201 protein-coding genes, 3 tRNA genes and 1 pseudogene (2 of these 205 running past the window's edge) are annotated in these 227,921 nt (G+C 74.3%); 97 read left to right on the forward strand and 108 right to left on the reverse strand.

Annotated features, from left to right (window positions below; genetic code table 11):
* The 15 genes from IH54_RS0100255 to IH54_RS0100325 form a co-directional block, all read right to left on the reverse strand.
* Positions 1-401, reverse strand: the 5' portion of a protein-coding gene (locus IH54_RS0100255; RefSeq protein ID WP_052396894.1) for a LysR substrate-binding domain-containing protein. 283 nt of this gene lie to the left of the window's left edge; the window shows 401 of its 684 coding nt (coding positions 1-401); its start codon is at positions 399-401; its stop codon lies beyond the left edge, outside the window.
* A complete protein-coding gene (locus tag IH54_RS0100260; RefSeq protein WP_052396895.1) occupies positions 398-1,210 on the reverse strand; it encodes a DUF6182 family protein in 813 nt (270 codons plus the stop codon). The genes IH54_RS0100255 and IH54_RS0100260 overlap by 4 nt, the downstream gene beginning before the upstream one ends.
* Positions 1,207-2,379 (reverse strand): hypothetical protein, encoded by a 1,173-nt coding sequence (locus tag IH54_RS0100265; RefSeq protein ID WP_031511943.1) that lies wholly within the window; start codon positions 2,377-2,379, stop codon positions 1,207-1,209. Before IH54_RS0100265 ends, IH54_RS0100260 begins: the two co-directional genes overlap by 4 nt.
* On the reverse strand, positions 2,376-3,722 hold the full coding sequence (locus IH54_RS0100270) for an NAD(P)/FAD-dependent oxidoreductase (RefSeq protein WP_031511944.1): 1,347 nt from the start codon (positions 3,720-3,722) through the stop codon (positions 2,376-2,378). Before IH54_RS0100270 ends, IH54_RS0100265 begins: the two co-directional genes overlap by 4 nt.
* On the reverse strand, positions 3,722-4,627 hold the full coding sequence (locus tag IH54_RS0100275; RefSeq protein ID WP_052396896.1) for a class I SAM-dependent methyltransferase: 906 nt from the start codon (positions 4,625-4,627) through the stop codon (positions 3,722-3,724). Before IH54_RS0100275 ends, IH54_RS0100270 begins: the two co-directional genes overlap by 1 nt.
* On the reverse strand, positions 4,627-6,327 hold the full coding sequence (locus IH54_RS0100280) for a GH3 family domain-containing protein (protein ID WP_043179365.1): 1,701 nt from the start codon (positions 6,325-6,327) through the stop codon (positions 4,627-4,629). Before IH54_RS0100280 ends, IH54_RS0100275 begins: the two co-directional genes overlap by 1 nt.
* Positions 6,314-7,057 carry a hypothetical protein gene (locus tag IH54_RS0100285; protein ID WP_078861805.1) on the reverse strand — a complete coding sequence of 248 codons (744 nt, stop codon included), beginning with the start codon at positions 7,055-7,057 and terminating at the stop codon, positions 6,314-6,316. The genes IH54_RS0100280 and IH54_RS0100285 overlap by 14 nt, the downstream gene beginning before the upstream one ends.
* The gene (locus tag IH54_RS0100290) at positions 6,993-7,610 is read right to left on the reverse strand and encodes a shikimate kinase (protein WP_063762128.1); all 618 of its coding nucleotides are present in this window, start codon (positions 7,608-7,610) and stop codon (positions 6,993-6,995) included. The genes IH54_RS0100285 and IH54_RS0100290 overlap by 65 nt, the downstream gene beginning before the upstream one ends.
* Positions 7,610-8,794, reverse strand: coding sequence for a chorismate synthase (gene aroC, locus IH54_RS0100295; RefSeq protein ID WP_031511951.1), 1,185 nt, complete (start codon positions 8,792-8,794; stop codon positions 7,610-7,612). Before aroC ends, IH54_RS0100290 begins: the two co-directional genes overlap by 1 nt.
* Positions 8,791-10,209 (reverse strand): class II 3-deoxy-7-phosphoheptulonate synthase, encoded by a 1,419-nt coding sequence (locus IH54_RS0100300; RefSeq protein ID WP_078861806.1) that lies wholly within the window; start codon positions 10,207-10,209, stop codon positions 8,791-8,793. The genes aroC and IH54_RS0100300 overlap by 4 nt, the downstream gene beginning before the upstream one ends.
* Positions 10,210-10,336: 127 nt before the next feature.
* Positions 10,337-11,284, reverse strand: a complete 948-nt coding sequence (metF, locus tag IH54_RS0100305; RefSeq protein ID WP_420711689.1) for a methylenetetrahydrofolate reductase [NAD(P)H] — start codon at positions 11,282-11,284, stop codon at positions 10,337-10,339.
* A complete protein-coding gene (locus IH54_RS0100310; protein WP_031511954.1) occupies positions 11,281-12,270 on the reverse strand; it encodes a carbohydrate kinase family protein in 990 nt (329 codons plus the stop codon). The genes metF and IH54_RS0100310 overlap by 4 nt, the downstream gene beginning before the upstream one ends.
* Positions 12,271-12,321: 51 nt before the next feature.
* A complete protein-coding gene (gene asnB, locus IH54_RS0100315; RefSeq protein WP_031511955.1) occupies positions 12,322-14,157 on the reverse strand; it encodes an asparagine synthase (glutamine-hydrolyzing) in 1,836 nt (611 codons plus the stop codon).
* A gap of 12 nt (positions 14,158-14,169) precedes the next feature.
* Positions 14,170-15,603, reverse strand: a complete 1,434-nt coding sequence (locus IH54_RS0100320) for a phenylacetate--CoA ligase family protein (protein ID WP_031511957.1) — start codon at positions 15,601-15,603, stop codon at positions 14,170-14,172.
* Positions 15,587-17,260, reverse strand: coding sequence for an aromatic amino acid ammonia-lyase (locus IH54_RS0100325; RefSeq protein ID WP_324607727.1), 1,674 nt, complete (start codon positions 17,258-17,260; stop codon positions 15,587-15,589). Before IH54_RS0100325 ends, IH54_RS0100320 begins: the two co-directional genes overlap by 17 nt.
* 282 nt (positions 17,261-17,542) lie before the next feature.
* Here IH54_RS0100325 and IH54_RS41245 point away from each other — a divergent pair, with 282 nt between their 5' ends.
* The 4 genes from IH54_RS41245 (at position 17,543) to IH54_RS0100345 (ending at position 21,517) form a co-directional block, all read left to right on the forward strand.
* Positions 17,543-18,265 (forward strand): helix-turn-helix transcriptional regulator, encoded by a 723-nt coding sequence (locus IH54_RS41245; RefSeq protein WP_052396898.1) that lies wholly within the window; start codon positions 17,543-17,545, stop codon positions 18,263-18,265.
* 122 nt (positions 18,266-18,387) lie between these two features.
* Positions 18,388-19,590 (forward strand): acyltransferase family protein, encoded by a 1,203-nt coding sequence (locus tag IH54_RS0100335; RefSeq protein ID WP_031511961.1) that lies wholly within the window; start codon positions 18,388-18,390, stop codon positions 19,588-19,590.
* 15 nt (positions 19,591-19,605) lie between these two features.
* On the forward strand, positions 19,606-20,808 hold the full coding sequence (locus tag IH54_RS0100340; RefSeq protein WP_031511962.1) for a cytochrome P450: 1,203 nt from the start codon (positions 19,606-19,608) through the stop codon (positions 20,806-20,808).
* A 214-nt stretch (positions 20,809-21,022) separates the two neighbouring features.
* Complete coding sequence (locus IH54_RS0100345) at positions 21,023-21,517, forward strand: MarR family winged helix-turn-helix transcriptional regulator (RefSeq protein ID WP_031511964.1); 495 nt, start codon at positions 21,023-21,025, stop codon at positions 21,515-21,517.
* A 34-nt stretch (positions 21,518-21,551) separates the two neighbouring features.
* On the opposite strand, the gene IH54_RS0100350 is transcribed toward IH54_RS0100345, so the two are convergent.
* The 3 genes from IH54_RS0100350 to IH54_RS0100360 form a co-directional block, all read right to left on the reverse strand.
* Positions 21,552-22,529 (reverse strand): LLM class F420-dependent oxidoreductase, encoded by a 978-nt coding sequence (locus IH54_RS0100350; protein ID WP_031511966.1) that lies wholly within the window; start codon positions 22,527-22,529, stop codon positions 21,552-21,554.
* 68 nt (positions 22,530-22,597) lie between these two features.
* Positions 22,598-22,912 carry an ArsR/SmtB family transcription factor gene (locus IH54_RS0100355; RefSeq protein ID WP_031511967.1) on the reverse strand — a complete coding sequence of 105 codons (315 nt, stop codon included), beginning with the start codon at positions 22,910-22,912 and terminating at the stop codon, positions 22,598-22,600.
* Positions 22,913-23,560, reverse strand: coding sequence for a nitroreductase family protein (locus tag IH54_RS0100360; protein WP_031511969.1), 648 nt, complete (start codon positions 23,558-23,560; stop codon positions 22,913-22,915).
* 138 nt (positions 23,561-23,698) lie between these two features.
* Here IH54_RS0100360 and IH54_RS0100365 point away from each other — a divergent pair, with 138 nt between their 5' ends.
* From IH54_RS0100365 to IH54_RS0100385, 5 genes are all read left to right on the forward strand, one after another.
* Complete coding sequence (locus tag IH54_RS0100365) at positions 23,699-24,934, forward strand: serine hydrolase domain-containing protein (protein WP_031511970.1); 1,236 nt, start codon at positions 23,699-23,701, stop codon at positions 24,932-24,934.
* A gap of 29 nt (positions 24,935-24,963) precedes the next feature.
* The gene (locus IH54_RS0100370; RefSeq protein ID WP_078861807.1) at positions 24,964-25,797 is read left to right on the forward strand and encodes a cyclase family protein; all 834 of its coding nucleotides are present in this window, start codon (positions 24,964-24,966) and stop codon (positions 25,795-25,797) included.
* A gap of 52 nt (positions 25,798-25,849) precedes the next feature.
* Positions 25,850-26,689 carry a class I SAM-dependent methyltransferase gene (locus IH54_RS39120; protein WP_107060054.1) on the forward strand — a complete coding sequence of 280 codons (840 nt, stop codon included), beginning with the start codon at positions 25,850-25,852 and terminating at the stop codon, positions 26,687-26,689.
* A gap of 224 nt (positions 26,690-26,913) precedes the next feature.
* A complete protein-coding gene (locus IH54_RS0100380; RefSeq protein ID WP_052396901.1) occupies positions 26,914-28,383 on the forward strand; it encodes an MFS transporter in 1,470 nt (489 codons plus the stop codon).
* Entirely contained in the window at positions 28,380-29,444 is a 1,065-nt protein-coding gene (locus IH54_RS0100385) for a GDSL-type esterase/lipase family protein (protein ID WP_052396902.1), read from the forward strand. Before IH54_RS0100380 ends, IH54_RS0100385 begins: the two co-directional genes overlap by 4 nt.
* A gap of 80 nt (positions 29,445-29,524) precedes the next feature.
* Here IH54_RS0100385 and IH54_RS0100390 read toward each other — a convergent pair whose 3' ends face one another.
* Positions 29,525-29,953, reverse strand: coding sequence for a hypothetical protein (locus IH54_RS0100390; RefSeq protein ID WP_031511977.1), 429 nt, complete (start codon positions 29,951-29,953; stop codon positions 29,525-29,527).
* A 475-nt stretch (positions 29,954-30,428) separates the two neighbouring features.
* Between IH54_RS0100390 and IH54_RS0100395 the strand changes: the two genes are divergently transcribed.
* The 10 genes from IH54_RS0100395 to IH54_RS0100440 all read left to right on the forward strand — a co-directional run bounded on the left by IH54_RS0100395 (position 30,429) and on the right by IH54_RS0100440 (position 42,748).
* A complete protein-coding gene (locus IH54_RS0100395; RefSeq protein ID WP_052396903.1) occupies positions 30,429-31,880 on the forward strand; it encodes a beta-ketoacyl reductase in 1,452 nt (483 codons plus the stop codon).
* 137 nt (positions 31,881-32,017) lie between these two features.
* Positions 32,018-32,845 (forward strand): alpha/beta fold hydrolase, encoded by an 828-nt coding sequence (locus tag IH54_RS39125; protein ID WP_052396904.1) that lies wholly within the window; start codon positions 32,018-32,020, stop codon positions 32,843-32,845.
* 696 nt (positions 32,846-33,541) lie between these two features.
* Positions 33,542-35,308, forward strand: a complete 1,767-nt coding sequence (locus tag IH54_RS0100405; protein WP_043179371.1) for a fatty acyl-AMP ligase — start codon at positions 33,542-33,544, stop codon at positions 35,306-35,308.
* 3 nt (positions 35,309-35,311) lie between these two features.
* On the forward strand, positions 35,312-37,159 hold the full coding sequence (locus IH54_RS0100410; protein ID WP_063762130.1) for an acyl-CoA dehydrogenase family protein: 1,848 nt from the start codon (positions 35,312-35,314) through the stop codon (positions 37,157-37,159).
* Positions 37,156-38,901, forward strand: a complete 1,746-nt coding sequence (locus IH54_RS0100415) for an acyl-CoA dehydrogenase (RefSeq protein ID WP_031511984.1) — start codon at positions 37,156-37,158, stop codon at positions 38,899-38,901. Before IH54_RS0100410 ends, IH54_RS0100415 begins: the two co-directional genes overlap by 4 nt.
* Before the next feature lie 50 nt (positions 38,902-38,951).
* On the forward strand, positions 38,952-39,269 hold the full coding sequence (locus IH54_RS0100420) for an acyl carrier protein (protein WP_031511986.1): 318 nt from the start codon (positions 38,952-38,954) through the stop codon (positions 39,267-39,269).
* Positions 39,270-39,384: 115 nt separating this feature from the next.
* Positions 39,385-39,744 carry a DoxX family protein gene (locus IH54_RS0100425; RefSeq protein ID WP_031511987.1) on the forward strand — a complete coding sequence of 120 codons (360 nt, stop codon included), beginning with the start codon at positions 39,385-39,387 and terminating at the stop codon, positions 39,742-39,744.
* Between the two features lie 9 nt (positions 39,745-39,753).
* Positions 39,754-41,367, forward strand: a complete 1,614-nt coding sequence (locus tag IH54_RS0100430) for an AMP-binding protein (RefSeq protein WP_031511988.1) — start codon at positions 39,754-39,756, stop codon at positions 41,365-41,367.
* Positions 41,364-42,239 carry a hypothetical protein gene (locus IH54_RS0100435; protein WP_031511989.1) on the forward strand — a complete coding sequence of 292 codons (876 nt, stop codon included), beginning with the start codon at positions 41,364-41,366 and terminating at the stop codon, positions 42,237-42,239. The genes IH54_RS0100430 and IH54_RS0100435 overlap by 4 nt, the downstream gene beginning before the upstream one ends.
* Entirely contained in the window at positions 42,236-42,748 is a 513-nt protein-coding gene (locus IH54_RS0100440) for a hypothetical protein (RefSeq protein WP_031511990.1), read from the forward strand. The genes IH54_RS0100435 and IH54_RS0100440 overlap by 4 nt, the downstream gene beginning before the upstream one ends.
* Positions 42,749-42,804: 56 nt before the next feature.
* On the opposite strand, the gene IH54_RS0100445 is transcribed toward IH54_RS0100440, so the two are convergent.
* From IH54_RS0100445 to IH54_RS0100455, 3 genes are all read right to left on the reverse strand, one after another.
* Entirely contained in the window at positions 42,805-43,185 is a 381-nt protein-coding gene (locus IH54_RS0100445; protein ID WP_031511992.1) for a MerR family transcriptional regulator, read from the reverse strand.
* A gap of 22 nt (positions 43,186-43,207) precedes the next feature.
* On the reverse strand, positions 43,208-44,209 hold the full coding sequence (locus tag IH54_RS0100450) for an MDR family NADP-dependent oxidoreductase (protein WP_031511993.1): 1,002 nt from the start codon (positions 44,207-44,209) through the stop codon (positions 43,208-43,210).
* A gap of 80 nt (positions 44,210-44,289) precedes the next feature.
* The gene (locus IH54_RS0100455) at positions 44,290-45,312 is read right to left on the reverse strand and encodes a LacI family DNA-binding transcriptional regulator (protein WP_031511994.1); all 1,023 of its coding nucleotides are present in this window, start codon (positions 45,310-45,312) and stop codon (positions 44,290-44,292) included.
* Between the two features lie 335 nt (positions 45,313-45,647).
* Here IH54_RS0100455 and IH54_RS0100460 point away from each other — a divergent pair, with 335 nt between their 5' ends.
* The 5 genes from IH54_RS0100460 to IH54_RS0100480 all read left to right on the forward strand — a co-directional run bounded on the left by IH54_RS0100460 (position 45,648) and on the right by IH54_RS0100480 (position 52,529).
* Positions 45,648-47,663, forward strand: a complete 2,016-nt coding sequence (locus tag IH54_RS0100460) for a glycoside hydrolase family 127 protein (RefSeq protein WP_031511996.1) — start codon at positions 45,648-45,650, stop codon at positions 47,661-47,663.
* A 100-nt stretch (positions 47,664-47,763) separates the two neighbouring features.
* Positions 47,764-49,011 carry a sugar ABC transporter substrate-binding protein gene (locus tag IH54_RS0100465; RefSeq protein WP_031511997.1) on the forward strand — a complete coding sequence of 416 codons (1,248 nt, stop codon included), beginning with the start codon at positions 47,764-47,766 and terminating at the stop codon, positions 49,009-49,011.
* A gap of 30 nt (positions 49,012-49,041) precedes the next feature.
* Complete coding sequence (locus IH54_RS0100470; RefSeq protein ID WP_031511998.1) at positions 49,042-50,025, forward strand: carbohydrate ABC transporter permease; 984 nt, start codon at positions 49,042-49,044, stop codon at positions 50,023-50,025.
* A gap of 59 nt (positions 50,026-50,084) precedes the next feature.
* Complete coding sequence (locus tag IH54_RS0100475) at positions 50,085-50,846, forward strand: carbohydrate ABC transporter permease (protein ID WP_052396947.1); 762 nt, start codon at positions 50,085-50,087, stop codon at positions 50,844-50,846.
* 156 nt (positions 50,847-51,002) lie between these two features.
* A complete protein-coding gene (locus tag IH54_RS0100480; protein ID WP_078861809.1) occupies positions 51,003-52,529 on the forward strand; it encodes an RICIN domain-containing protein in 1,527 nt (508 codons plus the stop codon).
* A gap of 55 nt (positions 52,530-52,584) precedes the next feature.
* On the opposite strand, the gene IH54_RS0100485 is transcribed toward IH54_RS0100480, so the two are convergent.
* The 4 genes from IH54_RS0100485 to IH54_RS0100500 all read right to left on the reverse strand — a co-directional run bounded on the left by IH54_RS0100485 (position 52,585) and on the right by IH54_RS0100500 (position 56,206).
* Positions 52,585-53,493: a phosphotransferase gene (locus IH54_RS0100485; RefSeq protein ID WP_031512001.1), complete on the reverse strand. Its 909-nt coding sequence runs from the start codon at positions 53,491-53,493 to the stop codon at positions 52,585-52,587.
* Positions 53,494-53,590: 97 nt separating this feature from the next.
* Complete coding sequence (locus tag IH54_RS0100490; RefSeq protein ID WP_052396905.1) at positions 53,591-55,219, reverse strand: DEAD/DEAH box helicase; 1,629 nt, start codon at positions 55,217-55,219, stop codon at positions 53,591-53,593.
* A gap of 101 nt (positions 55,220-55,320) precedes the next feature.
* Positions 55,321-55,524 carry a cold-shock protein gene (locus IH54_RS0100495; RefSeq protein WP_031512004.1) on the reverse strand — a complete coding sequence of 68 codons (204 nt, stop codon included), beginning with the start codon at positions 55,522-55,524 and terminating at the stop codon, positions 55,321-55,323.
* A 175-nt stretch (positions 55,525-55,699) separates the two neighbouring features.
* Entirely contained in the window at positions 55,700-56,206 is a 507-nt protein-coding gene (locus IH54_RS0100500) for a MarR family winged helix-turn-helix transcriptional regulator (protein ID WP_031512006.1), read from the reverse strand.
* An 83-nt stretch (positions 56,207-56,289) separates the two neighbouring features.
* On the opposite strand from IH54_RS0100500, the gene IH54_RS0100505 reads away from it, so the two are divergent.
* Positions 56,290-57,678: an MFS transporter gene (locus IH54_RS0100505; RefSeq protein ID WP_199923308.1), complete on the forward strand. Its 1,389-nt coding sequence runs from the start codon at positions 56,290-56,292 to the stop codon at positions 57,676-57,678.
* Between the two features lie 150 nt (positions 57,679-57,828).
* Here the strand turns inward: IH54_RS0100505 and IH54_RS0100510 are convergent, their stop codons facing one another.
* The 4 genes from IH54_RS0100510 to IH54_RS0100525 all read right to left on the reverse strand — a co-directional run bounded on the left by IH54_RS0100510 (position 57,829) and on the right by IH54_RS0100525 (position 63,006).
* Entirely contained in the window at positions 57,829-58,989 is a 1,161-nt protein-coding gene (locus IH54_RS0100510; protein ID WP_031512009.1) for a patatin-like phospholipase family protein, read from the reverse strand.
* Positions 58,989-60,155, reverse strand: a complete 1,167-nt coding sequence (locus IH54_RS0100515; protein ID WP_031512010.1) for a hypothetical protein — start codon at positions 60,153-60,155, stop codon at positions 58,989-58,991. Before IH54_RS0100515 ends, IH54_RS0100510 begins: the two co-directional genes overlap by 1 nt.
* Entirely contained in the window at positions 60,152-61,090 is a 939-nt protein-coding gene (locus tag IH54_RS0100520) for a hypothetical protein (protein WP_031512011.1), read from the reverse strand. Before IH54_RS0100520 ends, IH54_RS0100515 begins: the two co-directional genes overlap by 4 nt.
* Before the next feature lie 86 nt (positions 61,091-61,176).
* Positions 61,177-63,006 carry an Hsp70 family protein gene (locus IH54_RS0100525; protein WP_031512013.1) on the reverse strand — a complete coding sequence of 610 codons (1,830 nt, stop codon included), beginning with the start codon at positions 63,004-63,006 and terminating at the stop codon, positions 61,177-61,179.
* A 147-nt stretch (positions 63,007-63,153) separates the two neighbouring features.
* Here IH54_RS0100525 and IH54_RS41250 point away from each other — a divergent pair, with 147 nt between their 5' ends.
* On the forward strand, positions 63,154-64,473 hold the full coding sequence (locus IH54_RS41250) for a hypothetical protein (RefSeq protein ID WP_159011579.1): 1,320 nt from the start codon (positions 63,154-63,156) through the stop codon (positions 64,471-64,473).
* An 84-nt stretch (positions 64,474-64,557) separates the two neighbouring features.
* On the opposite strand, the gene IH54_RS42670 is transcribed toward IH54_RS41250, so the two are convergent.
* The 3 genes from IH54_RS42670 to IH54_RS46475 all read right to left on the reverse strand — a co-directional run bounded on the left by IH54_RS42670 (position 64,558) and on the right by IH54_RS46475 (position 67,138).
* Complete coding sequence (locus tag IH54_RS42670) at positions 64,558-64,935, reverse strand: HIT family protein (protein WP_078861811.1); 378 nt, start codon at positions 64,933-64,935, stop codon at positions 64,558-64,560.
* An 80-nt stretch (positions 64,936-65,015) separates the two neighbouring features.
* Positions 65,016-66,350: a helix-turn-helix domain-containing protein gene (locus IH54_RS0100540; RefSeq protein ID WP_324607728.1), complete on the reverse strand. Its 1,335-nt coding sequence runs from the start codon at positions 66,348-66,350 to the stop codon at positions 65,016-65,018.
* A 473-nt stretch (positions 66,351-66,823) separates the two neighbouring features.
* Positions 66,824-67,138, reverse strand: coding sequence for a response regulator transcription factor (locus IH54_RS46475; RefSeq protein WP_324607729.1), 315 nt, complete (start codon positions 67,136-67,138; stop codon positions 66,824-66,826).
* 49 nt (positions 67,139-67,187) lie between these two features.
* On the opposite strand from IH54_RS46475, the gene IH54_RS0100550 reads away from it, so the two are divergent.
* Positions 67,188-67,838 carry a TetR/AcrR family transcriptional regulator gene (locus IH54_RS0100550; protein WP_031512021.1) on the forward strand — a complete coding sequence of 217 codons (651 nt, stop codon included), beginning with the start codon at positions 67,188-67,190 and terminating at the stop codon, positions 67,836-67,838.
* A gap of 94 nt (positions 67,839-67,932) precedes the next feature.
* On the opposite strand, the gene IH54_RS0100555 is transcribed toward IH54_RS0100550, so the two are convergent.
* From IH54_RS0100555 to IH54_RS0100565, 3 genes are all read right to left on the reverse strand, one after another.
* Positions 67,933-69,279 (reverse strand): ricin-type beta-trefoil lectin domain protein, encoded by a 1,347-nt coding sequence (locus IH54_RS0100555; protein ID WP_063762153.1) that lies wholly within the window; start codon positions 69,277-69,279, stop codon positions 67,933-67,935.
* A 498-nt stretch (positions 69,280-69,777) separates the two neighbouring features.
* Positions 69,778-69,951 carry a hypothetical protein gene (locus IH54_RS45215; RefSeq protein ID WP_159011582.1) on the reverse strand — a complete coding sequence of 58 codons (174 nt, stop codon included), beginning with the start codon at positions 69,949-69,951 and terminating at the stop codon, positions 69,778-69,780.
* 101 nt (positions 69,952-70,052) lie between these two features.
* Complete coding sequence (locus IH54_RS0100565) at positions 70,053-70,235, reverse strand: hypothetical protein (protein ID WP_031512023.1); 183 nt, start codon at positions 70,233-70,235, stop codon at positions 70,053-70,055.
* Positions 70,236-70,424: 189 nt separating this feature from the next.
* On the opposite strand from IH54_RS0100565, the gene IH54_RS0100570 reads away from it, so the two are divergent.
* The 7 genes from IH54_RS0100570 to IH54_RS0100600 all read left to right on the forward strand — a co-directional run bounded on the left by IH54_RS0100570 (position 70,425) and on the right by IH54_RS0100600 (position 77,745).
* The gene (locus IH54_RS0100570; RefSeq protein WP_031512025.1) at positions 70,425-71,453 is read left to right on the forward strand and encodes a LacI family DNA-binding transcriptional regulator; all 1,029 of its coding nucleotides are present in this window, start codon (positions 70,425-70,427) and stop codon (positions 71,451-71,453) included.
* A gap of 306 nt (positions 71,454-71,759) precedes the next feature.
* Positions 71,760-72,704, forward strand: a complete 945-nt coding sequence (locus tag IH54_RS0100575) for a chlorinating enzyme (protein WP_031512026.1) — start codon at positions 71,760-71,762, stop codon at positions 72,702-72,704.
* Between the two features lie 11 nt (positions 72,705-72,715).
* On the forward strand, positions 72,716-72,991 hold the full coding sequence (locus IH54_RS46025) for a phosphopantetheine-binding protein (protein WP_031512027.1): 276 nt from the start codon (positions 72,716-72,718) through the stop codon (positions 72,989-72,991).
* 11 nt (positions 72,992-73,002) lie between these two features.
* The gene (locus IH54_RS0100585; RefSeq protein WP_052396907.1) at positions 73,003-73,761 is read left to right on the forward strand and encodes a thioesterase II family protein; all 759 of its coding nucleotides are present in this window, start codon (positions 73,003-73,005) and stop codon (positions 73,759-73,761) included.
* Positions 73,754-75,322: an amino acid adenylation domain-containing protein gene (locus tag IH54_RS0100590; protein ID WP_031512030.1), complete on the forward strand. Its 1,569-nt coding sequence runs from the start codon at positions 73,754-73,756 to the stop codon at positions 75,320-75,322. Before IH54_RS0100585 ends, IH54_RS0100590 begins: the two co-directional genes overlap by 8 nt.
* A gap of 68 nt (positions 75,323-75,390) precedes the next feature.
* Positions 75,391-76,404, forward strand: coding sequence for a ketoacyl-ACP synthase III family protein (locus IH54_RS0100595; RefSeq protein WP_031512031.1), 1,014 nt, complete (start codon positions 75,391-75,393; stop codon positions 76,402-76,404).
* A gap of 33 nt (positions 76,405-76,437) precedes the next feature.
* Complete coding sequence (locus tag IH54_RS0100600) at positions 76,438-77,745, forward strand: aspartate aminotransferase family protein (protein ID WP_052396908.1); 1,308 nt, start codon at positions 76,438-76,440, stop codon at positions 77,743-77,745.
* Positions 77,746-77,817: 72 nt separating this feature from the next.
* Here the strand turns inward: IH54_RS0100600 and IH54_RS0100605 are convergent, their stop codons facing one another.
* Positions 77,818-78,531 (reverse strand): glycoside hydrolase family 12 protein, encoded by a 714-nt coding sequence (locus tag IH54_RS0100605; protein ID WP_031512033.1) that lies wholly within the window; start codon positions 78,529-78,531, stop codon positions 77,818-77,820.
* A 360-nt stretch (positions 78,532-78,891) separates the two neighbouring features.
* Here IH54_RS0100605 and IH54_RS0100610 point away from each other — a divergent pair, with 360 nt between their 5' ends.
* Positions 78,892-79,968, forward strand: a complete 1,077-nt coding sequence (locus tag IH54_RS0100610) for a LacI family DNA-binding transcriptional regulator (RefSeq protein ID WP_031512034.1) — start codon at positions 78,892-78,894, stop codon at positions 79,966-79,968.
* A gap of 219 nt (positions 79,969-80,187) precedes the next feature.
* Entirely contained in the window at positions 80,188-82,494 is a 2,307-nt protein-coding gene (gene yicI / locus IH54_RS0100615; protein ID WP_031512036.1) for an alpha-xylosidase, read from the forward strand.
* 40 nt (positions 82,495-82,534) lie between these two features.
* Here the strand turns inward: yicI and metE are convergent, their stop codons facing one another.
* The 6 genes from metE to IH54_RS0100645 form a co-directional block, all read right to left on the reverse strand.
* Complete coding sequence (metE, locus tag IH54_RS0100620; protein ID WP_031512037.1) at positions 82,535-84,874, reverse strand: 5-methyltetrahydropteroyltriglutamate--homocysteine S-methyltransferase; 2,340 nt, start codon at positions 84,872-84,874, stop codon at positions 82,535-82,537.
* Positions 84,875-85,196: 322 nt separating this feature from the next.
* Positions 85,197-86,024, reverse strand: a complete 828-nt coding sequence (locus tag IH54_RS0100625; RefSeq protein ID WP_031512039.1) for an alpha/beta fold hydrolase — start codon at positions 86,022-86,024, stop codon at positions 85,197-85,199.
* A gap of 167 nt (positions 86,025-86,191) precedes the next feature.
* Positions 86,192-87,013 (reverse strand): class I SAM-dependent methyltransferase, encoded by an 822-nt coding sequence (locus tag IH54_RS0100630; protein ID WP_031512040.1) that lies wholly within the window; start codon positions 87,011-87,013, stop codon positions 86,192-86,194.
* Between the two features lie 147 nt (positions 87,014-87,160).
* Entirely contained in the window at positions 87,161-87,541 is a 381-nt protein-coding gene (locus IH54_RS0100635; protein WP_031512042.1) for an MmcQ/YjbR family DNA-binding protein, read from the reverse strand.
* Between the two features lie 106 nt (positions 87,542-87,647).
* The gene (locus IH54_RS0100640; RefSeq protein ID WP_031512043.1) at positions 87,648-88,196 is read right to left on the reverse strand and encodes a hypothetical protein; all 549 of its coding nucleotides are present in this window, start codon (positions 88,194-88,196) and stop codon (positions 87,648-87,650) included.
* 118 nt (positions 88,197-88,314) lie between these two features.
* Entirely contained in the window at positions 88,315-89,301 is a 987-nt protein-coding gene (locus IH54_RS0100645) for an NAD-dependent epimerase/dehydratase family protein (RefSeq protein ID WP_031512044.1), read from the reverse strand.
* A 146-nt stretch (positions 89,302-89,447) separates the two neighbouring features.
* Here IH54_RS0100645 and IH54_RS0100650 point away from each other — a divergent pair, with 146 nt between their 5' ends.
* The 6 genes from IH54_RS0100650 to IH54_RS0100675 all read left to right on the forward strand — a co-directional run bounded on the left by IH54_RS0100650 (position 89,448) and on the right by IH54_RS0100675 (position 94,676).
* Positions 89,448-90,404, forward strand: a complete 957-nt coding sequence (locus IH54_RS0100650) for a GlxA family transcriptional regulator (protein ID WP_031512046.1) — start codon at positions 89,448-89,450, stop codon at positions 90,402-90,404.
* Positions 90,405-90,532: 128 nt separating this feature from the next.
* On the forward strand, positions 90,533-91,531 hold the full coding sequence (gap, locus tag IH54_RS0100655) for a type I glyceraldehyde-3-phosphate dehydrogenase (protein ID WP_031512048.1): 999 nt from the start codon (positions 90,533-90,535) through the stop codon (positions 91,529-91,531).
* A 195-nt stretch (positions 91,532-91,726) separates the two neighbouring features.
* Positions 91,727-91,798: transfer RNA gene (locus IH54_RS0100660), tRNA-Ser, on the forward strand.
* Positions 91,799-91,814: 16 nt separating this feature from the next.
* Positions 91,815-91,886, forward strand: a tRNA-Ala gene (locus IH54_RS0100665).
* 25 nt (positions 91,887-91,911) lie between these two features.
* Entirely contained in the window at positions 91,912-93,324 is a 1,413-nt protein-coding gene (locus tag IH54_RS0100670; RefSeq protein WP_031512049.1) for an SDR family NAD(P)-dependent oxidoreductase, read from the forward strand.
* Positions 93,325-93,512: 188 nt separating this feature from the next.
* Entirely contained in the window at positions 93,513-94,676 is a 1,164-nt protein-coding gene (locus tag IH54_RS0100675; protein ID WP_234343299.1) for a ribonuclease inhibitor, read from the forward strand.
* Between the two features lie 22 nt (positions 94,677-94,698).
* Here the strand turns inward: IH54_RS0100675 and IH54_RS0100680 are convergent, their stop codons facing one another.
* Positions 94,699-96,585, reverse strand: a complete 1,887-nt coding sequence (locus IH54_RS0100680) for an AAA family ATPase (protein ID WP_052396909.1) — start codon at positions 96,583-96,585, stop codon at positions 94,699-94,701.
* Positions 96,582-97,982 (reverse strand): DUF2201 family putative metallopeptidase, encoded by a 1,401-nt coding sequence (locus IH54_RS0100685; protein WP_031512056.1) that lies wholly within the window; start codon positions 97,980-97,982, stop codon positions 96,582-96,584. Before IH54_RS0100685 ends, IH54_RS0100680 begins: the two co-directional genes overlap by 4 nt.
* A gap of 115 nt (positions 97,983-98,097) precedes the next feature.
* Here IH54_RS0100685 and IH54_RS0100690 point away from each other — a divergent pair.
* A tRNA-Trp gene (locus tag IH54_RS0100690) sits at positions 98,098-98,172 on the forward strand.
* Between the two features lie 61 nt (positions 98,173-98,233).
* Here IH54_RS0100690 and IH54_RS0100695 read toward each other — a convergent pair.
* From IH54_RS0100695 to IH54_RS0100705, 3 genes are all read right to left on the reverse strand, one after another.
* A complete protein-coding gene (locus tag IH54_RS0100695; RefSeq protein WP_052396910.1) occupies positions 98,234-99,064 on the reverse strand; it encodes a hypothetical protein in 831 nt (276 codons plus the stop codon).
* An 85-nt stretch (positions 99,065-99,149) separates the two neighbouring features.
* On the reverse strand, positions 99,150-99,707 hold the full coding sequence (locus IH54_RS0100700) for a DUF664 domain-containing protein (RefSeq protein WP_031512058.1): 558 nt from the start codon (positions 99,705-99,707) through the stop codon (positions 99,150-99,152).
* A 126-nt stretch (positions 99,708-99,833) separates the two neighbouring features.
* Positions 99,834-101,774 carry an arabinofuranosidase catalytic domain-containing protein gene (locus tag IH54_RS0100705; protein ID WP_052396911.1) on the reverse strand — a complete coding sequence of 647 codons (1,941 nt, stop codon included), beginning with the start codon at positions 101,772-101,774 and terminating at the stop codon, positions 99,834-99,836.
* A 598-nt stretch (positions 101,775-102,372) separates the two neighbouring features.
* Between IH54_RS0100705 and IH54_RS39145 the strand changes: the two genes are divergently transcribed.
* From IH54_RS39145 to IH54_RS0100720, 3 genes are all read left to right on the forward strand, one after another.
* Positions 102,373-102,606: a hypothetical protein gene (locus IH54_RS39145; protein WP_043179380.1), complete on the forward strand. Its 234-nt coding sequence runs from the start codon at positions 102,373-102,375 to the stop codon at positions 102,604-102,606.
* 92 nt (positions 102,607-102,698) lie between these two features.
* Entirely contained in the window at positions 102,699-103,724 is a 1,026-nt protein-coding gene (locus IH54_RS0100715; RefSeq protein ID WP_031512316.1) for a LacI family DNA-binding transcriptional regulator, read from the forward strand.
* A gap of 113 nt (positions 103,725-103,837) precedes the next feature.
* Positions 103,838-104,938: an aldose epimerase family protein gene (locus IH54_RS0100720; RefSeq protein ID WP_031512061.1), complete on the forward strand. Its 1,101-nt coding sequence runs from the start codon at positions 103,838-103,840 to the stop codon at positions 104,936-104,938.
* A gap of 88 nt (positions 104,939-105,026) precedes the next feature.
* On the opposite strand, the gene IH54_RS0100725 is transcribed toward IH54_RS0100720, so the two are convergent.
* Entirely contained in the window at positions 105,027-106,586 is a 1,560-nt protein-coding gene (locus IH54_RS0100725; protein WP_031512062.1) for a pectate lyase family protein, read from the reverse strand.
* A 246-nt stretch (positions 106,587-106,832) separates the two neighbouring features.
* Here IH54_RS0100725 and IH54_RS0100730 point away from each other — a divergent pair, with 246 nt between their 5' ends.
* Complete coding sequence (locus IH54_RS0100730) at positions 106,833-107,384, forward strand: XRE family transcriptional regulator (protein WP_031512063.1); 552 nt, start codon at positions 106,833-106,835, stop codon at positions 107,382-107,384.
* A 164-nt stretch (positions 107,385-107,548) separates the two neighbouring features.
* Entirely contained in the window at positions 107,549-108,037 is a 489-nt protein-coding gene (locus IH54_RS0100735; protein WP_031512064.1) for a YbaK/EbsC family protein, read from the forward strand.
* A 255-nt stretch (positions 108,038-108,292) separates the two neighbouring features.
* On the opposite strand, the gene IH54_RS0100740 is transcribed toward IH54_RS0100735, so the two are convergent.
* The gene (locus IH54_RS0100740) at positions 108,293-109,507 is read right to left on the reverse strand and encodes an MFS transporter (RefSeq protein WP_063762135.1); all 1,215 of its coding nucleotides are present in this window, start codon (positions 109,505-109,507) and stop codon (positions 108,293-108,295) included.
* A gap of 73 nt (positions 109,508-109,580) precedes the next feature.
* On the opposite strand from IH54_RS0100740, the gene IH54_RS0100745 reads away from it, so the two are divergent.
* From IH54_RS0100745 to IH54_RS0100755, 3 genes are all read left to right on the forward strand, one after another.
* Positions 109,581-110,147: a CGNR zinc finger domain-containing protein gene (locus tag IH54_RS0100745; RefSeq protein ID WP_234343300.1), complete on the forward strand. Its 567-nt coding sequence runs from the start codon at positions 109,581-109,583 to the stop codon at positions 110,145-110,147.
* Between the two features lie 142 nt (positions 110,148-110,289).
* Complete coding sequence (locus IH54_RS0100750; RefSeq protein ID WP_078861813.1) at positions 110,290-111,480, forward strand: aromatic ring-hydroxylating oxygenase subunit alpha; 1,191 nt, start codon at positions 110,290-110,292, stop codon at positions 111,478-111,480.
* A gap of 31 nt (positions 111,481-111,511) precedes the next feature.
* Positions 111,512-112,138: an NAD(P)-binding domain-containing protein gene (locus IH54_RS0100755; protein ID WP_031512069.1), complete on the forward strand. Its 627-nt coding sequence runs from the start codon at positions 111,512-111,514 to the stop codon at positions 112,136-112,138.
* Positions 112,139-112,151: 13 nt separating this feature from the next.
* On the opposite strand, the gene IH54_RS0100760 is transcribed toward IH54_RS0100755, so the two are convergent.
* The 3 genes from IH54_RS0100760 to IH54_RS0100770 all read right to left on the reverse strand — a co-directional run bounded on the left by IH54_RS0100760 (position 112,152) and on the right by IH54_RS0100770 (position 115,384).
* Complete coding sequence (locus IH54_RS0100760; protein WP_031512071.1) at positions 112,152-112,751, reverse strand: dihydrofolate reductase family protein; 600 nt, start codon at positions 112,749-112,751, stop codon at positions 112,152-112,154.
* 114 nt (positions 112,752-112,865) lie between these two features.
* Positions 112,866-114,170 (reverse strand): MFS transporter, encoded by a 1,305-nt coding sequence (locus IH54_RS0100765; protein ID WP_031512073.1) that lies wholly within the window; start codon positions 114,168-114,170, stop codon positions 112,866-112,868.
* Positions 114,171-114,910: 740 nt separating this feature from the next.
* Entirely contained in the window at positions 114,911-115,384 is a 474-nt protein-coding gene (locus IH54_RS0100770; protein ID WP_052396912.1) for a DUF2000 domain-containing protein, read from the reverse strand.
* A gap of 49 nt (positions 115,385-115,433) precedes the next feature.
* On the opposite strand from IH54_RS0100770, the gene IH54_RS0100775 reads away from it, so the two are divergent.
* Positions 115,434-116,306 (forward strand): helix-turn-helix domain-containing protein, encoded by an 873-nt coding sequence (locus IH54_RS0100775; RefSeq protein WP_052396913.1) that lies wholly within the window; start codon positions 115,434-115,436, stop codon positions 116,304-116,306.
* Here the strand turns inward: IH54_RS0100775 and IH54_RS0100780 are convergent.
* On the reverse strand, positions 116,276-117,109 hold the full coding sequence (locus IH54_RS0100780; protein WP_031512077.1) for a glycoside hydrolase domain-containing protein: 834 nt from the start codon (positions 117,107-117,109) through the stop codon (positions 116,276-116,278). The genes IH54_RS0100775 and IH54_RS0100780 overlap by 31 nt on opposite strands.
* 257 nt (positions 117,110-117,366) lie before the next feature.
* The gene (locus tag IH54_RS0100785) at positions 117,367-118,656 is read right to left on the reverse strand and encodes an MFS transporter (RefSeq protein WP_031512078.1); all 1,290 of its coding nucleotides are present in this window, start codon (positions 118,654-118,656) and stop codon (positions 117,367-117,369) included.
* A gap of 103 nt (positions 118,657-118,759) precedes the next feature.
* On the opposite strand from IH54_RS0100785, the gene IH54_RS0100790 reads away from it, so the two are divergent.
* Positions 118,760-119,395, forward strand: coding sequence for a winged helix-turn-helix domain-containing protein (locus IH54_RS0100790; RefSeq protein ID WP_052396914.1), 636 nt, complete (start codon positions 118,760-118,762; stop codon positions 119,393-119,395).
* Between the two features lie 108 nt (positions 119,396-119,503).
* Here the strand turns inward: IH54_RS0100790 and IH54_RS0100795 are convergent, their stop codons facing one another.
* Positions 119,504-120,337 carry a pectate lyase gene (locus IH54_RS0100795; RefSeq protein WP_078861815.1) on the reverse strand — a complete coding sequence of 278 codons (834 nt, stop codon included), beginning with the start codon at positions 120,335-120,337 and terminating at the stop codon, positions 119,504-119,506.
* A 402-nt stretch (positions 120,338-120,739) separates the two neighbouring features.
* On the opposite strand from IH54_RS0100795, the gene IH54_RS0100800 reads away from it, so the two are divergent.
* Positions 120,740-121,831 carry a pectinesterase family protein gene (locus tag IH54_RS0100800; protein ID WP_052396915.1) on the forward strand — a complete coding sequence of 364 codons (1,092 nt, stop codon included), beginning with the start codon at positions 120,740-120,742 and terminating at the stop codon, positions 121,829-121,831.
* Positions 121,832-121,892: 61 nt separating this feature from the next.
* Here IH54_RS0100800 and IH54_RS0100805 read toward each other — a convergent pair whose 3' ends face one another.
* A complete protein-coding gene (locus IH54_RS0100805; protein ID WP_031512083.1) occupies positions 121,893-123,512 on the reverse strand; it encodes an ADP-ribosyltransferase domain-containing protein in 1,620 nt (539 codons plus the stop codon).
* Positions 123,513-123,766: 254 nt separating this feature from the next.
* Between IH54_RS0100805 and IH54_RS0100810 the strand changes: the two genes are divergently transcribed.
* Positions 123,767-124,447, forward strand: a complete 681-nt coding sequence (locus IH54_RS0100810; RefSeq protein WP_031512085.1) for a macro domain-containing protein — start codon at positions 123,767-123,769, stop codon at positions 124,445-124,447.
* 86 nt (positions 124,448-124,533) lie between these two features.
* On the opposite strand, the gene IH54_RS47540 is transcribed toward IH54_RS0100810, so the two are convergent.
* The 21 genes from IH54_RS47540 to IH54_RS0100920 form a co-directional block, all read right to left on the reverse strand.
* Positions 124,534-124,656, reverse strand: coding sequence for a hypothetical protein (locus IH54_RS47540; protein WP_267965159.1), 123 nt, complete (start codon positions 124,654-124,656; stop codon positions 124,534-124,536).
* The gene (locus IH54_RS46480) at positions 124,647-125,003 is read right to left on the reverse strand and encodes an NPCBM/NEW2 domain-containing protein (RefSeq protein WP_031512087.1); all 357 of its coding nucleotides are present in this window, start codon (positions 125,001-125,003) and stop codon (positions 124,647-124,649) included. Before IH54_RS46480 ends, IH54_RS47540 begins: the two co-directional genes overlap by 10 nt.
* A gap of 203 nt (positions 125,004-125,206) precedes the next feature.
* Positions 125,207-126,157: an alpha/beta hydrolase gene (locus tag IH54_RS0100825; protein WP_031512089.1), complete on the reverse strand. Its 951-nt coding sequence runs from the start codon at positions 126,155-126,157 to the stop codon at positions 125,207-125,209.
* Between the two features lie 200 nt (positions 126,158-126,357).
* Positions 126,358-127,029: a 4'-phosphopantetheinyl transferase family protein gene (locus IH54_RS39150; protein ID WP_159011588.1), complete on the reverse strand. Its 672-nt coding sequence runs from the start codon at positions 127,027-127,029 to the stop codon at positions 126,358-126,360.
* 86 nt (positions 127,030-127,115) lie between these two features.
* Positions 127,116-128,426: a PLP-dependent aminotransferase family protein gene (locus tag IH54_RS0100835; protein ID WP_043179384.1), complete on the reverse strand. Its 1,311-nt coding sequence runs from the start codon at positions 128,424-128,426 to the stop codon at positions 127,116-127,118.
* Positions 128,423-129,520 (reverse strand): alpha-hydroxy acid oxidase, encoded by a 1,098-nt coding sequence (locus IH54_RS0100840; protein WP_031512093.1) that lies wholly within the window; start codon positions 129,518-129,520, stop codon positions 128,423-128,425. The genes IH54_RS0100835 and IH54_RS0100840 overlap by 4 nt, the downstream gene beginning before the upstream one ends.
* The gene (locus IH54_RS0100845) at positions 129,517-130,485 is read right to left on the reverse strand and encodes a hypothetical protein (protein WP_052396916.1); all 969 of its coding nucleotides are present in this window, start codon (positions 130,483-130,485) and stop codon (positions 129,517-129,519) included. The genes IH54_RS0100840 and IH54_RS0100845 overlap by 4 nt, the downstream gene beginning before the upstream one ends.
* Entirely contained in the window at positions 130,482-130,784 is a 303-nt protein-coding gene (locus IH54_RS39155; RefSeq protein WP_031512096.1) for a phosphopantetheine-binding protein, read from the reverse strand. Before IH54_RS39155 ends, IH54_RS0100845 begins: the two co-directional genes overlap by 4 nt.
* A gap of 29 nt (positions 130,785-130,813) precedes the next feature.
* On the reverse strand, positions 130,814-131,743 hold the full coding sequence (locus IH54_RS0100855; RefSeq protein ID WP_031512097.1) for a 3-oxoacyl-[acyl-carrier-protein] synthase III C-terminal domain-containing protein: 930 nt from the start codon (positions 131,741-131,743) through the stop codon (positions 130,814-130,816).
* Complete coding sequence (locus IH54_RS0100860) at positions 131,740-133,188, reverse strand: condensation domain-containing protein (protein WP_031512099.1); 1,449 nt, start codon at positions 133,186-133,188, stop codon at positions 131,740-131,742. The genes IH54_RS0100855 and IH54_RS0100860 overlap by 4 nt, the downstream gene beginning before the upstream one ends.
* Positions 133,185-134,822 (reverse strand): class I adenylate-forming enzyme family protein, encoded by a 1,638-nt coding sequence (locus IH54_RS0100865; protein ID WP_031512100.1) that lies wholly within the window; start codon positions 134,820-134,822, stop codon positions 133,185-133,187. The genes IH54_RS0100860 and IH54_RS0100865 overlap by 4 nt, the downstream gene beginning before the upstream one ends.
* Positions 134,823-134,895: 73 nt before the next feature.
* Complete coding sequence (locus tag IH54_RS0100870) at positions 134,896-135,867, reverse strand: alpha-ketoacid dehydrogenase subunit beta (RefSeq protein ID WP_031512101.1); 972 nt, start codon at positions 135,865-135,867, stop codon at positions 134,896-134,898.
* Positions 135,867-136,841 carry a thiamine pyrophosphate-dependent dehydrogenase E1 component subunit alpha gene (locus IH54_RS0100875; RefSeq protein WP_031512102.1) on the reverse strand — a complete coding sequence of 325 codons (975 nt, stop codon included), beginning with the start codon at positions 136,839-136,841 and terminating at the stop codon, positions 135,867-135,869. The genes IH54_RS0100870 and IH54_RS0100875 overlap by 1 nt, the downstream gene beginning before the upstream one ends.
* A complete protein-coding gene (locus IH54_RS0100880) occupies positions 136,834-137,802 on the reverse strand; it encodes a phytanoyl-CoA dioxygenase family protein (RefSeq protein ID WP_078861817.1) in 969 nt (322 codons plus the stop codon). Before IH54_RS0100880 ends, IH54_RS0100875 begins: the two co-directional genes overlap by 8 nt.
* A complete protein-coding gene (gene hppD, locus IH54_RS0100885) occupies positions 137,802-138,902 on the reverse strand; it encodes a 4-hydroxyphenylpyruvate dioxygenase (RefSeq protein WP_031512105.1) in 1,101 nt (366 codons plus the stop codon). Before hppD ends, IH54_RS0100880 begins: the two co-directional genes overlap by 1 nt.
* A 70-nt stretch (positions 138,903-138,972) precedes the next feature.
* Entirely contained in the window at positions 138,973-140,253 is a 1,281-nt protein-coding gene (locus IH54_RS0100890) for a beta-ketoacyl-[acyl-carrier-protein] synthase family protein (protein WP_234343301.1), read from the reverse strand.
* On the reverse strand, positions 140,250-141,197 hold the full coding sequence (locus tag IH54_RS46485; RefSeq protein ID WP_234343302.1) for a beta-ketoacyl synthase chain length factor: 948 nt from the start codon (positions 141,195-141,197) through the stop codon (positions 140,250-140,252). Before IH54_RS46485 ends, IH54_RS0100890 begins: the two co-directional genes overlap by 4 nt.
* Positions 141,194-142,348, reverse strand: coding sequence for a beta-ketoacyl synthase N-terminal-like domain-containing protein (locus IH54_RS0100900; protein ID WP_234343303.1), 1,155 nt, complete (start codon positions 142,346-142,348; stop codon positions 141,194-141,196). The genes IH54_RS46485 and IH54_RS0100900 overlap by 4 nt, the downstream gene beginning before the upstream one ends.
* Positions 142,341-142,880: a hypothetical protein gene (locus IH54_RS42355; protein WP_063762139.1), complete on the reverse strand. Its 540-nt coding sequence runs from the start codon at positions 142,878-142,880 to the stop codon at positions 142,341-142,343. Before IH54_RS42355 ends, IH54_RS0100900 begins: the two co-directional genes overlap by 8 nt.
* A gap of 8 nt (positions 142,881-142,888) precedes the next feature.
* Positions 142,889-143,158: an acyl carrier protein gene (locus IH54_RS0100915; RefSeq protein ID WP_031512113.1), complete on the reverse strand. Its 270-nt coding sequence runs from the start codon at positions 143,156-143,158 to the stop codon at positions 142,889-142,891.
* 114 nt (positions 143,159-143,272) lie between these two features.
* Positions 143,273-144,751: a class I adenylate-forming enzyme family protein gene (locus IH54_RS0100920; RefSeq protein ID WP_078861818.1), complete on the reverse strand. Its 1,479-nt coding sequence runs from the start codon at positions 144,749-144,751 to the stop codon at positions 143,273-143,275.
* Between the two features lie 721 nt (positions 144,752-145,472).
* Between IH54_RS0100920 and IH54_RS42680 the strand changes: the two genes are divergently transcribed.
* The 5 genes from IH54_RS42680 to IH54_RS0100945 all read left to right on the forward strand — a co-directional run bounded on the left by IH54_RS42680 (position 145,473) and on the right by IH54_RS0100945 (position 150,755).
* Entirely contained in the window at positions 145,473-146,741 is a 1,269-nt protein-coding gene (locus IH54_RS42680) for a methyltransferase domain-containing protein (protein WP_199923310.1), read from the forward strand.
* Complete coding sequence (locus IH54_RS0100930) at positions 146,741-147,934, forward strand: glycosyltransferase (protein WP_031512117.1); 1,194 nt, start codon at positions 146,741-146,743, stop codon at positions 147,932-147,934. The genes IH54_RS42680 and IH54_RS0100930 overlap by 1 nt, the downstream gene beginning before the upstream one ends.
* A complete protein-coding gene (locus IH54_RS0100935; RefSeq protein ID WP_031512118.1) occupies positions 147,931-148,695 on the forward strand; it encodes an ABC transporter permease in 765 nt (254 codons plus the stop codon). The genes IH54_RS0100930 and IH54_RS0100935 overlap by 4 nt, the downstream gene beginning before the upstream one ends.
* 74 nt (positions 148,696-148,769) lie before the next feature.
* On the forward strand, positions 148,770-149,726 hold the full coding sequence (locus tag IH54_RS0100940) for a daunorubicin resistance protein DrrA family ABC transporter ATP-binding protein (protein WP_031512119.1): 957 nt from the start codon (positions 148,770-148,772) through the stop codon (positions 149,724-149,726).
* 3 nt (positions 149,727-149,729) lie between these two features.
* Positions 149,730-150,755, forward strand: coding sequence for an NAD-dependent epimerase/dehydratase family protein (locus IH54_RS0100945; protein ID WP_420711691.1), 1,026 nt, complete (start codon positions 149,730-149,732; stop codon positions 150,753-150,755).
* A gap of 95 nt (positions 150,756-150,850) precedes the next feature.
* Here IH54_RS0100945 and IH54_RS0100950 read toward each other — a convergent pair whose 3' ends face one another.
* From IH54_RS0100950 to IH54_RS0100960, 3 genes are all read right to left on the reverse strand, one after another.
* A complete protein-coding gene (locus IH54_RS0100950) occupies positions 150,851-151,594 on the reverse strand; it encodes a PIG-L deacetylase family protein (RefSeq protein WP_031512122.1) in 744 nt (247 codons plus the stop codon).
* Positions 151,591-151,896 (reverse strand): hypothetical protein, encoded by a 306-nt coding sequence (locus IH54_RS0100955; protein ID WP_052396917.1) that lies wholly within the window; start codon positions 151,894-151,896, stop codon positions 151,591-151,593. The genes IH54_RS0100950 and IH54_RS0100955 overlap by 4 nt, the downstream gene beginning before the upstream one ends.
* 115 nt (positions 151,897-152,011) lie before the next feature.
* Positions 152,012-152,599: a TetR/AcrR family transcriptional regulator gene (locus IH54_RS0100960; protein WP_031512125.1), complete on the reverse strand. Its 588-nt coding sequence runs from the start codon at positions 152,597-152,599 to the stop codon at positions 152,012-152,014.
* Between the two features lie 69 nt (positions 152,600-152,668).
* Here IH54_RS0100960 and IH54_RS0100965 point away from each other — a divergent pair, with 69 nt between their 5' ends.
* Both IH54_RS0100965 and IH54_RS46490 read left to right on the forward strand, forming a co-directional pair.
* A complete protein-coding gene (locus IH54_RS0100965) occupies positions 152,669-153,145 on the forward strand; it encodes a nuclear transport factor 2 family protein (RefSeq protein WP_199923311.1) in 477 nt (158 codons plus the stop codon).
* A 142-nt stretch (positions 153,146-153,287) separates the two neighbouring features.
* Positions 153,288-154,496, forward strand: coding sequence for an MFS transporter (locus IH54_RS46490; protein ID WP_199923312.1), 1,209 nt, complete (start codon positions 153,288-153,290; stop codon positions 154,494-154,496).
* Positions 154,497-154,505: 9 nt separating this feature from the next.
* Here the strand turns inward: IH54_RS46490 and IH54_RS46495 are convergent.
* From IH54_RS46495 to IH54_RS0100995, 5 genes and pseudogenes are all read right to left on the reverse strand, one after another.
* Positions 154,506-155,252 (reverse strand): annotated as a pseudogene (locus IH54_RS46495) (helix-turn-helix domain-containing protein); the annotation flags it as partial.
* A 285-nt stretch (positions 155,253-155,537) separates the two neighbouring features.
* Positions 155,538-155,990, reverse strand: a complete 453-nt coding sequence (locus IH54_RS42690; RefSeq protein ID WP_078861820.1) for a hypothetical protein — start codon at positions 155,988-155,990, stop codon at positions 155,538-155,540.
* Positions 155,991-156,149: 159 nt separating this feature from the next.
* Complete coding sequence (locus IH54_RS0100985; RefSeq protein WP_031512132.1) at positions 156,150-156,557, reverse strand: hypothetical protein; 408 nt, start codon at positions 156,555-156,557, stop codon at positions 156,150-156,152.
* Between the two features lie 50 nt (positions 156,558-156,607).
* Positions 156,608-157,420, reverse strand: coding sequence for a class I SAM-dependent methyltransferase (locus IH54_RS0100990; RefSeq protein WP_031512133.1), 813 nt, complete (start codon positions 157,418-157,420; stop codon positions 156,608-156,610).
* A 71-nt stretch (positions 157,421-157,491) separates the two neighbouring features.
* Positions 157,492-159,138 (reverse strand): FAD-dependent oxidoreductase, encoded by a 1,647-nt coding sequence (locus IH54_RS0100995; RefSeq protein WP_031512135.1) that lies wholly within the window; start codon positions 159,136-159,138, stop codon positions 157,492-157,494.
* 207 nt (positions 159,139-159,345) lie between these two features.
* Between IH54_RS0100995 and IH54_RS45220 the strand changes: the two genes are divergently transcribed.
* Both IH54_RS45220 and IH54_RS0101005 read left to right on the forward strand, forming a co-directional pair.
* Positions 159,346-159,483, forward strand: a complete 138-nt coding sequence (locus IH54_RS45220; protein WP_159011593.1) for a hypothetical protein — start codon at positions 159,346-159,348, stop codon at positions 159,481-159,483.
* Positions 159,480-160,409: a GNAT family N-acetyltransferase gene (locus tag IH54_RS0101005; protein WP_031512136.1), complete on the forward strand. Its 930-nt coding sequence runs from the start codon at positions 159,480-159,482 to the stop codon at positions 160,407-160,409. The genes IH54_RS45220 and IH54_RS0101005 overlap by 4 nt, the downstream gene beginning before the upstream one ends.
* A gap of 35 nt (positions 160,410-160,444) precedes the next feature.
* Here the strand turns inward: IH54_RS0101005 and IH54_RS0101010 are convergent, their stop codons facing one another.
* Positions 160,445-162,091 carry a serine/threonine-protein kinase gene (locus tag IH54_RS0101010; RefSeq protein WP_052396957.1) on the reverse strand — a complete coding sequence of 549 codons (1,647 nt, stop codon included), beginning with the start codon at positions 162,089-162,091 and terminating at the stop codon, positions 160,445-160,447.
* 173 nt (positions 162,092-162,264) lie between these two features.
* Between IH54_RS0101010 and IH54_RS0101015 the strand changes: the two genes are divergently transcribed.
* Both IH54_RS0101015 and IH54_RS0101020 read left to right on the forward strand, forming a co-directional pair.
* On the forward strand, positions 162,265-163,218 hold the full coding sequence (locus IH54_RS0101015; protein ID WP_031512138.1) for a MerR family transcriptional regulator: 954 nt from the start codon (positions 162,265-162,267) through the stop codon (positions 163,216-163,218).
* A gap of 70 nt (positions 163,219-163,288) precedes the next feature.
* Positions 163,289-164,062, forward strand: coding sequence for a class I SAM-dependent methyltransferase (locus IH54_RS0101020; RefSeq protein WP_031512139.1), 774 nt, complete (start codon positions 163,289-163,291; stop codon positions 164,060-164,062).
* Positions 164,063-164,068: 6 nt separating this feature from the next.
* Here the strand turns inward: IH54_RS0101020 and IH54_RS0101025 are convergent, their stop codons facing one another.
* Entirely contained in the window at positions 164,069-164,950 is an 882-nt protein-coding gene (locus IH54_RS0101025) for an oxygenase MpaB family protein (RefSeq protein ID WP_078861822.1), read from the reverse strand.
* Between the two features lie 186 nt (positions 164,951-165,136).
* Here IH54_RS0101025 and IH54_RS0101030 point away from each other — a divergent pair, with 186 nt between their 5' ends.
* Positions 165,137-165,715, forward strand: coding sequence for a DoxX family protein (locus IH54_RS0101030; protein ID WP_031512142.1), 579 nt, complete (start codon positions 165,137-165,139; stop codon positions 165,713-165,715).
* A 286-nt stretch (positions 165,716-166,001) separates the two neighbouring features.
* Here IH54_RS0101030 and IH54_RS0101035 read toward each other — a convergent pair whose 3' ends face one another.
* Entirely contained in the window at positions 166,002-168,869 is a 2,868-nt protein-coding gene (locus IH54_RS0101035; protein ID WP_234343304.1) for a carbohydrate-binding protein, read from the reverse strand.
* Between the two features lie 384 nt (positions 168,870-169,253).
* Here IH54_RS0101035 and IH54_RS0101040 point away from each other — a divergent pair, with 384 nt between their 5' ends.
* Positions 169,254-169,655, forward strand: coding sequence for a hypothetical protein (locus tag IH54_RS0101040; RefSeq protein WP_031512145.1), 402 nt, complete (start codon positions 169,254-169,256; stop codon positions 169,653-169,655).
* A gap of 16 nt (positions 169,656-169,671) precedes the next feature.
* Here the strand turns inward: IH54_RS0101040 and IH54_RS47545 are convergent, their stop codons facing one another.
* Both IH54_RS47545 and IH54_RS0101050 read right to left on the reverse strand, forming a co-directional pair.
* A complete protein-coding gene (locus IH54_RS47545) occupies positions 169,672-169,794 on the reverse strand; it encodes a hypothetical protein (protein ID WP_267965160.1) in 123 nt (40 codons plus the stop codon).
* 61 nt (positions 169,795-169,855) lie between these two features.
* The gene (locus IH54_RS0101050) at positions 169,856-170,968 is read right to left on the reverse strand and encodes a HesA/MoeB/ThiF family protein (protein WP_031512146.1); all 1,113 of its coding nucleotides are present in this window, start codon (positions 170,966-170,968) and stop codon (positions 169,856-169,858) included.
* 122 nt (positions 170,969-171,090) lie between these two features.
* On the opposite strand from IH54_RS0101050, the gene IH54_RS39170 reads away from it, so the two are divergent.
* The 4 genes from IH54_RS39170 to meaB are packed head-to-tail and all read left to right on the forward strand — an operon-like array spanning position 171,091 to position 177,613.
* On the forward strand, positions 171,091-172,488 hold the full coding sequence (locus tag IH54_RS39170) for a M14 family zinc carboxypeptidase (RefSeq protein ID WP_052396919.1): 1,398 nt from the start codon (positions 171,091-171,093) through the stop codon (positions 172,486-172,488).
* A 58-nt stretch (positions 172,489-172,546) separates the two neighbouring features.
* The gene (locus tag IH54_RS0101060; protein WP_031512148.1) at positions 172,547-174,394 is read left to right on the forward strand and encodes a methylmalonyl-CoA mutase family protein; all 1,848 of its coding nucleotides are present in this window, start codon (positions 172,547-172,549) and stop codon (positions 174,392-174,394) included.
* On the forward strand, positions 174,391-176,601 hold the full coding sequence (gene scpA, locus IH54_RS0101065; protein WP_031512149.1) for a methylmalonyl-CoA mutase: 2,211 nt from the start codon (positions 174,391-174,393) through the stop codon (positions 176,599-176,601). The genes IH54_RS0101060 and scpA overlap by 4 nt, the downstream gene beginning before the upstream one ends.
* Before the next feature lie 7 nt (positions 176,602-176,608).
* Positions 176,609-177,613, forward strand: coding sequence for a methylmalonyl Co-A mutase-associated GTPase MeaB (gene meaB / locus IH54_RS0101070; RefSeq protein ID WP_031512150.1), 1,005 nt, complete (start codon positions 176,609-176,611; stop codon positions 177,611-177,613).
* Positions 177,614-177,794: 181 nt separating this feature from the next.
* Here meaB and IH54_RS0101075 read toward each other — a convergent pair whose 3' ends face one another.
* On the reverse strand, positions 177,795-178,673 hold the full coding sequence (locus IH54_RS0101075; protein WP_031512151.1) for a LysR family transcriptional regulator: 879 nt from the start codon (positions 178,671-178,673) through the stop codon (positions 177,795-177,797).
* Between the two features lie 79 nt (positions 178,674-178,752).
* On the opposite strand from IH54_RS0101075, the gene IH54_RS0101080 reads away from it, so the two are divergent.
* Entirely contained in the window at positions 178,753-179,688 is a 936-nt protein-coding gene (locus IH54_RS0101080) for an EamA family transporter (protein ID WP_052396920.1), read from the forward strand.
* Between the two features lie 61 nt (positions 179,689-179,749).
* On the opposite strand, the gene IH54_RS0101085 is transcribed toward IH54_RS0101080, so the two are convergent.
* Positions 179,750-181,063, reverse strand: coding sequence for a cation:dicarboxylate symporter family transporter (locus IH54_RS0101085; RefSeq protein WP_043179506.1), 1,314 nt, complete (start codon positions 181,061-181,063; stop codon positions 179,750-179,752).
* Between the two features lie 891 nt (positions 181,064-181,954).
* On the opposite strand from IH54_RS0101085, the gene IH54_RS0101090 reads away from it, so the two are divergent.
* On the forward strand, positions 181,955-183,754 hold the full coding sequence (locus IH54_RS0101090) for a hypothetical protein (RefSeq protein ID WP_031512155.1): 1,800 nt from the start codon (positions 181,955-181,957) through the stop codon (positions 183,752-183,754).
* A gap of 110 nt (positions 183,755-183,864) precedes the next feature.
* Here the strand turns inward: IH54_RS0101090 and IH54_RS0101095 are convergent, their stop codons facing one another.
* The 4 genes from IH54_RS0101095 to IH54_RS0101110 form a co-directional block, all read right to left on the reverse strand.
* Positions 183,865-184,074 carry a hypothetical protein gene (locus tag IH54_RS0101095; RefSeq protein ID WP_199923313.1) on the reverse strand — a complete coding sequence of 70 codons (210 nt, stop codon included), beginning with the start codon at positions 184,072-184,074 and terminating at the stop codon, positions 183,865-183,867.
* Positions 184,071-184,859 carry a COG4280 domain-containing protein gene (locus IH54_RS0101100; protein WP_031512157.1) on the reverse strand — a complete coding sequence of 263 codons (789 nt, stop codon included), beginning with the start codon at positions 184,857-184,859 and terminating at the stop codon, positions 184,071-184,073. The genes IH54_RS0101095 and IH54_RS0101100 overlap by 4 nt, the downstream gene beginning before the upstream one ends.
* Before the next feature lie 171 nt (positions 184,860-185,030).
* Entirely contained in the window at positions 185,031-187,124 is a 2,094-nt protein-coding gene (locus IH54_RS41255) for an FAD-binding protein (RefSeq protein ID WP_052396921.1), read from the reverse strand.
* Between the two features lie 3 nt (positions 187,125-187,127).
* Positions 187,128-187,847 carry a VIT1/CCC1 transporter family protein gene (locus tag IH54_RS0101110; RefSeq protein WP_052396922.1) on the reverse strand — a complete coding sequence of 240 codons (720 nt, stop codon included), beginning with the start codon at positions 187,845-187,847 and terminating at the stop codon, positions 187,128-187,130.
* A 345-nt stretch (positions 187,848-188,192) separates the two neighbouring features.
* On the opposite strand from IH54_RS0101110, the gene IH54_RS0101115 reads away from it, so the two are divergent.
* The gene (locus tag IH54_RS0101115; protein ID WP_031512161.1) at positions 188,193-189,875 is read left to right on the forward strand and encodes a M14 family metallopeptidase; all 1,683 of its coding nucleotides are present in this window, start codon (positions 188,193-188,195) and stop codon (positions 189,873-189,875) included.
* A gap of 88 nt (positions 189,876-189,963) precedes the next feature.
* Here IH54_RS0101115 and IH54_RS0101120 read toward each other — a convergent pair whose 3' ends face one another.
* The 3 genes from IH54_RS0101120 to IH54_RS0101135 all read right to left on the reverse strand — a co-directional run bounded on the left by IH54_RS0101120 (position 189,964) and on the right by IH54_RS0101135 (position 193,998).
* Positions 189,964-191,508: an amidohydrolase gene (locus IH54_RS0101120; RefSeq protein ID WP_107060058.1), complete on the reverse strand. Its 1,545-nt coding sequence runs from the start codon at positions 191,506-191,508 to the stop codon at positions 189,964-189,966.
* Entirely contained in the window at positions 191,501-192,172 is a 672-nt protein-coding gene (locus IH54_RS0101125; protein WP_052396923.1) for an FMN-binding negative transcriptional regulator, read from the reverse strand. The genes IH54_RS0101120 and IH54_RS0101125 overlap by 8 nt, the downstream gene beginning before the upstream one ends.
* 179 nt (positions 192,173-192,351) lie before the next feature.
* Positions 192,352-193,998, reverse strand: coding sequence for a PucR family transcriptional regulator (locus tag IH54_RS0101135; RefSeq protein ID WP_052396924.1), 1,647 nt, complete (start codon positions 193,996-193,998; stop codon positions 192,352-192,354).
* Positions 193,999-194,313: 315 nt separating this feature from the next.
* On the opposite strand from IH54_RS0101135, the gene IH54_RS0101140 reads away from it, so the two are divergent.
* The 5 genes from IH54_RS0101140 to IH54_RS0101160 are packed head-to-tail and all read left to right on the forward strand — an operon-like array spanning position 194,314 to position 199,817.
* Positions 194,314-195,873: a peptide ABC transporter substrate-binding protein gene (locus IH54_RS0101140; protein ID WP_159011595.1), complete on the forward strand. Its 1,560-nt coding sequence runs from the start codon at positions 194,314-194,316 to the stop codon at positions 195,871-195,873.
* Positions 195,874-195,909: 36 nt separating this feature from the next.
* Entirely contained in the window at positions 195,910-196,839 is a 930-nt protein-coding gene (locus IH54_RS0101145; RefSeq protein ID WP_031512167.1) for an ABC transporter permease, read from the forward strand.
* On the forward strand, positions 196,832-197,746 hold the full coding sequence (locus tag IH54_RS0101150) for an ABC transporter permease (protein WP_052396926.1): 915 nt from the start codon (positions 196,832-196,834) through the stop codon (positions 197,744-197,746). Before IH54_RS0101145 ends, IH54_RS0101150 begins: the two co-directional genes overlap by 8 nt.
* Positions 197,743-198,798 carry an ABC transporter ATP-binding protein gene (locus tag IH54_RS0101155; protein ID WP_052396927.1) on the forward strand — a complete coding sequence of 352 codons (1,056 nt, stop codon included), beginning with the start codon at positions 197,743-197,745 and terminating at the stop codon, positions 198,796-198,798. Before IH54_RS0101150 ends, IH54_RS0101155 begins: the two co-directional genes overlap by 4 nt.
* Positions 198,795-199,817 carry an ABC transporter ATP-binding protein gene (locus IH54_RS0101160; RefSeq protein WP_043179389.1) on the forward strand — a complete coding sequence of 341 codons (1,023 nt, stop codon included), beginning with the start codon at positions 198,795-198,797 and terminating at the stop codon, positions 199,815-199,817. The genes IH54_RS0101155 and IH54_RS0101160 overlap by 4 nt, the downstream gene beginning before the upstream one ends.
* Positions 199,818-199,824: 7 nt before the next feature.
* On the opposite strand, the gene IH54_RS0101165 is transcribed toward IH54_RS0101160, so the two are convergent.
* The gene (locus IH54_RS0101165; protein ID WP_031512172.1) at positions 199,825-202,761 is read right to left on the reverse strand and encodes an ATP-binding protein; all 2,937 of its coding nucleotides are present in this window, start codon (positions 202,759-202,761) and stop codon (positions 199,825-199,827) included.
* Between the two features lie 358 nt (positions 202,762-203,119).
* Between IH54_RS0101165 and IH54_RS0101170 the strand changes: the two genes are divergently transcribed.
* The 4 genes from IH54_RS0101170 (at position 203,120) to IH54_RS0101185 (ending at position 206,549) form a co-directional block, all read left to right on the forward strand.
* Positions 203,120-204,238, forward strand: coding sequence for an isoafricanol synthase (locus IH54_RS0101170; protein ID WP_031512173.1), 1,119 nt, complete (start codon positions 203,120-203,122; stop codon positions 204,236-204,238).
* Positions 204,239-204,302: 64 nt separating this feature from the next.
* On the forward strand, positions 204,303-204,815 hold the full coding sequence (msrA, locus tag IH54_RS0101175; protein WP_031512174.1) for a peptide-methionine (S)-S-oxide reductase MsrA: 513 nt from the start codon (positions 204,303-204,305) through the stop codon (positions 204,813-204,815).
* Between the two features lie 61 nt (positions 204,816-204,876).
* Positions 204,877-205,803, forward strand: a complete 927-nt coding sequence (locus tag IH54_RS0101180; RefSeq protein WP_031512175.1) for a hypothetical protein — start codon at positions 204,877-204,879, stop codon at positions 205,801-205,803.
* On the forward strand, positions 205,800-206,549 hold the full coding sequence (locus IH54_RS0101185; protein ID WP_031512177.1) for a hypothetical protein: 750 nt from the start codon (positions 205,800-205,802) through the stop codon (positions 206,547-206,549). The genes IH54_RS0101180 and IH54_RS0101185 overlap by 4 nt, the downstream gene beginning before the upstream one ends.
* 42 nt (positions 206,550-206,591) lie before the next feature.
* Here the strand turns inward: IH54_RS0101185 and IH54_RS0101190 are convergent, their stop codons facing one another.
* Positions 206,592-207,158, reverse strand: coding sequence for a GNAT family N-acetyltransferase (locus tag IH54_RS0101190; RefSeq protein WP_078861827.1), 567 nt, complete (start codon positions 207,156-207,158; stop codon positions 206,592-206,594).
* 347 nt (positions 207,159-207,505) lie between these two features.
* Between IH54_RS0101190 and IH54_RS0101195 the strand changes: the two genes are divergently transcribed.
* The 6 genes from IH54_RS0101195 (at position 207,506) to IH54_RS0101220 (ending at position 214,100) form a co-directional block, all read left to right on the forward strand.
* Complete coding sequence (locus IH54_RS0101195; protein WP_052396928.1) at positions 207,506-208,273, forward strand: SCO2525 family SAM-dependent methyltransferase; 768 nt, start codon at positions 207,506-207,508, stop codon at positions 208,271-208,273.
* A gap of 79 nt (positions 208,274-208,352) precedes the next feature.
* A complete protein-coding gene (locus IH54_RS0101200) occupies positions 208,353-210,194 on the forward strand; it encodes an SCO2524 family protein (RefSeq protein WP_031512181.1) in 1,842 nt (613 codons plus the stop codon).
* A gap of 3 nt (positions 210,195-210,197) precedes the next feature.
* Positions 210,198-211,115 (forward strand): SCO2523 family variant P-loop protein, encoded by a 918-nt coding sequence (locus tag IH54_RS0101205; RefSeq protein ID WP_031512183.1) that lies wholly within the window; start codon positions 210,198-210,200, stop codon positions 211,113-211,115.
* A complete protein-coding gene (locus IH54_RS0101210; RefSeq protein ID WP_234343306.1) occupies positions 211,112-212,134 on the forward strand; it encodes an SCO2522 family protein in 1,023 nt (340 codons plus the stop codon). The genes IH54_RS0101205 and IH54_RS0101210 overlap by 4 nt, the downstream gene beginning before the upstream one ends.
* A 4-nt stretch (positions 212,135-212,138) precedes the next feature.
* Positions 212,139-213,107 (forward strand): SCO2521 family protein, encoded by a 969-nt coding sequence (locus IH54_RS0101215; RefSeq protein WP_420711695.1) that lies wholly within the window; start codon positions 212,139-212,141, stop codon positions 213,105-213,107.
* Between the two features lie 54 nt (positions 213,108-213,161).
* Complete coding sequence (locus IH54_RS0101220; RefSeq protein ID WP_052396929.1) at positions 213,162-214,100, forward strand: DUF6879 family protein; 939 nt, start codon at positions 213,162-213,164, stop codon at positions 214,098-214,100.
* Positions 214,101-214,160: 60 nt separating this feature from the next.
* On the opposite strand, the gene IH54_RS0101225 is transcribed toward IH54_RS0101220, so the two are convergent.
* Positions 214,161-216,185: an NPCBM/NEW2 domain-containing protein gene (locus IH54_RS0101225; RefSeq protein WP_031512189.1), complete on the reverse strand. Its 2,025-nt coding sequence runs from the start codon at positions 216,183-216,185 to the stop codon at positions 214,161-214,163.
* A gap of 428 nt (positions 216,186-216,613) precedes the next feature.
* On the opposite strand from IH54_RS0101225, the gene IH54_RS0101230 reads away from it, so the two are divergent.
* A complete protein-coding gene (locus tag IH54_RS0101230; protein WP_420711693.1) occupies positions 216,614-220,687 on the forward strand; it encodes a beta-galactosidase in 4,074 nt (1,357 codons plus the stop codon).
* A gap of 98 nt (positions 220,688-220,785) precedes the next feature.
* Here the strand turns inward: IH54_RS0101230 and IH54_RS0101235 are convergent, their stop codons facing one another.
* Positions 220,786-221,916, reverse strand: a complete 1,131-nt coding sequence (locus tag IH54_RS0101235) for an N-acetylmuramoyl-L-alanine amidase (protein ID WP_031512191.1) — start codon at positions 221,914-221,916, stop codon at positions 220,786-220,788.
* Between the two features lie 209 nt (positions 221,917-222,125).
* Between IH54_RS0101235 and IH54_RS0101240 the strand changes: the two genes are divergently transcribed.
* The 3 genes from IH54_RS0101240 (at position 222,126) to IH54_RS0101250 (ending at position 223,571) form a co-directional block, all read left to right on the forward strand.
* Positions 222,126-222,374 carry a DUF6480 family protein gene (locus IH54_RS0101240; RefSeq protein ID WP_159011598.1) on the forward strand — a complete coding sequence of 83 codons (249 nt, stop codon included), beginning with the start codon at positions 222,126-222,128 and terminating at the stop codon, positions 222,372-222,374.
* Positions 222,375-222,482: 108 nt separating this feature from the next.
* Complete coding sequence (locus tag IH54_RS0101245) at positions 222,483-222,917, forward strand: universal stress protein (protein WP_031512193.1); 435 nt, start codon at positions 222,483-222,485, stop codon at positions 222,915-222,917.
* 132 nt (positions 222,918-223,049) lie between these two features.
* Positions 223,050-223,571 carry an O-acetyl-ADP-ribose deacetylase gene (locus IH54_RS0101250; protein ID WP_031512195.1) on the forward strand — a complete coding sequence of 174 codons (522 nt, stop codon included), beginning with the start codon at positions 223,050-223,052 and terminating at the stop codon, positions 223,569-223,571.
* 46 nt (positions 223,572-223,617) lie between these two features.
* On the opposite strand, the gene IH54_RS0101255 is transcribed toward IH54_RS0101250, so the two are convergent.
* Positions 223,618-224,223, reverse strand: a complete 606-nt coding sequence (locus IH54_RS0101255) for a GOLPH3/VPS74 family protein (protein ID WP_031512197.1) — start codon at positions 224,221-224,223, stop codon at positions 223,618-223,620.
* Between the two features lie 323 nt (positions 224,224-224,546).
* Here IH54_RS0101255 and IH54_RS0101260 point away from each other — a divergent pair, with 323 nt between their 5' ends.
* Positions 224,547-224,984, forward strand: coding sequence for a VOC family protein (locus IH54_RS0101260; RefSeq protein ID WP_031512198.1), 438 nt, complete (start codon positions 224,547-224,549; stop codon positions 224,982-224,984).
* A gap of 113 nt (positions 224,985-225,097) precedes the next feature.
* Here the strand turns inward: IH54_RS0101260 and IH54_RS0101265 are convergent, their stop codons facing one another.
* Positions 225,098-225,463, reverse strand: coding sequence for a DUF488 domain-containing protein (locus IH54_RS0101265; RefSeq protein WP_031512199.1), 366 nt, complete (start codon positions 225,461-225,463; stop codon positions 225,098-225,100).
* Positions 225,464-225,594: 131 nt separating this feature from the next.
* Here IH54_RS0101265 and IH54_RS0101270 point away from each other — a divergent pair, with 131 nt between their 5' ends.
* On the forward strand, positions 225,595-226,392 hold the full coding sequence (locus IH54_RS0101270; RefSeq protein WP_031512200.1) for a uracil-DNA glycosylase: 798 nt from the start codon (positions 225,595-225,597) through the stop codon (positions 226,390-226,392).
* A 113-nt stretch (positions 226,393-226,505) separates the two neighbouring features.
* Positions 226,506-226,898: a group I truncated hemoglobin gene (locus IH54_RS0101275; RefSeq protein ID WP_052396930.1), complete on the forward strand. Its 393-nt coding sequence runs from the start codon at positions 226,506-226,508 to the stop codon at positions 226,896-226,898.
* A gap of 12 nt (positions 226,899-226,910) precedes the next feature.
* On the opposite strand, the gene IH54_RS0101280 is transcribed toward IH54_RS0101275, so the two are convergent.
* Together IH54_RS0101280 and IH54_RS0101285 are read right to left on the reverse strand one after the other, a co-directional pair.
* Positions 226,911-227,339 carry a hypothetical protein gene (locus IH54_RS0101280; RefSeq protein ID WP_031512203.1) on the reverse strand — a complete coding sequence of 143 codons (429 nt, stop codon included), beginning with the start codon at positions 227,337-227,339 and terminating at the stop codon, positions 226,911-226,913.
* Positions 227,336-227,921: the 3' portion of a helix-turn-helix transcriptional regulator gene (locus IH54_RS0101285; RefSeq protein WP_031512204.1), read on the reverse strand. 86 nt of this gene lie beyond the right edge of the window; only the last 586 of its 672 coding nucleotides appear in the window; the start codon falls outside the window, past its right edge — the gene reads right to left on this strand; the stop codon is at positions 227,336-227,338. The genes IH54_RS0101280 and IH54_RS0101285 overlap by 4 nt, the downstream gene beginning before the upstream one ends.

The following is a 227,921-nucleotide window of genomic DNA, read 5'->3' on the forward strand; positions in this document are numbered from 1 at the left end:
GCGCGGGGCACCACCTCGTCCCACACCTCGGGCGGGAAGTCCGTGGGGCAGCGGAAGTCCGGGAAGTCGGCGACGTCCTCCAGGGTGATGCCGTCCCGGCGGGTCAGCGGGTGGTGCGCGCCCACCGCCACGGCCCGCGGGTCGTGCCACACCGGGCGGCTGACCTCCAGGTCGGGCGTGCGCGGCAGGTACTTGACGACCATGAGGTCCATCTGCCCGGCACGCAGCGCGGTGAAGGGGGCGTCCACCTCGAACGGGAGCCACCGCACGGAGTCCGCGGGCCATCCCGCGCCCGCCACGATCCGGTCGGCCATGGTGTGGGAGGCGTGCAGCCCGCAGCGGATCGGGGGGCGTTCGGTGCCGGGGCGGTCCGCGTGCGCGGGCGGGGCGGAGACGGTCACAGGCGTTCTCCTCGGGTCAGGGCGGCCCACGCGCGCAGGCGGGGCGGGGCTGAGCTGCCGTGGGCGGACGGTTCCTCGGTGTCGACGCGCAGCGCGGCGAAGTCGGCGCGCAGCCCGCCGAGCGACGGGACGTGATGCAGGGTGAGGCAGTCGCCGGGTTCGACGAGGCCGTCGAGCACCGCCTCGACGAGCAGGTGGTGGGTGTGCACCAGCAGGCGGGGGAGCGGCGTCCGCGCCGTGGCGACGTAGAGCTGACGGCGCACCGGCGCCCGGCGGGCCGGGCGGTCGGCGTCGGGGACGCGCACCGGGGTCGGCGGGATCGCCGGGACCCCGCCGGAGGCACGCAGGGTCTTGAGCAGCCTGCGCAGCGGCGCGGTCGCGGCCGGCGGCGCCGGTGCGCACCACCCGACGGACCCGTCGGGAGCCAGATGGTGGAAGTCGAAGCGGCGCTGGAGGCGGCGCGGGTCACCGGCCAGGAAGACGGTACGGGTCAGCGAGCGGCGCCAGGCCGCGACGTGCTCCGCGCCGTGGCGGGACTGCAGCGACAGGCCGAACGCGCAGGCCTGGGCGATCCAGCGGGCGGGCGAGTAACTGCGCACCACCGCGACGGCCTGCGCGCCGCGCGGATCGCGCTCGTCCTCCTCGGCGAGGGCGTCCCCGGCGCGGAGCAGCCGCTCCAGATCCGCGTCCGCGCCGTCCAGCAGGTCCGGGCGGGCCCGGTGCAGCCGGGCCGCGGCCGCGCGCCGCAGCTCCTCCTGGCCGAGGGCGCCGGCCGCCTCCGCCGTTCCGGCCGTTCCCGCCGCGGTCACAGGAACACCTCCCGCAGGGTGTCCGGGGGCAGCCGGATGGGGCGCCGGCCCAGCAGGCCGGACGTGAGCCGGTAGGCGTCGACGTACGCGTGGCCGCGCCGGTGACGGCCGATCAGCTCGGCGGCCTGGGTGCCGGGGGCCTCGCCGGCGTCCAGGATGCGGCGGGCCCGCCGGACCTGCTGGACGAGGAGCTCGGCGCGGAAGGACTCCCGCTGCCCCGCCCCGAGGCAGGCCAGGAAGTACAGCCGGGCCCCGAGGGCGACGGCGGCGCGGTCGTGGCCGGCCAGCAGGGCGTCCAGCAGCGCCCCGGCGTGCAGGCCGTTCCAGCCGCCCTCGCGGGCCGAGCGGATCTGCCCGTCGATCGGCACCCGTCCCACCGGCACCCGGTGCACCGCGGGGCCGCGCGCCTGCAGCACGCGCTGGAGGAGCTGGTAGTCCGCGTCCAGATCCGGGTCGTACAGCAGCACGATCTCGTCGTGCCGGGCGGCCAGCGGGAGCAGGTCGCGCAGGGCGCACGCCAGGTAGTTGGGCTGCCCTTCGGCGGTCACGATCTGCCGCAGCGGCAGGCCCTGCGCCGTCAGGTCGAGGTAGACCGGCCCGCCCATGGGGCGCTGGTCGAGGCACAGCCCGTCGGCGGCGAGGAGTTCGAGGGCGTCGTGCAGGGCGAGGCCGGGCGGCTGGTGGGCCGTCAGGCCCGGGTCGTGCATGCCCAGCCGGGCGTAGTGCCGCTGCCACAGTTCCAGCACCCGAAGCGCCGCCGGGTGCGTCCAGCCCTGGTGCTCGACGGCGTCGGCGTAGGGGCGCAGAGCCGCGGCCGGGGCGCGCCGCCCCTCCTGTCGGAAGCGCACGTACAGCGCGCCGATGCCCTCCTCGTCCATGGCGCCGAAGTCGGCGTCCCCCACCGCGCGGTCGAGGAACTCCCAGAAGCCCAGGGTCTGTTCGGTGGGGTGGTAGGCGGTGTGGCTGTAGCGGAGCGCGGTGTCGGCCACCTGGCCCGTCGCCCGGTACATCACGTCCGCCCACAGCAGGCCCTTCAGGTGCGAGGGCGTGAGCGGCTTGGACGGCGTGACGGTCACCGGGGCGATGAGCACGCGCGGCCGCCGAGGGGCCGCCGCGGCAGCGGTGACGGGAGCGGACGCGGGCTCCGCGGGAGTGGTGAGCGCCGTCATGTCCGGGCTCCCGCCGGGGGCCGCTCCCGGCTGCTGAGCGCGGCCCGTACCCGCGCGGCCAGGGCGTCCGCGGCGAACGCCTGCTGCGGGGTGTCGAGGCTCATGAGCGTACGGGTCAGGGTCCGCCACACCGTGCCGTCCACCGCCGCTGCCGCCGCCAGTTCGCCCGCGGTCACGCCGGGCAGCCCGAACGCGGGCGAGCCGGCGGCCGGGGTCCCGGCGGTCCAGGCGGCGGTGCGCGACCGGTCGGCGGCGGCCGCGTGCTCGAACCACGGGCGCAGCGTGGTCTCGGCCAGCCGCCCGGCGGCGGCGCGCTGCGCGGCGTCCACCGCGGGGTGCGCGTCCAGCAGGCCCGCCAGCGCGAAGGCGTGGGAGAACGCCAGCGACATGCCGCGCCCGAAGATCGGGTCGGTGACCGCCGCCGCGTCGCCCACCGGGTAGAGCCCGGCCACCGGCGGGTGGACGGCCGCGGCGCGGAGCACGTTCGGCGGGCAGGTGAGCGCGTGCACGGGGGAGACCGGCTCGGCGGCGCCGGGCGCGAGCCACGGGCCCAGGAAGGGGCTCGCGGCCGCCGCCCGGGTGAAGTCCTCGGCGTCGCGCAGCCGTCCCAGGGTGCGGTCGGCGGGGAGGGTGCCCAGCGCGACGGTGAAGGTCGCCCCGTCGCCGAGGTGCAGGACCGCGGCGTAGCCGTCCCAGATCCCCCCGGCGGCGTTGCCGCGGTTGAGCGGGCCGGGCAGCCGCGCGGAGTTGCGGCGGTACAGCCGGGAGAAGCTGGTGATCGCCGAGCGCTCGACCCGGTCCGCAGGCAGCGGGATCCCGGCGGCCGCCAGCCAGCCGCGGGCGGCGCCCCTGCGGCCGGTGGCGTCGACGACCAGGTCGGCCCGCACCTCCTCGCCGCCCAGCCGCACCCCGCGCACCCGCTCCCCGTCCACCACCACGCCGGTGACCGGGCGGCCGTGCCGGACGCGGACGCCCGGCCGCGCCGTGACGTGCCGGTACAGGACCTGTTCGAAGACGGTCCGGCGGCAGGCCAGGCCGATCAGGTCCGGGTCGGCGACCGGCGGGCCGCCGCGCGGGGCGGCCGCGTTGAGGTCCAGGAGCGTGGCGCCCGCCGCCAGCAGCTCGTGCAGCAGCTCGGGGACCCGGTCCCGCAGCAGGCAGGTGCCGAGCGAGGTGAAGGTGTGCGCGTGCAGGGCCTGCGGTACGGCCGCGCGCCGCCATTCGCCCGGTTCCTTCGGCGGCGGTGGTGCCGCCTCCAGGACGTCGACCCGGTGCCCCCTGGCGGCGAGCGCGAGCGCGGCGGCCAGCCCCGCGACGCTTCCTCCGGCCACGACGACGCGCATCAGCGTTTCGCACCGTGGACGAAGAACACCCGGCGGACCGGCCCGGCGGCGCGCGGCGGCACCGGGTCGGGCCAGCGGCCGTAGTCCGCGGCGCCCTCGCCGGGCTGCGTCGCCGTCACGTCGAAGCCGTGGCGCGCGAAGAGCCCCTCGGGCTCGTCCTCGCCGAACAGCCAGGGGCAGCCCCAGCCCGCGAAGACGTCCAGCAGGCCCCGCATGTCGGGCAGCGTCAGCGCGGCGCGGTTCACGATGTCCGCGACGATCCGGCTGCCGGGGGCCATCAGCGCGGCCACCCGGTCGAGCATCCGGTGCGCGTCCGCCTCGGGGATGTAGTAGAGCAGACCCTCCAACAGCCACACGGAGGGGGCCGCCGGGTCGTACCCGGCGGCGGTCAGCCGGCTCTCCCAGTCGGGGGAGGTCAGGTCCGCGGCCACCGCGTGGTGGTCGGTCCGGGGCGCGGCCAGGCCCGCGAGGCGCCCGCGTTTGTACGCCAGCACCGCGGGGCGGTCGACCTCGAAGTACCGGACGTCGCCCGGCCAGTCCAGCCGGTAGGCGCGCGAGTCCATCCCCGCGGGGGCGAGCACGATCTGCCGCAGGCCCTGCCGGTGCGCGGCGTCCTGGAGGAGGTCGTCGAACAGCCGGGTGCGGATCGCGTTGTAGTCCGGGGTGCTGGGCAGGGTGCGCTCCGCGTCCTGCGGGAAGGTCACCGCCCGGATCTCCGCGAGGAGTTCGGGGCCGAGGTCGCCGCAGAGCGCGGCGGCGTACGGGTCGTCGTAGATGCGGTCGGGGCGCCGGCTCTCGGCGGCGCGCAGCGCGGCGGTGAGCAGGGCGGTGCGCTCGACGGCGTCCAGCGCGGTGTCGGCGGGGGAGTGGGGGGCGTGGTCGGGGAGCCGGGTCTGCTGGTGCATCATTCACCTCGGTCGGCGGGAGCGTGGCCGGGTGCGGTCAGCCGGTCCCACTGCCGGCTGTCCTGGCGGAAGAGGCGGTCCTTGACCTGCGTCGGGCGGGTGCCCTCGGCGACCGCGGCCAGCCAGTCGCGGTCGAAGGCGTCCCCGTCCAGGAGGGTGACCCGCGCGGGGGCGAGGCGCGCCTCGCGGGCCTCCCGGTAGCCCGCGGAGCCCTGCCGCAGCTCCTCGTCGAGGCGGGCGCCGAAGCGGTGCAGCTCGTCCTCGCTCCACGGGCCCGCGGGGGCCAGGGCGAAGCGGTAGCCGGGGCGGCCGGTGCCCGGGTCCGGCTCGACGCGGCACGCGGCGTTGCGCACGGCGAGCCCGCCCGCCGCCGCGGCGCCGCCCAGCGCCCTGATCACCTGCGCGTCGCGCAGCCGCTCGCCGGCCGCGTCCGAGCGCGTCGCCCGGCCCGCGTACTCCAGCCGGGGGACGCCGTCGACCCGGTCCACCACCCGGACCACGTCGCCGACGGCGTATCGGTACAGGCCGCCGATGTGGCTGAAGACGACGTGGTAGTCGTGGCCCGTGTCGAGCTGCTGCACGTCCCACGTGGGGGTCTCGGGGCGGATGTCCTCGTCGGCGTCCGCGAATTCGAGGACCGAGGCGGTCAGGACGGGGCTGCCCGCGGTGGGGTGCCGGTCCAGCGCGGTGCCGACCGGTCCCTCGGACGCGGCCACCGGCGCGGGCAGCGCCGTCACCGCGGTCCCGTACTCCTCGCGCAGCCGCGGCAGGTACAGGCTCGCCATGCCGGTGGTCCAGCAGAACAGCGCCCGCATCCGCGGCCACACGACGGCCGGGCGCGGCACACCCGCGCGGCGCGCCGCCTTCTCCAGCTCCGCCGCGCGCCGCGGGTTGGGGTCGCGGGCGGGGACGCCGTCGACGGTGCCGTCGCGGATGTCGCGCAGCAGCCGCGGCCACCACAGGCGCAGCTGGAAGGGCAGGGCGGCGACCATGGCGGGGTTGATCCCGATCACCAGCCGCACGTCGCTCTCCACGGCCAGCCGGAGCCGGGCGTACATCTTGCCCTCGTGGTCGTCGGCCGCGAGCGGGACCGGGAGGGTCGCCCAGGGGGCGAAGGAGCCCGGCTCCGCCGCCAGCGGCTCGCCGAACCGCTCCCCGAAGTCCACCTGGCTGGCGCCGACATGGGGCCGGCCGTCGGCGAGCGTCGGCGGGGCCGCCAGCGGGTCGTGCTTGAGGTTGAGCACCGCGTCCGGGCGGTCGAGCACCTCCGGGAAGTGCTCCAGCAGGGGCGCCCAGGCGGCGAAGTAGAACGGCAGGAAGGTGTGGCGCACGAAGCCCGGGGTCACCGGGATCTTCTTGTGCGCCCCGGTGCTGCCGCTGCTGGTGAACCACACCGCGGGCGGATCGGCGCTCAGCACGTCCGCCTCGCCCGCCGCGGCCCGCTCGATCCAGGGCTGCAGGTCGGCGTAGGCGTGGATCGGGACGGCCTTGCGGAAGTCGTCCAGCGAGCGGATCCGCCGGAAGCCGTGGGCGGCGCCGAAGCGGGTGCCGGCGTTGAAGTCCAGCAGGTCCTGGAGCACCTTGCGCTGGTGGGCGGCCGGGTCGGCAAGGGCGTCGCGCAGCCGGGCCCGCTCGGCGAAGACCCGTGCGCGGTAGCGGGCGTTGCGGTCGTGGAAGGCGGCGGGGTCAGGCTCGGACATCGGCGAGTGCCTCCTGGATCCGGTGGGCGGTGACCGACGGGTCGCCGATCGCGGGAAGGCGCCGCAGCGGCAGGTGGCGGACCTCCTCGCGCATCAGCCTGCGCAGGTCGCTCTGGTAGTCCTCGAAAGCGGGCCGGACCGGCGAGGCACCGTAGAACTCCAGCGCGTTGAGGCCGGCGCCGCGGCCGCAGCGCTCCCACGCCGTGGCGAGCGGCACGTCCAGCTCGATGACGCGGTGCGGCTGCGGGTAGGAGCGCCACCAGGCGAACAGCGGGCTCTCCTGGGCGCCGGCCAGCCGGCACTTGGCGAGGAACTTGTAGTAGTAGGAGTCCATGATCACCGGACGCCCGGGATCGCAGCGCCGCAGCTCGTCGCGCAGGTGCACCACCGCCGCGTGGAACAGCGCCGCCAGGAAGTCCGGGGTGTAGTCGCCCCCGACGTGCGGCAGCAGCCGCCCGGCCAGCCGGCGCAGCTGGCCGACCTGGACGTGCCGCGGGCCGAGGAACCCCTCGTCGGTCGACAGCACCTGCACCGCGGGGTCCGCCGCCGCCAGGGCGCCGAGGACGGTCGACTTCCCGGCGAAGTCACCGCCGATCAGGACGGTGAAGTCCGAGGGGCCCGGCGTCGCTCCCTTCGGCTCCGCCGGCTCCTGCGGCCCGGTCCGGTCAGGGCGGGGGTGTGCGCTCCGCCGCGGGCCGGTGCTCGTACAGCTCTCCTGAATGCCCGTCATGGCTCAGCTCCAAGGCTCGCATCACGTGCTCGGCGACCTGGTCCGGTGCCAGGCCGTCGGTGTCGACCACCGCCCGGGCCACCGCGGTGTAGAGGGGGCGACGGCGGTCCGTCAGGGCGCTCCACCGGGTGATCGGGTCGCCCGCCAGCAGCGGCCGGGTGCCGCCGCGGCGCAGCCGGCCGAGGGCGGTCCCGGGTCCCATCGACAGGTACACGACCGGCCGGCCGGCCAGCCTCCCGCGGGTCCGCGCGCGCAGCACCGCCCCGCCGCCGAGGGAGAGCACCCCCGCGTGCTCGGCGAGTGCGGCGGCCACCGCGCGCTCCTCCACCTCCCGCAGGTACTCCTCGCCCTCGGCGGCGAAGATCTCCGCGACGGACCGGCCCACGGCGGCGGCCACGTCCGCGTCGGTGTCGCGGTACGGCAGGCCGAGCCGGGCGGCCAGCAGCGCGCCGACCGTGGTCTTGCCCACGCCCGTCGGCCCCACCAGGACGACCCGCGGGCCGTCCGTCGGCGCACCGTCCGTCGGCGCTCCGTTCGTCAGCGCACCGCCCATCAGCGCACCGTGAGATGCGCGAGGAATGCCGCGGCGTTGCGCCGGGTCTCGGCGACGCTGTCGCCGCCGAACTTCTCCACCACCGCGTCCGCGAGCACCAGCGCGACCACCGCCTCGGCGACGATCCCGGCGGCCGGCACCGCGCAGACGTCGCTGCGCTGGTGGTGGGCCCGGGCGGCCTCGCCGGTCGACACGTCCACGGTGGCCAGTGCGCGCGGCACGGTCGCGATCGGCTTCATCGCGGCGCGCACCCGCAGGGTCTCGCCGGTGGACACCCCGCCCTCGGTGCCCCCCGAGCGGCCGGACCTGCGCCGGATGCCGCGGGGGCCGGGCTCGATCTCGTCGTGCGCCAGGGAGCCGCGCACCCGGGCGAGCCCGAAGCCGTCGCCGACCTCGACGCCCTTGATCGCCTGCACCCCCATCAGGGCACCGGCCAGCCGGGCGTCCAGCCGCCGGTCCCAGTGGGTGTGCGAGCCCAGGCCCACCGGGACGCCGTAGGCCAGGACCTCCACCACGCCGCCCAGGGTGTCGCCGTCCTTGCGGGCCCGCTCGATCTCCTCGACCATCGCCGCGGAGGCGGCGGCGTCCAGGCACCGCACGGGGTCGGCGTCCAGCCGGTCCTGGTCGGCGGGCAGCGGGGCGACGCCGGGCGGGCTTTCGGACTCGCCCAGCCCGACCACGTGCGAGACCAGCTCGACCCCGACGGTCTCCGCCAGGAAGGAGCGGGCCGCGGCGCCCAGCGCGACCCGGGCGGCGGTCTCCCGGGCCGAGGCGCGCTCCAGGACCGGACGGGCCTCGGTGAAGCCGTACTTCTGCATCCCGGCGAGGTCGGCGTGCCCGGGCCGGGGGCGGGTCAGCGGGGCGCTCCGGGCCAGCCCGGCGAGGATCTGGGGATCCACCGGGTCGGCCGCCATGACCTGCTCCCACTTGGGCCACTCGGTGTTGCCGACCATGACGGCGACCGGCGAGCCGAGCGTCAGCCCGTGCCGCACCCCGCCGAGCAGCGTCACCGCGTCCTCCTCGAACGCCATCCGGGCGCCGCGGCCGTGGCCGAGCCGGCGGCGGGCGAGCGCGGCGGCGATCATCCCCGTGGTCAGCGGGGTGCCGGCGGGTAGCCCCTCCAGCGTCGCGACCAGGGCCGGCCCGTGGGATTCGCCGGCGGTGAGCCAGCGCAGTCGGTTCATGCGGTGCTCCTCGGTCGCGTCCCGGTCTGCTCCCCGCCGCCCGCGGTGCCGCGGGCCGCACCTCCGCGGTGCGGGTACATCTCGGCCACCAGGAAGGCCAGGTCCAGGGACTGGCTGTGGTTCAGGCGCGGGTCGCACGCGGTCTCGTAGCGCCGGTGCAGGTCGTCGACGAAGACCTCGGCGCCGCCGCCGACGCACTCGGTGACGTCGTCGCCGGTCAGCTCCACATGGATGCCGCCGGGATGGGTGCCGAGCGCCCGGTGCACCTCGAAGAAGCCCTTGACCTCGTCGAGGACGTCGTCGAAGCTCCGGGTCTTGTGACCGGAGGGGGCCTCGTAGGTGTTGCCGTGCATGGGGTCGCTCACCCACGCCACGGTCAGGCCGGAGGCGGTGACCTTCTCCACCAGCTCGGGCAGCCGGTCGCGGATCCGCTTCGCCCCCATGCGGACGACGAAGGTCAGCCGGCCCGGCTCGCCGTCCGGGTCGAGCCGCTCGGCGTACTGCAGCGCCTCGTCCACGGTCGTGGTCGGGCCGAGCTTGACGGCGACCGGGTTGCGGATCCGGGCGGCGAAGGCGATGTGCGCGCCGTCCAGCTGCCGGGTCCGCTCGCCGATCCACACCATGTGGCCCGACACGTCGTACAGCTCGCCGGTGCGCGAGTCGACCCGGGTCAGCGCCCGCTCGTAGTCCAGCAGCAGCGCCTCGTGGGAGGCGAAGAACTCGGTCTTCTCGAACTCCTCCGGGCTCGCCCCGCACGCGTGGATGAAGCTCAGCGCGCTGTCGATCTCGCGCGCCAACCGCTCGTAGCGCTCCCCGGAGGGGGAGGACGCCACGAAGTCCCGGTTCCAGGCGTGCACCTGCCGCAGGTCGGCGAAGCCGCCGGTGGACAGGGCGCGTACGAGGTTGAGCGTCGCCGCCGAGGAGTGGTACATCCGCCGCAGCCGGGCGGGGTCGGGCGTACGGGACTGCCTGGTGAAGTCGAGTCCGTTGACGGCGTCGCCGCGATAGCTCGGCAGCGTCACCCCGTCGCGCGTCTCGTACGCGTGGGAGCGCGGTTTGGCGTACTGCCCGGCGATCCGGCCGACCTTCACGACCGGCACCCGCGCCGCGTACGTCAGTACGGCGCTCATCTGGAGCAGCGTCCTGAGCTTGCCCCGGATCTGGTCGGCGGACACCGCCTCGAAGGTCTCCGCGCAGTCGCCGCCCTGGAGGAGGAACGCCTCCCCGCGGGCGACGGCCGCCATGTGCTCGCGCAGTCGGTCGCACTCCCCGGCGAAGACGAGCGGCGGGCAGGTCTCCAGGTCGGCGACCACCTCTTGCAGGGCCTGCGGATCGGGGTAGTCGGGCTGCTGCGCCGCGGGCAGGCCGCGCCGGGCGGGCAGCGCCGGCACCGGGCCCTCCGGGTTCGCTTGCATGGCGGGTTCTCCTGGGGCGCGGGAAGAGGACCGGGATCGTCGGGCGGCGGCCCCGGGGAGGCCCTTGGCACGTCTTCCCGGGCCGGGCCCGGCGGGTGCGGCTGCCGCACCCGCGGTGGCGCACTGCTCAGGGGGCATCGGGGGACGCTCCCGCGGCAGCCGCCTGCAGCGTGCGACGGGGGCCGGGGAGCCCGAGCCCGTGGTGGATGTCGAGGGTCGCCTCGGGCCGGTTGAGGGTGATGAAGTGCAGTCCGGGGGCGCCCTGGTCCAGCAGCCGCGCGGCCAGCGCGGTCGCGTGGGCGACCCCGACGCGGTGCCCCTCGGCCGCGTCGTCGCCCGCGTCCCGCAGGCGGCGGGCCAGGTCCTCGGGGAAGGCCGCGCCGCTCAGCTCGGCGAAGCGCGCGATCTGCCGGTAGCGGGTGGCGGGCATGACCGCGGGGACGACGGGGATGGTGCACCCCGCCGCGTCGAGCCGGTCGCGCAGCCTGAAGTAGTCCTCGGCGTCGAAGAACATCTGCGTGACGGCGAAGTCGGCGCCCGCCCGCGCCTTGGCCGCGAAGTGCCGGATGTCCTCCTCCCAGTCGCGCGAGCGCGGGTGCCGCTCGGGGAAGGCCGCCACCCCGATGCCGAAGTCGCCGGACTCCCGCACCAGCCGCACCAGTTCGGCGGCGTGGCGGACGCCCTCGGGGTGCGCGGTCCAGGGGCCCTGCGGGTCGGACGGCGGGTCGCCGCGCACCACGAGGAGGTCGAGCACCCCCGCCTGCGCGTAACTCCCGACGATCCGGCGCAGCTCCGCGACCGAGTGCCCCACCGCGGTGAGGTGGCCGAGGACCGGGAGCGTCGTCTCCTGCACCAGCCGCTCGGCGAGCGCGAGGGTGCGGTCACGCGAGCTGCCGCCGGCCCCGTAGGTGACCGAGACGAACGCCGGGCGCAGCGCCTCCAGCGCCCGGACGGTGCGCCACAGCGCGGTGGCGCCCTGCGCCGTCTTCGGCGGGAAGACCTCGAACGACAGGACCGGGCCGCGGCCGGCCAGCGCGCGGCGCACCCCGCCCGGGGCCCGGCGGGGCGCCGTCACGTCCGCCCCCCGACCCGCCCGAGGCAGGCCGCCAGCTCCTCGGCGCACCCCGGTCCGTAGACGTCACGGCACTGCGCCAGCAGGTCGTCGACGCGCACCCGGTACTCCTGCGACCCGACGGAGCGCAGCACCGCCGAGGCCACCGCGCAGCCGAGCTGGGCGGCCCGCAGCGGGCCGGCCCCCCAGGCGACGGCGGCCAGGAAGCCGGCCCGGAAGCCGTCGCCGACACCGGTCGGATCGGCCGGCCGCGCGACGGGCACCGCCCTGATCTCGGCGGGCGGCTCACCCCGCCGCCGGATCCGGCAGCCCTTCTCGCCCAGCGTCGTGACCCAGACGCCGACCCGGTCGAGGACGTCCGCGGCCGACCACCCGGTCTTGTGCAGCAGCAGGGTGCTCTCGTACTCGTTGGTGAAGAGGTACTCCGCCCCGGAGACCAGCTCCTTGACGGCCTCGGCGGTGAGCCGGGCGAGCTGCTGCGAGGGGTCGGCCGCGAAACGCAGCCCGGCCGCCCGGCAGTCCTTGGTGTGCCGGATCATCGCCTCCGGGTCGTTCGCCCCGATCAGCACGAGGTCCACCGCGGCGGACGACGCGACGGCCCGCAGGTCGATCACGGCCGCCTCGCTCATCGCCCCGGCGTAGAAGGTGGCGATCTGGTTCCCGGCCTCGTCGGTGGTGCACATGAACCGGGCGGTGTGGCGGGTCGCCGACACGTGGACCGGGCCGATGTCCACGCCGTGCCCGGCGAGCCGCGCCCCGTAGTCCGCGAAGTCGGCTCCCGCAGCCCCGACGAGGAGCGGGGCGAGCCCCAGCTGCCCCAGGCCGAAGGCGATGTTGGCGGCGACGCCGCCGTGCCGGACGTGCAGCTCGTCGGCCAGGAAGGAGAGGGACACGTGGTCCAGCTCCTCCGGTACGAGCTGGTCGGTGAACCGGCCGGGGAAGTGCGTCAGATGGTCCGTGGCGATCGAACCGGTGACCGCTATGCGCATCTCATCCTCCGGTTGCCGTCTGCGGTGCCCGCGCTGTGCCGGGCCGGCCGGTCACAGGACCACCCGCACCCCGTAGCGGCGCATCCAGTCGTCGAGCTGGAGGGCTCGCGGCAGGATGGGGGGCGGGGTGAACGCGCCGTTGAACCAGTCCTTGCTGTCGACCATGGCGCGCAGCGTCCCGGCGTCCAGCAGGTCCATCGCGGGCGAGCCGGGGTCGCCGATCATCGCCGACACCGCCTCGCGCACCGAGTCCAGGTACGCCGAGCTCTTCCCGACCGGGAAGCCGCTCTTGGGCCGGTGCACGACCTCGGCGGGCAGCAGGTCCTCGACCGCGCTGCGCAGCAGGCCCTTCTCCTGGCCGCCGAGCCGCTTGACCTGCCAGGGCACGTTCCACACGTAGTCCACCAGGCGGTGGTCGCAGAACGGGACCCGGACCTCCAGCCCGTTGGCCATGCTCATCCGGTCCTTGCGGTCGAGCAGGAAGGGCAGGAAGCGGGTCTGCTGGAGGTAGTACACCTCCCTCATCCGCCGGTCGGTCCCCGTCTCGCCGTCCAGCCGGGGCACCTCGGCCAGCGCCTCCCGGTAGCGGTTGTCGAGGCGCTCGTGCAGGTCCAGACTCTGCCGCAGCTGCGCGGACAGCACGGCGTTGCGGTCCTGGACGCCGGCCGACCAGGGGAAGCCGTCCGTCGGCTGCCGGGTCTCGCCGACGAACCACGGGTAGCCGCCGAAGGCGTCGTCGGCGCCCTCCCCGGACAGCGCGACCGTCAGATGCCTGCGCACGTCGCGGAAGAGCAGGTACAGCGACGCGTCGAGGTCGCCGACGCCGGGGACGTCCCGGGCCGCCAGCGTGGTCCCGGAGACGCTGAGCAGCGAGGCGGGCTCCACCAGCACCTCGGTGTGCTTGGTGCCCAGGTGCCCCACGACCGCCTGGACGAACGGGGCGTCCCGGGAGACGTGCAGCGCGTCGGCGGTGAACTCCTCCTCGCTGCCGGCGAAGTCGACGGAGTAGGTGGCCAGCGGGTCGGCGCCCGCGGCGGCCAGCGCCCCGGCGCCCAGCGCGGTGATGGCGCTGGAGTCGATGCCGCCGGACAGCAGGGCGCCCAGCGGCACGTCGGCCTCGGTCTGCTCGGCGACCGCCTGGCCCAGCAGCTCCCGCACCCGGGCGACGGTCGTCGGCACGTCGTCCTCGTGCGGGGCGCTGCGCAGCTGCCAGTAGCGGTGCACGCGGCTGCCGCCGGCCTCGAAGGTCAGCAGGTGGCCCGGCTGGACCTCGCGCATGCTGCTGAAGACCGCGTCACCGGGGCGTTTGGCGGCCACCGTGAACACGTCCACCAGGCCCTCGGCGTCGACCTCGGCCGCGACCAGCCCGCTGGCGAGCAGCGCCTTCGGCTCGGAGCCGAAGACCACGCCGGTGGCGTGCTCGGCGTAGTAGAGGGGCTTGATGCCCAGCGGGTCGCGCACCAGCAGCAGCTTGCGCCGGGCGACGTCCCACAGCGCGAAGGAGAACATCCCGGCGAACCGGGTGACGGCGTCCTCGCCCCACGCCTCGTACGCGGCCAGCAGCACCTCGGTGTCCGTGCCGGTCCGGAAGCGGTGGCCGCGGGAGGCCAGCTCGGCGCGCAGCTGCCGGAAGTTGTGGATCTCGCCGCTGAAGGTGACGACCGCGGTCTCCCGGCCGTCGTCCGGGCTGTACGCCGCCATCGGCTGCTGCCCGTGGTCGACGTCGATCACCGCGAGCCTGCGGTGGCCGAGCCCGATGCGTTCCTCGGTCCACGCCCCCGCCCCGTCGGGGCCGCGCAGGGCGAGGGTCTCGGTCATCCGGGAGAGCACGCCGGCCTGGCCGGACATGTCGCGTTCCCAGTCCAGCCAGCCTGTGATGCCGCACATGTCGAAGGCTCCTCAATGCTGGGATGCAGGGGCCAGGTCGGCCAGGGTGGTCTCCACGACGCCGCGGATCGGGGCGGGCAGCCGGTCCCAGTTGCGCGCGTCGTTCAGGTCGAGGACGCGGGACAGCTTCCACCCCAGGTACTGGCCGAGGGACGCCAGCGGCGGCAGCTTCTCCACCGCACGCAGCGCCAGGTCGTAGCCGGGGAAGAGGGTGCCGAGCCGCTCCGCGGTGCCGCGCGACCACTCCTCGTCGACGTCCTGGTCGGTGGTCGCCAGGCACACGATCGCGTCGCCGCGGATGACCAGCATGTAGTTGAGCACGGTGGGCCCGGTGTGCTCGGCCGGCCACAGGGCGGCCTCGAAGTCGTTCTGCCGGATGCCGTTGCCCTCCAGGACGATGAGGTCCTGGGAGCGCCCCAGCGTGCGCAGCAGCGGGGTGGCCACCCCGCACGGGCACGGCGTGCCGGGGATCTCGACCAGGTCGCCCGTGCGGTAGCGCAGCAGCGGCCGGGCCGGCATGTCCAGGCTGGTGACGACGAGTTCGCCGCGGTCGGCGCTGCCGTCCACGAACCGCGTCCCGGAGTCGTCGGTGAGCTCCAGCAGGTAGCTCTGCGTCTGGAGGTGCAGGTTGTTGCGCTCGCAGGTGACCGCGGTCGTACCGGTCTCCGACGACCCGTAGGACGCGACGTAGGCGGTGGCGCCGGTGAGCCGTTCCAGGTGCCGGACGAAGCCCGGACCGGTCTGCTCCGCCATCAGCAGGAGCTTGTCGAAGGCCGGGACGGGCTCGGCGTTGCGGTAGGCGAACTGGATCATCTCCAGCAGCCGCGACGGCGGTCCGACGAAGACGTTGACGGCCAGTTCGCGGGTCAGCCGCAGGACGCGGGTGTAGTCGCCGGTGATGTTGTCCACCCACGGCCGCATCGACATGACCTGGAGGTACTCCAGGACCTTCTCGAACTGGTAGGCCGCGGGCGCGAACGGCGCGTTGATGAGGATCAGGGCCCGGTCGCTGCGGTCCAGGACGCGCGCCCACTGCTCCCCGATGTTGATGGTGTTCACGATCAGGTCGTCGAGCGACTTCGGCGCCGCGACCGGGTTGCCCGTCGTCCCGGAGGACTCGTAGTAGTGCAGGAAGTCCGACAGCTCCCGGGTGAAGGCCTGGTGCCCGGCAGAGCTGAGACTGGTCTTGGGCAGGAACGGCAGCTGGGGGAGGAGTTCCGCCACGACCGTCTCCGGGTCCGCCGACCGCGCCTTGTCCGCCACCTCGGCGAGGGGCGCGCGGTCGTACAGTCCGGACCGGAGGGCGGCCTCCAGGGTGGCGGTGAACTTGCCCCCCAGGGCGGCGGGATCGGTCGTCCCCGCGTGGCTGGCGCGGACGAGTTCCGTGTGGGAGGTGGCAGTGCCGTGGAGAGCCTGCCCGGATCGGGTGTCACGCAGCAGCAGCATCGGAGTCCTTGTCAGGGGAGAAACCGGCGGCACGGGCCAGCTCGCCGTTGAAGATCAGCTCGCTGACGGCGGTGATGTCCGGCTCCATGCGGCGGTCGCCGTCCGCGAACGGCGCATGGGCCCGGATGATCGCGTGGACGCGCTGTACGGACGGGGCGGCCTTCGAAAGGCCCCTCAGCTCGACGGCCTGGGCCCCGGCGAGCAGCGCGATCGCCGCCACCTCGCCCGTCAGCTCGTTGACGGTGCGGGCGTCACGGGCGGCGATGGTGCCCATGCTCACCTTGTCCTGGTTGTGTGCTTCGGTGGAACGGGAGAAGACGCTCGCGGGGGACGAGGTCTTGAGCGCCTCGGCGGTCAGGGCGGAGGCGGCGATCTGCATGCCCTTGAAGCCGTGGTGCAGGCCCGCCTCTGCGTCGAGCGAGGGCGGGACGAGGTTGGCCGGCAGCCCGGCGCTGAACTTCGGGTCGACCAGCAGGGCCAGTTGGCGGTCCAGCAGGTCCGCCACGCCGGCCGTGGCGACCTTGAGGCTGTCCATGGACTGGCCGACGTGCCCGGCGTAGAAGTTGCCGCCGTGGTGCACCCGCTGCTCGTCGGCGGAGAAGAGCGGGTTGTCGGTCGAGGCGTTGATCTCGGTGGTGAGCCACTGCTCGACCCAGCTCAGGGTGTCGCGCAGCACCCCGATGACGTGCGGCGCGCACCGCACCGAGTAGTGGTCCTGGATCCGGTGGTCGAGCCGGCGGTAGTCCTCGTGCAGCGGTTCCGTGCTGTCCAGGATCGCCTCGTAGGTCGTGGACAGACCCGAGCCCGCGGCCAGCCGCCGCAGGTGCGCGGCCGACGCCTGCTGCCCGGGGTGCGGTTTGGCGTCGTGGACGAACGCCGCGTAGTGCGAGGTGTTGCCGAGCAGCGCCTCGCCGGCGAAGGCGGTGGCGATCTCCGCCGCCTCGCTGAGGCGGGCCGCGTCGTGGGCGGCGATCGCCGCGAAGGCCGCGGTGAAGGACGTGCCGTTGATGAGCGCGAGCCCCTCCTTGGCCTCCAGGGACACCGGCGTGATGCCCGCCTCCCGCTGGGCCACCGCGGCCGGCACGGACTTCTTGCCGAAGCGGACCTCGCCGTCGCCGAGCAGCACGGACGCGATGTAGCACAGCGGCACGAGGTCCCCGCTGGCTCCCAGGGACCCGCGCTCGGGGACGCGCGGGAGGATGTCCGAGTTGAGGTGCTCCAGGAGCTTGCCGATGACCTCGGGGCGGATGCCGGAATTCCCGCGGGCCAGCGCGTTGGCGCGGATGAGCAGGGTCGCGCGGACCACGTCGGGCGCGGTGTCGGGACCGGTGCCGTTGAGGTGGTAGCGGATCAGGTTGCGCTGGAGCTGGGCGGCCCGCTCGGGGCTGACCTGGCTGGTGACGCTGTCGCCGAACCCGGTGGTCACACCGTATATCGGCTTCCGGTTCGCGATGAGGGAGTCGCGCAGGCGGACGCTGCGCTGCGCCGCGGCGACCGCCCCGGGACTCAGTGCCGCCGTGACGGCCTTGCCCTCGCGTGGCGGCCTTGCCAGCCGCAGCACGTCACGGAGAGTGAGAGATCGGCCGTCCAGCTCCACTGACCCGCCATCGGGCCGCGCGGACTTCGGGCCATCCCCGGACCCGCTTCGATTCATCATGCCGGTAATCGTCAGCGAAATGCCGTGGCCTGCGCTTCGTCCGCCCGGCCAGTCCGCCCCTGGTCCAAGGGCCAGGAGCGGGTCGCCGAATACCCTTGAAATGTCGGTATTTTGACCGCGATGCGACATTTTGGGGGCCGCCGGATTATTGTGAACTCTATAATAAATTCATTGTGTCGCAGATTGTTTGCGGGTTAGCATCTGGCGGTCAATGGGGAGAAGGCTCGCTGCTGCGCTTCGCAACCGGCGAGTGATCCCCGTGGGGTCGTCACAGGGGACACAATGATCGATTTTGCGAACGGTCTTGAAGAACCCATCTGCGTCGTCGCCCCCCGGGGGACGACGATCCTGGCCGCCGGCATAGCCGCGGCGCTGCGCTCCGTTTCGAGCGTGAAGGTCGTGGGGCCGGCCCAGTTACACGAGGACGATCCGGGCGGCGCCGGCATGCGCGGCCGGGTCCTCCTCGTGGCGGACGACCCGGCGTCCTCGCCCTCCGAGGTCATCGCCGGGAGCCTCGCGGCGGCCGGGGAGTCGAGCCGACGGTGGCTGAGCGGCGTCGCCATGGTGATGCAGGGCGCCTGCCCCCAGCGCATCGTGGAGTACCTCCAGCTGGGCGCGCGCGTTTTCGTGTGCCATGACGCGCCGCTCGACGATCTCCTGGGCGCGGTGCACGCGGCTGATCGCGGCGAGGTGTTCCTGCCGCACGGAATCGCCGTGCAGATCATCGACAGCGTGCTGCCGCACCTGCCTTTCTTCAGTCCCGGCACTCCCGCGCCGGTCGACAAGCTCACCGGCCGCGAGCGGGAAATCTACTCCCACATGGTGGCCGGCCAGTCGAACGCCGAGATCGCCCTGGCGTGCTATCTGAGCCAGAAGACCGTGAAATTCCACGTCTCCAACATTCTGCGCAAGCTCGGTGTCAGGACCCGGCTCCAGGCCGTCGCGCAGGTCCGCCAGCCCGGGCGCGCGGAGGTGCCGGTCCGCAGGCTGCTCGACCTCGCGTGACGTGACGGGGCCGCGGTCCGACCGCCGGCCCGGGGTGCGCTGATCGGTTGCCCGGTCGTGCGCACCTATGGTTCGATGCTTAGCGAACGTTGGAATATGGACTCCTAGACCCGGAGCGCTCCATGACCACGGCTCCTCGCACGCGGACCACCCGCTCCCGGCTTCCCTCCCTCACCGGGCTGCGCTTCGTCGCGGTGCTCTTCGTCTTCGCGTTCCACGCCTCCCTGGAGGGGCCGTTCGCCGACGCCGGCATCAACCGGCGGTACGCGGACGTCGTCGCCAACGCCGGCTGGCTGGGCGTCAGCTTCTTCTTCGTGCTGAGCGGCTTCGTCCTGACCTGGTCGGCCCGCCCCCACGACACGGCGGCAGGGTTCTGGCGGCGCAGGGCGGCCAAGATCTACCCCCTGCACATCCTCATCTGGGGCGCCGCCCTCGCCCTCGTGGCCTGGGCCGGCACCGCCGCCACACCGCACCAGGCGATTCCCAACCTCTTCCTGGTCCACGCGTGGTTCCCCACCCGCCCGGTCTTCTCCAGCCTCAACGACGTGACCTGGTCGCTGTCCTGCGAGGTCTTCTTCTACTTCAGCTTCCCGCTGATCCTGCGGGCGGTGCGGCGGATCCGCGCCGGGCACCTGTGGGTGTGGGCCGCCGCCACGGCGGTCCTCGTCCCCCTGCTGCCACTGGTGTCCGAACTGCTTCCCGCGTCGCCGGCGCTGCCGTTCGGCTCCGGCTCGGTGTGGCAGTTCTGGTTCGTCTACGTCCTGCCCGCCAGCCGCCTCCCGGAGTTCTGCCTGGGCATCCTCCTGGCGCAGCTGCTGCTGTCCGGGCGGCGCGTCCCGATCGGGGTGCTCCCGGCGGCCGCGCTCGTCCTGGCCGGCTACGCCGTATCCCTGCAACTGCCGTTCCTCTACGGCCTGACCAGCGTGACCGTGCTGCCCGTCGGGCTGCTCATCGCCGCGGTCGCGCAGCGCGACACCAGCGGGGCGGCATCGGTCCTGGCCACCCCGACCGCCGTGCGGCTGGGCGAGTGGTCCTTCGCCTTCTACATGGTGCACCGGCTGCTGCTGGAGTTCGGCCACCGGTGGACCGGCGCCGGACGGACCTGGTCGACACCGTCGGCGATCGGCATGCTCGCCGCGGCCTTCGCCCTGTCCCTGCTGCTGTCGGGGGCGCTGCACGTGGCCGTCGAACGCCCCGCCATGCGCTACCTCAGCGGGAAGCGGGCCGCCCCCGCCGCCGTACCGGAGCCGGAGCGGGATCCGGCGGCGCAGCCGGCCGTCCCGTCCTCCGCCACCCCCGGACCCTCTCCTTCCCCCACCGCCTGAAAGGTGGTCGACAGCATGTCCGACGACGCGCTCCTGCCGTACCCGCTCCCGCTCGGACCCCTGAGCGAGCCCCCGCAGGAATACTCCGAGCTGCGCGACCGGTGCCCGGTGACCCGGGTCCGGCTGCCCAGCGGCAGCACCGCACTCATGGTGACCGGCTACGACGAGGTCGAGGCCGCGATGTCCGACCGGCGGCTGTCCCGGGCGGCGCTGCGCGAGCCGGGAGCCGTCCGCACGGTCGCGGGCGAGGACTTCTCCGACAACCCGTACAACCTGCTGAACATGGAGGGGCCCGACCACTCAAGGCTGCGCCGGCTCATCTCCCCGGCCTTCACCCCCCGCAAGGCCGAGCTGTGGCGGGCCAGGATCGAGGAGATCGCCCACGAGCTGATCGACCGGCTGGAGGCGGGGCCGCGACCGGCCGACCTGCACCACGACTTCGCGGCCGTGCTGCCGGTCTGGGTCATCTGCGAGATGGTCGGGGCGCCGGTCGAGGACCGCGCCAAGCTCCAGGAGTGGACGGACCGCCTGGTCAGCATCACCGCGCACACCCCCGAGGAGCGCCTCTCGGCGCGCGAGGAGTCCGCCGCCTACGTGGCCGGCCTGATCGCCCGGCACCGCGAGAACCCCGGCAACGACCTGCTCAGCACGCTCATCTCCGCACGCGACGACGCCGACCGGCTGAACGAGCGGGAGATGGTGTGGCTCGGCATCAACCTCCTGGTCGCCGGGCACGACACCACGGTCAGCGCCATCTCCCGCAGCCTCTTCCAGCTGCTCCGCCACCCCGACCAGTGGCGCCTGCTCGCGGAGAAGCCCGACCTGGTGCCCGCGGCCACCGAGGAACTCCTGCGCTACGCCCCGCCGTCGGAGATCGGCTTCATGCGGATCGCCACCGAGGACGTGGAGCTGGCCGGAATCCACATCGCCAAGGGCGAGGGCGTCATCCCGGTGATGCACGCCGCGGGCCGGGACGTCCGCCGCGTCGCCGACCCGGAGACCCTGGACCTGACGCGTACCGACACCGCCCACCTCGCCTTCGGGCACGGCCACCACTACTGCCCAGGCGCCGGTGTCGCGCGGGTGGAGCTGCAGACGGCCTTCGGTGTCCTCGCACAGCGGCTCCCGTCGCTGCGCCTGGCGGTGCCGGCCGAAGAGGTGGAGTGGCTCGGCGGGCTGCTGACGCTGCGTCCGAGGTCCATGCCCGTGGTGTGGTGACCGCTCCCACCCGCGCCCGCCGGGGCGGGACCGCCGCACGCCGCGGCGGTCCCGCCCCGCGGCCACTTGTCCCGCCCGCCTCCGCGCGGCGAAGCTCACAGGATCAGGAGAGCGCGTCGGGCTGTCGGAGGCGGTAGGGTGCAAGAAATAGAGCAGAAAACATTCTTGGTACCCCATATCCTGTCAGCAGGAAGAGCCGCCCGAGGGAATCCAGATGAGCAACCCGCCGAAAATCCGCCGTGCCTCGCCCAGCAGGGTCGTGGGCGACATCAAGCGCGAGCAGTATTTCGCCAGGCTCGCCCTCGACCGGCCGGACGTCGGCCTGTGCCGGGCCACGACCTTGGTGGCGAAGTCCATCGACGCCGATCTGACCGGCTACGACATCTCGGCGGCCCAGCACCTGGTGCTGAAGATGCTGAGCGACGTCGGCCCGTGCTCGCAGCAGGAGCTCAGCGAGCAGCTGCGGATCGACCGCAGCGTGATGGTCGGCTGCATCGACGGCCTGGAGGACTCGGGGTTCGTGCGCCGGGAAAGGCATCCGAAGGACCGCCGGGCCAACGTCATCGTGCCCACGCCGGACGGTTTCGCCGCCCTGACGGAGGTGGAGAACGGGGTGCCCGGCTTTCTCGACCGCGCCTTCCAGGCCCTCACGCCGGCGGAGCGCAGGACCCTGGCCCGGCTGATGATCAAGATCCTCGACGTGGCGTGAGCCCCCGTCCGCGGCGCCCGGCGGCCCCGCCGCGTCACACGGGCGCCAGCGCCCGCAGCGCCCGCAGCATGCCGTCCGGACCCGCCCCGAACTCGGGGGAGGGGAAGACGGCGAGCAGCGGTGTCACCACGCCCGCCCCGACGTAGTCCGCGACCTGCGCGCGGCACTCCTCCGGGCTGCCGTGCACGAGCAGCGCGTCGACCAGTTCGTCCGGCACCGCCGCCGCGGCCCCGGCGAAGTCGCCGCCGCGCCAGGCCCGGTGGCTGGCCGCGAGCACGTCCCCGCGGCCGAGCCAGTCGTGGAAGGCCGAGTACGTACGGGCGTTGAGGATCCCGCCGAGCATGGCCCGCCCCTGGGCCCGGGCGTAGTCCCGGTCCCTGGTGGGGCAGACGAAGATCCGGGCCACCACCTCCTTGCCCTTGCCCTCGGGCCCCATCGCCTCGACGACCCGCGGAACGTCCCCCACCGTCAGGAAGTTGATGATCAGCCCGTCCGCCTCGCGGCCCGCGAGCCGCAGCATCTGCGGCCGCAGCGCGCCGACCATGACCGGCGGCGCCGGCGTCGGTACCGACGCGAGCCGGAAGCCCTCGATCGTGAACGAGTCGTACACGCCCGCGACGAACTCGCCGGCCAGCGCCGACCGCAGGAAGCGCACGGTGTCCCGGACCCGGCGGTAGGGCTGCTCGAAGGGGATGCCGTTGATGCGCGTCACGAACGGCGGCCCGGACGACCCCACCCCGACCACCACCCGGCCCGGCGCGGCCTCGGCGAGCGTGGCGGCGGTCATCGCCAGCAGCGCCGGTCCGCGGGTCTGCACCGGGACGACCGCCGTCCCCACCCGCAGCGACGGCGCCCACGCGGCGGCCAGGGCGAGCGGGGTGAAGCCGTCGTGGCCCGCTGCCTCGCCCGTCCAGGCGTCGGTGTAGCCGAGGTCGGGCAGTTGCTCGACGACGCGCCGGTGCGCGGACAGGGGCACCGTCCGCAGCGGGATCGTCACTCCGTACCGGTCCACTGGATCTCTCCCTCGGGCAGGCTGGGGCAGGTTCTGACGTGCTCGGGCAGGGGCTCCCGGCAGGCGGATCAGCCGGAAGGGGACGGCTCCCGGCGCAGGGCGACCTCCAGCAGGCCCGGGAAGCGGGCCTCCAGATCCTCGCGGCGCAGGGACATCAGGCGGTGGGTCCCCTCGATTCGGGTGTGCGTGACCCCGGAGTCCCGCAGCACCTTCAGATGGTGCGACAGCGTGGACTTCGACAGCGGGACGTCCAGGCCGCTGCACGAGCGCTCGCCCACGCCGTCAAGGCCGCGCACGATGGCCAGTCGCGTCGGATCGCTCAGCGCGTGGAAGACGTCGGTGAGCTGGATCTCGCTGCGGAGCGGGTGCTTGAGCGTGCGCACCTACCACCGGTCCCAGTGGGCCACCTCTGCCGCCGCGACGCGCGGTCCCGGCCGGAAGTCGGTGCCGATCGTGTACGCGAGCGGGATCAGCGCCGTCTGGACGACCGTGGCGTACGGGATGCCGAGGAGTTCGGCGGCCTCCTGCTCGTACTGCAGGTGCGGGGTCGTCCAGGCGGTGCCGAGCCCGCGCGAGCGCGCCGCGAGCATGAACTGCCAGACCGCCGGGAAGATCGAGCCGTAGACGTTGGCGCGGCGCACCGGCCAGTCGAGGTCCTTGCGGTCCGCCACCCGGACGCAGGGCACGACCAGGACGGGCACCTCGTGCAGGTGCTCGAACAGGTGGTGGGCGCTGTCCGCGATGCGCTCCCAGCCCGCGGTGTCGCCCCGGTTGACGGTCGAGCTCGCGGCGGGCTCGCGCGGGCTGGTGAGGCCGGCCCGGTACAGGTCGGCGAGCGCCGCCCGCTGTTGCGGGTCGGTCACGAACAGGAAGTCCCAGTGCTGCCGGTTGCGGCCGGTCGGGGCCTGGACGGCGAGGGTCAGGCACTCCTCGATCACATCGCGTCCGACCGGACGCGTCAGGTCCAGCCGCTTGCGCACGGCCCGTGTCGTCGTGAGCAGTTCGTCGACGGACAGGTCAAGTGGACTCATGGCCCGGGGCCCCTTTCGCGGACGATGGTCATGCCAACTCGGCCCAAGGAAACCCTTGTTGTGCGAGCCGCCTTGTTCCTATAGTTCCATACGTTGCGAACTTGCGAACCATGGTACCGGGGATCACGAGGAGACAAGGTGCCTGAGCTCAAGATCGAAGTCGACCCCGCAGAGGTCGGCCTGGACGCCGGACGGCTGGAGCGTCTCGACCGCTACCTGGCCGCCTACGTCGACGACGGCAGGCTGCCCGGCTGGCAGATCGCGGTGACGCGCAAGGGCCGGGTGGCCCACCTGGCGCAGTACGGGCACCGCGACATCGAGAACGGCCTGCCCAGTGAGGGGGACACCCTCTACCGGGCGTGGTCGATGACCAAGCCGGTCACCTCCGTCGCCGCGATGACCCTGGTGGAGGACGGCACGATCGGCCTCCAGGACCCGGTCAGCCGCTACATACCCGCGTTCGAGAACGTCCGGATCTACCAGCGGGGACCGGCCTCCCGGCCGGTCACCACGCCCGTCGCCGGGCCCATCAGAATCCAGCACCTGCTCACCCACACCTCAGGCCTGACCTACGGCTTCCACCGGGCCCACCCGGTGGACGAGATCTACACCCAGAACGGCTACGAGTGGGCCACCCCGCCCGGTCTCTCGCTGGCGGAGTGCTGCGAGCAGTGGGCGTCCTTCCCGCTGCTCTTCGAGCCCGGAACGGCCTGGAACTACGGCGTGTCGAGCGATGTGCTCGGCCGCGTCGTGGAGGTCGCGTCCGGCAGCGGCCTCGACGACTTCTACGCCGAACGCGTCCTGGAACCCCTCGGGATGACCGACACCGCGTTCTTCGTCCCGCCGGAGAAGGCCGACCGGCTGGCCGCCTTCTACACCGTGGACCCCGCCACCGGACGCGCCGTGCGGGCCGACCACCTGGGGGCCGGTGCGCTGCACCGCCCCGCGTGCCTGTCCGGCAGCGCGGGCCTGGTCACCACGCTCGCCGACTACCACCGCTTCACCCAGATGCTGCTCGGCGGCGGCACGTTCGACGGCGCCCGGGTCCTCGGGCCGCGCACCGTGCGGCACATGCTGCGCAACCACCTTCCCGGCGGCGCCGACCTGGCCTCCGTGGGGCGGCCGGTCTTCTCCGAGATGCCGACCTCGGGTGTCGGGTTCGGGCTCGGGTTCGCCGTGGTCGAGGACCCGGCCGCGGCCGGCGTCCCGGCGAGCCCGGGGGAGTACGCGTGGCACAGCGTGGCCGGGACGGTCTTCTGGGTGGACCCGGTGGAGGAGATCACCGTCCTGTTCTTCACCCAGCTCATGCCGTCGAGCGCCCATCCGCTGCACAGCCGCCTGCGGCAACTGGTCAACCAGGCCCTGGTGGACTGAGAGCGGAACGAGAGAGGGAGCAAATCGCCATGTGCGGTCCTGAAACGATCCTCGGGGCGGCGTCCCCGGAGCCGCCGAGCCGGCAAACGCCCGTCCCCGCCCAGCCGCCGGAGCAGGCGCAGCGGTCGCAGCCCTTGCCGGAGGGCGCGGCCCCGGTCCACGTCCCCCGGGGCGTCCTGCGCGACCTCACGCACGTCCTGGGCGAGGACTGGCCGGTGTTCGACCTCTACGTGCAGCCGATGAAGATCACCCGGCTGGCCAACCTCTCGGAGCACGAGTACAACGCCTTCGAGCTGACCTTCAACGAGCACATCGGCACCCACATCGACGCGCCCGCGCACTTCGACGACAGCGGGCTGACGGTGGCGGAGATCCCGCCCGAGACCCTCGTCGCCCCGCTCGCGGTGGTACGGGTGCGCGAGCGCGCGGCGCGCGACAACGTCACCGAGCTGACCGTGGACGACCTGCTGCGCTGGGAGAGCCGCAACGGCCGTATCCCGGACAAGGCAGTGCTGGCGGTCGACAACGGGTGGTCGGAACGGATCGGCGTCCCCGGCGCCTTCCTCAACTTCGACGAGAAGGAGGGCCACTACCGCTACCCCGGCATCTCCGTGGAGGCCGCGCACTTCCTCGTCACGGAGCGGTCCGTCGTCGGGGTCGGCACCGACACGCCGAGCCTGGAGCCGGGCACCCGCCCGGCCGACCCGTTCACCCACCGGGTACTGCTCCCGGCGGGGAAGTACGGCATCGAGAACCTGGCCAACCTGGACACCGTCCCGGACGTCGGCGCCACGCTCGTCGTGGGAGCGCCCAAGCACGCCGGGGGAACTGGCGGTCCGGCGCGCGTCCTCGCGTTCGTATGAGCGCCTCCGCGGGCCGCCGGGCCCGAGCCGGAACCGACCTAGGAGAACGCACGTGACCTCATCATCGGGTACGTCAGCCTCCGTGCACCCGCCCCGGGAGCGCTGGGAGTGGAACGAGGAGCGGTACAGGGACGGCGTGTTCAGCCATGCCGTGGGCACCGAGCTCGAGCGGCTGCGGCTGCTGGAGTCCGTGCTGGACGAGCACACCCGCGAGAGCTTCCGGCGCCGCGGCCTGCGCCCGGGGCACCGCGTCCTGGAGGTCGGCGGCGGTGGCGGCTCGGTCGCCCGCTGGCTGGCCGAGCAGGGCGCCGAGGTGACCGTCACCGACCTCGACACCACCTACCTCGACGAACTGGCCGAGCACGGCGTCGAGGTGCTGCGGCACGACGTGTACACGGAGGACTTCCCGGCGGGGAGCTTCGACTTCATCCACACCCGCTACGTCGTCATCCACCTGCCCGACCCGGAGAAGGCCGTGGCCCGGCTCGCCGGCTGGCTCAGGCCCGGGGGTGTGCTGCTGCTGGAGGAGCCGTCCTTCTTCCCCATCCAGGACTCCCCGCACCCGGCCTACCGCACCGTCATGCGGGCCTTCCGGGACCACCTGGAGAGCGCCGTGGGCACGGACACCGAGTGGGCCCGCAGCCTTCCGGTGCCCCTGGAGGGCAAGGGCCTCACCGGCATCGGCTACGACGCGCGCTTCCAGCGGATCGCCGGCGGCGACGCGGAGGCGGCGTGGTGGCAGCTGACGCTGGAGCAGACCCGGGAGGCGGCGGTCGCCGCGGGCCGGGCGACGGACGAGGACTTCGAGGCCGCCTACCGGGAGCTGAACGACCCCGGCTTCCACGACCTCTCCCTCGCCGTCTTCACCGCCTGGGGCACCAGGCAGGACTGACGGGCCGGCCCCGGGGGCGGCGCCCCCGCCCCCCCCGGATGCCGCGGCACGGCACCCGGGGGGCGGGGGCGCCGCCCTGCCGCGTCGCGCACCGGCTCCGGCGGCGGGAAAGCCGACCTCCCATCTACTGTCAAACAGTTGGATGGAAGATGATTGCACTGCTACGTTTATGACCCAATCATTGAGCTGCAGACCATGTCTGCCGCAACGGAACGGTGGGGACGATGACGGAGCGTCAATCTCAAGCCTCGGCGCCGGGCACGGGCAGCAGCGGCAACCTGCTGCTCCTGGTGCTGTGCGCACAGCTCTTCCTGGACTCCATGGACGTCTCGCTGATGGGCGTCGCGCTGCCCAAGATGCAGCACTCGATGCATCTGGACGCCCAGCAGCTCCAGTGGGTCATCTCGGGCTACGCCGTCGCCTACGGCGGCTTCCTGCTCCTGGGCGGGCGGGCGGCCGATCTCTTCGGCCGGCGCCGCATGTTCTTCTGGGCCACCGCGGTCTTCGCCGTCGTCAGCCTCGTCGGCGGCCTGGTCTCCAGCGGGTCGCTGCTGATCCTCACCCGCGTCGTCAAGGGTGTCGCCGCCGCGTTCATCGCCCCGGCCGCGCTGTCGATCATCACCACGACCTTCCGCGAGGGGCCGGAACGCAACCGGGCGATGGGCGTGTTCGGTCTGACCGGTGCCAGCGGCTACGCGGCGGGCCTGGTCTTCTCCGGGCTGCTCACGTCGATCAGCTGGCGGCTCACCTTCTTCGTCCCGTTCGTGGTGGCCGCCCTCGTGCTCGCGCTCGTGCGCAGCGTCGTCGCCCCCGACGAGGCCCGCCAGGGGGCGCGCCGCGGCTTCGACGTCGTCGGCGCCGTCACGGCGACCGCCGGGCTGCTGCTGCTGGTGTTCGCCCTGACCCGCGCCTCCGACGTCGGCTGGGGCTCCGCGTCCACGGTGGCCGGCCTCGCCGTGGCGGTCGTGCTGCTGGTCGCCTTCGTCCTCATCGAGGGCCGCCGCAAGGACCCCCTCGTCGACCTCGCCATCTTCCGCTCGCGCACCCTGTCCACGGCAAACGTCGTCGGCGTCGTCTGGGCCTGCGCGACCATCGGCTGGCAGTTCGTCGCGCTGCTCTACCTCCAGGACGTGCTCGGCTACAGCGCGCTGCAGGCGGGCATGGCGATCGTGCCCATGGCCGCCTCGATCCTGGTGGCCGTCAACCTCGCGCCCCGGCTCATCCGCCGGGCCGGGCTGCGGGTGCCGGCCGTGATCGGCATGGTGCTCCAGGGCCTCGGTATCGTGCTGTTCCTGCGGGCCGGAGCCCATGCCTCGTACGCCGCCGCGCTGCTGCCCGCCCTGATCCTGCACGGCCTCGGCAACGGCACCAGCTTCCTCAGCTTCAACATCGCCGGTGTCGGCGGGGTGCCGGACGAGAAGCAGGGCCTGGCCGCCTCGCTCATCCAGTCCGCCGTGCAGCTCGGCGGCGGCCTCGGTGTCGCCGTGGGCGCCGCGGTGCTGGCCGGCTCCAGCGGCTCCGGGGTGCAGAGCTACCACCACGCCTTCGTCGCCGTCAGCATCTTCTCGCTGGTCGGCGTGATCGCCTCCGCGGTGGGCCTCGGCGCGCCCAGGGGCGCGGCGGCCGGCAAGGGCGACGCCGGGGCGCCCGCTGCCGAGCCCTCCGACGCCGGGCTCCAGAGCGAGCACGCATGAGCGGGACGGTCGCGCCGCGCGTCGACGCGGGACCGGTGGAGTGGTTCGCGCCCGACGACCCGGTGCTGTCCTGGGACGGGGTCGCCGATCTGGAGCGCACCGCGGACGGCTGGCTGCCCCGGCGGATCCCGGCGGAACGGCTCGCCACCACGCCCTCCGAGGGGTTCGCGAGCTGCGCGGCCATGCCCGCCGGCGTCCGGTTCGGCGTCCGCACCGACGCAGCGGAGCTGACCCTGCGGCTGGACGTGACCGGCGGCAGCGCGCCGCTGGACGTCCGGGTCGACGGCGCGCTGGTGCGGCGGGCCGCCGTCTCGGGCGCGTGCGAGGTCGTCGTCCCGCTGACGGAGGGGCCGGCGGCCGGCGGCCCCGGCCCGCACGACGTGGAGGTGTGGCTGCCGCACCTGGGCCGCACCCAGGTGGCGCGGGTCGGCTTCCGCGGGCACCGCGCGCTGCTGGCCGCGGAGCGCCCGGGCCCGCGCTGGGTGGCGTACGGGAGCTCCCTCACCCACAGCATGTTCGCCGCCGGGCCGTCGGAGACCTGGGCCGCGCTGACCGCGGCCCGGCGCGGATGGCGGCTGCACAACCTCGGCTTCGCCGGCGAGGCGCACCTCGACCCGGTGGTGGCCCGCACGATCAGGGGCCTGCCCGCCGACCTGATCTCCGTCGAACTGGGCATCAACGTCTACCTGCGGGAGAGCTTCTCCCCGCGCAGTTGGGGCCCGGCGGTGTGCGGCTTCGTGGAGACCGTCCGGGACGGGCACCCCGACCTGCCGCTCGCCGTCATCACCCCGCTGGCGTCACCCACCCGCGAACGGGTCCCCAACAAGGTCGGGCTGACGCTGGAGCAGGTGCGCGACCACACGGTGGCCGCGGTGCGGGTGCTGGAGGGGCTCGGCGACCGGAACCTGCACATCGTCGACGGACTGTCCGTCGTACCGGTCGACGAGGCCGGCGATCACTTCGCCGACGGGCTGCACCCGACCGCGGACGGCGAGCACGTCCTGGCCGCCCGGATCGGCCCGGCGCTGGAGGGCCTGCTGCGGCCGCCGGCGGCGCCCTGAGGCGGGCGCGGCAGGCCCCGGACCCGGTCCGGAGCGGCGGGACGGACCCCCGGGCCCGTCCCGCCGCTCCGGACCTCCTGTCAGGCCTGCTCGTCCGTACCCGAGTCGAAGCCGATACGGGCGAGCACGCCCCACCGGCCCTCCTGCCGGGTCACGACGTAGACCGAGTCGAAGACGCCGAGCAGCCGGCCGTCCGCGTCGTACCGGCCGAACCGCACCGCGGCGTGCACCTGCACCGCGGAGACCTGCGGGTACCCGACCTCCAGCCAGCCGCTGCGGCGCCAGCCGGACGCCAGCAGCGCGGTGAGGTCGCCCTGCGACTCCTTGAGGTACTCCTCGGGGGTCTGCCAGACGGTCACCGCGCCTTCGTGCACGCGGATCTGCGGGAAGTGCAGGGTGGCGGTCCACTGCTCCATGTCGTGGCTGTTGAGCCCGTCGAGGAAGGCGTCCAGGGCCGCCCGGGCCTCCTCGATGACACCGGTCCGGTCGGCGGGAGATAACGCGGTCATCGTGCGCCTCTGCTTCCTTCGTCGTTTCGTCGTTTCTTCGTGCCCGGTTTTCCGGCGAATCCGGCGGAAACGCAACGGCGGTGCAACGGCAGCGCTGTGGCGGTGTCCTTCGGCAGCGGGACGAAAACCGCCGGGTCGCGTTCACCGCTCCGCTCCGACGCTATCGCAGAACCGCCTTGCGGGAACAGTGCCCCAGGCCGCCCCGAGGGACACCCGCCAAGTGCCGGGGACGCGGCCGACGTGCGCCTTCCTGGTCCTGGGACCAGGTTCCTCCCGGCCGTACGACCGGTATCCGGGGAATCCCCGGGAGATGCAGAATTGCCGTGCCGGATGCTGCCTCCCCGCGAATGCCCGGGCTGTACGGGCGAGGGCCGAATTCCTTTTCCGGAACGGCGCCGCCGGTCCCGCCGGACGGCGGTCGGAACGTCCGCGCAGGCGAATCGATTTAGGCTCCCGACGACGAGGAAACGAGCCCATGGACCGCTTGCCAGCCGCCCCTGGGGCCCGGCCCGGGGCCGGGTCCTGGTCCGGGACGAGGGCCGGCGACCCGGGAAGGGCGCTGCTGCAGCTGGACTGGCGGTCCCGCCCCGCCGCCGCGGCCCCGCCCGCCGGGCGGACCTGGAACGTCCTCGGCGGCGGCGCACCCCTGGTGGCCGCCCTCCGGGCGCTCGGGGACACCGTCGCCGTCCATCCCGACGCGGCCTCCGCCGTAGGCCACCCCACGGTGCTCGCCCCCTTCCTGCCGCCGCCGGGCGGCGCGGGAGCGGCCGGGGCGTCCGGGGCCGCGCCCGGCGCGCTGGTCCTGCTGAAGTCCTGGCTGGCAGGCCGCGGCCGGACCGGTGCCCGGCTCGTCGTGGTCACCCGGGGCGCGGTCGCCGCCGACACCGACGAGGACGTGCCCGACCTCGCGCACGCACCGCTGTGGGGTCTGGTGCGCGCGGCCCTCGCCGAGCACCCGGACGCCTTCGCGCTGCTGGACGTCGACGGGACGGAGGCGTCCTGGAAGGCGCTGCCCGCGGCCGTCGCCTCGGGCGAGCCGCAACAGGCGCTGCGGGAGGGCGTCGTACGGGTGCCCCGGCTGGTCGCCGCGCCGCTCGGCGGTGCACCGGGCGGCAGCGGGTTCGGGCCCGGGAGCACCGTCCTGGTCACGGGCGCGGCGGGCGCGCTCGGCGGGCTGGTCGCCCGGCACCTGGTACGTGCCCACGGCGTACGGCGGCTGGTGCTCGCCGGCCGGAGCGCCGCCGACGCGCGGCTCACGACCCTGGCCGCGGACCTGCGGCGGCTGGGCGCCCGGGCGGTGGTCGCGGGCTGCGACATGACCGACCGGGCCGCCCTCGCCGACCTGCTCGCGCCCGCGCCCGGGGCCCCCGCGATCACCGCCGTCGTGCACTGCGCGGGCACGGTGGACGACGGCGTCCTGACGCGGCTGACCCCGCACCGGATGGCCGGTGCCCTGGCCGCGAAGGCCGAATCCGCCCGGCATCTGCACGAGCTGACGCAGGACCTGGACCTGACCGCGTTCGTCCTGTTCTCCTCCGCGGCCGGGGTGCTCGGAGCGCCGGGCCGGGCCAACCACGCCGCCGCCGGCGCCTTCCTGGACGCCCTGGCCCACCACCGCCGGGCGCGTGGACTGCCCGCACTGTCCCTGGCCTGGGGCCCGTGGGCCCAACGCGGCGGCACGGCTGGCCCGCTGGAACTCCACCGGTCGGCTCGCAGCGGCGTCCTGGGGCTGACCCCCCGCCGGGGCCTCGCGCTGCTCGACGCGGCCCTCGGCGCCGGCCGGCCCGTCCTCGTACCCGTGCGGCTGGACACCGCACGGCTGCGCGCGCCGGCCGCCGACCCGGCGCGGGTGCCCGGGGTGCTGCGGGCGCTGCTTCGGCCCCTCCCGCCGGCGGCGTGGGCCGCGGCGTCCGAGACCCCGGTGTGACCCGAGGGGCCCCGGGCCCCGGCAGCCCCGGACGGCTGCCCCGCCGAACCACCAGAACACCCGCCCCCGCAGCAAGCACGCCCGCCCCCGTCCCCCGACGCACCGACACCCCGCCCCCGGGCCCAGGAGATCTGCGCATGCCCTTCCTCGAACTCGACGACGTCCGGCTCTTCTGCACCGACGACCTCCCGGACCGCGCCCCGGCGCCCGGCTGGCTCGGCGTGCCGACCGTGCTCGTCCACGGCTGGCTCGGGACGTCCGACAGCTGGATCCACCTCCTCCCGGCGCTGCGGCGGCGGTGCCGGACGGTGACGGTGGACCTGCGCGGGCACGGGGCCAGCCAGGCGCCCGACTCCCGTTACGACGCGGCGGAGTTCGTGGGCGACCTCGTCCGGGTGCTGGCGCGGCTCGCCCCGGGGCCCGCGGTCGTCATGGGGCATTCCATGGGCGCCTCGCTGGCCTCTCTCCTCGCCGTCGAGCACCCGGAGCTGGTGGCCGCGCTCGCGCTGGTCGACCCCGACTACGGCGGCAGGCCCGAGGAGCGCGAGCGCCTGCTGCCGATGGCCCGGCAGTCCGATCCGGCCCGGGTCGCCGGGGACGCCGCCGGCCTGATCGCCCGGATCGACGCCGCCACCGGGCCGGAGCACCTGCGCGAGTGGCACCGGCGCGACATCGAGCGGATGCCGCCCTTCGTCGTCGCCCGCAGCCTGCGGCAGAACCTGGACGCCCCGAGCTCCCTGCGCTTCGCCGCGCAGGCGGGCCCGCTGCTGGCCCGGCGGCGGCAGCCCGTCCTCGCCTTCCACCGCGACCCGGGCCGCGAGGCGCTCGAACGCTCCCACGCCACCGCCGCCACCACGGTGCTCGCCGTCCGGGACACCGGCCACTGGATCCACCAGGAGCGACCGGAATTCGTCACCCGCGAACTCGAGGCATGGTTGCGCGGGCTGCCCCGGGCGACGGAATGAAGACGGTGCGCGCCGTGCGGTGATTCGTTCCGTCCCGGCCCGGCGCAATCGTCCGCAGCACCTCGCGGGCGGGCTGCTTCGACACGCGAACCACCGGGTCGGCCCCCATTGCTCCGCTTTTTCTGACAATGCACTTGGCGTCGGCTTGGCGCCGCCGCTCGCCACCGGACGCGTGAATTCTGCACTGCCGCCCGTGAAGTCCGCCCGATCCACCGCAAATCCCCGCCGCGGCGGGCGAAGCGAGGCTGCGTCCGCGGGGCGATAACGGATGGAGTCGCCTGATCCGGACGAGCCGGTCGTACGGGGTGCAAGCCCGTAAATCGAGTGCCCATAACGCCGGGTCGAACGGGCGGCCCACAATGGCAGCCGCGCGTGTCTTGGACGTCTGATACTGTCGAAAACGTCCACCAGCAAAGGGCTGCACGGAAAGTCGCGGTCCGAACTGAGGGCAATGGGACGGGAATAGGAACTCGGCCGGTGTGCTTCCTGGTAATTCACCGGGATTCACGGGTCGGGCGGAATGATTTCACATTGATTCGAGTGACGCCGCCGTGGTCGGCTGCGCCCGAGAACAGCTGATCCGGGCATCGGGATCGAGCCGTCCCGGCAGGGGACGGCGCCTCCCGCGCGCCGCCGGCCGGGCGTCCGGCCGCAGGCGACGCGTCGTATCGCACGTGTGGAGATCGGGGGACGGTCTTGCGAGGGCAGGAAAATTTCACCGAGCTTGTGCTGCGCCATGCCGCCGAGCGGCCGGACGAGGAAGCGTACGTCTTCCTGCCCGGCAATTCGCCCGACGCCGTCGCGCAGCGGCTGACGTACGCGCAACTGGACGCCGAGGCCCGGCGGATCGCCTCCTGGCTGCAGAGCAGGGGCGCGTCCGGTGGTCAGGTGCTGCTGCTTTACCCCTCGGGCCTGGAATTCGTGAAGGCCTTCGTCGGCTGCCTCTACGCGGGTGCCGTCGCGGTGCCCGCGCCGCTGCCGGGCGAGAACAACCAGTCCGCGCGGCTCACCGGCATCCTGCGGGACGCCGAGGTGCGCGCCGTGCTCACCGGCTCCGCCGACGAGCCGGACGTCAGCGCCTGGCTGCGCGCGGCGTGCGCCACCGGGATCGAGGTCCTGGCGAGCGACGACCCCGGCCCGGGCGCGGCGGGGGAGTGGACGCGGCCGCGGCTGGCGGGTGATTCGCTGGCGTTCCTGCAGTACACCTCCGGGTCCACCAGCGAGCCCAAGGGCGTCATGGTCTCGCACGCGAACCTGCTGGCCAACGAGCTGGCCATCGCGCACGCGCTCGGCACCGGCGAGGGCGTCAGGATGGGCTGCTGGCTGCCCGCCTACCACGACATGGGCCTGATCGGGCACATCCTCCACTCGCTCTACGCGGGTGGCTCGACCGTGCTGATGGCCCCGGTCACCTTCCTCATGCGACCGGTGCGCTGGCTGCAGATGATCGGCGAATACGGCGTCGCCGTGAGCGGCAGCCCCAACTTCGGCTACGACCTGTGCGTGCGCCGGATCACCGACGAGCAGCTCGCCACCTTGGACCTGAGCAGCTGGCGGCACGCCTGCAACGGCGCCGAGCCGATCCGCGCCGAGACCGTGCGCGCCTTCACCGAGCGCTTCGCCCCGGCCGGCTTCCGCGCCGAGAGCTTCTTCCCCTGCTACGGCATGGCCGAGACCACCCTGCTGGTCTCCGGCACCCCGGCCGACCGCAGTCCCGCCTACCGCACCGTCGACGCGGCGGCGCTGGAGCAGGGCCGGCTGGCCGAGGCCGCACCGGACGCGGGCACGCGCACGCTGGTGAGCAGCGGAGTGGTCGACCCGGCCGACTTCGACGTGAAGATCGTCGACCCGGACGCGCACACCGAGCAGCCCGAGGGGCAGGTCGGCGAGATCTGGGTCAAGGGCGCCAGCGTGTCCTCCGGTTACTGGAAGCGCCCCGACGTCAACGCGCGGATCTTCGACGCCGGCGTCGTCTCCGCGGCGGGCACGGACTCCGGCTGGCTGCGCACCGGCGACTTCGGCGTGCTGGAGGCCGGGCAGCTCTACGTGACGGGCCGCCTCAAGGAGATGATCCTGATCAACGGGCGGAACATCTACCCGCACGACGTGGAGCGCGCGGTGCAGGCCCTGCACCCGGCCTTCCGCGGCGGCGCCGGCGCCGCCTTCTCGGTCGACGGCGGCGAGGAGCACCTCGTCCTGGTGCAGGAGTTCCGCCGGGCCGCGGCGCAGGACCCGTCGGCGCTGTGCGCCGAAATCCGCGCCCACGTCCGCCGCGAGTTCCAGGCCAGCTGCAGTGTCGTCCTGGTCCGCCCGGCGACCGTGCGCAAGACCACCAGCGGCAAGATCCAGCGCACCCTGATGCGGGCGCTGCTGCTGGAGGACGCGCTCGACCCCGTCCACCAGGACCTGGACCGCCAGGTGGCCCGTCTCGTGGCCGCCCCGCTGCCCGCCCCGGTGGGCTGAGCCGTGGACCGGACACCGTACGCGCCCCTGGAGGCGTACCCGCCCTACCGCCTCGCCGAACAGCTGGAGTGGGATCTCGGCGACCCGGACGAGCCGGCGACGCCGCTCAGCCACGCCCGCAGCCTCGCGCTGGACGAGCACGAGGACTTCCCCGCAGGACCCTGCGACCGGCTGGACGAGCTGGGCCTGCACGACTTCTACGTCCCCGCCGCGCACGGCGGGCGGCTCGCGGACTACGAGCAGCTGATGCAGGTGATGCGCACCGTCGCGCGCCGCGACCTGACCGTCGCGGTCGCCCACGGCAAGACGTACCTCGGGGCGGTCTGCGTCTGGGTGGGCGGCTCGGCGGAGCAGTGCCGGCGGCTTGCCGACGCCGTCGCCGCCCGGACCCGGGTCTCCCTCGCGCTGACCGAACGTGCCCACGGCAGCGACCTGCTGGCGGGCGAGGTGGTGGCTGAGGCGGACCCGGACCGGAGCGCGGGCTACCTGCTCAGCGGGGAGAAGTGGCTGATCAACAACGCCACCCGCGGCAGCCTGCTGTCGGTGCTCTCCCGCACCGACCCGGCGGGCGGCCCACGGGGCTACTCCGTGCTGCTGGTCGACAAGCGCACCCTGCCGGCCGGCACGTACCGGCACCTGGACAAGGTGCGCACGCACGGCATCCGCGGCGCGGACATCTCCGGGATCGCCTTCGACCGCGCCCCCGTCGGCGCGGACACGGTGGTCGGCGAGGTGGGCGGCGGCCTGGAGACCGTGCTCAAGGCGCTCCAGCTGACCCGCACCATGTGCGCCGCGCTCTCGCTGGGCGCCGCCGACCATGCGCTCGCCCTCGGCCTGGACTTCGCCGCCGGGCGCAGCCTGTACGGCAGGCCGCTCGCCGAACTGCCGCAGGCCCGCCGGACGCTGGCCGAGGCCACCGCCGACGTGCTGGCGGACGAGGCGCTCGCCCTGGTGGCCGCCCGCGCGGTGCAGACCCTCCCGGCGGAGCTGTCCGTCGTCTCCGCGGTCACCAAGTACCTCGTGCCCACCCGCACCGAGGGCGTCGTCACCGCGCTGACCCGGCTGCTGGGCGCCCGCGCGTTCCTCAAGGGCGTTCACGCCGGCGGCCGCTTCCAGAAGGTCGACCGGGACCACCGCATCGTCGGCCTCTTCGACGGCAACACCCTGGTCAATCTCAACTCGCTGATCAGCCAGTTCCGGTTGCTGGTCCGCGCGCACGAGCGCGGCGCAGGCGACGTGCGCGGTGCGGCCGCGGCCTTCCGGCTCGCCGCGCCGCTGCCGCCCGCCGACCTCGGCCGGCTCTCGCTCATCGCCCGGCAGGGCAGCGGCGTGCTGGCCGCGCTGCCGGCGTGCGTCGCGCGGCTGCGCGGCCTCGCCGCGGGCGATCCGGCGTTCGCGCCCGCCCTGCGCGCCGCCGAGCGCCTGGTGGCCGCGGTGGACGGGGTGCACGCGCAGATGGCGGCGGTGCGGGACGTGCAGACCGAGGTGCCGCCCGCCGCCTTCGACGCCGCCCGCCGGTTCGCGCTGTGCTTCGCGGGCGCGGCCTGCGTCGGCCTGTGGACGTACAGCCACGCCGAGGCGGAGGCCGGCGGCACCGCGCCGCTGTGGCGGGACGCGCTGTGGCTGCGGGCCGCGCTCGCCCGGCTGCTGGCGGCGCTGGACGTCCCGGACGCGGCCGACCCCGAGGCGCTGGACGCCGTCCTCGACGCGGCCACCGCCCTGCACTCCGGCGGCCGGCTGGTCTCGCTGCTGCCCCTGTCGCTGCACCCGGCCGCAGCGGCCGAGGACGGGACGGGCCGGCCGGCCCCCGCCGTCCGCGCCACCGAGCCGGCCGCGGGGAGGGCGTCATGACGGCCGCTCAGGCGGAGTACACGGACCAGGAAGCCCGCGTCGCCGCCCGGGTCGCCGAACTGGCCGCCGCGTTCGGCGATCCCGGCGACCCGGCCAACCCGACCGGGGACGCCGCGATCCTGGCGGCCGACGAGGCCGGGGAGCTGTCCGCGGCCGGCGAGAAGCTGCTGGACGCCTTCGGCCTGAACGCCGAGTTCGTCCCGGCCGCACTCGGCGGCCGGCTGGAGCGGCTCGACGGCCTGGTCCGCGTCCTGCGCGAGGTCTTCCGGCGCGACGTCGCGCTCGGCCTCGGCTACGGCGTCACGTCCTTCATGGCGTCGGTCAACGTGTGGGCCGAGGGGGACGCGCGGCAGCAGGCCCGGCTGGCGGAGATCCTGCTGGGCGGCGACCGGGTCTCCGTCGCCTACCACGAGCTGGCGCACGGCAACGACTTCCTGCGCAACGACTTCGCGGCCCGGGTGCAGCCCGACGGCTCCTTCCTGCTGCACGGCACCAAGCAGGTCATCAACAACGCCGCCCGGGCCCGGGCCTGGCTGCTGTTCAGCCGCACCGACCCAGCGCCCGGCCCGCGCAGCCACTCCGTGCTGATGGTCGAGCGCGCCCAGGTGGCGCCGGAGCGGCTGACCGTCCTGCCCCGCTACGGCACCGTCGGCGTGCGCGGCTGCCACCTGTCCGGGCTGGAGCTCGACGGCGCCCCCGTCCCGGCGACGGCGCTCGTCGGTACGCTCGGCCACGGCGCCGACGTCGCCCTGCGCTCCTTCCAGCTCACCCGCAGCGCCCTGCCCGGCATGGCACTGGGCGCTGCCGACAGCGCGCTGCGCACGGTCGTGTCCTTCGCCACCGGGCGGCACCTCTACAAGCGCACCGTGGCCGAGATCCCGCAGGCCAGGGACACCCTCGGCGGAGCCTTCCTGGACCTGCTCACCGCCGACTGCCTGTGCCTGGCCGGCACCCGCAGCGTGCACCTGCTGCCGGGCGAGGCGAGCGTGTACGCCTCGGTGGTGAAGTACCTGGTGCCCGCACTGCTGCAGCAGGCCGTGCACAACCTCTCCGTGGTGCTCGGCGCCCGCTTCTACCTGCGCGAGGGCGAGACCGGCACCTTCCAGAAGCATCTGCGCGACCTGCCGGTGCTCAGCCTGGGCCACGCCGGCGCCGCCGCCTGCCAGGCGACGGTCATCCCGCAGCTGCCGCGGCTCGCCCGGCGCTCCTGGTTCACCACCGGGCCCGCACCCGACGCGCTGTTCGAGCCGCACACCGGCCTGCCGGAGATCCCCTACCGGCAACTCGCCCTGGCCGCCGACCGCGACAGCCTGAGCGCCTCGCTCGTCGCCGCCGCGGACACCCTGCCCGACGGCTCCCCGCACGAGGCCGCCGTACGCGCCCTGGCCCGGCAGCTCACCGCGGAGCTGCGGCTGATCCAGCAGGAGAGCCTCGCGCTCCCGCCGGTGGACCGCACCGCGCTGGCCTCCCCGGCGAGCTTCGCGCTGTCCGACCGCTACGCCGTCGTGCTGGCCGCCGCCGCCGTGCTCGGCGTGTGGCGCCGCGCCCGGGACCAGGGCGCGGACCCCTTCCTCGCCGACCCCGCCTGGGCCGCCGCGGCCCTGGACCGGCTCGTCCGGCGGCTCGGCCGCCGCCCGGCCGCCCTGCCCGCGGACTGCGCCGGGCGCGTGCAGGAGGAGCTGCTGCGCCGGCACGCCGAGGGCCGCAGCTTCGACCTGTACGCCACCGCGCCGGCCGGCTGACGGATCCCGCCGCCCGGCCCGCGAACCCTCATCCGGATCTGGAGGAACCCGTGATCGACACCACCACCGACGGCTCGGCGCAGACCGGCCCCGCGAGCACACCGCAGCCGCACACGGCCGAGTCGCTGGCCGGCTGGCTCATCGGCCGCGTCGCGGCCTACACCCGGCTGCCCGCCGCCGAGATCGACCCGGCCGAGCCGCTGACCGGCTACGGCCTGGACTCGGTTGCCGCACTCAGCCTGTGCGGCGACATCGAGGACGAGTTCGACCTGATCGTCGAGCCCACCGTCGCCTGGGACCACCCCACCGTCGAGGCGCTCGTCGGCTACCTGCTGGGCGAGTTCGGGCAGCAGCCGGACGGCGCGTGACAGGCAGCCAGCCGCCGCCGGCCTGAAGGTCCGCCTTCCGGCCGCCGGCACCCCCGGCCGGAGGGATCCCGGCGCCACCGGCAGATGCCGACCCCCTTTCACCTAAGGAACGAGAATGCACCTCAGTCCCAGCCCCTCGTGGCCGCAGATCGCGCTGGCCGTCCTGCTGGCATCGGACGTCCTGCTGTCCGTGCGCCCGCTCCCGTTCATCCAGGCCTGTCTCGAGGGAGTCAAGCTGCCGCGGGAGTGGTGGTGGGTGCTCCTGGTGGTGAAGACCCTCGCGATCGTGGGCCTGCTGGTCGGCATCAAGCACGACGGCATCGGCTTCAGCGCGAACGTCGGTGTGATCGTCTACTTCCTGTGCGCGTCGATCGCGCACATCCGGGCGCGGTTCACCAAGCAGGAGTTCTGGGTCAACTGCCTGGGATTCCTCGCCTGCGCCGTCGCCGCCTTCGTCATCTCCTTCGCGGTCTGAGGACATCCCATGAAGAAACCGCCGAAGAACCTCGGCCTGCTGTTCGACTGGCACGCCGAGCAGTCACGTACCACGACCATGATCCTCGACCGGCCGTTCGACATCGCACCCGAGGCCGGCACCGAGTACGACGCCGCCGCGCTGGCCGGCCTGGTGCGGGAGATGTCCGGCCGGCTGTACGCGGCCGGCGCGCGCAAGGGCGACCGGATCGCCGTCGTCAAGCGCAACCACTTCGACATGGTCCTGCTCGCGGCAGCCGCCGCACGCATCGGGGCCACCGCGGCGACGATCTCGGGCGCGAACTACCCCGAGCACCTCGGCGAGATGCTCGCGCGGCTCGACCCCGCGGTCACCCTGGTCACCGCCCAGGTGCTGGAGGCGGCCGAGCGCGCAGGCGTCGACCTGGTGTCCTTCGGCAAGACCGTGCTGATCGACGGCGGCGCCGGGGACACCGGAGCCGGCCTGCCGACGCTCGACGGGCTGGGCGGCAGCCCCGTGCCCGCGCTCGACCTCAAGGCCGACAGCGACCTGATGATGATCACGCACACCTCGGGCACGACGAACACGCCCAAGCTCGTCGCCCACACCGCGGACTCCTGCCGGGCCGGCACCAAGCTGGAACTGCTGCCGATGCCGATCGCCGTCAACGGGCCCAAGGACATCTGCCTCAGCTCCATATCGTTCGCCCACTCGCGCGCGTACGCCTGGGCCATGGCGCAGCTGCGGTGGGCCCCCAAGGCGCTGCTCATCGCCAGCAGCCACGAGGCCGAGGACGTCGAGCGGCTGCTGGAGCGGGTGCAGCCGACCACGATCGAGGCCACTCCGAACGTCTTCCAGGCCTGGGTGCCGCTGGTACGCAGGCGGCCGGAGCTGTTCGCGCGGGTCCGGTACTACATGAACACCTTCGACCTGATGCACCCGTCGATCGCCCGGCCCTTCGTGAACGCCTCCAAGCGCCGCTTCCTGCTGTGGGGCCACAGCTGGGGCCAGAGCGAGGTCGGGCCGATGGCGGGCTTCGGCTACACCCGCGGCCAGATCAACCGCCGGGCCGCCGCCGGCGGGGACATGAACATGATGGGCAACCCGTGGCCCGGGCTGGTGAGCGTCAAGGCCGCCGACCCCGAGACCGGACGGCCCGTCAAGCGCGGCCAGGTCGGCGTCATGTTCGCGAAGGCCAAGTCGATCTGCGTCGACTACGTCGGCGAGACCGACCGCTGGACCGAGAAGTGGAAGGGCGACTGGTGGAACACCGGTGACGTCGGCTACAAGGACGCCCTCGGCCGCATCCACTTCGTCGACCGCGCGGTGGACGCCATCCCGGGCGGCAGCGCCACGGAGCTGGAGAGCAAGCTCCTGGAGCGGATCGACAACGCCGTCGAGGTCATCGTCCTGACCCGGGGCGAGCAGGCCCCCGTCCCCGTCATCAGCCTCGACGGGCCCGACCTCGGCGCCGAGCAGTGGGCCGAGGTGGCGCGCGGGCTGCCGGACATGGCGGCGCCGGTGTTCATCCCCTGGCACCGCCTCCCGCGGACGTCCACCTGGAAGGTGCGCCGCAAGGAGCTGCGGTCGATGGTCTTCGCCGACAGCCCCGACACCACCGTGCTGGAGGAGCGATTCACGTGACGCCGACTTCCGACCCGTACGCCGCCGCCCTGGAATCGGTGCTGCGGGGCGTGCCGTACAACAGCGCGACGGAGTACCTGCACTGGTACGACAAGAGCGACCCCGACCCGCGGCACGGCGTGGCGTGCATCCACCAGACGCTCTACGTCGCGGAGCGGGCGGCGGCGCTCGGCGCCCCGAAGGCCGCGATCCTCCAGGACATGCGGCACATCGCCGCGGTCTTCGAGGACGGCGGCGCCGTCGTCGTCCTCGACCCGTACCTCATGCACCTGACGCCGATCGTCTTCCCGGCCGACGAGGTCCGGCGCGGCCACTCCGAGGTCGAGGTCGACGCGGCGCCGGTGCGGCGGGACGAGCAGGGCGGGGAGCACCCCGCGCGGCTCGCGGCGGTCTACCGGTCGTCCGGCGAGGGCTACCGGATCCGGCTGAGCTACTCGAAGTACAGCGTGAAGAACGGCGCGCACTTCCTGAGCCGGCACTTCACGCTGCGCTCCGAGAACCGCTTCGACTTCGCCGTGTTCTCCGCCGACATGCTCGCGCTGCTCACCCATCCCGAGCAGAACAGCGTGTCGATCCGGGCCATCGTGACGGACACGGCGGGCGCGGCGGTGACGGCCGAGGCGATCATCCCGCTCAAGGGCTTCGCCGAGTGCGAGTTCTCCGCCCGGGACGTCTGGCTGCGCTCCGGCCAGGGCGTGGCGACCCCCAACGGCGGCGGCGCGGCGGCGGAAGCGGTCTGGACGGACCTCGAACGCACCACGGGCCTGGGGCGCCAGGACATCGAGGAGCACCTCGTGTCCGCCGCGCAGGTCTACCAGAAGATCGCCGACCACCGGACGGAACTCCCCGACTACCGCCTGCAGGACGCATGACGAACCGACACGGCATCCACCTGCGACGGGTCTTCGTCGCCGGGACCATCCAGGGCTCCAACGAGGGCCTGCGGACCGACGACCAGTCCTACCGCGAGCAGATCGCGGCCCTGGTCGGCGCCCGCTTCCCCGCCGCGGAGTGCTTCGACCCGAGCACCGAGGTCACCCGCCGGCTCGCCGACCCGGAGACCCTGGCGCTCGTCGGCAAGCTCATGAGCGACCCGCCCCCCGTTCTCGACCTGGGGTCGCTGCCCGCGGAACTGGCGTCGCTGCGGGCGACGTTCAACGCGATGACACGGGAGGCGGCGGCGTGCGACCTGTGCGTCGCCTACCTTCCCGGCCGCACGCTGAGCATGGGCACGGCCATGGAGATGCAGGCCGCGTTCGCGGCGGGCGTCCCGATCGCGACGGTGACGTCCCTGGTCGACAATCTCGCGGTGATGTCGGTGTCCTCGTGGGTCGTACGCGACCTGGACGCCCTCGCCGAACTCCTCGACGGCCTGGCCTGACCGGGCGGCCGACGCCCCGTGCCGCGGACCTGCCTGCCCCAGGTCCGCGGCACGGGTCACCGCGGTGCGGACTGCCCTCCGGCGCCCGCCGCCGCCGCGGCCAGGTCCTGCCGCAGGCGGGTGAGGCGGGCGATCTCCGCGTCCAGGGCCGCCAGCCGCCCGGCCACGACGTCGCTGAAGCCGCCGTCCCCGCAGCACTCGCGGGGCGGGTCCTGCGTGAGTGCGTCCAGCCGGTCGGCGCGCCGCCGGACGTCCTCCAGCGTCAGGCCCAGGGCCAGCAGCTCGCGGATCACGACGACCCGGGCCACCTCCTCCGGGCCGTACTCCCGCTGGCCCGACGGGCTGCGCGGCGGGGGCGGGAGCAGCCCGCGGGCCTCGTACAGGCGCAGCGCCCGCGGTGTCGTCCCGGCCGCAGCCGCCGCCTCGCCGATCCGCATGCCCGCTCCGCCCTGCCGCGACCTACAACTCCACCACCGCCGCCCCGAAGGACTCCCCGGCGATCAAAGCGGGCAACGCCCCCGGGGCGCGCTCCATTCCGCGGACGGGCGTGTACGGGAAGCGGATCGCGCCCGCCCGCAGCCACTCCCCGAAGCGCTCCTCCCACTCCGCCTCGACGTCCTGGTGGTCCACGCCGTTGTAACCGGCGACGGTGACGCTCCGCGTCAGCAGCCGGTAGGTGTCGAGCACGGCCGGCGCGCTGCCGCCCGCGCGGTCCGGGTCCAGCTGCCCGTCCAGCGCCCCCACCAGGGCGATCCGGGCACCGCGGTTCGCCGCGAGGACGGCAGCCGTCAGCTGCTCGCCGCCCACGGTGTCCACGACGACGTCGACCCCGTCCGGCGCCGCCTCGGCGAGCAGCTCCCCGAACGGCCCCGCCCCGCGCAGCACGGCGGCGTCGTAGCCGAGCTCCCGCCGCAGCCGCTCGGCCTTGGCCGGCGAGCCGGTGCTGCCGACCACCCGCGCGGCACCCAGCAGCCGGGCTGTCTGCCCCGCGAGCGTGCCCACCGCGCCGGCGGCACCGGTGACCAGCACCGTGTCGCCCTCGCGCACGGGCGCCAGCCGGGTCAGCGCACCGTACGCCGCGGAGCCCTGCGCGAGGTACGCCACCGGATCGGGCAGCCCCCCGTCCAGCACCCGGCACTCGGCGGCGGCGGGCACCCCGTACTCCCGCCACCCCTGCAAGTGCATCACCAGCCGCCCCTTCTCCAGCGGCCCGTCCACCACCTCCCCGATCGCGGGCCCGAACAGCACGTCCCCGGCATGCAGCGGCGGCAGCGGGACATCGCGGGTCTCACCCCCGATGAGGGTGCGCAGCCCCGGAAAGACCAGGAAGTGCGTGTTGCGGACCAGCACCTGCCCCTCCCCGGGGCGCGGCAAGGGCTCCTCCACCAGCTCGAAGTCACCGGCCACGGGCAGCCCTTCGGGGCGGCGGGCCAGTCTGACAAGACGATGCGTCGCGTTCATGCCCGGACGCTAATCCCTGCCCCACGGGTCAGGGGCAAGCCCGCCGTGGGGGCAGGAGCGCGGGCGGGCCGGGCCCGGGGTCAGGTCGACTCGCGGATGATGAGTTTGCACGGCACCGTCCGCGGTCCCTCCGAGGGGCGGCCGTCGATGGCGTCGAGAAGGCGGAGGGCGGCGATGCGGCCGATCTCCGTGAGGTTCATGTCGATCGTGGTCAGGGGCGGGCGGGAGGCCAGGGCCATGGTGTCCCAGTTGTCGTAGCCGATCACGGCGATGTCCTCGGGGACGGGGTGGCCGCTCTCGCGGAGGGTGTCGGTGACGCCGCGGGCGATCTGGTCGTTGCCGCAGAAGAAGGCGTCCGTGCCGGGCGCGGTGCGCAGGACGGCCTGCGCGGCGCGGCGTCCCCACGCCTCGCTCCAGTCGCCGAAGTGGACGCGGCCGCCGGAGAGTTCGAGGCCGGCATCGGCGAGCTGGGTCTGCGTCAGACGGGCGCGGTGGCTGGCCGCGGCGTGGTGGGCGGGGCCGGTGACGTGGGCGATGCGGCGGCGGCCCGACGCGATGAGGTGCTCGACGGCGAGCCGGGCCCCGCCCTCGTCGTCGGAGGTCACGGACATGTCGGCCGGGTCGGTGGAAGGGGCCAGGGCGTAGACGGTGGGGACGCCGTGCAGGCCCTGGAGGGGGTCGCGGGGGTCGGTGCGGCGGCCGGTGACGATGATGCCGTCGACCCGGCGGGCCAGCAGCGTCTGGACGTAGTGGCGTTCACGGATCGCGTCGCCGCGGGTGTCGCACAGCAGCACGGAGATCTTGCCGGCGCCGAGCGCGTCCTCGGCGCCGAGCAGCACGGGGGTGCTGAAGCGGCCGATGCCGTCGGTCGTGACCAGCCCGACGGTCCATGTCCGCCCCGCCAGCAGGATCCGCGCGGCCTCGTTGGGCTGGAAGTCCAGCCGCCGCGCGGCGTCGAGCACCCGCTCCCGTGTCTCCGGCCGCATCCGGCCGTTGCCGCTCAGCGCTTTCGAGGCGGTGCCGACGCTGACCCCGGCCAGCGCGGCGACATCGGTGAGCGTCACGCGTCCGGCGGCGGCGGGACGACGATCGGTCTCAGTCACAGGCAATCCTTTGCTCGTTCCACGGCAGCGCTCATCCTGCCAGCACCCGGCGCATGCCCCAAGCCCGGGGAACGCGCACCGCCGGGGGCGCCGCCTCCCGCGCCGCACCGGCGGGCGCCTCACGTCCCGTCAGGTGCCTCTCGGACGGCCGGGAGACGGGATCCTTTTCCTGTTGTTCACAGCCTTGACGCGTCCAGCGCGTCGCCCTAGGTTACCGGCCAAGAAAACCTTTGCGCACAGCAGGAAACGCCACCGCGCGGGCCGGTGACCTGGCCGTCCACCCCGCCCGTGCCCCCGCTTTCCCTCGCCGCACCTACCACCACCCGGGGAGATCCATGTCCCGCACCCGCCGGATACCCGTCCCACGCGGACCCGTACGTCCCGGCGCCGAGGCGCGCTCGGCCCTGTCGCCGGCCGTCGGCGCGGCGATCACGGGCGGCTTCTGGCACGCGCGCCGCACGGTGAACGCCACGGTCAGCATCCCGCAGGGGCCGGGGCTGCTGGAGTCGGCGGGAAACCTGCACGACCTGCGGCTGGTCGCCGGCGCCGCCGAGGGCGCCTTCGAGGGCGACTACCCCTTCATGGACTCCGACGTCTACAAGTGGCTGGAGGCCGCCGCCTGGCAGCTCGGCCAGCAGAGCCCGGCGGGCGCGCCGGGCGCCGGCGACTCCGCCGCCCTGCAGAAGGAGGTCGACCGCATCGTCGCCCTCGTCGCCGCGGCGCAGGAGTCCGACGGCTACCTCAACACCTGGGTCCAGGCGGGCAAGGGCGGCGCCCGCTACGCCGATCTGCGCTGGGGCCACGAGCTCTACTGCGCGGGCCACCTCATCCAGGCCGCCGTCGCCCACCACCGCAGCACCGGCGGCACCGAACTGCTCGACGTGGCCGTCCGGTTCGCCGACCAGATCGACGCCACCTTCGGCCCGGGCAAGCCGCTCGACGGCTTCGACGGCCACCCCGAGGTCGAGACCGCGCTCGTCGAGCTCTACCGCGAGACCGGCGAGCGCCGCTACCTCGACCTGGCCGGCTGGTTCGTCGACCGCCACGGCCACGGCGTGCTCGGCGGCGAGGCGTACTGCCAGGACCGGGTGCCGCTGCGCGAGCAGGAGAACGTCGAGGGCCACGCCGTACGCCAGCTCTACCTGCTCGCGGCGGCCGCCGACCTGGCCGCGGAGACCGGGGACGCGGAGCTGCGCGCGGCGTGCGAGCGGCTCTGGTCGGCGATGGTGGCGACCAAGACGCACATCACCGGCGGCCTGGGCGCGCACCACCACCACGAGGAGTTCGGGGACCCGTACGAACTGCCCACCGAGCGCGCCTACTGCGAGACCTGCGCGGCCGTCGCCTCGGTGCACTACAGCTGGCGGATGGCGCTGCTCACCGGCGACGCCCGCTACGGCGACCTCATCGAGCGCACCCTCTTCAACGGCTTCCTCGCCGGGGTGTCGCTGGACGGCGACCGCTGGCTCTACGTCAACCCGCTGCAGGTGCGCGACGGCCACACCGACACCGGCGGCGACCAGTCCGCCCGCCGCACCCGCTGGTTCCGCTGCGCCTGCTGCCCGCCCAACGTCATGCGGCTGCTGGCCGGCCTGGAGCACTACATCGCCACCGGCAGCGCCACCGGCCTCCAGCTCCACCAGTACGCCACCGGCCGCTACACCGTGGACGCCGCAGGCACCGCCCTGAGTGTGAGCGTTAACACCGCCTACCCGGACCACGGCACGATCGCGGTCACCGTGGAGGGAATCGACGGTGAGGGTGCCGACGGTGACGCAGCCGCGGCCGCCCGGCCCTGGACGCTCTCGCTGCGCATCCCCCAGTGGTGCCGCGACTTCTCGGTGACCGTGGCCGGGCAGCCGCCGGTGCACCCCGCGGTCGAGGACGGCTGGCTGCGCGTCGAGCGGGCCTGGGCGCCCGGCGACGAGGTCGTGCTGGACCTCCGGCTGGACGTACGGCGTACGGCCGCCGACCCGCGGGCGGACGCGGTACGCGGCTGCGTCGCCATCGAGCGCGGCCCGCTCGTCTACTGCCTCGAACAGGCCGACCAGGACGGCGGCGGCCTGGACGACCTGGTGCTCGACCTCTCCCACCCGCTGACCGCGGCCGAACGCCCCGACCTGCTCGGCGGTGTCGTCACCGTCCGGGCCACCGGGCGCAGGCCCGCCGTCCGCGCCGCCACCGGCTCCGCGTGGTGGCCCTACCGGGAGGCGGACAACGGCGCCGGCGCGGAAGCCGGTGAGCCCGTGGCGCTCACCGCCGTCCCCTACCACGCCTGGGCCAACCGCCGCGACGGCAGCATGCGCGTCTGGATCCCCACCGGGCAGCCCGCGGAGCGCCCCACCGGATGACCCGGCAGCCGGCCACCCCTCCCACGCCCCTCCCACCCCTCCCCGGCGGCAGCCCGACAGCCGCCGCCGGGCCCTCGGAAAAGTCAAGGACGACACGACCATGAGACACTCGCGCACCGCCCTCGTCGCCGCGGCCGCGGCATCGCTCGCACTGACCGGCGTCAGCGCCTGCGGGGGCTCCGGCTCCGGCGGCTCCTCCTCCGCGGCCTCGGGCACGTACACCTTCTGGGACCCCTACCCGCAGTTCGGCCCCACCGACGCCTGGGCGAAGCTCGTCACCTCCTGCGGCAAGCAGGCCGGGGTGAGCGTCAAGCGGACCGCGATGGACACCACGGACCTGAACAACAAGGCACTGCTGGCGGGGCAGAAGGGCAACCTGCCGGACGTGATGCTGGTCGACAACCCCATCGTCTCCACCCTCACCGAGGCCGGGATCCTCAACAAGACCACCGACGTCGGCCTCGACACCGCCGCCATGCAGAAGAACATCGTGGGCGCGGGTGTCGTCGACGGCTCCGCGTACGGCGTCCCGATCGGCGCCAACACGCTGGCGCTGTACTACAACGCCGACATCCTGAAGAAGGCCGCGGTCGACCCCGCGTCGATCACCGACTGGGCCTCGCTCACCGCGGCCCTGGAGAAGGTCAAGGCCGCCGGCTCCAAGGGCATCAGCTTCGGCGCCATCGGCACCGAGGAGGGCAGCTTCCAGTTCCTGCCCTGGTACTGGGGATCGGGCGCGGACCTGAAGAGCCTCGACAGCGCTGCGGGGGTGAAGGCGCTGACGCTGTGGAAGGACTGGGTGGACAAGGGCCTCGCCCCCAAGGACGTGCTCACCAACACCCAGACCACCGCGTGGCAGGAGTTCGCGACCGGGCAGTACGCCTTCGGCGAGAACGGCACCTGGCAGCTCGCCAACGCCAAGAAGGCCGGTTTCGGCTACGGGATCATCAACATCCCCGGCATCAACGGCGGTGCGGCGCCGGTGCCGACCGGCGGCGAGTTCGTCACCGTCCCCGTGCAGGACGACGACAGCCGCTACCCCGTCGACAAGAAGATCGTCGAGTGCCTGACCAGCAACGCCAACTACCTCAGCACCGACACCACGCTGTCCTACGTCGCGCCGGTCGCCGCGGTCCAGGGCCAGCAGGTCGCCGCCGACCCCGGACTCAAGCCGTGGGTGTCCGCCCTGGCCTCGGCCCGCGGGCGGACGAGCGACGGGCTCGGCACCCGCTACCCCGTCATCTCCGAGCAGCTGTGGACGGCGGTGCAGAGCGCGCTGTCCGGCGCCAAGTCCCCGCAGGACGCCCTCTCCGCGGCCCAGCAAGCCGTCAAGAACCACCAGAGCTGAGCCGCGACGGCAGACCGAGGAGTCACACGCATGGTCACCACCCGCGCCGGCGGCCTGGAGCGCCGGCCGGCCGTCCCCGGGACGGAGCCGGCCGGAGCCCGCCCGCACCGACAGCCCGCCCGGCGCCGCCGGCGCGGGGCGAACCCCTCCCAGCTGGTGGCCTGGGCGTTCATCGCCCCGGTCGTCGCCTACCTGGGAGCCTTCTACGCCTACCCGCTGTACCGCAACGTCGACCTGTCGGTGCGGCACTACACCGTCCGCTCCTTCGTCCAGGGCGGCGCGCCCTACTCGGGGCTCGACAACTTCCGCCAGGTCGTCGACGATCCGGCCTTCGCCGGCACGCTGCGCAACACGATGGTCTTCACCGTCGTGTCGATCCTCTTCCAGTACGTCCTGGGCCTGGCGCTCGCGGTGTTCTTCAACCGGCGCTTCCGCCTCGCGCCGACGCTGCGCGCGCTGTTCCTCGTCCCGTGGCTGCTGCCGCTGATCGTGTCGGCGTCCACCTGGTCCTGGATGTTCAACAGCGAGTCCGGGGTCGTCAACTACGCCCTGCACTTCGCCGGGGTCGACCCGGTGGCCTGGCTCGCCTCCCCGCACTGGGCGCTGACCTCCGTGATCATTGCGAACATCTGGATCGGCATCCCCTTCAACCTGGTCATCCTCTACAGCGGCCTGCAGAACATCCCGGCCGAGCTGTACGAGGCCGCGAGCCTGGACGGGGCGAGCGGCTGGCAGCAGTTCCGGCGGATCACCTTCCCGCTGCTGCGGCCGGTCTCGGCGATCACCCTGCTGCTGGGGCTGATCTACACGCTCAAGGTCTTCGACCTGATCTGGATCATGACCAAGGGCGGGCCCGGCGACTCCTCGTCGACGCTCGCGACGTGGTCCTACCGCTTCGGATTCGGCTCGCTGCTCCCGGAGTTCGGACCCGGCGCCGCGGTCGGCAACATCCTGATCCTGATCGCCCTGTTCTTCGGGCTGTTCTACATCCGCGTCCAGAGGAGGCTGGCGTGACCTCCCGCGCCCGGCGTTCCCGCCGGTACACCGCCATCGGCGTCGTGCTGACCGCGATCATGCTCTTCCCGGTCTACTGGATGATCAACGTCTCGCTCACCCCGCAGCAGGACATGCGCAAGGACCCGCCCGACCTGCTGCCACTGCACGCCACCTTCAGCGGCTACCGGGCCGTCGTCCAGGACCAGTTGCCCAACCTGGGCACCAGCCTGCTGATCGGCCTCGGCACCGTCGCGCTGACCCTCGCGCTCGCCGCCCCGGCCGGCTACGCGCTGGCCACGCTGCGCCCGCGCGGGGCGGGGGCGGTCGGGCTGCTCCTGCTGGTCGCCCAGATGATCCCGGGCATCGTCATGGCGATGGGCTTCTACGGGATCTTCCTCGACCTCGGCATCATGGACACCTGGTGGGGCCTGGTGATCGCCGACTCCACCATCGCCGTGCCCTTCGGGGTGATGATCTTCGCGGCCTTCATGTCCGGCATCCCGGACGAGCTGATCGCCGCGGCGAGGATCGACGGCGCGAGCGTCTGGCGCACCTTCACCTCCGTCGTGCTGCCCGTCAGCCGCAACGCCGTCGTCACCGTCTCGCTGTTCAGCTTCCTGTGGGCGTGGTCGGACTTCGTCTTCGCCAACACCCTCGACAGCGGCGGCAGCATGCGGCCCATCACGCTCGGCATCTACAAGTACATCGGCAACAACAACCAGGAGTGGAACGCCATCATGGCCACCGCCGTCGTGGCGTCCGTCCCGGCCGCCGTGCTGCTCGTCCTGGCCCAGCGCTACGTCGCCGCCGGGGTGACGGCGGGCGCCGTCAAGGACTGACCTGCCGGCCGTCCGCCGCCGCGCCCGGCGCGGTGGCGGGCCGCCGGTGCGGGAGGACTTGGCGCTCCCGGGAGGGCCGAGGACACCCACCGCGTGCCAGATGGTTACGCAAACCTGCGTGGTCCATCCCGCTTCGACTCCCTGAGAGGTGACGCGATGTCCGCCCCACCGGCTCTGCGCACACCGTCCACCCCGTCCCCGTCCCTGCCCTGGTCCCGCGTCCGGACGGCCCTGCGCCGGCTGTGGCTGCCGCTCGTCGTGGCCCTGGTCGCGGTGACGGGCGGCGCCGTCACCGGCGCGGGCCCCGCCGCGGCTGCGGGGACGGCGACGTTCACCCCGGGCGCCGCCTGGCAGGACACCGGAGGCAACGCACTCCAGCTGCACGGCCTGGGCATCGTCAAGGCCGGCTCCACCTGGTACGGCTTCGGCGAGAACAAGGCGGGGGAGTCGTCCTCGAACGCCGCCTTCCAGTCCGTCGCCTGCTACAGCTCCGCCGACCTCGCGCACTGGACCCGGCAGAACGACGCCCTGACCCGGCAGAGCAGCGGCGACCTCGGCCCGAACCGCGTCGTCGAGCGCCCCAAGGTGCTCTTCAACGCCTCCACCGGCACGTACGTGATGTACCTGCACATCGACAGCAGCTCCTACGGCGAGGCCAAGGTCGGCGTCGCCACCAGCAGCACGCCCTGCGGGCCGTACAGCTACCGCGGCAGCTTCCAGCCGCTGGGGCAGCAGAGCCGCGACATCGGCCTCTTCCAGGACACCGACGGCTCGGCCTACCTGCTCACCGAGGACCGCGCCAACGGGCTGCGGATCGACCGGCTGTCGGCCGACTACCTCTCCGTCACGTCGTCCGTGCACGTCTTCGGCGACTACGAGGCCCCCGCGATGGTGAAGGCGGACGGCCGCTACTACCTCTTCGGCTCCAGCCTCACCGGCTGGTCCACCAACGACAACGTCTACGCGACCGCGACCTCGCTCACCGGCACCTGGTCCGCCTTCCGTCCCGTCGCGCCGGTCGGCACCCACACCTACAACTCGCAGACGGCCAACGTGATCCCGGTGGCGGGCAGCGGCGGCACCGCGTACGTCTTCGCCGCCGACCGCTGGACCACCTCCGACCTCGGCTCGTCGCCCGAGGTGTGGCTGCCGCTGACCCTCGGCGGCGGCACGGCGGCGGTCTCCTGGCAGAACTCCTGGACCCTCGACACCGCCGCCGGCACCTGGACCGGCACGAGCAACCCCGCCGACGGCACGTACCGGATCACCGCCGCGAGCAGCGGCAAGCGCCTCGACGTCAAGGACGCCGCGACCGCGGACGGCTCAGCCGTCGAGCAGTGGAGCGCCAACTCGGGCACCAACCAGCAGTGGACCCTGCACCGTGTCGCCGGCAGCACCTACACCGTGACCGGCGTGGGCAGCGGCAAGCAGCTGGACGTACCCGGCGGCTCCACCGCGGCCGGCACCCGGCTGGACATCCGCGGCGCGGACGGCGCGGCCGACCAGCGCTGGGTCCTCCAGGCCGCCGGCGGCTACACGTCACCGTCCGGCTCCTCCTACGTCCTGGTCAACCTCGGCAGCGGCCTCGTCGCCGACGTGGCCGGCGGATCGACGGCGGACGGCGCCCTCGTCGAGCAGTGGGACGCCAACGGCGGCAGCAACCAGACCTGGTCGCTCGGCTGACGACGACCGGGAACCCCGGGGCCCCGGCGCGGGCCGGGGACCCGGGCGACCCGTTCTACCCGGCGGCCAGCCGGCGCAGCGCGGCGCGCGCGGGCGGGCCCCAGGTGGACTTGCCGCCAAGGCGCCCGTGGTCGCCGGCATGACCGATGTGCAGGCACATCAGGGCGCGCGCCACCGCGTGACCGCGGGCCCGTCGCAGCATCGCCGGGTCGGGGGAGGGCCGGTAGGCCTCGTGGAAGCGGTCTGCGGCGCCGTCCGGGAGCAGGATCCAGGCGGCGGCGAGGTCGAAGGCGGGGTCGCCCGCGAAGAGGTCGCCGAAGTCGATCACGCCGCAGAAGGTGCCGTCGGCGGTCAGTACGTTGGCCGGGTGCAGGTCGCCGTGCAGCCACATCGGCGGGCCCGCCCACTCGGGCGCCGCGGCGGCGTCCTCCCAGACCGCCCGGATCGCGTCCGGGGCGTCCACCAGGCCGAGTTCCGCGGCCGAGGCGAGCGCGCCCTCGACGTGCTCGGCGGCGGCCGAGAGCGGACCGCCGCGGCCCCGTCCCGCGGGCGCGCCCTCGGGGGCCGGGCGGTGCAGGGCGGTCAGGAAGGCGGCCAGGGCGTCGGCGGACTCCGCGGCCCGCGTCGCCGGGGCGCGGTCGGCGGGCTCGCCGGGCACCCACGTGGTGACGATCCAGCTGCGCGGGAAGCGCGCGGAGGGTTCGCCCAGGTGCTGCGGGACGGGGACCGGGAGCGGCAGGCCCGGGGCCAGCCCGGGCAGCCAGGCGTGCTCCTTGCGCAGCAGCTCGTCCGCGGACTGCGTCGCCCAGGGCAGCCGTACGGCCAGGTCGTCGCCCAGCCGCCAGATCTGGTTGTCCCATCCGCGCGCCCCGAGCACGATGGGCCGGTCGGCGAGGTCGGGACGCTGCTCGCGCAGCAGCTCCCGGATCAGTTCCTCGGTGATGTCCGTCTCGGTGGCTGTCATGCCGGGCAACGCTAGTGCTGTGACCGGGAGGGTTCCACCGGCTTGCGACGCCCGGCACGGCACCTCGCTGCGTTGCCGCATCGACCGAGTAGGCCCACTACGAGGCCGATCCGGCGCCTTGCGACGCACCGCACGCGGCGCCGGCGCCCTGGGCGGACGCCCGGCCTCCGGCGCCTGCGGCCGGCTTGCGCGCGGTGGCCGTGCCTGCGGCTGCGGCGCCCGCCGCGGTGCTCGCCGCGGAGCGGCGGCGTCCGGGCTGGGCTGCGGCCTTGGTGCCGGACTGGCCGGCGGACCTGGCACCCGACCTGCCCCCGGACTGGCCGCCGGACCTGCCCCCGGACTGGCCGCCGGACCTGCCGCCGGACTGGCCGCCCGACCTCGCGGCGGGCTTGCGCGGCGGGCGGGACTTGGCCGGGGCGGGGGGCTGCGGGACCTCGATCGTGACCGGCGTGCCGGACGGCACGCGGGCCCCGGTGATCTCGGCCAGCTCGGCGTCGCTGGACGTGACGCGGGCGATCCGGGGGCGGATGCCGGCGTGCGACATCAGCCGGGTGACGTCCCGCTTCTGCTCGGGCAGCACCAGCGTGACCACGCTGCCGGAACCCCCCGCGCGGGCGGTACGGCCGCCGCGGTGCAGGTAGTCCTTGTGGTCGGTCGGCGGATCGACGTTCACCACGAGGTCGAGGTCGTCGATGTGTATGCCGCGGGCGGCGACGTTCGTGGCCACCAGCGCGGTGACCTCGCCGCTGCGGAACTGCTCCAGGGTCCGGTTGCGCTGCGGCTGGGAGCGCCCGCCGTGCAGGGCGGCCGCGCGGACCCCGACGGACAGCAGCCGCTTGGTGAGCCGGTCGGCGGACCGCTTGGTGTCGAGGAAGAGGAGGACCCGCCCGTCACGGGCCGCGATGTGCGCGGTGACGGTCTTCTTGTCGGTCTCGTCCTGGAGGTGGAGCACATGGTGCTCCATCGTGGTCACCGCACCGGCGGACGGGTCCACCGAGTGGACCACGGGGTCCGTCAGGAACCGCTGCACCAGGCGGTCGATGTTGTGGTCCAGGGTGGCCGAGAAGAGCATCCGCTGGCCGTCGGGCCGCACCTGCCGGATCAGCTTGGTGATCTGCGGCAGGAAGCCCATGTCGGTCATCTGGTCCGCCTCGTCCAGCACCGTGATGCGGACGTCGTCGAGCACGCAGTCGCCGCGGTCGACGAGGTCGTTGAGCCTGCCGGGGCTCGCGACGACCACCTCGGCGCCGCGCCGCAGCGTCGTGGCCTGCTTGGTGATCGACAGCCCGCCGACCACGGTCGCCAGCCGCAGGTTGACCGCGGTCGCGTACGGCGCCAGCGCGTCCGTCACCTGCTGGGCGAGTTCGCGGGTGGGGACCAGCACGAGGGCCAGCGGTGCCTTGGGCTGCGCGCGCAGCCCGGCGGTCCGGGCCAGCAGGGCGAGCCCGAAGGCCAGCGTCTTGCCGGAGCCGGTGCGTCCGCGCCCCAGCAGGTCGCGGCCGGCGAGCGAGTTGGGCAGCGTGGCGGCCTGGATCGGGAAGGGTGTGGTCAGGCCCTGCGCGGTGAGCGTCGCGAGCAGCCCCGCGGGCATGTCCAGGTCGGCGAACTCCTCGACGGCGGGAAGTGCGGGCGTCGTGTTCTCCGGCACCCGGAATTCCCTGGGCGACGACGGGGCCGACGAGGGCGCGGCGGCGCGGCCGTTCGGCTTCTGGGACCTGCGGGACATGGGGCTGTCTGCCTTCCTGGATACAACACAAACCGGGATCCGCACCGTGACGGTGCGGATCCCGGTGAGCTACTCCGCGTTACGGCTTCGCGTTACGGCAATCAGGCGGGAACGATGTTCTCCGCCTGCGGGCCCTTCTGGCCCTGCGTGACGTCGAAGCTGACCCGCTGGCCCTCGTGGAGCTCACGGAAGCCCTGGGAGGCGATGTTCGAGTAGTGGGCGAAGACGTCCGGGCCGCCGCCGTCCTGCTCGATGAATCCGAAACCCTTTTCGGAGTTGAACCACTTCACGGTTCCCTGTGCCATGACTTTCTCCTTCAGTAGGCAGAGGCCCCATCCGGAGATGCCGGAAAAAACTAATGCGCCTGCAGGAAACATTTCCGTCAGGCGCACATAGGTTCATGGGTACCACAACTGCAACGCATTCATCGTAGCATGGCGGCGGGCCCGCGCGCATACCGGCCGGGAGCGGCCGCGGGCGTCACGCGGGAGCGATGCCGGTGCCGGCCGCCAGATGGGTGGCGACCCGGTCGTGGAAGCTCCTGCGCTCCAGGGCCCGCTCGATGTCGGCGACGGCGCGGGAGAGGGGGTAGGGGATCTCCGCCTCCAGCTCGGCGAGGGCCGCCTCGGTGGCCCGCCACTCGGCCGCCAGCCGGTCGACCACCCGGCGGGCCTCGTCGGTGAGCGCGACCTTCCGGGTCCGCGCGTCGTCCCCCGCGACCGTGGTGACCCACCCGGCCTTCCGCATCGCGGCGACCTTCTGGCTGAGCGCGGAGTGCGTGCGCTGCACGGACTCGGCCAGCTCCGCGATGGTCATGGGCCCGCGGGCGTGCAGCCGGAGCAGCTCCATGACGAAGGCGGGCCTGAGCCCGTCGATCCGCTGGTCGGTGTAGATCCGCGCGATGTCGGCGTCGATCGCGGCCTGGAGCAGGCGCAGCGGCCGCCAGAGGCTCTGCTCCGTGGGGTCGCCCGGGTCGCTGTCCGCCATGCGGGCATCCTAGCCACAGGGCGGGCGGGGCATTCCTTCCGGCAGTCTTGCCGCCCGTCGGGCGCATGGATAGCGTGCCGGTCGTGGCAGATGCGGCGGATTCCGGCGGCGCGTCCCCGGACAGGGCCGACAAGTCCGGTAATGCCGACAGGGCGGATAAGACCGGCGAGGGCGGGAGAACCGGAAAGGCCGGTAGGGAATCCCCGGGGCTGCCCAGAAAGCTGCTGGTCGACATCGGGCCGTTGCGGGATTCGCCGGATTTCCGGCGGTTGTGGTTCGGCCAGACCGTCTCGACGGCGGGGAACATGGTCACGGGCGTCGTGGTGCCGGTCCAGGTCTACGCGATGACCCGGTCCCCGGCGGCGGTCGGAGCGGTGAGCCTGGTGGAGGCCGTGCCCACGATCGCGCTGGGCCTCTTCGGCGGGTCCCTCGCGGATTCCTTCGACCGCCGCCGGCTGTTCGCCCTGACCTCGGGGCTGTCGGCGCTGGTCTCGGTCCTGTTCGCGCTCCAGGCGGCGCTGGGCGTGCGCCGGCCGTGGGTGCTGCTGGTGCTGGCGGGGATCCAGGCGAGCCTGTTCGCACTCAGTACGCCGGTGTCGCGCACCTTCATGCCGCTGCTGCTGCCGGCGGAGCGGTACACCGAGGGCGCGGCCCTGCAGCAGATGTCCTTCCAGGCGAGCATCGTCGCCGGCCCGCTGCTCGCCGGGGTGCTGATCGCTTCGGCGGGCGCGGGGACGGCTTTTGCGGTGGACGCGGTGAGCTTTGCGTTCGTCGTCCATGCGGCGCTGCGGCTGCCGCCGATGCCCGCGCGGCGGAAGACGGAGGCGTCCGGGCTCGCGTCGGTGGGCGAGGGGCTGCGATTCGTGCGCGACCACGCCGCATTGCGGTCGATCCTGCTGCTGGACGTGAACAACACGGTGTTCGGAATGCCGTTCGCCCTCTTTCCCGCATTCGCGGAAGGGCAGTTGCACGGCGGCCCGCGGACCGCCGGCCTGCTCTACGCGGCGCCCGCGGCCGGCGGGGTGCTCGCGGCCGCGATGTCGGGCGGGCTGCCGGGCGTGCGCCGCCAGGGGCGGGCGCTGCTCGCGGCCGGCTGCTGCTGGGGGCTGGCGGTCGCGGGATTCGGGCTCGCGCGGTCGCTGTGGCTCGCGGTGCCGCTGCTGGCGCTCGCCGGCGCGGCGGACATGGTCGGCGGCGTCCTCCGGTCGGCGATCCTGCAGACCCGCACCCCGGACGCCCTGCGCGGCCGGGTGAACGCCGTGGGCTTCGTGACGGGCGAGGCCGGACCGCGGCTGGGCAACGCCGAGGCGGGCGCGGTGGGCTCCCTCGTCTCACCGGCGTTCAGCGCCGTCAGCGGGGGAGCCGCCTGCCTCGCGGGTCTCGTCCTCACCGCGGCCACGACCCCCGCGCTGCTGCGGTACGAGCCCGTCCCGCAGCCCGGACCGTCCGCCCCGGTGGCGAGCACCTCCTGACCCGGCGGGGTGGCAGTCCGTTCCCGCGGTGGGCCACCTTTCGCACATCGAGCGGCCGGACGCCCCGGACGCCCTGGTCGAGGCCCACCCGCGCCGTACCGCCACCCGCCCGGCGCCAGGTGAGCCGTGGCCCCGCGCGGCCGGCCCGCCTCAGCCGCCGGAGGCCTCCTCAGGGCCGGATTCCGGGCGCAGCCGAGGGGTGCCGGGCGGCTGCGGGGTGATCAGGCGCTGGACGCGCTCGGCCATCAGGCGTTCGGAGTGGCGGACGGCGGCGGTGGCGCGCAGCAGGGCGTCCAGCCGGGTCATCAGGGCGTCGGCGTCCCGGTAGCCCTGGTCGTGCAGGGTGCGGTAGCGGCCGGGGGAGAAGTCGAGGGGGCCGCTCACGCCGCCGAGGGGGCCAGGGGGGACCAGCGGGCGGGCGGGGCGGATCTGCAGGAGGGTGAGGCCGTCGTGCTCGTCGGCGCGGACCGTTTCGCCCGGGGCGAGGTGGACGACGATCACCACGTCGCAGTGGTCGACGTCGGCCAGGGCGCGGATCGGGGTGTTGTCGCCGCCGAGGAAGCCGTCGCGGTAGTAGCCGCTGCCGGCGCTGCGCGGCGGGAAGAGCAGCGGCAGGGCGGCGCTGCCCAGCACCGTGTCCACCACCTCCTGGTCGGAGAGCGTGTTGAGTTCCACCATCCGGGAGCGCAGGCCCCGGTAGCGGCGGAGCACCTGTGCGGCGGCCTGCGCGGCGCGCAGCCGGAAGAAGATCAGCGGGATCGGCGCCTCCACCGGGTAGACCGCGACCCGGCACGGTATTCCGGTGCGCAGCGCCGCCGTGTCGACGGACGCGCGCACCAGGCGTTCGAGGTCGCCGCGCCGCGACAGCATGCGCAGCAGCCGCGGGGCCAGGTTGCCGAACTGGACGGTGAACTCCTCCTCCGTCCCGTCCGCCGGACCGAACGGTCCTGCCCCGAATCGCCCGGTGAACCACTCCCACGCCTCGCCGAGCCGGTCCGCGCCCGCCGCCAGGTCCGGGGAGGAGGCCAGCACCGCCGCGTTGAGGGCTCCGATGCTCGTCCCCGCCACCGCGGTCAGCTCCACCCCGGCCTCCGCGAGCCGGCGCACCGCCCCGACCTGGTACGCGCCCTTGGCCGCGCCGCCCGCGAGCACCAGCCCCACCCGGTGCTCGGGCGGCGGCGCGAGCGGCAGCGGCTGCAGCCCCTCGCGCCGGGCGGCGACCGGCGGCACGGGGCGCGCGGCGAGGGCCTCGGCCCGCGCGACGAGCGGGGCGACCTCGTCCGGGCCCTTCGCGGGCGTGGCGCCGCCCATCACACGCTCCCTTCCCCGACGGGATCCGGGACCGGCACCGCGTCCGCGACCGCCTCCGGGAGGGTGCCGGGTCCGCCCGGCGCGAGCCCGCGGCCGACCCGCCCGCGGGCCGCCCGCGCCGCGTCCGCCTGCTCCTCCACCGCCCAGCGCACGAACTCCTGCGCGGTCATCGCCCCGGGCCTGGTCAGGCACTCCGCGAAGGTGTCCTGACGGGCCTGGTGGATGAGGTGCGCCTGCTGCTCCTGCGGCCGCAGCACCGCGAGCTCCAGGGTGCGCGCGGTGACCAGGGCGAGCGGGCCGTGCGGCGGGCGCAGCCCGGGCGGCAGCCCCGCGCCGAGCAGCTCGGCGACCATCAGCCGGTCGTCCGCGCCCGGCAGCCCGGCCAGCACGTGCGAGAGCAGGGCCGCGAGCGGCAGCCGCTCCCGCCACCCCAGCGCCTCGCGCAGCTCCCCGTACCCGGGGTCGGCGAGCAGCTCGTCGGTCAGCCGCTCGCGCCACTCCCGGTCGCCGGTGGCCGCCTCGTGCTCCCCGGGCTTGCCCGCGGCGAGCTGCCGGGCGAGCAGCAGCGCCTGGACGGGCCAGGGCAGCGAGCGGTAGGCCCCGTACGTACGCCACTTGCGCATCAGCGCGTCCACCGTGTCCCGGGAGTTCTGCCACAGCTCGCCGTGGACCTGCCGCCGCTCCAGCTCCAGCAGGGCGGCGGCGTGGACGTCCAGGAGTGCCGCGTGGGTGTCGAGGCGCTGCTCGACGGCGTCCAGCCGGCGGGAGGTGATGTCCATGAACGAGGCCACCACCGACGCCAGTTCGGAGACCTCGCCGAGGCTCTGCCGGGCGAGCAGGCCGCTGTCCTCGGTCTCCCGCGCCAGCTCGTCCAGCCGGGTCGACACCAGCGCCACGTTGAGGTTGGTGAAGGACAGGTGCTCGCCCAGGTCGCGGACCAGGTCGACGGTGAGGCGCTGGGCGCGGGCCAGCGCCTGGGTCCCCTGCACCTCGCGCTTGCGGTCCGCGCCCGTGCCCTTCGACCACAGGCGCCGGAAGAAGCCTTCCCCGGCCCGGTGGTCCGCGAGGTGGCCGGCGGTCTCGGTGCTGTTGACGATCTCCACGAGGGCCCGGTCGGCGACGAGCGGGATCCGCTCGGCGAGCACCCGCAGGTCCATGACGCTCATGCCGTGTCCCTCCCCGTGCCCCCGGCCGCGGTACGGACGACCACCGGCACGGTCCGCTCCCCGGCCGGGGCGGCGCGGTCCGTCAGCACGGTCGGCAGCGTGAGCCGCTTGTCGTTCAGCCGGTATGCGGGCAGCACCACGTATGCGGCGCGCCGCCCGTAACCGCACTCGGGCGAGAAGAGGATCGCGGTCTCCGGCGTCACCACCGGCTCCGGGGGCGAGAAGTCGAAGGCGGGGCGGTACTTCAGCCCGCTGGCGGCGCGGTGCAGCCCGGCCGCCCTGGCGGCGAGTTCCGCGACCTCGGCCCGCTCCCGCGTGCCCTCCGCACCCGCGGGGACGAGCAGCCGCTCCAGCGCGGCCAGGTCCACCTCGTCGGCCGCGATCAGCAGCTCCGCGCTCGCGCGCCGCGCCGTCGCCTCGTCGCGCACCCGGGCCCAGTGCGCGTCCGGCGACTGGTCCGCGGGATCCCACGTCCGGCCCGGAGCGAGCGTGACGGCCTGCTCCACCAGCCGGACGAGTTCCCGGTCGCCCAGCAGCTTCTGCCACTTCGCGCCGAGTTCGGCGTGCCGGTCGTGCTGGTCGTCCTGGAGCCGGCTCAAGGCGCCCTGGATCAGCGCCAGCTGCGCCTGCTGCCGGGCGAGCACCTCGTTCGCGGCCTTCAGCTTGTCGTCGAGCTCCTTCGCTGTCTTCGTCAGGTCAGCGGTCGAGCGGACGAGCAGTTTCAGCTTGTCCTCGACATCATTGGGTCCACCGGTCAGCAGCCAGCGGAACATGAACAGCAGTCGGCGCAGCACCTCTTCCACTTCCTTTTCCGTGAGGTCCTTCAGATCCGCCGGGTCGACCAGACCCAGCAGATCCGTCAGACGGTGTCCGGCAGATGCGCCCCCGTGGCGCGCCTGCCTGAATCCCGGCCCGGTCCTGTCGTGGTCGTGCACGTCGTGGGCCTCCTTCCGTGCTCGGCTGCCCCGGCGGCGGGCGGTTCCCGTGCCGGGCGTGGTGGCGTGCGCTCCGTCGCGCGGACTCAGCGCATCCGGGCGAAGGCGACGGTGCCCCTGGTGATCTCGCCGGTCCGGTCGTCGCGCATCTCGACCCTGATCTGGGTGTCGCCGAAGTACATCCGCAAGGTGAAGCAGTCCTGGCTGCTCCTGCGCCGGAAGTGGCGGGGCACAGGCACCATGAGGGTCCCGGCCTGCTGGCATCCGGTGTCGTCGGTGTAGCGGGGGGCGGTGTCCCTGGTCCGGTAGAACTCCAGCTCCACCTGGGTGGACCTGCGGTCGACCGGGCGCAGGTCGGGCACCTCCACGTACTCGCCGACCTCGACCGTCTGCCCCCGGACGACGGCGATCTGGAAGCGGTTGCCGCACAGCGCCTGGCCGTTGACGACGCCGCGCCGCTCGGCGCCGTCCTGCTCCTCCCACGGCTGGCACAGCGCCACCCCGTAGGTGAAGCGGGCCTGGTGGGAGGCGATCATTCCCGGGTCGTAGGCGTAGTGCACGGCGCCGTCGAGGACGGCGCAGTCATGACGGGCGGGGCGCAGGATGCGGATGCGGTCGCCGAACCGCCGGTGGATGCGCTCGCGCAGATAGCTGCTGCCGGAGAAGCCCCCGACCAGCAGCAGGTACTCCTGCGGCGCGCCGCCCGCGTCGGGGGCCTTGGCCGGGGTCCTGGCCATGGCCGCCAGCTGCTTGTCGATCTGCGCCAGGATCGGGTCGACCAGGCCGTCGTAGACGCCCTGCACCTCCGCGGCGGTGAACTCCAGGCGGTAGCGGCGGCCGCTCGCCGCGGTCAGCTGCTGCCGGTGGTCCTCGCCGAGCAGCTCCCAGACCGTGCCGGGCACCTCCACCCGCAGGTAGCTCGAATCCGCGAGCCGCAGCTCGCCGGTCGTGCCGTCGGAGACCGTGACCAGGTCGTCGACCTTGTGGCGCTCCCACTGCTCGACCATCCGCTGCAGCTCGTCGGGGTGGGTCGTCGCCAGCCGCGACACCAGGTCCGCGCCGAGCCGGTCGGCCAGCAGCTCGGTCCTGAAGGCGTGGTCCAGGAACTCGGAGCCGAGCCGGCCCCCGCAGACCGCGCCGATCTCGGCCAGCAGGATCGTTCCGTCCTTGAGGGATTCGTAGGCGGTGATGTCGACGGTCCCGCCGCCGCAGTCGACCACCATGAAGCGCGTGCCGGCTTTCATGAGCGGCACCCGGTCGGTCTGCCCGGTGCCGTCGATGGCCAGCGCCAGCGAGAGGTACGCCGTGATGGCAGCGGCCTCCGGCTCGTAGGCCAGCAGCAGCCGCTCCTCGTCGTCCGGGAAGCCGGCCGTGACGGCCGCCTCGCGCATCAGCTGCTTGTCGTGCTCGTCCCAGATCGCCGGGACGGTCAGGCACCAGCGCACCTGGTGGGGCAGGACGCCGGAGCCGGACATCTCCTCCTCGGCGGCGGCGCGCACCTTGGCCAGGCACCCGGTCACCAGCGCGCGGACCGCCGCCGTGTCGTGGATGTCGGCGGTGCCCAGCGCCTGGGCGACGCCCATCTCGCCGGTGTCCGCGCGCAGCGCCATCTTGTAGCCGGTCGCGTAGCCCCAGCCCTTCGTGGCCTGGGTCTCCAGCAGCTGGATCCACCGGGCACGCGCCGCGATGCCCCATTCGGCCACAGCGCCGTCCGCGTCGGTGAGCAGCGCGGAGAGGTTCTTCGCCGGAGTGATCTCGTACTTGCCGATCGGTTTGTAGGACGACCGCACGATGGTGCGTTCGCCGGGGACGTCGTTCAGCGGCTCGATGACCGACCAGGCGTAGCCCGTGCCGTGGGTGCCGAAGTCGACGGCGGCGGCGACCCTGACAGTGCCGGTCTCGGGTGTGGTGTCCATGGCGTGCTCCCCTGTGCGCGGGCGTGCGCGGCGGCGCGGGCCGCGGGCGCTCCTGGTGTGCGCGATGGGTCCAGTCTCGGCCGGTTCGCGCCGCCTTCACGGTGTTGCGGTGTTGCCTGCCGCGCGGGCGCGCTACGCTCCCCGACCGTGCCCAGGCTGACCTGTTTCGCACCGGCCACCGACGGCGGCCAAGACCTGCTGGACCGTCATGTCGCCCCGCTCGCCGAAGCGTTGTGCGCCGAACTGCGCGTCGTACGGCCGCCCGCCGACCGGCGCGAGGGGATGCGCGCGGAGTTCGGCCGCACCGACGTGACGATCTGGGACGCCTCACTGGAGGACGAGCGCGGCGTCTACGACGCGATGACGATGTGGACGAAGCTGCGCCGCAAGAACGTGATCGTCAGCCGCACCCCGCTGCCGCGCAACGTGCTGACGTGGCACCAGTTCGCACCCGTGCACGGCAGCACGTTCGGCAACGACGCGATCGGGGCCTGGCTCGCCCGCCACCTGGCGGCCCGGTTCGGCGTCCCGCTCCCGGAACCGGCCCTGGACGGCCCGTCGCCCGCGGGGCACTACTGGATGTACGACCGGCCCGCCGAGCACTTCCTGAGCTTCCGCGGCACGCACCAGCAGGCGGCGGAGGCCTGGCGGGAGGCCTTCGAGCGGGACCGCGGCACGACCGTGCGGATGGTGCCGCCGTGCGAGTTCTCCTACCCCACCGAGGTGGTCACCCGGGCCCAGATGTGGGAGGGCGTCGCCCGGCTCCAGCGCGAGATCGAGGCCACCTCCCGCATCCTCGTCTACCTCACCGGCGACTACGCCGACTCCTTCTGGTGCGCCGGCGAGCTGATGTGCGCCGCGTACATGCTGCTGCACACCCAGGGCGTGCGGCTCGGCCGGCTGCCCAGGATCGCGGACGCGCAGGTCGTGCTGCCCGGCGTGCCCGGCACGACACCGCTGACGGAGGCCGCCGCCCGCGGGCTGCTCCGGCTGCCGGACCACGGGCAGGTACGGCGGCTGACCGTGCTGCTGACCAACTGCGACCCGGTCTCCGCCGCGCCCGAGAGCCGCATCGCGCCGACCGGGCCCGCCCGCCCGCTCTCCCGGGTGCTGCGGCGCTGGGGCTTCTACGACCCGGAGGTGGTGCAGGAGCACTTCTGGTCCCGGGTGCGGGTGCCCTGCCCGCGCTGCGCCCCGCACGGCCGCGCGCCGGACGCGCTGGACTGGGACGCGTTCCTGCGCGCGCCGGAGCAGTCCGGCGGCGTCGACGCCTTCGGCTACTTCGACGCCCCGCAGGACGGCCTGACCGCGGGCCGCGTCGCCTGCCCCGGCTGCGGCCGCGACTGCCGGCTGGTCAACCGCCGGGGGGTGCGCACGCTGTGGATGCCGCTGCTGACGACGGAGGCGGACCGGGACCGCCCGGTGGTCGTCCGCACGCCGGTGTGGGAGGTGCTGACGGACGGCTGAGCGCCGGCTGCCGGGAGCACCGCGACCGGTGCGCCGCCGGGCGCGCTGCCCTGCCGCGGAGGGCCGGTACGCGGCCTGCCGCGCTCAGCGGGGGGCGGGGACCCAGGGCAGGGCCAGCCGGTCGCCGTCCCGGCGCGGGACGACGTGCAGGTGCAGGTGGAAGACCGTCTGCGTGGCCTCGGCGCCGCAGCTGGTGATGATGTTGCACGACGGATAGCGGCCCGCCAGCCGCGCCGCGTGCCGCATGGCCGCGGCGGCGACCTCGGGGTCGGCCGCCGCGTCGGCCACATGGCGGCGCGGCACGACCAGGACGTGGCCCTCGGTCACCGGGCCGCGCGGTGTCAGTGCCACCGCGTCCGGCCACCGCTCCACCACGGCGGGGTGGCCGGGCGTGTCCAGCAGCTCGCAGAAGGGGCATCCGGCCGCCGGGCCCCCGGCCCCGTCACGCGCTCCCTCGGCCATCGTCGTCCTCACCGCAGTCGCCGTCCCTGCGGCCATTGTCACCGAACGCGTGGGGAAGCGCGTAGGCCGCGGAGACCCGGCTACGGAGTGTCGCCGGGTCCGGGCAGCGCGCGGATCGCCCGCACCAGGTCGGTGGCCGGGCGGTGACGGGGGGCACGCTCCAAGGACAGGGCGAGCAGGCGCAGTTCACCGCGGGCGGTCGCGGAGTGGGTGGCGGACGTGGCCCGCAGTGCGCGGCGGCCCAGCTCGACCGCCTCCTGCAGCTCGCCGCCCTCCGCCAGCGCCCGCGCGGCCCTGGCCCCGAACAGCGCGCGGATCCGGCGGCCCTCCACCCGATGCGCGGGGCCCAGCGCGGAGTGCAGCAGCTCGGCGGCCAGCCGGGGACGCCCGAGGTCGGTCCAGCACCAGCCCGTCACGAGCTGCCCGGGGTCGCCGATGGCGGCGGAGCCGATGAGCAGGGCGTCGGGCCGCTCGTCCGGCTGCGCCGACCACAGCTCGCGGGCCTGCTCCAGCGCCCGCATGGCGGCGACGACCTCGCCGCGCATGGCGTGGCCCTGGGCGGCGCGCTGGGCGGCGAAGGCGCGGACCCGCACGCCGTACTCACGGGTGTGCCGCACGCGTTCGCACAGCTCGACCACGGTCTCCGCGCTGCCCGCGTACATCGCCAGCTCGGCCTGCCGCACCCTGCTGTAGGCGCGCAGGTCGTGGAATCTGCCGAGGGAGGCGAGCCGGCCCGCTTCCGCGGTCCAGCGTGCCGCCTCCGCGGGGCGCCCGCTCTCCTGGGCCATCCAGCCGGCGAACTCCGCGGTGTGCGCGGCCAGCCTGAGCAGGGTGCGGTCGAGGGTGTGCCCGGCGAGGGCGATGTCCCGCAGCGAGCGGGCCTGCTCGGCGACGCTGGGCAGCACGACGTGCGCGGGCACCTGCCGCCCCAGCACCCGCAGATGCCAGGCGGCGGCCCCGAACGCCGCGGCGACGGCGGCGGAGTCGCGCGGGTCCGGCACCCACGGGACGGGGCCGGCCGAGTCGTCCGGTACGTCGTCCGCGCCCTGTGAGCCGCCGCCCGCGGGCTCCGTACCGTCGCCCGGCAGCAGCGCGAGCAGCCGTCCGCGGGCGTCCACCGCGCGGTCGCACAGCCGGGCGACGCCGTGGCCCGGCTGCCGCAGGCCGCGCTCGATCCGGCTGATGTGCGCCGGGCTGCACTGCGTCTCGCGGGCGAGCGTGCGCAAGGACATGCCGGCCGCCTCGCGCAGCCGGCGCAGCTCCTCCCCGAACCGCGGCTCCGGCTGCGCCCTCGGTCCCGCCTCGTGCCGTGCCCCGTGCTCCGGCCCTTCCCCCGACCCTTTCCCCACCCCTGGCTCCGCTTCCTGCTCCGACTCTTGCTCCGTACGGCCGTGGCCGACTGCGCGCTGCACCACCTGCCCGCTTCCCCCCGGGTCGGTACTGCGACGGTATGAGATATCGTCAGATTACCCTCTTCATGACCCCTCTCGGGGGCACTTCGGACGAATGAATTCCGCCACCGGCGGGGACGTTTCCGCCCGGCAGTACCGGAGGTGTCGGTCGCGTGGTAATGCCGACGGGTAGTCGGTAGCCCGCGTCGGCGCCGCCCACCCGGGGGGCCGCGGTGTCCGTCCGCTCCGCCCGGCTGCTGTCCGGGCTGCTCGCGGGGACCGCGGTCACGCACCTCGCGGTGCCGAAGCCGCAGGACGCGATCGTCCCGCGGTTCCTGCCCGGCCGCCCCCGCGACCGGACGAACGCCGGCGCTGCCGAACCCGCCCTCGCCGCAGCCCTGCCGGCCCCACCACGGCAGCAGGAGCAGCGCCGCGAGCCCCGCGGCTCCCCGATCCGCTGCCCGCCCTCCGCCGCCGCGTCCCCGGCGGGGAGATCGTCACCGGGCGCGGCGCACGCCCTCGGGGCCGCCCGCGAGCCGCCGGGTCACCTGCGGCCCGTCCGGTCCGGGCATCCGGACGTCCACCAGGGCCGTGTCCGGCCGCAGTTCGCAGGCCGGCGCCGGCGTCGCGACCCCGTTCGCGGCCTCGCCCGCGACGGTGACGTCGGGCTGGTTCTCCAGGGCCGGCCGCAGCCCGCGCCGCACCATTTCCTGGTCGTCGGCGATCGGCGCACGTATGGTCGTGATCGGCCCACGGTGCCAGGCGGCCGGGTGGGGCGGGCGGGGCGGACCGGCCATTGTGTGCGTGTTCACGCCAGTTGGCACCGGCTTATCGCGACATCGGTTGTATTAACATAGCGTCATGACACATGTGCGCCCAGCAAGTGAATCGGAAGCCGCAGGTCCCGCGGGGGCCCGGCGCCGGCCGGGCGGCCGCACCCGGCGTATCCGCTTACAGGTGATCGAGGCGGTGCTCCTGGAGCTGGTGGAGTCCGGCTACGACACCCTCACCGTGGACGCCGTTGCGGCCCGTGCCGGTGTCCACCGTACGACGGTCTACCGCCGGTGGCGGGACATCGGCGGTCTGCTCGCCGACGTCGTCGACGCCGCGGCCGGCGCCGACTGGCAGCCGGAGAACACCGGTTCGCTGCGGGGCGACCTCGCCGCCCTCAACCAGCAGATCCAGACGGTCCTGACCGGCGAGCCGCCGGTCACCGCGGCCCTGATCGCCGCCTCCTTCCGCTCCGAGCAGGCCTCCCGCGCACTGCAGCGCTTCTGGGACGACCGCTACGCCCGCTTCGAGATCCTCGTGCACCGCGCCGCCGAGCGCGGCGAGATCCCCGCGCGCACCCATGCCCGGCATCTGCTCGTCGCCGCCACCGCGCCGCTCTACCACCACCTGGTGCTCCTGCGCATGCCCCCGGACCCGGGGCTGGCCGACCGCGCCGCGACGGCCGCCGCGGTGGCCGCGGCCGCGGGCGCCTTCAGTGACCCGCCGCCGGACGTCGCGTGACCACGTGCCGTCCCGGGACGCCGGCGCCCGGAAACGCGGACGTTCCGGCCCCCGCGGGGCGCGCGGGGGCCGGAACGGGGAGGGGCGGTGCGGGTCAGGAAGGCAGCGTCCAGTGCTGGTTGGAGCTGTTGAAGCAGGTCCAGATCTGCAGCCGGGTGCCGTTGGCGGAACTCGGCCCGGTGGCGTCCAGGCACTTGCCCGAGCCGGTGTTGACCAGCTCGCCGTTGGACTGCTTCTGCCAGGACTGCGCCGCCGTCCCGTTGCAGTCGTAGAGCTGCACCTGCGTGCCGTCGGCGGTGCCGGCGGACGCCACGTCCATGCACTTGCCGAGCGCCTTGAGCGTCCTGTCCGAACCGACCGTCCACTGCTGGGCGCCGGTGCCGTTGCAGTCGTAGAGCTGGACGGCCGCGCCGTTTGCCGAACTGGCGCCCGCGACGTCCACGCACTTGCCGCCGTAACCGGTGATCTGGCCGGTGCCGCCGCTCGGCGGCGGGGTGGTGCTGCCGCCGGTGATCTGGTTGAAGATCCGCGAGTACGCGTAGCCGGTCGGCTTGTCGTAGTAGTCGACCTCCCAGAAGGACAGCTCCTGCACGCCGTTGGTGGCGGCGAAGCTCTCCAGCGTCTGGGCGTCGGACTGCGAGAAGTACTCGCTGTCGTCGTTCTGCCCGGCGATCGGGGTCAGGCCGAGGCGGTTGTACGCGGCCGTCGTCGATATGCCGTACAGGCCGGCGAGCTGGCTCGCGGTGCCGCGCGCCGCGGACAGGGCGTCGTTGAGCGCGTTCTGCCCGTTGCCGAAGTCCATCGTCATGATGTTGACGGCGCCGACATTGACGCCCTTGCTTTTGGCGTCGCTGAGCACGTTGTACTCCTGGGAGGGCAGCCCGCCCGGGTCGACCGCGAGGGTGTAGGCGACCTGGACCGCCGGGTTCTGCGCCTGGAGGGCGGCGAGCGCCTGGTTGCGGCGCTGGTTGGCGGCGGTGTCGCCGAGGGTGCCGCCCTCGATGTCGAAGTCGAGCCGGTTGACGCCGTAGGTGTTGACGATGTTGGCGTAGGCCGCCGTCAGCGAGGAGACCGAGGTGCAGGTCTGGGCCAGCTCGCCGCCCTCGGCGCCGCCGGAGGAGATGATCACGTTGCCGCCCGCCGCCTGGAGCGCGCTGATCTGCGAGGCGTAGGCGCCGATGCCCTCGCCGCTCGCCTCCCAGTACGGGGTGCAGCCGGACCGGGGGATCAGGAAGGCGAGCGTGTAGTTCTTCAGCCCGGTGGCGTTCATGTCCGCCGCCATGTCGTTGGCGGTGTTGCCGTCGATCTGGAGGTAGGGGGCGGCGAAATGGGCCGGCAGTGCCGGGCCCGCCGCCTGGGCGCTGCCCGCACCGCTGATGACGGCGCCGGTGGCGGCGAGGCCCAGTGCTGCTGCGGTGGCGATGCAGTGTTTGACGCGCATGATGTGCTCCATGGGGGCCGGGGGGTGGGGTGTTCTCGGCCGAGCAGACCGGAGTTTGCGGGTCGCGGTGACACCGCGTCAAGGCTTCTGTCAGGAAGCTTTACTGGCAATTGAGGCCGTCACCACTCGCATCCATCCCGCCGGATGCGCTGACCTGTGCGTTCAGGTTGAGCGGTCACGACGGCCGGGACCCCTCGCTGGAAGCCTTTGTCCGTACAGGAGTTGAAGCCGAGTTCCTACGGGAGGGCTCAGGGGACGCGGCGGACGCGTGCCGCCCGCGGTCGGCCGCGCACCCCGGCGGGGCGCGCGGCGTGGGAAGGCGGGGCGGGCGGTGGGCTGACGTGACCGCGGCAGTGGTGGAGGCGGCACTGCCGCATACCTGCCGCGTCGTGCTGCCGTACTGCCGTCGTACCGCTGCCGCGACCCCTGCCGTGTCGGCTTCGGCGACGGCTGCCGTGCCGGTTGCCGTGTCGTGCCGGGGTACGCCGCCGTGCGGCGTCAGACGGTCCGGCAGTACGTCGCGTAGGCGAGCGCGGGCACGCCGGCGGTGAAGGACGTGCGGCCCACCCGGAGCGTCACCCGCTCCGCGGTGTCCGCGGAGTTGCCGAGCACCACCGTCCAGCGGCCCCGCCCGGCGGAGGACGACGTTGCCCACGCCGTTCTCGGCGGCACTGGACTCCACCGGTGTCGGCCGGCGTGAGGTACTTCGCGAACTGCCCGATGCCGTACAGCCCGTCGCGCACGCTGAAGCCGCGGGTCGGTGGTGTCCACCGTCACCGGCCGGTCGGGCCACGTGTCCGTCGCCGCGACCCGGCCCCGGTCGACTTGTTGTCCCGGTCGATGCCGCGCTGGATGGAGAAGTGCTCCAGGCCGAAGTCCTCCTGGCCGAGGACGTCGTCCTCGGCCAGGAACGGCAGGTGCCCGATGTCGCGGAGGGATCGGACCGGCGGACGCATGACAAGTCAATGCCTGCGGCAAACGCGGCAGCCACTGACGCCCCCGTGATTCGGCAGTGAGCCGGCCACCGCCCCGGGCACGGGTGTTGGCCAGCGGTGGGCGTCCCGTTCCCGGGCGGGACGACGGCCGCGGCGGCGCGTCAGCGGCTGCTATAGACTGCCGCGCCATGAAGCGGAGCTCTGTCCCGGTTGGGTAGGCGGCCGGGGTCACGGGTCACCATCCGGGCCATCGCCGACGAGGCCGGCGTCTCGGTCGCCACCGTCTCCCGGGTGATCAACGGGCGGGACGCGGTAGCGCCCGCCACGCAGGAGATGGTCCGGCAGGCCGAACGGCGGCTGGGCGGAGTGGCCGTGCCCGGCACCCCGGAGGCGGCCGTGCTCCCGGTCTTCGTGTCCTGCCCGTACAAGCTGACCGACTACTTCGGCACGATCGTCACGTCCGTCATCGAGACGCTCGGCCTGCACGGCCGCCAGGCGGTCGTCCAGGCCGGCGGCAGTGCGCCGGGCAGCCGCAGCTCGCTGCTCGAACTGCCCCGCCGCCCCGGCTTCGCGGGCGCCGTCCTCGTCCTGCCGCCCAGCCCCACCGAGGACCTCCGGACGCTGCACGCCCAGCACTACCCGCTGGTGGTGATCGACCCGCGCGCCGAACTCCCCGAGGACGTCGCCTCGGTGTCCGCCGCGCACGCCGCCGGCGCCCGCCGCCTCACCGGCCACCTCACCGGCCTCGGCCACCGCCGGATCGGCTTCCTCGGCGGCCCCGGCGACTGGCTCGCCAGCAACAACCGGCTCGTCGGATACGCCTCCGCACTCGCCGAGATCGGCGTTCTGCCCGACCACGAGCTGATCCGGAACGTCACCGAGCCCACCGCCGACGAGGGCAGTCGCGCCGCCCTCTCCCTGCTGGCGCACCCGCAGCCGCCCACCGCGATCGTCGCCTTCAACGACAAGACCGCCGCGGGCACGCTCCGCGCCGCCAGGAGCCTCGGACTGCGGGTCCCCGAGGACCTCTCCGTGACCGGCTTCGACGACAGCGAGCTGAGCGACAGCGTCACCCCGACCCTCACCACCGCCCGCCAGCCGCTGGAGGAGATGGGCCGGATGGCCGTCTCCCTGCTGATGCGCCTGGTGGCCGGCCACGCCGTCGACACCCTCCACGTCGAACTCGCCACCCCCCTCGTCGTCCGCGAGTCCACAGGGCCGGTGCCGCACCCCGCATGAGCCGGGCCCCGATCGCGGTGCCGGTGCCGTTGCCGTAACGCCTTCCGCATAAAACTTCCGGCGGGCCCCGCCCGCCCCCGCGCGGCTCCCCCCGTACCGCATACCCCTGCCGGTTCACCTGGCCGGATAGGGGTTGCCGCGCTCCGGATAGGGGTTGTCGATCGACGTATTCCGCAGCTAACGTCGCATTCAGTTCTTCGTCCAGTTTTCCGGCGCTGCTCCGCGGGTTGCCGGCGGCCGAATTATCCAGCCTTTATGCCGCTTCAAGTGCCGTCTTGGGGTGCGATATAGGATCGGGGAGAAAACATGGCTCGTACGAAAACGTTCGCGCTGAGTGCCGAAGAGCTCGAGCAGTTCGCCCGCGACGGTTATATCGGTCCATTCGACCTCTACAGCGAAGAGGAAATGGAAGGATATCTCCGGCAGACCAGGCCGAAGCTGCTGAAGACCAGCAACTCCGTGTACGCCGACGGCCAGACCGTGTCCGGCAACACCAACCTGGCGGCCAGCTACGACCGGCACCTCGACGTCGACTTCCTGTCCGAGCACGTCACCCGGCCGGAGATCGTCGACCGGGTGTCGAGCCTGCTGGGCCCCGACACGCTGTGCTGGCGCACCGAGCTCTTCCCGAAGTACCCGGGCGACGAGGGCACGGACTGGCACCAGGCCGACAACTTCTCCAGCGTCGACGGCGCCAAGCACCCGCACATCGTGTGGCCGGAGGACGCCGAGTTCGGCGGCACGATCACCGCCTGGACCGCCTTCACCGAGGCGTCGGTGGAGAACGGCTGCCTCCAGTTCATCCCGGGCACGCACACCTCCATGAACTACGACGAGTCGAAGATCATGGAGTACAACCCGGAGATCATCAACCAGATGGACAAGGACGGCGTCAAGCGCGGCCTGTTCGGCTACGACTACCGGCAGCTGCAGAAGGACCCCGACTGGCGTCCCGACGAGGACAAGGCCGTCTCCCAGGTCATGCGCCAGGGCCAGTTCATCCTCTTCTGGTCCACGCTCATGCACGCGTCGCACCCGAACAGCAGCGACACCAAGATGCGCCTCGGCTTCGCCTCCCGCTACCTGCCGACGCAGGTCCGCGTCTACCCGTACTCCGACGAGCTGCTGGAGTTCGGCGCGCGGGCGAGCCTGGACAAGTTCGGCTGCGTCCTGACGTCCGGCGAGGACAAGTACGGCCACAACCGCTTCGTCGACACCAACGTCAACGGATTCCGATTCCCGGTGCACTAGGAGAGATGAAAATGAGCGAGACGGACGACCGCATGGCACCGGACGCGCTGCTGGCGTGGGTCATCGACGAGTGCAAGCAGCTGGGCCTGCGGGTGTCGGCCGGCGAGGACGACTTCTTCGAGGCCGGCGGCACCTCGCTGAGCGCGGTGAAGCTCATGGAGCGCGCGGAGCGCGAGTTCGGCGACGACTCGCTGCCGCCGGACGAGCTGTTCACCGAGAGCCGGCTCACCGAGATCGTGGCCAGCATCCAGCGCAACGCCAAGCCGGCCGACGCGGTAGCGGACTAGCAGGCCCGGGCGTGGCGGCGACCGACGACAGGTGGGTGACGACCCTCAAGGCCGCGGCGGCGGAACCCGCCAGCACGCTGTTCTGCTTTCCCTACGCCGGCGGGAGTCCCGAGACCTTCCGCAACTGGTGCGACGGGATCGCGGACGACGTCGAGCTGGTGTGCGTGATCCTGCCCGGCCGGGGCCGGCGCCTCAAGGAGCCCCGCTACGAGCGGTGGCAGCCGCTGGTCGACGACGTCTTCGAGGCGCTGTCGCCGCGGCTGGAGCGCCGCCACGCCTTCTACGGCCACAGCTTCGGGGGGCGGCTCGCGTACGAGCTGTCCCACCGGGCCGCGGCCGCGTACCCGGGAATGACGCGCAGGCTGTTCGTCTCCGGCTGCCGGAGCCCGGACTCGCCGCAGGCCCGGCCTTTCATGCACGAAATGACGGAAAGTGACTTCCGCGGTGCCGTCGAGGGAATGGGCGGCACACCGGCGGAGCTGTTCGAGAAAGAGCGGCTGCTGCGCCTGCTCCTGCCGACGGTGCGCAGCGAGATCCGGCTCGCCGAGATATGGGACCACCGCCACGCGGACGGCGTGGACGTTCCCATCACCGCGCTCTACAGCCTGAACGACCCTATTGACAGCTGGCAGACGATGCGCGGCTGGAAGAGGTTCACCCGGCGGCACTGCGAGTTGGTAGAGATTCCTGGCGGACATTTCTTCGTGGACAGCCACCCAGAGCACGTCACAAGAGTCGTCAACACACGTCTGGGGAATTCGAATGGATAAGATCACCCTTTCGGATGAGGCTCTCGCCGTCCATGCGAAGATCAACGGGACGGCCGCCGACTACCCGGCGGAGAGCCTCAAGGAACTGTTCGAGGCCGCCGCCGCCCGGCGGCCGGACGCCGTCGCGGTCGTCCACCAGGACCGCAAGGTCACCTACCGCGAACTCAACGGACTGGCCAACGGCCTGGCCGCGCGGCTGCGTGCGGCCGGGGTGAACCCCGGCCAGGTCGTGGGCATGTGCGTCAAGCGCTCGCCGGAGATGATCGCCGCCATGCTGGCGATCATCAAGTGCGGCGCCACCTACCTGCCCTTCGACCGCAAGTGGCCGGACGACCGGCTGGCCGGCATCTTCGGGCAGGCGGGCTGCACCACGATGCTGACCGACGCACCCGACCCGATGGCGGCCCGCTTCCCACAGGCCCGGGTGATCTCCGCCGACCCGGCCGGGCTGGACACCGCCGCGCCCGACCCCGACCTGCGGGTCGCGCAGGACTCCGTCGTCTACATCGTCTTCACCTCGGGCTCGACCGGATCCCCCAAGGGGGTGCCGATCCGCCACGAGGGCATCGTCCGGCTGGTGTTCAACTCGCGCTTCGTCGCACTCGACGAGAACGCCGTCGTCCCGCAGCTCGCCGCGGTCGCCTTCGACGCCGCCGAGTTCGAGATCTGGGGCACGCTGCTGCACGGCGGGACGTGCGTGCTCTACCCGTCGGACTACGTCCGGCTGTCGGAGCTCAAGCGGATCGTGCAGGACAACGGGGTCACCGCGGTCTTCGTCACCACGGCGCTCTTCAACGTGATCGTGGACGAGGCCCCGGCCGTCTTCGACGGCGTCGCCACGATCCTCACCGGCGGCGAGGCGCACTCGCTGCGGCACATCGAGAAGGGCCGCACGTACTACGGGGACGGCCGGGTCGTCAGCGTCTACGGGCCCACCGAGTGCTCGGTGTTCGCCACCTACTACCCCGTCCGGGACTCCGTGCGGGGCGAGTCCGCGCTGCCCATCGGGCTGCCCATCCAGAACACCTCCCTGTACGTCGTCCGGGACGGCGTGCTGTGCGCGCCCGGCGAACTGGGCGAGGTGTGCCTGGCGGGCCCCGGACTGTCGCCGGGGTATCTGGGGATGCCGGAGCTGACGGAGAAGAAGTACGTCGAGTACGACATCGACGGCGAGAAGGTGCGGCTCTACCACACCGGCGACCGGGCCTTCGTCCGGGAGGACGGCAACGTCGTCTTCCAGGGGCGGCTGGACGACCAGGTGAAGGTCAACGGATTCCGGATCGAGCTGGGCGAGATCGCGCACTTCATGAACGAGGCGCCAGGCGTCAAGCAGGCCTTCGTCACCGTCGCCGAGAAGGACGACGGCGAGAAGGTCGTGGTGGCGTTCGTCGTGCCGGCGGGCGGGGACTTCACGCCCAAGGCGTGCACCGACCACCTGAGGAGCAAGGTCCCCGGCTACATGCTGCCCGGCGAGATCCACGTGCGCGAGAGCTTCCCCCTGACGGGCTCCGGCAAGGTCGACAAGCGGGCGCTGCTGGCACAGCGGCACGCGCAGGCCTGACCAACACGCCTCGACGGCACCACCGACACGTAACGCCTGAAAGAACACGAACGAAGGGTGAGGACACAGTGACTGCGACGGGGCTGAGCATCAAGGCGGCGACCCTCTGGCTTCCGGAAGGCAAGGAGGGCCCGGCCGAGGGTGCGCTCAGCGCGGCGGACATCGAGCGCATCGGCATCTCCGAACTGCACGTCGCCCCGGCGGACATGGCGCCGCCCCGGATGGCGGTGGCGGCCGCGGGGAGCGCGCTGGAGAAGAGCGGTGTCGCACCGGCCTCCGTGGGCTGCGTGGTGCACTCGCACAGCTACCACCAGGGCTTCGACATGTGGTCGCCGGCCCACTACGTCGCCCACCACGCCGGGATCGACGACGCGCTGCCCATCAACGTCCAGCAGCTGTGCAACGGCGGTGCGGTGGCCCTCCAGGTCGCGTCCAACTGGCTGGTCGCCAATCCCGACGCGAGCGCGGCCCTCGTCACCGCGGCCGACCGTTTCAGCCTGCCCGGCTTCGACCGCTGGGGCAGTGACGACGACGCGACCTACTCGGACTCGGGCACCGCGGTCGTGCTCGGCCGCACCGGGGAGGGCGAGGACGCCCTGCACCTGCTGTCGCTGAACATGGTCACGGACTCCCAGTGGGAGATCCAGATGCGCGGCGAGGCGGAGTTCACCGACGTCCCGCTCGGGCACGGCGCGCCCATCGACATGCGGTCCGCCAACAAGGTCTTCCGGGAGTCCGGTTCGGCCGCTCGGATGGTCAAGCTCTCCGTGCCGAAGATGTACGAGCTGGTCATGGGCGCGCTGTCCACGGCGGGCGTCAAGCCCGAGGACATCAGCGTGGTCGCCCTGCCGCGGCTCACGCGGAACATGCGCGAGGGCATGTTCAAGCCCGCCGTCAAGGAGTTCATCGGCGACCACCCGCGCCAGCTGGAGTGCACCACCGGCTGCCTCGGCGCCGGCGACTTCCTGGCGAACCTGGTGGACATCGAGGCCGAACTCAACCCCGGTGAGTACGGCATGCTCGTCCAGGGTTCCGGCGGCTACACCTTCACCTGCGCCGTGGTCCAGGCCCCCGTCAAGTAACGCCAGGCACCGCCGACCCCGGAAGAGACGGCCATGACGACGCCGAGCACATGGGACCGCGACGACTACCCCCTGTGGCACGGGACGGTCCCCACGTCCACGATCCTGGAACGGAACACCCCGCAGGACCTGTGGGTCAAGGGGGAGGGCAGCTGGCTGATCGACGCGGCCGGCAACCGCGCCCTCGACGCCCGCGCGGGGGTGGGCAACATGATGCTCGGCTACGGCCGGGCGGACGTGGTGGACGCGATGTGCCGGCAGGCCCGCGAGCTGCCGTACGTCTGCATGGTGCGGTGGGAGCTGCCGGCGCCGGTGGTCGTCGACCTGGCGCGGGAGCTCACCCGTATCGCCCCCGCCGGCCTGGACCGGGTGCGGTTCTGCCACACCGGCGGCGCCGCGGTCGAGAGCGCGATCCTGATGGCCCGCTCCTACCAGCGGAACACCGGCCACCGGGACCGCCGGCTGATCGTCGGCCTGCGCGACAGCTACCACGGCAGCCCTACGGCGGCCATGGCGGCGAGCGGGCAGCGCATCATGCACTGGACCTTCGGGCCGATGCCGGAGGGCTTCCGGCACATCCCGGAGCCGGCCGCCGACGACACCGGCGCCGAACTGGCCGGGCAGCTCGACGCGCTGGGGCCGGAGAACATCGCCGCGTTCGTCGTCGAGCCGGTGAAGGGGCGCAACGGGCAGCCGCTCCCGACCGCCTACCTGCGCGCCGCGCGCGACTACTGCACCAGGCACGGCATCCTGCTCGTCTTCGACGAGGCCTTCACCGGCTTCGGGCGGATGGGCGAGATGTTCGCGGCCGGCATCTCCGGGGTGTCACCGGACATCATGTGCCTGGCCAAGGGCATCACCGCCGGCTACGCGGCGCTGGGCGCGGTGCTCGCGACAAGCGCGATCCACGCGGCGTTCGACACCGGCAGCACGGTCTTCGCGCACGCGTCGACCACCGACGGCCACCCGGTGGCGTGCGCCGCCGCCCTCGCGGCGATCCGCGCGTACACCGCCGAGGACCTGGTGGCACGCGGCCGGGCGCTGGGCGCTTACCTCGGCGACCGGCTCGGCGACCTGCTCTCGGGGGCGCCCTCCGTGAACGGCATCCGGACCGTCGGCGCGTACGTGGGCCTGGACCTGGTGGACGACAACGGCAGCCCGCTGTCGATGCCGGACCGGCGCGACCTGGAACGGGCGTGCCGGGAGCAGGGCCTGCTGGTCCACTACACGCCCGACACCGTCGTGCTCATGCCGCCGCTGACGATGGTCACGGAGGAGGCGGAGTTCGCGGCCGAGCGGTTCGCGGGCATCGTGTCGGCCCTGCGTCCGGCGGCCGTCTGACCGGTCGCGCACGAGGCTGCGGCGGCCCCACCGGAGCGATCCGGCGGGGCCGCCGCTGCGTGCGTGCGGGCGTCAGGAGGACGAGACGGAGAAGGAGTTCGTCGTGAAGTCCAGGCCGCCGGAGGAGGACGTGATCTCGTAGCCGAACTGGACGTTGCCCAGCGTGATGTCGCCGAACCACTTCTTGGTGTTCTTGATCCAGTTCAGCACCGCCAGCACGTCCACGGTGGAGGAGCTGGTGTTGGACGAGCGGACGAAGGAGTAGACCGCGTTGGCGCCGTTGCTGCCCCGGTAGACCGTCCAGGTGCTGCCGCCGACGGTGACGTTGCCCTGCGAGGTGCCGAGCGGGCCGACCGCGCCGGTCCTGTTCATCCAGAGCATGATCTCGTAGGCGTTGCCGGTGTCCCAGATGTCGTACGCCGTCTCGTACGCGCCGCTCGACGGCACGGTCACGTCGAAGCTGGAACTGACCGAGTGCAGCGCGCTGAGCTTCTTGCCCACGTAGCGGGTGGCGTTGGGATAGGACTTCACGCCGCCGGTGTTGGGGTGGTTCGCCCACACGCCCCAGTTGCTGTACGAGTTGGCCCAGATCGTCTGCGGGCCGGCGCCGCTGCCCCAGACGTCGTTGTAGAGGGTGTAGCCGCCGTTGGACCAGGTGGCCCACTGGTCGCTGGAGGACCAGGCCGCCGCGTACGCGGGGGCGGCGGCCAGCCCGACCGCGGCTGCCGCGGAGGCGGCCAGGCCGAGCAGGAGCATGCGGGGCTTCTTGCGCAGGGCTGTGCGCATGGGGGCTCCAATCTGGACTCCGGGGCAGCCGCGGCCGGCGGAGCGCAGCGCGGGGCGGCGCGTGTGGGGATCCGGGATGCGGGGGGAGAGGGGGCGGGCAGGCAGGGATCAGCCTGCCCGGGCGCCGGTTTCGAAGCGCTTCGACGGACGATGTGTCAGGTCCGCTGCTGCCGTTGGGGGGATGCGGCTTACGATGACAGTCGAATAATCGAAGCGCAACACCTGCTGCACCGGAAATTCCCGCCCCTCCGGCACCACCGGACGCCCTGGCCACGACACGCGGGGAGCGGCCCGTCCGGGCGTGGTTACGATGACGGCTCTCCCCGGCACCGGCGGCCAGGGCGGACCGGAGGGTCGACGATGGCCAGCATCAGAGACGTCGCGCGGCGCGCGGGCGTCGCCCCCAGCACCGTGTCCTACGTGCTGAACGGCGACCGCAGCACCACGGAGGAGACCCGGCAGCGGGTGCGCGAGGCCGTCGAGGCGCTCGATTACCATCCGCGGGCCGGGGCACGCATGCTGCGCAGCGGGCGCACCCACGTGGTGGCGCTGGCCCTGCCCCGCGGCGGCGGGGCGGGCGGCCCGGCCGGCGGGCGGCACACCGTGGACGGCCGGTTCGCGATCGAGACCGCCGACGCCGCCCACCGCCTGGGCTACGACCTGCTGCTGGCGACCTCGGGGGACAAGGCCTCGGGGCTGCGCCGGGTGGCGGTCAGCGGCCTCGCGGACGCCGCCGTGATCATGGCCGTCGACCTGGAGGACCCGCGCATCGAGGTGGTCAGGGAACTGGACTTCCCGGCCGCGCTGATCGGGCGCCCGGCGGACGAGGCCGTGCTGCCGTGGATCGACCTCGACTGGGAGCAGGCCGCCGTGCTCGCCGTCCGCGAACTCGCGCTCGCCGGCCACCGCGAGGTCGTCTACCTCGGCTCCGCCGAGGAGGAGGTGCGCGCCCGGCGCAGCGCCGCGCTGTACGGGATCGCGGGTGCCCGGCGCGGCGGGCGGGAGACCGGCGCCGCGGTCCGCGTCGCGCACGCGGTCGACGACCCCGCTGAGACGGCCGGCCTGCTGCGCAGGCTGCCCGCCGGGCCCGCCGGCCCGCCGTCCGCCCTGGTGGTCCAGCACCCGACCGCCTGGAGCCACGTCGTGGCGGCGGCGGGCGCGCTGGGCCGCCGGGTGCCGGAGGACCTGGCCGTCGTCGTCATCGGCTCGCTGCCGGGGGACTCCTCGTGCGCGCGGCTGCCGCGGATCGAGCTGCCCGTGCCCGCGATGGGCTCCACCGCGGTGGAGCTGGCCGTCGAGGACGCCGACGCGCGCCGTCCCGCCAAGGGCCGCGGGCGCTCCCGCGAGCAGGCGGCGGCGCCCGGCGGGGCCGCCCGGCAGGTGCTCCTCGCCCCGGAGTTCCTGGGCGGCGACGCGCTGCGCCCGCCGCAGGCCTGACCCGTACGGCGGCGGGGCCCGCTCCCGCATCCCGCGGCGGCCGCCACCCCGCGCCCGAGCCGGGCAACAGGTCCTGCCCGGTACGCCCTTGTCGCCCCGCCCGGCAGTGCCTAACCTTGCCGGGGCGGTCAGGAAATCGATTCGACAGTCGGTCGGCCGGCCGTGCCCGCCCGCCACTTCCGGCGACAGAGCGACAAAGCGACAGAGCAGGAGACCTCCATGAAGTTCACCGACGGCTACTGGCTGCTGCGGCCGGGGGTCACCGCCCGCTTCGCGGCCGAGGTCGCCGACGCGAGCGTCACCGAGGACCGCGTCACGCTGTCCGCGGCCGTCCGCGCGGTCGGCCACCGCGGCGACACCCTCAACAGCCCGCTGCTGACGGTGGAGTGCTGGTCCCCCGCCGAGGGCGTGATCGGCGTGCGGTCGACCCACCACGCCGGCGGGAGGCGCGCGCTCCCGGAGTTCGCGCTGCCCGGTGAGGGGCGGTGCGGGAGCGCGGTCCGCAAGGACTCCGTGGTCGAGCTGACCTCGGGCGAGCTGAGCCTGCGGATCGACACCGAGCAGCCCTGGCACCTCGGCTTCAGCGCCGGCGGCACGGAGCTCACCTCGTTCGGCGAGAAGAGCCTCGGCTTCGTCACCGACGCCGAGGGCCGCCACCACATGGTCAGCCGGGCGGCCCTGGGCGTCGGCGAGTACGTCTACGGCCTCGGCGAGCGCTTCACCTCGTTCACCAGGAACGGCCAGAGCGTCGACATCTGGCAGGAGGACGGCGGCACCAGCAGCGAGCAGGCCTACAAGAACATCCCCTTCTACCTCACCAACCGCGGCTACGGCGTCTTCGTCAACCACCCCGGCCGGGTGTCGTACGAGATCGGCTCGGAGCTCGTCGGCAAGGCGCAGTTCAGCGTCGAGGACCAGTCCGTGGAGTTCTACGTCGTCCACGGTCCCGGGCCGAAGGAGATCCTCGCCCGCTACACCGCGCTGACCGGCCGACCCGCGCTGCCGCCCGCCTGGTCCTTCGGCCTGTGGCTGTCCACGTCCTTCACCACGGACTACGACGAGGACACGGTCACCGGTTTCGTCCAGGGCATGGCCGACGCCGGGATCCCGCTGAGCGTCTTCCACTTCGACTGCTTCTGGATGCGGTCCTACCAGTGGTGCGACTTCACCTGGGACCCGGCCGTCTTCCCCGACCCGGAGGGCATGCTGGCCCGACTCAAGGAGCGGGGCCTGCGGATCTGCGTGTGGATCAACCCCTACATCGCACAGAAGTCCCCGCTGTTCGCCGAGGGCGCCGCGAACGGCTACCTGGTCCGGCGGCCGGACGGCAGCGTGTGGCAGTGGGACCACTGGCAGGCCGGGATGGGCCTGGTGGACTTCACCGACCCCGACGCCCGCGCCTGGTACGCCGACAAGCTGCGCGTCCTGCTGGACCAGGGCGTGGACTGCTTCAAGACCGACTTCGGCGAGCGGATCCCGGTGGACGTCGTCTGGTCCGACGGCTCCGACCCGCAGCGGATGCACAACTACTACACCCAGCTCTACAACGAGACGGTCTTCGACCTGCTGCGCGAGGTGCGCGGCGAGGACGAGGCGGTGCTCTTCGCCCGCTCGGCGACCGCCGGCGGGCAGCAGATGCCCGTGCACTGGGGCGGCGACTGCGAGTCGACCTTCGAGGCGATGGCCGAGTCGCTGCGCGGCGGGCTGTCGCTGGGCCTGGGCGGCTTCGGTTTCTGGAGCCACGACATCGGCGGCTTCGAGGGCACCCCGACGCCCGAACTCTTCGCCCGCTGGGTGCAGTTCGGCCTGCTGTCCTCGCACAGCCGACTGCACGGCAGCCGGTCCTACCGGGTGCCGTGGGAGTACGGCGACCAGGCCGTCCCGGTCACCGCGGCTTTCACCCGCCTCAAGCACCGGCTCATGCCGTACCTGTACCGCGCGGCCGGGCAGGCCCGGGACGCGGGCACGCCGGTGATGCGGGCCATGCTGCTGGAGTTCCCCGACGACCCGGCCTGCGCGACCCTGGACCGGCAGTACATGCTGGGCGGCGACCTGCTGGTCGCCCCGGTCTTCAGCGCGGACGGCACGGTGGAGTTCTACGTCCCCGCGGGCACCTGGACCAGTGTGCTGACCGGCGAGCAGGTCGAGGGCCCGGGCTGGCGGCGTGAGACGCACCCGGTCGACACCCTGCCGCTGCTCGCCCGGCCCGGCGCGGTGATCCCCTTCGGGGCCTCCTCGGACGCGCCGGTGTCCGACTGGGCGGACGGCGTGACCCTGCGGGTGTACGCCCCGGCGGACGGCGCCACCGCCGTGACGCCGGTGCCCGCGCCGGACGGCTCGGCCGCGCCGGTCACCTTCACCGTCACCCGCACCGGCGACGAGGTCGTCGTCGAGACCGACAGCACCCTGCCCTGGAACGTGCTGCTGGCGGGCGTCGAGACCCCCGGGCACGGCGAACCGCACCCGCTCGGCACGCTGCACCGGTGCGCGGCCGGGGTGCAGAGGCTGGCGGCGCGCCGAGCCTGACGCACGGCTGCTCCGGCCCGGCGCCCGCCGTTGAAGCGCTTCAACGCCGGGCGCCGGGCGCGGGCCGGTCGTCCAGCTCGGCGCGGACCGCGCGGGCGGCCGCCACCAGGTTCTCCAGCGACGCGCGGGCCTCCGGCCAGCCGCGGGTCTTCAGACCGCAGTCCGGGTTGACCCACAGCCGTTCCGCCGGGATGGCCTCGAGCCCCGTGCGCAGCAGCCGGGCCGCCTCGTCCGCGCCGGGGACGCGGGGCGAGTGGATGTCGTAGACGCCGGGACCGGCCTCGCGCGGGTAGCCGTGCGCGGCCAGCTCGTGGGCGACCTGCATGTGCGAGCGGGCGGCCTCCAGACTGATGACGTCGGCGTCGAGGTCGTCGATGGCCTGCACGATGTCGCCGAACTCGGCGTAGCACATGTGCGTGTGGACCTGGGTGTCCGCGCGCACCCCGCCGGTGGTGAGCCGGAACGCTCCGGTGGCCCACGCCAGGTACGCGGGCCGGTCGGCGGTCCGCAGCGGCAGCGTCTCGCGCAGCGCGGGCTCGTCCACCTGGATGACGGCGGTGCCCGCGGCCTCCAGGTCCTCCACCTCGTCCCGCAGCGCCAGTGCGACCTGCCGGGCGGTGTCGCCGAGCGGCTGGTCGTCGCGGACGAAGGACCAGGCCAGCATGGTGACCGGGCCGGTGAGCATGCCCTTGACCGGCCGGTCGGTGAGCGACTGTGCGTAGGACGTCCAGCGGACCGTCATGGGCCCGGGGCGGGAGATGTCGCCGGCCAGGATCGGCGGGCGCACGTAGCGGGTGCCGTAGGACTGGACCCAGCCGTGCCGGGTGGCGAGGTAGCCGGTGAGCTGCTCGGCGAAGTACTGGACCATGTCGTTGCGTTCGGGCTCGCCGTGCACGAGGACGTCCAGGCCGGTCCGCTCCTGGAAGGCGATGACCTCGCGGACGGCGTCGCGCATCCGCTCCTCGTAGCCGGCGGTGTCGATGCGCCCGGCCCGCAGGTCGGCGCGGGCGGCCCGCAGGTCGCCGGTCTGCGGGAAGGAGCCGATCGTCGTGGTCGGCAGCAGCGGCAGCCGCAGCCGGGCCCGCTGGGCGGCGGCGCGCTCGGCGTACGGCTGCGCCCGGCGGGCGTCGGCGTCGGTGACGGCCGCGGTCCGTGCGCGGACGGCCGGGTCGCGGGTGAGCGGGGAGGCCGCGCGCGAGTCGAGGGCGGCGCGGTTGGCGGCCAGCTCGCCGGCGACGGCTTCCGCGCCGCGGGACAGGCCCGCGGCGAGGGTGGCGATCTCGGCGGTCTTCTGCCGGGCGAAGGCGAGCCAGGGCAGCACCTGCGGGTCGAGGTCCGTTTCGGCGGTGGCGTCGAGCGGCACGTGCAGCAGCGAGCAGGACGCGGCGACGTCGACCCGGTCGGCCGGCCCCAGCAGGGTGCCGAGGGTGGCGAGCGCCTTGCGCAGGTCGGCGGCCCAGATGTTGCGGCCGTCGACGACGCCCGCCACGAGCCGCTTGCCGGGCAGCCCGCCGACCGCCGCGAGGTCGTCGAGGTTGCCGGCGGCCGGGCCGGTGAAGTCCAGCGCCAGTCCTTCGACGGGGGCCTCGGCCAGCACCGGCAGGGCCTCGCCGAGCCGGTCGAAGTAGGAGGCCACCAGCAGCTTCGGCCGCTCCGCCAGGGAGCCGAGCATGTGGTAGGCGCGGGCGGCGGCGTCGAGTTCGGCGGCGTCCCGGTCCTGGACGAGCGCGGGCTCGTCGAGCTGCACCCACTCGGCGCCCGCGGCGCGCAGGCCGGCGAGCACGGCGGCGTAGACGGGCAGCAGCCGGTCCAGCAGGCTCAGCGGCTCGAAGTCCGCGGGCGCGCCCGGCGCGGGCTTGGCCAGCAGCAGGTACGTGACGGGGCCGACGAGCACCGGCCGCGGGGTCAGGCCCAGCGCCAGGGCCTCGGCAAGCTCGACGAGCTGCTTGACGGGATCGGGGGCGAAGACCGTGTCGGGCCCCAGCTCGGGCACCAGGTAGTGGTAGTTGGTGTCGAACCACTTCGTCATCTCCAGCGGCGCGACGTCCCTGGTGCCGCGGGCCATCGCGAAGTAGCCGTCGAGCGGGTCCGCGGCCACCGCGGCGCGGTGCCGTGCGGGGATCGCGCCGACCATGACGCTGGTGTCGAGGACGTGGTCGTAGAGCGAGAAGTCGCCGGTGGGCACCTCGTCGATGCCGGCCCCGGCCAACTGCCGCCAGTTCGCCCGGCGCAGCTCGGCCGCGGTGCCGCGCAGCGCGCCGGCGGTGACGCGGCCCTTCCAGTAGCCCTCGACGGCCTTCTTCAGTTCCCGGTCGGGTCCCTGGCGGGGGTAGCCGTACACGGTGGCCCGTGCCGCCGCGTCTGCGGGCTTGGTGGTCACGGAGATCTCCTTCACGAGACGGATCCCCGAGATCCCGGCGACGGGACGGGAGCGTGAAGGGCGGCGCAGCCGGACGCGCGGGGAATACCCCAGCAGTGCGTACGAAGGCGGTCGTTCCCACTCGGCGCTGCGGGGCACTCCCGGAATCCCAGCGGGTTCCCTCCTGCGACGCGCCTGCCCGGCGGGTAGGGCGAACAGGTTGTGCCACCCAGCGTAGAACGCCGCGGGCGCTCCGGGATGCCGTTGCGCGCGTCCCGGAACGGCGCCGTGCCGCGGTGGGCCCCGCCGGCCCGTGCGGGCCCGGCGCCCGGTGAGGGCGGAGTCACTTCGCCAGGAACTCCAGCAGGTCCTTGTTGAAGCGCTCCTTGTCGCCCGGCACCAGCGCGATGCCGTGCGAGCCGCCCTCGTAGACCTTCAGCTCGGCGTCCTTGACCAGCTCCGCCGTCTTGGCGCCGGTCGCCGCGAAGGGCACGACCTGGTCGTCGTCGCCGTGCACGACCAGCGTCGGGATGTCGAACTCGGCGAGATCCGCGTGGAAATCGGTCGCCGCGAAGGCGTCCACGCAGGCCACGCCGCCCTCGATGGTCTCGTCCATCGCCATCAGCCAGAAGGCGTCCCGGTTGCCCTGGGTGGCCCTGCTGCCCTCGCGATTCGCCCCGAAGAACCCCTCCGAGGTGTCCTTCCAGAACTGCGAGCGCTCGGCGACGATGCCCGCCTTGATCTCGTCGAAGACCTTCTGCGGCACCCCCTCGGGATTGTCCGGCCCCTGGAGCATCAGGGGCGGGATCGCCGAGAGCAGCACCGCCGAGCGGACCCGCCCGGTGCCGTGCCGGCCGATGTAGCGGGCCAGCTCGCCGCCGCCCATCGAGTGGGCGACGAGTGTGACGTCCCGCAGGTCCAGCGAGGTCAGCAGGTCGTTCAGGTCGTCGGCGAAGGTGTCGAAGTCGTAGCCGTCGAAGACCGGCGTCGACCGCCCGTGGCCGCGCCGGTCGTGCGCGATGCCCCGGAAGCCCGCGTCGGCAACCGCCTTGAGCTGGTCCTGCCACGCGTCGCCGCTGAGCGGCCAGCCGTGGATGAAGACCACCGGCCGGCCGCGGCCCCAGTCCTTGTAGAAGATCTCGACCCCGTCCCGCGTCGTCACGAAGGGCATGGAGACTTCCTCTCGTCGCTCGCTCGCGTTCCCCCGCGCGCCGCGCGCGTCGCGGCGCCTCGCGGGCCCGGCGCGCCCCGCCCCTCGTTCCCGCCGCCGGCTGCCGCTCCTCCCATGCTGCGCCTGTCTCCAGTAACCGCAACGTGAGCGGCGCAACGGCCCCGCGGCTACCGCCGGGGTCTGCGGCCCCAGGCGGTGAGCAGGCCCGCCGAGAGCGCGGCGCACTCCGGGGCGTCGAGGTAGCGCAGGGCCGCGTCCAGGCCCGCCTCGTCGATCAGGCCGGTGGCGAGCATGGCCGGGCGGCTGCGCTGCCAGGTGTCGGCCCAGAAGCGGCTGATCGCGCTGCCCGGCAGCAGCGGCGGCACGTGGATCCCGGCGCCGACGGACTCCAGCCCGGCCGCCCGCAGCAGCGCCGGGTACGACGGCACCCAGGACACGTCCGTCCCGATGGCGGCCTCCAGGCCCTGCCACATCGCCCGCATCGCCGCCGTGTACGGGGACGCGGGCGCCCGGTCGCACGTGAGGTCGACCGCGTCGCCGAGGACCAGGACGCCGCCGGGCTCGACGAGCTCGGCCAGCCGCCGGACCATGCGCTCGCGCTCGGGCAGGTGCATCAGCAGGAACCGCGCGTGCACCAGACGGAAGGAGCCGGGAATCGCGTCCGGGGCCGCGGTGACGTCGGCCTCCAGTACGTCGAGGCCGGGCACCGGGCGGGCGGCGAGGAAGCGCACGTCGCGGTCCACGGCGAGCACGCCGTCCACCCCGGCGTCGGCCAGCAGCCGGCGCGCGACCGTACCCGTACCGGCGCCCGCGTCGAGGCAGCGCCAGCCCGGGCCGGCGCCGAGGGCGCGCAGGTGGGCGAGCGTGACGTCGTCGTAGGCGAGGGCGCCGTAGTCGATGCGCTCGCCCTCCCCGGACCGTCCGGGCGGGAAGGCGTCCTCGCCGTAGCGTCCGCTGCCGGAGGAGCTGCCGGACGGGGGAGCGGGCACGGCGGGACCTCTTCACGGGGCGGGGGCGACGGCGCCGGGTTTCGCGGGCGGCGGGGCGGGGCGCCCTCCATCCTGCGCGGGGTGCCGCCCGCACCGCCGGGGGCGCGCCGGGAGGGACAGCCCGACGGCGCACACCGCGCCGCCGTCTCAGCGCCCGGCGGGCCCGCGCACCCCTGGCCAGTCCAGCCGCAGCTGCTCGCCGCGCGGGAGCCTGGACACGATCAGGTCGTAGGAGTCCTCGATCATCTCGCGCACCTGGTCGTCGGGCAGCGCTCCGTCCAGACGCACCGTGTTCCAGTGACGCTTGTTCAGATGCCAGCCGCCGGTGATCTCCGGGTGGGCCGCGCGCAGTTGCAGCGCCACCTCCGGGTCGCACTTCAGGCTCACGCTCAGCGGCTCGGCGTCCAGGGCGGTGATGGCGAAGATCTTGCCGCCCACCTTGAAGACGGACGTCTCCAGGGTGAACGGGAAGGTCTCCACGGCCCCGTTCATTCCCAGGCAGATGGCTTTGAGTGCGTCCGGTGTCATGAGGGACAGTGTGCCGTGCGGCACCGACAACGGCCGGGCCCGGCCCACCGGGACAGGTGTGCCGGCAGGCGCCGCGGGACCGGAACGCGACCGGGAACGGGACCGGTCAGCCCTGCTCCGCGGAGGCCTCCGCGCCGGACAGGGCGTCGGCGATCATCCGGGTGGCGAACTCGCGGTCGTCGGTGAGGCGGTTGATGTGCTCCGCCAGCAGGAAGGCGGTCACCTCCAGCGGCTTGATCTCGGGCTCGGTCCAGTACCCGTACTGCAGGCGCCACAGGCTGGGGCTCAGGCCCGTGCCCGCCGCGACGACCAGGCCGGTCATGGTGGGGATGGCCTCGCGCGGCACGCTCCTGGGCATCATGCCCAGCGTCGCGACGAAGCTGGGCACCACGGACTCGATGACGTCCTTGCCGTGGTCCGCGTACGCCTGCTTGAGCCAGCACATGTACATGTAGACCAGGGTGCAGGCGCCGTCGAGCAGCGCGTCCGCGTCGTCGGAGTCCATCGACGCGGCGAACTGCTCGATCAGCGCCTCCTGTTCGGCGTCCGGCCCGGTCCTTCCCGCGTAGACGGTCCTGAGCCGGGAGTCGATCATCATGAGGGCCGCGCCCACATCGCCGGCGGGGGCGTTGCGGGGGTCGCAGGGAGAGGGCACGGTTTCCTCCTGGATGCTGACTGTTCGTAGTTCCCCGTGTCCGTACGGTAGCCCGTGGACTATGCCAGGGTCCTGGGAACGCCGATGCCTGCCTCCAACGGGCAGCCCGCGCGGTCCGTCAGCCCAGCGCCGCCAGCAGCTCGCGCTCGCGCCCGGCGCTGAGGCCCGCGCGGCGCGGCCGGTCGAGCCCCTCCGCGCGCTCCCAGCGCAGCGTGTCGGCTAGCATCTCCGCGCGCGGGCGGTGCCTCAGCCCCGCGCCGCGCGCGGCGGCCCCGCTGCGGGCCGACCAGCCCTCCCAGCCCGGCTCGGCCAGCCACATCGGCAGCGACTCGGGCCCCATGTACTGGGCCACGCCGTTCGCCAGCAGCCATTGGGAAGGGGCCGCGACCACCGGGCCGGTGTGCCCGCCGAGGGTGCGGGACAGCTCCAGCCACTCGCCGAAGGGGACGACCGGCCCGACCGCGTCGAAGGTGCCGGTGCGCCCGGCCTGCGCGGCGTCGAGCAGCCACCCGGCGAGATCCCGCACGTCGATCGCCTGGGTCGGTCGGTCCGGCGTGTCGGGCACGAGCATCGGGCCCTGCGGGTCGCGCGCGGCGCGGGCCACCCAGTAGCCGGAGCGGCCGCTCCGGTCGCCCGGGCCGCCGATGAGCCCGGCGCGGGCGACGAGCAGCCGATCGCCCAGCGCGGCCGCCGAATCCCGCTCGCAGGCGGCCTTCGCCTCCCCGTAGAGTTCCCTTTCCACCTCGTCCAGCTCGGTCGCGGCCAGCAGCGGTGTCGACTCGTCCGCGCCCGGCACGGCGTGCGAGGCGTAGGCGCTGACGGAGGAGACGTAACTCCAGTGCCGGGCCCGGCCGCCGAGCGCTTCGAGCGCCCCGCGCACGAACCCGGGCTGCCAGGACACCTCGACGACCGCGTCCCACTCCCGGTCGAGCAGCGGCCCGTACGCCGATGCGTCCCGCCGGTCGGCCGCCACCAGGGCGGCCCCCTCCGCCACGTCCCCGCTCTCGCCGCGGGCCAGGCACGTCACCGCGTGCCCCCGCCCGACCGCCTGCCGCGACAGCTCGCGCCCGAGCCATGCCGTTCCGCCCAGTACCAGGATCTCCATCCCCCCACCCAAGCACCGCGCCCCGCCCCCGCCCAGGCCGGTTCGCGGACGGCGGATTCGCGGAGCCCCCGCGGCCGTCGCGGCATCCGGGTTCCCGCCCCGGGCGCCCGGCGGCCCCGCCGCCCGCGGGCCCGTACTCTGGTGACGTGCCGTCCTCGCGCCTGCGCCGTATCGCCGTGCTGGTCCTGGAGGGGGCGAAGCCGCTCGACGTCGGCATCCCCGCGCAGGTGTTCACGACCCGGGAGAGCATGCCGTACGAGGTGCGGGTGTGCGGCGCGGCGCCCGGGCTGGTGGCCGGCGGCGACGGGCTGGCCTACCACGTCGCGCACGGGCTCGGGGCGCTCGCCTGGGCCGACATGGTCTTCGTGCCCGGCTACCGCTTCCCGGACCGCGAGGACCCGCCCCGGGAGGTCGTCGAGGCGCTGGTCGCCGCGCACGCCCGGGGCGCGCGGCTGGCCGCGATCTCGACGGGAGCGTTCGCGCTCGCCGCGACAGGGCTGCTGGACGGCCGGCGGGCCACGACGCACTGGCACTACACGCGCGCCCTGGCGCACAGGCACCCGCTCGTCCGGGTCGACGAGAACGTGCTGTTCGTCGACGAGGGCAGCGTGCTCACCTCGGCCGGCGCCGCCTCCGGCATCGACCTGTGCCTGCACGTCCTGCGCGGCGACCTCGGCATCGCCGCGTCCAACCACGCGGCCCGGCGGCTGGTCGCCGCCCCCTACCGCAGCGGCGGCCAGGCGCAGTACGTGCCGCGCAGCGTGCCCGAGCCGCTCGGCGAGCGCTTCGCCGCGACCCGCGAATGGGCCCTGCACCGGCTCGGCGAGCCGCTCACCCTGGAATCCCTGGCCCGGCACGCGGCGGTCTCCCCGCGCACGTTCTCCCGGCGCTTCGCCGAGGACACCGGCTACACGCCGATGCAGTGGGTGATGCGGGCCCGCGTCGACCTGGCCCGCGAGCTGCTGGAACGCTCCAAGCGCGGGGTCGAGCAGATCGCCAACGACGTCGGGCTCGGCACGGGCGCGAACCTGCGGCTGCACTTCCAGCGCATCCTCGGCACGACCCCGACCGAATACCGGCGGACCTTCGCGCGGGGCGAGTAGGGGGCTCCGCGCTGCCGCGGTGCGGCCTGGCGTGATCCTTGCGAACCATGGCGCTCGGGCCACGGCCACGCCCGGACCCGCCGCGCGAGTCTGGTGGTGCACCGAAGGGACGAAGGGACACATCACTCATGACTCGCATCGCCATCAACGGATTCGGCCGGATCGGCCGCAACGTGCTGCGCGCCCTCCTGGAGCGCGGCAGCGACCTGGAGGTCGTCGCCGTCAACGACCTCACCGAGCCGGTCGCCCTCGCCCGACTGCTGGCCTACGACTCCACCGCGGGCCGGCTCGGCCGCCCGGTCACCACGGACGGCGACACCCTGGTCGTCGACGGCCGCCGCATCCGGGTGCTGGCCGAGCGGGACCCGGCGCAGCTGCCGTGGGCGGAGCTGGGCGTCGACGTCGTGCTGGAGTCGACCGGCCGCTTCACCTCGGCGAAGGCCGCCCGCGCCCACCTGGATGCCGGCGCCGGCAAGGTCCTGGTCAGCGCGCCCTCGGACGGCGCCGACGCCACGGTCGCGTACGGCGTCAACACCGAGGTCTACGACCCGGCCGCGCACACCGTCGTCTCGAACGCCTCCTGCACGACCAACGCGCTGGCGCCGCTCGCCGCCGTCCTCGACGAGCTCGCGGGCATCGAGCACGGCTTCATGACCACCGTGCACGCCTACACGCAGGAGCAGAACCTCCAGGACGGCCCGCACCGCGACCCCCGCCGCGCCCGCGCCGCCGCCGTCAACATCGTGCCCACCACCACGGGCGCGGCCAAGGCGATCGGCCTGGTGCTGCCCCGACTGGACGGCAAGCTCTCGGGCGACTCGATCCGGGTGCCCGTGCCGGTCGGCTCGATCGTCGAGCTCAACACCACGGTGGCGCGGGACGTGACCCGCGACGAGGTCCTGGCCGCCTACCGGGCCGCCGCCGACGGCCCGCTCGCCGGGATACTCGAATACGCCGACGACCCGCTGGTGTCGTCCGACATCGTCGGCAACCCGGCCTCGTCGATCTTCGACTCGGCCCTCACCCGCGTCGACGGCCGGCACGTCAAGGTCGTCGCCTGGTACGACAACGAGTGGGGCTTCTCCCACCGCGTCGTCGACACGCTGGAACTCCTCGCCGCCGGCTGATCCCCGAGCCGGACCGGGCCCGGGCGGGCGGCCGTTGGGCTGCCTGCCCGCCTGCCCGCCTGCCCGCCTGCCCGCCTGCCTGCCCGCGTGCTCGCCTGCCCGCACGTCCCGGGCCGGGCTTCGGGCCCCGTGTTCCGGGCCGGGCCACCCTCCCGCGGGGCCGTTCCCACCGCGCCGTACGATCATCGGCAATGCCCGGTCGTAGCGCAGAGGCAGGCGCACCCCCTGGCTAAGGGGACGACGCCGGTTCGAATCCGGCCGACCGGGCAGGCACGGCACGCGGGACCCCGTAGCGCAGAGGCAGGCGCGCCGTCTTGGCAAGACGGATACGCCGGTTCGAATCCGGTCGGGGTCACGGTCTTGGACGAGGGGAGCTGGGCGTGACGGGGGAGGGGCACGTCCCCGACGACGAGCTGGCGGCCTTCCACCGCACGGTCGGCCGGCTGCGCGCGCTGCCCGCCGACGATCCGGTACGGCTGCGGGCCGAGCAGGTCGCGGCGTCGTTCGTGCGCGACGGGCGGCAGCAGCGCAAGCGGGTACGCGTACGGGAGCGGGCGGACGCCGAGGCCGCCGTCGCGGGGGCCACCGCGACCGGGGCCAGGGAGCGGCGCGAGGACGCGCCGCTCGCGCTGCCCGCCCCCGGCACCGGCGGGCCCGGCGACTACCCGCGGCCGCGGCGCTGCTACATCTGCAAGTCGCCCTACCGGCAAGCCGATTCCTTCTACCATGCGCTGTGCCCGGACTGCGCCGCCGACAGCACCGCGCGCCGCTCCCTCGGCACGGACCTGCGCGGCAGGCGCGTGCTGCTCACCGGCGGGCGGGTGAAGATCGGCTTCCAGCTCGCGCTGATGATGCTCAGGGACGGCGCCCACGTCCTGGTCACCAGCCGCTTCCCGCACGACACCGTGCGCCGCTTCCGGGCCGCCGAGGGAAGTGGCATGTGGCTCGACCGGCTCACCGTCGTCGCCGTCGACCTGCGTGACCCGCGCCAGGTCCTCGGGCTGTGCGCGGACCTGACGGCGGCGGGCGAGCCGCTGGACATCCTGGTCAACAACGCCGCCCAGACGGTGCGCCGCCCGCCGGAGTCGTACGCGGCCCTGGCCGCTGGTGAGGCGGGGCCGCTGCCCGCCGGGGTGCTGCGCGCCCCCGGCTACCGCCCGATGTCCGCGCTGCCGGGCGCGCCTGCCGCAGCGGAGGGCACGGCGGGCGTCCGCGCGGTGATCGGCCTCGCCCCAGTCGGCGGCTCCCTGCTGCCGGGCCCCGGGCACGGCGCGGTGACGGACGAGGCGGGGCTGCTGCCCGACCCCGCACCGGCCAACTCCTGGTCGGCCAGGATCGGCGACCTCGACCCGGCGGAGCTGCTGGAGACGCAGCTGGTGAACGCCCTCGCCCCCGCCCTGCTCGCCGACCGGCTGCTGCCACTGCTGCTCGCCTCGCCCCGCCCACGGCGCTACATCGTCAACGTCACCGCCGTCGAGGGCCGCTTCGCGGTACGCAACAAGACCTCGGGGCACCCGCACACCAACATGGCCAAGGCGGCCCTCAACATGCTCACCCGCACCAGCGGGCCCGAACTCGCCGCCCGGGGCGTCCACATGTGCAGCGTCGACACCGGGTGGATCACCGACGAGAACCCGGCGCCGAAGAAGTCGCGGATCGCCGCGCACGGCTTCCGCACCCCGCTGGACGTCGTGGACGGCGCTGCCCGCGTCTACGACCCGATCGTGCGCGGGGAGGCGGGGGATCCGGTGTCGGGGGTGTTCCTCAAGGACTACCGGGAGGCGGAGTGGTGACGCCGGGTCAGGAGGGCGGGGCGCCGGATGCGGGCGGGGCGGCTGCGGTGCCGGGTTCACCGGGGTCGCCGGGGGCGTCCGCGGCGGCCGGGCAGCCCGTGGCGCCCGGCCCGTCCGGGGCGCCGGGCAGCCAGGGGCCACCGTCCGGTGCCGGGACCGGCGCCGGGGCGTACGCCGGTGTGCCGCCCGTGATCCCGCGCTCCGTGCGGGACCTCGCACCGCTGCTGGCCTGGCTGCGGAGCGGCGGTCCGGTGGCGGGGCGGCTCGACTTCCCCGCCGGGACCGCGCTGCCGGACGGGCGCCTCGACCTGTGCAAGCAGGCGCTCGGGCCCGAGGGCGCCCGGCTCGTCGGGGAGGCGCTGCGGTCCGCGGACGGCGGGTCCGGAGCAGCCGCGGGCGGCGTGCGGCACCTGCTGCTCGGCACCGACGGGCTCGGTGACGAGGGAGCCGCCGGCATCGCGGACCGCACCGCGGGCAGCTCCGTGGAGACGCTCTACCTCGGCTGCAACGGCATCACCGCCGCCGGGGCCTGCCGGATCGCCGACAGCGTCCGCGCCTCCCAGCACGTCGTGACCGGCGTGTGGCTCAAGCGCAACCCGCTGGGCACCGGCGGCGGGCAGGCGGCCGCCGAACTCGTCGCCGCCGCGGCCTCGCTGCGCACCCTCGACCTCGTCCAGACCGGGCTGGACGCGGCGGGCGCCGCCGTGCTCGCCGAGGCGGTGCTCGCCGCGGCCGCGGCCGGCCGCCGCATCGAGCGGCTCTACGTCGGCGGCAACCCGCTGGGCGTTCCCGGGGCCGCGCCGCTGGCCGCCCTCCTCGCGGCCGGCGCGCTCGGCGAGCTCTACGCGTCCGCCTGCGGGCTGGGCGACGGCGGCGCCCTGCTGCTGGCGTCGGCGCTCGAACGCGCCCCCCACGGGCGGCTGGCCCGGCTGTCGGTGGCCGGCAACGGCATCGGGCCGCGGGCCACCGCCCGACTGACCGGGGTCGCCGCGGCGGCCGGTGTGGAGTTGCTCGACCTCGGCCGGGTCAGGGCCGCGGGCACCCTCGGCGCGCCCGACAACCGCGTCGACACCGAGGCTGCGACCGCCATCGGCCTGGCCCTGGCCGCCGCCCCGCACCGGCTGGCCCACCTCGTGCTCTCCCACACCGGCATGCGCAGCCGCGAGGCCCACCGGCTGCTCGACGCGGCCCCCGCGGCGGCGACCGCGACCCGCTTCGTCCTGGGCAAGGGCATCGCGACCAGCGTCCGCCGTCGCCTCGACGCGCTCAGCGCCCACCTGCCGATGCCCGCGACCCCGCCCGATGTCGCGGCCGTCCGCAGCGTCCACCGCACCGCGCCCCCGGCGAGCTGACCCGCCGGGGGCAGCCGGGGGATCAGCGCGGCAGCCCGGCGAACACCTCTATCCAGAAGCGCTGGTGCGCGTCCGACGCGCCGACCAGGTACGTTGCCCGGAGCTTGGGCGGCAGCAGCGCCACCAGCCGTGCGACCACCTTGCGGTGCCGGCGCAGCTGCGACAGCTCGGCGTTGGCGATGACCTGGTGCACCACGTCGCTGTCCGCGCCGCCCTCGCTCGAACCGCCGGCCGCCCGCCGCAGCCGCTCCTCCCAGCGGCCGACGTCCGCGGCCAGCTCCCGCAGACCGGTCACCGGCCGGTTGCTGAGCCGGTCGGCCAGCGCGGTCAGCGGGACGGGCGCGTACTCGCCGTCACCGAGGTAGACCGTGCCCATTTCCAGCGGCAGTCCCCGCTGGTGCAGCTTGACCAGCCGCTCCATCGTGCGCTTGGTGATCCAGGCGCGCCCCTCCTCGTCGATGTCGTGCTTCCACCACTCCAGTACCGTCTCGGCGACGGCGCCGTACTTCGCGATCAGCCACTCGTTCGCCGGGATGTCCTGCGGCTCCACCGTGAGCGACGCCGTGAAGCGGGTGGCCTGCGCGATGTTGTTGCGCGCCACCTGGAGCTTGCGGCCCAGGTGGTACGGCGGGTTCTGCAGGGCTATCTGCGCCCGCAGACCGGGTATCGGACGGCCCGCGAGCGACCACTCCTGGGTGATCTCCATGAGCTTGGCGAACGCCGCCTTGTCCTTGGGACGGTTGTACTCGTCCCAGACGATCACCTTCGGCTCCGGCCCGGTGAAACCCTTCGCCAGCAGGTTGTCCAGCGACCCGTCGGGGGTGGGCACCGGGGCGCACAGGTCCTCGACGTTGGTGACCGGCAGCGAGAAGTACAGCGCCTCCCGGCCGCCCAGCTCGTCGCGCACGGTCTGCCGCACCAGCTCCGTCTTCCCGCAGCCGGGCGGCCCCTGGAGCAGCACCGACCAGCGGTTGCGCAGCGCCGCGCGCAGCACCTTGCGCACCGGGTCGGCGACGGCCGCCGGATTCGGCACGCCGAGCGCGCCCGCGAGCCGGTCGAGCACCTCGGCCGTCCGGTCCGGGCCGGGCCTGCCGTCGGGCAGCGGCTCGGCGAGCCGCAGCCGCTCACCGTTGACCAGCGGCAGGCCCCAGCGCAGCGGGAAGCCCTCGCACGCGTTGGCGAGGATGTGGTCCACGGTCCGCGGCGACAGCGCCTCGCGCAGTGCCGGGGACAGCGACGCCCACACGGCGAACACCCCGGCCAGATCCCGGTCCCGGTACTTCTGGGCAAGCTTGACGCGCCACGCCGTGTCGTTCGCGGTGATCCGGACGGTCACCATGCGGTCCAGGATCGCGAGGTCGCTGCGCCGGGCGGCGGTCTCGGCCAGCGACTCGTTGTCGGTGAGGAAGACGCCGATGCAACCCAGCGCGCGCAGGTCGTACTCGCCCAGCGTCCAGTTGCACGCGACCTGCATCAGCTGGCTCTGGATCGTCTCGCCCGCCTGCAGCGAGTCGTCGATGAGCAGCACGAAGGGCTTGCCCGGCTTCAGCTGGCTCATCACCAGCTGGCGCAGCACCAGTTCGCCGGTCGCGGGATCCCGCACGGGTGCGTTGACGAGCAGGTCGTCGGGGGTCAGGTTGGCGGCGGGCACGAAGACCAGCGCGGCCTGCGGGTAGGCCTCGGCGACGTGCGAGAAGAAGGTCGCGGTCTTGCCGATGCCGTGCTCGCCGAAGACCTGGCCGGTCTGGCCCATGTCGATCATCGCGTCGATGAACGACTCGAGCCGGGAACCGGCCGCCGAGCCCTCCGGCGGCCGGGGGTAGGTGGCGTTCGGCCGCCACGCGCGCGGCGCCTGGACCGGACCCGGGACCGGCGGCGGGAACGGGGGCGGAGTGACGGCGGTGCTCATGTCGATCCTGTCGTGACGCGATGGCATGCCATCGGCGGGTGGTGGGCGTCGGGCCAGTCGTCGCCGCCCTCGGTGATGAGCCAGATCCACTTGTCCGGCTCCGCGGGGGTGATGTGCGGGGCGTAGCCGTCGGTGAGGACCACCACCGCGTCCGGCCGCTCCTCGAAGGGCCGCCCGTCGAGGGCGGTACGGCCCTCCACGTAGTCGGCGACGACGGCGAAGCTCGTGCCGCCCCCGCCGTGGACCCGCTCGCCGGGCCGGAAGGGCATCACCGCACCGTCGAAGGACAGCCAGTGCGCCTGCACCCCGTCGATCGCCCCGACCAGCCGGGTCAGCCACCGCACCACGTGGCCGGGCATCGACCCGGACGTGTCGTACGCGATGACCAGTACCTTGTCCCGGACCGGCCCGCGGCGCGACAGCATCGGGTCGGCGCCCAGAGCGGCCAGCAGCGCCCCGCGCTTCTTGGGGTAGACCAGCCGCTCGCCCTCCCGCAGCTTCGAGGCGAGCACGTCCACCAGCCAGCGCTGCCACCAGTCCACCCGGCCGGTCGCGGTGGTCGTGCCGCGCAGCGCGCCCGCCCCGAGCCGGCCCCACAGCCGGGACACCCGCTCGCCGGCCCCCTCCGTACGGTCCATCAGGTCCAGCAGTTCGCCCTCCGCCCCGGCGTGCCCGCGGCGGGCGGCGAGCAGCACGTTGAGCAGCACCGAGCCGGCCGTCCCGTCCACGGTCTCCTGGTCGGCCGGCACCGCGCCCTCCGTCAGGTGCAGGCAGCGCGGCTCGGGCACCGGCGGATGGCGCATGCGCTTCAGCTCGCGGTGGACGGACATGTCGGTGGCGGTGAACGTCGCGTAGTCCACGGGGTCCCGGCCGTGCGCCAGCAGATCCTCGGTGTAGGCGCGGTGGACGGCCGCCGGGTCGATGCCTGTGGGCTCGCCGTCCACCAGGGGCAGCGTGTCCCGGCCGAGCCGCACCAGGGCGACGTGGTTGATGGACACCTCGGCGGCGAGGGTGAACACCGGATCGGCCCGCAACTCCGGCTCGGCGAAAAGATGGCGGTGCACCAGATGCCGCGCCTCGTGGAAGAGCACGAACTTCACCCCGTCCAGACCCAGCGCCACGAAGAACTCCGGGTTGTACAGCAGCAGGCAGCTGCCGTCGCCGCTCGCCACCACCGCGGCGGTGCCGACCGCCGTGGTCGCGATCTGGTGCCGGCACTTCGCGTACAGCCAGGACGCCACCGCCGACTCGCTCAGCCCGAAGTCCAGCAGCGCCGCCTCCTTGAGCCGCTGCGCCTCGGCCGTGACGCCCGGGTCGGCCGGCTGCCACCGCTCCAGCGCCCGGCGGTCCGCCAGATCGACGACATGGCGGTGCCGACCCCGCTCCCCGTACCCCATCTGCTCCGCCCCCGTGCTCTTTCCCTGCTCCGTACCTGACGCATCCATTGGTACCAGTCGGCGGCGACAGCGCCGCCGGGTTTTCCACAGGGCGGCCGCCGCCTAGGATCACCACGCGGGGTCGTAGCGCAGAGGCAGACGCTCGGTCTCCAAAACCGGATCACGCTGGTTCGAATCCAGCCGCCCCGCACCCTCCGGCACCCGGTCCGTACGGGCGCACGCAGAGCAACGCGCCGCGCCCGTACGGCGGTTCAGGCGACGGCGCCGGCCGTCACGACCAGCTCGGGCACCGTGCCGGCGAATGTCGGCAGCAGCTGGGCGGCCACGGCCCACGCCTCCGTGTTCCCGCCGAGCCCTTCGCGGACCAGCGGCCGCAGCTCGGCCCGCGCCTCCCGCAGCCGGGACGGGAAGGCCCACCGCCCGGCGGCGAGCACCTCCAGCACCTCGCACGCCGGGCCCCACTCACGGACGTACGTGCCCGGCCGGGAGATGATCCCGGCCTGCCGCATCCGGTACGCGAACGACGGGTGCCCGGCGCCGAGCCGCTCGCGCAGCGCGTGCGGGCAGTCGATCCGGATCGCCAGCGCCCAGCGCGCGTAACCGGGCAGCGGGCGCTCGCGGTCCGCGGCGTCCACCGCGTCCCAGTGCTCGCGCCGGACGAGCGCGGCGGCCGTCCGGCCGGCCTTCATCGACGTCACCGCGCGCAGCGCGGCGACAGCGCCGTCCGCGTCGGTGTCGGCGAAATCGGTACGCGCCGTGCGGACCTGCCGGGAGACCGGCAGCGGCTCGGCGGTGCGGTCGCCGAAGGGCAGCCCGAGCCGGATGTCCCGGCGGACGGCCGGGCTCACTCGCGCGCCCATGAAGACGATCTCGTTGATCTCCGGCCGGTCGCACTCCAGCATCCACAGCGCGACGGCCGCGGGCACCCTGGCCGACGAGATCCACCGCACCGCGCTCCACAGCGCGGGTGGTCCGACACCGGACTCCGGTTCCCGCCCGGGCAGGCCGAGCCGTTCCCGTATCCGCTGCTCGTCGCCGGGCTCGGCCGCCGACAGCAGCACGTCCAGCCGCGCGTCCGTCACCCGCACAGCCTACGGCCCGCCGCCGACAGCCCGGCGCCCCCGTCTCCCGCCGCGGCGGCGGGAGTTCGGGGGCACGGTCCCGGTGTCACTGCCCCACCCGGCCGTCGACGCACTCGCGCAGCAGGTCGGCGTGGCCGCTGTGCCGGGCGTACTCCTCGACCCGGTGCACCAGCAGCTCCCGGATCGCGATCCCGTCCTTCCCGACCCGCTCGCCGAGGTCCGGGTGGGCGGCCAGCGCCGCGTCGGTCGCGGCCTGCTCGCGCTCCAGGTCGGCGTAGGCGGCGTCGACCACGGCCGGGTCGGCGACGGCGCCGAGGAAGTCCGCGTCCTTCCGCCCGTAGAGCCTGGGTTCCGGCTCGCCCTCTCCGAGCCAGTTGCGCCAGTCCCGCTCCACCTCGGCGAGGTGCCGTAGCAGGCCCAGCAGCGACATCGTCGAGGGCGGCACGGAGCGCCGGGCCAGCTGCTCGGCGTCCAGGCCCTCGCACTTCATCCGCACGGTGATCCGGTAGTTGGTCAGGTAGTCGTGCAGCGTGGCGGCCTCGCCCTCCGGGCTGTCGCCGTTCTCGCGGGGGTCGTCGTCCGGGTCGGTCCACATGTCGGGGTAGACGGTGGCCTGCGTCCATCGCTCGGGCTGATCGCTCATGACCTGCATGCTCGACCGCCACCGTGCCGCCGCGCCAGTGGTTTCCGCGCGGTCCGCGACGCGGACGGCCCGGGGCGAGGGAGCCGGTCCCCGCGTCCCGGGCCGTACCGAGGCGGCCGGCGGGGGTCAGGTCAGGGCGAACTGCTGGGCGGCGGAGCCGTTGCAGTCCCAGATGCGCAGGCGGGTGCCGTTGGCGGTGGCGCCGCTCGGGGAGTCGAGGCAGCGGCCGGACTGGGGGTTGACCAGCGAGCCGTCCGAGCGCTGGTTCCAGACCTGCCCGCCGGAGCCGTTGCAGTCCCACAGCTCCACCTGGGTGCCGTTGGCGGTGCCGTTGCCGTTGATGTCGAGGCAGCGGCCGAGCGTGCCGAGCGAGCCGTTGGCGTTGTGGAACCAGTGCTGGTCGACCGCCCAGGACTGGCAGTCCCACAGCTGCACCGCCGAGCCGTTGGTGCCGCTGTCGTCGGCGGCGACGTCCACGCACTTGCCGCCCGGGCCGGCCACCGGGGCGCCGCCGTTCACGGTGAAGCGCTGGGCGGCGGAGCCGTTGCAGTCCCAGACGCGCAGCCGGGTGCCGTTGGCGGTGGCGCCGTCCGGGGAGTCGAGGCAGCGGCCGGACTGCGGGTTGAACAGCGAGCCGTCGGCGCGCTGCACGAACCTCTGCCCGCCGACGCCGTTGCAGTCCCACAGCTCGACCTGGGTGCCGTTGGCGGTGCCGTTGCCGTTGATGTCGAGGCAGCGGCCGAGCGTGCCGAGCGAGCCGTTGGCGTTGTGCGACCAGTGCTGGTCCTCGGCATAGGTCTGGCAGTCCCACAGCTGCACCGCCGTGCCGTTGGTGCCGGTGTCGTCGGCGGCGACGTCCACGCACTTGCCCCCGGGACCGGTGACCGTACCCTGCGGGCCGTTGGGCACATCGGTCCGCCCGCTGTAGCCGGCCGCGACGACGTCCGCCTGCACGGCGCTCTCGGCCGCATCGGTGGGGTAGCCGGCGACCATGGCGCCCTCGAAGAAGGTGCCCATGTTGCGGTTGCTGTTGTCACCGCCCGTGCCGAGGATGATGCCGCCCTCCTGCTGCATGGGCCGGTATCCGCTGCGGGTGGGCAGCCCGCCGCTCCACCAGGTCGACAGCCCGCCGCTCTGCGAGTTGCCGCCCTTGATCGCGTACGTCGTCTGCCCGTCGTTCTTCAGCACGGCGGTGACGTACGGGCTGCTGTTGCCGAGGTTGGCGGTGTTGGAACCGTTGCCGCCCTGGAACATGCCGTTCTCCATGTCCGCCTCGACCCACGGGCCCGAGCCGGTGCAGGGGGAGAAGTAGCAGGTGGTGGCGATGCTGACGGCGTCCATGTGGCCGTTCCCGGTGTCGTACGGGGTGCTCTCGGCGTTGCCGTAGTCGAAGCAGCAGTCCGAGCCGACGTGCGTACCGCTGGCGACCATGTAGACGCCCTCGGGACGGCCGTCGACCGCGACGCCCGGTGCGACGCCGGTGTAGCGGTAGCCGACACCCGGTGAGACCCAGATCCCGTAGACCTTGTGGCCGCCCGCGCGGACGGCGATCTCGCTCGCGTCGGCGCCGCGGTCCACGCCGCCGGCGCCGCCGGCCGGACCGGGCAGCAGGTCGTTGTGCCGGCTCGTCTGGTCGTAGACCTTGCCGATGCGGCAGGTGGTGCCGCCGCAGAAGGTGTCCTGGCGCTCGGCGTCGGCGTAACCGCCCTGGGCCAGGAGCCCGATGTCGGCGGTCGCGCCGTCCGAGGCGCGGGTGACCTGGTAGAGCGGGCCGCTGTAGCCGGAGAAGAGGGCCCGCACCGTGCTGTGCGCGGCCACGCAGGGCGTACCCGCCGCGGCGTAGATGTCGCACGGCAGCGAGCCGGCCGCCTGGGAGGCGGCCGGCAGCGCGAGCAGGCCGCCCAGCACCAGCGCCAGGACGGCCACGGCCGATCCCAGGGCGCGGGCCGGCCGGCGGCGCGCCGCCGCGAGGAGAGCCGCCGTACGGGACGGCGCCGTGCGGTGCGGTGCGGTGCGGGGCGCTTCCGTGCCGGGTGGTGCGGGAGTGGCCCATGGGGTCTGTTGCATGACGCGCTCCTGTGGAGTGGGGGAGGGGAGCTGCCGCCCTGCCACCGAAACGGCGGGCGGCGGTTGCCGACCCGCTGGGCGCCGTGCAGGTGGCGGCGGCGGAGGCACCACCACCGCCGCCACCCGTCAGAGGGTCGTGCACTGCGCTCGTTCGATCATGCCGTTCAACGATGTAAAGCCTGGGGCAACACCGATGACAGCACGGTGCGCGCGGCATGTCCAGACCTTTCGCACCCGCAATTCGGGTCGGTGCGGCGGCTGTTCGGCAAAGACTGACGCCAACTCAATTTCTTCGCTGAGCTGCGGATTTGACGTTCCCCCGGCAAACCGCGGCAGCTCGGATCGGGTGCTGGGGTCCTCGGGAAGGTCCGCCGAAGGGGCGGCCACGCCGCGCTCCTCGGGCACTTACCGGAACGCCTTTCGTGCCGCGTCTTGACCCGGCCCTGCGCAATAATCGATGGTCCTTCTACATCGTTGTACGGCCTTGCTCCAGCGCGGTCGGCCCTCCCCGCGCGACCGCCCCGCCGGCGGTTCCGCCCCGCTCCGTCCCCGGCTCCGCCCGTTCCCGACCGCATGCCACGACCACCTCGACGAGGATGTGATCCGTCGTACGACCACCCGTCCGCCGACCGGGTCCGTCGCCGCCGCCGTGCGCGCCGCCGGCCCGTGCCCGGCCGCCACCGCCGTGCTGCGGCCGGCCGTCGTCCACCATCTGATCGACCACTGCTTCTCGCAGTACGGCCCGGCGTCCACCGACGCGGTCAACGGCGGTTTCCTCGCGGTGGTGGTGCTGCTGCAGACTCTGCTCAGCCGCACCCGGCAACTGGAGTGACCGCTACGGACGCCCGTGCCCGGGGTGCCGGCCCGGCCGTACCCCACGGCCGGGGCCGTCCCGCCACCCAGAGCCCGCAAGAAAGGAAAGCCGTGGGCGTCAGCCTCAAAGATGTCGCACTGCGCGCCGGCGTGTCGGTGAAGACCGTCTCCAACGTCGTCAACGACTACCCGCACGTGACAGCCACCACCCGGGCGCGGGTCCAGCGCGCGATCGACGACCTCGGCTACCGCCCCAACCTGACCGCCCGCCACCTGCGCAAGGGCCGCACCGGCATCATCGCGCTGGCCGTACCCGAGCTGGGCAACCCTTACTTCGCGGAGGTCGCGGGCGCCGTCATCGACGCAGCCGCCCGGCACGGCCTGACCGTGCTGCTCGACCACACCGCGGGCTCGCGCGAGCGGGAGGTGCTGGTCACCCAGGGCTTCGGCGCGCACGTCATCGACGGGCTGATCCTCAGCCCGATCCGGCTGGAGAACGAGGACCTCGCCGCCCGCGGCGACGGCCCGCCGATGGTGCTGCTGGGGGAGCGCGAGTACGACGCCCCGTACGACCACATCATGGTCGACAACGTCGGGGCGGCCCGCGCCGCCGTACGCCATCTGCTCGACATCGGCCGCCGCCGGATCGCCTTCCTCGGCGCCCGCCGGGAGAGTACCCGGCAGCCCGCCCATCTGCGGCTGCGCGGCTGGCGCCAGGCCATCCTGGCCGCGGGCCTGGAACCCGACGAGTCGATGGTCGTGGCCACCGAGGGCTTCGACCGGCGGGACGGCGCCGCCGCGATGGCCGCGCTGCTCGACCGTGAGGAGCGACCCGACGCGGTCTTCGCGTACAACGACCTGATGGCCGTCGGGGCGATGCGCACCCTGGTCGAACGCGGCCTGCGGGTGCCCGACGACGTCGCCGTCGTCGGCTTCGACGACATCGAGGAGGGCCGCTACGGGAGCGTGTCGCTCAGCACCGTCTCCCCGGACAAGGCGGCCCTCGCCCGGCTCGCGGTGGACTGCCTCGTCGAGCGCATCGAGCGGCGGGACGGCGCCGAACCGCCCGCGCCGCGCCGTATCGAGCCCGGCTACCGGCTCATCGCGCGCGAGTCCACGGCCGTGCGCAGAAGCTGAGTCCGGCCCGGCAACCGGGAACCCGCTGCTCAGCCGCCTGCCGGGCCCTGACATGCTGGTCCCATCCCCTGTCGACCGCGGCCGGTACCGGCCGCACGTACCCGAGGACGACCATGCCCCGTGCCTCCCTGGTCAGCGCGCCCTTCGGCACCGCGCCCGGCGGCGAGACCGTGCACCGCTGGACGCTCCGCTCCCCGAGCGGGGTCAGCGCGGAGGTGCTCACCTACGGCGCCACCCTGCACAGCCTGCGGGTGCCGGACGCGCAGGGGCGGGCCGCCGACATCGTCCTCGGCCTGCCGGGGATGGAGGAGTACGCCGCCGAGCAGCCCTTCCTGGGCGCGGTCGTCGGCCGCTACGCCAACCGCATCGCGCGCGGCCGCTTCACACTGGACGGCGCCGTGCACCGCGTCCCCGTCAACGACCGCGGGCACGCCCTGCACGGCGGACCGGACGGCTTCCACCGCCGCTTGTGGCAGGCCCGCCCCGGCCCGCGCCCCGACGACGGCACCGTCTCCGTCGTCCTCGACCTGCACAGCCCGGACGGCGACATGGGTTTCCCCGGCGCCCTCGACGTGAGCGTCACCTACACCCTGGACGCCGAGGGCACCCTCGCCCTGGACTACCGGGCCGGCACCGACCGGCCCACGGTCGTCAACCTCACCCACCACGCCTACTTCAACCTCGCCGGAGCCGGCGCCGGGGACGTCCTCGGCCACGTCCTCGCACTGGACGCCGCCTCCTACCTGCCCGTCGACCCGGAGGCCATCCCGCTCGGCCCCGAGGAGCCCGCGGCCGGCACCCCCTTCGACTTCACCGGCCCGCGGCCGATCGGGGCCCGCATCGCCGAGGACCACCCGCAGCTCACCGCGGCCGGCGGCTACGACCACTGCTACGTCCTCGACCCCGCCCCCGCCCCCGGGGCCCTGCGCCGCGCCGCCCGCGTCGACGACCCGGGAAGCGGCCGCCGCATGACGGTCTGGACCACCGAACCCGGCCTCCAGCTCTACACCGGCAACAACCTCGACGGCACCCACCGCGGCCCACAGGGCACCCCTTACACCCGCCACACCGGTGTCTGCTTCGAGACCCAGCACTTTCCCGACTCCCCGAACCGCCCCGGCTACCCCTCCACGGTCCTGCGCCCCGGAACCGACCTCCACACCCGCACGGAATTCCGCTTCCCTCATCTGGCCGCCCCGGTGACGGACGTATAGCACGCCAAATGCCCGGCGGGAATGTGGGATTCCCGCCGGGCATATGAGGGAAAGCGCTTGCGTGATCCGGTCCCAGCCCGACTGCGGATCAGGCGTAGGTCTCGAACTCGGCCACCTGGGGGGTGCCCGACGCGCCGGTGATCTGGAAGGTGATCTTCTTCAGCGAGGTCTGCGGGAAGCTGATGGTGCCCGCCCCGCTGCCGGACTTCAGGACCGCGCCGGTGTCGGCGTTCACCAGGCTCCAGGCGCCGATGCGGCCGGTCGCCCCGGCGGACTCGCGGATGACGGCCGAGGACACCGCCGTGGCGGAGCCCCACTTGACCGAGATGGAGCCGGTCGTGCCGCTCGGCGACCAGTAGGTGCCCAGGTCGCCGTCGCGGACGTTGCCGTAGCTGGTGCCCGAGGCCTTGCTGGAGCCGTCCGACCCGGCCCCGGGGAGCAGGCTGAGGTTGGTGCCGGCGGGCTGGGTCGGCGGTGTGGTGGGGGAGGACGTCGTGGAGGTGCTCGGGGTGGGGGTGGTGGGCGGCGCCGTCGGCGACTGGGTCGAGCAGTTGCCGTCCGACACCCGCAGGCCCTTGCCGGCGCCCGCCGTCTGGGTCACGACCGACGGCACGCAGCTCGCGGCGTCCAGGGCGTAGGAGTACGGGATGCTCACCGTCGTGTTGGACTGCGGGTCCGGCCCGGCGGGGTGGTTCTCGGTGCCGTCGGCGGTCCACGTCACGTTGTCGTAGATGTTGCCGCTGACCTGCCAGTAGCCCATCAGGTCGGTGTAGAACGTCCCGATGACGTCCTTGGAGTCCTCGAAGTAGTTGTTGTCGATCTTCGCGTGCCCGCCCGCCCGGGGGTTGATTCCCGACTTGTTCAGGCTCACGTAGTAGTTGTTGTACATGTGCGCCGTGCCGCCGCGCAGCAGCGGGGCGCGCGAGTCGATGTTCTGGTACAGGTCGTGGTGGTAGGTGATGAAGCTGCTCGACAGGTCGGTGTCGCTGTGGCCCACCAGGCCGCCACGGCCGGAGTTGCGCAGCGTGCTGTAGGACAGCGTCACGTACCGGGTGTTGTCCTTGAGGTCGAAGAGGCTGTCGTACCCCTCGTCCTCGCCACCGGACGCCAGCAGACTCACGTGGTCGACCCACACGTTGTGGACGTCGGTCTCCATGCCGATGGCGTCACCGCCGTTGGAGGTGGGCGAGCCGGACTTCTTGACGTTCTGGACGGTCACGTTCTGGATGATGATGTTGCTGGACTCCCGCACGTGGATGCCCAGCTGGTCGAAGACCGCGCCGCTGCCGACGCCCTCGATCGTGACGTTGCTGATCTGCTTGAGGTCGATGACGTCGTCGGCGGTGCTGCAACTGCCGGACGCCTTCGCGGTGTTGCCGTGGTTGATGGTGCCCTCGACCTGGATGACGATCGGGGTGCCGGTGCTCGCCCGGTTGCACAGGGCCGCGTTGATCTCCGCGCCCGTGGTGGCCCTCACGGTCTGCCCGCCCGCGCCGCCGGTGGTGCCGCCGTTCTGGCTCGCGTAGCCGGTGGCGCCGCTCGCTGTCGCCGCTGTCGCCTGCTCGCCTGACAGGACCGCGCCGGTCGCGACCGCGAGGGCCAGCGTGGCGCTGACGGCGCCGAGTCGCAGGGCTGCTGCTCGTCTCATCGTGGTGTTTCTCCTTCCGGAATAAGCCTCCGATTTAGAAAGCGCTTTCTGTTTTCCGTGAGGATAGGGCGGCTTCTGATGGGCTGGCAAGGGTTCTGCCCGAAACCGAAAAGTGAAACGGGGAGGGGGAATTACCGCGGTACGGCCGCGCGCGGGAGGTTCCGCCTCGCCGGAGCGGGCGCCTTCCGTCCGGCAACTCCCGTGCGGCGTGCTAGCGTTCTGTTAACAGAACGGCGGTGATGCGGGGTGGACGAGACGCTGGGCGCGCGGCTGCGGCGGCTGCGGGGCGAGCGCGGGTGCTCGCTCTCCGAGTTGGCGCGGCGCAGCGGGATCGGCAAGGGCACGATCTCGGAGCTGGAGAACGACCGGCGCGGCGCCCGGCTCGACACCCTCTTCGCGCTCACCACCGCGCTGGGCGCCCCGCTCGGGGCCCTGCTGCCGGACGCGCCGCCCGCCGCGGGCGCCGCGGGTGCGGGCGCCGTGCGCGGCGAGTCCGTCGCCGCCGTGCTGCTCGGCCGGTGGCCGGTCGGCCCGCAGCTCGTCGAGGTCTACCGGGCCGTGCTGGACGAAGCGCTGCAGGACTCGGCACCGCACGCGGCGGGCGTCGAGGAGACCGTGACGGTGGTACGCGGCCGGGTCCGCGTCGGGCCCGCGGGCGCCGCGCGGGAGCTGGGCCCCGGGGACAGTGCGCGCTACCCGGGCGACCGGCCGCACCGCTTCCGCGCGCTCGGCGGCCCCGCCGAGGTCGTCCTCCTCATGCACTACCCGGGCGGGGACGCGGAGGGCGCCGCCGTATGAGCGCCGGGCTCCTGCCCGGGCAATCCTGGGCTCATGCACGGGCCCGCTCCCGGGGCTCATGCCGCGGCCCGCTCCCGGACCCCCTCCGGATCCGAACGCACCGACATCCATGCCGAATCGGCGCGGGCCGGCCGAACGGCCCGCGCGGAAAGGGACGCTCCACCATGACCGACGACCAGCAACTGCCCGCTCGCAGCCGCATCGTGCAGCAGCAGCTCGTGGCCGCGGGCCTCACCGTCCGCGTGCGCGAGCTGCCGGACTCCGCCCGTACGGCCGCGCAGGCGGCGGCCGCGCTCGGCTGCGCGGTCGGGGCCATCGCCAGCAGCCTGCTCTTCCTTGCCGACGGCGAGCCGCTGCTCGTCATGACGAGCGGGCGGCACCGCGTCGACACCGAGCTGCTCGCGGCGAACGCCGGAGTGCTGGACGTCGCGATGGCCTCGGCGAACGAGGTCCGGCGGATCACCGGCCAGGCGATCGGCGGGGTGGCCCCGATCGGCCACCCCGCGCCCGTGCGCACGGTGATCGACGAGGCGCTGCGCGAGCACCCGGTGGTCTGGGCCGCGGCCGGCACGCCGCACACCGTGATGCCGCTGACCTTCGACGAGCTGGTGTCCCTGACCGGCGGTCAGCCCGTCAAGGTCGCTTCGGACTGAGTACGCGCCGGGCGGGTCGGCGGGCCCGTCTGCCGCCTGCCCGCAACGGGTCCGCGCCCGCGGCGACCGGGGCGACAGGGCGTCTTCGGCAGCGGTGCCGGGTGCCGGGTGCGTGGCGGATTCGCGGGGTTCGTTCCCCAGGGCCCGCCGCCGCCCCGGCTCGCCCCGCCGTTTCGCTCGCGGTTCGTGCGGTGCCGGGCGGCTCACGCGTGTGGTGCGGCTGCGGGGTCGGCGCCCGTGGGACCGCCGCCCCGCTCAGCCCGCCGGTTCGCTCGCGGTCCGTCCGGAGCCGGCCGGCGCCGTGCCGCTCGACGGGGCGTGCGTGAACGGCGGGCGCGGGGTGAGGAGCTGGGCGGCGGCCAGGGCGAGGGCCAGGGCCGCCATCGCGGACCACAGCGGGCCCGGCCCCGTACGGGCGAGCAACTGCGTGCCAAGCAGCGGGGCCGCCACTCCGGCGAAACCCCAGCAGGTGCCGAAGACGGCGAGGTAGCGGCCGGTCGCGGCGGGTGGGGCGAGGTCGGCCACGAGTGCGTAGGCCCGGCCCATGACCAGCAGCTCGCCCAGCCCGCAGGGCACGGTGGCGGCGGCCGTGCCGGGCAGGCCGTGGGCGGCCGCGTAACCGAGCAGGCCGCCCGCGAGCAGCAGGTGGCCCGCGACGAGCGCGGTGTGCGAGGGGAGTTCGGCCACCCGGCGCAGCCGCAGCAGCGGCTGGCAGCAGATCACCGTGACGGCGGAGACGGTGAAGATCAGCCCGGCGTCGGCGGTGCGCAGGCCGCGGGCGGCAAGGGAGAGCGGCAGCAGGGTGAGGATCTGCAGGCAGAGCAGGGCGTAGCCGGTGCCGAGGGCCAGCATGACCAGCAGCCGGCGGTCGCGCCACGGCGACGCGGCGGCCCGCGGCGGCCCGTCCGCGCGGGCCGCCCTCCGGTCGGCCGGGACGGCGAGGCGCACCAGGGCCGCGCACAGCAGGCAGCTCACCGCGTCGGCGACGAACAGCCAGCGCAGGTCCCAGCGGCCGAGCAGCGCCGCGAGCAGTCCCGCCCCGATGCCGCCGAGCGCGAGGGCGGCGTTGAAGAGGCTGAAGGCCCGCACCTTCCCCGCCGGTCCCGCGAGGTCGGCCAGCAGCGCCTGGCTGGGCGGCTCGTACAGCTCGAAGGCCAGCCCGAGGACGACGGCAGCGAGCGCGGCCGTCGTCAGGGACCGCGCGGCGGCCAGGCCCAGCTGGGCGAGGGCGCAGCCGGTGAGGCCGAGTACGACGGTGGCGCGGGCGCCCAGCGAGTCGGCGAGCCGCCCGCCGATCAGCCGGGAGGGGACCGACGCCAGCCCGAAGGCCGCCGTAACCGCCCCGGCGGAGGCCAGGCCGGTGTGGAAGTCGGTGGTGAGCAGGGCGGCGAGGAAGGGGACGGAGAAGGCGCCGAGCCGGTTCACGACGCGGGCCAGGAGCAGGACGCGGACCGCGCGTGGCAGACCCACCGGCGTACCTCCGTGACTGGCGAAACGGGTATCGTCGGTGACGACGTTACGTGCGAGGGGAGTAACTGGTCAAGTGCTGTTCGACAGTCACATGCAAGCGCTGCTGGAGGCGTCCGTGGCGTTGGTGAACGACCTCACGGACGGCCGGGCGCGCGGCCGCGACTACACCGCGCCGCGCGGTCCGGAGCGCTGCCGCGCGGTCGAGGCGGCGCTGTCCGTGCCGGCGCGGTACACCGTCACGCAGGGCGAGGCCGACGAGCTGGCCGGCACCGCGCAGCGGCTGCGCGCGGTGTTCGAGGCCGCCGGCGGCGGGCGGCTGGACGACGCGGCCGAGACCCTCAACGCGCTGCTGCTGGCCCGCGGCGCCCGGCCGCAGCTCGACCGGGACCCCGACCGCGGCTGGCAGCTGCACTTCCACGGCCGCGACGACTCCCTGGCGGTCGGCTGGGGCGCCGGCTGCGCCACCGGCCTGGCCGTCCTCCTCGGCGGCGGCCTCGCCGGGCGCCTCGGGGTGTGCGCGGCGACCGCCTGCGACCGCGTCTACGTCGACACCTCCCGCAACTCCGCCCGCCAGTTCTGCTCCACCGCCTGCCAGAACCGCACGAAGGCGGCCGCCTTCCGCGCCCGGCAGGCCCGCTGACCGCGCGGGGGTCGCCTGTCCGGGCGCGCAGACCCGGCGGGGTCGCCGGGCGCGGCCCAGGATGGGGAGTGCCCGGGGGTCACCCGGTGCGCCCGGGGCGGCGCGCCCGTACGCCCCGCCGTCCCGCGTGCGAGGGAGAGGCATGACCGAGAACGACACCGAGGCCACCGCGACGATCGGGCCGGACGAGGAGCCGGAGCGGGAGGCCACCGGGACCGCCCGCCGGGCGGGGGAGCGGGAGCCGGGCCGCGCCGCACCGCCCGACCTGCGGCGCGTCGGCCTGAGCCCCGACCACTGGTATCCCGTCGCGCTGTCCCGCGAGGTGCGCCGCGGCAAGGCCGTCGCGACCGCCTTCGCCGGGGAGCGCATCGCCCTCTACCGCGGGCGCAGCGGCACCGTGCACGCGCTGGAGGACCGCTGCGCCCACCGCCAGGTGCCGCTGAGCATGGGCGTGGTGGACGGCGACGCGCTGCGCTGCTGCTACCACGCCTGGGCCTACCGCGGGGACGGGCGGATCTCGCAGATCCCCTACCTGTCCAAGGGTGACGCCCGGCCGCCGCGCGGGGTGCGCGGCTACCCCGTCCGCGAGGCCTACGGCATGGTGTTCGTCTTCCCCGGCGACCCCGCCCTGGCGCAGACCGCCACGCTGCCGGAGCTGCCCGCGTACGGCCCGGCCGGCTACCGGACCATGACGTACTCGCGGACCGTGCGCTGCCACTACTCCTTCATGCACGAGAACCTGCTCGACATGAACCACCAGTTCCTGCACCGCGGTGTCGTCGGCAAGCTCCGCCCGCGGCTGCTGGACGCGCGCACCGGCCCGCGGTCGGTCGAGGCCCGCTACCTCTTCCGGCACGACGGCGGCAAGCGCAACCGCGGCGCCAACCTGCTGGCCCGGGAGGGCCTCGGCGGCTCCGACTCCAGCGACGTGATGACCATCCGCACCGAATACCCCTACCAGACCCTCGACCTGGTCCCGGAGGGTGCCGAGCGCCCGGCCTTCCGGCTGTGGGCGGCCTACGTGCCGGAGGACGCCGAGCAGCGCACCTGCCACGTCTACGGGCTGCTGATGATCGAGAAGCCGCGCGTCCCCGGCGTGCTCCAGCTGGCCTGGCCGCTCATCCGGCGCTTCACCGAACGCGTCTTCGCCGAGGACCGGATGGCCGTCGAGGCCGAGCAGCGCGCCTGGGACGAGCAGGGCGAGGACCGCAACCACGAGGTTTTCCCGCTGATCCTGGACGTCCGCGAGGTGCTGCGCCGCAACGGCGTCCCCCTGCGCCCGCGGCCCGCGGGCCCGCCGGCCTGCGCGCAGGCCGACCCCGGCACGCCCTGAGTCCGTACCCCCACCGCAAGGAGCAGCACGCATGCGTATCGGAATCATCGGGGCCGGCCACATCGGCTCCACGCTCGCCCGCCACTTCTCCGCGGCCGGCCACCAGGTCGCACTCGCCAACTCCCGCGGCCCGGAGACCCTCGCGGGCCTGACCGCCGACATCGGCGGCGGGGTGCGGGCCGTCACCGCCGCGGAGGCCGCGGGCTTCGGCGAGGTGGCCGTGGTGAGCATCCCCTACGGCCGGATCGACGAGCTGCCCCGCAACGAGCTGAGCGGCAAGATCGTCGTCGACACCTGCAACTACTACCCGCAGCGCGACGGCCACGAGGCCGACCTGGACGACGGCTCCACCACGTCCAGCGAGAAGGTCCGCGCGGCGACCGGCGGCGACGTGGTGAAGGCCTTCAACGCGATCTTCTGGGAGAACCTGCGCGACCGCGGCCGCCCCGAGGGCGACCCCGAGCGCCTGGCCATCCCGGTCTCCGGCGACGAGGACAAGGCCAAGAAGGTCGTGGCCGGCCTCATCCGCGAGATCGGCTTCGACCCCGTCGACGCCGGCCCGCTCGCCGCCGGCGGGCGCAAGCACGAGCCCGGCACCGACGTGTACACCGCCGAACTGCCCGCCGTGGACCTGGCGGCGGCCCTGCACGCGGCCTGACACCGCCGCGCGCCTACGGCACTTCCGCCACCGCGCCGCCGGACGCGTACACGGCGACGACCACGCCGCTCGGCGTCGGCGTCACCTCGACGGACTCGAAGGCGGCGGGCGCGAAGCCCTCCGCGAACAGCCGGCGGCCGGCGCCCAGCACGATCGGGTGCACGCACAGCACGTACGCGTCGACGAGGCCGTACGCCGCGAGCGACGCGACCAGCTCCGCGCTGCCCATGACGTGCAGGTCCCCGCCGGGGACCTGCCGCAGCCCGGCCACCGCGGCGGGCACGTCACCGCCGAGCAGAGCCGAGTTCGGCCACGGCAGCGGCTCGGCCAGGCTGCGGGAGGCGACGTACTTCGGGGCGGCGTTGAGCGCGTCGCGGAAGGGACCGCCCTCGGCGTTCCAGTGCCCGAGCACGTCCTGGTAGGTGCGGCGGCCGAGGAGGAAGCCGCTTCCCGCGGACAGCCGCTCGCCCCAGATCCGGGCGACCGTCCCGTCGCCGGCGCGCTCGGCCGCCCAGCCCCCCGCGGTGAAGCCGCCCCGCGTGTCCTCGTCGGGGCGGCCGGGCGCCTGCACCACGCCGTCCAGCGTCATGTGCTCGATGGCGACGATCCTCATGGCACTCCGTTCTCCTGGCCTGTCCGGGGAGACCGCCTCCCGCGGCCGCGCGGTCCTGAGACCCGCTCTCCCGTTGGACCGGCGCGGGCCCGGAAAATCATCGGCCGCCGGGGCTCAGGCCGCCTCCGCGCCCTCCGGCGCGCGCGGCACCGGCTGCGGCGCACCGCCGGTCCGCGCGTCGTACGCCATGAGCGCGGGCAGCGACGCCGCCAGCAGGCCGACCGCGGCGACCCCGGCGAGACCGCCGGACCACACCGACGTACGGGCCGAGGTCACCGCGGCGACCGCGCCCGAGCGGACCTGGCCGAGCTGCGGGCCGACCGAGTACGACAGCAGCTCGATGCCCGCGAGCCGGCCGCGCAGCGCGTCCGGGATCGTCTGGTTCCACATCGTGCTGCGGCCGATCCCGCTGATCATGTCCATCCCCCCGGCCAGCGCCAGGAAGAGCAGCACGAGCCAGATCTCCCGCACCCAGCCCGCACCCGCCATCGCCGCGCCCCACCCCGCCGCTGCGAGAACCACCATCCGGCCGTGCCGGTGCACCCGGGTCGCCCAGCCGCTCGTCAGGCTCACCAGCAGCGAGCCCACCGACCCGGCCGCGTACATCAGGCCCAGCGACCAGCGGGCGTGCAGGTCGTCGGCGAGGAAGGGGTAGATCGCTGCAGGGTAGGCGAAGAACATCGCGGCCAGGTCGATCGCGTACGTGCCCAGCAGCTCCTTGCGGCTCCACGCGTAGCGCGCGCCCTCCGCGATCCCGCGCAGCGACGGCCGGGCGGCGTCGTGCGCCGCCGGGGAGCGGCGCAGCCCGAGGCCGAGGCACACCGAGACCGCGAAGGTCACCGTGTCGGCGGTGTAGGCCCACTCCAGACCGGCCCAGGCGATCACCAGACCGGCCAGCGACGGCCCCGCGATCGCGCCGACCTGGTAGCGCAGCGCGTTGAGCGAGGCCGCCGCCGCGAGCTGGTCGCGCGGCACGATCCGCTGCACGATCGCGTCCAGCGCCGGGCGCTGCAGCCCCGTCAGCGCGCTGGACAGCGCCGCGACCACGTACAGCGGCCACACCCCCGGGTGCGGCAGCAGCGTGTTGACCAGCAGCGCCGCGGACAGCAGGCCCTGCGCCGCCTCGCTGGCGTTGATGAGCAGCTTGCGGTCCACGGCATCGGCGAGCGCCCCGCCGTACAGCCCGAAGACGACCAGTGGCACCAGCTCCACCGCGCCGATCGCCCCGACCGCTGCCGCCGAGCCCGTCAGGTCCTTGACCTGCACCGGCAGCGCCACCAGGGTCAGGAAGCTGCCGAAGGTGGTGATCACCCCCGCGAGCCACATCAGCCGGAAGTCCCGCGAGGTGCGCCAGGGTGTCACGTCCGGCAGGAGTGCCCGCAGGCGGCTCGGGCGGGCAGCGTCGTCATCCTTTTCCACAGCCGTGCATCGTTCCTGGCCAGGGGCCGCCGGGGCAAAGGCTTTTCCGGCGCCGCGCACGCCGCGGGTGTCATCGCCCGGCGGGGACGCGCTCCGGGACGCCGGGGTCCGGCAGCGCCCGCAGGGGCCGCCCGCACCGCCGTCGGCGGGCCCCTGCCCGGTCCTCCCGCCGCCTTCCGTACGCCTCCGGTGCCGCCTTGCGCAGTCCCTCGGCCCGGCTTCTCCACCGCCGAATCGGGCTACCACCGGGCCTTGTTCGCGAAGATCGCCGAGCGGGCCGGGCTGAGCAGTACGGGGACGGTCAGCCACCACTTCGACGGTCACGGCCGCCTTCCTCGGCGCGGCCGGGGCCGGTCTCGCGGCCCGGGTGGAGCAGCTCCGCCGCGGCCGGCGGGCGGGGGAGCTCCGCCCCTTCGACCGGCGGGCGGGGGCGCGGGTGATCCGCGCCGCCATCGACGACGTCGTGCGGCGCGCCGCCCAGGGCCGCGGCCTCGACGTGCGGGCCCCGGACGGCGAACTCGCCGACGTCTTCGACCGTGCCACCAGGAGGACGTCACGGGGGCTCCCGCGGGCCCGGCACACCGCACACCGCAGGGCGGCACGGAGGGCGCCGCCGCCGAGCCCGTACCGAACCGGACCGCGGCCCTGCGCTGTGGCCGGCGCTGCTCGGCGCGCTGATCGGCCTCCACAACTGGTACGTCACCCGCGACGGGCTCACGCTCTGACAGCCCTCCCGGGCCTCAGGAATGCATGCGGGCGCCCTTGAGGATCTTGTCCACCGCGTTGCGCGGGCCGTGCACCGCCAGCCCCACCAGGTCGAGCTGCTCGCGGCGTACCGCCCGCACGGCTGCCCGGTTGTCGCGGTCGTTGCCCGTCGCGAACAGGTCCGAGGTGAAGACGGACACCGGCAGCGCGCGGGACAGCGCCCGGCCGTGCGCGGCGGTCAGCGTCTCCTTGCCGCCCTCGAAGACCAGCACCGGCTGGCGGAACATCGGCAGGTAGGCGGTGCCGTCGGCGTCCTCGTACGGCTCCCCGACCACCTCCGGCAGGACGCTGCCCAGCCCGCTCACCAGGAAGGCGGTCACGTTCAGCCGCTGCCAGGTCGCGAGGTCGTCGCGCAGCAGGACGGCGATCTTGGTGTCGAAGCGTACGGGCGCGAAGCCGGCCCCGGCCTCGTCCACGGTTTCGTCCGGGGTGTCGTTCAGCGTTTCCATGCCTCCAGCCTCGCGGCCGCCGGCGGCGCCGGTCTTGTACGTTCTTTGCATGGCACAGGCGCACGAGACCTCCGCGTGGCGCCCGCCGGTGGCGGGAGTCGTGGAGGTCCTCCATGCCCGTTTCACCGCGCACTCCTACCCGATGCACGTGCACGACGCCTGGACGCTGCTGATCGTCGACGACGGCGCCGTCCGCTACGACCTGGACCGCAGCGAGCACGGCACCCCCGTCGGCACGGTGAGCGTGCTGCCGCCGCAGGTCCCGCACAACGGCTCGCCCGCCACTTCGCACGGCTTCCGCAAGCGCGTCCTCTACCTCGACATGACGCAGCTCGACGAGCGGTTCATCGCCCCGGCCGTGGACACCCCGGACCTCGCCGACCCGCTGCTGCGCACCCGCATCGGGCAGCTGCACCAGGCCCTCGCCCGCCCCGGCGACGAACTGGAGGCCGAGAGCCGCCTCGCCCTCGTCGGCGAGCGGCTGCGCACGCACCTGCGCCCCCGGCTCGTCCCCGCCCTCCCCCGGCAGGACACCGGCGTCGCGCGCCGGCTGCGCGACCTCCTCGACGCGCACCTGCGCGACGGCGTCACGCTCGACGAGGCCGCCCGCCGGCTGCACGCCCACCCCACGCACCTGGTGCGCGCGTTCAGCGCCGCCTTCGGCATCGCCCCGCACCAGTACGTGATGTCGCGCCGCGTCGACCTGTCCCGCCGGATGCTGCTGGACGGCCGGCCGCCCGCCGAGGTGGCGACCGCCGTGGGCTTCTACGACCAGTCCCACTTCAGCCGCCACTTCAAGCGCGTGCTGGGCACCGCCCCCGGGCGCTACGCCGCACGCGCGCGGGTCGCCGGCGGGGATCCCCGCCGGCGGCCCGCCGCACCCGTCCGCTCTCAGACGATGGCCACCGGGCCGTCCCAGTAGTCGCGGTCCACGGTGAGCGTGTAGCCCTTGCGGGTCTCCTTGCTGTTGACCTGGTACTGGTGCGCCCGGCTGTGGCCGGTGTAGAGCTGCGCGTTCCAGGGCCAGTCCGTCGTGGTGGTGACCTTGCCGTCATACAGCGCGTACCAGAGGTTGCCGGGCAGGTCCGTCCGGTTCGCCGCCGTGGCGACGGCCTTGGCGCTGGACGTCGAGAACCCGTAGTAGCCGGCGCGGTAGGTCTTGTCGCGCAGCGTCTTGCTGAACGAACGCACGTACGCCAGCACGGCGTTGTTGCACGACGTGTTGGTGACGTCGTACGACTCCATGTCCAGGTAGACCGCAGAACCGGCCTTCATCCCCAGCGCCGCCGCCTTCGCGACCGCGTCCTTGCCGTCAGTCGCACCGAGCGACGCGGCCGTGGCCGTGGACGTGCTCAGCTTCTCCGACTTCGTCCCCGTCTGGCACGGCGGCTGCGCCCCGACGTAGATCGGGACGAGCTTCCAGCCCGCCGTGTTGGCCGCCTTCACCCACGAGGCGGTCAGGTTGGGCTGTGCGCAGCCCCGGTTCCGCCCGCCCACGTAGACGGCCGCGCCGCCGTAGTAGCCGTCCGCCTTCCACGCCTTCATCGCCGCCTGCGACGGTGCGGTGCACGTGTCGAACGCCCGCCCGGTGAAGGTCTTCTGCGCGGGCCACGTGGTCGCCGCCATCGACGACTGCGCCATCACCACACCCCCCGCCGCGACGACGGCCGCAGCCGTACCCCACGCGATGTACCGCCCCTTTTTCGACAACCGGTGCCTGGACAATCCCCACCCTCATTCTCCGGCGGCCCTCCCGGGCCCGCCCCACGACCAACGCCCGGCCACGCCGGACGAGCCTGATCGTAAGGGCTCCGCGAGCCACTTCCGCACAGGGGTACGACCCGTACGCACCGCCCGTCCGGAAGGGCCTTCTCGACAGCCCGGGGGGAGCGGGGGACCGCGGGCGGGGAGGGGGTGGCGGAGTAGGCCGGACAGGTGGAGCACCGGCGATGACGCCGCCGGGCCGGAGAGCGGGGGGAGGCTCACCGCGGCCAGCGGGCCGCGGTGACGTGCCGGTTGCGCAGTCCGGCCGCGGTGACGGCGGCCTGGACGCCCGCGACCAGCACGACGGCGCCGGTCACGCCGAGCAGTTGCAGGGCGAGCCCGGCGACCAGTGAGCCGAGCGGGGCGCCCGCGCCGATGAGGGTCATCGTCGCCGCTATCGTGCGGCCCCGCCGGTGGTCCGGGGTCCGGCGGAAGACAAGGATGTCGACCAGGATCCGCAGCGCCGGCAGGCCGAGCGCGGCCAGCGCGAGCATCGCGAAGACCCACACCGGGCCGAGCGGCAGCGCCAGCAGGCCCACGCCCGCGGCAGTGAGCGCGGAGGCGGCCAGCAGCACGGTGCCGGGCCCGAGCCGCCGGTCCAGCCGCGGCACGAGCATCGCGCCCGCGAGCATGCCGACCGCGGTGCCGGTGAGGGCCAGGCCGATTGCGCCGGAGGAGTGGTGCTGGTGCCGCAGGGCCACCACGACCACGAGGACGGCCGCGGTCACGCTGAAGTAGAAGCCGCAGATGACGGCCAGGGCCGCGCGCAGCAGCCGGTCGCCGGCGACTTCGCGCAGCCCGGCCAGCGCCTCGGCTGCCGGCCGGGCCGCCCTCGCCGGCCGCGCGGCCGGGGGGGCAGCCGCGCCTGGACCGGCCGCCGGGTCCGCCGGGTCCGCGGCCGGGACGCGTACGGCAAGGGCGCAGCAGAAGGAGACCGCGAAGCCGAGGGCCGCGGCAGCGAACGGGAAGGCGCGCGAGGCCAGGTAGAGCGCGCCGCCCAGCGGCGGTCCGGCCAGCGCGGCGGCTCCGCCGCGCGCCTCGTCCCGGCTGAGCGCGGCGGTCAGCTGGTGGTCCGGCACCACCGCGCGGAGCAGCAGCATCCGGGCGGGCGCGCCGAACGCGGTCGCCGTGCCCAGGGCCACCGCGGCCCCGAGGAGCAGGCCGAGGTTGGCCACGCCCGCCTCCAGGCACCCGACGACGAGGGTCAGGGCCAGCGCCCGTACCGCCTCGGAGACCAGCAGGACGCGGCGCCGGTCGAGCCGGTCGACCACGACGCCGGCGGGCAACCCGGCCAGGATCGCCGTGCCGACCTCGGTGAAGCCGAACAGGCCCGCCAGCGCCGGGGATCCGGTCATTCCCAGGACGAGCAGCGGACAGGCGACCTCGACGGTCTCCAGCCCGAGGTTGGCGGCGGCGGCTCCGATCCACAGTGCCTGGAAGCGGCGGTTGCGCCGCAGCGGCAGCTCGGCAGGCGCACCATGTTCACGTTCGACGAAACATTCACTCATACGTGAATGGTAGGGATCAGGTGAACGGTTGACTAGTGTTGAACTGGGAAGAGCGCCGGACGCGAGGCGCCGGCGCACGCACGACGGGAAGGGCGGGACGACGATGGCCGAGGACGCCGAGGAGCCGGAGGGCGTGCGGACCGTCCGGGAAGTCGCCGACGTGGAGACGCTCAAGGCGCTGTCCGACCCGCTGCGGCTGGCGATCCTGCGCGCGATGATGACCGACGTGCACGCCGCGTACCGGGTCAAGGACCTCGCGGCGATGCTCGACCTGCCGGTCACCCGGCTCTACCGGCACATCAAGGTGCTGGAGACGACCGGCCTGATCCGGGTGGCGCGGACCCGGCTCGTCTCCGGGATCCAGGAGAGCCACTACCAGGTCGCGCAGTTCGCCCTGCGGCTCAGCCGCGAACTGCTCGCCACGCCCGGCAGCGCGGGTGAGGTCGCCGACGCCTTCGCGGCCGCCCTCAACGACGTGCGCGACCGCCTCGTCCAGGACGTGACCACCGGCCGCTTCCGGCGCGATCCCGCCCCCGACGGCTCCCCCGATCCGCTCGGCCCGATGATCGTCGCCCTCGACACCCACCTGTCCGCGGACCGCGCCGCCGATTTCCGCGCCCGCCTGGCCGCGCTGGTCGAGGAGTTCAACGGTCCGGCGGACAAGGGCGGCGCGGTGGTCCCGGTGGACTTCCTGCTGATGTTCTGGTCGCCCCGCGCCCCCGCGCCGCCCGCTGGCTGACGCTTCCCGGACGGGGCCGGCCCGGAGCGCGGTGGACCGGACCGTCCGCGGCGGGGCCGCTGGGCGCCCCGCCGCGGACGGTCCGGGTGGTGGTGGGTGGGCGGGGAGCTACCGGTAGGTGATGTCCGACGGCGTGTAGTTGCAGTAGTGGCCGTCGGCGTCGGAGCCGTTCTTCGGGGGCTCGGCACCGGTGTTGTTGCCGATGTACTTCTGACAGGGGACGATCTTGTGGCTGCTGTCCCCGACGATCGTGATGTTGCGCAGGGAGACGGTGTCGCCGTAGTTGGTGTTGATCCCGGCGATGGCGCTGCCCTTGTAGGTGGCCTCGATGCCGTTCAGCTCGATGGTCCGCTTGTACTGCGTCGAGCAGTTGCCGCACGACCGTACGAGCTTGCCGAAGTCCTGCACGGCGAAGTTGCTGACGACGAGCTTGCCCGCGCCGTTGAACTGCAGGACCTTGTCGGAGGCGTGCAGCGCGCCGCCGCCGGTGACGGTGTAGACGTTGGAGGACGAGGAGCCGCGGAAGGTGGCGGCGTCCTCGCCGACGTCCTCCCACCACACGTTCTGCAGCGTGCAGCTGCCCTCGCAGTGCACGCCGTCGGCCGCGGGCGAGCCGATGATGACGTTCTTCAGCGTCGCGCCGGGGGCCAGGTCGAAGATCGGGCCCTGGTCCTCCGACTGGCCGCTCGTGCCGAGGGCGCCGGTCCCGTAGTAGCGGGCGAGGCCGTAGTCCTTGGTGCCGGAGACCGAGATGGTGGAGCCGGTGCCGTGGTTGCTGGTGGGCGTGGGCCAGGTCGCCGCCGAGGCCGACGGCAGGAAGGCCCCGGTGGCGACCGCGGCGGTGCCGAGCGCGGTGACCGTGCCGAGGGCGGCGGCGAACCGGCGGCGTCGGCGGTGCGGGTGCCGGTGCGGCGGGTGGGGTGCCTCAGTGCGTGGGGACATGGTGCTCTTCCTTTGTGGGGGGATGAACCTCATGATCGGCAAGCGCTTGCTAATGATGTGGGGTCACACTCCGTCGAAGCGCTGCGGTGCCCAGCACCGTAGGACACGTCCGCCGGGCGGGCAACACCTTGCGCAAGGTTCGGGCCATGCGCACCTCTCGTCGCAACTATCCCGCGAATGCGCGGTTTCCGGTGGCGTGAGGTGTCAGGAGGTGCGCAGGTGCGCCGGTCGCCGCTGATGGTGAAGCGCATCGACGGAAGGGGCGGCCATCTTTCGAGTCAGCACACACAGTGGTAGTAAAGGCTTACTATTGCCCTGACGGGTTGTGCACGGACATGGATCCTGTTCATACTCCGGAACGTGCCGAGGGAAGCCTGCCCGCACGCCCCGAGGAGTGGCCCTGTGACGCTCACCCGCCGATCCCTGCTCACCGCCGGAGCATCCGCCGTCGCCCTCGGGGCGGCAGCCACCGCCGCACCCGCGGCCCACGCCCGCGACGGGCGGCACACCCGCGGCGCGCTGCACGTCTCCCCGGACGGGCGGGGCGACTTCACCTCCGTCCAGGCCGCCGTGGACGCCGTGCCCGGCGCGGGCGCGGTCATCGTCCTGGGCCCCGGCACCTACCGCGAGACGGTGCTGGTCACCGCCGCAGCGTCCGGGCTGACGCTGCTCGGCGCGACGGGCGACCCGCGCGACACCGTCATCGTCTTCGGCAACGCCAACGGCACACCCAAGCCCGGCGGCGGCACCTACGGCACCTCGGGCTCGGCCACCGTGACCGTCCAGGCCGCCGGCTTCACCGCCCGCGGCACCACCTTCGCCAACGACTGGCTGCGCGCCGACCACCCCGGCGTCACCGGCACCCAGGCGGTCGCGCTCAAGGTGCAGGGTGACCGGTCGGCCTTCCACCACTGCCGCTTCCTCGGCCACCAGGACACGCTCTACGCCGACAGCCTCGCGCAGGACGTCCTCGCCCGGCAGTTCTTCCGGGACTGCTACGCCGAGGGCGACGTGGACTTCGTCTTCGGCCGTGCCACCGCCGTCTTCGACCGCTGCCACTTCCGCACCCTGGACCGGACGGACCTGGCCGCGCCGCCGTACGGCTTCGTCTTCGCGCCCAGCACCACGGCCGCCGATCCGCACGGCTTCCTCGCGACGCGCTGCCGGATCACCAGCGGCGCCCCGGACGGCGCGTACAAGCTCGCCCGGCCGTGGGTGCCGAGCTCGGACACCACCGCGGTGCCGATGCTGACGGTGCGCGACAGCGTGCTCGGCGCGGGCATCGACGCGGCGCGGCCCTACGCCGACATGTCGGCCGGCCACCCGTGGCAGAGCATGCGCTTCGGCGAGTACGCCAACCGCGGGCCGGGAGCGGCAGTCACCGACCCCGCGGAGCGGCCGCAGCTGACCGCCGCGCAGGCCGCGGCGGCGACCCGCGAGGCGTATCTCGCGGGTGACGACGGCTGGGCTCCCTGGCGGTCAACGGGACGCTGAGCACCGCGGACCGTGGACGGGAGGTGCGCGGGCTACGCAGGGTGTGCGAGGTGCGCAGGGGTCAGGACACCAGGGGCCGGTCCTCCAGCTCGGTGAGCGTCACCGTGCACAGCCCGCCGCGCTCGGCGTGGACGTCCGTCACCTTCAGCTGGGTGCCCGGCAGCAGGATGAACTCCTCCTCGCCGGTGAAGGCCGAGAAGCTCTGGATGCCCGTCGCGCGCAGCGGCCGGACGGTGAAGAGGGTGCGCTTGCCGCGGCTGCCGAGGAATGCGCGGGCGACACCGACGTTCGGCGTGCAGGACGACACGCCCCACCAGGTGACGGTCCGGCCGAGCGGATACTGCGCCCGCAGGTCGAGCGGCACGCCGCGCCACAGCGGTTCGGTCCTGGCGGGGAGCCCGGAGACCGCCGAGAACAGCAGCCGCAGGTAGGGCAGGTACGGGACGACCCGGCTGCGGTCGGGCGCGCGCAGGACGGCGTTGATCTCGCGGTAGAAGGCCGACTCGCACGTGTAGAGGTAGAGCGCGGCGATGGCCTCCGGCGACAGGACGCCCGACAGCTCGTCCGCCCGCCGCTTGCCGAACTCGTGCGAGCGGCGGACGTGCCCGTCCAGCGCGGGCAGCAGCTCGACGACCGGGCCCACCGCGTCCCGGAAGTCCATGAGCGGCGTGTCGAGGACGCCGGTGACGGCGGGGAGGACGAGACCCTCGTCCTTCACGCCCGCGAGGCGTTCCAGGTAGAGCTGGTGCAGCTCCATCGTGGACGTGATGAACGCGCCCATCCGGCTCGCCACGTCGCCGTCCGCGCCGCCCGCTTCCGCCGCCGCGGCATTCCACCCCGCGCTGGGCAGCCAGTCGACGGGGTCGGCGCCGAGCGAGGCGAGGGCGTCGTTCACGACCGCGAAGTGCTCGCCGTCGCAGAAGATGTCGCCCTGAGCCGCCGGGTTGCAGTGGTCGATGTGCCGTACCTCGACACCGGGATACTTCTTCTGCAGCCGCACGACGACCTGCTTGAGACTGCGCGCGTGCGCCCCCCACCAGGCGAAGACCACCCCGCGGTCCTCCTCGGGGGCGTCCTGCTTGGCCTTGAGGATCTCCTCGACGATCCGTTCGGCCACCGGCCGCCAGAAGGCGGTGTGCCGGTCGGGCCCCGCGGAGCCGTCGCTGTGCGCGGTCAGCGCGGCGTTCAGCAGCAGCACGCCCTGGGTGAGCATCGCCTGGAACCACTCCGGCGGCTGGACGGTCTCCTTCTCCTTCAGCAGCGCCCGGACGTCCGCGATCGGGGTCTTCTTGGGTATCCCGTACTTCCACATCGCCGCCGCCTTGATGATGCAGCGGATGCTGACGACCCGTCCGAACTGGCTGTCCTTCCAGTCGTGGAAGGTGTTGTCGAACATCGCGATGCCGGTGGCGCTCTCCGGCCGCGGGTACGGGTTCTGACCGAAGACCACGACCTTCCATTTGTGCGGCGCGTGCGGCTTGAGCGCCTGGAAGGTCAGCTCGCGGACCGGGACGACCTCCGGACGGCGCTGCGGCCCGATGAAATCCGCCGCACCGGGCTGGGCCTCGATGACCGGCTTGAGGAGCGGCAGCCACGGCTCGCCGCCGCCCGCGAAGAGCTCCGCGAGAGCCAGCGGGTCGTCCGGTCCTGGCGTGGCGGGGGTGGTGGGGGCGTCGCTCATGGCGGGATCTCCGGTGTGTCGAAAGTGTCCAGCCGCGGCCGTACGGTGTCCGGCCCGCACGGCCGTCGGGCGGCCGGCTGCGGCACCTCTACTCATACCGGCAGGGTCTGACATCCGCTCACGCGCACCCGCCCGGCGGCCGGGTGACGGGTGGCGTGCCGTCAGCGGCCGTGCAGCGTGCGGCGGGGCGTTGTCAGTGGGGCGGGGTAGCGTCGTGATCGACAAGGGGAAAGATCTCGACCGTAGGGGGACCCATGACCGTGGACCGTGTGCAGCAGCCGCTCCGGGTGGTGCTGGCCGACGTGAGCGCGACGGTGGTGGAGTCGTGGCGGGCGGCCTTCGCGGACACGCCCGGGATCGAGATCCGCAAGGCCTCGATCCTCGACCAGGACGTGGACGCGTGGGTCAGCCCCACCAACTCCCGTGGCCGGATGGACGGCGGGGTGGACGCGGTCGTCAAGCGCCATCTGGGAGCGGGCATCCAGCTTCGGGTGCAGCGCGCGATCCGCGACGAGGCGGGCGGCCGGCTGCCGGTGGGCAGCGCGGTGTGTGTGCCGTCCGGGGCGGTCCGCCCCAAGTACCTGATCTCGGCGCCGACGATGGAGGAGTCCGCGCAGAACGTGAGCGAGACCCTCAACGTCGCGCTCGCCTGCGCCGCCGCCTTCCAGGCCGTCCACCGGCAGAACGCTCTGGTGCCCGGCAGCATCGGGTCCGTCGCGCTGGTCGGGATGGGCGCCCGGACGGGACGGGTGCCGGCGCGGGTGTGCGCCAACCTGATGTGGACCGGCTACACCCTCTTCCAGGACTACACGTTCGAGGACTACGACGACCTGCGCCGCACGATCGTCGCGCAGCTCGACGACATCGAGAGCGTGCCGGAGACCCGGCGGGTGCGGATATCCCCGCCGCAGGCGCGGTCCGCCGCCCGCCGCTGACGGCCTGGTGCCGCGGCGTGCCGCGGGCCACCGTCCCGCCACCTCGGGGGTGACGGGACGGCGGCCGGTGGCGGGACGCGCGCGGGTCAGCCGGCGCAGGTGAGCTGCGCCGTGCCCCGGTCCGCGTGGCCGAAGGAGGTGCGGTCGCCGCCGTCCCCGGCCGCGGGGGTCAGGATGTGGACACCCGTCGTGTCGGCGGTCAGGTCCACCGCGCCCTGGCCGCCGCGCAGAATTGCGTTGCCGAGAGCGGCTTGCCGTCGCCGAGCACGGTGATGGTCACGCTGCCCTTGCCGCCGGTCTCGTCGTCCACGCCGACATGCGCCTCGACACGGGTGCAGCGGGCCCGGACGTCGATGGCGACCTCGGAGGGGGCGTTCACGCCCAGGCCCTTGGCGTGGACGGTGCCGCCGATCGTGATCGGCTTGCCGACACCGGACCCGGTCTCGTCGTCGGACCGGTCGCGCTCGACCGGTCCCCAGCCGTTGGTGGCGGAGGCGAAGTCGATGTCGCTCACGTCGTTCACCCCGGAGGGCGGCGGCGGGTTGGTGACGCCCACCTCGGTGTCCTGGCGCGGCCACTGGGCGACGCCCGACTGCGCGAACGTCGCGGTGGCCCGCCGCCGGCCGCACCGACGGCGGGCAGCTCGTGCTGTGGGACGGCGACGGCGGCGCAGTCCAGCAGTGGACCGTCAACCGAGCCCGGTCCGTCCCACCCGTGACGGCCCTGTGGCGCGCCGCCCCCTCCCCGCGCGCCGCGGCGTCAGCCCCTTTCCGGTGGCAGCCCGAAGCAGCGGCGCAGGTGGCGGGCCGCCTGGGCGGTGGCCTCCGCGGCTGCGTCCACCGCGCCGGACATCGCGAAGAAGCCGTGCGCCATGCCCGGGTAGCGGGTCGCCTCCACCGGCACGCCCGCCTCGGCGAGCCGGCGCGCGTACGCCTCGCCCTGGTCGCGCAGCGGGTCGTACTCCGCGGTGATGACCAGCGCGGGCGGCAGGCCGCGGAGGTCGGGAGCGCGCAGTGGCGAGGCCAGCGGGTCGGCGGCGTCGGCCGCGCCGGCCAGGTAGTGGCGGGTGTACCAGGCCACCGAGTGGCGGTTGAAGAGGTACGGGTCGGCGTTGTCGCGCATCGAGGGGTCGTCGGCGAGCTGGTCGGTGTTGGGGTAGACCAGGAGTTGGCCGGACAGCGGGAGGTCCCCGTCGGTGCGCGCGAGCAGCGTCACCGCCGCGGCCAGGTTGCCGCCCGCGCTGTCGCCGCCGACCGCCAGACGGGCGCGGTCGGCGCCGAGTTCGGCGGCGTGCTCCGCGACCCAGCGCAGGCCCGCGTGGCAGTCGTGGACCGCCGCGGGGAAGGGGTGCTCGGGCGCGAGCCGGTAGCCGACGCCGACGACCAGGCAGCCGGTCTCCGCGGCGAGCGTGCGGCACAGCAGGTCGGCGGTGTCGAGGCTGCCGAGCGTCCAGCCGCCGCCGAAGTAGTAGAGGAGCACAGGCAGTTCGCGGCCGGGCCCGGGCCGGTAGACCCGGATCGGCAGCGGCCCGCCGGGACCGGGGACCGTCCGGTCGGTGACGTCGTGGAGCTCGCGCGGGCTGCCGCCCGACGCGCGGATCGCGGCGAGGTCGGCGGCGCGGGCCTGCTCCACCGAGAGCGCGTAGAGCGGTGTCGCTCCGCTGCGGGCGCGCTGGTCGCGCAGGTCCTGGAGTTGCGGGTCGAGCGGCATGGCGTGTCTCCGGGAAGGGGGCCGGGGTCGGGACGCGGAGCCTTCACGAGCGGGCCGGTGGCGGTGCGGCCGGCGGTGGCGGGCGCATTGTGGCGGTCGGCGGTCGGCGCCGGCGGGCGCGCCGTGGTGGTCGGTGGTGGCGGTGGCGCGGGCGCCGGGCGGATCCGCGGCGGGGTGTGCGGACGGGCGGGGCGGAGCCGTCACGGTGGTGCCGGACCGGGCCAGTCGTGGTGGGTGACGGCGAGGTCCGCGCCGCCGCCGGGCACGGCGACCGCCGCCCGGTAGCCCGCGGGCGCCTGGATGTCGTGGACGCGGTACGCCCGCGCCCAGGCGTCCGGCGCGGGGGTGTCCGGCGGCGGCCCGCCGGGCGGCACCGCGACGCGCAGGCCCTCGACGAGGCGCCCCCCGTGCGCCTTCGTCAGCGCCTCCTTGCGGGCCCACAGGCGGGCGAAGAGGCGCGCGCGGGCCTCCGGGCCGGGGGCCGCGGTCACCGCGGCCGCCTCCGGCGGCGGGAACCAGCGGCGGGCCATCGCCACCGCGTCCAGCCGCGGCAGCACCTGCTGGACGTCGACGCCGACCGGGCGGGACGGGCAGAGGGCGACCATCGCGACCTCGCCGGAGTGCGAGAGGTTGACGTGCACGCCGCACCACCGTCCGGCGGGTTCGGGCTTGCCGTGCGGGCCACGCGTCCAGCGGATCTCGCCGGGCGGCGCGCCCAGCGCCCCCGCGACGACGTGCCGCAGCGCGCCGTGCGCGAGCACGAAGCGCCGCCGGTCGTCGGCCGAGCGGTACGCCGCGGCGCGCCGCCGCTCCTCGTCGTCGAGGATCCCGAGCAGCTCCGCGACGAGCGGGTCCGGCCACCGGTCGCCCACGAGCCACACCTGCACCTGTACCTGCGCCTTTACCCCCGCCTGCGCCTGGACCGGTACGCCGTCGGGCCGCGCGGCCCCCGGGAGCGTCACCGGTCCGCCCCCGGGGCGTCCGCGCGGGCGCGGACCAGGGCGGCGAGGCGGTGGACGCCCTCCTCGACGCGGTCGGGGGGCAGGGCGCTGCACGACAGGCGGATCCGGTGGCGGCCGCCACCGGACCCGGCGGTGTAGAAGAAGCTCATGGGCGTCCAGAGCACCCCGTGCTCGCGGGCCGAGACCTCCAGCATCGCCTCGTCCGCGGTGAGGGGCACGTCCACGACAGCGAAGAAGCCGCCCGCCGGGGCGTTCCACCGCACCCGCGGCTCGCCCGCGAACTCCCGCTCCAGCGCGCCCAGCAGCGTGCGCAGGTTGGCGCGGTAGAAGGCGGTCTTCGCCTTGCCCGCCGCCCGCACGCTGCAGCCGGACTCGACGAGGAAGCCGCCCACGACGGCCTGCGCGACCGGCGAGGTGTTCACCGTCAGCAGGCTCTTGACGGTCGACAGCTCCTCGGCGAGCAGCGTGCGCCGCCCGTCCGCGCCGGCCACCACCTGGTCGGCGACCAGGAAGCCCACCCGCACGCCGGGGAAGCACGACTTCGCGAACGAGCCGAGGTAGACCACCCGGCCCCCGGCGTCGAGCGCCTTGAGGGTGGGCCGCGGTTCGTCGTCGAGGCCGAACAGGCCGTACGGGTCGTCCTCCAGGACCAGCAGGTCGGCCTCCTCGGCGACCTCCAGCAGCCGCCGCCGCGCGGGTACGGGCATGGACGCGCCCGAGGGGTTGGCGAAGCTCGGGACCAGGTAGAGGGCGCGCGGCCGCCGACCCGACGCCCGTACCGCCGCGGCGACCTCGCGCACCGTCTCCGGATCCAGGCCGTCCGCCGACTCGGGCACCGGGACGACCTCCACGCCGAGCACGCGGGCCGCGCCGGTCAGGCCGACGTAGCAGGGCTCGACGGCCAGCACCACGTCGCCGGGCCGCGCGCACAGCCCGCGAAGCGCGATGACCATGGCCTCCTGGCACCCGGCGGTGACCATCACCGCCTCCGCCGGCACCTCGACGCCCTCGTCCACCGCGAGCATCCGGGCGATCAGCCCGCCGAGGTGGCCGTTGGTCCTGCCGTACTGGAGCAGTTGGCGCTCGCGCTGCTCGCGGCCGAGGCCGAGCGCCTCCAGGTGGGCGAGGTAGCTGCGCAGATAGCGGTGCAGGTCGTCGGTGGTGTGGAAGCCGTCGTACGGGCGGCCGGCCGCGAGCGAGACGGCGTCGGGGAAGCGGGCGGTGATCTCGTTGAGGAAGTTCATCGACGCCGACTCCGGGTCGGTCACGGACACGTGCAGGTCCTCGCGCCGCAGCTGCACCGTCATCGGGCACCTCCTCCGGTCGTCACCGCCGAGGCGTCGAGGGACGCCAGGTCGGGGCGGCCCGCCAGGGCCATGGTGTGCGCCAGCTCCTCGGTCACCAGGTCCAGCACGCCCGCCACGCCCGCGGCGCCGTCCGTCGCGAGACCCCACAGCACCGGGCGGCCCAGCAGCACGGCGCGGGCGCCGAGCGCGAGCGCGGCGAAGGCGTCGGTGCCGCCGCGCACCCCACCGTCGAGCAGGACGGGGCAGGCCCCGCCGACCGCGTCCACCACCTCGGCCAGCGCGTCCAGGCTCGCGGGGGCGCCGTCGAGCTGCCGGCCGCCGTGGTTGGAGACGACGACGGCGTCCGCGCCGTGCCGGACGGCGAGCCGCGCGTCCTCCGCCGTCAGGATGCCCTTGAGTACCAGCGGCAGGGCGCTGCGTTCGCGCAGCCAGCCGAGGTCGGCCCAGGTCACTGCCGGGTCGACGGCCTCGGCGGCGTGCACGGCGAGCGCGGAGCGCCCGGCGGCGGCGACATGGGCGGTGGCGGTCAGCGCCGCGTCGAGGTTGGCGGCGCGGATGCCGGGGCCGAGCGCGAAGCCGTTGCGCGCGTCGCGGTGGCGGCGGCCCAGCCGCGGCGCGTCGACCGTCAGCACGATCGCGCCGCAGCCGGCGGCGGCCGCGCGGGCGACCAGGTCGGCGAGGGCCTCGCGGCGGCGCAGCCAGTACAGCTGCATCCACCGCGGGCCGGGCGCCGCGGCGGCGATCTCCTCCAGCGAGCGGCTCGCGTAGATGCTCACCACGAACAGGGCCCCGGCCGCCGCGGCGCCGCGCGCGGTCGCGATCTCGCCGTCCGGGTGGGCGAGTTGGTGGTAGGCGGTGGGCGCGACACCGATCGGGGTACGCAGCCGCGCGCCGAGCAGCTCGACGCCCGTGTCGCAGTGCGAGACGTCGACGAGGACGCGCGGGCGCAGCGAAACGCGCTCGAACGCACGGCGGTTGGCGGCGAGGGTGCGCTCGCGCTCGGCGCCGCCGTCGATGTAGTCCCAGACGGGGCCGTCGAGTTGCTGCCGTGCGGCGCGTTCGTAGCCGGCGAGGGCCGGCGCCGGCGCCGTCATCGGCGCGCTCCCGCGGCGGCGGTCTCCCACACGGCGACGGCCGGGACGTCGACGGCGGCCAGGGCCAGGCCGCCGGACCCGGGCGCGCGGTCCGCCAGCACCACGCGGCAGGGCCCGGCGGGCGGCGCCGCGAGGACGCCGGCCAGCTCCCACCACACCCCCGTGCCGGGCCGCCCCGCGGCCGCGCGGCGCACCTCCGCTCCGGCCCCGAGCCCCCGCCCGTCGACCCCGGCCCCGAGCACCGCGACCCCGCCGCCTTCGCCGAGCGCGTCGCGTACGTCCGCGGCGGTCGCGCCCCCCGCGCGCAGGGACCCGAGCCCGGCGGCCCGCTCGCCGGGCTCGGGCGGTCCGAGCAGCAGGGCGACCCCGTAGGCCGCGTCGGGCAGCAGTGGCGGGTCGGATGCGCGGGCGTCCGGGGCCGGCTGTGCGGGCGGCGGTTGAACACCGGCTCGGCGGGACGTCAACGGCGGGTAGGGCAGGGCCGGTTGCTCGACAGTCAGGAGGAGGGCGCGGGGGAGGGCGGCGGTCGCGGCGTAGGCGTGGATCAGCCGGAGGGCGGTGAAAGCGGCCGCCGGGCCCTGGTCGGCGACGGCGAAGGCCAGCGGGTTGCCGGGGCACACATGGCTCAGCCAGGTCGCCGTGGCCCGGCCCGGGGTGACGTCCGGGACGGCGTACGCGAGGACGAGCAGGTCGACGTGCTCGCCCGCGGGCACCGCCTGCCGGATCAGCGCCGCGGCCAGGTCGCCGTACGAGTGGCCGCCACGGTCCGGCGGCTCCTCCGCGTCGAGGGCGAGCCCGTACGGGTGCAGCAGGTCGGTGAGGTAGACGCGCAGCCGCTCGGTGCGCTCCGGGACCGGTGCGCGGGGCGCCGGGTCCGGGAAGGCGAGGCGGACCGCCCGGCGCACGCCCCAGCCCGCGGGGGCGGCGGCCGCGGCGGCGCCCGGCACGAGGGTCCGCACGCTCACGCGTCCGCGTCCGTCAGCAGGTTGCCCGCGACGTAGTCGGCGAGCGAGCCGACCGTGCCGAAGTCCTCGCGGCCCAGCTCCTCGACACTGATCTCCAGGTCGAGCTGCTCCTCCAGTTCGAGGACGAGTTCGAGGCCGGTGGTGGAGGTCAGCCCGAGCGCGTCCAGCAGCGCGGTGTCGGCGGTGACCGCGTCGACCTCGCGCTTGAGCACGCGCGGGAGGAGGTCGCGGATGCCGTCGACGAGCCGCTCGCGCAGCTCGGGGTCGATCGTGGTCGGGGCGGGGTGCTGCTCCGTCATCGGTCTGGCCTCTCAGGGGGGTTCGGGGATCAGTGGACGAGGACCGTCGCCGAGAAGGCGGCGCCGAGCCCGGCGCCCGCGGCCGCCATCACGTACGGCTCGCCCGGCCGCAGCAGCCCGCGGTCCAGCGCGGTGCGGTAGTTGACGAAGGCGTCGGCGCAGAAGACGTGGCCGGTGTCGGCGACGTTGTCGAGCAGGACGCGCTCGCGCGGCACGCCGAGGATGCGGCACACCTGGTGCCAGGCCACGCGGTTGACGTTGTGCGGCAGGAACAGGGCGACGTCGGCGGCGCTCAGCCCGGCCCCGGTCACCGCGGCGTCGATCGCCGCCGAGAGCGCGTCGGCGTACACCCGCTGGAATTCCAGGGCGAGTTCGGGGGCGTCGCCGTCGAACTCGCCGCGCTGCTCGACGGCGTGGCCGAGCACGCGGTCGCGCTCGCCGGACGCGGCCACCAGGCAGGCCGCGGCGCCCTCGCCGAAGAAGGAGGTGCCGGGGACGAGCTGGGCCTCCGGGGTGAACGCCTTCTCGCCGCTGAGGACGAGGGCGAGCCCGTCCGGGTCGCCGTCCGCCGCGAGCAGCCGCCCCGCGGCGTCCACGGCCAGCAGTCCGGACGCGCACGCGAGGTGGCCGACGGAGAAGACGGCCGCGTGGCCGAGGCCGTACTCCTCGCAGACCGCGCGCACCGGGTCGTACGGGTAGGGCGCGACGGTCGGGAAGGTCCGCGCGTGCAGCACGTACCGCACGTCCTGCTCGCGCCCGCGCAGGGCCCGGAGCCGGGCGAGCGCGCCGCGCAGCAGGTCCTCGACGGTACCGCCGGGATCGCGGGCGACCTCGCCCAGCCGGTGGTAGCGGCGGAAGACCTTGACCTGCATCCGGGTCAGCCCGAGCGGGCCGGCGACCTCCTCGACGGTCAGCCGGCCCTCCGGTACGTACGCGGCCACCTCGGTGAGAGCCGTCACCGTGCGGACCCCCCGGCCCCGACCGGCTCGCCGGCGCCTTGGGGCGCAGCCTCGTCCGCGGCCCCGTCCCGGACCGCCGCCTCGATCGCGGCCGCCTCCATGCCGTACGCGAAGGCCTCGGCCTGGGCGGGCGAGACGTAGTGCGTGTCGATGTGGATCTCGAAGCGCAGCCCGCCCTCCGGGGTGTCGTCGACGTGCACGAAGAGGCGCTCCGTCTGGTTCTCCTCCCGCGTGTACCAGTGGAAGACGGTGCCGCCGCGTGCTTCCTGCAGCTCCCGCGTGCCCGCCCCCGTGCCGTCGGCGGGCAGGGTGTAGCTGCTGCGGACGTTGAGGTACGTCCTGATGTTCGCGTCCGTGCCGCGCTCGACCGAGATCCGCCGGACCAGCTCGTCCAGCGCCTCCGGGTCGAAGTAGGCGTGCTTGTACGCGGTCAGGGCGCCCTGCCCGGCGCGCCTCACGACGTCCGCGGCGCTCGCGCCCGCCGTGTGGATCGCGCACACGCCCGCCTGCGCGACCATGCAGACCACGTCCGACAGGGCCGACCGGAAGCGGTTGCCGACCACCGGGCGGACGATCACCGGGCTGATCCCGGTGGCCCGGTACAGGCCGGTCGCGAACAGGCCCAGCAGGATGCCGGGGACCGTGGCACCCGTCCGCGCGGCGATCAGCGGCAGCGCCGCCGTGAGCGCCGGCGAGTGGAATTCGGCCCCCCAGTGCCGCGGCTCGCGCGGGTCCGTGGGACCGGGGAGCTGCCGCGCCGGCATGGTCCGCAGCACGCTCTCGAAGTGCCGCATCGCCCGGGCGTTCTGCCGCTGCCCCGCGGGCGAGCGCTGCCACCGCGCCTGCTCCAGCTGCTGCATGCCGCTGACCGGCGCGGTGTCCCGGGTCCGGACCTGGCCCAGCATGATCGCGCCGCCGAGCGCGTCCGTCGCCAGGTGGTGCATGACGGTGACCAGGTGGACCGGCACGCCGTCCCGGCGTACGACGCCCATCCGCACCGGCCACTCCGCGCAGAAATCGAACTCCCGGCTCCGGTAGGCCTGTTCGACCGCGGCGGCGACCTCCTCGGGGTCGGCGTCAGGAGCGGCGTCGTACACCTCCAGCGTGGTGCGCCCGGTGGAGGAGAGCCGCTGCAGGGCCCGGCCGCCGGGGGCGATGCGCAGCCGGGTGCGCATCGAGGGGAAGCGCTCCAGCAGGTAGCGCAGCTCGGCGGCCAGGTCGGCGAGCGTCGTGCCGGGCTCCAGCGCGGCGCGGCCGCCGATGGGCAGCGGCCCGCGCTGCCGTCCCATGGCCTGCCAGATCTCCCACATGCCCCAGGACATCTCGTCCTCGCCCTCGCCCTCCCCGGCGAAGTCGACCGGGATCCGCTCGGCGACGGCCGGCGCCGCACCGTCCCGGCTCCCGCGCTCCGGCACGCCGCCGCCCGCCTCCGGTTCGCCCGTCACGCGCTCACCTCCGCCGTGCGGGCCCGGTGCCGGCGGCGCATCAGGAACTTGCGGACCTTGCCCGTCGGGCCCGTGATCAGGTCGGCGTCCGAGATGACGACGACGCGGCGCAGCGTCGCCGCGGCCGCCGGGGTCAGGGCCGCGCGGACGGCCGGGGTGCGGTCGGCGTCCGGGTCGGCGCCCTCGTGGAGGGCCAGCAGGACATCGGTGACGACCTGCTCGCCGACCCGGTCGGAGACCACCGTGCAGTCGTGCACGTCCGGGCACGCGGCGAGGATCCGCTCCTCCGACATGGCCGTGTAGAGGCGTTCGCCGCCGCCGAGGTCGACCGCGTCCACCGCCCGGTCGACATGGAAGTAGTAGCCGTCCTCGTCCCGGTACATCAGGTCGCCGGTGAGGTAGTAGCCGCCCAGCCGGTTGCGGTACGTGGCCGCGGAGTCGTTCCAGTAACCCGGCGCGAGCGTCGGCGCCCTGAGCCCGAGCTGCCCGACCTCGCCGGGCGGGACCTCCCGGCCGGTCGTGGTGTCCAGCAGCGCGACCTCGGCGAAGCCGTGCGGTACCCCGACGCAGCGGCCGTAGCGCTCGGTCGTGCGGGTGTGGGTGATGTGGAAGGCGGAGTGGCCCATCTCGGTCGAGCCGAGGCCGTCGACGAAGCTGGAGCCGGGCAGCCGGCGGACGCCGTCGCGGGTCGCCGTCTCCCGGGAGCCGGCGGCGACCAGCCGCCGGATGTGCGGCTCGTGCGCGCAGTCCCCGGTGTTGAACCACAGCGACACCGACTCCAGGTCGCGCGCCGCGAGATCCTGCCGGGCCATCTGCGCCCAGGTGGCGGCGAACCCGAGGACGCCCGTGGGCCGCCAGCGCTCGATCGCGTCGACGACCGCCGCCCCGTCGTTCTGCGTGGACAGGAACAGCAGGTCGCTGCGCAGGCACAGTGCCATGTTCAGCGCCGAGATGCCCGCGGCGTGCGCGGCCGGGAGCGCGCTGAGCATCCGCGCGGCCCCGCGGGCGCGCGGCGCGGTCAGCCGGAAGAGCCGCATCGCGGCGAAGAGGCTGGCGTGCGAGTGCACCACGGCGGCGGGCATGCGGGTGGTGCCGGAGGAGTGGGTGATCGCGATCGGGTCGTCGGCATGGTGCCGGTACGGCGCGGGCGCGCGCTCCGGGTCGCCGGTGCCGGTCTCCGCCGCGTCGGCGTGCAGGGCGAGGCCGCCCGGATCCTGCCCGGCGAGCCGCTCGCGGTGCCCGGGGTCGGTCACCAGGGCGGTGGCGCGCAGCTTGTGCAGGTAGGCGGCGGCGGTGTCGCCGGCCAGGTACTGGTTCATCAGCGCCGGGATCGCGCCCAGCCAGGTGAGGGCCAGGAAGGTCAGCAGGGTGTCGGCAGAGCCGGACACGTACACCGCGACCGGGTCGCGCGGGCCGATGCCCCGCTCGTGCCACCACGCGGCCCGCGCGGCGACCCGCTCCCGGAGCGCGCCGAGCGTCAGCTCGGTCCCCGCGGGGTGCCCGTCCACGGGCTGGTCGAAGGCGGCGCCCGGCCCCCCGGGGTCGGCGCCGTGCTCGAAGAGCTTGGGCAGGACGTTGCCCGCGCCCAGGTCCGGGTCGGCGGCGAGCCTGGCCCGGATGTCGCTGCCGGTCACGGCATTCCTCCTGAGTGTCGCCTCGTCGTCATGTCGTCATACGGCTGTGCGGGCACGCCCGCTGGGGTGGCGCTCATCCGCCGCTCACCGCCTTCTCGACCGCCGTGCGCAGCTGCGCACGGGTCGGCTGGCACGCCAGGTCCAGCTCGCGGGCGAAGGGCAGCACTGCGCCGTCCGGGCGGGTGACCCGGCGGGGCGGGGCCGTCAGGCGCATCTCCTCGGCCGCGGTCGCGACGATCTCCGCGCCGATGCCGCACGAGCGGTTGGAGTCGTCCACGACGACCAGCCGCCCCGTCCGCTCCAGCGACGCCGCGAGGCCCGCCCAGTCGAAGGGGTGCAGGGTGCGCGGGTCGAAGACCTCCACCGACACCGTCCCGGCCAGCTCCTCGGCGACCGCGAGCGCGTCGTGCACCAGGTGCCCCACCGCCACGACGGTGACGTCCGTGCCCGCGCGGTGCACCCGCCCGGAGCCGAGCGGCACGGGCGCGAGCGCGCCGAAGTCGGTGTCCTCGCGCACCCCCAGCGCGGCGGACGGCGCGAAGACGACGACCGGGTCGTCGTCCCGGATCGCCGTCACCAGCAGCCCGTACGCGTCCGCGGGCGTGGCCGGCACCGCCGTCTTCACCCCGACGTGCGCGAAGAGGCTGTAGGGGTGGTCGGAGTGCTGGCCAGCCCAGCTGTCGCGGGAGCCGGAGCCCGGCAGCAGGTACGTCACCGGCACCCGGGTCTGGCCACCCGTCATGAGGGAGAACTTGTGCGCCTGGTTGGCGATCTGCTCGAAGGCGAGGAAGAGCAGCGCCGGGATCTGGAATTCGACGATCGGCCGCATCCCCGCCATCGCCGCCCCGGTCGCGAAGCCCGTGAAGGCCTGTTCGGAGATGGGCGTGTCCAGCACTCGGTCGCGCCCGAAGCGCCGCAGCAGGCCCGCGGTCACGTTGGTGACGGCCACTCCGACGTCCTCGCCGAGCACGACGACGGCGGGGTCCCGCTCCATCTCGTCGCCGATCGCCCGGTTGAGTGCCTTGAGGTAGGAGAGCCTGGGCATCACAGCGCCCCCGCCCTGGGCCGCAGCCCGGTCGCGTACAGATGGTCCAGCGCGGTCGCCGGATCGGGGTGCGGCGCGTCGAGCGCGTACCGCACGGCGGCGTCCAGCAGCTCCGCGGTCTCGGCGTCGGCCGCGGCGCGTACGGCCGCGGGCAGCCGCGCGCCCTGGATCTCCAGCGGGTCGCGGGCCCGGCCGGCCGCGGCCTCCTCCTCGGTGCGGTAGCGGGGGCGGGCGGTGTGCTCCCACGTGTGGTGGGCGTCGAAGCGGTAGGTCGTGCACTCCAGCAGCGCCGGGCCCGCGCCGGAGCGGGCCCGCGCGACGGCTTCGGCGGTGGCGTCCCTTACGGCCTCGGCGTCCATGCCGTCCACGGTGGCCGCGGGGATGCCGAAGGCCGCCGCGCGGCCGGTCACGGTGCCGGCCATGGTGTCGGCGGGGCGCATCGAGGTGGCGAAGCCGTTGTTCTCGCAGACCAGCACGAGCGGCACCCGCCACAGCGCCGCCAGGTTGCACGCCTCCAGCACCACGCCCTGGCTGACGGCCCCGTCGCCGAAGTAGCTGAGCACCACCCGGTCCGAGCCGCGCTGCCGCAGCGCCCAGGCCGCGCCCGCCGCGATCGGCACCGCCGCGCCGACGATGGCGTTCGCGCCGAGCACGCCCGCCGCGAAGTCCGCGGCGTGCATCGAGCCGCCCCGGCCCCGGTTGAGCCCGGTGGCGCGGCCCGCGAGCTCGGCCATCATGCGGGCCGGGTCCGCGCCCTTGGCCAGCACGTGGCCGTGGCCGCGGTGGGTGCTGGTGATCAGGTCGTCGGGGCGCAGCGCCGCGCACGTCCCGGCCGCGACCGCCTCCTGCCCGGTGCAGGGGTGGATACCGCCGCGGACGACGCCGGTGCGCACCAGCTCCACCGCCCGCTGCTCGAAGCCGCGGATCAGCGCCATCGTCCGGTAGAGGCCCCCGGCCCGGTCCGCGTCAGCCATGCGCCCCCGGCCCTTCCGCGCGCCACAGCACCGGGCAGTACGCGGGGTCGGCGTAGTCGGGGCGGCCGTCCGGCAGCCGCCGCACCAGCACGTCGTGGTTGTAGGAGGCCTCGCCGCCGCCCGCGAGCGGGAAGTGGCGGTATTCGTTGCCGCCGTCCTGGAGGTGGAAGGAGATCGCGCGGCGCGGCCGGGAACTGCGGTTGGGGCCGCTGCCGTGGTAGGTCATGCAGTGGTGGAAGCTCATGTGGCCCTTGGGGATGACCAGCGGCACCCTGCGGATCTCGGCCCCGTTGTGGGCGGCGTTGGCGGCGAGCACCGCGTCCAGCTGGTCGCGGTCGCGGTCCGCGAAATGCCGGGTCATCGAGTCCTCGCGGCCGGTCTCCTTCCACCGGTGGCTGCCGTCGACGACGGTGAGGGTGCCCATCTCCTCGTCGCAGTCGTGGAAGGGGATGAAGGCGGTGAGCATCCGCTCCGAGGTGGACGTGGACCAGTAGTGCTTGTCCATGTGCCAGGGCACGATGTTGCTGGGCTCGCCCGCGACCGGCGGCTTGAGGATGAGCGTCGACTGGAAGACCCGGATCTCGGCGGCCCCCGCGAGCCGGGCGGCGACCGCGCCGATCAGCGGCTTGCGCAGGATGCGCGCGATCGGGTCGCTCTCGACGTGCACGTAGTCGTTGTGCCGCTGCACCGGCCCGTCCGACGGCTGCCAGGCCGCGAGCCGCGGCGGGCGGACCGGCAGCGTACGGCTGCGCTCGCCCGCGTAGTAGCGCTCGCTTGCCGCCAGCAGCTCGTCGACCTCGGCGTCGTCGAGCAGCTTCTTCGTCAGGTACCAGCCGTGCTCGGCGTAGAAGGCCACCTCGTCGTCGTCCGGCAGCAGCGCGGCCTCCGCCTCGGTGAGGGCGTAGGCCCCTGCGGGCGCGGGAGCCGGAACGGGGGGCGTACGGTCCTGGTCGACGGTCATCACAGGCCTGCCTTCGTGGTCGCGCGGACGGCGGCGAGCTCGCGCTCCTTCGCCTCGTAGAGGGCCGGGATGTTGCTGGTCCCGAAGGTGCGGGCGCCGTGCCGCTCGATCAGCTCCCAGAAGTACGTGCGGCGCACGTGCATCGACCGGGCGAAGATCTGGTACATCTGCCCCCAGTGGTCGCGGTCGACGAGGATGCCGCGCGGCCGCAGCCGGTCCACCGGCAGGTCGACGGCCCCGAGCCGGCCGCCGAGCGAGCTGTAGTAGCTCGCCGGGGTCGGTGCGAAGCCGACGCCCCGCCCGCCGAGCGCGTCCACGGCCTCGACGATGTCGTCGGTGCTCAGCGCCAGGTGCTGCACGCCGGGGCCGCCGTGCCAGGCCAGGAAGTCGTCGATCTGGCCCGGCGTGCGGCTCAGGTCCGGCTGGATGAGCGTCAGTGTCGCGTTGCCGCCGGGGCTCTGCACCACCTGCGAGAACATGCCCTGGCCGCCGACCTCGATGTACTCCTCGAAGATCAGGTCGAAGCCGAACGCGGCCCGGTAGAAGGCGGTGGTGGCCTCCAGCGTGCCCGCCTCCAGGCACACCGCGGCGTGGTCGATCGTACGGAGCAGTTCCGGCCCGTCCGGCGGCGCGGGGACCGTGTCGGCGGACGCGGTGACGATCGCCCCGGGCAGGAAGTCGCCCGCCGAGCCGTGCCGTTCGACCAGGCGGTGCACCACGTCGCCGAAGCCGGAGACGGTCGCGGTGCGCACCGACGCGTCCGGGCCCTCGTACGTGCGCGGCGGTTCGACCGGGGTCGCGCCGCCCGCCACGGCCGCGGCGAAGGCGGCCCCGGCGTCGCGGGTGCCGAAGGCGACCACGGCCACCCCGTCGCCGTGCCGCGCGACGTAGTCGACCGCAGGGTGATCGGGGCGCAGGCCCGAGGTCAGCAGCACCCGGCAGTCCCCCTGGCCGAGCAGCAGGCTGCGCTGGTCCGGCAGGCCCGTCTCGGGGCCGCCGTGCCCGTGCACCCGGAAGCCGAAGGCCGAGCACAGGACGAACGCCGCCTGGCGCGCGTCGCCCACGTAGAACTCGACATGGTCGATGCCGAGGTAGTCCATTGCCGCTCCTAGGTCGATGACATGCGGTGCGGGCGCGGGGGCGGTGCCGCGAGGCGCCCCCCGGCGCCGTTCAGACGGTGCGGGCGAGCCGGGTGCCCGGCGGGCCGAGGACGAGGCTGACGTTGTGGCCGCCGAACCCGAAGGAGTTCGACATCACGTGGCCGATCCCCGGGGCCGGGCGCGGGCCCTTGCGGACGTGGTCGAGATCGCACTCCGGGTCCGGGTCGTCCAGGTTGTGCGTCGGCGGCAGCACGCCGCGGCGCAGCGCGAGCACCGAGACCGCCGCCTCGACCACGCCCGAGGCGCCGAGCATGTGCCCGGTGACCGCCTTGGTGGCGCTGACCGGCGGGCAGCCCTCGGCGCCGAACACCCGGCGGATCGCAAGGGCTTCGGCGCGGTCGCCGATCTTCGTGCTCGTGCCGTGCGCGTTGACGTAGCCGATGTCGCCGGGCGCCAGACCTGCGTCGGCGAGGGCGCGGCGCATGCACGCGGTGGCGCCCTCGCCTTCCGGGTGCGGGGTGGTGGGGTGGTGGGCGTCGTTGGTGGCGCCCCAGCCGGCCACGCCCGCGTAGCCCGCCGCGCCGCGCGCGTCGGCGTGCGCCGCGCGCTCCAGGACCAGCACCCCGGCGCCCTCGCCGAGTACCAGGCCGTTGCGGCGGCGGTCGAAGGGGCGGCTCGCCCCCGCCGGGTCGGCGGCCCAACCGCGGGCCAGGGCACGGGCGTTGGAGAACGTGTCGGCGAGCGTCGGGAAGAGCGGCGCCTCGCTGCACCCGCACACCACGATGTCCGCCTCGCCCGCGCGCAGCAGCCGCAGCCCTTCGCCGACGGACTGTGCGCCCGCCGCGCAGGCCGTCCCGATCGACGAGCTGTAGCCGCGGATGCCGTGCCGGATCGCGACCCGGGCGGCGCCCATGTTCGGCAGCATCCCCGGCAGCAGATACGGGCTGACGCCCAGCCGGCCGCGCTGCGTCCGCGTCACGACCTGCGCCTCCAGGGTGGCGAGGCCCCCGGTGCCGGACAGGATCACCCCGATGCGGTAGGGGTCGACGTCCCGGCCGACCTCTACGTGCGCGTCCGCCAGCGCGTCAGCCGCCGCCCGCAGCGCCATCACGATGTAGCGGTCCACCACCCGGGTCTCCGGCGCGGGCAGCACGGACGCCGGGTCGACCGGCGGGCCGAACGCGGCGACGTCCACACTGCCCTCCAGCAGGCTCCCGGCGGGCGGCCGCACCAGCCCCGAACGCCCCTCGCACATCGCCGCCGTGACCTCGGCAGCGGTCGTGCCCACCGGCGTGACCATGCCCATCCCGGTCACGACGACCTCGCCGTCCACACCTCGCGCACCCGTCACGGGGTATCCCCTCCACTCAGCAGTACGGCCGCGGCGCGGTCCCGCGCCCCGGCGGTCGCCGCCTGCTCCACCCGGATCAGCAGCACCTCGTCCGCGTCCCCGTCCTCGACGAGCAGCGCGGCCACCTCGACGCCCGCGGTGGCGCCGGCGACGCACACGACGGGCCCGAAGAGCCCCCAGCGGGCGGCCACATGGCCGGCCACGGCGTTCGGCACGGCCTGGAAGAACGCCAGCGGTCCCACCGCGCCCCCGCCGTCGACCGCCTCCGCGACCCGTACGGCCCCCTCCAGATCGCCCAGCGCGCTGACGACGACCACCCCCGTTGCCGCCGCCGGCCCGCCGGCCCGCCGCTCCAGGCACCGCCGTGCGACCTCCGCGGCGAGCGGGCTGAACGACGACCCGACGAACCCGGGCAGCAGGGGGACCTCCCGGTCCTCCACGCCCTCCGGCCACTGCCCCGCGGCCAGCACGCGCAGCCCGTTGCGCCGCGCGAGGGAGGCGAGCCGGCCGCGGAGCCCAGTTGCGGGCAACTCGGCAGCGGGCGGCGGCGGTTCGACGGCAGGGCATGCGGAGGAGTCGACGGCCGGCTCCTGCCGCGCGGACTCCGCACCGCCCCGGGGGCTCCCCGGCGCGTGCCGCTCGCCGCCCGGCCGCGGCGCGGGGGCGGGCCGTGCGTGCGGGGTCGCGGTGGCCTGCGGGTCGGTGGCCCGGGGTCGTTGGCGGGGGTCGGTGGTGGGGGAGTCGGGCGCCGGGCTTCCGGCGGGTGGCGCCTCGGCCTCGGGCCCTTCCGCGCAGCGGGTGGCGTCGGGGAGCGCGAGGCCGCCGGGGGTGTCGGGGTCGTCGGGCAGGGTGGCCGTCCGGGGGCGGCGGTTCTGGGCCACCGGAGTGCCGGTCAGGGGGGCGGGGCGCGCGGGGCGTGCCGCGTCGCGGGCCGTGGACGTCATGCGGCGGCCACCAGGAGTGCGGTGTTCGCGCCGCCGAACGCCGTCGTCAGGCTCAGCGCGTACGGGGACGTGGCCGGGGCCGGGGTGTCGAGGACCAGGCCGAGGCGGCATTCGGGGTCGGGGCCGAGCCAGCCCGCGTTGACCGGCAGCCGGCCCGCCGCCAACGCCGAGACGGTGACGACCAGTTCGAGCAGCGCGCCCGCCTCCAGGGCCTGGCCGTGCACGGATTTGGTGGAGCTGACCGGCAGCGTTTCTGCCGCCGGGCCGAACACCCGGTGCAGCGCCGCCGCTTCGGCCGTGTCGCCCGCGGGCGAGCCGGAGCCGTGCGCGTTGACGTAACCGATCCGCTCCGGCGCGAGGGCCGCCCGGCGCAGCGCGGCGGTGATCGCGCGGGCCAGGCCGGCGCCGTCCGGGCGGGGGCGGACGACGTGGTGGGCGTCCCCCGCGCGCCCCCAGCCCGCCAGCCGCGCCAGCGGCCGCGCTCCGCGCCCGCGCGCCGCGACGGCGGACTCGACCACCACCGCGGCCACCGCGTCGCCGAGCAGCAGCCCGCTGCGCCCCGCGCTGAAGGGTCGCACCCGCCCGTCGCGGGCGAGCGCCCGGCCCGCGTCGAAAACGGCGAACTGGTCTGCGTCGACGAGGTATCCGGCCGCCACCACGATCCGCTCCGCCCGCCCGCGGGCGACGAGCGCGGCGGCGTCCGCGACGGCGGTGCTCGACGCCACGCAGGCCGAGGTGTACGCGCGCGCCGCGCCGGACAGCCCCGCCCGCCGGGCGACGCCCTCGGCGAAGCGGCCCGCGCCGTGCGCCGCCCGCTCGCCCGCGGGCACCCGCGGCAGCGCCGGGTCGCCGTGCACGGCGAGGTGCAGCGGGCAGCGGGCGCGCAGCGCGGCCGACAGCCCGGCCTGCTCGCACGCGAGCCCGATCATCCGCGGCAACTCGTCGGTGAGCACGGGCGATCCGGGGTGCACGGCGGCGTGCCCGGCCCGCCGCCCGCCGACGCCGAAGCGCCCCACGGGCGCGAAACCCGGCCGCCCGGCGAGCACGGCGCCCATGAGCGGCTCCGTCCCGACCCCGAACGCGCTGAGCACCCCGGCCCCGGTGAGGACGACCTCCCCCGGCCCGCGCCGCACCTCCCCGCCCTCAGCCACGCGTTCCGCCGCTCCCGGCCGCGGCGCTGCCCGCCGCGGCGGCACCCGGGCCGGTCCCGTCACCCGCCGCGCGTGCCTCCGAGCCGCCCGGGCCCCTTCCGGGACCGGCGGCAGCGTCTGCCGCGTCCGCCGGTCCGCCCGGTCCCGCAACGGGGCCGTCCGCTCCCGGTCCTCCGGCCGCGGGGCCCGTCGTCCCGGAGCCGCCCGTCCCGGAGCCGCCCGGACCCGTACCTCCACCTGCGGCGCCACCTGCCGGGCCGCCTCGCTCCGCACCGCCGGACAGGCCCGCCAGGGCGGCGAGTTCGTGCAGCACCGTCGTGACCGTCGTCATGCGGACCAGGGAGGAGTCCGGGACCGTTGCGCCGTACCGGGATTCGAGCTGGTGGACCAGCCAGGCCAGCTCCATCGAGTCGACGCTCTCCGGGACCTCCTCCGGCGGGCGGTCGCCGAAGGCAGCGAGGATCGCGAGGATCTCGGCGCGGCCGGGTGTGTCCGGGGGCGGCGGCAGCTGCGACGGCGAGGGCTGCGGCACGGGCGCGCTCACTGGCCCGCGGCGGGGGCGGTCGCGATACGGGCGGCCAGCGCCGCGCCGAACTCGCCGAGCGTCATCGTGCCGAGCTGCTCGGCCTCGTCCTCCTCGAAGACGACGCCGAAGCGTTCCTCCGCACGGATGCCGAGTTCGGCCAGGGCGAGCGACTCCAGGTCGACGCCGGCCGGGCCGAGCGGGGTGTCGTCGTCGACGTCGTCGACGCTGTAGTTCATCTCGCTCAGCGCTTCGAGCACGAACGCGCGGATCTCATCGGTGGACATCGCGGGGGCTCCCTCTCCGGTGGCTTCCAAAGTGGCTTCCGGTGGCTTGCGTCGGGGCGGTGGCAGTGGTGTCGGGGGTGGCGGGGCCGGCGTCGGGGGCGACAGGGCGGCCGGTCACCCGGCGGGCGGCCGGTCCGGCGGCGGGGCGGGGGTGGCGGTGGCGGCCGCGCGCAGCACCGCGAGGTCGCGTACGAGCTTTCCGGTGGCGGTGCGCGGCAGCTCGTCGACGACGTGCAGCAGCCGCGGCCGCTTGTACGGGGCGAGCCGCTCGGCCAGCCCCGCCTCGACGCGTGCCCGCGCGTCGGGCGCGTGCAGCACCGCGTACGCCTCGACCGACGAGCCGAACACCACGACCGCGGCGGAGACGTCAGGGAGTTCGGCCAATGTGTGCTCGACCTCGGTGAGGTCGACCTTGAGGCCGCCGACCGACACCTGCGAGTCCAGCCGGCCGAGCACACGGACCCGCCCGGTGCCGGGGTCGACGCTGCCGCCGTCACGGGTGTGCAGCCAGCCGTCCGACCAGCGGGCCGGGTCGTCGAAGCCGATGTAGGGCGACCGCTCGGTGGCGATCAGCAGCTCGCCGCCCGCCTCCCGTACGGCGATGCCCGGCGCGGGCGTGACCTCCGGGCGGTGCTCGCCGAAGAGGTCGGTGGCGATGACGCCGACCTCGGTCATCCCGTACATGCTGCCGAGCCGGACGCCGTAGCGGTCGGTGAAGGCCTCGTGCACGCGGGCCCGCACCAGCTCGCCGCCGGTGGTCATACCGGTGAGCTGCGGCAGCCGCGGCGGCTGCGCGACCCAGCTGAGCAGCTCGATGTGGAAGGGGACGCCCAGCAGGGTGGTCGGCTCGGGCCCGGCGGCGACGGTGGCGAGGATGCCCTCGGCGCCCGCCCGCGCGGGGAAGGCGAGCCGCACCCCGGCGGCCAGGCTGTGCAGCAGGCCGCCGACGAGGCCGAGGACATGGACCATGGAGGCCATCGAGACGATGCGCTCGCCGGCCCGCGGCACCCCGTCGATCCGCGCATAGCGGCCGATCTCGGCGACGAGGTCCGCTGCCGTCCGGCCGATGATCTTCGCCGGTCCGGTGGAGCCCGAACTGAGCTGCACCAGTGCGTGCGGCGTGCGGGTCGGCAGGCCGCCGGGCCGCGGGCGGGCCACCGGGTGCTGGTCGTGGTAGCCGCGTGCGGGCCCCGGCCCGACGGGCTCGGCGGTGACCACGACCTGGGCGGCCAGCCGCTCCAGCGCGCGCCCGGTCTCGTACGGCGTGAGGCGGTGGTCGAGCAGCGCGACCTGCGCCCCGCTGCGCCAGCCCGCGAGCAGGTCGGCGACCAGCGCGAGCGAGGGCGCCAGGCTCAGCGCGGCGGTGCCGCCGGCCCGCAGCCCGGCGGCGGCGAGTTCGGCCTGCCGCTCCCGGACCAGGCGGCGCAGCTCGTTCCGGGTGACGGGCGCGTCGAAGACCAGGCAGGTGTCGGCGCCGGGGCCGGCGAGCAGGACGTCGTCCACCCATGAGCCGTCCCAGGAGCCGTCCCCGGCGAGGCCGCCGGCCTCCCGGCCCTCACGGCCTTCCCAGGGTGTCGTCGAGGCAGCCTTCATGAAGAACCCGGACCCCTTTCATGATTCCCGGTCTGGTGGTTTTCCGGCGCTCCGCCGCTCCCGTTTCCCGGAGCGCCTGCCGAATCCGGCCCGTGCGGACCGAACGCGCCGGGGCAATCGGAATGGTCCAGATCAATAGCGGACCGACCGAAATTCCCATGCCGAACTTTCAACTCAGAATTCCGTGCTGTCAAGCCCCGCTCCGTGCAGCGGCGACAAATTCCTCATCAATCTCTGGCGTATCGATCCGTCACACGCGACACAAATTTTCTCGTATTGACGATCCGCGACGCGCGCCGCTAACATGGCCGCTCATTGGCCAACTGCCGTGACCCGGCTGGAAGTTGGCAGCTCAGTACGGCACCGCCCTTTGCAGGTGATCCCCCAGCCGCCCCTCACGGCTCGGTGGTCTCATTTCCGCGGCCGCCTCCCGGCCTGCGCCTTCGCGTCCTCCTGCGCGCTTCGTACCGCACCGCCGTCCTGCACGATCCCCCACGTCCTGCTCCTGCGCTGCACCAACTCCGCTACTCGCGCTGCCCGCACTTCCTGCCCGCACTTCCGGGGCAACATTTGCACCGCGCCTGGTTTCCCCATTTACGTGTCCGCGCCCCGGCTGCCGCATCCCGCGGCACCCGCCGCCGGCCCGGTGCACGCTGCCCACGTCATTCCGCTTACCGCATTCCCGATTCCGCATGCTCTTTTTCCCGAGGATTGGCCGCCATTGGAACCTGGGACCGGCGCCGGCCTGAACACGGCCGTGGAGCGCTACTACGACATCACGCTCGATCTCTACGAGGACCTGTGGGGAGAACACGTCCACCACGGTTTCTGGGATCCGGGCGAAATACCCGGCGTCAATGGTGCCGACCGGCACGCCGCCACCGACCGGCTGGTGCGTGAACTGGTCGAATTCACCGGCGTCCCGCCCGGCTCGACCGTCCTGGACGTCGGCTGCGGCATCGGCGGCCCCGCGCTGCACCTCGCGGGAGCGATGGGCTGCACCGTCGAGGGCGTCACGCTGAGCGCCCGGCAGGCGGCCAGGGCCGGCGAGAAGGCGCAGGCCGCGGGCCTCGCCGGGCGCGCCCGCTTCCACCAGCTCGACGCGCTCTCCACCGGCTTCCCCGACGCGTCCTTCGACGTGGTCTGGGCGCTGGAGAGCCTGATGCACCTGCCCGACCGCCCGGCGTTCTTCGCCGAGGCGCTGCGCCTGCTGCGCCCCGGCGGCGTCCTCGCCGTGGCCACCTGGGCGGTGCGCGACGGCGAACTGGCCGAGGACGAGCGCGACCTCGTACGGCAGATCCTCCAGCACCAGGTCATGCCGCACTTCTCGTCACTGGAGGAGCACGAGCGGCTCGCCCGCGCGGCCGGCTTCGCGGAGGTCTCCGGGGTGGACTGGAGCAACGCGGTCGCCAACTCCTGGGATCCGTCCTTCGCGCAGATCGCCCGCTACGACAAGGGCCGCACCGAGATGCGCCGGCTGGCCCGCGAGCGCGGCGTGGACGTGCTCGGCTTCTTCCACGCGGGTCCGCTCATGACGAAGGGCTTCGAGACCGGCGTCATCACCTACGGCGCCCTGCGGGCCGTCAAACCGGGTCGCGCGGCGGACACGCCCGCACGGACCGGGAGCGCGGACACCGACAGGGACGCGGACGCGCTGGTACGGCCGGTCGCGGAGCTGCTGCGGCAGATCACCGGCGAGGACACCGCGTGGCTGGACGGCGTGACGCCCGCCAGCCGGGTGGACGCCGACCTGCTCGTCGAGAGCCAGGAACTCGCCGCCTGGAGCGCCGCGCTGCAGGCCCGCTACGGCGAGCGCGTCGACCTCGCGGGACATGTCGCCCGGCTCGGCATCGACGCGATCATCGCGCTCACCGCGGGCGACGTGGCCGCCTACGTCGCCGCCCACCGCGACCGCGGCGGCGACACCGAAGGCGACGGCGAGAGCGACCCGGAGGGCGAGGGCGGCACCGCACCCGCGGAGAGCGGCTGATGGGCCGCTACCTCTTCGTCTCGCTGCCGCTCACCGGGCATGCGCACCCGCTCGCCGCGGTGTCGAAGGAACTGGTCGCGCGCGGCCACGACGTGCTGTGGGCCGGCTCGGAGTCCTTCCTGCGGCCGGTGCTCGGGCCGGAAGCGGCGATCGCGCCCATCCCGCTGAGGGCGCACCGCGGGCAGGCCGACCGGGGCATGGCCGCGGCGAAGTCCCGCTGGGAGGGCTACATCGTCCCGCACGCCCGGGTGACGCTGCCGGGCATCGAGAAGGCCGTCGCCGCCTTCCGGCCCGACGTCCTCGCCGTCGACCAGCACGCGGTGGCCGGCGCGGTGGCCGCGCACCGCGCCGGGCTGCCGTGGGCGAGCCTCGCACCGACCACCATGGAGCTGACCCGGCCCTACCGGGCGCTGCCGGAGGTCGAGGCGTGGATCCACGCGCGGATGGCGGAGATCTGGACCGCCGCCGGGATGCCCGGCGAACCGCCGCACGACCTGCGCTTCTCCCCGCACCTGCTGGTGGCCTTCACCGGCGAGGCCCTGAACGGCCCACTGGACTGGCCGCACAACGCCCGCCTGGTCGGCCCCGCGCTCGCCGCCCGGCCCCCGGACACCGCCTTCCCGTGGAAGTGGCTGGACCCGGCGCGCCGTCATGTGCTGGTCACCGTGGGCACCCTGGCCCTCGACCTCGCCCAGGACTTCCACGCCCGGGTCGTCGAGGCGCTGCGCCCGATCGCCGGGAGCGTCCAGGCGATCGTGATCGCCCCGGAGGGCACGGTGCCCGCCGCCCCTGAGGCCGACGTCCTGGTACGGCCGCGGGCACCGGTGCTGGAGCTGATGCCGCGGCTGGACGCGGTCGTCAGCCACGGCGGCCTGAACACCGTCTGCGAGGCGCTCGCGCACGGCGTGCCGCTGGTGGTCGCGCCCATCAAGGGCGACCAGCCGCTCAACGCCGCCCGGGTCGCCGCGGTCGGCGCGGGCCGCCGGGTCAGATTCCCCAGCGTCCGCCCGCAGGAGCTGCGCGGCGCCCTGCTCGCCGTGCTCGACGACCCGTCCTATCGCGCGGCAGCCGGCCGCGTCCGCGACTCCTTCGCCGCCGCGGGCGGCGCCGCGGCCGCCGCCCGGCACCTCGAGACCCTCCTGGGCGCACCCTCCGAACCACGCTCCGCAGCAAGGGAGATGACGACGACGTGAAGACGCTCCGCGACACCTGGCTGGTCTTCCAGCGGCACATGCTGCTGCTGTCCCGGTCGCCGCTGTCCATCCTGCTCGGCGTGGCCCAGCCGGTCATCTACATGGCGCTGTTCGCACCGCTGCTCAAGCCCGCGCTGGCCTCCATGGGCGCCGACTCGATGACCGACGCCTACCGTATCTACGTGCCCGGCATGCTCGTCGCCCTCGCGCTCGGCGGCGGCCTCTACGTCGGCTTCGGCCTGCTCGCGGAGCTGGCGTCCGGCGTCGTCGAGCGGGCCCGGGTGACCCCGGTGAGCCGGGCGGCACTGCTGCTCGGCCGGGCGCTGCGCGACGTCGTGGTGCTGGTCGTCCAGGCGGCCGTCATCATCGTGCTGGCGATGCCGCTGGGCCTGTTCGTGCACGTCCCCGACCTGCTGCTGGCGTACGCGCTGCTCGCCCTCATCACGCTCACCAGCTCCGCGGTGTCGTACGGGATCGCGCTCAAGGTGACCGACCCCAATGCGCTGGGCCAGGTGGTCAACAACATCGCGCAGCCGCTCATGCTGCTGTCCGGCACCCTGCTGCCGCTCGCGCTCGCGCCGCTGTGGCTGCGCCGGATCTCGGACTGGAACCCCTTCAGCCGCGCGGTCATCGGCATGCGCGCGCTCTTCGCCGGGCACGCGGGCGACTCCTCGGTCTGGCAGAGCATCACGCTGCTCGCCGCGGTCGCGCTCCTCGCCCTCGCCTGGTCGGCCCGGCTGTTCGCCCGGTCCGTCCGCTGACCGCGCCGCCCTCCCTTCCCGCTCCTCCCGTGCCCCGCACGGAACACACCCCCGAGCACGACAAGGACGCCTCGATGATTGAGACCAGGGACCTGCGGAAATCCTTCCGCACCGGGCGGCGCCGCTCGTCCACGACCGTGGAGGCGGTCACCGGACTCGACCTGACCGTGGCCGCGGGGGAGATCTTCGGCTTCCTCGGCCCGAACGGCGCGGGCAAGACCACTACCCTGCGGATGCTCGCGACCCTGCTGCCCCCCGACGGCGGCGACGCCGTCGTCGCGGGCGCCGACCTGCGCACCGCGCCGGGCCAGGTGCGGCGCAGCATCGGCTACGTCGCCCAGGGCGGCGGCACCTGGGACGACGTCACCGCGCGCGAGGAACTCGTCCTCCAGGCACGGATGTTCGGCTCCTCCCGGGCCGAGGCACGCCAGCGGGCGGCCGAGGCGCTGGACGCCTTCGACCTGGCCGATTACGCCGACCGGCACTGCCGCACCTACTCGGGCGGCCAGCGGCGGCGGGTGGACATCGCGCTCGGCGTCGTCCACCGGCCCACGGTGCTCTTCCTGGACGAGCCGACCTCGGGCCTGGACCCGCAGAGCCGCGCGCACATGTGGGACGAGATCCGCCGGCTGCGCGCCGACGGCATGACGGTCTTCCTCACCACGCACTACCTGGACGAGGCCGACGCGCTGTGCGACCGGATCGCGATCATCGACGGCGGCCGCACCGTCGCCGAGGGCACCCCGGCCGAGCTGAAGCGGCAGATCGCCGGCGAGGTGGTAACCCTGGAGGTCGCCGACCACCCGGCGAAGGCCGCCGAGGTGCTGGCCGGCCTGGAGTGCGTGCGCTCCGCCGAGGTGCGCGAGGCGGGGGACCTGCGGCTGGCGGTGGACGCGGGCGAGACGGCGATGCCGCGGATCATGCGCGCGCTCGCCGACGTCGGGGTGGAACTGGCCACGATCGAGCTGCACCGCCCCACGCTCGACGACGTGTTCCTGACGAGGACCGGCCGCTCGCTGCGGGAGTCCTGACCGATGGAGCACACCGCGACCACGGGGGAGAAGCCGATGCGGCAGCCCGACGCGGACCGGCCCCGTACCCTTCGGCGGGCGGTGGTCACCGGCGGGGCCGGGTTCGTCGGCTCGCACCTGTGCGACCGGCTGCGGGCCGAGGGCGCCGAGGTCGTGTGCGTCGACAACCTGCTCACCGGCAGCACCGACAACCTGCGCGGCCTGGCGGACGACCCGGGCTTCACCCTGGAGGTCCGCGACGTCTGCGAGCCCTTCGACGTGGCCGGGCCGGTCGACCTGGTGGCGCACCTCGCCTCCCCGGCCTCCCCGCTGGACTACGCCCGGCACCCGCTGGAGACGCTCCGGGCCGGCTCCCACGGCACCGCCAACGCCCTGGACCTCGCCCACCGCAAGGGCGCCCGCTTCCTCCTCGCCTCCACCTCCGAGGTCTACGGCGACCCGCTCGTCCACCCGCAGCCGGAGAGCTACTGGGGCAACGTCAACCCGGTCGGCCCGCGCAGCCAGTACGACGAGGCCAAGCGCTACGCCGAGGCCCTCACCACCGCCTACCGCAGCACGCTCGGCGTGGACACCGTCATCGTGCGGCTCTTCAACACCTACGGCCCGCGGATGCGGCGCGGCGACGGCCGGGCGGTGCCCGCCTTCGTGACCCAGGCGCTCGCCGGGGAGCCGCTCACCGTCGCCGGGGACGGGTCGCAGACCCGCTCCCTGTGCTACGTCGACGACACCGTGGCGGGCCTGCTCGCCGCCGCGGCAGCCGATCACCCCGGCCCGGTCAACCTCGGCAACCCGGTCGAGCTGAGCATCCTCGACCTGGCCCGCCGTATCCGCGACCTGTGCGGTTCCGGCTCGCCGGTGGGCTTCGTACCGCGTCCGGTGGACGACCCGGGACTGCGCCGGCCCGACATCGCGCTGGCCCGCGCCGCGCTGGGCTGGCAGCCGGTGGTGGACGTCGACAAGGGCCTGGCGATGACCGTCGAGTGGTTCGCACGGCTCCTCGCCGAGCACGCGGCGGGCCCCCGGGCCTGAGCCCGGAGCCCCGCCGTACGGCCGCCGCCCGCCGGGAGCGGGCGGCGGCGCGGTTCACCCGTCGGGTGTGCCGGTGACCCGGAAGCGGCCGCCCGTCAGCGGGTGAAGAGTTCGAAGGCGACCGCGGGCCGCCCGCCGAACCGCGCGCTGTGGGTGCCCGTGCTGCCGGTGAGGAAGCGGCGGACGTACGTCTCGGGGTCCTCGCCGGTGAGCGCCTCGACGTACGTGCGGTGCCGCAGCAGCGACTGCACCGCGTACTCGAAACCGCGGTCGGCGGGGACCGCGTGGGTGGGGGAGGGCGAGCCGGCGACCGCCACCCACCGCGCCCCGTCCCAGGGCTCCAGACCCTGGTCGGCCAGCTCCGGGAAGATCCACCGGTTGCCCGCGTCGCCCGCCGCGTCCAGGGCCGCCTGCCCCACGGCGACGTGGTCGGGGGTGTTCCAGGTGCCCGGGCCCCACGTCCGGTGGTGGTTGAGCGTGACGACCAGTTCGGGCCGGTGGCGGCGCACGGCGGCCGTGATGTCGCGGCGCAGGGCCGGACCGTACTCGATCACACCGTCGCGGTGGTCGAGGAAGTCCACGTCCCGGACGCCGACGACCGCGGCCGCCGCCCGCTGCTCGGCCTCCCGGAGCCGCCGCGCCCGCTCCGGCGCCAGCGTGTCGATGCCCGCCTCGCCGCGGGTCGCCAGGACGTACACGACCTCACGCCCGTCGCGGGTCCACGAGGCGATCGCGGCCGAGCACCCGTACTCCAGGTCGTCCGGGTGCGCGACCACGGCGAGGGCGCGCTGCCAGCCGTCCGGCATCGGGAGCAGCGGGGGGAGGTCCGCGTCGGTCATGGCGCTGCCGCTGAGCCGAACCGGCCGGGCCGGCGGCTCCCGGCGGGTGTCCGGCCGCACGCGCCGACCCGGATGCGGGCGTTGACGGCGGCCGGCTGCGGGACAGGCGCCGCGAACTGCTCGGTGCCGTGGTGCTCGGCGGCCGCCGGGGCCGCGCGCGCGGCGTCGGTGAAGACCGCGGCCTCGCGCCACGCCCCCGCCAGGTCGGGCCGCAGCCGCGTCCCGCCCCCGTGCGGCAGGCCCGAGTCGCCGACGGCCGTGCCGCCGACCGCCGTGCCGGAGTGGTCGAGACGCGCTTCCATGGTGCGAACTCCTCATTCAGGTGCATTTCACACACTACCGACCGAGCCGGGACCCGGCTCGTGACACGGCGGCGTGCGGCACCGCGAATCCGGCGAGGGGCCCGGCCGGCCCCGCTCAGCCGGCCGCCGGGCGGGGGGCGACCGCGGCGCCGAGCAGCACCTCGGCCGCCGCGCGCGCCTGCCGGGCGGGGGCCGGGTCGCCGGTGATGCCGGCCATGACCATGGCGCCCTCCGCGAGCAGGCACACCGGCTCGGCCGGGATGCCGGCGGCGGCCGTCCAGGCCGCGACCTGCTCGTGGAACGCCCGCTTGTGCGACCGGACCTCGGCGAGCACCGGCCCGGAGGAGGATCCCAGCTCGCCGAAGGCGTTGATCCAGGCGCAGCCACGGAAACCGGGTTCCGCGAACCACTGCGCGAGCCAGTCGAAGACGGCGAGGACGCGTCCGCGCGGGTCGGCGGTGCGCTCGACGTGCGCGGCCAAGTTCGCGCGCCAGCGCGCGTCGCGGCGCCCGAGCATCGCCACGACCAGGTCCTCCTTGGTCGGGAAGAAGCGGTAGATCCGCTTGAGGGGCAGCCCGCAGGCCGCGCGGACCTGGTCCATGCCGACGGCCCTGAAACCCCGCTCGTAGAAGAGCTGTTCGGCCGCGTCGAGCAGCGCGTCGCGGTCCCGGCGGGACTGCTCCTCGGTGATCGGGGCGGGCATCCTTGCCTCCTTGACGTAGAGAACGGCCGTTCTCTACCTTAGTGCCCACGTAGAGAACGAGCGTTCTCCATGAAGGAGGCCACCGTGCCGGAAGACCGTCCGCCCTACCCGCCGTTCACGGCGGAGAGGGCCCGGCAGAAGGTGCAGGCGGCCGAGGACGCCTGGAACACCCGCGACCCGCAGCACGTGGCCCTCGCCTACACACCCGACTCCGTGTGGCGCAACCGCGACACCTTCGTCCACGGCCGGGAGGAGATCGTCGCCTTCCTCACCGCCAAGTGGCAGCGCGAGCAGGACTACGCCCTGCGCAAGAGCCTGTGGGGCTTCCGCGAGAACCGGATGGCCGTGCGCTTCCAGTACGAGTGGCACGACGCCCGCGGCCGCTGGTGGCGCTCCTACGGCAACGAGCTCTGGGAGTTCGACGAGCACGGCCTCATGCGCCGCCGTGAGGCCAGCATCAACGACCTCCCCATAGACCCCGCCGACCGCCGCATCTTCGGCCCCCGCCCCGCCGCGGAGCACGGCGCCGACCTGCCGGTGCTGTAGCCGGTCACGCCGCGGGCCGGACGTGACGGACGCCGGTCCACCCCTCCGGCACCCACCAGGCGGCCCGCGGGTCCGGCGTCCGCGTCATGGGGAGCGGCCGAACGGTCAAGCCGGGGACCGGCGGGGCCGGGAGACTGGGCCCATGATGTCTGAGGGTCGTACGACCGTTCCGGAAGCCGCTGTCGAGGCGGGCGGCAAGGTGGTGGTGTCCGGCACTGCCGGGGGAGAGGGCTCGTGGGCGCCGGTCATGGCGCTCACGCTGGGGATCGCGACGCTCGTCGGGAGCGAGTTCCTGCCCGCGAGCGTGCTGCCGGCCATGGCGTCGGACATCGGCGTCAGCGAGGGCACCGCCGGGCTGGCGGTCGCCGCGACGGCGGTCGCGGGCGCCCTGACGGCCCCGACCATCGGCGTGGCGCTGCCGCGCACGGACCGGCGGACGGTGCTGCTCTGGCTGCTCGCCCTGGCAGTGGTCTCCAACATGGTCGTGGCCCTGACCCCGAACTTCCCGCTGCTGCTGGTGGGACGGCTGGTGCTGGGCGCGGCGATAGCCGGCTTCTGGTCCTTCGCCCTCGGCGCGGGGATCCGGGCGATGCCCGGACGCGACCACGTGGTGTCCACCAGCCTCGCGCTCGGGGTGAGCGCGGCGACCATCGTCGGCGTGCCGCTGTCCTCGGTGCTGGGCGACGCGGTCGGCTGGCGGCCGGTGTTCTGGGCCGCCGCGGGCCTCAGCGTGCTGGCGCTCGCCGCGGTGGCGGCCACGCTGCCGCCGGTGCCCGCGCAGCCCGGTGCGGGGCTGGGCATGCTGCGCCGGGTGGTGGCAGGCCGCCGGCTGATGGCCGGGGTCGGCTGCATCGCGCTGGTGGCCTTCGGCAACTTCGCCGCCTACCCCTTCATCCGGCTCGCGATCGAGCGCGTCACCGACGGCGGGACGGTCTGGCTGCTGCTCGGCTGGGGCGTGGGCGGGCTCGCCGGCAACCTCGCGGCGGGCCTGCTCGCCGCCCGGCTGCGGCTCGCGGTGGTCGCCGCGCCCGCGCTGCTCGGCGCGAGCCTGCTGCTGCTGGTCGCGACGACGAACCCGGTGGTCGCGACGGCCGGCATCGTCGTCTGGGGCGTCGGCTTCAACATGGTGCCCGTCGCCACCCAGCTGTGGGTCACCCGCGCGGAGCCGCGCAGCGTCGAGTCAGCGCTGTCCTTGCAGGTGGCGGCCTTCCAGGTGGCCATCACCGCCGGTTCGGCCGTCGGCGGCGCCGTGGTCGACAGCAGCGGTGTCCGCGCGGCGATGCTGCTCGGCGCCCTCGTGGCGCTGGCGGGCAGCGCCGGATTCGCCTCGCTGCGCACCCCTGAGGTCTGAGCGCCACACCTGCGGCGGCGTTCCGTGGTAGGCGGAGAACGCCCGGCTGAACGCCGCCGCCGAGCCGTATCCCACAGCGAACGCGACCTGCTCCACCGGCCGGTCGGTCGTGGCCAGCAGCACGCGGGCGTGCCGCATCCGCACCTCCCGCAGCACCTGCGCGGGTGTACGGCCCAGCACCCGGCGGAAGCGCTCTCCGAGCGACGAGCGCGACAGGTGCGCGACCCGCGCCATCCCCTCCACCGTCCACGGCCGCCCGGGATGCGCGTCGAGTGCGGACATGAGCGCGACGATCTGCGGGTCCGGGCCCTGCCGGGCGCGCTCGTCCTCGTCGAGGGACTGCAGCATCGCGGCCTGGATGAGCCCGCCGTAACTCGCCGCGAAGAGCGACTGCCCGCACGCCGGGTCGAGCGGGCAGATGCGGACGAGCTCGGCGATGCCGCGGTGGCGTTCGGCGAACTCCCGCGCCACCAGCGGGCTCGGCAGCGGCGGCACCGCCAGCAGCCGGCCCACCGCCAGTTCGGCCCGGGTCAGCGCGGTGAGCCGGTAGGCGGTGCGGGCGTCCACATGGAAGGCGTCCCCCGCGTGCAGGGCCTCGGCCCCCGACCCGTCGCCCGCCAGCCGCACGTCACCGTCCAGGACCAGCACCCAGACCGCCCCGTCCACCCCGCGCAGCGCCTCCCCGGCGTCGAGCGGGTACTTGCGCACGCCCACCAGTTCCCACGTGGGCGTGCCGCGCCCCCCACTCGCTGTCATGCCCCCGCAACGACGCGATGCCCTTCGGGTATTCCGACGCCCCGGGGGCGCCTCGGCGGTGTCCCGCGCGACCTTGCGATGGGTGGGTGGCTCGTCGCGCCCCTGAATACGCTCGCCCTCGCCCGCAAGGCCGGCCCCCGCAGGGGGAAGCGTTCGCAGCGGCAAGAAGGCCGTCGGCGACGCGCGCAAGCACGGCAGGACCACCGTCCTCGGCCCCGCCACCCGCACCCTCACCGTGCTGCGCCCTGGGGGCGGGCACCGAACGGTGCCCGCCCCCCGCGCGGTTCAGTAGCGCCAGTGCGGCTTCCCGGACACCGTCTCGCACGTGATGTCCCGCCCGTTCGCGTCCGTCGTGGTCGCCCCGAGGTCCGCGTTGCGGCAGAACTGGCCCGCCTTGTAGCAGTTCCCCGCGTTGGAGCGGATGCTGCACAGGGTCTTCTTCGCCGGCGCCGTGGTGTGCCGGACCGCGGGTCTCGCGGTCGTTCTCTTCGGCGCGGCCGTCTTCTTCGGCGCGGGCGGCGTGGTTGTCGTCGCCGGTGGCGTGGTCGGCGACGGGGATATGGTCGCCGGTTCCGTCGTGGTGGTGGGCGCCGGTGCGGTGGTGATGGTGCTTGCCGTCGCGGTCGGCGTGAGCGTCGCCGCGGAACCGGCGTCCGTGGTCCCGGCGGGCCCGCACGCGGCGAGCGTGAAGGCGGCGAACCCGCCGATGACTGCGACAACTGTGCGAGTGATCTTCATGGCCGGAACAGTAGGGTCCGCCCGCCGCTGCCCGTGATGCGTTTCGTCCGGACTACGCAGCGCGCGCAGCCCCGACTGGACGAAGCGACCGGATTCGGCGTACCCGTACCGGAGGGCGGGTACCGGAGCGGCTCGTACCGGGACCTCCGGGACGCCGGTTCAGGACGGCTCCGCCGTCGGTTGCGTGCTGTGCGGGGGTGGGTCGGCGGGCACCGCGTAGCCCGGGACGGAGGGCCAGCGGACCGTCAGGACGACCGAGGCCTCCTCGGCCTCCCAGGAGTGGCCGACGCCGCGGCCCCAGACGACGTAGTCGCCCTGCTCGGCGAGGACGACGCTGCGGTGCGGGAAGTCGAGGCGGAAGCGGCCGCTGATCAGGACCAGGAGGGCGGTGCGCCGCTCGCCCTGGACCCACGCGGCGCGGGTGTCACCGGGCGGATGGACGCCCCACTTGATCTCCAGGTCCTGGCTGTGCCGCGGGTCGCCCTCGGGCTTGAAGTGGCCGAGGAGCCAGCCGCGGTCGAGGGCAGCGTCGTGGGCCGCGCGGCCGGTGTAGACGGTGTCGTTCACGCGGCCCGACGCTATCAAGGGCCCCCGCCGGGCCCGGGCGCCCCGCCGCCTCAGGCGAGGCCGTGGGCCAGCAGGGCGTGGTAGCGCAGCACGAGGCGCCCGTCCGGGCCCGCGTACTCCGGGACCAGTTCGTCGTACGCCGCCTTGATCCGGACCACCGTGCCGGGGCTCTGCCGGCTGACGGTCTGGCCGACAAGCCCCACCCCGGCCGCCGCGCCTCCCCACCATTCCTCCGCGCTCGCGAGGTGATCCCATGTCACCGGCGTGCAGGACACCTCGGCGAGCCCCGCGGCGGCCAGCAGCTCCGCGAAGCCCTCCTCCGTACGGGCGAAGTCCTCCGCCGGGTCGAGCCGCGGCTCCTCGGCCGCCTTCCGTGCCCCGGCCGCCTCCACGGCGCGGCCGAGCAGTTCGTGCCCCGCGCCCGCCGGGCTGCACCAGATCGTCGCGGCGACCCGCCCGCCGGGCCGTGCCGTCGCCCGCATGGACGCGACGGCCGCGGCGGGCCGACCGACGTGGTTGACCACGAAATTGGCAACCACCGCGTCGAAGCTGCCGGGCTCGAACGGCAGGTCGGGGAGCACGGCGAGCCGGAAGTCAGCCTCCGGTGCCGCCTGCCGGGCCAGCTCGATCATGCCCGGCTCGGCGTCGACGGCGGTCACCCGGGCACCGCGCGCGCCCGCCGCGGCCGCGACGGTGCCGGCCCCCGTGCCGACGTCGAGCAGCCGGACCCCGGGGCCCGCCCCGGCCGCGTCCAGCAGCGCCGGCGCGGTGTGCGCGCACAGCTTGGCGAAGCTGTCCCGGAAGGCCGCGGCCCTTCCCGACCAGATCTGCCGTTCCGCCTCGTCGAAGTCCCCCACGCCCACCCGGCCCCCTTCTCCGCTGCTGCCGGCCGGACGCCCCGGCGGCCACCGCGGACTCTACCGAGGGCCCCGGCCTACCCCGGCACGGCGACGGACTGCTCGTGGTGGAAGACGTCGTGCGGGTCCCAGGCCTGCTTGACCTGCTGGAGGCGTTCGTAGCCGCCCTTGTAGTAGAGCCGGTGCCAGGACTGGCCCGAGGTGTTGAGCCGCCGGTCCGACAGGTCGACGTCGGGGTAGTTGATGTAGCAGCCGTCGGTGTTGGCGTCCCTGGTCGCCGGGTCGTCCGGATCGGCGATGACCGGGACGCCGCCGGTCGGCCGGTGGACGTCGCGGTAGAGGTCGCGGATCCAGCGCAGGTGCGGGGCGGCGATCCCGGGGTCCAGCTCGGCGTCCCGGTAGTCGAAGAGGCCGTTCTCGTCGGCGTCGACGCCCCAGGTCCAGTAGACCTGGTACTGCAGCTTGAGCACCGACGAGCGCTGCGGCACCGCCGTGGCGCCGGGCGCCCGGTCGTTGACGGCGCCGCCGTAGGAGTCGACCTGGACCAGGGCGTCGGGATTGCTGTACCCGGGGTCGGTCAGATGGCGCTGGATCGCCTCGATCTGGTGGTCGGTGAAGCCCCTCGTCATGTAGGCCGACTTGTACTTGCCGCAGCGGTTGGGCCCCGAGTCGTTGAGGCTCTGGGTCGCGGTGAGCCACGGCAGCAGGGTGGGGATGAACAGCCCGCCCTGCGCGGGGTGCTCGCCGATCGCCTGGTCCAGCGGCTGCTCCCGCACCAGTTGGGTGCTGCCCGAACGGAAGTCCGCGGTGATCCAGTCCAGGAAGGCGGCGAGCCGCGCGGGGGAATCCGGCTTCGTCCCGTCCATCTGCACGGTCAGGCCGACCTTGCCCGCGCTCTTGTGGGTGAGCTTGAGCAGGCTGAACATGTCCCGGTAGCCGTAGGACCTGAACGGCGAGGCCGGGAGCCGGCCCGCGGCCTCGTACTCGAAGAACTGCCCGTAGCGGCGGACCAGCGAGCGGAAGAGCTCGGGGCGGTCGGTGAAGTCCTGCCAATCCCATGCGACGGCCCGCAGCAGCACCTGGGCGGGCGGCTGGGGCAGCCCGCGGAACCAGTAGCGCGTGATCACCCCGAAGTTGCCGCCGCCCCCGCCCGTGTGCGCCCACCACAGGTCGCGCAGCGCGGGATCCTCCGAATCCTTGCGGGCCACGGTCTTCCTCGGGTGCTTGCCGTCCGCGGCCGTCACGACCTCGACCGCGTACAGGTAATCCACCGTCAGCCCGAACAGCCGGGACAGCAGCCCGTATCCGCCCCCCGACACGTGCCCCCCGAGCCCCACGGAATAGCAGGAGCCGCCCGGCAGCGCGAGTCCCGTCGTCCGGTAGAGCTGCGTCGTGCTGTCCCAGTTGGTCGCACCGGCCTCGATGCAGTACGCGTCCATCTCGGGATCGAAGTGGACGCCGTTCATCCGGCTCACGTCCACGATGACCCCGACGTCCGGCGACGACACGAAATTCTCGTAGCAATGCCCGCCCGAGCGCACCGTGATCCGCCGCCGGGACCCAGCCGGCCGGGCCAGATACGTACGCAGCGCCTCGACCACGTCGTCGGCCGACGAGGCCACCACGACGGAATCCGGCGTGGCGATCCATCGCTGGTTGAACCCCCTGCGCAGCGCGTCGTACCGCGCGTCGCCGGGTGTCACTTCGATCGGATGCGTCGACATGTCTGCCCCCTGGACCCCTGGAACCGCTGAAACTCCCCTTGTTCACTCAAGGTTACTCTATGCTTACGCTGTGTCACTACTCCGAACGGGTGAATGCGACGGCAGGCTCCGCGGACCCGGCTCCGGCCCGGCGAGGGCCAGTGCGGCGAAGGCACGGGCGGGCTGGGCGGCTTGGGCGCGGGCCGGGCGTGAGCGGATACTGGGGCAATGGCCCTGCTGGTGTTCATGACGCCGCCCGGACCGGTCATCCTGCTCGGGGTGCCGGCCTTCGTCGATCACGCGCCGCTGCGCGCGGTCCGCGCCGGGATGCTGCCCTGCCGCGGCGCCGGGCCCCTCCCCGGATGAGCGGCGAGGCGGCGCCCGGCGGGCCGCCGGGCCGGGTACCCGGCGAAGTGCGCTCCGCCCGGCTGGTGCTGACCCCGCTCGACCTGGACGCGGACGCCCCCGGCCTGCACCTCGCGTACGGCGACCCGCGGGTCTCGCGCCCCTGGGCGGACGAGGAGGCTCCCCGGGACGAGGCCGAGACCCGCGAGCGGCTCGCCGCCCGGGCCGAGCGGCCCGACGGACGCCTGTGGACGATCCGGCGCGCGGGTGAGCCGGACGCGCTCGGCCTCGTCGAACTCGCCGGCGTCACCCCGACGCCCTGGCTCTCGTGGATGCTGCGGCGCGCGCAGTGGCGGCGCGGCATCACCGGCGAGGCGGTCGCCGCTCTCGTGGAGCACCTCTTCGCGGCCGAGGGCCTGGAGCGTGTCGAGGCGTGGGCCGACGCGGTGAACACCGGCTCGATCGGCGTCGCCCGGCGCGCCGGACTGACCGAGCGGGGCCGCTTCACGATGTCCACGCCGGTCGGCGGCACCCGGGAGAAGGTGGTGCTCGGCCGGGTCCGGGAGCCGCACCCGCAGCGCTTCCACCTCGCGCACCCGGTGCTCCCGGTGCGGGACGTCGAGGCCACCCTCGACCTGCTGCACGCCGGGCTCGGCCTCGAACCGGGCTTCCGCGTCGGCGAACCCGCGCGCTACGCCGCCGCGCGGCTCGGCCCGTGGTCGGTCGGTCCCGGCCTGCGGCTCACCCTCACGCCCGGCGGAGAGCCGATCGCGGCGGTGACGGTCGCCCTCGACGCCGGTGTCCCGCTCGCCGGGCTCGCGGACCGCTGGACCGCCGCGGGCGGGCGGACCGGCGGGCCTGTGCGGCGCATGCCCTGGGGCGACCACGAGCTGTGCTGCCTGCTGCCCGAGGGCCACCGGCTGCTCATCGGCGGCCCGCCGTCCTGACCCCCGGTCGGCGGAGGGGGCGCGGGGGCGCGCGGTCAGAGCGAGTGGATCTCCAGGTTGTCCTTGATCCGGTCGAAGATCTGCTCGCCCTGCTGCGACTGGATCTTGGCGGCCGGCATCACGACGTCGAGGGTGTACAGGTCACCCGTGCCGCTGACGACGTCCAGTTCGAGCTCGCGCAGCGCGGGCTTGTCGTCGTCCGAGAGGTCGGTGTAGTGGAGGTCGAGCCGGGCGGCCGGCTCGCCCTGCTGGTCGGCCTCGGTGACCGTCCCGTCGGCCTCGTCCACGGTGTCGCTGTAGCTGACCGTGCCACCGCCCTTGTACCAGTCCAGGTTGGCGTTCGCGACGGCCGCCGCGCTGCGCTTCTCGCCCTGGGACTTGGTGAAGGTCACCCGGAAGACCTTGTGCGGGTCGGTGTACGTGACGGCCTTGTCGTCGATGCTGCGCACGTAGTCGCCGGGCACCGCGAGGGTGGCGCCGACACCCTTCTCGTCGTACGACTTCCAGCCCTTCGGGATCCCCCCGCCGCCGCCGAACGGCGACACCACCACGACCACGGCCGCCGCCACCACGACGGCCGCCGCCCCCGCGGTGACCGTACGGCCGCGGCGGCTGCGGGGCAGCACCCGTATCGCACGGCCCGGCGGGGGGACGGCGGCCGGTGCGGCGGCCGCCGGCGCCGCGGGCTGCGCGGGGACGCGCGGCGGGTCGAGCACGGCGCGCAGCTCGTCGGCGACGCGGGCTGCCGTCGTCCGCGCGGCCGGCTCCTTGCGCAGCAGCCCCAGCACCGGCGCGGCGAGCGCGCCCGCCTGGCGCGGCGCGGGCAGCTCGGCGAGCAGCACCGCCTGGAAGGTCGACGGGGTGGCCTGCCGGCGGAAGGGCGACACGCCCTCCACGGCCTGGTAGAGGACGACGCCGAGCGACCACAGGTCCGACTCGGGTCCCGGCCGGTGCCCCAGCACCCGCTCGGGGGCGATGTACTCGGGGGATCCGATGAAGGCGCCGGTCTCCGTGAGCGGCTCCTCGCCCTCGACCTGGGCGATGCCGAAGTCGGTGAGCACCACCCGGTCGTGCCGCCCGAGCAGGATGTTCGCCGGCTTCACGTCCCGGTGCAGCACCCCGGCCTCGTGCGCGGCGGACAGCGCGCCCAGCACGGCGAGCCCGATCCGGGCGGCCTCGCGCGGCGGCAGCGTGCCCTCGGCCAGCACCTCGGCGAGCGACCGGCCGCGTACCAGCTCCATGACGATCCACGGCCGGCCGTCCTCGACGACCACGTCGTGCACGGTCACCACGGACGGGTGGTCGATACGGGCGGCGGCGCGCGCCTCGCGCTGCATCCGCAGATGGGCCGTCTCACGCTGGGGACCCGTCATGTGGTCGGGCACCCGGGGCTCCTTGACCGCCACGTCGCGGTCCACGACCTCGTCGTGCGCCCGCCACACCGTGCCCATCCCGCCGTAGCCCAGCCGCTCCAGCAGCCGGTAGCGCCCGCCGACCAGCCGCGCGGCGCCGCTCGCGCCCTCCGGCCGGCCGACGGAAGCGGAGGCGGGCGGGGGCGCGGAGGCGGACGGGGGAGCGGCGGAGACGTCGGCGGCGGGTCCGGGCGGCTTCAGCTCGTAGCTGGTCGTCGGATGCGTGCCCTTGTGCGCGGGCTCGCCGCCCGTGCCCCCGTTCGTTGCCATGAGGCGCATCATTCCAGTCCCGCTGCGGCCGGGAGCGCCCGGACCGGGGGCTGTGGCGAAGGTGTGACCGGGCGGTGCGCGGTGGGGGTCCCGCAGTGGTTGACCTTGCCCCCGGGGGCAAGGTCTACGCTCGCAGCGGCTGCCCGGGGAGGGCTGCCCGGGAGGTGGAGGACATGAGGATCGGCGACGTCGCGCGGCGCGCGGGGGTGAGCGCGAAGGCCATCCGGCGCTACGAGGAGCTGGGGCTGGTCGCGCCGCGCCGGCTGCCCAACGGCTACCGCACCTTCAGCGAGGACGACGTGCGCGCGGTGCGCGAGCTGCGGGCGCTGCGCGAGCTGGGGATACCGGCCGAGCGGACCCGGCCCTTCCTGGAGTGCCTGGCCTCCGGGGCGCCGGACGCCGACGACTGCCCGTCCTCGCTGGCCGAATACCGCGCCGCGATCGACGAACTGGGTGCCCGCATCACGGAGCTGACAGACCGCCGGGAGCGGCTCGCCGCCCGCCTCACCGCGGCGGCGTACCGCACCACCCGCGCGGACCCGCCGTCGCCGGCCGCACCCGCCGCGCCCGCCCGGCCCGTCGCCGTGCCTGCGCCCGTGCCCGGTGACCTCGCCGGCCGGCTCCCGGGGCTCCGGCTGCCCCGGCTCGCGCTGCCCGCGACGGACGGCGGCACGGTCGCCCTCGACGGCCTGGGCCCCGGACGCACCGTCCTCTACCTCTACCCGCTGACCGGCCGCCCCGACGCGGACCTGCCCGCGGGGTGGGACACCATCCCCGGCGCGCGCGGCTGCACCGCCGAGGCCTGCGGCTTCCGCGACCACCACGACGACCTCACCGCCGCGGGCGCGGCCGCCGTGTACGGACTGTCCGGGCAGGACACCGGCTACCAGCGCGAGGTGACCGAGCGGCTGCGGCTGCCGTTCGCGATGCTGTCCGACCCCCGACTGCGCCTGGCCTCCGCACTCGGCCTGCCGACGTTCGAGGCCGGCGGGCAGCAGCTGTACGTGCGGATCACGCTGATCGTCAGGGACGGCGTGGTCGAGCGCGTCTTCCACCCCGTGGACGCGCCCGGCGAGCACGCCGGGCAGGTGGTGCGCTGGCTCAGGTCGGCGGGCACGCGCCCGTGAAGCACCCGCAGCAGGATGCCGCGGACACGACGGATACGACGGGCACGAAGGACGACGCGAGGGAGGCCCGATGACCGGGCGTACGGCGGACGGCAGCGCGGGCGACGCGGACTACGCGGCGATCGGCGGCGGGTACTCCGCCTACCGGCAGCCGGAGCCGCGGATCGCCGCCCTCGTCGAGCAGGCGCTGGACGGCGCCCGCACGGTGGTCAACGTCGGCGCGGGCGCGGGCTCGTACGAATCCTCCGCCTTCGAGGTGACGCCCGTGGAGCCGTCGGCGTCGATGCGGGCCCAGCGGCCCGCGCACCTGCCGCCCGCCGTCGACGGCGTCGCCGAGCGGCTGCCCTTCCCGGACGACTCCTTCGACGCCGCCATGACCACCTTCAGCATCCACCAGTGGAGCGACACCGCGGCCGGCCTGCACGAGATGCGCCGGGTGTCCCGCGGCCCGGTCGTCGTCCTGACCTGCGACCCGGACCTGGTGCGGGACTTCTGGCTGTACGCGTACGCGCCGCTGGTACTGGACACCGAGGCCCGCCGCTACCCGGCGGTAGCCGCCGTCACCGAAGCCCTCGGCGGGCACGCCGACGTCACGGCCGTGCCCATCCCGGCCGACTGCGCGGACGGCTTCAACGAGGCCTACTACGCGCGCCCCGAGATGCTGCTCGACCCGGCCGCCCGCCGGGCCTGCTCGGCGTGGAGCTTCGTCGACCCGGAGACGGCCGGCCGCTACACCGAGCACCTGCGCCGCGACCTGGCCGACGGCACCTGGGACGCCCGCCACGGCGCGCTGCGCGACCAGCCCTTCCTGCGCGGCTCGCTGGTCCTCGTCCGCGCGGTCTGAGCCCCCTCAGGCCCCGCCCGCGGGCGGCGGGGCCATGGCCCAGCGGATCGCCCGCGTCAGTCCCTGCCCCGCCCAGCGCACCCCGGTCGCCTCCGTCACCGGCAGGTACGGCAGCCGCAGCGGCACGCGGGCCCACACCGGGAGCAGCGCGACCGCGTTCGCGGCGAGCACGGCGTAACCGGGCCGGGCCGCCCACGGCAGCGGCGGGGTGAGCAGCAGGAAGCGCGCGGCCTCCCTGGCCTGCGCGGTGGCGCGCAGCTCCGGGCGGTACGCGTCGAGTACGGCGGCGAGCCGGGCCTGGTCGCGCGGCGGGTCCACCACCCCGAGCGCGGCGCCGACCCGGGCGGTGTCCGCCACGTAGGCGTCGTATCCCGCGTCGTCCAGCGGGCGGGCGCCGTAACGGCGGTGCGCGCGCAGGAAGCTGTCGACCTCGGCCGCGTGCACCCAGGCCAGCAGGTGCGGGTCGGAGGCGCGGTAGGGCTCGCCGTCCGCCGTGGTGCCGCCGACCCGTGCGTGGATGCGCCGCACCTGGGCGACGGCGCGCTCGGCGTCCGCCGCGGTCCCGAACGTCGTCACGGCCAGGAAGCCGCTGGTGCGCTGGAGCCGCCCCCACGGATCGCCGCGGTATCCGGAGTGCGCGGCGACCGCCGCCATCGCGAGCGGGTGCAGCGACTGCAGCAGCAGCGCGCACAGGCCGCCGGTGAACATCGACGCGTCGCCGTGCACGGTGCGGATCGGCCGGTCGGGCGCGAACCAGCGCGGCCCCGGGGTGTCGTGGATCCGCGCCCGGGCGGCGGGCCCTTCCGGCCCTGCCACCCTGGCGAACAGCTCCTCGCCCAGCCGCCGCCGCACCGCGCCGAGCCCGGGTATCTCCGGACAGGTCACCACACTGCCACTCTACGGCGCCGGGCCCCGCCGGCGGAGGCGGCCCGCGCCCGGCGCGCACGGGCGCCGTGGGCGCGGCGCCGCCGCGCACCGGCCCACCCGCACGGCCGCGAGCGGGTGCGCCGGCCCTGGGGCCGGGGCAGGATGGGCTGAGGACCGCGTACTGCCCCGTCTGCGGAAGGGCCGCCCATGCCGTTCAGCCGTCGCAAGGACATCGGCCTGCTCGCGCTGCGCCTCGGCGCCGGTGGCACGCTGCTCGCCCACGGCTCGCAGAAGCTGCTCGGCTGGTTCGGCGGGTCCGGCCTGGAGGCGACGGCCGCCGCGATGGAGTCGATGGGCTTCAGGCCGGGCCGGGAGAGCGCGCTGGCCGCGGGGCTCGGAGAGGCGGGCGGCGGCGCGCTGCTGGTGCTGGGCCTGGCCACCCCGGTCGCGGGCGCGGCGGCGGCGGGCGCGATGGCCGGCGCGGTGTCCGTGCACGCCCCCGCGGGCTTCTTCGCGCATCAGGGCGGCTTCGAATACCCGGCCTTCCTCGGCTTCGTGGCCGCGGGCATCGGACTGGCCGGCCCCGGCCGCCTCTCCCTCGACGCCCTGACCGGCGACCGCCTGAACCGCCCCGGCACGGTGCTGCTGGCCTTCGCCCTGAGCGCGGCCGCTGCCACCGTCGTGGTCAACCGGCGCGCGGCGGCGCTGGCCGAGGCGCAGGAGCATGCCGCGCGGTCGGCACCGGAAGCCGACCCGGACGCCGAGACGGACCCGGCCGCGACCTGACGCAGGGAACCGCGGGCGGTGGCCCGCGCAGCCGCGAACCGGGCACAGCTGCCCCGACGGCGCAGCCGCGCCCCCGAGCCACCGTGGCCCCCTACTCGGCCGCGCACACTCAGCCGCGCAGCAAGTTCCGCGCCCGGCCGCCGAGTTCCGCCGGCCCGCCGGTCCTTCCACCGCTGCACGTCGTCCGACGGCGGCCGGACGCCGCCGCCGGGGCGCCTCGCGGGCGACCCGCTGCGACGCCCCGGGCCGCGGGCCCGCCGGGGGTGCGGCGGGCCCGCGGCGCAGGTCAGGAGGACCAGACCTGGAAGTCGGAGAGCTGGCCGGCCGGCCACCCGGTGTTCGCCGTGACCGTGACGCGGAAGTAGCGCTCGGCGGTGGCGGGGAAGGTGAGGGTGACCGTGTTGTCGCCCGCCGGGTCGAAGGTGTAGGCGGCAGAGGCCTTCAGTGTGCTGAAGGACGAGCCGTCGGTGCTGCCCTGGAGGGCCAGCGTCTGGGTGCGGGCGCCCCAGCCCGAGGGGAGCCGGAGCACGACGCGGGAGGCGCTCCGCGCGGAGCCGAGGTCGACCTGGACCCACTGGGGGAAGGCGTTGTTGGCGCTCTCCCAGTAGCTGTTCCGGTCGGTGTCGGTGACGTGCGAGGACGCGTAGACGTCGGTGTGGCTGGACTCGCCGGTCGCCTTGCCTGCCGCCAGGTTCGACGGTGTGCCGGGGCCGCCGGCGGCGGTGAAGGCCAGGCTGTTGAGGTTCCAGCCGCCGTTGTCCTCGACGAGCGTGAGGACCTGCTTGCCCGCGGGCAGCGCGACGGTGGCGGTGACGGTGCTCCAGGCCTGCCAGTCGCCGGTCGCGGGGATGGCGACCGCGCCGGTGAGGTTGGTGCCCGAGGCGTCGGACAGGTGCAGGGCGCCGCTGACGGCGGCGGGCGCGGCCACCCGGAAGGCCACGGTCCAGGTACCGGCCGAGGCGGCGTTCACGGTGTAGCGGAACCACTGGCCGCCGCTGGTCCAGCCGAGGTCGTAGCCACCGCCGGTGTCGGAGGCGGACTCCAGGTCGACACCGTCCGCGCGGTAGGCGGTGCCGTTGCCGTTCACGGAGCTGACGTTGTAGGCGGTGCCCTGCCCACCGGTGTCGTAGTTCTCCGCCTGCACGGTGCCGGGTACCGCGGCGGGCGTGCCGCCGTAAGGCCCCTCGGCCGGGGGCGGGGTGGTGCCGCCGCCCTGCCAGCTGTTGCCGATGAGCGTGGCGGTGAAGGCCGCGGAGTTGTCGAGGTAGGCCGCGTTGCCGGGCTTGACGCCGGTCACGGTGGTGCCGGTGATCGTCGCGGAGCCGGTCGGCGCGGGGTAGAACGGCGGTGAGACCACGACGCCGTTGCGGCCGGGGCCGGTGACGGTGTTGTCCTGGAGCAGTGAGTTGGTCGAGGTGGACAAGCCGATGCCGTCGTAGAGCGAGTCGGCGACGGTGTTGCCGGTCGCGGTGACCTTGTCGACCGTGCCGGTGTTCTGGCCGTCGCCGCCGTTGCCGATGTGCATCGCGGGCTGGCCCTGGCTGTAGGCGTTGCCGCCGGAGCGGACGACGACGTTGCCGGTGATCGTCGCGGACAGCAGGTCGTTGCCGTTGACGCCGAAGCGCCCGGCGCCCAGGCCGATGTAACGGGCGGTGTCGCTCACGTAGTTGTTCGTGACGTGGTGCCCGCTGCCGCCGTAGACGGCGACGCCCTTGCCGCCCCAGGGCGCGATCGAGGTGTTGTTGCTGACCGTGACGTTCGCCATCGGGGTGTAGTACGTCTTCGAGCCGTCGCCGTTGGTGTTGTAGTCCACCGAGTTGACCGCGATGGCGTCGTCGCCGGTGCCGCGCACGAAGTTGTTGCTGACGGTGAGGTCGCTGCCCTTGCCGCCGTTCAGCGACACGTTGTTGACGTTGATGCCGTCGGCCCAGATCGCGGTCAGCCGACTGTTCTTGACGCTGCCTCCGGCGCCGGAGGCCCAGAAGCCGGACATCGTGTGCTGGGTCCAGATGCCGTCCGCCGACCAGTTGGTGCCGGTGGTGTCCATGGCGCCGCCGTCACCGCCGATCGTGCTGCGGCTGACGGCGTTGGCGTCGATGTGGAAGTTCTGCACATGGCAGGACGTCACCTCGAACAGCGCGGCCAGCGGGGTGCTGTTGGGCACCGGCACATCGCGGTAGACGGTGCTGTACCACATGCCGGCGCCCGCGATCGTGATGCCCTGCGCGCGCAGGCCCGTGGTGCCCTTGACGTAGAAGGTGCCCGGCGGGATCCACAGCGTCCTGCCCTGCGACTGCGCCTGGTTGATGCAGTTCTGGATGGCGGGCCCGGAGTCGGTGGCCGCGCTGTCGGCGGCGCCGTTGGCGGGGGTGTTGTCGGGGACCGCGCCGCAGCTGGTGACGGAGATCGAGTTCGCGGGCTGCGGCAGCGGCGCCGGCGGGTTCTCCGCGTCGACGACGTCGACGTCGTACGAGGACGCGTCGTTGGCGGCGTCCTTGACCAGCGAGAAGGTGGCGCCGGCCGGTATCGGGTCGCCGGTGACGAAGGCGTGCGCCTCGTCCCAGAAGACCCGCGGGCTGCCGCCCGCCGGGTTCTGGTCGTCGCTGGTGTTGTAGTTGTTGTTGCCCTCGTAGACCCAGCTCTGCCTGGAGTTGAGCGGGAGCGCCTGCCGGAAGGCGCCGTTGACGTACAGGTCGAGGGTCGTCGCGGTGCCGCCGCCGGAGGCCGAGTCCGGCACACTGGCACGGACGTTGAGGAAGCTGATGGGCGAGCCGGTGGTGTTCGTCCACCGCACCGACTGCCCCGTGCCGCCGAGGTGGGCGTACGCGTGCCCGGACGCCTCCAGCGCGGCGCTCGAATACTGCGTCGTGGGCGCGGCGGTGAGCGCGACGGCCCCGGCGCCGCCGCCCAGCGCACCCGCCTCGCCCTCGAACTCGGCGAACGGCACGGTGGCGCCGACCCCGTTGCCGGGCACGGGCGCGGCCTGCGCGGCGGTCGCCGCCGCGGGCGTACGGGCGGCGGCGCTCGCGGCGGCGCCGGTCAGCAGTCCGGTGGCGGCGGCGCCTGCCACCACGGTCATGGCGGCGACGAGGGCCGCCGGCAGTCTCCGCACGGCGCTGCGCGCGCCGTGCGGGTGGATGGTCGACACCCGCATCTGATGCTCCTTCACGGACGGTGGGGGGAACGGGCGCCCCGACCGTACAGAGCGCGAAGGAATCACCGCAAGGTTGCGATCGAGTAAAGAAAAAATTTCATGAATGACTGGAAGATCGACGCAGCGCCCGCCGAGGGGGCGTACGGGTGACGGATGGGCACGGAGCGGCAACGTCCGCACAACGGACCGGTGGCGTCATCCCGTTGTCCGCGGACGTGCTCCTACCCTTGGCCGAAGACGGACGTTGTATCCGAGGGGGGACACATGCGGTCGGTCGGATCATTACGGGCGGTCAGAGGGGCGGCCTGCGCGGTCGCGGCGGTCGCGGCGGCGGGACTGCTCACGGGGTGCACGGTCCCGGGAACCGGGGCCGCCGGGGTGAGCGTGGACGCGAGCGGGAAGCCGGTGGCCCTCCTCGCCGTGTGCGGGCACCACATCGACGGAGCGACGCTCTACCGGACCAACCCTGACGAGAGCACCTCGGACGAGGCCCACTGGACGGCGGACGACCCGCTCGGTCCCGGTGTTGTCAGCTGGCCCTTGAACGGCGACGTGCCGGGCTGGACCGTCGACTACTACCTGACCGGGCTGCGCCCGGGAGTCACCTACACGCTCTACGGCTGGACCAAGGACAACTCCTGGTCGGCGGAGGCCGTCGACTTCACCCTGGCCGATCTCGCCGATCTGACTCCGGGCCGGGTCCGCTTCTTCGACATCTACAAGGGCGACGGCGGCAGCACGGCGACGGTGGCCGCCGCCGACTTCTACAAACGCTCCTGTCCCTAGCCGCCGCGCCGCGCGGTCAGGTCGCGGGCGGCGGCGCCGCCTCCGCGGTGCCGGCCGCGGCATGTTCGCCACCGCCCGGCGACACCTCGAAGCGCACCGCGATCCCGTCGGACAGTTCCACCTCTGCGTAGCTCGCCACCATCCCATTGTCCCCGGCCTGGCCCCGCCCGTACGGCAGTTGACCGCGCATCGGGGCCGCCCTACCGGCCCGTGCCGCACGCCGGGCAGTCCGGGCGGCGCGGGTGGCGCTCGACGTCCGGCTCCTCCAGCGCCGCGAGGTTGATGCCGTAGCGGAAACCGGGCTCCATCGGCGGGGCGCCGGTGAGCAGGGCCGTGGCGGCGTGCGCGATCAGCAGCCCGGACAGGCCCGCGGTCACGGCGGTGACCGGATTCCACGGCATCCGCGGCGACGCGGCGTCCTCGTCCTGGCCCGGCGCCAGGGCCAGTTCGCGCCGCTCCACCTCGCCCGCCCGCAGGCACACCCAGCACGGGCCGGACCCCGGCACGTACACCCCCATCGACGCCAGCGGGCCCCGGTAGCCGCCGTCGATCCACGGCGTGCCCGACGCCAGGCAGGCCGCGTTCGCCCAGCGGCGGACCTCCGGCGGCCGGTCGGCGCACAGCAGCAGCAGGTCGTACGGGCGCGCGGGCCCGCCGAGCAGCGCGGTGACGTCCCGCGGCCCCGTCACGCGGGTCCGCTCGCTGCTGACCTCGACCTGCGAGTTGACCGCGCGCAGGGCCTCGCGCGCCGCCTCCGCCTTGGGGCGCCCGAGGTCGCTCTCCCGGTAGAGCGGCTGCCGGTTGAGGTTGGACAGCTCGACGGTGTCGGGGTCCACGCAGTGCAGGTGCCCGACGCCGGAGGCGACCAGCGCGTGTGCTGCGTAGCCGCCCGTCCCGCCCAGGCCGATCAGCAGCACCCGGGCGGCGCACAGCCGCTCCTGCAACTCCCACGCGCTGCGCCGCGGCCCCCGGTCCAGCCAGCGCAGCAGCGGCACGCCCCGGCTGTAGCGCTCCTGCTCGCGCCCGGAGAGGGCGGGCGCGGGCGCGGCTGCGTCCTCCAGATGCCCGGCCTCGGCGAGTTCGGTGACCGCCTGCTCGGCCTCGGCCGCCGTCACCGCCGGATGCGCCGCCGCCACCAGGCGGGCCGCCTCGCCGGCCGTACGGCTGCCGTCCAGCGCCTCGACCAGCGCCCAGACCCAGCCGTCCGGATCGTCGATCTCCACACCGATCCCGTAGACCACGCTGCCGAGCCGGACCTTCCCGTCCACCGTGCGGTAGCCGGAATGCTCGGGTTTGACGCGCGGCCGTAACATGCGGAGGATTCGACTCCATTCAATGGCGGAACGCTTGACACCCCGCAGTCCACATGAATCCATGGTTGCCCGTCAACTGCCGCCGCGGCAGGGCGCGGGTCGACCGGAAGAGGTATTCACGGGTGATCGACGCCTCGACCAGTGCGGGAAGGGCGATTGCCGCCTACGACCGCTATCCGGCGCTCGACGAGATCGAGGACACCGCACGGACGCTCGCCGCGCGCCACCCCCGGGTGTGCCGGACGCGGACCGTCGGCGCCTCCCGGGCGGGGCGGCCGTTGACGCTGCTGTCCGTCGGGGAGGCCGCCGACCACGTTCTGGTGGTCTCCGGAGCGCACCCCGACGAGCTCGTGGGCGGCGCCGCGGCCATGGAACTGGCCCACCGGATCCTCGCCGACCCGGCGCAGCACGCGTCGGTGGCCTGGCATTTCCTGCTGTGCGCGGATCCGGACGGGGCGCGGCTGGTGCACGGCGCCCACCGCGCACGCGACCTGGAGGGATTCCTCTCCCACTATTTCCGCCCCGCCTCAGGCGAGCAGCCGGAATGGGCCCCGTCGATCGGCGGCCGGCTGCCGGAGAGCGATATCCTCCTCGGCCTCATCGGCGAACTCCGGCCGTTTCTCCAGTTCTCCCTGCACGGTATCGACGTGGGCGGGACATTCGTGCAGAGCACCCGGGAGATTCCGGGCCTCGCAGGGCCGTTCACGCGCTCCGCGGCGGAATTCGGCATTCCCGTGGAATGCGGCTCGTACGACACCGTGCTGTACCCCGAACTGGCCCCCGGCGTCTATCTGATGCCCCCGCCCGCCCCACCCGCCACGCCTTTTCCCCCGGCCGCCCTCACGGACGGCGCGCGCACCGGCGACATCCGCCGCACCACCTGGTACGCCCCGCACCGGCACGGCGGCGCGACCGTGATCGTCGAGGCTCCGCGGTGGGCCTGCGACCGGAAGAGCGACCGGAACCCGGGCCGCGACCCGCAGCGCCGGCTGGCCGCGTGCGCCGACCGGATGCGCCGCCGCGGCGACCTGATCGCCGCCCTGCTGGACGCCGCCCCCGCCCGGCTCCCCGGGCCCGGCGGCAACGGCGGCACCGCGGACGGCGAGGGCGACGGCCCCCTCGTCCGCTCGGTCCGCACCCAGCTGGCCTTCCTGCGCCGTCTCCCCGACGACTGGGACCCGCGCTGCGGCGGCCCCGGCCCCGTACCCCCCGGACGGCGGCTGACCGAGGGGCTGCTGGCGGGCCTGGAGCAGTGGACGCACCGGGTGCCGCTGCGGGCTGCCGCGATGCTGCGCCGCGCCGTCGCCCCGGCCGGGCCCGCCGCGGCGCCGCTCACCGCCCGGCTCGACATGCTGCTGCACGACTGGACGGCCCGCTACCGGACCACCTTCCCGGCGACCCGGCTGCCGGTCGCCCGCCAGGCGGCCCACCAGGCGGGCGTCGTCCAGGCGGCGGTCGCCCTGAGCCGCCCGGGCGCCCTCCCGGCCGCCGCCGGGGAGCGCGCGAGCGACACCCCTTAGGGGGGCCCGGGTTTTTAGGGGAAGACGGGCTTTAGACGCTGTCCCTACCCTGCGCTGTATGACGGTTCTGCCTGACGAGGGAATCTCACCGGCCGCCCCGTTCCCGGAGGCCACCCGCGAGCAGTGGCGGCAGCTGGTCGCGGGGGTGCTGCGCAAGTCGGGTAAGGAGGTGCAGGACGCGGAGGCCGAGGCGGCCCTCGCGACCGCGCTGGACGGCGGCGTGACCGTGCGGCCGCTGTACACCGCGCAGGACACCGCGCCCGACCCGGGCCTGCCCGGCTTCCCGCCGTACGTGCGCGGCAGCGCCCTGCTCGGCGGCTGGGACGTGCGCGCGCGGCTGGACTTCGCCGACCCCGCGGCCGCCAACGCCGCCGTGCTCGACGACCTGGAGAACGGCGCGACCTCGCTGTGGCTGGCCGTCCGCGGCCCCGCCCTGCCGCCCGGCGCCCTCGCCCGGGCTCTGGACGGCGTCCTCCTCGACCTCGCTCCCGTGGTCCTGGACGCCGGCCCCGACACCGCCTCCGCCGCGCGCGAGCTGATCGGTCTGTACGAGTCCCGCGGCGTCGACCCGGCCGCCGTCCGCGGCTGCCTCGGCGCCGACCCCCTCGGGCACGCGGCCCGTACCGGTGGGGCCGCCGCCCTCGACGACGCCGTGGCGCTCGCGACCCGGGTCCACCGCTGCTACCCGGGGGTGCGGGCCCTCGCCGTGGACGCCCTGCCCTACCACGAGGCGGGCGCCTCCGAGGTGCAGGAGCTGGGCGCCGCGCTCGCCACCGGCGTGGCCTACCTGCGGCTGCTGACCGGCGCCGGCCTGGACGTCGGATCCGCCCTGGACCAGCTCGAATTCCGCTTCGCCGCGACCGCCGACCAGTTCCTGACCACCGCCAAGCTGCGCGCCGCGCGCATGCTGTGGGCGCGCGTCGCCCGGGCCTGCGGCGCCCCGGCGGCGGCCGGCCAGCGCCAGCACGCCGTCACCTCCACGGTGATGGCGACCCGCCGGGACCCGTACGTGAACCTGCTGCGGACCACGCTCGCCGCCTTCGCCGCCGGGACGGGCGGCGCGGACGCCGTCACCGTGCTGCCCTTCGACACCGCGATCGGCGCGCCGGACGCCTTCTCCCGCCGCGTCGCCCGCAACACCTCGGCGATCCTGCTGGAGGAGGCGCATCTGGGCCGGGTCGCCGACCCCGCGGGCGGCTCCTGGTACGTCGAGTCGCTCACTGCCGAACTGGCCCGCGCCGGCTGGGCGTTCTTCCAGGAGCTGGAGGCCGCGGGCGGCCAGGAGCAGGCCCTCGCCTCCGGGCTGCTGGGCGAGCGGATCGCCGCGACCTGGGCGGCGCGCAGCCGCCGCCTCGCCACCCGCCGCGAACCCGTCACGGGCGTCAGCGAATTCCCCGACCTCGCCGAGCGGCCCGTGTCCCGCGAGCCCGCCCCCGCCCGCCCCGCCGGGCCCGGCGGCCTGCCCCGGGTGCGCCGCGACGACGCGTACGAGGCGCTGCGCGCCCGCTCCGACGCCCACCTCGCGGCGACCGGCGCGCGCCCCAAGGTCTTCCTCGCCGCGCTCGGCCCGGCCGCCGTGCACACCGCGCGGGCGTCCTTCGCGGCCAACACCCTCCAGGCCGGCGGCGTCGAGCCGGTGCACGACCCGGTGTCCGTGGACGCCGGCACGGTGGCCGCGGCCTTCGCCGCGAGCGGCGCACAGGCGGCCTGCCTGTGCTCGACCGACGCGCTCTACGCCGAGCAGGGGCCCGCCGTCGTCGCGGCGCTGCGCGCGGCGGGCGCGCACCGGATCTACCTGGCCGGCCGGCCGGACGCCCTGCCGGGCCTGGACGGCTACCTGTACCTGGGCTGCGACGCCGTCGCCGCCCTGACCCTCGTACTCGACCGAGCGGGAGTGGCGGCATGAGCGGCATCCCGGACTTCACCGCAATCCCCTTCGCCGAGGACGGCGACGGCCCGGCCCCGACCGAGGAGCGATGGGGCTCCGCGGTCAAGGAGGCCACCGGCAGCGGCGTCGCCGACCTCGCCTGGGAGACACCCGAGGGCATCGCGGTCAAACCCCTCTACACCGCCCGCGACCTGGAGGGCCTCGACACCCTCGGCACCTACCCCGGCATCGCGCCCTTCCTGCGCGGCCCCTACCCGACCATGTACGTCAACCAGCCCTGGACCGTCCGGCAGTACGCGGGCTTCTCCACCGCCGAGGAGTCCAACGCCTTCTACCGGCGCAACCTCGCCGCAGGGCAGAAGGGCCTGTCGGTCGCCTTCGACCTGCCCACCCACCGCGGCTACGACAGCGACCACCCGCGGGTGACCGGAGACGTCGGCATGGCGGGCGTCGCGATCGACTCGATCCACGACATGCGGCAGCTCTTCGACGGCATTCCGCTGGACCGCATGAGCGTGTCGATGACCATGAACGGCGCGGTGCTGCCCGTGCTGGCGCTCTACATCGTCGCCGCCGAGGAGCAGGGGGTGCCGCCGGAAAAGCTGGCCGGCACCATCCAGAACGACATCCTCAAGGAGTTCATGGTCCGCAACACCTACATCTACCCGCCGGGGCCCTCGATGCGGATCATCTCCGACATCTTCGCCTACACCGCGAGGAAGATGCCGCGCTACAACTCCATCTCCATCTCCGGCTATCACATCCAGGAGGCCGGGGCCACGGCCGACCTGGAGCTCGCCTACACCCTCGCCGACGGCGTCGAGTACCTGCGCGCCGGTCAGGCCGCGGGCCTGGACGTGGACGCCTTCGCGCCGCGGCTGTCCTTCTTCTGGGCGATCGGCATGAACTTCTTCATGGAGGTCGCCAAGCTGCGCGCCGCCCGGCTGCTGTGGGCCCGGCTGGTGCGGCAGTTCGGCGCGAAGAATCCCAAGTCGCTGAGTCTGCGCACCCACTCGCAGACCTCCGGCTGGTCGCTGACCGCCCGCGACGTCTACAACAACGTCACCCGCACCTGCGTCGAGGCGATGGCCGCGACCCAGGGCCACACCCAGTCGCTGCACACCAACGCTCTCGACGAGGCACTGGCCCTCCCCACCGACTTCTCCGCCCGCATCGCCCGCAACACCCAGCTGCTGCTCCAGCAGGAGTCCGGCACCTGCCGGGTCGTCGACCCGTGGGGCGGCAGCGCCTACGTCGAGCGACTCACCCACGACCTCGCGACACGCGCCTGGCAGCACATCCAGGAGGTCGAGGCGGCCGGCGGCATGGCCCGGGCCATCGACGCAGGCATCCCCAAGCTCCGCGTCGAGGAGGCCGCGGCCCGCACCCAGGCCCGTATCGACTCCGGGCGGCAGCCGCTCATCGGCATCAACAAGTACCAGGCGGACGACGACGAACCGATCGACGTCCGCTCCGTCGACAACTCCGCGGTCCGGGCCAGCCAGATCGCCAAGCTGCGCCGGCTGCGCGCCGAACGCGACCAGGACGCCTGCCGGGACGCGCTGCGCGCCCTCACCGCGGCCGCCGCCCGCACCCCCGGCCCCGAGCTGGACGGCAACCTGCTCGCGCTCGCCGTCGGCGCCGCCCGCGCCAAGGCCACCGTCGGCGAGATCTCCGACGCCCTGGAGCAGGTCTTCGGGCGGCACGCGGGCCAGATCCGTACGATCTCCGGCGTGTACCGCGAGGAGGCAGGCCGCACCCCCGCCGCCGACGCCACCCGGGCTCTGGTCGGGCGCTTCGCCGAGGCCGAGGGGCGGCAGCCGCGCATCCTGGTCGCCAAGATGGGGCAGGACGGGCACGACCGCGGCCAGAAGGTCATCGCCACCGCCTTCGCCGACCTGGGCTTCGACGTCGACGTCGGCCCGCTCTTCCAGACCCCCGCCGAGGTGGCGCGGCAGGCGGTCGAGGCGGACGTGCACATCGTGGGCGTCTCCTCGCTCGCCGCGGGCCACCTCACGCTGGTGCCAGCGCTGCGCGCGGAGCTGGCCGCGGAGGGCCGCGCGGACATCATGATCGTCGTCGGCGGCGTCATCCCCCCGCAGGACGTGCCCGCGCTGCACGACGCGGGCGCCGCCGCGGTCTTCCCGCCCGGCACCGTCATCCCCGAGGCCGCGCACGACCTGGTGACCAGGCTCGCCGCCGCCCTCGGGCACGAGGAGCTGTAGCCGCGGCATGCCCACGCCCCGACCCGCGGCCATCGACCCCGACGCGTACGCCAAGGGCGTGCTCGAAGGGCGCCGGGCGCTCGTGGCGCGCGCGATCACGCTCGTGGAGTCCGCGCGGGCGGACCACCGCGCCCTGGCGCAGCAGATGCTCACCGCGCTGCTCCCGCACACCGGCGGCGCCCGGCGGATCGGCGTCAGCGGGGTGCCCGGGGTAGGAAAGTCCACCTTCATCGACGCCTTCGGCACCCTGCTCACCGGCCTCGGGCACCGCGTCGCGGTGCTCGCCGTCGACCCGTCCTCCACCCGCACCGGCGGCTCCGTCCTCGGCGACAAGACCCGGATGGAACGTCTCGCCACCGACCCCGCCGCCTTCGTCCGCCCCTCGCCGAGCGCGGGCACCCTCGGCGGGGTGGCGCGCGCGACCCGGGAGTCCATGGTCGTCATGGAAGCCGCCGGATACGACGTGGTGCTCGTCGAGACCGTCGGCGTAGGCCAGTCCGAGACGGCCGTGGCCGGCATGGTCGACACCTTCCTGCTGCTCACCCTCGCCCGCACCGGCGACCAGCTCCAGGGCATCAAGAAGGGCGTGCTGGAGCTGGCCGACGTCGTCGCCGTCAACAAGGCGGACGGCCCGCACGAGCGCGACGCCCGCGCCGCCGCCCGTGAACTCGCCGGCGCGCTGCGCCTGATGCAGCCCGCCGACGCCTCCTGGACGCCGCCGGTGCTCACCTGCAGCGCGCGCGAGTCCACCGGCCTGGACACGGTGTGGGAGCGGCTGGAGGCGCACCGCTCCCGGCTGACGGCGGACGGCGGCCTCACCGCCAAGCGCCGCGCCCAGCAGGTCGAATGGGCCTGGTCGACGGCCCGCGACACACTCCTCGCCCGCCTCGACACCCACCCCGCGGTCCGCGCCCTGGCCCCCGCGATCGAAGCGGGCCTGCGCACCGGCACGCTCACCGCGGCGGACGCGGCCGAGCGCCTGCTGCGCGCGTTCGACGGCGCGGACGGCTGAGCGGTACGGCGGCTGCTGCGGATGCCGGGCGGTACGGCGCCGGTTGGGCGGTACGGCGGTGGCCGCGGCGGTTGGGCGGTACGGCGCCGGCTCCGACGGCTGGGCGATCCGGTTCCGGCGCCCGTGCGGTACGCCCGCGGCTCCCCCTGCGCGCCCCGGTACGGGCAGGGTCCCGCCCCGGCTACGCCTCCGGGTCCACCCCCAGCGCCGCCAGGAAGGCCGCCGCCGGCGGGGTCGGGCCGGAGCGGGACCAGATGACGTACTCCACGCGCGCCGGGGCGTCCGTGACCTCCACCGTGACGACGCCGGTCAGCCCCGGCGCGTACGCCGCCGGCAGCATCGCGACGCCCAGGCCCGGGGCGACCAGCCGCGGGATGAACTCCGCGCTGCTCACCTCGTAGGCGATGTCGCGGCTCAGCCCCGCCGCGGCGAAGGCCTGCTCGGACTGGGCGCGGCCCGCGGTGCCGGCCGGCAGCTCCACGAAGGTCTCCCGCGCCAGCCGGGCGAGGCTCACCGAGCGCTCCCCGGCGAGCGGGTGGTCCGGCGCGACCACCGCGACCAGGGCGCCGCGGGCCAGCTCGTGGACGCCGACCCCGCGCGGCACCGCCGTGGTGGGCAGCCCCAGGAAGGCCGCGTCCAGGGCGCCCGTCCTGACCTGCTCGATCAGCTCGTCGCTCGCGCCCACCCGCAGGGTGATGCGCACCTGCGGATGCCGCTCGTGGATCTCCCGCAGCGCGCCCGGCACATCGGCGGCGGTGACGGTGGGGATCGACCCGACCGCGAGCCGCCCGCGCACCTCCCCGACCGCGGCCGCGACCTCCGCCGCCGCCCGCCCGGCGGCCTCCAGGCACTGCCGGGCGGCGGGGAGGAAGGCCTCGCCCGCCGGGGTGAGCCGTACCCGGCGGCTGGTGCGCTCGAACAGCCGGGCGCCCAGCTCGTGTTCCAGCCGGGCCACCTGGTGGCTGAGCGCGGACTGCACGACCCGGCAGCGCTCGGCGGCGCGCGTGAAACTGCTGGTTTCCGCGACGGCGATCACGTACCGCATCTGCTGGAGCTCCATGGATCCATCGTGGATCACGATCGATGGTGTGACAAGCATGTGTTGGACTCATCGATCCCCGCGGGCCGAGACTCTCGTCATGACCACGCAATCCATGGCACGGACCCGCGGCGCGCTCCGCGGGCACCGGGGGCAGGGCCTGTCGCGTACCGCGCTCACCGCGCTCGCGCCCGCCGTCTGGGGCACCACCTACATCGTCACCACCGAGTTCCTGCCCGACGGGCACCCCCTCTTCGCCGGGCTGCTGCGGGCGCTGCCCGCCGGGCTCGTCGCGCTCGTCCTCACCCGCACGCTGCCGCGCGGCGCCTGGTGGGGGAAGGCCGCGGTGCTGGGCGCGCTCAACATCGGGCTGTTCCTGCCGCTGCTCTTCACCGCGGCCGAGCGGCTGCCCGGCGGGGTGGCCGCGACGCTGGGGGCCGGGCAGCCGCTGGCCGTCGCGCTGCTCGCGGCGCCGGTGCTGCACGAGCGGCTGTCGGCGTGGCGGATCGGCTGGGGCGTGGCGGGCATCGCCGGGGTCGGCCTGGTGGTGATCGGGCCGGACGCCGCGCTCGACGGGGTCGGTGTGGCGGCGGGGCTGGCGGGCGCGGCCGTGATGGCGCTCGGCGTGACGCTCACCAAGCGCTGGGGCCGCCCGGCGGGCGTGAGCGGCACTGCCTTCGCCGGCTGGCAGCTCACCGCGGGCGGCCTGCTCCTGCTGCCGGTGACCTTCCTCGCCGAGGGCGCACCGCCCGCGGTCGACGGGCGGGCCGCGCTCGGCTACCTCTGGCTGGGGCTGATCGGCGGGCTCGTCACGTACACCCTGTGGTTCCGCGGCATCGCCGCGCTGCCGGTCACCTCGGCGGCCCTGCTCGCGCTGCTCTCGCCGCTGGTGGCCGCCGTGCTGGGCGCCGCGGTGCTCGGCCAGACGCTCGGGCCCGTGCAGCTCGCGGGCTTCCTGCTGGCCCTGGCCGCACTGGTCGGCGGCCAGCTCCCGCCGCCGGTCCGCCGGCCGCAGGGCCGGGCCGCGCCCCGGTGACCGTACGGCAGCGGCCCCGGCCCCTCCGTGCGGGAGGGACCGGGGCCGCGGGGGAGCGGGGTCAGACCTCGACCAGCTCGCGGGTCTCGGACTCCACGGCCGGCTCGTCGTCCTCGATGCCGCGCGGCGCGTCGAAGGCCGCACGGTCCAGGATCTTCTCCCGCGACGCGACCAGCACCGGCGCCACGATCTGGCCCGTGACGTTGGTGGCGGTCCGCATCATGTCCAGGATCGGGTCGATCGCCAGCAGCAGGCCGACGCCCTCCAGCGGCAGGCCGACCGTGCTCAGGGTCAGCGTCAGCATCACGATGGCACCGGTCAGACCGGCCGTCGCCGCCGAGCCGATCACCGAGACGAACGCGATCAGCAGGTAGTCCCCGATGCCCAGGTGGACGTGGTAGACCTCCGCGACGAAGATCGCCGCGAGCGCCGGGTAGACCGCGGCGCAGCCGTCCATCTTGGTGGTGGCGCCGAAGGGCACCGCGAAGGACGCGTAGTCGCGCGGCACGCCGAGCCGCTCGGTGACCCGCTGGGTCACCGGCATGGTGCCGACCGAGGAGCGGGAGACGAAGGCCAGCTCGATGGCGGGCCAGGCGCCCTTGAAGAAGTTGACCGGGTTGACCTTGCCGACCAGCGCGAGCAGCAGCGGGTAGACCACGAACATCACCAGCGCGCAGCCGACGTACACGTCGACGGTGAAGGTGCCGAGCGGCTTGAGCAGGTCCCAGCCGTAGGTCGCGACGGACTTGCCGATGAGGCCCAGCGTGCCCAGCGGGGCGAGCCGGATGACCCACCACAGCGCCTTCTGCACGACCTCCAGCACGACCTTCGCGAAGTCGATCAGCGGCTCCGCCTTCTCGCCGACCGACAGCGACGCGGCGCCGATCACGACCGCGAGGAAGACGATCTGCAGCACGTTGGGCTGCGCGAACGCGTCCACGACGTTCGTCGGGACGATGCCGGTGAGGAAGTCGACCCAGCTGCCCTTGTGCAGCCCGTCCGGCACCGCCCCGGCCTTGAGGTGGACGCCGTCGCCGGGCTTGGTGGCCAGGCCCAGCAGGATGCCGATGCTCACCGCGATGAGCGCGGTGACGCAGAACCACAGCAGGGTGCGCACCGCGAGCCGCGCGGCGTTGGTGACGTTGCGCAGGTTGGTGACGCTGACCAGCACGGCCGTGAAGACCAGCGGCGGGACGGCCAGCTTCAGCAGCTGGACGAAGATGTCGCCGATACGCGTCAGCGTCTCGGTGAGCCAGTGCACGTCGGCGTTGCGGGCTATCAGGCCCAGCACGACGCCCAGGACCAGACCGGAGATGATCTGCGCCCAGAACGGGATTCTCTTCAGGAAGGCAGGCAAGGGGGACTCCTGTGACAGCGCCGGATCCAGCCGGGCACCGCGGGACGGGGAGGGGGACGGAAGCCGGCGCGGTGCTGGCGGACGCGGTACTGAGCGGCAGCTCAGGAGCAGGAGCGGGCGACCGGGCCGGGATGCGGGTGGAGGCGTCGGCGCGCGGCACGCCACGACGTCACCCCGGGCGACCGGAGACCGCCGCACCGGGGATCGACCGCGGGCGGCGGCGGAGACGTCAGCGACGGACGCGCGTCAGCGCGTACACAGGTCGCCGTTGCAGTGGCACAGGTCGACATGCAGACGCCACACCAGCGGGGGTTCTCCCGCGGCGCGCATCGCGATGACTCTGTGGGCACTGGACATGGCCAGGAAGATAATGCATTCATTGCACAAATACAAGCTGTCGTGCTCGCGCCATCTCCTTTCCCTGCCCCCCGCCCCCGCAGGTCACGGCGCTGCGGGCGCCTGTCCGGAATTGACGGTTGATCAATTCCACTGCGCTATTACCCGGTTGCCGCGCGTCCCGCATTCCGCGTTTCCGTGCATCCCCCGCTCTCGCGTCGGGGGCCGCCCCGTCGGGGGGCGTGGGGAACTGCGCGCCCCGGCCCGCACTGGTCCGCCCGGTCCGCGCCGGTCCGCCCCGGTCCGCACCCGCCCGGCGGCAGGCCGCGCCCCCTCCCGTGCCGCGGGGAGCGCTCCCGGGGCGGCCGGGCCGCGCGCCCAACTCCCTTCGTGCGGCGTGCGATCCGTCCCGTCCTGCGACCTTCGGAGAAGCCCGCACGCTTATTGACGCTGCCCACCGGCGATGATTCACTCTCGCCCTGAGAGCGCTCTCTCGCGGTCCGGCCCACCGCGCAGTCCTCCTGATCCACCACCACAGGGAGAGCCGTGTCCGTCATTCCCTCTCGCCGATCCGTGCTCCGCGGGGCAGCCGTCGCCGCCGCGGTGCCGCTGGCCGGCGGCATCGCCACCGGTACCGCCCATGCCGCGGCGCCGTCCGCCCGTCCCTGCCCGCCCGAGGGGCACCAGGGACACAAGGGCGCGGATCTGGGGCACAACGTCCTCGTCTTCGACCCGTCGATGGGCGACGCGGCGATCCAGGCGCAGGTCGACGCCGTCTTCGCGATCCAGGAGTCCAACCAGTTCGGCGACGAGCGCTACGCGCTGGCCTTCATGCCGGGCACGTACACCGTCGACATCAACGTCGGCTTCTACACCCACGTCCTGGGCCTGGGCGCGAGCCCGTCCGACGTGGTGATCAACGGGCACGTCACCGTCGACGCCCAGTGGTTCGACGGCAACGGCACGCAGAACTTCTGGCGCGCCGCGGAGAACCTGACCATCGTGCCGCCGGACGGCCTCAACCGGTGGGCCGTCGCCCAGGCCGGGCCGATGCGCCGGGTGCACGTCAAGGGGGACATGAACCTCATGCCGAGCCCGCCCGGAAACGGGTGGTCCAGCGGCGGGTACCTGGCCGACAGCGTGGTGGACGGCCAGGTGCAGTCCGGCTCGCAGCAGCAGTGGATCTCGCGCAACGACACCCTCGGCAGCTGGGTCGGCTCCAACTGGAACATGGTCTTCGTCGGCGTACAGGGCGCACCCGCCCAGTCCTTCCCGACACCCCCCATGACGACCGTCGACCGCACCCCGGTCGTCCGGGAGAAGCCCTTCCTGACCGTGGACGAGCACGGCGACCACGCGGTCTTCGTGCCCGGGCTGCGCCGCGACAGCACCGGCACCACCTGGGCCGGCGGCCGCGCCGCGGGCAGGAGCATCGCGCTGGACCGCTTCTTCGTGGCCAGGCCCGGCGACTCCGCCGCCGAGATCAACCGCGCGCTCGGCAGCGGCCGCCACCTCCTCCTCACCCCCGGCATCTACAACCTGACCTCGCCGATCCGCGTCACCCGCCCCGGCACGGTCGTGCTGGGCCTCGGCTACACGACGCTGCGCTCGGTGCAGGGCAACACGCTCATCGAGGTCGCCGACGTCGACGGCGTCACGGTCGCCGGCGTGCTCGTCGAGGCCGCCTCCGGGCACGCCCCGGTGCTCGTCCGGGTCGGCGAGGGCCGCACCCGGCACCGGCACAGCGACGACCCGACCGTGCTCTTCGACGTCTTCGCCCGGATCGGCGGCGCCGTCGCGGGCGGCGCGGGGATCAGCCTGCAGATCGACAGCAACGACGTCATCTGCGACCACCTGTGGCTGTGGCGCGCCGACCACGGCCTGGACGGCACGGTGGGCTGGTCGGTGAACCCGGCCGACACCGGCATCCTCGTCAACGGCGACCACGTCACCACCTACGGGCTCTTCGTCGAGCACTACCAGAAGTACGAGGTGCTCTGGAACGGCGAGAGCGGCCGCACGTACTTCTTCCAGAACGAGAACCCCTACGACGTCCCCACCCAGACGGCGTGGGTGCACGGCGGCACCAAGGGCTACGCGTCCTACAAGGTCGCCGACGACGTCCGCGACCACCTGGCGTGGGGCCTGGGCAGCTACTGCTTCTTCAACCTCGGGGCCGACATCTACACCGACCGGACCTACGAGGTGCCCGACACCCCCGGCGTCGTCCTCACCGACCTGATGACCGTGTGCCTCAACGGCGCGGGCGGCGGCGGCATGCTGCACGCCGTCAACGATTCCGGCGACCCGGTGCAGAACGGCTTCGCCGTCTACAACATGAAGAGCTACTCGAACGGCGTCGCGACCGTCTGACCGGCGGAGCGCGACGCGTACGCACGGCGGGTGCCGGGACCGTGGGGGCCCTGGCACCCGCCGGTGCGTCGTCATCCGTCATCCGTGCGCCGTACCGGGCGCGGCGGCGGTCAGCGTTTGGCCGCCGCCACCGCGCGGCGCAGCGACAGGGCGAGCAGCACGGCGACCGCGACCGGCGGCAGCCACCAGGCGTTGAGCCCGGCGCCGTGCACCAGTGCGGCGGTCGCGCCCAGTGCCACGGCCACGCCGACCGCGACCCGCCAGTCGTCACCGACGACGAAGTCGTACCAGAACATCACGAACGAGCGGATCCACTTCACTGCGGGCTTCCTTTCCCGGTGGGCGCCGGTGCGGAGGGTGCCGCGGCCGGCGGCCGCGGGTCCTGGGTGCGGCGCAGCAGCGCGGCGCCGCCGAGCCCGAGCACGGCGACGGCGGGCACGAGCACGAGCAGCGCCGCGTCGGCGCCCGGCCACTCGACCCCGGCTCCCTCGGCGGCCCAGAAGACGCCGAAGGCGGTGAGCATGATGCCCACGGCGAACTTCATCGAGTTCTCCGGCACCCGCGCCAGCGGCGCGCGCACCGCGAGGCCCACGCCGGTGACCGCGACGACGGCGATGGCCGCGCCGAGCGCCGCGAGCGGCACGCTGCCCTGGTTGTTGCCGAACGTCACGACGATGAAGGCGACTTCGAGCCCTTCGAGGAAGACGCCCTTGAAGGACAGCGTGAAGGCGTACCAGTCGGTGACCGCGCCGCGCCCGCCGCTCGCCGCGGCCTTCGCTGCCGCGACCTCCTTGGCGTAGGCGTCGGCCTCGTCGTGCAGCGCCTTGTAGCCGGACGCGCGCAGCATCGCCTTGCGCAGCCACTGCAGCCCGAAGACCAGCAGCAGGGCGCCGACCACCAGGCGCAGCGCCTGGAAGGGGATCAGCCCGATCGCGGGCCCGAGCGCCGCGACCGCCACCGCGAGCGCGACGAGGGCCGCGACCGTGCCCTGTATCGCCGAGCGCCAGTTACGGCTCGTGCCGGCGGCCAGCACGATGGTCAGGGCCTCGACCGCCTCGACGGCGCAGGCCAGGAAGACGGTGAGGACGAGGACGAGGCCGCTCACGTACGACCACCTCCGTGCGGTTCGGTACGGACGGTGCGGGGGCAGGGTCTCACGGCGGGCTCCAGGAAGACGGCCCCAGCGCAGGGGCGGCGTGGTGGGTTGGGCGACCGTGCGGGTGCCCGGTCGGGGCGCGGGCCGCGGCCCGGCGCCTGCGCTTTCGGAAGGTGCAGGTCAGGCGGGGGTGGCTGCCGGCGCCCGGACCGCCGTGCGGCGGAACGCCTCGGCCAGCGCCGGGACGACCGCGCGCCAGTCGGCGACGATGCCGATGTCGCAGTGCCGGAAGACCTCGGCGTCCGGGTCGCTGTTGACGGCCAGCACGGTGTGCGCGCGCCGTACGCCGGCCATGTGGTGCGGGCTGCCGGACACGCCGAGCGCGACGTACAGCCGCGGGGCGATGTCCCGCCCCGTGACGCCGAGTTGGCGGCTGTGCGGGAGGGCGCCGGCGTCGGTGACCTTGCGGGTCGCCGCGTATTCCGCGCCGAGCGCCGCGCGCAGCGGCTCGACCTCGACGTGGTCGCCGGGTGCGACACCCGTGCCGAGCCCGATGACGGCGGCGGCGCGTTCCAGGGCGTCGAAGTCGTCCTCGGTACGGCGGCCGGAACGCCGCAGCAGCGGGTCGCCGGGCACCTCCAGCAGCTCTTCGGGGATCGGGCCGCACGCCGCCCGCGGCTCGCGTACCGCCAGGGAGCCGGTCCGCAGCGTCGCGATCTGCGGGACGCCGTCGCTGGCGACCTCGGCGAGCGTGCCGCCCGCGGACGGCTTGCCGCCCACCAGACGCGGCAGCCCGTGGCCGTCCGAGCGCACCGACGCGGCCGTCAGGTCGGACAGCAGCCCGGCCTCCAGGAGCACCGCGAGCCGGGCCAGGACCTCGCGGTCCCACGCCGTCGCGCCGCCCAGTACGGCCCAGGGCGCGCCCGAGCCCCGGATCCACCCGGCCAGCGCGGCCGCGGCCGGCCGCGGGTCGGCGCCGGTCAGCCGCACCGCGGCGTCCGCGCCCCAGCCGGCCAGCAGCGCAGGGTCCGCGCCCGGCGTGACGGCCACGACGTGCCCGCCGATCCGCGCGGCGATCTCCGCCGCCTCCCCCAGCAGCACCCGGCCGCCCCCCTCCGGCTCCCCGCTGACGGCGAGCACGCCGGGCCCGCGCAGCCCGGCGAAGGCGCCGCCTGCGGCGAGCCCGCCCGGCGCGGCCACGGACTCAGAGCGGACCCGCCCGGTGCCCGCGGCAGGCGACAGGGCGGTGCGGGACCACGGCGCCCCGGATCCGGCGGGGAGGGCCCCGGGCGCGGCCCCCGGGCGGTCGTGCTCGGGGCCCGCGCCCGGCGAGGGGGCGGCCCGGGACCCCGTGCGTCTCGACCCGGCCGGGACGGCTCCCGGCTCGACGAGGTCACAGGCCGTCCCCGGCGCCGCCCGGTGGGCCCGCGGGGAGACCGACACCGGCGGGGACGCGGCTGCCGCCGTGCGGGTGGCGACCAGCTCCACCGCGCGTGCCGCCTGCTCCGCCGGGGTGCCGGACAGCAGGACGGGGCGGCGGGTCGGGGCGGCGGGGAGGACGCGGTCGACGCGGGTGGGGCTCGCGGCGCCGGGCTGGATCCCGGCCAGCCGCCCCGCTGTCAGGGTGCGCACGGGTGCCGGGTCGGGCCAGGTGTCGCGCGGGGCCTTGGCCGGCCGGCAGGAGCGTTCGGCGACCGAGAGCACCGCGGGCAGCGCCAGCTCGGCCGTCTCGGTCAGTCCGTCGAGCTGGAGCACCGCGCGCAGCCGGCCGTCCCCCGCAGCCTCCACCGACAGCGCGGGCCCGGCGAAGGGCAGCCCGAGCAGCGCGGCCACCATCGGCCCGACCGCGCCCGTCCCGCCGTCCACCGTGCCGCGCCCCACGAGCAGCAGGTCCACCGGGCCCAGCGTGCGTACGGCCGCGGCGAGCGCCTTCGCGGTGACCAGGCAGTCCGCCCCGGCGAGCGCGGGGTCGCTCACCAGCACGCCTTCGTCCGCGCCGCAGGCCACCGCCTCCCTGAGCACGTCGGCCGCCGCGGGCGGACCCATGGTGACGACGGTGGTGCGTCCGCCGCTGCCCCGCCCCAGCTCGACCGCGCGGGTCACCGCCCGGCGGCACCACGGGTTCAGCTCGGCGGTGAAGCCGTCCCTGAGCAGCCGTCCGCGGCCGTCCAGCGTGCCGGGGTGGTCGGCCGGCGGCACCTGCTTGACCAGCGCCACCGCGTGCAGCGGCCGCCCGTACCCGGCACCGTCGTCCGGATTCTGCGTCGTCCCCATCGGTCAGGACACCCCCGAGCCGACCAGCAGGCCGACCACGAAGGTCACCGCCGCCGACACCCCGCCCAGCGCCAGCTGCCGGCCGGCGCCGAACCACAGGGGCCGCGCGGTCAGCTTCGCCGTCAGCCCGCCGGTCAGCAGCAGGCCCGCGGAGCCGGCCAGCAGCGCGGGCACGATGCTGGAGGCGCCGAAGAAGAAGGGCAGCAGCGGCACCAGCGCACCCAGCGCGAAGGCCGTGAAGGAGGACACCGCCGCCGACCACCCCTGGGGCAGGTCGTCCGGGTCGACGCCCAGTTCCTCGCGCACGTGCACCCGCCAGGCCACCTCGGGGTCGGCCGTCAGCTCCTCGGCGATCTCCCGGGCGAGCTCCGGCCGTACACCCTTGGCCTGGTAGGCGAGCGTCAGCTCGCGCAGCTCCTCGGCCGGGTTGGTCTCCAGCTCGCGCCGCTCACGGGCGATCTCGGCCTGCGCCAGCTCGTTCTGCGAGGACACCGAGATGAACTCGCCGGTGGCCATGGAGCACGCGCCGGCGGTGAGCCCGGCCAACCCGGTCAGGACGACGGTGTGCGCGCCCGCGCCACCGCCGACGACACCGGCGACCAGGGCGAAGTTCGACACGAGGCCGTCCACCACGCCGAAGGTCGCGGGTCGCAGCCAGCCGCCGGTGACGTCGCGGTGCTGATGGTGGATCTCGGCCGTACCGATGTCGGCTGTGGCAGTCATGCGGGGTGTCCAATCTCGGCCGGGCGGGCGCCGCACCCGGCGGCCCGGCCGGCGAATCCGTGAGGGTCGGCAGAAATCAGGAATGCGGAAGCGGAAAGGAGGTGGGCGGAAAGGAGAAGCGAGGCGGAGTCGGGGAGAATCGGCGGAAGGAATCAGGGTCCGCGACCGGCCGGCGAGCGACCGTCAGGGAGCACTGTGGCGGCCGGGTCCGTCCCGCGTGATTGGCGGCGGGCGAGAAGTCCGCCGGGAAAGATTGGCCGACCGCCCAAAGCACCGTGTGCGCGCCGCGCGCAGACTGACCGCCCTGCCAGGCTGCTGCCGCCGTGCGATTGCGAGGAACACCGCATGATCCGCCCGCTGACCTACGACCGGTTCTACGTCCACGACGAGCTGACCGCGCTGCTGCGGGACTGGGCGGACAGCCGCCCCGACCTCGCGGCCCTGGAGAGCGTGGGCCGCTCGTGGGAGGGCCGCGACATCTGGCTGGTCACCCTGACCAGCACCGCGACCGGACCGGCCGCCGAGAAGCCGGCCTTCTTCGTCGAGGCCGGCATCCACGGCACCGAGTGGTCGTCCTGCTTCGCCGCCCTGCACCTCGTGCACCGGCTGCTCACCGGCTACGGCACCGACGAGCGGGTGACCCGGCTGCTGGACACCCGCGCCGTCTACGTCGTCCCGCGGCTCAACCCGGACGGGCACGAGCACGCCATGGCCGAGGGCCGCTTCATCCGCTCCAGCGTGCGCCCGCACCCGAGTCCGGAGGCCGACCCCGGGCTCCAGCTGAAGGACGTGGACGGCGACGGGCGGGCGCTGTTCATGCGCGTCCGGGACGCGGAGGGGCCGTGGAAGGCGCACCCGGACGAGCCGCGGCTGCTCGTCCCGCGTGAGCCGGACGAGACCGGCGGCGACTACTACCGGCTCTTCCAGGAGGGCGACATCACCGGCTACCGCGGTGACGTCGTCGAGGTGGCCGAGCCCGTCGAGGGCCTGGACCTCGGCCAGAACCTGCCGACCGACTGGGAGGCCGCCCCGCTGCTGCCGCGCAACGCCGGCCCGTACCCCGGCTCGGAGCCGGAGACGCAGGCGGTGCTGCGGGCGGTCACCGACAGGCCGAACATCACCGGCTGGGTCACCTGCCACACCTTCGGCGGCCTGCACCTGCACCCGCCGATGAACGCCGACGTCCGGCTGCCCGGCCCCGACCAGCACGTCTACGACGTCGTCGGCGCCAAGGCCGCGGAGCTGACCGGCTACGACGTGATGTCCTTCCAGGACCTCAAGCACGACCCGGCGGCCGACTTCCGCGGCGGCCAACTCGGCTGGTACTACCACCAGCTGGGGCTCTTCGCCTGGATCACCGAGTTCTGGTCCCCGCAGCGGGCGGCCGGCATCGAGTCCTACCACGCCTCGCGCTGGCTCATCGACCACCCGGTCGAGGACGACCTGAAGATGATCGCGTGGAGCGACAAGGAGCTGGACGGCAAGGGCTTCGTCGACTGGTACCCGTACGAGCACCCGCAGCTCGGCCCGGTCGAGCTGGGCGGCTGGGACATGATCAACTACTGGTACAACCCGCCCCTGGACCGCATCGAGGCCGAGGTCGCCCCGCACACCGAGTGGGTCGTCTTCCAGGCCCTCGCCTCGCCCCGGCTGGAGGTCCGCCGGGCCACCGCGACCGAGGTCGCGCCCGGTGTGCACCGCGTGCGGCTGGTCCTCGGCAACACCGGCTGGCTGCCGACGTACGTCACCAGGACCGCGCTCTCCCGAGAGGTGGCCGGCGAGCTGTCCGCCCGTATCGACCTGCCCGAGGGCGCAGACCTGGTCACCGGTGACGCGGTCGAGCGGCTGGGCCAGCTGGAGGGCCGCAGCGGCACCCTGTCCTCCACCACCTGGTGGGGCCACGACCCCGGCACCCCCGACCTGACCGCGGTCGAGTGGACCGTCCGCGCCCCCGCGGGCACGGTCGCCCGCCTCACCGCCGCCCACCCCCGCGCCGGCACCGCCCGCACGGAGCTCCGGCTGGGCTGAGGCGGCAGCGGGAGAGGGCCACGGGACGCCGTCCCGTGGCCCTCTCCCGTCGTGCCGGGCGCGGCTCGACCCGTTTCCGCCGCGGCGGCTACGCCTCGTCCGCCCGGTGCGTGAAGCGTCCGCCGAGCATCGTGCAGAAGACCCCCATCCCGGCCAGCCCCCGTGGAGCCGCGCGCCCCGGGTCGTCCTCCGTCACGACGAGGTCGGCGCGGTCCCCGACCCGCAGCCCCGCGCGTCCCGCGGCCGCGGCGGCGAGCGCGTCGGGCAGCGCGATCGCCTGCTCGGGGTGCCAGCCGGGGCGCCCGTCCGGGCCCGTGCGGTGCACGGCGGCGGCGATGCCGACCCACGGGTCGAGCGGCGCGACCGGCGCGTCCGAGCCGATCTCCAGCCGGGCGCCCGCCCGCGCCAGTTCCGCGTAGGCGAAGGACCGGTCGGTGCGCCCGGCCCAGTGGTGGTCGGCGATGTCGCGGTCGTCGGCCGCGTGCGCGGGCTGGATGCCCAGCACCAGGCCGGGGCGGGCGAAGCGCGGCAGGTCGGAGCGGTCGATGAGCTGGGCGTGCTCGATGCGCCCGGCGCAGCGGGTCCGCTCGAAGGCGTCCAGCGCGATGGTGTTGGCCCGGTCGCCGATGGCGTGCACGGCGCTGTGGATGCCGTGGCGTGCCGCGTGGCCCATGAGCCGTTCCAGCTCGGCCGGTTCGGTCTGCAGCAGCCCGTACTCCTGCCCGCCCGCGGGCATCCCGGGATAGGGCTCGTTGCACAGCGCGGTGCGGGTGTTGAGCGAGCCGTCGACGAAGAGCTTGAGCGGGCCGACGCGGACCAGGCCGCCGGTGTCCTGCAGGACGTCGCCGGTGCGCAGGCCCCGGGCGACGGCGTCGTCCAGGTGGGCCGGGTAGACGGCGCAGGTGACGCGCAGGTCCAGCGGCGCGTGCGCGGCCCTGCGGGTCCAGTCGGCGAGGTTGTCGGCGTACTCGAAGTCGATCAGGCCGACCACGCCGCGGGCCGCGGCCGCCCGTGCCGCGTCGGCCACCCAGCGGTCGACGGTGGCGGGGTCGGCGGCGCCGAGCCGGGCCACCGCGTCCAGGCACTCCGCCTCGCGCAGCACCCCGGTGGGGTGGTCCGCTGCGCCGAGCCGCCGCAGGGCGGGCCGGTTGAGCCATGCGGTGTGCAGGTCGTTGCTGACCAGGGCGACCGGCCGGCCGGCCGGCTCGGACCAGGCGAGCAGCCCGGGTTCGGGACGGTCGGGCCACAGGCCGTCGCGGAAGCCGAAGCCGATGAGCGGCTCGTCCGCGGGCAGCCGCGCGGTACGCGCGGCCCCGGCCATGACGCGGGCCGCCGCGGCGGCGGAGGCGGCGCCCGACAGGTCGACGCGGCGGCGCGCGCTGGCCCACTGGACCATGTGTACGTGCGCGTCCCACAGGCCGGGCAGCACGGTGCGGCCCTCCGCGTCGACGCCTTCGCCGGCGGCCGAGGAGGCGGCCGGGGCGGTGGCCGAGGCAGGGGTGAGGGCCGCGATCCGGCCGCCGTCGACCACCAGGTGCGCGAGCGGTCCGCCGGAGCCGAGCCGGACGTTGCGCAGCACCACGGGGGCGGCCTGGCCGGCGGCCGGCCCGGTGGCGGTCCGCGGGCTAGTCACCGGGCACCAGCACCCGGCGCATCGCCGCGGCCAGCGCCGCGTTGCCGGACCCGCTGCTCTCGACGCCGCCCGTGCCCTCGCCGGAGAGCCCCGCGACGACCCGCCGCGCGACCTCGTACGGCTTGTCCTGGCTGAGCTTGTGCTTGCCGACGACCCGGGTGGGGCGCAGCCGGAAGCCGGTGACGTGGGGGGCCAGCCCGTGCGCGTAGTCCAGGACGCCGTCCAGCGTCCAGGGCTCGGGGCGGTCCGCCTCGAAGTGCGCCACGGTGCGCTCCAGCACGCGCCACGTCCCGGCGGCGTCCAGCACCTCGGGCCGCCCGTGCAGATGGGCCACGACGAAATTCCAGGTCGGCACGTACGGGCCGGCGCGGTAGTGGCCCGGCGAGATGTAGCCGTGCGGGCCCTCGACGATCACCACGACGTCGTGCGCGCCCAGTTCGTGCAGCTCGGCGTCGGCGGCCGCGAGATGGCCGACGATTGTCAGGCCGCCCCCGGAGGCACCCTCGCCCTCGCCGTCCTGGCCGTCCCGGTCCGGGACGACCGGCAGATGGGAGACCACCGGGCCCCGTCCGGTGGCGCTGACCAGCGTCGCCCAGCCGTGGCCCGCGACGAGTTCGCGGAGGCGCACGGGGTCGTTCAGGGCGTAGATCGGTTGCTCCAGCATGGGTTCCCCCATCGGCTCGGCTGTGTTGTCCGGGCGACGGTATGTGCGGGAGGGGTGCGTGGAGTTCGTGGAGCCCGTGCAATTGGGGCGGGGGGTGTTGTCGGCGCGCACAGCCGCCGGCCGGCCCCGGCCCCGTACCGCCTCCGGCACCGCCGGCGTCGTGGCGGCGGCGCCGGAGGTCAGCCGGTGATGCGGTGCAGCCGCAGCTGGAGCCAGACCACCAGGCGGGTGTCCGGGTCGTCGAGGTCGACCTCGAAGAGCTCCTGGATGCGGCGGATCCGGTAGCGCAGCGTGTTCTCGTGCACGGCCAGCCGGGCGGCCGCCGGGATCGCCTCGCCGAAGGCGTCCAGATACGCCAGCAGCGACTGGCCGTAGGTGGTGGAGTGCTCCGCGTCGTGCGCGACGATGCGCTCCACCGGGCCCGGCGGCAGGTCGACCGACGGGGCGCCCCGCTCGGTCAGCTCCATGAGCGTCACCCGGCTGCGCACGTCGGTGACGGTGGCGACGTCCGGCGCCTGCGGATCCCCGGCGAGCGCGCGCAGCACCCGGTCCGCGGTGCGCCGGCCCGCGGGCACCTGGTCCAGCCGGGCGGCGGGCACCCCGATGCCGGCCCGCAGGTCGAGCCCCGCGGTGCGCCGTACGGTGCTCACCACGTTCCCGGCGAACTTCACCACCCGCCGTTCGGCGCCCGGGTCCGTCCGGGTCGGCAGCAGCGCGTACACCAGGCCGCCGGTGGTCGTGCACAGCGCCTGCGGGTGCCACGCCTCGCAGTACAGGCCGACCATGTCGACGATCCGGGCGCCGCCGAGGCCGGGCATCTCCTCCGCCGCCGCCTGCGCGAAGGCCACCACCGTGGTCGAGGTGTCCTCGGCGATGCCCAGCTGTGCGGCCGCCGTACGCCCCGACACCGCGCCGTCCAGCAGGGACGCCAGCGCCTCGCCGCGGCTCCAGCGGTCCGGGTCGCGGTGGCTGCGGGCCCGCAGCAGGTGCAGCGCGGCGACCTTCGCGGCCTCCTCCAGCGCCGCGGCCGCGCCCTCGCCGAGCGGCGGCACGCCGTCCAGCGCCCAGAGCAGGCCGAGCAGTTGCGGCCCGGCGCGCACCGCGACGGCCAGCCGGTTGATGTGCTGGGTGTCGGGCATGTCGAAGTGCACCGGCCGGTCGGCGCGGATGACGCGCTGGTACTCGTCGAGGTTGGTGGGTCGGTCCGGGGTCTGCCGGCCGAGGATGCCCTGCCGCCGGATCTCGTCGATCTCCTGGTGCGGAAGGTTGGAGTAGGCCAGCACGTGGCCGAGCGGATCCTCGATCGTGACGGCCCCGCCGACCTGGTAGGCGATGGCGTTGGCCAGCGAGAACAGGTCGCCGGCGCCGACCGTGGAGTACGTGTCGCGGGCCGGGCCCGACGCGCTCGTCGCCGCCGTGACCAGGGCGTCGAAGTGCCGCCACGGCATGTCGTCGGGGGCCACCAGCAGCGCGACGCCCGCCGCCCGCGCCGCCGCGCCCGCCGCCGCGAGGTCGCGGCCGCGGGCCTTGACGACGACGGCGCTGTAGCGCGCGGCACCGGCCTGACGTATCGCGTCGAGGCAGCTCTCCCGGTCCGGGGCGCCGCCCACCACGAGCAGCACGCCGTCGGCGAGCGGCGGCACCGGCTCGCACAGGTCGTGGATCACCTGGCGGCCGACCACCACGTCCTCACTCTGCGGCGCGCATTCGACCTGGAGCACCAGCGGGCCCAGGTGCTCGCGCAGCCTGCGCAGCGTCGTGCCGGTCGGCTCGGCGCGTTCCGACGTGCCGTTGACCTGCGATGCGGAGGAGGAGGTGCTTGCCATCGGCTCATCATAGGCACCCTCCGCAACCCCCTACCGGCTCTCGGCCCGGTGACGTACGGTAGCCGTCTCCGTGGTGCGGACCAGGGTCCGGCGGCCCTCCGGCACGCCCTGCGGAGCGGGGGAGCGGTGCGCGGCCGGCCGGCATGTGCGCCGACACAAAGCAGCAGTGGCGTTTTTGCCCGGACCGCCAAAGCTGCCGCATCAGGACTGGGCCAGTCTTCCGCTCACCCGAAACTCCGACCGCCCCTGGAGGTACCCGAGATGACTCCGCCCCAACCAGGACGTGTCAGCCGCAGAACGGCGGTGGCCCTGTGCGTGGCCGGCGCACTCGCCGCCGTGAGCGCGTGCGGCGGGGGCGGCGCCGGGTCCGGCGGGCCGAGCGCGGCCGGCGGTTCGTACTCCATCGGCGTGCCGAGCTGGTACGTCGCCCACCTCACGCCGGGCAAGGCGGGCTTCAGCGGGGTCGCGCAGGCCATCTGGACCCCGCTCACCCAGGTCGGCCCGGACGGCAAGCTGGTGAACGCCGTCGCGCAGTCGGTGCAGTCCACCGACCAGCAGCACTGGACCATCACCCTCAAGCAGGGATGGAAGTTCCAGAACGGCGAGCCCGTCACCGCGCAGTCCTTCGCCGACTCCTGGAACGCCGCCGCCTACGCCCCCAACACCATGTCCAACGGCTACCTCTTCGCGAACTTCGAGGGCTATGCCGCACTCAACCCCACCAGCGGCAAGCCCGCCACCGACACCATGTCCGGGGTGCAGGTGACCGGCCCGGACACCCTCAAGGTGACGCTGGTCAAGCCGCTGTCGATGTTCCCCTACGTGCTCGCCGGCACCGCCTTCGCCCCGATGCCCAAGGCCGCCTTCAAGGACCTCGCCGCCTACGACCGGCTCCCGATCGGCAACGGCCCCTACCAGGTGGCCGCGCCCGGGATGTCGCCCGGCAGCCAGCAGATCACCCTCAAGCGCTTCGACGGCTACGCGGGCGCCAAGGGCAACGCGGCGCAGATCACCGTCAAGGCCTACCAGACCGACTCCACCGCCTTCACCAGCTTCCGCTCCGGCGCCGTCGACATCGCCACCGCGAGCGGCAACGACCTGTCGACCGCGAGCCGGACGTACAGCTCGCAGCTGGTCACCTCGCCCACCGCGGCCGTGGTCTTCCTGGGCTTCCCGCTGTGGGACAAGCGCTTCTCCGACATCCGGGTACGGCAGGCGTTCTCGCTCGCCGTGGACCGCCAGGCCATCGTGAAGTCGCTGCTCCAGGGCCACGCCCGGACCGCCGCGGGCGTCGCCCCCGACGTCATCGCGGGCGGCGGCGGCTCGGACTGCACCGCCTGCGGCTACGACCCGGCCAAGGCCCGCGAGCTGCTGGCCGCGGCGGGCGGCTGGCACGGCCCGCTCACCTTGTGGACCAAGCAGGAACCGGACTACCAGAACGTCCTGGAAGCGATCGTCAACCAGCTTCGCACCAACCTCGGCATCACCTCGGTCTCGATGAAGGCGCAGCCCACCGACCAGATCTACCCCAACCTGCTCGCGCACAAGACGACCGGCCCGTTCCTGCTCTACAACGGCGCGGCCTACCCGACCGTCTACTCGCAGGCCGACCAGCTCTTCGGCGAGGCCTCCGGCACCAACGTCACCGGCTACAAGAGCCCCGCCTTCAGTGCCGGGATGAACCAGGCCGCCGCGGCGAGCACCGCCGAGGAAGGCGTGAAGCTCGCCCAGCAGGCGACCACGACGGCGATGGCCGACCTGCCCCTCGCGCCGCTCTACTACCCGGTCAGCGGCGCCGTCCACGCCAAGAACCTGTCCGGCGTGCGGCTGGGCTACCTCGGCGACGTCGACCTGTCCTCGGTCACCGTCCGATGAGCCCGGCCGGCCGCGCCGCCCACCGAGGAGGCCCGTGTGGGTAGCTACGTCCTGCGCCGGGTCCTGATGATGATCCCGGTGCTGATCGGCACCACCTTCGTCATCTACGCCGCCGTCTACGCCCTGCCCGGCGACCCCGTCCAGGCGCTGGCCGGCCCCGATCACGTCGTCAGCCCGGCGACGGCGGCGGCGATCCGGGAGCACTACCACCTCGGCGACCCGCTCCTCGTCCAGTACTGGCACTACGTCACCGGTCTCGCCCACGGCGACTTCGGCATCGACCTCAACGACACCCAGGTCTCCGCCGTCATCTCCGCGAGCTGGCCGGTGACGGTCAAACTCGCCCTGCTCACCTGGGTGATCGAGGCCGTCGCCGGGATCGCGCTGGGCTGCCTGGCCGCCCTGCGGGCCGGCCGCGCGGCCGACCTCGCGGTGCTCGGCGGCTCCAGCCTGGTCCTGGGCGTGCCGTACTTCATCACCGCCTACGTCGCCCAGATCTGGCTCGGCGTCAAGCTCGGCTGGCTCCCCGTCTCCGGCATCGACGACGGCTGGCCGCTGAGCTACCTGGTGCCGGCGCTGTGCCTGGCGCTGCTCGGGGTGCCGGAGATCTCCCGGCTGACCCGGGCCAGCATCCTGGAGAACCTGGGCGCCGACTTCGTCGACACCGCCACCGCCAAGGGCCTCGGCCGCACCCGCGTCCTGCTCCGGCACGTGCTGCGCACCTCGCTCGTCCCCGTGGTGTCGATGCTCGGCACCAACCTGGGCTACCTGCTGTCCGGCACGATCCTCATCGAGGGCATCTTCAACCTGCCGGGCCTCGGCTACCAGGTCTTCCAGGGCGTGCAGCAGCACGACGGCCCCACCGTCGTCGGTATCAGCACGCTGCTCGTGCTGGTCTTCCTCCTTGTCAACCTGGTCGTGGACCTGCTCTACGGCGTACTCGACCCGAGGATCCGCCTTGACTAGCGCCCTGCGGAAAACCGCTCCCGCGGGCCCCGGCAGCTCTGCCGAGCCCGCCGTCCGGCCCGCGGAACGCGGCACCCTGCACCGCCTGCTGCGCCGCCCCCGCTTCGTCCTGCCGCTGGCCCTGGTGCTGCTGCTGTGCGCGATGGCGGCCGTCCCGCAGGCCTTCGCCGGCTGGTTCGGGCACGGCGACCCGCACCAGTGCTCGCTGGAGCACAGCGGCCAGGGCCCCACCTCGGGCCACCCCTTCGGCTACGACGTGCAGGGCTGCGACCTCTACAGCAACGTCGTGCACGGCGCCCGCGACTCGATCAGCATCGGGCTGCTGACCACCGTGCTCACCCTGGCCGTCGCCGTCGTCCTGGGCTCGCTCGCCGGCTACTTCGGGGGCGTCACCGACATGCTCGTCAGCCGGCTGATGGATGTCTTCTTCGGCTTCCCCATGCTGGTCGGGATGATCGTGGTGCTGGAGACCTTCAGCGTGCACAGCATCCTGAGCGTGTCGCTGGTGCTCGCGCTGTTCTCCTGGCCGGTCCTCACCCGCATCATGCGCTCGTCGGTGCTCGCGGTCCGCGGACTGGACTACGTCACCGCGGCCCGCGAGCTGGGCGCCGGGCCGCTGCGCATCCTGCTGCGGCACGCCGTCCCGAACGCGATCATGCCGGTGGCCGTGCTCACCAGCATCAACATCGGCGGGGTGATCACCGCCGAGGCGGCGCTGACCTTCCTCGGCGTCGGCCTGACCGCCCCCGCCATCTCCTGGGGCGTCCAGCTCAACACCGCGCAGCAGTACTTCACCGTCCACCCGGGCCTGCTGCTCTTCCCCGCCCTCTTCCTGTCCCTGGCCGTGCTCGGCTTCGTCCTGCTGGGCGACTGCCTGCGCGACGCGTTCGACCCGAGGCTGCGATGACCACCACCCAGGGGGCGCCCGCCGCCCGACCGCACCCGCTGGCCCGCTTCCCCGGCTACGACCCCGCAGCGCCCCCGCTGGAGGTCAGCGGCCTGCGGGTCGCCTTCGCCGGCCGGGACGGCCGCCCCGGCAGCGGCCACACCGTCGTCGACGGCGTCGGCTACCGAACCGAACCGGGCCGGACCCTCGCCGTCGTGGGGGAGTCCGGCTGCGGCAAGAGCCTGACCGCCCGCGCCGTCATGGGCATCCTGCCGCCCGGCGCCGCCGTCACCGGCGGATCGGTACGGCTGCACGGCATCGACCTGCTGGGCCTCGACGACCGCGCGCTGCGGCAGATCCGCGGCCGGCACATCGCCATGGTCTTCCAGGACGCGCTGTCCGCGCTCAACCCGGTGCTGCCGGTGGGCTTCCAGATCGCCGAGGTCTTCCGCGCCCACCGCGGCCTGAACCGCCGCGCGGCCGCCCGCGCCGCCGTGGAGATGCTCGACAAGGTCCGCATCCCCGACGCCGCCCGCCGCGCCGCGCACTACCCGCACCAGTTCTCCGGCGGCATGCGCCAGCGGGTGATGATCGCGATGGCGCTCGCCCTCACCCCCGAGGTGCTGATCGCCGACGAGCCCACCACCGCGCTGGACGTCACCGTGCAGGCACAGGTCCTGGAGCTGCTCGCCGACCTCCAGGCCGAGCACGCCATCAGCCTGGTGCTGATCAGCCACGACATGGGCATCGTCGCCAACGCCGCCGACCGCGTCGTGGTGATGTACGCCGGGCGCGTCGCCGAACAGGCGCCCGCCGCCGAGCTGTACGGCAGCCCCGCGCACCCGTACACCCGCGCGCTGCTGGACGCGATACCCCGCCGCGGCTCCCGCGGCCGGCCGCTCGCCGTCCTCCAGGGATCGCCCCCGGACCCGGCCGCACCGCCGGAGGGCTGCGCCTTCCGCCCGCGCTGCGCGTACGCCGCCGGGGACTGCGCCACCGCGCCGCCGCCGCACCCGGTCGCCCCGCGGCACACCAGCGCCTGCCACCACTGGAAGGAGGTGGCCGGGCGATGACCGGTGCACCGCTGATCCTCGAAGTCCGCGACCTCGTCAAGCACGTCCCCGTCGGCGGCGGGCTGCTGCGCCGCACCCGGGGCCGGGTCACGACCGTCGACGGGGTGAACCTGGAGCTGCGCCGCGGCGAGACGCTGGGCCTGGTCGGCGAGTCCGGCTGCGGCAAGTCCAGCCTGGCCCGGCTGCTCACCGCCGTCGACCGGCCCACCTCCGGCGAGATCCACCTTCTCGGTGAGCGGTTCGACCGGCTGCGCGGCAGCCGGCTGCGGGCCGCCCGGCGGCACATCAAGCTCGTCTTCCAGGACCCCTACGCCTCCCTCGATCCGCGGATGACCGTCGAGGCCATCGTCCGCGAGCCGTTCCTGATCCACCGGGACGCCGCCCCGCGCGCCGACCACCGGCGGCTGGTCGGCGAGCTGCTGGAACTCGTCGGCCTCAACCCCGACCACGCCCGCCGCTACCCGCACCAGTTCTCCGGCGGCCAGCGGCAGCGCATCGCCATCGCCCGCGCGCTCGCGCTGCGCCCGGAGATCCTGGTGTGCGACGAGCCGGTCTCGGCCCTCGACGTGTCCGTGCAGGCCCAGATCGTGAACCTCTTCACCTCGCTGCAGCGTGAACTGGGCATCGCCTACGTCTTCATCGCGCACGACCTGTCGGTCGTCGAGCACATGGCCGACCGGGTCGCCGTCATGTACCTCGGCAAGATCGTCGAGGAGGGCGCCGCCGAGGACGTCTACGACCGCCCCCGGCACCCCTACACCGAGGCGCTGCTGTCCGCGGTGCCCGACCCCGTACCCGACCCGGAGCGCGCACGGAACCGGGTGCGCCTGCAGGGCGACGTGCCGAGCCCGCTCGACCCGCCCGCCGGCTGCCGCTTCCACACCCGCTGCCCGCAGGCGGCCGCCGAGTGCGCCACCGCCGAACCCCTGCTGCGCGCCGGCGCCGCGGCCGGCGGCCACGCAGCCGCCTGCCACTTCCCGCTGCTGCCGGCGCCGACCGGCGGCAGCAGCGGGAAGTGACCGGGCGTCAGCCGCCGGGCCTGCGCTCCCACCGCTCGGTCCGCGCGACCAGCCGCGCGAGTCCGGTGTGGTCGCAGCCTGCCTTGACGTATATCTCCGACAGCATCCGCGTCACCGCGGGCTCGGTGGAGCCCAGCGCCGCCGCGATCCGCGCGTTGGTCCAGCCCGTGGACGCCCACTCGGCGACCCTGCGCTCCTGGAGGGTCAGCGACGCGGCCTCCGTGCTGCGCGGCTGGAGCGGCCACAGCCCCGTCGCGTCCAGCTCCTCGCGGGACCGTCCGGCCAGTGCGTCGGCCCCGCACTGCACCGCGCTCTCCAGGGCCCGGTGCAGCTGCTCGGCGGCCTCCTGCGGCTGGCCGGTACGGCGCAGCGCGACCCCGTGGTCGAACAGCGCCCGCGCCAGGTCGTAACCCGACGGCGAGCGCTCCAGGTGGGCGACAGCTTCGGCCAGCACCGCGGCGCGCCGCTGCAGCGGGGTGACGGCGGCCTGGGCGTGCAGCGCCTGCCCGATCGCCGACTGGGTACCGAACCGGCGGGCCCTGGCCAGCCCCTCCTCGGCGACCGCCGCCGCCCGTACCGGGTCCGACGGCTCGATCGCCCGGGCCAGGTTCAGCTGCCACGGGCACCACGCCGGATTGCGCATCCCGCGCGCGTCCAGCCGCTCCCCGGCCCGGGTGAGCTGCCACTCGGCCTCGCGGTTGCGGCCCAGCGCGAGCAGCAGCTCGCCGTGGACGGTCTGCGAGTCGGGGTAGACGACCGCGCTCGGCGTGATCTCGCCGTAGCGGTACGACGCGGCCAGCTCCTGCGCCTCGGCGGTCCGGCCGCGGGCGAGCAGGATCTCGATGAGGATGCCGACCGCGAAGTACTGCGCGGGCACCTGGTGGCCGACCCGGTCGGCGATCCGCAGCCCGTCGCGGACCATGGACTCCGCGGTGCCCAGCCGGCCGCGCCGGTAGCGGATGTAGCCGAGCAGCGTGCAGCCGAACGACAGGTGCGCGCCGCGCCAGCCGCGGTCCTGGCACTCCACGATGCCCTGGCTGAACAGCTCCTCGGCCCGCCCCGGCTGGTCGCAGTACATGAAGGTGAGCGCCACCAGCACCGGCACCTCGAAGCCCCAGCGCTCGTCGGTCCACGACAGCCCCTCGCCGAGCGCCTGCTCGGCCCAGTGCAGCGCGGTCGGCGCGGGCTCGCCGCGCACCATCGCGTCCCACGCGCGCAGGCCCAGGATGTAGCGCTCGGCCAGGCCGCGGCCGCTGAGGTGGTCGGCCAGCCGGCTGAGCTTGCGGGAGCGGGCGGCGGAGTCCCGCTCGTCGGCCCGGAAGGCGTTCCACATGAACTGCTCGGCCTGCATGTGCAGCCGGGTCTTGGCGTCGGTGGTCCAGCGCGCGGCCTCCGCGACGGTCTCGGCCGCCTCCGCCATCCGGTCGGAGTGCCCGAGCGCCTGCGCCAGCCGGTAGACGATCGCCTCCTTCAGCTCGGGCGAGAGCACCGGCTCGTCGAGCGCGGCCCGCAGGTGGTTGACGGTGATCGCGGGCTCCGTCAGCAGCGCCGAGCAGCCCAGGTCGTACAGCACCTGCGCGCGGTCCTCCATGGCGGGCGGCTCGCGCAGCGCCCGTGCCAGGCAGCGCCGCGCGGCGTCCGGGGCACCGGCCCTGCGGTACTCGCGGGCCGCCTCCGACAGCTGCTGCACCACCCATGGATCGCTCTCCGGATGGGTCTCCAGCAGATGCCGGGCGGTCGCGGTGACGCCGAGGCCCGCCTGCGCCACGACCGCGGCGGCCTGGCCGTGCATGGCGACCCGGAAGGCCGCCGGGATCGCCCGGTAGACGGCGGTCGCCACCAGCGGGTGGAAGAACTCCAGCCGGCCGCCCTCCGCGTCGTGCCCCTGGCGCGCCGGATCGGCGAGGATACGGGCCTCGCGCAGCTTCGCGACCGCGTCCGCGGACTCCGTCTCGCCGAGCCCGCCGACGCTCGCGGCACGGCTGCGGGACGCGTCGGCGCCCAGCACCGCGGCGCTCCACGCGAAGCGGACGACCGAGGTGCCCATCTTCTCCAGCCGCTCGACGAGCCCGCCGCCCTTGACCGCGGACGCCATCTCGCGCAGCTCCGGCATGTGCACCGACTGCGGCTTGAGCCCGCGGTCGGCGACGCGGGCGGCCAGCTCCACGGCCTCGAAGGGGTTGCCGCCGGTGACTGCCCAGGTCTCGCGGCAGAACGCCTCGTCGGCGTCCTCGCCCAGGGTGTCCCTGACGATGCGTCCGACGGCGCCCGGCGTCAGCGGCGCCAGGTCCAGGGTGCGCGATCCGTGCCGTTCGGCCAGCCGGCCGAACGCGGCGGCGTCGTGCGGGAGTTCGTCGGGCCGGTAGGCCACCACCAGGAGCAGCGGCAGCTCGGTGACGCGCGGCGCGAAACCGGTCAGCCAGGCCAGCGACTCGGCGTCGGCCCAGTGCGCGTCGTCCAGCAGCAGCACCATCGGGGCGTGCTGCACGGCGAACCGGGTGACGATCCAGTCGAGCCCGTCGCGCACGCCCTGCGGGTCGGGCGCGACGTCGACCGCCCCGGCGACCAGGCCCACGGCCGGGGCGACGATGTCGTACCAGCTGCCCAGCGTCTCGCGGTGCTCGGCCTCCGTCGCGGTCGCCAGCAGCGGCTGCAGCAGATGGCGTACGACCTGGAAGGCCGCGCCCTGCTCGTGCTCGCCGCCGCGTGCGGACAGCACCGTGCAGCCGCGTGCCGAGGCCCGCCTGCGCACCTCGGCGAGCAGCGTCGTCTTGCCCAGCCCCGCGGGCCCGGCGAAGGCCAGTAAGCCTCCGGTGCCCGCTGCTTCGGCGCCCTGCGCGGTGCCGGTCAGATCGGACAGCAGGCTCTCCAGCGCGGCGGTCTCCGCCTCACGTTCGAGCAGCAGCCGCCGCGACCGTCCCGGCCGGTCCCCTCGGAATGCCATGTCGTTTCCCCTGAACGTGCGTTGGCTCCGTCACGCGTCCTCGGAAGGCTCAGCGTACGCACCCGGCGATGCGGTGGCGTCCCCCTCGGAAGTACTTGCCCGGGCTCGGCGCCGTCTGCCGCGTGGCCGAGCAGGAAACGGTACCCTCCCACCCCCGTTCGGGGGGAGCACCGAGGGTGCGAACTGCGGACGGTGTGCGCCCGGCGCGCGGAGGACCGTCCCCGAGGGGGGCTGGTCCACCGGCGCTCACTGCGCCTACGCTCGAACCTCCGCACGCGACTCGCACGCGAGTTCGTATGCCGATCGCACCCGCGTCCGCCCGCGCAGCCGGGCGCGCCCGGGCACTGAGGAGGGCGATATGTCACCCGAGCCCGTCGCCGCACCCCCCGGTCCCGCCCTTCCGGACCCGGCCGACCCCACCCGGCGCACCGCCGCCGTCCGCATGCCCTTCCCCGCCCGGCTGAACCCGCACGCGGAGCGGGCCAGGCAGCACACCCTCCAGTGGGCGCAGGGCATGGGCCTGCTGACCGGCGACACCGCGGCGGCGGAGTACGACGCGCTGCGCCTGGAACGGCTGATGGCGTACTTCTACCCCGACGCGAGGGCAGCCGACCTGGAGCTGTCGGCCGACTTCAACGCCTGGTTCTTCATCTTCGACGACCAGTTCGACGGGCTGCTCGGCGCCCAGCCGGAGCGGATCCGCCGGCTCGTCGCCGACCTGGCCGCCACGATGGCGCCGGAACCGCGGTCGCCGGCGGGCGCCCCGGAGCCGGACGGCCCGCTCGTCCGCTCCTTCCGCGACATCTGGCGGCGCTCGACCGACGGCACCCCGCGGTACTGGCGGAGCCGCTTCCGCGACCACTGGCGCGCCTACCTCGCCGCGCACGAGGGCGAGGCCCGCCACCGCAACGCCGTCCGGCTGCCGGGCCTGGAGGACTTCCTCGCCGTCCGGCGCGACACCATAGGCGTCCGGCCGTGCCTGGACTTCACCGAGCGCTGCGGCGGCTACAGCCTGCCCGACGACGTCTACCGCACCCCGGCGCTGCGCGAGATGCGCGAGATCACCTGCGACGTGGTGATCTTCGTCAACGACATCGTCTCGCTGGTCAAGGAACTGGCCGCGGGCGACGTGAACAACAGCGTCGTCGTCCACCGCGCGGACAGGGGCTGCACGGTCGAGGAGTCCGTGGAGCACATCGCGGGACTCGCCAACGCCCGCACCGCCCGCTTCGTCCGGCTCGCCGCCGACCTGCCGCGCGCCCTCGCCGGGCTGCGCCTGGACCGCACCGCCCGCGCGCACGTCGACCACTACGTGGAAGGCATGCGGCACCTCATGGCCGGCAACCTGACGTGGTCGCTCGCCACCGCGCGTTACGACGCGGCGGGCGTGGCCGCCGTCAGCGACGGGCGCCGCCGCCCTTGGGGCCTGCTGGTCGCACCCGGCCCGGCGGAATCCTGCAGCCCCCCGGTGCGTTGACACCTTTGCCCGGAGAACGCGGGGAACCGGGAAGACGCAGACCAGACGCGAGGAGAGGACGGAGATGGCCACGCAGACACAGCGGGCGGTTCTGGCGGGCGGGTGCTTCTGGGGGATGCAGGACCTCATCCGCAAGCTCCCCGGGGTCACCGCGACCCGGGTCGGCTACACCGGAGGCGACGTCCCGAACGCGACGTACCGTGACCACGGCACGCACGCCGAGGGCATCGAGATCCTCTTCGACCCGGAGCGGACCGACTACCGCGCCCTCCTGGAGTTCTTCTTCCAGATCCACGACCCGACGACGAAGAACCGCCAGGGCAACGACATCGGCCTGGCCTACCGCTCGGCGATCTACTACACCGACGACGAGCAGAAGCGCGTCGCCGAGGACACCATCGCCGACGTCGAGGCCTCCGGCCTGTGGCCCGGCAAGGTCGTCACCGAGGTCGAGCCGGTCGGCCCCTTCTGGGAGGCCGAGCCCGAGCACCAGGACTACCTGGAGCGCTACCCGGACGGCTACACCTGCCACTACCCGCGGCCGAACTGGCGGCTCCCCGCCCGCAGCGGGGCCTGACCGCCCGCGGGCGCCGCGCCCCGCCCTGCGGGACGGCGCCCGCCGTGCTGTACTGGCCGGTATGGAGCGCAAGCATCCGGCGATGCCGTCCCTGCGCCCCGGACACGGCGGCCACCCGGGCCGGTCCGGTGCGGCGGGCCGCGCCGCCCGGCAGGCCGACCGGCAGCGCGAGCGGGTCCGGCTCATGATCCAGATCACGGCCCGCGCCGGCGAGTACCGCAGAGGGCTGCTGCGCGCCGTCTCGCGGCTCAGTCCGGAGGAGGCGCAGATCCTCTCCGACCTGGAGCAGCACGGCCTCCAGGTGCCGCAGATGCACGACGTGCTGTGCGGCGGGCACGTCCTGGTCGACGACCCCGAGCTGTACGACCGCTGGCGGGCCGGCAAGGGCAGCCACCCGCGGATCTCCAGCCACCACCGCGACATCGACAAGAAGCGCTACCCGGACATCGGCATGCGCGGGCACGTGGTGCGCGAGAAACTGCACGGCCGCACCGCCACCGGCACCTGGGTGCAGCTGGAGAAGACGCCCGCGGCCTTCGGCGGCAGCAAGATGCCGAGCGTGGACGACCTGCGGCACCTGATGGACTACGTCGTCTACCGCTGCACCGGCAGCAACGTCGGGCCCTGGGGCCTGTCCCGGATGACCGAGCGGCGCCCGATGTACCTCTCGCCGCTGGTCTCCGTGCCCACCGCGCTGGCCGCACCGGTCGCCGGGGCGCTGGCCACGACGCTGCGCCGGATCGAGGAGTCGGACGACACCACCGCGGTCTCCGGCGAGCTGGCCGGCCGCTTCCCGCCCCCCGAGCGGGCCGATCCGGCCGCCGAGCTGGGGCGGGCGCTGCCGGGGCGCGGCGGGCGCGGGCTGTTCGGCAGTTCCGAGGTCTGGGTCACCCAGACTCCCTCGCGGATCGCCGCCCGGGTGCTGCGCGAGCGGCGCGACCAGGCGGCACGGCCGGATCCGGCCCGCCCCGGGGGAGGTCCTCGGTGAACGCGCAGTCGGCCGGCGCCGCGGACCAGCCGGGTGCGGCGGCGGTACCCGAGGGGCTCGTCACCGCCGTGGTGAACATGGTGCACACCGGGCCGGTGCTGCTCGGCGCGTACACCATCGCCGAGCTGACAGCCGTGGACGCGATCGTGGACTTCCTGGAGGCCCGCCCTTCCGAGGACGAGCTGACCGAGGCCGTGCGCTCGCTGGCCGCCCGGCAGCTGCTGCTGGCCGGCGGCGGCGGCGAGCAGGTGCAGGTGCGTGGCGACCTGGGCATCGCGGTGGCCTTCCAGCAGCGTGCCCGGATGGTGCTGGACGCCCGCATCACCGGTACGGAGCCGGGGGAGCCCTGGCGGGTGCTGCTGCTCCCGCAGCCCGAGCACATCTGCCTCATGGTGCGCATCGACGCGCTCGGCGTCCACCAGATCAGCCTGCACACCTTCGACGAGTCCCTGCGGATGCTCACCGAGTGGCTGCCGCGGGGCAGCGCCGCCGACCGGGACCGGGCGCCGGACACCGACGCGCTGCTCGCCGGGGCGGAGCGCTCCGCGCTGGTGACCGTCACCCACTACACCGCGGAGGGCTCCGCGGAGATCGCCGGGGAGAGCACCGACCTGGTGCTGGCCCGGCAGGACGGGCGGCTGCACGTGCTCGCCCGCGACCCCGGGCAGCCGGAGCGGCTGGTCCCCGAGCGGGTGGAGGGCAAGGAGGGCGTGCGCGACCGCATCGCCGGCCTGCTGACCGGCTGACCCCCCCTCACCCCCCCGCCGCGCCTCGCGTCCGCGCCCCCTCTAGGCCTCCGCCGACAGCGCGACCGCGCCCGCCAGCGGAAGGACCATCAGGACCCGGTCCGAGCCCGCCCCGAAGTAGTCGCGGCGCCGGTCGACCCGGGAGAAGCCCAGCGACAGGTACAGGTCGAGGGCGGCCTCGTTGGCCGGCTCGACGGTGAGCCACACCTCCCGCACCCCCCGCAGGCACAGGCTGCGCAGCGATTCGGTCATCAGCAGCCGGCCGAGGCCGCGGTGGCGGCACTTCCGGTCGATCGCCAGGCCGAGTACCCAGCAGCGGGAAGGGTCCGACGTGGTGCCTGCCAGCACGTAGCCGCGTAACGTGCCGGCGTCGTCGACCACCAGGAGGTCGTCGCGGTAGAGGTCGTAGAACTGCCGCAGGACGAAGTAGGGGTAGGCGTGCTGCTGGAAGACCTCCTGGTCCAGGCGGTGCAGTTCGGGAAGGTCGGCGTCGGTCACCGCGCGCACGCGCGGCGGCAGTTCGCCGTCGGCCGGGACGAGTGCGGGCGCGCAGGCCGGCAGCAGCGGCGTCACACGCGGGCTGCCGGCGTCGGGCAGATGGGTCGTCATGCCACTCCTCGGGGGCTGGGGACGGGGACGGGCGGGCCGGTCCGGGACCCGGTCCGGGGACATACGGAGGTCGACGCCGCGTTCCCCCATTCGGCTGACATGGGCTCTCGCGCGTGCGTAAGGTGGGGCCGGCGCCGTGTTCACCGGATCTGACCAGGATCAGCTGCGTTTACCCGCTGTTCAAGGTGGGATACGGATGAAATGCGCGTATGCTGCCACGCGCCCTCCGTGCGCCCTGCGTGAATCCGGCCGATCGCACGGTGGCCTCCGGGCGCCAAGTTCGCGGCTATTATGGAGAGATGGATCTCGGAACGCCCCGAACGGCGAATGACTCTGCGCGCACGCCTGTGCAACGGCTGAATTCGGACGCGCCCTGGGACGCGTTCGACCCGCAGGCCTACGTTGATCACAATTACGGTCGGCTGCGCTCCGATGATGCGAAGATCCTCGAAGTCGTACGCAAGCATTTCGCCGACCACTTCCGTGACACCCCCGACACGGCCGGCGCCCGGCTGCGCGGAATCGACGTCGGTCCTGGGGCAAATTTGTACCCGTCGATGTCCATGCTCCCGTGGTGCGAGAGCGTCACGCTGTACGAGCACTCCGCCGCCAACGTCGGCTATCTGCGCGGCCAGCAGGAGTCCTACGACGACCACTGGGACCAGTTCTGGGACGCGCTGTGCGAGCAGGAGGTCTACGCCCGGCGGGTCGCCGACCCGCGGGGCGCCTTCGCCCGCGCCGCGCGGATCGAGCAGGGCAACCTGTTCGACCTGGGGGAGCGCAGCGAGCGCTGGCAGATCGGCACCATGTTCTTCGTCGCCGAATCGCTGTCCACGTCCGAGGCCGAGTTCCTGCTCGCGGTCGAGCGCTTCATGCGGGTCCTGGAACCCGGCGCTCCCTTCGCGGCGGCTTTCATGGAGGGCTCGCTGGGGTACAAGGTGGGTGACACCCTCTTCCCCGCGTGCAGCGTCACGACGGTCGATGTGCGCAAGAGCCTGAGCCCGTTCGCGGAAGGCGAGGACGTCGCGATCACCCCGGTCGGAATGCCGGGCGGCGCGTTGCGCGAAGGATACGAGGGAATGATCGTGGCCTGCGGGCGGCGCGGGCCCGCATAACACGTACGGAGGAATCCGACCGGGGTGTGTCCGGGCACCGCAGGGAAGTGCAAGGCTGCACCTGGTGGAGGGGTGGGGAATGCAGATCAAGCCGCGGCAGCACCTGCTGGACATCTGGCAGGCCATTTCACGCCATTCGTTTGCCGACGGCAGCTGGGAGTGGGGTGATCCGGACCGCAGGAGCAGTGTCGCCGACGCCGAGCGGCTGCTCTGCCTGATGTATCCCGCCACCGAAATCCCGGCTTTCCGGCTGGACGACCCGGACACCACCGAGCGCGATGTGCAGACCGCGCTCAAGAACGCCGGCGGGCGCGTGGAGATCCCGGCGAAACTCGTCAGCATCCTCGGCGACTTCATGCGCAACCACACCACCGACGACAAGCGTCCCAGCTTTTCCGGCGGCCACTACTTCGTCTCCGCGGACCCCGATCTGGAGCTGACCGAGGAGCAGCGCAGCATCGGCGTGGTCGACTCCTACTCGATGTCGATCACCCTGTGCCTGGCCACCCTCGGCTTCCTCAAGGTCTATTCGAGCAAGACCCGCCGCGCCGACGTACGGGCGCAGATCGAGGAGCTGCGCGCCGCCACCGAGACCCGGCTGACCGCCGCCATGGTGAGCCTGCTGCGCTCCTTCACCGTGAACGTCTTCGACCCCGACGAGCCGCAGGGCCGCACGCTGTGCGGGGTGCTCGGGCAGGGGCGGCTGTCGGAGCGCGTCGTCGTCGAGCGCTTCCAGCGCCGCTTCGAGGCGCTGCGCGCGACCATCGGCGAGAGCCTGACCCTCGGCGTCGACATCGCCGACCGCCTCAAGGACGAGAACCAGCTCTTCGAGTGCGGCTGGGCGTGGACCCTGGTCAAGGACGCGCCGCCGGTCGACACCACCGAGCCGATCGGCCCGCAGCCGATCGGCACCGCCCGGCCGATCCCGTACCTGTACTTCACCGTCGTCGCCCTCGACGGCATCCAGGACCTGTTCAGCGACCGCACCCTCACCCTGGGCCTCCTCACCATCGAACAGCAGCGCCTGGCCGAGGCGTTACGACTGCGGTGGGAGATCACCCAGCAGTACTGGTCCGGCATCGCCCGCTTCAACGAGGCGACCTGGCCGCTGGAGGACATCCCCTGGCGGACCACCGGCCAGCGGCTGGAGTCCGAGTACTTCTCGCTCTGCGTGGCCTCCATCCTCGTCCACGACCTGGTGCGCCGCCGCGCCACCGACGACGACCTGACCCGTACCGTCGCCGTCATGGAACGGCTCGCCGAGCGCGGCCGGATCAGCAGCCGGCTGATGGTCGGCGACAAGGCCATCCACCTGCACAGCCCCGGTATCCGGCTGCCGCTGCAGGGCAGCAGCGAGACCGGCAACCCCATGCAGTGGACCATGGGCGACTTCTCCGCGATGCTCCTCAAGCGCAGCATCCAGCTGTGCACCCTGTCCCGCAACATCACCTCGCACGACCGGCTGCTGCGGCTCGCCGAGAAGATCTTCGACCACATGTGGAAGCGCCGCATCACCACCGGCGTGGGCGCCGGGCTGTGGGACAACGTCGGCTCCGCCTTCCCCGAGGCGACCGTCGAGCAGCTGGCGCTGTCCTGGGGAGTGACCGAGCGCGTCATCGAGTGCATGGTCGCCGGGCGGCAGCTCTACGTGCAGTCCCCGATCCGCAGTTCCGATCTGATCAACTACGCCTCCTGGCTGCTCAGTGAGGCCACCCACCTGCTGGGCAACGAGCAGCTCGAACCGACCTCGGCCCTCGACGCCTCCCGCGGTCTGGCCCTCAAGGGCGTCGAGGTCAAGCTCAACCGCGCCCGGGACCTCGTCGACCGGCAGCCCGGCACCGCGGTGGCGCTCACGATGGAGATCCTCGGCGAACTCGACGGGCTGGCGCTGGCCAGACAGACCGCTTCGCGGGGAGTGTGACCGGTGCTCGTCTTCGCAGCCTCCGACAAGGGTGGCACGGGCCGCTCCGTCACCAGCGCCAACCTCGCCTTCCGCCGCGCCCTCGGCGGGGACGACGTGGCCTACCTGGACTTCGACTTCGGCTCGCCGACCGCCGCCGCGGTCTTCGACGTCCCCAAGGCGACGGGCGGGATCGAGCAGGGCGGCCTGCACTCGTACCTCCAGGGCAAGGCGACCGAGCCGTCCCGGCTGGACGTCTGGGCCGAGACGGAGCACCAGCTGCTGCGCGACCGCCCGGCCAACTCCGGCAACCTGGTGCTCCTCCCCGGTGACCGCAGCGGCGGCGAGTTCGCCGTCGCCAAGGACACCGTCAACCGCTGCATCGACCTCTTCCTGCGGCTCAACAGCGAGTTCGAGGTCGTGATCGTCGACCTCAGCGCCGGCCGCAGCTACGCGATGGACATGGCCCTCGACGTGACCGCGCGGCCCGAGATGCGCGGCGTGCAGGCGCGCTGGCTGGTCTACCACCGCTGGACGCGGCAGCATGTGATCGCCGCCTCCGGACTGGTCTTCGGCCAGCGCGGCATCCTGGCCGGCGGCGTGGCCCGCGGTCACGACAAGGAGGAGCTGCGCTCGGCCATCCGGTTCGTCCGGGCCGCGGTGCCCGACCCGGAGGCGCCGCCGTGGTCGCTGGTGCCGGCCGCGCAGTCGTCGTGGATGCGCAAGTGCGACCAGGACCTCGACCGGCTCGCCGCAGACCGGGACGTCGGCTTCAGCGCCGCCATCGGCAGCGTGCCGCTGGAACCCGTCCTCCAGTGGCGCGAGCAGCTGATCACCGACGAGGACGTGCTCTCCAGCCGGATCGCCAACCTGGAGACGCTGACGGCGCTCCAGGACCTCGCCGACAAACTCACCGACGACGAGGCGTGGGGGCCGGTATGACGAACACCGAGACGGCCGCCACCGCCACCACCGTGCCCGTCACGGCCACCGGGAGCGGCGGGGGCCCCGGCACCGTCTTCCGGGAGACGGCGGCCGAGCCGCGCGTGCAGTCCGTCCCGCTCGCCCAGCTGTCGCTGGAGCTGGGCCACCTCTACATGGAGGACTTCGAAGCCGGCCCCGAGCGCCTGCGCACCCACTTCACCCAGGTCAAGCCGTGGGCCGACGCCGCCCGGGTGCTCGCCGCGGCCGGCGGTCGGCGGGCCCGTGTCAGCACCTGCTTCCTGGTGGACGACTACTTCACCCGCTTCTCCACTCCCGCCGAACTGCTCCCGATGGTGGTCGCCGAGGCCGGGCGCGCGGGCCTGACGATCGACTACCTGGCCCGCGAGTCCGGCTGCGCCGTCGCGGACGGCACGGCGGTGGCCGAGGAGGTCCAGGCCCGCCTCGTCGAGTCGCCGGCCCCCGGCACCGACGGCAGCCGTCCGCCCGCGACGCAGACCGGCTGGCTCGCCAACGGCCGGCGCAGCCCCGCCGGGGGCCTCACCGAGGCGATGGCCGGCGCCGAGCCCTGGCACCCGCCCGCCGAGACGGCCGCGCGACGGCACTCCGTCTTCGCCGACGTCGAGCTGTGGGACGAGGTGGACGGCCGCCGCTGGTGGTCCTGCCCCTTCCTGGCCGCCGTCTGGCAGCTCGCCCGGCTCGGCCTGCTGCGGCACGCCGGGGACCCGGTGCTGCAGCCCGTGCCCTGGACTGCCGCGGAATTCCCGCGCGACTGGGACGAACTGCCGCCGGTGATCCGGCTCAACCCCGCCGCGGCGCCCTTCTCGGCGTACCGCACCTGCTCCGTCCTGCCGGCCCGCTTCCTGACCGTCGAGCACGCGGTGCGGGTGATCCTCGACCAGGTCGACATCGACGCCGAGGCGCTCGACCAGGTCGCGCGGCGCGCGCTGAGCGAGGGCGTGCCGGTGCCGGAGCAGATCACCGACCGCATCTCCTACGTCATGTACGCGGGCGGGTGACGTGATCCCGGGCGGTGGGACGACGGCGCTCGCTCAGCCGGTGCTCGCCTGCGGTGAGGTGCGCACGTGCCTGCTGCAGAACTCCCAGGCGCTGCCCTCGCCGGCCGCCGCCGGGCTGCTGCGGCTGCGCGCCGGGCGGCGGGTCCTGCAGTCCGAGCGGCCCAACGCGTACGCGCTCTCGCCCGACGTGCTGACGGGCGTCGACTGCCGGCTGCCCACCGCCTCCGGTGCCCGGGTCCGCGCGGTGGGCACCGTCACCTCGCGGGCCGCCCTCACCGGTGGCCGGCTGCTGCAGACCGACGCCTTCTGCACGGCGACGGCGGACGGCCCCGAGCGGCGCCGCCCGTGGGGCCACTACCTGGCCCGGCCCGGCATCGTCGAGCCGTTCGGCAAGCTGCCCGACCGGGATGTCGCCGCGGGCTGCCTGGGCGGCCCGGCCAGGCCCGGCGAGCTGGACCTGGGCGCGATAGCCGAGCACCTCCTCCGCACGGTGCTGCGCAACCCCGTGCTGGACCAGGCGGCGCCCTTTCGGGCCCAGGTGACCCGGCTGCGCTGGGTCGCGCTGCGCGCCCCGGACGGCGCGGAGCCGTCCATCGAGAACTTCACCCTCGCGCAGGACGGCCTGCGCACGGTGGAGCTGCGGCTGGCGGGGAGCACGGGAACGGCCGCGGCGGCGAGGCTCTGCGAGGATCTCGCCCTGCACGACTGGCTGCTGACCACGTTGGTGCGGATGGTCGAGCGCAGCCGGCTCGGTTCGGTTGACGGACGCGTGGCGGTGACCGCGCTGCGCCCGGCCGTCGACCATCTGCTGCACCTGTGGATGCCCACCGCACGGGTGGACCGCCTTCTGCACCCGCTGTGGGAGGTGCTGGAGCGGGAACCGGGGTTCAGCCGGCAGTGGCAGATCCTGGTGCAGCGGATCAGGGACCAGCTCGCGCTGCTGGCTGTCTCCGCGCATGTGCAGCAGCCATGACCTGCCCGCCCGCGGGCTCGTAGGCGCACGAACCCACCAGGGGGAGATGACGACATGGCCGGATCGCTGGAGACCGGGTCGGGGGCGCAGACCGCGCCGTCCCGGATCGTACCGCCCGTACTGTTCAAGACACTGCTGACCGCGCTGGTCGGCGGTGCCACCTATCTGCTGACGGACGCCACCGACCAGCCCGAGGTGTGGAAGCTGACCTCCTCCATCTTCCTCGGCGGAGCGGCTCTGATCATCCAGTACATGACCGACTTCGAACGCCGGCTCACCTCCGTCGAGCACACCATCGCCGCGCACAACGCGGAGATGAAGGAGCTGGTCGCCAACGGCTTCGCCCGGATAAACGAGGCCACCGAGCTGTTCGGCCTGGTCGACCGGTCCGCGTTGCCGCCCGACGGCGTCTCCCGGCTGATCCGCAGCGCCAGCAAGGTCGGCACCGGTTCGCCCGCCATCATGCAGGCCTTCGCGCGCGCCGAGGTCAGCCGGCTCGCCGGCCTGATGGAGAACCTCAACGCCAAGCTCGTCGACTACGAGGGCGAGGACCACGACTGGATCGTCACCCTGACGGGCTGCGCGTCGAGCACGATCGACGCCACCAGCACCGCCGTGGACCGCGATTTCTGGCCCAGCGAGCTGGGCCAGCGCTATCTGCGCGCGCAGCGCGACGCGATCGACGCGCACGGGGTGCGGATCCGGCGGCTGTTCATCATCGAGAAGCCGGAGGACAACACCATCGACCTCGGCCAGCTCTGCGACGACCAGCAGAGCCTGGGCATCGAGGTCAAGGTGCTCGCGCTGTCCGACCTGTCGCCGATCGCCCGCATGGACGAGACCAACGACTTCATCGTCTTCGACGAGTCGCTGTCCTACGAGATCGGCTCCGACCTGCGGGGCGTCAACACCAAGACGCTCATGGACCTGCGGCCGGACCGGGTGGCCAAGCGGGTGCAGCGCTTCAAGACGCTCTGGGAGGCGGGCCGCTGACGGCCGGTGCCCCCGCGGGTGGCGCGGGGGCACCGGCCGGTCACGGTGGGGGAGCGGGGATCAGGAGCAGGTGATCTGCGCGTCCGCCCAGTCGGCGTGGTCGCTGTCGTTGCCGTCGCCGCCGTCGGTGACGACCAGGTGTACGACCTGGGCGCCGGTGACGTCGGCGGACAGCGGGTGGCCGCCGGTGGTGCTGGTGACGACGCCGCTGTCGGCGACCTGCTTGCCGTCGGCGAGCACCAGGAACTCGACCGAGCCCTTGCTGTTCTTCTTCTCGTCGTCGATACCGACGGTGGCGGTCACCGAGGTGCAGGCCCCGGCGGTGTAGAAGGCCACGTCACTGGGTGCGTGAACGCCCAGGCCCTTGGCGTAGACGGTGCCGCCGAGGGTGATCGGGTGGCCGTCGCCGGCCTTGGCCTCGCCGTTGCTGGTGTCGCGCTCGACCGGGCCCCAGCCGTTGCTCGCCGACTCCCACGGGAGGTCGCTGAGGTAGGAGGTGCCGGCCGGCGGCGGGACGGCGACGGAGATCTGGCCGCCGAGCGGGACGCTGACGGCGCTGTCCTTCCCGGCACCGCGGTAGGTGACGGTGCCGGAGAGGGCGTACGTGCCGGTCGGCGTTCCCTCGGGGACGTCGATGTGCCACGTCGTGTTCAGGGTGCTGCCGCCGGTGAGCGCCGGGGTGCCGGTGGGGCCCTTGGGGCGGATCGTCCAGCCGTCGGGGGCGTCGAGCTTGACCGAGACCTGGAGCGACGGCAGGGTGCCGAGGTCGGTGGCGTACGCGGTGACGTCGGCGCCCTTGCCGGGCTGGATGTGCACGGAGGTGCCGCTGACGCCCGCGTCGACCAGGGCCGGGTTCACCAGGGCGTGGACGTCCCGGGAGACCCGCAGCAGGACGGTGCCGTGCGCGGGGACGGTGGCCGCCAGGGTGCCGGACGACTGGTAGTCGCGGTGCTGCCACAGGTCGCGCACCTTGTAGCCGGTGGCGGAGGCGGGCAGGCCGGCGGCCTCGGCGGTGGTGGAGATGTGCTGCGGCTGGTCGGACTCGTTGTACAGCGCGACCGCGCGGTCACCGTTCGCGAGCTGCTTCACGACGACCTTGGTGCCGCTGTCCGTCGAGGCGAGCACGCTCGCCTGCTTGCCCAGCGGGTCCTGGTCCAGCGCGATGACCTCCTTGTTGAGCAGGATGTCCATCGTGGCCGGGGTGGCCTTGCGCAGGTCGGTGCCGATGAGCAGCGGGGCGTTCATCATCGACCACAGCGAGAAGTGCGTGCGGTACTCGGTGTCGGTCATGCCGCCGTTGCCGACCTCGAGCATGTCCGGGTCGTTCCAGGCGCCGGCCCGGGCGTAGGACGACAGCGGCAGGTTGGCGTCCGTGATGGACTTCAGGCTGCCCCAGTTGTCGCTGATGTCGCCGGTTGTGCGCCACAGGTTGCCGATGTCGCCGGCCCACTCCCAGGGCTGGAGCTGGCCCCACTCGCAGAGCGAGTAGACGATCGGCCGGCCGGTCGCCTTGAGCGCGTCGCCCATGGCGGTGTAGCGGCTCAGGAAGTCCGCCATCGTGCCGTCGCTCTTGTTGTTGCAGTTGTCGTACTTGAGGTAGTCCACGCCCCAGTCGGCGAAGGACTGGGCGTCGGCGGCCTCGTGGCCGAGGCTGCCGGGGTAGCCGGCGCAGGTCGCGGTGCCCGCGTCCTCGTAGATGCCGAGCTTGAGGCCCTTGCTGTGGACGTAGTCGGCGGTGCCCTTGATGCCGTCGGGGAATTTGACCGGGTCGGGGACCAGCCGCCCGTCGGCGTCGCGGGTGTGGGTCATCCAGCAGTCGTCGATGTTGACGTAGGTGTAGCCCGCGTCCTTCAGACCGGAGCTGACGAAGTAGTCGGCAGTGTCCTTGATCAGCTGCTCGTTGACGTTGCAGCCGAAGGAGTTCCAGTCGTTGAAGCCCATCGGCGGGGTGAGGGCGAGGCCGTTGTCGAGGGCCGCCGCGGACGGCGCCGTGGCGACCCCGGCGGTGATCGCGGCCACGCCGAGGCCGCCTGCCCACAACGCCCCTGCGGTGACGCAGGACAGGATCCTGCGGGTGATCGGCATACGAGTCCCATCGTAGGTTCCGGAGAGATCGCCGGTGCGGCAGCCGCCTTGGTCGCCACAGAATCCGACGCAACTCAACAGTTGGCGACATGACAGACCCCCTGTGCAGTGGCTGTCAAGGGATCTGACGAGAACTCATCGGTGCGTGTATCCGCCAGCCGGTGTCCACCGTCGCGGCGTGACGAGGCATATGTTGGGCTATGCCCCTTTCCGTGACGGGAAAGGGACGACCTTCGTCCGACCTATTGTGCCGTCGGCCCCACCCTCCTATTGTGCGACTTCGATGGAATCTGTTTGGAGTTGACACCTCGGTGAGCCTGGAGGGCGCAGTGCGACGTAACCCCAACGATCCGGCGGTCGGCAGAACCGGCCGGCACAGAAGATGGTGGGCGGGGGCCGCGGCAGCCGTAGCGCTCGCCCTGACGGCAGTGCCCGCGGTGCCCGCCGTCGCCGCCCCGCAGGCCCCGGCGGCCCCCGTGCAGGCGAAGCCCGCGGGCACCGCGCACAAGGTGACCTTCGACGGCTACTCGTTCATGGTCGACGGCGACCGCACCTACCTGTGGTCAGGCGAGTTCCACTACTTCCGGCTGCCGAGCCCCGACCTGTGGCTCGACATCTTCCAGAAGATGAAGGCGGCCGGCTTCAACGCCACGTCCCTCTACTTCGACTGGGACTACCACTCGCCCGCGCCCGGTGTGTACGACTTCACCGGCGTCCGCGACGTCGACAAGCTGCTGGACATGGCGCAGCAGGCAGGCCTGTACGTCATCGCCCGCCCCGCCCCGTACATCAACGCCGAGGTCGACAGCGGCGGCCTGCCCGGGTGGCTCACCACCAAGAAGGAGCAGAACCGCACCGACGACCCGGAGTTCCTGAAGTACTCCGACGAGTGGCTCACCCAGATCGACCGCATCCTCGCCCGGCACCAGCTCACTAACGGCACCGGCACGGTCATCGCCTACCAGGTGGAGAACGAGTACTACAACGGCTCGGCGAGCGCCCGCGCGTACATGCAGCACCTGGAGGACAAGGCCCGCGCCGACGGCATCACCGTGCCGCTCACCGGCAACAACAACGGCACCTTCAACTCCGGTGACGGCGCCCTGGACGTCGACGGCCCCGACTCCTACCCGCAGGGCTTCAACTGCTCCACCCCCTCCAAGTGGAGCGGCGTCCCGAACCTCAGCTACGACCACCCGGCCGGAAAGCCGCTCTACACCCCGGAGTTCCAGGGCGGCGCCTTCGACCCGTGGGGCGGCCCCGGCTACGACAAGTGCGCCGAGCTGATCAACGACCAGTTCGCGAACGTCTTCTACAAGCAGAACATCGCGGTCGGCGCCACCGCCCAGAGCTTCTACATGACCTACGGCGGCACCAACTGGGGCTGGCTGGGCATGCCGGAGAACTACACCTCGTACGACTACGGCGCCGCGATCCGGGAGAACCGGCAGCTCGACCCGAAGTTCGACGAGGACAAGCTGATCGGCTACTTCACCCAGTCGGTCGCCCCGCTCACCAAGACCGACCAGATCAGGTCCACCCCGCCGGACAACGCCAAGGTCGTCGACACCGCCCGGATGAACCCGGACACCAGGACGCAGTTCCACGTCCTGCGGCACGGCGACTCCACCGCGACCACGACCGACACCACCCACATCGCGCTGGACCTGGGCGCCCAGCCCTCCGCCGACACCGCCTACACCCACGACGACACCGACAGCGCGCTCAGCTGGACGGGCACCTGGTCGCACGTGGCGAACCAGAGCTACACCGGCGGCGACTACCAGAAGACCGAGTCCTTCTCCAACGTCGCGGGCGACTCCGTCACCGTGCCCTTCAACGGCACCGCGGTGCGCTGGATCGGGCCGAAGACGAACAACCACGGCTACGCCGACGTCTACGTCGACGGCACCAAAGAGGCCACCGTCGACGACTCCGGCAGCGAGGACCAGGCGGTCGTCTTCTCCAAGAGCGGCCTGTCCGACGGCCCGCACACCCTGAAGATCGTCGTCACCGGCAGCCACGCGTCGGGCTCCACCGACAACTTCGTCTCCGTCGACGCCATCGACGTGCCCACCGGTGGCGCCACCGAGGCGACCTACCCCGTCGTCCCGCAGCAGCCCGGCACCGCGATCACCCTCGACGGCCGCGACTCGCACATCATCGTCGCGAACTACAAGCTCGGTGGCACCCAGCTGCAGTACTCCACCTCCGAGATCATGACCACCGCCGCCATCGGCGACCGGGACGTCTCGGTCCTCTACGGCGACAAGGGCAGCGACGGCGAGACCGTGCTGCGCTACACCTCCAAGCCCACGGTGACCAGCACCGGCGGCGACGTCACCACCACCTGGGACCCCGCCACCGGCGACCTGCGGCTCAACTACGAGCACGACGGACTGATCCGCATCTCCCTCAGCGGCGGCGGCTCCCGCCCGGCGCTGCTGCTGGTCGGTGACAAGCCCACCGCCGAGACGTTCTGGCGGCAGGACACCGCGGCCGGACCGGTGCTGGTGCGCGGCAGCCACCTGCTGCGCACCGCGACCAGCGGGGACGGCGGCGCGACCGTCGCCCTCACCGGCGACAACGCCGACGCCAAGGACATCGAGGTCTTCACCTCGGCGCGCCAGGTCACCTGGAACGGCAAGGCGGTGGACACCGGCTCCACCGCGACCGGCAGCCGCACCGGGCAGATCCCCACCGCCAAGGCGGTGCAGCTGCCCGAGCTGACGGACTGGAAGCACGCCGAGGAATCCCCCGAGGCCGCACCCGGCTTCGACGACTCCGGCTGGCAGGTGGCCGACAAGACCACCACCAACAGCTCCTCCGGCGTCAACTCGCTGCCCGTGCTCTACGCCGACGACTACGGCTTCCACACCGGCAACACGTGGTACCGCGGTCGCTTCCGCACCTCCGGCTCCGAGACCGGCATCCACCTGGTGTCCGACTCCGGCGGCAGGGCCCAGGCCTTCTCCGCCTGGCTCAACGGCACCTTCCTCGGCAGCTCCACCACCGGCAGCGCGGACTTCACCTTCCCGGCGGGCGCGCTCAAGGCCGACGGCGCCGACAACGTCCTGTCCGTCCTGACCGTCAACATGGGCCACGAGGAGGACTACAACTCCTCCAACGGCAACAAGTCCGCCCGCGGTCTGACCGGCGCCGCCCTGCTGGGCGCCCCGCTCACCCCGGTCACCTGGCGCATCCAGGGCGTCCGCGGCGGCGAGGACCTGCTCGACACCGCCCGCGGTCCGCTCAACAACGGCGGCCTGTACGGCGAGCGGGCCGGCTGGTCGCTGCCCGGCTACCCGGACGCCTCCTGGAACGACGTCTCGCTGCCCGCCACCGACACCCACGCCGGCGTGTCCTGGTACCGCACGGACGTCGCCCTCGACCTGCCGCACGGCCAGGACACCTCGGTCGGCCTGACCTTCACCGACGACCCGAAGCGGCAGTACCGCGCCACGATCTTCGTGAACGGCTGGCAGGTCGGCAACTACGTCAACTACCTCGGCCCGCAGCACTCCTTCCCGATCCCGAACGGCATCCTCAACCCGAACGGCAGCAACACCGTCGCCATCGCCGTGTGGAACCTGGACGGCAGCACCGGCGGTCTGGGCAAGGTGGAGCTGACGAACTACGGCAGCTACACCTCCCCGCTGAAGGTCGCGCAGAACGCCGCGCCGCGCTACAGCCACGCGGTGTACGCGATGCCGTCCGCGCCGGGAAGCGACGTCACCCTCGACGTGCCCGGCACCGTGCAGTCGGGCAAGAGCTTCACCGCCACCGCGACCGTCGCCGTACCGGCGGACCAGCCTCCGGTCAGCGCGCTGACGGCGAAGCTCGAGCTGCCCGCCGGGTGGGAGGCGAGCGCCCCGCAGCCCGAGTCCGTCCCCTCGGTCCTGCCGGGGCGGTCGGCCACGATCCGCTGGACGGTCACCCCGCCCGCCGGGACGCTGCCGGACGCCTCCGCGCTCAAGCTGACCACGTCCGGCCTGCAGCGCGGCAAGGTGGCCACCGTCGGTGACGAGCGCATAGTCAAGGCCATCCCGCCGCTGCCGCCCGCCGGGCAGAACGCGGTGAGCGACCTGCCCTTCCTGGCGTCGAGCAACGGCTGGGGCCCTGTCGAGCGCGACACCAGCGTCGGCGAGCAGGCGGGGGGCGACGGCAAGCCGATCCACATCGCCGGCAAGGCCTACGCCAAGGGGCTGGGCACCAACTCCGTCAGCGACGTCCAGCTCTACCTCGCGGGCACCTGCACCCGGCTGACCGCCGAGGTGGGCGTCGACGACGAGACGGGCGGCGGCGGCACGGTCACCTTCTCGGTGATCGCCGACGGCAAGGTGCTCACCACCACCCAGACGATCCGCGGCAAGCAGGCGGCCGTGCCGATCGACGTCGACATCACCGGCGCGCAGGTCCTGGACCTCAAGGTCGGCGACGCGGGCGACGGCAACGGCAGCGACCACGGCGACTGGGGGGCGCCCACGCTGACCTGCGGCTAGCGGTCGCAGGAGGGAGGCAGGGCCGCGGGCCTGCCGGGGATCGCTCCCCGGCAGGCCCGCGGGCCTTGCTGCTTGCACCGGCGCGGAGCCTCAGCGGCTCAGCCGCACAGCGACTCGCGCACCGTGCCGCCGACCACTGCGCACCACGTGCTCAGGTCGACCTTGCCGTTGGGATGCAGCCCGTGCAGGCGCTGCATCGACTGGACGGCCTTCATCGTGGCGTGGTCGTACTCGCCGCTCGCGGTCACGTCCGCGTAGCCCTTGCGGGCGAGCATGAACTGCAGGGCGGTGACGGGCAGCCCGGTCGCGTCCTTGTCGAGCGGCGGGGCCAGCGCCTCCCACGTGGTGGCGTCGAAGGTGGCGTCCGGGGTGACCGGGATGCCGCGGGTGGTCTGGAAGTCGGCGAGCGCGGCGTTCATGTCGTAGCCGAAGACGCCGTCGGCGGTCAGCGTGTAGCCGGCCGCGTCCAGCAGGTACTGGCCGACCTGGACGACCGGGCTGTCGACGAAGCGCCAGATGTCCGGCCAGCGCCGGGCCGGCGCCGCCGAGGCCGGGACGCCCAGCTCGTGCAGCACCCGGGTGCGGATCATCGGGAACTGCGCGTAGAAGGCGATGCCGGGGCAGTCCGTCACCCGGAAGTCCCAGTGGCCGAAGATGTCCCACGCGTTCAGCCCGAACTGCCGGCACACCGCGGTGCACAGCTGGACGAGCGAGTCCAGCAGCGCCTCGGGCGGCGTCTCGGTGATGTACGTGCCCTCGTTCTCGATACCGATCGCGTTGCCGTTCTCACCGGGGCAGTGCGCCGCGGTGACCTGGTGCTCGCCCACGTCCAGGGTCTCCAGGCTGCGGTGCCGCCCCTCCAGGACGTAGCCGCCGCGGCTCACCGTGAAGTGCTGGCCGGTGTCCGCCCAGCCGTTGGTGTCCATGTGCAGGTCCTGGCAGTCCCGGGCCAGCTGGAGCGCGTGGTCGCGCGAGTAGTCGGTGACGTTGGGGAACGCCATGTGGTGGAGGATGATCTTGTTGGTCGTGTTGCCGGTGATCTGGATCGGGCTGGACGGAGGCCGCGCGCCCCAGCTGTCGCAGTCGATGATCCAGGGGAACTCGGCGGACGGCGCCGCCTGCGCGGCGCCGGGGAGCGCGAGTTCCGTGCCGACGACCGCGGCGACCGCGGTGCCCAGGCCGACTCTGAACAGCGTTCGGCGTTCTACCTCGTGCTCGTGTCGGGTCATGCACACTCCGCAACGGAGAGGGGCGGCAGCCGGATCGCGGCTGCCGATGACCTCCGGAGAATATTGAGCAAGGGTGACGTGCAGCCAGGACTTCCGCGGAACGGGCCGCGCTTGGCGCGGAAGATCCCCTTTGCGCCCGGCGCGGTTCACCCGTCCGGCAGCGGGTAGCCGAGGTGCGGAAGCAGGAACCGGAAGCACCGGAGGCCACCATGGCGGTCACCCACGCACCGCAGTCCGCGAACCCGCATCTGCCCGACGAGGGGCTGAGCGTCCCGGAGGACTCCGTCCAGGTCGCCGGGCGCACCTCGCCCGCCGACTCCGGGGTCTCCTCGCTCGACGCGCCCGAGCGCGTGGCGCTGAGCCGCGGGTGGGGCACCGGGCCGGTCGTCTGGATCCTGCTCGTCGTCGCCGTCTTCGCCGCGGGCGTGCTGGGAATGGCGATCGAGCTGATGCGGTGACGTGGCCGTCGTCACGTCACGAGGGGGAATGCGCGCCCGTGTCCGGAGGCTGACCCATGAGGGCGGGCCACGAACCCCTGGGGCCCCTTCGGACAAGGAAGTTGATTCATGTACAAGAACATCCTCGCCGCCGTCGACGGTACCCCGCACGGCACCGGGGTGCTGGACACCGTCGCGTCCCTGGCCAAGCTCACCGGGGCCGCGGTGCACGTCATCCACGTCCGGCCCTCGCACGTCGTGACGGACGGGATATCCGGCGGCGTCTACACCTCGGAGGAGCCCGCCGAGGGGCGCCAGGTCGTCGAGGACGCGCTCGCCCGGCTGCGGGCGGACGGCGTCACCGCGGACGGCGAGGTGGACGAGGGCCTGAGCGAGGACCTGGCGGCGATCCTGGTCGACCGCGCGTCGGCGCTCGGCAGCGACCTCATCGCGGTCGGCCCCGGCCACTACAGCGGCATCTCCGCGCTGCTGCACAGCAGCGTGAGCCGCGGCGTGGCGAAGTCCGCGCCCGTGTCCGTGCTGCTGGTCCGCACCGAGGCCTGACCCCGCGGTCCCGGGGTCCTCGGACACCGGCCCCCGATCTTCCCGGCGCGGCCCTGACGCCCGCAGCGCCGCGGCCCCGGTGCCCTGACGGATGTCAGGGGACGGGGCCGGCACAGGTGCAAGGATCGGGGCATGGTCGAGATCGAAGTGGTGCAGGGCGACATCACGCAGCTGCGGGTGGACGCCATCGTGAATGCGGCGAACGAGTCACTCGGGGGTGGCGGCGGGGTGGACGGCGCGATCCACCACGCCGCGGGCCCCCGGCTCGCCGACGCGGGCAGGGCGCTGGCGCCGTGCCCGCGGGGTGAGGCGCGGACGACGCCCGCCTTCGACCTCGAGCCGCGCATACGGCACGTCATCCACACCGTCGGACCTGCCTGGCACGGCGGCACCCGCGGCGAGGCCGCCACGCTGGCCTCCTGCTACCGCGCGAGCCTGGCGGAGGCCGACGCCGTGGGGGCGCGTACGGTCGCCTTCCCCGCCGTGTCCACCGGCATCTTCGGCTACCCGGAGCAGGAGGCAGCCCGGGTGGCCGTGACCACGCTGCGGTCCTGCCCCACCGCGGTGGAGCGCGTCCTCCTGGTGGCCTTCGACAACGCGGCCCGCAAGGTGCTGGCCGCCGCGCTGGCGGAGGGCGGGGCGGGGGAGGGCTGAGCGCCGCGCCCGCCCGGCCAGGGGCGGCGGGTGCGCCCGGGGCCGGTCAGCCGCCGCGCCAGATGTTGTCGAAAGCCGCCTGCTCGATCCTCCGCCGCTGGCGCACGGCGTCCAGCTCGACGACCGCGTCGCCGACGGTCACAAGGACGGCCTCCACCGAGTCGTCGCTGATCTCGGGGGGTGCGGCGGCCGGTCCCGGCTGGATGCCCAAGGCGCCCGCCAGGACCGTCAGCACCGGGTCGCCGGAGCGCCAGCGCTCGGCGGCGCGGCGGCGGGCCGGAGTGTCGGTGGCGGTCGCGGGCCCGGGGCGGCCCGGCAGTATCCGGCGGTGCCTGCGGGCGACCTGCCCGGCCTCTTCCATGACGGCCAGGTAGACCGCCGCCAGGCCCTCGCCGCGGCGCCACAGCCAGTCCTGCGCCGATTCGTACGGCGGCCGCCGCACCAGCGCGCTCGCCGCGTCGACCAGCAGCCGGTCGGCGGGCGTACGGGCCAGGCCGGGCACCACCAGCTCGCCGTCCAGCGTGACGGAGCCGTCGCCGAGCAGGTCGATCAGCTCCGCCCCGGCCAGGACGAGCGAGAGATCGCCGGACTCCACGGGGCGGCTGGACGGCACGTCCAGGCTCGTGATCAGCACGTCCTGCGGTGTGGTCATGCGGGCACTCCCGGCTCGGCCGACGGCGCCGCCCCCGTCCCCGCCCGTCACCCGGGCGGCGTCCGGCGACCGCGCTTCCGCTACACCCCCGACGGTAGCGCCCCGGGCCCCTGCCCGGCACCAGGACACTCGCCCGGACCTGCCGTCCGGATCCGCGGAGCACCACGGCGCCGCGGTCCCGTCGCGGACCGCACCGTCGCGGCGGGCCGTTCGAACACGCCCCGGCGACGCAGGCCCGGGCCGCCCCGCACATGCCGGGCGATCGGAACGGGGCGCCTGTAGCGTGAAAACGAGCATTCCCGACCGCGCACGAAGGGGTCCGCATGGCATCGGATGCGTCGGCCGACCGCGGCCCCCGGCTGGCCTCCGTGGTCGTGTTCGTCCGCGACCTCGACCAGTCCGTGGACTTCTACCGGGATTTGCTCCTCATGACCGAATCCGTCCGCACCGCGACCGCGGCGCTGCTCGTCGGAGCGGGTGACGCGCAGCTCTACCTGCGCGTCATGGGGTCGGGCGGGGAGCATCCGCTCGGGGCGATCGGCGTCCAGTACGTGATCTGGACGGCGGACGGGCCGCAGGACCTGGACCGCTGCGAGCGCATCCTCAAGCAGCGTGCCGCGCACGTGTCCTCGCGCGACAGCGAGGACGGGGTCCGGATGATCGAGGGCCGCGATCCGGACGGCCTCCCCGTGGTCATCTCCCACCCCGGCCCCCAGGGCGCCGCCCGCCACGACATCATGGCCCGCATCTACGCGTGGTAGCGCGAGGCCGCGCCGCTGGGCGAGCGTTCCGCGCCGCGCGGCGCAGGTGAGCGGCTTCCCGCGGCGCCGGGTGCTCGCCCCGCGCGGCAGCGCGAACCCCCGCGGAGCGGAGGTCAGGAGGGCTCGGCGGCGAGCCATTCCGCGAGGACCGCGGCCTGGCTGCGGTCCGGGTCCTTCGTGGCCGTGACGAGGGTCAGCCGGTGCCGGCCGGCGAGATCCCGCAGGTGCGCCACCGCCTCCTGATGCCCGGCATCCCGCAGCTCCGCGCGGTAGCGGCGCCGGAACTCCGGGAAGCGCTCGGGCTCGTGGCCGTACCACTTGCGCAGTTCGGACGAGGGGGCGGCATCGCGCAGCCACTCGTCGAAGCGCCCGTCGTCCTTGCGCATGCCACGTGGCCAGACGCGGTCGACGAGCACCCGGCGGCCCTCCCCGGGCGCCTTCTCCTCGTAGACTCGGCGGTAGCCGATCGGCTCGGTCATTGGCGACACCTCTCGCCGGCGCGGAGCCCCCACGGGGCACGGGCGCCGCTGTCGGGCGGCACGTTCATTTTACCGGCGCGGCGCGGGTGCGCGCGGGTGCGCGGCCGCGCACCGGAGAGGCGGACCAGGGCATGGAGCCGAGCGCACGGCGGGACGGCGGAACCGCGCCCGGAACGGACGCCCCCGGCTTCCCCGCCGCGGCGGCGGCCTCCGCCGCGGACGTGGCCGCGCTGGACGCGCGGGTCAGCGGATGCCGGGCGTGCCCGCGGCTGGTGGCGTGGCGCGAGGAGGCCGGACGCGTCAAGCGCCGCGCCTACCTCGACTGGACGTACTGGGCCAGGCCCGTCCCGGGCTTCGGGCCGCCGGACGCCGCGCTCGCCGTCGTCGGCCTGGCCCCCGCCGCACACGGCGGCAACCGCACCGGGCGGATGTTCACCGGCGACCCGTCAGGTGACGTCCTCTACGCGGCCCTGCACGCCGTGGGCCTCGCGTCGCAGCCGACCGCCGTCGCTCCGGGCGACGGGCTCACCCTGCGCGGCGTGCGGATCACCGCGCCCGTGCACTGCGCGCCGCCTGACAACAAGCCCACCACCGAGGAGCGCGACACCTGCCGCCCCTGGCTGGCCCGCGAGCTGGAACTGCTGCGGCCGACGCTGCGCGCCGCGGTCGTGCTCGGCGGCTTCGGCTGGCAGGCGCTGCTGCCCGTGCTCGCCGACGCGGGCTGGCTGCTGCCCCGCCCGCGCCCCGCCTTCGGGCACGGCGCCCGGGTACGGCTGCGCGCGGCCGGCGGCGACGGCGAGCTGGTGCTGCTCGGGTGCTACCACCCCAGCCGGCGGAACATCTCCACCCGTACGGTGACCCCGGCGATGATCCGCGACGTCCTGCGTACGGCGGCGCGGGAAGCGGGACTGCCCGCCCGCGGCACGTGAACGCCCGGTGTCCCGGCCCTCACCGCCCGGCCCGGGCCGGCGTCAGGCGGACGTGACCCGGCGGGCGGCCCGGGGACACGGCGGGGCAACGCACGGCCCGTACGGTCGGCCGCATGGCAGACACGACACCGGCCCCGGGCGCCGAGCAGGACCCGACCGTCTTCGACGCCATCGGCGGCGCTCCGGCCGTCGAGGCCGTGGTGGACCTCTTCTACGACAAGGTGCTCGCCGACCCCGAACTCGCCGGCTGGTTCGAGGGCCGTGACATGGAGCGGCTCAAACGCCACCAGCGGCTCTTCGTCGGGCAGGCCCTCGGCGCGCGCGAGCCCTACCCGGGCCGGACGATGGAGCGCGCCCATCAGGGGCTCGCGATCACCGGCGCGGCCTTCGACCTGGTCGTCGGTCACCTGGCGGCGGCGCTCGCGGAGGCGGGCGTGGACGCGCCGACCATCGGCACCGTGGCGGCAGCCCTGCTGCCGCTGAAGGACGCCGTCGTCACGGCCTGACGCAGCCGCCGTTCAGGACGCCGCAGCCGCCACGCCCAGCGCGACCAGCAGGGCCACCTTCACGACCTCGAAGGCCACGTACGCCAGGTGGCCGCGCGAGCGGGGGAGTTCCTCACCGGCCAGCACGCGGTCGGAGCGGCGGGCGAGTCGGCGCCGCACCACGCCCACCTGGACGGCCAGCAGGGCGGCGACCGCCGCCGCGAGGGTGGTGGCGGCCGCGGGCGCGCCGCCGGTGGCCAGGGCGGCGAGCACCGCCGCCGCGAGAGCGGCCTCGACGGCGTTGAGCGCGCGGAAGACGAGGCGGCCGATGCCCAGCCCGATCGGGACGGTCACGCCCGGGGCGCGGAATTTCAGCGGGGCCTCCAGGAACGAGACGGCCAGCACCATCCCGAGCCAGACGAAGACGAACGCGCTTGCCGTGGCGGCGGAGCCGGAGGTCATCCGGGCGCTCCTTCCGGGCGGGGCCCCACGGGGGCCAGACGGGCGAGACAGGAGCCGGGCGCCGCGAAGGGTTCGAGGCGCCCGGCGGTCAGCGGGGCACTCATCGCGGCGAGCGCCCCGCGCATCAGGCCGAGATGCACCGAGCAGACCACCTGGCCGTGCTCCTCGGCGAGTTCGAGGAAGGGGCAGTGCCGCAACCGGATCGCGTCCGGCTCGACGGCGGGCTCGAACCCGAGGTCGGCCAGCAGCGCGGCGAGCCGGGCGGCGGCCGCCGCACCGGTCGTCGCGGGGGGCTGCGCCACGTCGACCAGGAAGCCGCCCCACGCGTGCCCTGCCGCCTCCGCGTCCCCGCGCCCCTGCGCGTCCTTCGCGGCGAGCCCGCCGACCAGCACCTGCGCGAGCAGCCGGTAGCCGCGGGCGCCGCCGCGGTCCATCCCGGGCGCGCCGGTGTAGACGGTGCGCGGCCGCCCGCGCCCCGCGGGGCGCTGCGTGCGGCGACTGACGGCGCCTTCGGCGACCAGGGCGTCCAGGTGGAAGCGGACGGTGTTGACGTGCACCCCGAGCGCATTGGCCAGCTCCGCG

The organism is Streptomyces sp. NRRL F-5123 (assembly GCF_000721495.1).
Classification (GTDB): Bacteria; Actinomycetota; Actinomycetes; order Streptomycetales; family Streptomycetaceae; genus Actinacidiphila.

Bases quoted from the DNA above. Each gene is read 5' to 3' on its own strand.
- IH54_RS0100265 (WP_031511943.1), bottom strand. From the start codon at position 2,379: ATGACGGCGCTCACCACTCCCGCGGAGCCCGCGTCCGCTCCCGTCACC.
- IH54_RS0100270 (WP_031511944.1), bottom strand. From the start codon at position 3,722: ATGCGCGTCGTCGTGGCCGGAGGAAGCGTCGCGGGGCTGGCCGCCGCG.
- IH54_RS0100275 (WP_052396896.1), bottom strand. From the start codon at position 4,627: ATGCACCAGCAGACCCGGCTCCCCGACCACGCCCCCCACTCCCCCGCC.
- IH54_RS0100280 (WP_043179365.1), bottom strand. From the start codon at position 6,327: ATGTCCGAGCCTGACCCCGCCGCCTTCCACGACCGCAACGCCCGCTAC.
- IH54_RS0100285 (WP_078861805.1), bottom strand. From the start codon at position 7,057: ATGACGGGCATTCAGGAGAGCTGTACGAGCACCGGCCCGCGGCGGAGC.
- IH54_RS0100290 (WP_063762128.1), bottom strand. From the start codon at position 7,610: ATGGGCGGTGCGCTGACGAACGGAGCGCCGACGGACGGTGCGCCGACG.
- aroC (WP_031511951.1), bottom strand. From the start codon at position 8,794: ATGAACCGACTGCGCTGGCTCACCGCCGGCGAATCCCACGGGCCGGCC.
- IH54_RS0100300 (WP_078861806.1), bottom strand. From the start codon at position 10,209: ATGCAAGCGAACCCGGAGGGCCCGGTGCCGGCGCTGCCCGCCCGGCGC.
- IH54_RS0100310 (WP_031511954.1), bottom strand. From the start codon at position 12,270: ATGCGCATAGCGGTCACCGGTTCGATCGCCACGGACCATCTGACGCAC.
- asnB (WP_031511955.1), bottom strand. From the start codon at position 14,157: ATGTGCGGCATCACAGGCTGGCTGGACTGGGAACGCGACATGTCCGGC.
- IH54_RS0100320 (WP_031511957.1), bottom strand. From the start codon at position 15,603: ATGCTGCTGCTGCGTGACACCCGATCCGGGCAGGCTCTCCACGGCACT.
- IH54_RS0100325 (WP_324607727.1), bottom strand. From the start codon at position 17,260: ATGATGAATCGAAGCGGGTCCGGGGATGGCCCGAAGTCCGCGCGGCCC.
- IH54_RS41245 (WP_052396898.1), top strand. From the start codon at position 17,543: ATGATCGATTTTGCGAACGGTCTTGAAGAACCCATCTGCGTCGTCGCC.
- IH54_RS0100335 (WP_031511961.1), top strand. From the start codon at position 18,388: ATGACCACGGCTCCTCGCACGCGGACCACCCGCTCCCGGCTTCCCTCC.
- IH54_RS0100340 (WP_031511962.1), top strand. From the start codon at position 19,606: ATGTCCGACGACGCGCTCCTGCCGTACCCGCTCCCGCTCGGACCCCTG.
- IH54_RS0100345 (WP_031511964.1), top strand. From the start codon at position 21,023: ATGAGCAACCCGCCGAAAATCCGCCGTGCCTCGCCCAGCAGGGTCGTG.
- IH54_RS0100360 (WP_031511969.1), bottom strand. From the start codon at position 23,560: ATGAGTCCACTTGACCTGTCCGTCGACGAACTGCTCACGACGACACGG.
- IH54_RS0100370 (WP_078861807.1), top strand. From the start codon at position 24,964: ATGTGCGGTCCTGAAACGATCCTCGGGGCGGCGTCCCCGGAGCCGCCG.
- IH54_RS0100380 (WP_052396901.1), top strand. From the start codon at position 26,914: ATGACGGAGCGTCAATCTCAAGCCTCGGCGCCGGGCACGGGCAGCAGC.
- IH54_RS0100385 (WP_052396902.1), top strand. From the start codon at position 28,380: ATGAGCGGGACGGTCGCGCCGCGCGTCGACGCGGGACCGGTGGAGTGG.
- IH54_RS0100390 (WP_031511977.1), bottom strand. From the start codon at position 29,953: ATGACCGCGTTATCTCCCGCCGACCGGACCGGTGTCATCGAGGAGGCC.
- IH54_RS0100395 (WP_052396903.1), top strand. From the start codon at position 30,429: ATGGACCGCTTGCCAGCCGCCCCTGGGGCCCGGCCCGGGGCCGGGTCC.
- IH54_RS39125 (WP_052396904.1), top strand. From the start codon at position 32,018: ATGCCCTTCCTCGAACTCGACGACGTCCGGCTCTTCTGCACCGACGAC.
- IH54_RS0100415 (WP_031511984.1), top strand. From the start codon at position 37,156: ATGACGGCCGCTCAGGCGGAGTACACGGACCAGGAAGCCCGCGTCGCC.
- IH54_RS0100425 (WP_031511987.1), top strand. From the start codon at position 39,385: ATGCACCTCAGTCCCAGCCCCTCGTGGCCGCAGATCGCGCTGGCCGTC.
- IH54_RS0100430 (WP_031511988.1), top strand. From the start codon at position 39,754: ATGAAGAAACCGCCGAAGAACCTCGGCCTGCTGTTCGACTGGCACGCC.
- IH54_RS0100440 (WP_031511990.1), top strand. From the start codon at position 42,236: ATGACGAACCGACACGGCATCCACCTGCGACGGGTCTTCGTCGCCGGG.
- IH54_RS0100445 (WP_031511992.1), bottom strand. From the start codon at position 43,185: ATGCGGATCGGCGAGGCGGCGGCTGCGGCCGGGACGACACCGCGGGCG.
- IH54_RS0100450 (WP_031511993.1), bottom strand. From the start codon at position 44,209: ATGAACGCGACGCATCGTCTTGTCAGACTGGCCCGCCGCCCCGAAGGG.
- IH54_RS0100460 (WP_031511996.1), top strand. From the start codon at position 45,648: ATGTCCCGCACCCGCCGGATACCCGTCCCACGCGGACCCGTACGTCCC.
- IH54_RS0100465 (WP_031511997.1), top strand. From the start codon at position 47,764: ATGAGACACTCGCGCACCGCCCTCGTCGCCGCGGCCGCGGCATCGCTC.
- IH54_RS0100470 (WP_031511998.1), top strand. From the start codon at position 49,042: ATGGTCACCACCCGCGCCGGCGGCCTGGAGCGCCGGCCGGCCGTCCCC.
- IH54_RS0100475 (WP_052396947.1), top strand. From the start codon at position 50,085: ATGCTCTTCCCGGTCTACTGGATGATCAACGTCTCGCTCACCCCGCAG.
- IH54_RS0100480 (WP_078861809.1), top strand. From the start codon at position 51,003: ATGTCCGCCCCACCGGCTCTGCGCACACCGTCCACCCCGTCCCCGTCC.
- IH54_RS0100485 (WP_031512001.1), bottom strand. From the start codon at position 53,493: ATGACAGCCACCGAGACGGACATCACCGAGGAACTGATCCGGGAGCTG.
- IH54_RS0100490 (WP_052396905.1), bottom strand. From the start codon at position 55,219: ATGTCCCGCAGGTCCCAGAAGCCGAACGGCCGCGCCGCCGCGCCCTCG.
- IH54_RS0100495 (WP_031512004.1), bottom strand. From the start codon at position 55,524: ATGGCACAGGGAACCGTGAAGTGGTTCAACTCCGAAAAGGGTTTCGGA.
- IH54_RS0100500 (WP_031512006.1), bottom strand. From the start codon at position 56,206: ATGGCGGACAGCGACCCGGGCGACCCCACGGAGCAGAGCCTCTGGCGG.
- IH54_RS0100510 (WP_031512009.1), bottom strand. From the start codon at position 58,989: ATGGGCGGCGCCACGCCCGCGAAGGGCCCGGACGAGGTCGCCCCGCTC.
- IH54_RS0100515 (WP_031512010.1), bottom strand. From the start codon at position 60,155: ATGAGCGTCATGGACCTGCGGGTGCTCGCCGAGCGGATCCCGCTCGTC.
- IH54_RS0100525 (WP_031512013.1), bottom strand. From the start codon at position 63,006: ATGGACACCACACCCGAGACCGGCACTGTCAGGGTCGCCGCCGCCGTC.
- IH54_RS42670 (WP_078861811.1), bottom strand. From the start codon at position 64,935: ATGGCCGAGGGAGCGCGTGACGGGGCCGGGGGCCCGGCGGCCGGATGC.
- IH54_RS0100550 (WP_031512021.1), top strand. From the start codon at position 67,188: ATGACACATGTGCGCCCAGCAAGTGAATCGGAAGCCGCAGGTCCCGCG.
- IH54_RS0100555 (WP_063762153.1), bottom strand. From the start codon at position 69,279: ATGCGCGTCAAACACTGCATCGCCACCGCAGCAGCACTGGGCCTCGCC.
- IH54_RS0100565 (WP_031512023.1), bottom strand. From the start codon at position 70,235: ATGCGTCCGCCGGTCCGATCCCTCCGCGACATCGGGCACCTGCCGTTC.
- IH54_RS0100575 (WP_031512026.1), top strand. From the start codon at position 71,760: ATGGCTCGTACGAAAACGTTCGCGCTGAGTGCCGAAGAGCTCGAGCAG.
- IH54_RS46025 (WP_031512027.1), top strand. From the start codon at position 72,716: ATGAGCGAGACGGACGACCGCATGGCACCGGACGCGCTGCTGGCGTGG.
- IH54_RS0100590 (WP_031512030.1), top strand. From the start codon at position 73,754: ATGGATAAGATCACCCTTTCGGATGAGGCTCTCGCCGTCCATGCGAAG.
- IH54_RS0100600 (WP_052396908.1), top strand. From the start codon at position 76,438: ATGACGACGCCGAGCACATGGGACCGCGACGACTACCCCCTGTGGCAC.
- IH54_RS0100605 (WP_031512033.1), bottom strand. From the start codon at position 78,531: ATGCGCACAGCCCTGCGCAAGAAGCCCCGCATGCTCCTGCTCGGCCTG.
- IH54_RS0100610 (WP_031512034.1), top strand. From the start codon at position 78,892: ATGGCCAGCATCAGAGACGTCGCGCGGCGCGCGGGCGTCGCCCCCAGC.
- yicI (WP_031512036.1), top strand. From the start codon at position 80,188: ATGAAGTTCACCGACGGCTACTGGCTGCTGCGGCCGGGGGTCACCGCC.
- IH54_RS0100625 (WP_031512039.1), bottom strand. From the start codon at position 86,024: ATGCCCTTCGTGACGACGCGGGACGGGGTCGAGATCTTCTACAAGGAC.
- IH54_RS0100635 (WP_031512042.1), bottom strand. From the start codon at position 87,541: ATGACACCGGACGCACTCAAAGCCATCTGCCTGGGAATGAACGGGGCC.
- IH54_RS0100645 (WP_031512044.1), bottom strand. From the start codon at position 89,301: ATGGAGATCCTGGTACTGGGCGGAACGGCATGGCTCGGGCGCGAGCTG.
- gap (WP_031512048.1), top strand. From the start codon at position 90,533: ATGACTCGCATCGCCATCAACGGATTCGGCCGGATCGGCCGCAACGTG.
- IH54_RS0100680 (WP_052396909.1), bottom strand. From the start codon at position 96,585: ATGAGCACCGCCGTCACTCCGCCCCCGTTCCCGCCGCCGGTCCCGGGT.
- IH54_RS0100685 (WP_031512056.1), bottom strand. From the start codon at position 97,982: ATGGGGTACGGGGAGCGGGGTCGGCACCGCCATGTCGTCGATCTGGCG.
- IH54_RS0100700 (WP_031512058.1), bottom strand. From the start codon at position 99,707: ATGAGCGATCAGCCCGAGCGATGGACGCAGGCCACCGTCTACCCCGAC.
- IH54_RS0100705 (WP_052396911.1), bottom strand. From the start codon at position 101,774: ATGCAACAGACCCCATGGGCCACTCCCGCACCACCCGGCACGGAAGCG.
- IH54_RS0100720 (WP_031512061.1), top strand. From the start codon at position 103,838: ATGCCCCGTGCCTCCCTGGTCAGCGCGCCCTTCGGCACCGCGCCCGGC.
- IH54_RS0100725 (WP_031512062.1), bottom strand. From the start codon at position 106,586: ATGAGACGAGCAGCAGCCCTGCGACTCGGCGCCGTCAGCGCCACGCTG.
- IH54_RS0100735 (WP_031512064.1), top strand. From the start codon at position 107,549: ATGACCGACGACCAGCAACTGCCCGCTCGCAGCCGCATCGTGCAGCAG.
- IH54_RS0100750 (WP_078861813.1), top strand. From the start codon at position 110,290: ATGACCGAGAACGACACCGAGGCCACCGCGACGATCGGGCCGGACGAG.
- IH54_RS0100755 (WP_031512069.1), top strand. From the start codon at position 111,512: ATGCGTATCGGAATCATCGGGGCCGGCCACATCGGCTCCACGCTCGCC.
- IH54_RS0100760 (WP_031512071.1), bottom strand. From the start codon at position 112,751: ATGAGGATCGTCGCCATCGAGCACATGACGCTGGACGGCGTGGTGCAG.
- IH54_RS0100770 (WP_052396912.1), bottom strand. From the start codon at position 115,384: ATGGAAACGCTGAACGACACCCCGGACGAAACCGTGGACGAGGCCGGG.
- IH54_RS0100775 (WP_052396913.1), top strand. From the start codon at position 115,434: ATGGCACAGGCGCACGAGACCTCCGCGTGGCGCCCGCCGGTGGCGGGA.
- IH54_RS0100785 (WP_031512078.1), bottom strand. From the start codon at position 118,656: ATGAGTGAATGTTTCGTCGAACGTGAACATGGTGCGCCTGCCGAGCTG.
- IH54_RS0100790 (WP_052396914.1), top strand. From the start codon at position 118,760: ATGGCCGAGGACGCCGAGGAGCCGGAGGGCGTGCGGACCGTCCGGGAA.
- IH54_RS0100795 (WP_078861815.1), bottom strand. From the start codon at position 120,337: ATGTCCCCACGCACTGAGGCACCCCACCCGCCGCACCGGCACCCGCAC.
- IH54_RS0100805 (WP_031512083.1), bottom strand. From the start codon at position 123,512: ATGAGCGACGCCCCCACCACCCCCGCCACGCCAGGACCGGACGACCCG.
- IH54_RS0100810 (WP_031512085.1), top strand. From the start codon at position 123,767: ATGACCGTGGACCGTGTGCAGCAGCCGCTCCGGGTGGTGCTGGCCGAC.
- IH54_RS0100825 (WP_031512089.1), bottom strand. From the start codon at position 126,157: ATGCCGCTCGACCCGCAACTCCAGGACCTGCGCGACCAGCGCGCCCGC.
- IH54_RS0100835 (WP_043179384.1), bottom strand. From the start codon at position 128,426: ATGACGGTGCAGCTGCGGCGCGAGGACCTGCACGTGTCCGTGACCGAC.
- IH54_RS0100840 (WP_031512093.1), bottom strand. From the start codon at position 129,520: ATGACGGCGCCGGCGCCGGCCCTCGCCGGCTACGAACGCGCCGCACGG.
- IH54_RS39155 (WP_031512096.1), bottom strand. From the start codon at position 130,784: ATGACGGAGCAGCACCCCGCCCCGACCACGATCGACCCCGAGCTGCGC.
- IH54_RS0100870 (WP_031512101.1), bottom strand. From the start codon at position 135,867: ATGCCCAGGCTCTCCTACCTCAAGGCACTCAACCGGGCGATCGGCGAC.
- IH54_RS0100875 (WP_031512102.1), bottom strand. From the start codon at position 136,841: ATGGCTGACGCGGACCGGGCCGGGGGCCTCTACCGGACGATGGCGCTG.
- IH54_RS0100880 (WP_078861817.1), bottom strand. From the start codon at position 137,802: ATGACCGTCGACCAGGACCGTACGCCCCCCGTTCCGGCTCCCGCGCCC.
- hppD (WP_031512105.1), bottom strand. From the start codon at position 138,902: ATGGACTACCTCGGCATCGACCATGTCGAGTTCTACGTGGGCGACGCG.
- IH54_RS46485 (WP_234343302.1), bottom strand. From the start codon at position 141,197: ATGACGTCCACGGCCCGCGACGCGGCACGCCCCGCGCGCCCCGCCCCC.
- IH54_RS0100915 (WP_031512113.1), bottom strand. From the start codon at position 143,158: ATGTCCACCGATGAGATCCGCGCGTTCGTGCTCGAAGCGCTGAGCGAG.
- IH54_RS0100920 (WP_078861818.1), bottom strand. From the start codon at position 144,751: ATGAAGGCTGCCTCGACGACACCCTGGGAAGGCCGTGAGGGCCGGGAG.
- IH54_RS0100930 (WP_031512117.1), top strand. From the start codon at position 146,741: ATGGGCCGCTACCTCTTCGTCTCGCTGCCGCTCACCGGGCATGCGCAC.
- IH54_RS0100940 (WP_031512119.1), top strand. From the start codon at position 148,770: ATGATTGAGACCAGGGACCTGCGGAAATCCTTCCGCACCGGGCGGCGC.
- IH54_RS0100945 (WP_420711691.1), top strand. From the start codon at position 149,730: ATGGAGCACACCGCGACCACGGGGGAGAAGCCGATGCGGCAGCCCGAC.
- IH54_RS0100950 (WP_031512122.1), bottom strand. From the start codon at position 151,594: ATGACCGACGCGGACCTCCCCCCGCTGCTCCCGATGCCGGACGGCTGG.
- IH54_RS0100955 (WP_052396917.1), bottom strand. From the start codon at position 151,896: ATGGAAGCGCGTCTCGACCACTCCGGCACGGCGGTCGGCGGCACGGCC.
- IH54_RS0100960 (WP_031512125.1), bottom strand. From the start codon at position 152,599: ATGCCCGCCCCGATCACCGAGGAGCAGTCCCGCCGGGACCGCGACGCG.
- IH54_RS0100965 (WP_199923311.1), top strand. From the start codon at position 152,669: ATGAAGGAGGCCACCGTGCCGGAAGACCGTCCGCCCTACCCGCCGTTC.
- IH54_RS46490 (WP_199923312.1), top strand. From the start codon at position 153,288: ATGATGTCTGAGGGTCGTACGACCGTTCCGGAAGCCGCTGTCGAGGCG.
- IH54_RS42690 (WP_078861820.1), bottom strand. From the start codon at position 155,990: ATGAAGATCACTCGCACAGTTGTCGCAGTCATCGGCGGGTTCGCCGCC.
- IH54_RS0100995 (WP_031512135.1), bottom strand. From the start codon at position 159,138: ATGTCGACGCATCCGATCGAAGTGACACCCGGCGACGCGCGGTACGAC.
- IH54_RS45220 (WP_159011593.1), top strand. From the start codon at position 159,346: ATGGCCCTGCTGGTGTTCATGACGCCGCCCGGACCGGTCATCCTGCTC.
- IH54_RS0101005 (WP_031512136.1), top strand. From the start codon at position 159,480: ATGAGCGGCGAGGCGGCGCCCGGCGGGCCGCCGGGCCGGGTACCCGGC.
- IH54_RS0101010 (WP_052396957.1), bottom strand. From the start codon at position 162,091: ATGGCAACGAACGGGGGCACGGGCGGCGAGCCCGCGCACAAGGGCACG.
- IH54_RS0101015 (WP_031512138.1), top strand. From the start codon at position 162,265: ATGAGGATCGGCGACGTCGCGCGGCGCGCGGGGGTGAGCGCGAAGGCC.
- IH54_RS0101020 (WP_031512139.1), top strand. From the start codon at position 163,289: ATGACCGGGCGTACGGCGGACGGCAGCGCGGGCGACGCGGACTACGCG.
- IH54_RS0101030 (WP_031512142.1), top strand. From the start codon at position 165,137: ATGCCGTTCAGCCGTCGCAAGGACATCGGCCTGCTCGCGCTGCGCCTC.
- IH54_RS0101035 (WP_234343304.1), bottom strand. From the start codon at position 168,869: ATGCGGGTGTCGACCATCCACCCGCACGGCGCGCGCAGCGCCGTGCGG.
- IH54_RS0101050 (WP_031512146.1), bottom strand. From the start codon at position 170,968: ATGTTACGGCCGCGCGTCAAACCCGAGCATTCCGGCTACCGCACGGTG.
- IH54_RS0101060 (WP_031512148.1), top strand. From the start codon at position 172,547: ATGACGGTTCTGCCTGACGAGGGAATCTCACCGGCCGCCCCGTTCCCG.
- scpA (WP_031512149.1), top strand. From the start codon at position 174,391: ATGAGCGGCATCCCGGACTTCACCGCAATCCCCTTCGCCGAGGACGGC.
- meaB (WP_031512150.1), top strand. From the start codon at position 176,609: ATGCCCACGCCCCGACCCGCGGCCATCGACCCCGACGCGTACGCCAAG.
- IH54_RS0101075 (WP_031512151.1), bottom strand. From the start codon at position 178,673: ATGGAGCTCCAGCAGATGCGGTACGTGATCGCCGTCGCGGAAACCAGC.
- IH54_RS0101080 (WP_052396920.1), top strand. From the start codon at position 178,753: ATGACCACGCAATCCATGGCACGGACCCGCGGCGCGCTCCGCGGGCAC.
- IH54_RS41255 (WP_052396921.1), bottom strand. From the start codon at position 187,124: ATGGGGACGACGCAGAATCCGGACGACGGTGCCGGGTACGGGCGGCCG.
- IH54_RS0101110 (WP_052396922.1), bottom strand. From the start codon at position 187,847: ATGACTGCCACAGCCGACATCGGTACGGCCGAGATCCACCATCAGCAC.
- IH54_RS0101115 (WP_031512161.1), top strand. From the start codon at position 188,193: ATGATCCGCCCGCTGACCTACGACCGGTTCTACGTCCACGACGAGCTG.
- IH54_RS0101125 (WP_052396923.1), bottom strand. From the start codon at position 192,172: ATGCTGGAGCAACCGATCTACGCCCTGAACGACCCCGTGCGCCTCCGC.
- IH54_RS0101135 (WP_052396924.1), bottom strand. From the start codon at position 193,998: ATGGCAAGCACCTCCTCCTCCGCATCGCAGGTCAACGGCACGTCGGAA.
- IH54_RS0101155 (WP_052396927.1), top strand. From the start codon at position 197,743: ATGACCACCACCCAGGGGGCGCCCGCCGCCCGACCGCACCCGCTGGCC.
- IH54_RS0101160 (WP_043179389.1), top strand. From the start codon at position 198,795: ATGACCGGTGCACCGCTGATCCTCGAAGTCCGCGACCTCGTCAAGCAC.
- IH54_RS0101165 (WP_031512172.1), bottom strand. From the start codon at position 202,761: ATGGCATTCCGAGGGGACCGGCCGGGACGGTCGCGGCGGCTGCTGCTC.
- IH54_RS0101170 (WP_031512173.1), top strand. From the start codon at position 203,120: ATGTCACCCGAGCCCGTCGCCGCACCCCCCGGTCCCGCCCTTCCGGAC.
- msrA (WP_031512174.1), top strand. From the start codon at position 204,303: ATGGCCACGCAGACACAGCGGGCGGTTCTGGCGGGCGGGTGCTTCTGG.
- IH54_RS0101180 (WP_031512175.1), top strand. From the start codon at position 204,877: ATGGAGCGCAAGCATCCGGCGATGCCGTCCCTGCGCCCCGGACACGGC.
- IH54_RS0101190 (WP_078861827.1), bottom strand. From the start codon at position 207,158: ATGACGACCCATCTGCCCGACGCCGGCAGCCCGCGTGTGACGCCGCTG.
- IH54_RS0101200 (WP_031512181.1), top strand. From the start codon at position 208,353: ATGCAGATCAAGCCGCGGCAGCACCTGCTGGACATCTGGCAGGCCATT.
- IH54_RS0101210 (WP_234343306.1), top strand. From the start codon at position 211,112: ATGACGAACACCGAGACGGCCGCCACCGCCACCACCGTGCCCGTCACG.
- IH54_RS0101220 (WP_052396929.1), top strand. From the start codon at position 213,162: ATGGCCGGATCGCTGGAGACCGGGTCGGGGGCGCAGACCGCGCCGTCC.
- IH54_RS0101225 (WP_031512189.1), bottom strand. From the start codon at position 216,185: ATGCCGATCACCCGCAGGATCCTGTCCTGCGTCACCGCAGGGGCGTTG.
- IH54_RS0101235 (WP_031512191.1), bottom strand. From the start codon at position 221,916: ATGACCCGACACGAGCACGAGGTAGAACGCCGAACGCTGTTCAGAGTC.
- IH54_RS0101240 (WP_159011598.1), top strand. From the start codon at position 222,126: ATGGCGGTCACCCACGCACCGCAGTCCGCGAACCCGCATCTGCCCGAC.
- IH54_RS0101245 (WP_031512193.1), top strand. From the start codon at position 222,483: ATGTACAAGAACATCCTCGCCGCCGTCGACGGTACCCCGCACGGCACC.
- IH54_RS0101250 (WP_031512195.1), top strand. From the start codon at position 223,050: ATGGTCGAGATCGAAGTGGTGCAGGGCGACATCACGCAGCTGCGGGTG.
- IH54_RS0101255 (WP_031512197.1), bottom strand. From the start codon at position 224,223: ATGACCACACCGCAGGACGTGCTGATCACGAGCCTGGACGTGCCGTCC.
- IH54_RS0101260 (WP_031512198.1), top strand. From the start codon at position 224,547: ATGGCATCGGATGCGTCGGCCGACCGCGGCCCCCGGCTGGCCTCCGTG.
- IH54_RS0101265 (WP_031512199.1), bottom strand. From the start codon at position 225,463: ATGACCGAGCCGATCGGCTACCGCCGAGTCTACGAGGAGAAGGCGCCC.
- IH54_RS0101270 (WP_031512200.1), top strand. From the start codon at position 225,595: ATGGAGCCGAGCGCACGGCGGGACGGCGGAACCGCGCCCGGAACGGAC.
- IH54_RS0101275 (WP_052396930.1), top strand. From the start codon at position 226,506: ATGGCAGACACGACACCGGCCCCGGGCGCCGAGCAGGACCCGACCGTC.
- IH54_RS0101280 (WP_031512203.1), bottom strand. From the start codon at position 227,339: ATGACCTCCGGCTCCGCCGCCACGGCAAGCGCGTTCGTCTTCGTCTGG.